The organism is Komagataeibacter sp. NFXK3 (assembly GCF_054182245.1).
Genome location: NZ_JAPIVJ010000004.1, coordinates 113,602 through 292,917, shown reverse-complemented (window position 1 = coordinate 292,917; position 179,316 = coordinate 113,602). Strand labels below are relative to the sequence as shown.

At 64.6% G+C, this 179,316-nt stretch carries 137 protein-coding genes, 2 tRNA genes and 1 riboswitch (1 of these 140 only partly in view); of the genes, 78 read left to right on the top strand and 61 right to left on the bottom strand.

The genetic code is table 11. From position 1 onward, the window contains the following. The first annotated feature begins 48 nt into the window (after positions 1 to 48). A tRNA-Met gene (locus OQZ28_RS06775) sits at positions 49 to 125 on the top strand. Positions 126 to 426: 301 nt separating this feature from the next. On the opposite strand, the gene OQZ28_RS06770 is transcribed toward OQZ28_RS06775, so the two are convergent. The 4 genes from OQZ28_RS06770 to OQZ28_RS06755 form a co-directional block, all read right to left on the bottom strand. After that, on the bottom strand, positions 427 to 2,532 hold the full coding sequence (locus OQZ28_RS06770) for an HlyD family efflux transporter periplasmic adaptor subunit (protein WP_458135568.1): 2,106 nt from the start codon (positions 2,530 to 2,532) through the stop codon (positions 427 to 429). 19 nt (positions 2,533 to 2,551) lie between these two features. Continuing rightward, on the bottom strand, positions 2,552 to 3,889 hold the full coding sequence (locus OQZ28_RS06765) for an efflux RND transporter periplasmic adaptor subunit (RefSeq protein ID WP_458135567.1): 1,338 nt from the start codon (positions 3,887 to 3,889) through the stop codon (positions 2,552 to 2,554). A 20-nt stretch (positions 3,890 to 3,909) separates the two neighbouring features. Next, entirely contained in the window at positions 3,910 to 4,731 is an 822-nt protein-coding gene (locus OQZ28_RS06760; protein ID WP_458135566.1) for an efflux RND transporter periplasmic adaptor subunit, read from the bottom strand. 97 nt (positions 4,732 to 4,828) lie between these two features. Beyond that, on the bottom strand, positions 4,829 to 6,490 hold the full coding sequence (locus OQZ28_RS06755) for a TolC family protein (protein ID WP_458135565.1): 1,662 nt from the start codon (positions 6,488 to 6,490) through the stop codon (positions 4,829 to 4,831). A 351-nt stretch (positions 6,491 to 6,841) separates the two neighbouring features. Between OQZ28_RS06755 and OQZ28_RS06750 the strand changes: the two genes are divergently transcribed. Further along, positions 6,842 to 17,188, top strand: coding sequence for a DUF4347 domain-containing protein (locus tag OQZ28_RS06750; RefSeq protein ID WP_458135564.1), 10,347 nt, complete (start codon positions 6,842 to 6,844; stop codon positions 17,186 to 17,188). Between the two features lie 296 nt (positions 17,189 to 17,484). Here OQZ28_RS06750 and OQZ28_RS06745 read toward each other — a convergent pair whose 3' ends face one another. After that, positions 17,485 to 19,713 carry a TonB-dependent receptor gene (locus OQZ28_RS06745; protein ID WP_458135563.1) on the bottom strand — a complete coding sequence of 743 codons (2,229 nt, stop codon included), beginning with the start codon at positions 19,711 to 19,713 and terminating at the stop codon, positions 17,485 to 17,487. A gap of 698 nt (positions 19,714 to 20,411) precedes the next feature. Between OQZ28_RS06745 and OQZ28_RS06740 the strand changes: the two genes are divergently transcribed. From OQZ28_RS06740 to OQZ28_RS06700, 9 genes are all read left to right on the top strand, one after another. Continuing rightward, positions 20,412 to 21,425 carry a LacI family DNA-binding transcriptional regulator gene (locus tag OQZ28_RS06740; protein ID WP_458135562.1) on the top strand — a complete coding sequence of 338 codons (1,014 nt, stop codon included), beginning with the start codon at positions 20,412 to 20,414 and terminating at the stop codon, positions 21,423 to 21,425. Positions 21,426 to 21,549: 124 nt separating this feature from the next. Next, a complete protein-coding gene (locus tag OQZ28_RS06735; protein WP_458135561.1) occupies positions 21,550 to 22,491 on the top strand; it encodes a sugar phosphate isomerase/epimerase family protein in 942 nt (313 codons plus the stop codon). Further along, positions 22,488 to 23,531: a sugar phosphate isomerase/epimerase family protein gene (locus OQZ28_RS06730; protein WP_458135560.1), complete on the top strand. Its 1,044-nt coding sequence runs from the start codon at positions 22,488 to 22,490 to the stop codon at positions 23,529 to 23,531. Before OQZ28_RS06735 ends, OQZ28_RS06730 begins: the two co-directional genes overlap by 4 nt. 16 nt (positions 23,532 to 23,547) lie before the next feature. Further along, entirely contained in the window at positions 23,548 to 24,645 is a 1,098-nt protein-coding gene (locus tag OQZ28_RS06725) for a Gfo/Idh/MocA family protein (protein ID WP_458135559.1), read from the top strand. A 43-nt stretch (positions 24,646 to 24,688) separates the two neighbouring features. Further along, positions 24,689 to 26,356, top strand: coding sequence for a GMC oxidoreductase (locus OQZ28_RS06720; protein WP_458135558.1), 1,668 nt, complete (start codon positions 24,689 to 24,691; stop codon positions 26,354 to 26,356). A 27-nt stretch (positions 26,357 to 26,383) separates the two neighbouring features. Next, entirely contained in the window at positions 26,384 to 27,715 is a 1,332-nt protein-coding gene (locus OQZ28_RS06715; protein ID WP_458135557.1) for an MFS transporter, read from the top strand. A 187-nt stretch (positions 27,716 to 27,902) separates the two neighbouring features. Next, positions 27,903 to 28,316, top strand: coding sequence for a tautomerase family protein (locus OQZ28_RS06710; RefSeq protein WP_458135583.1), 414 nt, complete (start codon positions 27,903 to 27,905; stop codon positions 28,314 to 28,316). 615 nt (positions 28,317 to 28,931) lie between these two features. Further along, positions 28,932 to 33,380, top strand: a complete 4,449-nt coding sequence (gene bcsA, locus OQZ28_RS06705) for a UDP-forming cellulose synthase catalytic subunit (RefSeq protein ID WP_458135556.1) — start codon at positions 28,932 to 28,934, stop codon at positions 33,378 to 33,380. Positions 33,381 to 33,382: 2 nt separating this feature from the next. Further along, the gene (locus OQZ28_RS06700; protein ID WP_458135555.1) at positions 33,383 to 37,180 is read left to right on the top strand and encodes a cellulose synthase subunit BcsC-related outer membrane protein; all 3,798 of its coding nucleotides are present in this window, start codon (positions 33,383 to 33,385) and stop codon (positions 37,178 to 37,180) included. Positions 37,181 to 37,226: 46 nt separating this feature from the next. Here the strand turns inward: OQZ28_RS06700 and OQZ28_RS06695 are convergent, their stop codons facing one another. Both OQZ28_RS06695 and OQZ28_RS06690 read right to left on the bottom strand, forming a co-directional pair. Next, on the bottom strand, positions 37,227 to 37,937 hold the full coding sequence (locus OQZ28_RS06695) for an ATP-binding protein (protein WP_458135554.1): 711 nt from the start codon (positions 37,935 to 37,937) through the stop codon (positions 37,227 to 37,229). 360 nt (positions 37,938 to 38,297) lie between these two features. Continuing rightward, positions 38,298 to 38,810 carry a hypothetical protein gene (locus OQZ28_RS06690; RefSeq protein WP_130731589.1) on the bottom strand — a complete coding sequence of 171 codons (513 nt, stop codon included), beginning with the start codon at positions 38,808 to 38,810 and terminating at the stop codon, positions 38,298 to 38,300. Positions 38,811 to 39,284: 474 nt separating this feature from the next. Here OQZ28_RS06690 and OQZ28_RS06685 point away from each other — a divergent pair, with 474 nt between their 5' ends. Then, a complete protein-coding gene (locus OQZ28_RS06685) occupies positions 39,285 to 39,878 on the top strand; it encodes a hypothetical protein (protein ID WP_458135553.1) in 594 nt (197 codons plus the stop codon). Positions 39,879 to 39,983: 105 nt separating this feature from the next. On the opposite strand, the gene OQZ28_RS06680 is transcribed toward OQZ28_RS06685, so the two are convergent. Then, positions 39,984 to 40,643: a TetR/AcrR family transcriptional regulator gene (locus tag OQZ28_RS06680; protein WP_242621822.1), complete on the bottom strand. Its 660-nt coding sequence runs from the start codon at positions 40,641 to 40,643 to the stop codon at positions 39,984 to 39,986. A gap of 224 nt (positions 40,644 to 40,867) precedes the next feature. Here OQZ28_RS06680 and OQZ28_RS06675 point away from each other — a divergent pair, with 224 nt between their 5' ends. Genes OQZ28_RS06675 through OQZ28_RS06665 form a run of 3 tightly spaced genes read left to right on the top strand, consistent with a single transcriptional unit; the run spans position 40,868 to position 46,643 of the window. Then, a complete protein-coding gene (locus OQZ28_RS06675; protein ID WP_458135552.1) occupies positions 40,868 to 42,010 on the top strand; it encodes an efflux RND transporter periplasmic adaptor subunit in 1,143 nt (380 codons plus the stop codon). A 6-nt stretch (positions 42,011 to 42,016) separates the two neighbouring features. Then, positions 42,017 to 45,142: an efflux RND transporter permease subunit gene (locus tag OQZ28_RS06670; protein WP_458135551.1), complete on the top strand. Its 3,126-nt coding sequence runs from the start codon at positions 42,017 to 42,019 to the stop codon at positions 45,140 to 45,142. Positions 45,143 to 45,146: 4 nt separating this feature from the next. Continuing rightward, positions 45,147 to 46,643, top strand: coding sequence for an efflux transporter outer membrane subunit (locus tag OQZ28_RS06665; RefSeq protein WP_458135550.1), 1,497 nt, complete (start codon positions 45,147 to 45,149; stop codon positions 46,641 to 46,643). Positions 46,644 to 46,731: 88 nt separating this feature from the next. On the opposite strand, the gene arfB is transcribed toward OQZ28_RS06665, so the two are convergent. Continuing rightward, positions 46,732 to 47,139 carry an alternative ribosome rescue aminoacyl-tRNA hydrolase ArfB gene (gene arfB, locus OQZ28_RS06660; RefSeq protein ID WP_458135549.1) on the bottom strand — a complete coding sequence of 136 codons (408 nt, stop codon included), beginning with the start codon at positions 47,137 to 47,139 and terminating at the stop codon, positions 46,732 to 46,734. 133 nt (positions 47,140 to 47,272) lie between these two features. Between arfB and OQZ28_RS06655 the strand changes: the two genes are divergently transcribed. From OQZ28_RS06655 to OQZ28_RS06645, 3 genes are read left to right on the top strand one after another with little or no spacing between them, the layout of a single operon-like run. After that, complete coding sequence (locus OQZ28_RS06655; protein WP_130731583.1) at positions 47,273 to 47,557, top strand: hypothetical protein; 285 nt, start codon at positions 47,273 to 47,275, stop codon at positions 47,555 to 47,557. Between the two features lie 19 nt (positions 47,558 to 47,576). After that, positions 47,577 to 47,729, top strand: a complete 153-nt coding sequence (locus OQZ28_RS06650; protein ID WP_165399157.1) for a hypothetical protein — start codon at positions 47,577 to 47,579, stop codon at positions 47,727 to 47,729. Positions 47,730 to 47,756: 27 nt separating this feature from the next. Continuing rightward, complete coding sequence (locus tag OQZ28_RS06645) at positions 47,757 to 48,023, top strand: hypothetical protein (protein ID WP_165399156.1); 267 nt, start codon at positions 47,757 to 47,759, stop codon at positions 48,021 to 48,023. Here the strand turns inward: OQZ28_RS06645 and OQZ28_RS06640 are convergent. From OQZ28_RS06640 to OQZ28_RS06630, 3 genes are read right to left on the bottom strand one after another with little or no spacing between them, the layout of a single operon-like run. Then, the gene (locus OQZ28_RS06640) at positions 48,006 to 48,944 is read right to left on the bottom strand and encodes a glycosyl transferase (RefSeq protein WP_458135548.1); all 939 of its coding nucleotides are present in this window, start codon (positions 48,942 to 48,944) and stop codon (positions 48,006 to 48,008) included. The two genes, OQZ28_RS06645 and OQZ28_RS06640, sit on opposite strands and share 18 nt — an antisense overlap. 48 nt (positions 48,945 to 48,992) lie before the next feature. After that, positions 48,993 to 49,796 (bottom strand): glycosyltransferase family 2 protein, encoded by an 804-nt coding sequence (locus tag OQZ28_RS06635; RefSeq protein ID WP_458135547.1) that lies wholly within the window; start codon positions 49,794 to 49,796, stop codon positions 48,993 to 48,995. After that, positions 49,793 to 51,361, bottom strand: a complete 1,569-nt coding sequence (locus tag OQZ28_RS06630) for a CgeB family protein (RefSeq protein WP_130731579.1) — start codon at positions 51,359 to 51,361, stop codon at positions 49,793 to 49,795. The genes OQZ28_RS06635 and OQZ28_RS06630 overlap by 4 nt, the downstream gene beginning before the upstream one ends. 458 nt (positions 51,362 to 51,819) lie before the next feature. Here OQZ28_RS06630 and OQZ28_RS06625 point away from each other — a divergent pair, with 458 nt between their 5' ends. From OQZ28_RS06625 to OQZ28_RS06610, 4 genes are all read left to right on the top strand, one after another. Further along, positions 51,820 to 52,473, top strand: coding sequence for a hypothetical protein (locus tag OQZ28_RS06625; protein ID WP_458135546.1), 654 nt, complete (start codon positions 51,820 to 51,822; stop codon positions 52,471 to 52,473). A gap of 166 nt (positions 52,474 to 52,639) precedes the next feature. Next, positions 52,640 to 54,070 (top strand): mannose-1-phosphate guanylyltransferase/mannose-6-phosphate isomerase, encoded by a 1,431-nt coding sequence (locus tag OQZ28_RS06620; RefSeq protein WP_458135545.1) that lies wholly within the window; start codon positions 52,640 to 52,642, stop codon positions 54,068 to 54,070. A gap of 154 nt (positions 54,071 to 54,224) precedes the next feature. Beyond that, entirely contained in the window at positions 54,225 to 55,235 is a 1,011-nt protein-coding gene (gene pstS, locus OQZ28_RS06615) for a phosphate ABC transporter substrate-binding protein PstS (RefSeq protein ID WP_458135544.1), read from the top strand. 288 nt (positions 55,236 to 55,523) lie between these two features. Beyond that, complete coding sequence (locus OQZ28_RS06610; RefSeq protein WP_458135543.1) at positions 55,524 to 57,107, top strand: OprO/OprP family phosphate-selective porin; 1,584 nt, start codon at positions 55,524 to 55,526, stop codon at positions 57,105 to 57,107. 248 nt (positions 57,108 to 57,355) lie between these two features. Here the strand turns inward: OQZ28_RS06610 and OQZ28_RS06605 are convergent, their stop codons facing one another. Together OQZ28_RS06605 and OQZ28_RS06600 are read right to left on the bottom strand one after the other, a co-directional pair. Next, the gene (locus OQZ28_RS06605; RefSeq protein WP_130731574.1) at positions 57,356 to 58,684 is read right to left on the bottom strand and encodes an ATP-grasp domain-containing protein; all 1,329 of its coding nucleotides are present in this window, start codon (positions 58,682 to 58,684) and stop codon (positions 57,356 to 57,358) included. A gap of 53 nt (positions 58,685 to 58,737) precedes the next feature. Further along, positions 58,738 to 59,973 carry an NAD(P)-binding domain-containing protein gene (locus OQZ28_RS06600; protein ID WP_458135542.1) on the bottom strand — a complete coding sequence of 412 codons (1,236 nt, stop codon included), beginning with the start codon at positions 59,971 to 59,973 and terminating at the stop codon, positions 58,738 to 58,740. A gap of 1,213 nt (positions 59,974 to 61,186) precedes the next feature. Here OQZ28_RS06600 and OQZ28_RS06595 point away from each other — a divergent pair. Further along, on the top strand, positions 61,187 to 61,681 hold the full coding sequence (locus OQZ28_RS06595) for a hypothetical protein (protein ID WP_458135541.1): 495 nt from the start codon (positions 61,187 to 61,189) through the stop codon (positions 61,679 to 61,681). A gap of 542 nt (positions 61,682 to 62,223) precedes the next feature. Here the strand turns inward: OQZ28_RS06595 and holA are convergent. The 4 genes from holA to OQZ28_RS06575 all read right to left on the bottom strand — a co-directional run bounded on the left by holA (position 62,224) and on the right by OQZ28_RS06575 (position 67,382). Next, the gene (holA, locus tag OQZ28_RS06590) at positions 62,224 to 63,243 is read right to left on the bottom strand and encodes a DNA polymerase III subunit delta (protein WP_458135540.1); all 1,020 of its coding nucleotides are present in this window, start codon (positions 63,241 to 63,243) and stop codon (positions 62,224 to 62,226) included. Further along, entirely contained in the window at positions 63,240 to 64,112 is an 873-nt protein-coding gene (locus tag OQZ28_RS06585) for a hypothetical protein (protein WP_458135539.1), read from the bottom strand. Before OQZ28_RS06585 ends, holA begins: the two co-directional genes overlap by 4 nt. A 2-nt stretch (positions 64,113 to 64,114) precedes the next feature. Then, entirely contained in the window at positions 64,115 to 66,748 is a 2,634-nt protein-coding gene (leuS, locus tag OQZ28_RS06580) for a leucine--tRNA ligase (RefSeq protein ID WP_458135538.1), read from the bottom strand. A 100-nt stretch (positions 66,749 to 66,848) separates the two neighbouring features. Beyond that, positions 66,849 to 67,382, bottom strand: a complete 534-nt coding sequence (locus OQZ28_RS06575) for a DUF3576 domain-containing protein (RefSeq protein WP_110569473.1) — start codon at positions 67,380 to 67,382, stop codon at positions 66,849 to 66,851. A 225-nt stretch (positions 67,383 to 67,607) separates the two neighbouring features. Between OQZ28_RS06575 and OQZ28_RS06570 the strand changes: the two genes are divergently transcribed. Together OQZ28_RS06570 and OQZ28_RS06565 are read left to right on the top strand one after the other, a co-directional pair. Next, the gene (locus OQZ28_RS06570) at positions 67,608 to 68,078 is read left to right on the top strand and encodes a hypothetical protein (protein WP_458135537.1); all 471 of its coding nucleotides are present in this window, start codon (positions 67,608 to 67,610) and stop codon (positions 68,076 to 68,078) included. Then, positions 68,008 to 69,570 carry a glycoside hydrolase family 3 C-terminal domain-containing protein gene (locus tag OQZ28_RS06565; RefSeq protein ID WP_458135536.1) on the top strand — a complete coding sequence of 521 codons (1,563 nt, stop codon included), beginning with the start codon at positions 68,008 to 68,010 and terminating at the stop codon, positions 69,568 to 69,570. The genes OQZ28_RS06570 and OQZ28_RS06565 overlap by 71 nt, the downstream gene beginning before the upstream one ends. A 70-nt stretch (positions 69,571 to 69,640) precedes the next feature. Here OQZ28_RS06565 and OQZ28_RS06560 read toward each other — a convergent pair whose 3' ends face one another. The 6 genes from OQZ28_RS06560 to OQZ28_RS06535 form a co-directional block, all read right to left on the bottom strand. Then, entirely contained in the window at positions 69,641 to 70,702 is a 1,062-nt protein-coding gene (locus OQZ28_RS06560) for a lytic transglycosylase domain-containing protein (protein WP_130731595.1), read from the bottom strand. Positions 70,703 to 70,734: 32 nt separating this feature from the next. After that, positions 70,735 to 71,178 carry a DUF1489 family protein gene (locus OQZ28_RS06555; protein ID WP_130731566.1) on the bottom strand — a complete coding sequence of 148 codons (444 nt, stop codon included), beginning with the start codon at positions 71,176 to 71,178 and terminating at the stop codon, positions 70,735 to 70,737. Between the two features lie 9 nt (positions 71,179 to 71,187). Then, a complete protein-coding gene (locus tag OQZ28_RS06550) occupies positions 71,188 to 72,240 on the bottom strand; it encodes a nucleoside hydrolase (RefSeq protein ID WP_458135582.1) in 1,053 nt (350 codons plus the stop codon). Between the two features lie 114 nt (positions 72,241 to 72,354). Further along, positions 72,355 to 73,527 (bottom strand): radical SAM family heme chaperone HemW, encoded by a 1,173-nt coding sequence (gene hemW / locus OQZ28_RS06545; protein ID WP_458135581.1) that lies wholly within the window; start codon positions 73,525 to 73,527, stop codon positions 72,355 to 72,357. A gap of 154 nt (positions 73,528 to 73,681) precedes the next feature. After that, positions 73,682 to 75,682, bottom strand: coding sequence for a potassium transporter Kup (locus tag OQZ28_RS06540; protein WP_130731563.1), 2,001 nt, complete (start codon positions 75,680 to 75,682; stop codon positions 73,682 to 73,684). A 126-nt stretch (positions 75,683 to 75,808) separates the two neighbouring features. Further along, on the bottom strand, positions 75,809 to 76,492 hold the full coding sequence (locus tag OQZ28_RS06535) for a YggS family pyridoxal phosphate-dependent enzyme (RefSeq protein WP_458135535.1): 684 nt from the start codon (positions 76,490 to 76,492) through the stop codon (positions 75,809 to 75,811). Positions 76,493 to 76,579: 87 nt separating this feature from the next. Between OQZ28_RS06535 and OQZ28_RS06530 the strand changes: the two genes are divergently transcribed. From OQZ28_RS06530 to OQZ28_RS06515, 4 genes are all read left to right on the top strand, one after another. Further along, positions 76,580 to 77,914: an RsmB/NOP family class I SAM-dependent RNA methyltransferase gene (locus tag OQZ28_RS06530; protein ID WP_130731561.1), complete on the top strand. Its 1,335-nt coding sequence runs from the start codon at positions 76,580 to 76,582 to the stop codon at positions 77,912 to 77,914. Positions 77,915 to 78,010: 96 nt separating this feature from the next. Further along, positions 78,011 to 78,688 carry a ribulose-phosphate 3-epimerase gene (gene rpe / locus OQZ28_RS06525; RefSeq protein ID WP_458135534.1) on the top strand — a complete coding sequence of 226 codons (678 nt, stop codon included), beginning with the start codon at positions 78,011 to 78,013 and terminating at the stop codon, positions 78,686 to 78,688. A 37-nt stretch (positions 78,689 to 78,725) separates the two neighbouring features. Continuing rightward, positions 78,726 to 80,423 carry a heparinase II/III family protein gene (locus OQZ28_RS06520; RefSeq protein WP_130731559.1) on the top strand — a complete coding sequence of 566 codons (1,698 nt, stop codon included), beginning with the start codon at positions 78,726 to 78,728 and terminating at the stop codon, positions 80,421 to 80,423. Next, positions 80,420 to 81,541 carry a glycosyltransferase family 4 protein gene (locus tag OQZ28_RS06515; RefSeq protein WP_458135533.1) on the top strand — a complete coding sequence of 374 codons (1,122 nt, stop codon included), beginning with the start codon at positions 80,420 to 80,422 and terminating at the stop codon, positions 81,539 to 81,541. The genes OQZ28_RS06520 and OQZ28_RS06515 overlap by 4 nt, the downstream gene beginning before the upstream one ends. Before the next feature lie 95 nt (positions 81,542 to 81,636). Here the strand turns inward: OQZ28_RS06515 and OQZ28_RS06510 are convergent, their stop codons facing one another. Together OQZ28_RS06510 and OQZ28_RS06505 are read right to left on the bottom strand one after the other, a co-directional pair. Continuing rightward, a complete protein-coding gene (locus tag OQZ28_RS06510; protein WP_130731557.1) occupies positions 81,637 to 82,194 on the bottom strand; it encodes a hypothetical protein in 558 nt (185 codons plus the stop codon). Beyond that, on the bottom strand, positions 82,191 to 83,438 hold the full coding sequence (locus OQZ28_RS06505; RefSeq protein ID WP_458135532.1) for an aminopeptidase: 1,248 nt from the start codon (positions 83,436 to 83,438) through the stop codon (positions 82,191 to 82,193). The genes OQZ28_RS06510 and OQZ28_RS06505 overlap by 4 nt, the downstream gene beginning before the upstream one ends. Positions 83,439 to 83,563: 125 nt before the next feature. On the opposite strand from OQZ28_RS06505, the gene OQZ28_RS06500 reads away from it, so the two are divergent. Then, on the top strand, positions 83,564 to 83,902 hold the full coding sequence (locus OQZ28_RS06500; RefSeq protein WP_458135531.1) for a Rieske (2Fe-2S) protein: 339 nt from the start codon (positions 83,564 to 83,566) through the stop codon (positions 83,900 to 83,902). Positions 83,903 to 84,000: 98 nt separating this feature from the next. Here the strand turns inward: OQZ28_RS06500 and OQZ28_RS06495 are convergent, their stop codons facing one another. The 3 genes from OQZ28_RS06495 to OQZ28_RS06485 form a co-directional block, all read right to left on the bottom strand. Next, positions 84,001 to 84,477 carry a DUF4186 domain-containing protein gene (locus OQZ28_RS06495; RefSeq protein ID WP_130731554.1) on the bottom strand — a complete coding sequence of 159 codons (477 nt, stop codon included), beginning with the start codon at positions 84,475 to 84,477 and terminating at the stop codon, positions 84,001 to 84,003. Positions 84,478 to 84,480: 3 nt separating this feature from the next. Continuing rightward, on the bottom strand, positions 84,481 to 85,728 hold the full coding sequence (gene tyrS, locus OQZ28_RS06490; protein WP_458135530.1) for a tyrosine--tRNA ligase: 1,248 nt from the start codon (positions 85,726 to 85,728) through the stop codon (positions 84,481 to 84,483). A 112-nt stretch (positions 85,729 to 85,840) separates the two neighbouring features. Beyond that, positions 85,841 to 86,506 carry an alpha/beta hydrolase gene (locus OQZ28_RS06485; RefSeq protein WP_130731552.1) on the bottom strand — a complete coding sequence of 222 codons (666 nt, stop codon included), beginning with the start codon at positions 86,504 to 86,506 and terminating at the stop codon, positions 85,841 to 85,843. Between the two features lie 583 nt (positions 86,507 to 87,089). On the opposite strand from OQZ28_RS06485, the gene OQZ28_RS06480 reads away from it, so the two are divergent. From OQZ28_RS06480 to OQZ28_RS06440, 9 genes are all read left to right on the top strand, one after another. After that, entirely contained in the window at positions 87,090 to 88,223 is a 1,134-nt protein-coding gene (locus tag OQZ28_RS06480) for a cysteine desulfurase family protein (RefSeq protein ID WP_458135529.1), read from the top strand. Between the two features lie 70 nt (positions 88,224 to 88,293). Beyond that, positions 88,294 to 89,475: a cysteine desulfurase family protein gene (locus OQZ28_RS06475; RefSeq protein ID WP_458135528.1), complete on the top strand. Its 1,182-nt coding sequence runs from the start codon at positions 88,294 to 88,296 to the stop codon at positions 89,473 to 89,475. A 31-nt stretch (positions 89,476 to 89,506) separates the two neighbouring features. Then, entirely contained in the window at positions 89,507 to 89,821 is a 315-nt protein-coding gene (locus OQZ28_RS06470; protein WP_061273819.1) for a ferredoxin family 2Fe-2S iron-sulfur cluster binding protein, read from the top strand. 124 nt (positions 89,822 to 89,945) lie between these two features. Next, on the top strand, positions 89,946 to 91,043 hold the full coding sequence (gene mnmA, locus OQZ28_RS06465) for a tRNA 2-thiouridine(34) synthase MnmA (RefSeq protein WP_130731549.1): 1,098 nt from the start codon (positions 89,946 to 89,948) through the stop codon (positions 91,041 to 91,043). Continuing rightward, a complete protein-coding gene (locus OQZ28_RS06460; protein ID WP_130731594.1) occupies positions 91,043 to 91,711 on the top strand; it encodes a glutathione S-transferase family protein in 669 nt (222 codons plus the stop codon). The genes mnmA and OQZ28_RS06460 overlap by 1 nt, the downstream gene beginning before the upstream one ends. Positions 91,712 to 91,725: 14 nt before the next feature. Then, positions 91,726 to 92,820, top strand: coding sequence for a glycosyltransferase family 4 protein (locus OQZ28_RS06455; protein WP_458135580.1), 1,095 nt, complete (start codon positions 91,726 to 91,728; stop codon positions 92,818 to 92,820). 100 nt (positions 92,821 to 92,920) lie between these two features. Continuing rightward, a complete protein-coding gene (locus OQZ28_RS06450) occupies positions 92,921 to 93,922 on the top strand; it encodes a CobW family GTP-binding protein (protein WP_130731548.1) in 1,002 nt (333 codons plus the stop codon). Then, positions 93,919 to 94,980: a WD40 repeat domain-containing protein gene (locus OQZ28_RS06445; RefSeq protein ID WP_458135527.1), complete on the top strand. Its 1,062-nt coding sequence runs from the start codon at positions 93,919 to 93,921 to the stop codon at positions 94,978 to 94,980. The genes OQZ28_RS06450 and OQZ28_RS06445 overlap by 4 nt, the downstream gene beginning before the upstream one ends. Before the next feature lie 23 nt (positions 94,981 to 95,003). After that, positions 95,004 to 96,041, top strand: a complete 1,038-nt coding sequence (locus tag OQZ28_RS06440) for a glycosyltransferase (protein WP_458135526.1) — start codon at positions 95,004 to 95,006, stop codon at positions 96,039 to 96,041. A gap of 79 nt (positions 96,042 to 96,120) precedes the next feature. On the opposite strand, the gene OQZ28_RS06435 is transcribed toward OQZ28_RS06440, so the two are convergent. From OQZ28_RS06435 to OQZ28_RS06425, 3 genes are all read right to left on the bottom strand, one after another. Continuing rightward, the gene (locus tag OQZ28_RS06435; protein WP_130731592.1) at positions 96,121 to 97,452 is read right to left on the bottom strand and encodes a chloride channel protein; all 1,332 of its coding nucleotides are present in this window, start codon (positions 97,450 to 97,452) and stop codon (positions 96,121 to 96,123) included. A 169-nt stretch (positions 97,453 to 97,621) separates the two neighbouring features. Further along, a complete protein-coding gene (locus OQZ28_RS06430) occupies positions 97,622 to 98,524 on the bottom strand; it encodes a cation diffusion facilitator family transporter (protein WP_130731545.1) in 903 nt (300 codons plus the stop codon). 22 nt (positions 98,525 to 98,546) lie between these two features. After that, positions 98,547 to 99,719 (bottom strand): cation diffusion facilitator family transporter, encoded by a 1,173-nt coding sequence (locus OQZ28_RS06425; protein ID WP_458135525.1) that lies wholly within the window; start codon positions 99,717 to 99,719, stop codon positions 98,547 to 98,549. A 151-nt stretch (positions 99,720 to 99,870) separates the two neighbouring features. Here OQZ28_RS06425 and OQZ28_RS06420 point away from each other — a divergent pair, with 151 nt between their 5' ends. Beyond that, positions 99,871 to 101,556 (top strand): NAD(P)/FAD-dependent oxidoreductase, encoded by a 1,686-nt coding sequence (locus tag OQZ28_RS06420; RefSeq protein WP_458135524.1) that lies wholly within the window; start codon positions 99,871 to 99,873, stop codon positions 101,554 to 101,556. Between the two features lie 109 nt (positions 101,557 to 101,665). Here the strand turns inward: OQZ28_RS06420 and OQZ28_RS06415 are convergent, their stop codons facing one another. Beyond that, positions 101,666 to 103,915 (bottom strand): primosomal protein N', encoded by a 2,250-nt coding sequence (locus OQZ28_RS06415; protein ID WP_458135523.1) that lies wholly within the window; start codon positions 103,913 to 103,915, stop codon positions 101,666 to 101,668. 217 nt (positions 103,916 to 104,132) lie between these two features. On the opposite strand from OQZ28_RS06415, the gene OQZ28_RS06410 reads away from it, so the two are divergent. The 3 genes from OQZ28_RS06410 to OQZ28_RS06400 are packed head-to-tail and all read left to right on the top strand — an operon-like array spanning position 104,133 to position 107,038. Beyond that, positions 104,133 to 105,125 (top strand): tyrosine recombinase XerC, encoded by a 993-nt coding sequence (locus tag OQZ28_RS06410; RefSeq protein ID WP_130731541.1) that lies wholly within the window; start codon positions 104,133 to 104,135, stop codon positions 105,123 to 105,125. Positions 105,126 to 105,137: 12 nt separating this feature from the next. Then, a complete protein-coding gene (pip, locus tag OQZ28_RS06405; protein ID WP_458135522.1) occupies positions 105,138 to 106,094 on the top strand; it encodes a prolyl aminopeptidase in 957 nt (318 codons plus the stop codon). A gap of 26 nt (positions 106,095 to 106,120) precedes the next feature. After that, entirely contained in the window at positions 106,121 to 107,038 is a 918-nt protein-coding gene (locus tag OQZ28_RS06400; protein ID WP_458135579.1) for an aspartyl protease family protein, read from the top strand. 32 nt (positions 107,039 to 107,070) lie between these two features. On the opposite strand, the gene OQZ28_RS06395 is transcribed toward OQZ28_RS06400, so the two are convergent. Next, positions 107,071 to 107,556: a hypothetical protein gene (locus tag OQZ28_RS06395; protein WP_458135521.1), complete on the bottom strand. Its 486-nt coding sequence runs from the start codon at positions 107,554 to 107,556 to the stop codon at positions 107,071 to 107,073. 46 nt (positions 107,557 to 107,602) lie between these two features. Continuing rightward, positions 107,603 to 107,941, bottom strand: coding sequence for a P-II family nitrogen regulator (locus tag OQZ28_RS06390; protein WP_061274536.1), 339 nt, complete (start codon positions 107,939 to 107,941; stop codon positions 107,603 to 107,605). 204 nt (positions 107,942 to 108,145) lie between these two features. Between OQZ28_RS06390 and OQZ28_RS06385 the strand changes: the two genes are divergently transcribed. From OQZ28_RS06385 to OQZ28_RS06370, 4 genes are all read left to right on the top strand, one after another. Beyond that, positions 108,146 to 109,378 (top strand): UbiH/UbiF/VisC/COQ6 family ubiquinone biosynthesis hydroxylase, encoded by a 1,233-nt coding sequence (locus OQZ28_RS06385; RefSeq protein ID WP_130730218.1) that lies wholly within the window; start codon positions 108,146 to 108,148, stop codon positions 109,376 to 109,378. 140 nt (positions 109,379 to 109,518) lie between these two features. Beyond that, entirely contained in the window at positions 109,519 to 110,295 is a 777-nt protein-coding gene (gene cysE, locus OQZ28_RS06380) for a serine O-acetyltransferase (protein WP_240906544.1), read from the top strand. After that, entirely contained in the window at positions 110,295 to 111,551 is a 1,257-nt protein-coding gene (locus OQZ28_RS06375; RefSeq protein WP_458135520.1) for a TIGR03862 family flavoprotein, read from the top strand. The genes cysE and OQZ28_RS06375 overlap by 1 nt, the downstream gene beginning before the upstream one ends. Next, positions 111,548 to 113,044: a helicase HerA domain-containing protein gene (locus OQZ28_RS06370; RefSeq protein ID WP_458135519.1), complete on the top strand. Its 1,497-nt coding sequence runs from the start codon at positions 111,548 to 111,550 to the stop codon at positions 113,042 to 113,044. Before OQZ28_RS06375 ends, OQZ28_RS06370 begins: the two co-directional genes overlap by 4 nt. A gap of 103 nt (positions 113,045 to 113,147) precedes the next feature. Here the strand turns inward: OQZ28_RS06370 and OQZ28_RS06365 are convergent, their stop codons facing one another. Both OQZ28_RS06365 and OQZ28_RS06360 read right to left on the bottom strand, forming a co-directional pair. Next, complete coding sequence (locus OQZ28_RS06365; protein WP_458135518.1) at positions 113,148 to 113,828, bottom strand: DUF1963 domain-containing protein; 681 nt, start codon at positions 113,826 to 113,828, stop codon at positions 113,148 to 113,150. 240 nt (positions 113,829 to 114,068) lie between these two features. Continuing rightward, complete coding sequence (locus OQZ28_RS06360; protein WP_458135517.1) at positions 114,069 to 117,005, bottom strand: Rne/Rng family ribonuclease; 2,937 nt, start codon at positions 117,003 to 117,005, stop codon at positions 114,069 to 114,071. A 665-nt stretch (positions 117,006 to 117,670) separates the two neighbouring features. Between OQZ28_RS06360 and OQZ28_RS06355 the strand changes: the two genes are divergently transcribed. Further along, positions 117,671 to 118,597 carry an N-acetylmuramoyl-L-alanine amidase family protein gene (locus OQZ28_RS06355; RefSeq protein ID WP_458135516.1) on the top strand — a complete coding sequence of 309 codons (927 nt, stop codon included), beginning with the start codon at positions 117,671 to 117,673 and terminating at the stop codon, positions 118,595 to 118,597. Positions 118,598 to 118,895: 298 nt separating this feature from the next. After that, positions 118,896 to 120,470 carry a 2-isopropylmalate synthase gene (locus tag OQZ28_RS06350; protein WP_458135515.1) on the top strand — a complete coding sequence of 525 codons (1,575 nt, stop codon included), beginning with the start codon at positions 118,896 to 118,898 and terminating at the stop codon, positions 120,468 to 120,470. Positions 120,471 to 120,582: 112 nt separating this feature from the next. On the opposite strand, the gene OQZ28_RS06345 is transcribed toward OQZ28_RS06350, so the two are convergent. Next, positions 120,583 to 121,173, bottom strand: coding sequence for a hypothetical protein (locus OQZ28_RS06345; RefSeq protein ID WP_458135514.1), 591 nt, complete (start codon positions 121,171 to 121,173; stop codon positions 120,583 to 120,585). A gap of 312 nt (positions 121,174 to 121,485) precedes the next feature. Between OQZ28_RS06345 and OQZ28_RS06340 the strand changes: the two genes are divergently transcribed. The 6 genes from OQZ28_RS06340 (at position 121,486) to OQZ28_RS06315 (ending at position 127,687) form a co-directional block, all read left to right on the top strand. Beyond that, on the top strand, positions 121,486 to 122,532 hold the full coding sequence (locus OQZ28_RS06340; RefSeq protein WP_130730209.1) for a rod shape-determining protein: 1,047 nt from the start codon (positions 121,486 to 121,488) through the stop codon (positions 122,530 to 122,532). Positions 122,533 to 122,669: 137 nt separating this feature from the next. Further along, entirely contained in the window at positions 122,670 to 123,572 is a 903-nt protein-coding gene (gene mreC / locus OQZ28_RS06335; RefSeq protein WP_130730208.1) for a rod shape-determining protein MreC, read from the top strand. Then, positions 123,569 to 124,135: a rod shape-determining protein gene (locus OQZ28_RS06330; protein WP_130730207.1), complete on the top strand. Its 567-nt coding sequence runs from the start codon at positions 123,569 to 123,571 to the stop codon at positions 124,133 to 124,135. Before mreC ends, OQZ28_RS06330 begins: the two co-directional genes overlap by 4 nt. A gap of 34 nt (positions 124,136 to 124,169) precedes the next feature. After that, entirely contained in the window at positions 124,170 to 126,089 is a 1,920-nt protein-coding gene (gene mrdA / locus OQZ28_RS06325; RefSeq protein WP_458135513.1) for a penicillin-binding protein 2, read from the top strand. Between the two features lie 48 nt (positions 126,090 to 126,137). Further along, positions 126,138 to 127,295: a rod shape-determining protein RodA gene (rodA, locus tag OQZ28_RS06320; RefSeq protein WP_130730205.1), complete on the top strand. Its 1,158-nt coding sequence runs from the start codon at positions 126,138 to 126,140 to the stop codon at positions 127,293 to 127,295. Further along, positions 127,295 to 127,687, top strand: coding sequence for a DUF3293 domain-containing protein (locus OQZ28_RS06315; protein ID WP_458135512.1), 393 nt, complete (start codon positions 127,295 to 127,297; stop codon positions 127,685 to 127,687). The genes rodA and OQZ28_RS06315 overlap by 1 nt, the downstream gene beginning before the upstream one ends. A gap of 111 nt (positions 127,688 to 127,798) precedes the next feature. On the opposite strand, the gene glyS is transcribed toward OQZ28_RS06315, so the two are convergent. Both glyS and OQZ28_RS06305 read right to left on the bottom strand, forming a co-directional pair. Continuing rightward, positions 127,799 to 129,859: a glycine--tRNA ligase subunit beta gene (glyS, locus tag OQZ28_RS06310; protein ID WP_458135511.1), complete on the bottom strand. Its 2,061-nt coding sequence runs from the start codon at positions 129,857 to 129,859 to the stop codon at positions 127,799 to 127,801. Between the two features lie 6 nt (positions 129,860 to 129,865). Further along, a complete protein-coding gene (locus tag OQZ28_RS06305; protein WP_458135510.1) occupies positions 129,866 to 130,756 on the bottom strand; it encodes a glycine--tRNA ligase subunit alpha in 891 nt (296 codons plus the stop codon). Between the two features lie 210 nt (positions 130,757 to 130,966). Between OQZ28_RS06305 and OQZ28_RS06300 the strand changes: the two genes are divergently transcribed. Beyond that, positions 130,967 to 131,746: a DUF2076 domain-containing protein gene (locus OQZ28_RS06300; protein WP_458135509.1), complete on the top strand. Its 780-nt coding sequence runs from the start codon at positions 130,967 to 130,969 to the stop codon at positions 131,744 to 131,746. 126 nt (positions 131,747 to 131,872) lie between these two features. On the opposite strand, the gene OQZ28_RS06295 is transcribed toward OQZ28_RS06300, so the two are convergent. Beyond that, a complete protein-coding gene (locus tag OQZ28_RS06295) occupies positions 131,873 to 132,232 on the bottom strand; it encodes a hypothetical protein (RefSeq protein ID WP_458135508.1) in 360 nt (119 codons plus the stop codon). Positions 132,233 to 132,626: 394 nt separating this feature from the next. Here OQZ28_RS06295 and alkB point away from each other — a divergent pair, with 394 nt between their 5' ends. Next, positions 132,627 to 133,283: a DNA oxidative demethylase AlkB gene (gene alkB / locus OQZ28_RS06290; RefSeq protein WP_458135507.1), complete on the top strand. Its 657-nt coding sequence runs from the start codon at positions 132,627 to 132,629 to the stop codon at positions 133,281 to 133,283. Positions 133,284 to 133,296: 13 nt separating this feature from the next. Here alkB and OQZ28_RS06285 read toward each other — a convergent pair whose 3' ends face one another. From OQZ28_RS06285 to ssb, 8 genes are all read right to left on the bottom strand, one after another. Beyond that, positions 133,297 to 133,656: an Imm41 family immunity protein gene (locus tag OQZ28_RS06285; RefSeq protein WP_165399086.1), complete on the bottom strand. Its 360-nt coding sequence runs from the start codon at positions 133,654 to 133,656 to the stop codon at positions 133,297 to 133,299. Between the two features lie 206 nt (positions 133,657 to 133,862). Then, positions 133,863 to 134,477 (bottom strand): bifunctional 4-hydroxy-2-oxoglutarate aldolase/2-dehydro-3-deoxy-phosphogluconate aldolase, encoded by a 615-nt coding sequence (gene eda / locus OQZ28_RS06280; protein WP_458135506.1) that lies wholly within the window; start codon positions 134,475 to 134,477, stop codon positions 133,863 to 133,865. Positions 134,478 to 134,506: 29 nt separating this feature from the next. Then, positions 134,507 to 136,345, bottom strand: coding sequence for a phosphogluconate dehydratase (edd, locus tag OQZ28_RS06275; RefSeq protein WP_130730195.1), 1,839 nt, complete (start codon positions 136,343 to 136,345; stop codon positions 134,507 to 134,509). A 459-nt stretch (positions 136,346 to 136,804) separates the two neighbouring features. Beyond that, positions 136,805 to 136,880: transfer RNA gene (locus OQZ28_RS06270), tRNA-Lys, on the bottom strand. Between the two features lie 166 nt (positions 136,881 to 137,046). After that, on the bottom strand, positions 137,047 to 137,538 hold the full coding sequence (locus tag OQZ28_RS06265) for a peptidylprolyl isomerase (RefSeq protein ID WP_061274494.1): 492 nt from the start codon (positions 137,536 to 137,538) through the stop codon (positions 137,047 to 137,049). A gap of 65 nt (positions 137,539 to 137,603) precedes the next feature. After that, positions 137,604 to 138,119: a pantetheine-phosphate adenylyltransferase gene (gene coaD, locus OQZ28_RS06260; RefSeq protein ID WP_130730194.1), complete on the bottom strand. Its 516-nt coding sequence runs from the start codon at positions 138,117 to 138,119 to the stop codon at positions 137,604 to 137,606. Then, positions 138,112 to 140,898, bottom strand: a complete 2,787-nt coding sequence (gene gyrA, locus OQZ28_RS06255; RefSeq protein ID WP_458135505.1) for a DNA gyrase subunit A — start codon at positions 140,896 to 140,898, stop codon at positions 138,112 to 138,114. The genes coaD and gyrA overlap by 8 nt, the downstream gene beginning before the upstream one ends. A 161-nt stretch (positions 140,899 to 141,059) precedes the next feature. Continuing rightward, positions 141,060 to 141,596, bottom strand: coding sequence for a single-stranded DNA-binding protein (ssb, locus tag OQZ28_RS06250; RefSeq protein WP_458135504.1), 537 nt, complete (start codon positions 141,594 to 141,596; stop codon positions 141,060 to 141,062). A 270-nt stretch (positions 141,597 to 141,866) separates the two neighbouring features. Between ssb and uvrA the strand changes: the two genes are divergently transcribed. The 3 genes from uvrA (at position 141,867) to speE (ending at position 146,523) form a co-directional block, all read left to right on the top strand. Next, positions 141,867 to 144,905 (top strand): excinuclease ABC subunit UvrA, encoded by a 3,039-nt coding sequence (gene uvrA / locus OQZ28_RS06245; RefSeq protein WP_458135503.1) that lies wholly within the window; start codon positions 141,867 to 141,869, stop codon positions 144,903 to 144,905. A 159-nt stretch (positions 144,906 to 145,064) separates the two neighbouring features. Then, entirely contained in the window at positions 145,065 to 145,529 is a 465-nt protein-coding gene (speD, locus tag OQZ28_RS06240) for an adenosylmethionine decarboxylase (RefSeq protein ID WP_025437442.1), read from the top strand. A 133-nt stretch (positions 145,530 to 145,662) separates the two neighbouring features. Further along, complete coding sequence (gene speE, locus OQZ28_RS06235) at positions 145,663 to 146,523, top strand: polyamine aminopropyltransferase (RefSeq protein WP_130730189.1); 861 nt, start codon at positions 145,663 to 145,665, stop codon at positions 146,521 to 146,523. A 78-nt stretch (positions 146,524 to 146,601) separates the two neighbouring features. Here the strand turns inward: speE and OQZ28_RS06230 are convergent, their stop codons facing one another. Continuing rightward, positions 146,602 to 146,910 carry an antibiotic biosynthesis monooxygenase family protein gene (locus tag OQZ28_RS06230; RefSeq protein ID WP_130730188.1) on the bottom strand — a complete coding sequence of 103 codons (309 nt, stop codon included), beginning with the start codon at positions 146,908 to 146,910 and terminating at the stop codon, positions 146,602 to 146,604. A 126-nt stretch (positions 146,911 to 147,036) separates the two neighbouring features. Continuing rightward, positions 147,037 to 147,124: riboswitch (glycine riboswitch) on the top strand. 114 nt (positions 147,125 to 147,238) lie between these two features. On the opposite strand from OQZ28_RS06230, the gene OQZ28_RS06225 reads away from it, so the two are divergent. The 9 genes from OQZ28_RS06225 to OQZ28_RS06185 all read left to right on the top strand — a co-directional run bounded on the left by OQZ28_RS06225 (position 147,239) and on the right by OQZ28_RS06185 (position 156,614). Further along, positions 147,239 to 147,379 carry a hypothetical protein gene (locus OQZ28_RS06225; protein ID WP_165399085.1) on the top strand — a complete coding sequence of 47 codons (141 nt, stop codon included), beginning with the start codon at positions 147,239 to 147,241 and terminating at the stop codon, positions 147,377 to 147,379. Next, positions 147,376 to 148,509 carry a glycine cleavage system aminomethyltransferase GcvT gene (gene gcvT / locus OQZ28_RS06220; RefSeq protein WP_458135502.1) on the top strand — a complete coding sequence of 378 codons (1,134 nt, stop codon included), beginning with the start codon at positions 147,376 to 147,378 and terminating at the stop codon, positions 148,507 to 148,509. The genes OQZ28_RS06225 and gcvT overlap by 4 nt, the downstream gene beginning before the upstream one ends. A gap of 47 nt (positions 148,510 to 148,556) precedes the next feature. Continuing rightward, complete coding sequence (gene gcvH / locus OQZ28_RS06215) at positions 148,557 to 148,922, top strand: glycine cleavage system protein GcvH (RefSeq protein ID WP_110569413.1); 366 nt, start codon at positions 148,557 to 148,559, stop codon at positions 148,920 to 148,922. Positions 148,923 to 148,956: 34 nt separating this feature from the next. Continuing rightward, positions 148,957 to 151,851: an aminomethyl-transferring glycine dehydrogenase gene (gene gcvP, locus OQZ28_RS06210; protein ID WP_458135501.1), complete on the top strand. Its 2,895-nt coding sequence runs from the start codon at positions 148,957 to 148,959 to the stop codon at positions 151,849 to 151,851. 267 nt (positions 151,852 to 152,118) lie between these two features. Then, positions 152,119 to 153,123, top strand: a complete 1,005-nt coding sequence (locus OQZ28_RS06205) for an ABC transporter substrate-binding protein (RefSeq protein ID WP_458135500.1) — start codon at positions 152,119 to 152,121, stop codon at positions 153,121 to 153,123. 2 nt (positions 153,124 to 153,125) lie between these two features. Then, positions 153,126 to 154,142 (top strand): FecCD family ABC transporter permease, encoded by a 1,017-nt coding sequence (locus OQZ28_RS06200; RefSeq protein ID WP_458135578.1) that lies wholly within the window; start codon positions 153,126 to 153,128, stop codon positions 154,140 to 154,142. Continuing rightward, a complete protein-coding gene (locus OQZ28_RS06195; RefSeq protein WP_458135499.1) occupies positions 154,139 to 154,879 on the top strand; it encodes an ABC transporter ATP-binding protein in 741 nt (246 codons plus the stop codon). The genes OQZ28_RS06200 and OQZ28_RS06195 overlap by 4 nt, the downstream gene beginning before the upstream one ends. 189 nt (positions 154,880 to 155,068) lie before the next feature. After that, positions 155,069 to 156,259 (top strand): zinc-dependent alcohol dehydrogenase, encoded by a 1,191-nt coding sequence (locus OQZ28_RS06190; RefSeq protein WP_458135498.1) that lies wholly within the window; start codon positions 155,069 to 155,071, stop codon positions 156,257 to 156,259. A gap of 58 nt (positions 156,260 to 156,317) precedes the next feature. Next, positions 156,318 to 156,614, top strand: coding sequence for a hypothetical protein (locus tag OQZ28_RS06185; protein ID WP_458135497.1), 297 nt, complete (start codon positions 156,318 to 156,320; stop codon positions 156,612 to 156,614). A 208-nt stretch (positions 156,615 to 156,822) separates the two neighbouring features. Here OQZ28_RS06185 and OQZ28_RS06180 read toward each other — a convergent pair whose 3' ends face one another. From OQZ28_RS06180 to OQZ28_RS06155, 6 genes are all read right to left on the bottom strand, one after another. Further along, complete coding sequence (locus tag OQZ28_RS06180; protein ID WP_458135577.1) at positions 156,823 to 158,127, bottom strand: MFS transporter; 1,305 nt, start codon at positions 158,125 to 158,127, stop codon at positions 156,823 to 156,825. A 113-nt stretch (positions 158,128 to 158,240) separates the two neighbouring features. After that, complete coding sequence (locus OQZ28_RS06175) at positions 158,241 to 159,704, bottom strand: carbohydrate porin (protein WP_458135576.1); 1,464 nt, start codon at positions 159,702 to 159,704, stop codon at positions 158,241 to 158,243. Positions 159,705 to 160,160: 456 nt separating this feature from the next. Beyond that, positions 160,161 to 161,159, bottom strand: coding sequence for a signal recognition particle-docking protein FtsY (ftsY, locus tag OQZ28_RS06170; protein WP_458135496.1), 999 nt, complete (start codon positions 161,157 to 161,159; stop codon positions 160,161 to 160,163). 1 nt (position 161,160) lies between these two features. Beyond that, complete coding sequence (mtaB, locus tag OQZ28_RS06165; RefSeq protein WP_458135495.1) at positions 161,161 to 162,408, bottom strand: tRNA (N(6)-L-threonylcarbamoyladenosine(37)-C(2))-methylthiotransferase MtaB; 1,248 nt, start codon at positions 162,406 to 162,408, stop codon at positions 161,161 to 161,163. After that, entirely contained in the window at positions 162,405 to 163,229 is an 825-nt protein-coding gene (dapF, locus tag OQZ28_RS06160) for a diaminopimelate epimerase (protein WP_458135494.1), read from the bottom strand. The genes mtaB and dapF overlap by 4 nt, the downstream gene beginning before the upstream one ends. Before the next feature lie 73 nt (positions 163,230 to 163,302). Then, complete coding sequence (locus OQZ28_RS06155; protein WP_458135493.1) at positions 163,303 to 163,704, bottom strand: VOC family protein; 402 nt, start codon at positions 163,702 to 163,704, stop codon at positions 163,303 to 163,305. An 86-nt stretch (positions 163,705 to 163,790) separates the two neighbouring features. Here OQZ28_RS06155 and OQZ28_RS06150 point away from each other — a divergent pair, with 86 nt between their 5' ends. From OQZ28_RS06150 to OQZ28_RS06140, 3 genes are all read left to right on the top strand, one after another. Beyond that, the gene (locus tag OQZ28_RS06150) at positions 163,791 to 164,435 is read left to right on the top strand and encodes a class I SAM-dependent methyltransferase (RefSeq protein ID WP_130730177.1); all 645 of its coding nucleotides are present in this window, start codon (positions 163,791 to 163,793) and stop codon (positions 164,433 to 164,435) included. Positions 164,436 to 164,597: 162 nt separating this feature from the next. Continuing rightward, on the top strand, positions 164,598 to 166,484 hold the full coding sequence (locus OQZ28_RS06145) for a hypothetical protein (RefSeq protein ID WP_458135492.1): 1,887 nt from the start codon (positions 164,598 to 164,600) through the stop codon (positions 166,482 to 166,484). A gap of 157 nt (positions 166,485 to 166,641) precedes the next feature. Continuing rightward, positions 166,642 to 166,944, top strand: a complete 303-nt coding sequence (locus OQZ28_RS06140; protein ID WP_061276046.1) for a hypothetical protein — start codon at positions 166,642 to 166,644, stop codon at positions 166,942 to 166,944. Between the two features lie 135 nt (positions 166,945 to 167,079). Here the strand turns inward: OQZ28_RS06140 and OQZ28_RS06135 are convergent, their stop codons facing one another. Genes OQZ28_RS06135 through OQZ28_RS06125 form a run of 3 tightly spaced genes read right to left on the bottom strand, consistent with a single transcriptional unit; the run spans position 167,080 to position 171,280 of the window. Next, positions 167,080 to 168,303: a phosphoglycerate kinase gene (locus tag OQZ28_RS06135; RefSeq protein WP_458135491.1), complete on the bottom strand. Its 1,224-nt coding sequence runs from the start codon at positions 168,301 to 168,303 to the stop codon at positions 167,080 to 167,082. Further along, positions 168,303 to 169,325 carry a type I glyceraldehyde-3-phosphate dehydrogenase gene (gene gap / locus OQZ28_RS06130; RefSeq protein WP_458135490.1) on the bottom strand — a complete coding sequence of 341 codons (1,023 nt, stop codon included), beginning with the start codon at positions 169,323 to 169,325 and terminating at the stop codon, positions 168,303 to 168,305. The genes OQZ28_RS06135 and gap overlap by 1 nt, the downstream gene beginning before the upstream one ends. A 32-nt stretch (positions 169,326 to 169,357) precedes the next feature. Continuing rightward, the gene (locus tag OQZ28_RS06125) at positions 169,358 to 171,280 is read right to left on the bottom strand and encodes a transketolase-like TK C-terminal-containing protein (RefSeq protein ID WP_458135489.1); all 1,923 of its coding nucleotides are present in this window, start codon (positions 171,278 to 171,280) and stop codon (positions 169,358 to 169,360) included. Between the two features lie 134 nt (positions 171,281 to 171,414). Between OQZ28_RS06125 and OQZ28_RS06120 the strand changes: the two genes are divergently transcribed. Together OQZ28_RS06120 and hemA are read left to right on the top strand one after the other, a co-directional pair. After that, positions 171,415 to 171,879 (top strand): hypothetical protein, encoded by a 465-nt coding sequence (locus tag OQZ28_RS06120; protein ID WP_130730172.1) that lies wholly within the window; start codon positions 171,415 to 171,417, stop codon positions 171,877 to 171,879. A 166-nt stretch (positions 171,880 to 172,045) separates the two neighbouring features. Further along, a complete protein-coding gene (gene hemA, locus OQZ28_RS06115; protein WP_458135488.1) occupies positions 172,046 to 173,347 on the top strand; it encodes a 5-aminolevulinate synthase in 1,302 nt (433 codons plus the stop codon). Positions 173,348 to 173,449: 102 nt separating this feature from the next. Here the strand turns inward: hemA and OQZ28_RS06110 are convergent, their stop codons facing one another. Further along, positions 173,450 to 174,238: a DsbA family protein gene (locus OQZ28_RS06110; protein ID WP_458135487.1), complete on the bottom strand. Its 789-nt coding sequence runs from the start codon at positions 174,236 to 174,238 to the stop codon at positions 173,450 to 173,452. A 248-nt stretch (positions 174,239 to 174,486) separates the two neighbouring features. On the opposite strand from OQZ28_RS06110, the gene OQZ28_RS06105 reads away from it, so the two are divergent. The 3 genes from OQZ28_RS06105 to OQZ28_RS06095 all read left to right on the top strand — a co-directional run bounded on the left by OQZ28_RS06105 (position 174,487) and on the right by OQZ28_RS06095 (position 177,613). Beyond that, positions 174,487 to 175,908: a gamma-glutamyltransferase gene (locus OQZ28_RS06105; RefSeq protein WP_458135575.1), complete on the top strand. Its 1,422-nt coding sequence runs from the start codon at positions 174,487 to 174,489 to the stop codon at positions 175,906 to 175,908. Positions 175,909 to 176,085: 177 nt separating this feature from the next. Then, positions 176,086 to 177,129: a recombinase RecA gene (gene recA / locus OQZ28_RS06100; RefSeq protein WP_078526443.1), complete on the top strand. Its 1,044-nt coding sequence runs from the start codon at positions 176,086 to 176,088 to the stop codon at positions 177,127 to 177,129. Between the two features lie 106 nt (positions 177,130 to 177,235). Beyond that, positions 177,236 to 177,613, top strand: a complete 378-nt coding sequence (locus OQZ28_RS06095; protein WP_458135486.1) for a hypothetical protein — start codon at positions 177,236 to 177,238, stop codon at positions 177,611 to 177,613. An 11-nt stretch (positions 177,614 to 177,624) separates the two neighbouring features. Here OQZ28_RS06095 and OQZ28_RS06090 read toward each other — a convergent pair whose 3' ends face one another. Continuing rightward, a complete protein-coding gene (locus tag OQZ28_RS06090; RefSeq protein ID WP_458135574.1) occupies positions 177,625 to 178,950 on the bottom strand; it encodes a glycerate kinase type-2 family protein in 1,326 nt (441 codons plus the stop codon). A gap of 297 nt (positions 178,951 to 179,247) precedes the next feature. Between OQZ28_RS06090 and coaA the strand changes: the two genes are divergently transcribed. Further along, positions 179,248 to 179,316, top strand: partial view of a type I pantothenate kinase gene (coaA, locus tag OQZ28_RS06085; protein ID WP_130730255.1) — the start only. It continues 909 nt past the right edge of the window; the window shows 69 of its 978 coding nt (coding positions 1-69); it begins with the start codon at positions 179,248 to 179,250; its stop codon lies off the right edge, out of view.

Sequence of the window (179,316 nt, the reverse complement as noted above, 5' to 3'; positions counted from 1 at the left end):
GGCACGGGAAAGTCGGTCGCCGCCAGGTCTTCCAGTCTCCCCTACAATCGCGGGGTGGAGCAGCCCGGTAGCTCGTCAGGCTCATAACCTGAAGGCCGCAGGTTCAAATCCTGCCCCCGCAACCAGACGACATATAGAAAACCCCGCTAAACCAATCGGTTGGCGGGGTTTTACTATTGTAATTTTAGCTTCTGGACCGATGCCCGGCCAGGTGCCGAGTGATACTGCAGAAATATAGGATGTTAGCGTGCAGGATTTCGTGCAGTTGGCGATTCCTGCCGCAGGCTATCTTGGACAAGACGAGGCGCCATTTCGGGATCATGGCAGACGAAAGTTTCATGTGTCCTTTCGTGCTGCCGCAGCCAGTCAGAGTGCTTAATCCAGATGCAATTTGCTTTATCCATAAATAGATCCTGCATATTGCTGCTACAGGCCAGCTTCCCCCATAAAGACCGAGATAATCTTGCGATAGGTCCGCTGCACGAAGCTGGTAGCAGTGGCGTGTATGTGGACCACGCCTCCTATGCGCCGCATAATCGGTGGCAGCGGCCCATCGGGCAAAATAATAACTTGATAGACTGCTTCTTCCGGCACGATCCTGTGGCTGGTCTCGTCCCGGTGTGCCTTGATATGTCCGCCATAAAGGGAGGCCTGTTCCAGCGCATCGATTTCAGGGACTGATGCAACCGAAATTGACTGTACATGCCCCGCTATCCGCTTGGCACCAGGGGTGTTGGCCATAAAACTCGCTTTTGCTCCGGGCTGTATGAAGCTGATGTCCGTTTCATACACATATGCTTCAATGGCGGCGTGGTCTTCTGTTATGACTGAGCCAATATAATCATGCTGTTTCAATGTATCACCGACATGGATTTCCGGTGGAACATCTACCAGCATGCCAGTAAATGGAGCGGTGAGGGTCAACTGTCTTATCGCGGCTTCAGCCCGCAGGCGTTCGGCTGTTTCCTGCTCGATCTTGTCGCGCGTATCATCAAGCGAGGCGGTATCTTCCACGCCAAACATCCGTTCCGACAGCGTGGCCTCCAGCGTTGCCAGTCGTGCAATTGATACGGCACGGTCATGGTCAAGCTGGGGGGAGCGTAGTTCGGCCACGGTCTCGCCTGCCTGGACCATGCTGCCTGTGGGCAGCAGGCGTACCACCTGGCCCGGATCCTGCGTGTAAAGCATGCTCTGCCCTTCCGCCCGCAATACGGCAGGTGCGCGGACAGTGTGGGTCCATGGTAGCACAAGAAGGGCAATCAATATGGCAAACACTGCGCCCGTAACATGCATGCGACGGCTGCCGGGGGCATGTAGGGCCTGGTGCGCCCATTGCGCCAGTTCCCCCATGATGGGGCGGGCAACAAAGAACCAGATTTCAATTCCCATAAGAACCACGCCCAGCGCGGGGAAGACCGCATGATAGACAACCAGTGCAATACCGGTGAACAGGAAAAAGCGATAAAGCCACGTGGCCACGCTGTAGCCGATCAGCATAAGCCCGCGGCGCGCGGGAAAGACCTCGGGCGGGGGCGTATCCATGCCAAACAGGAACTTTCGGGTGCGCCAGCGCGTCCATGCAAAGGCGCGTTCCTGAAGGTTGGGAATGCCCATGAGGTCAGAGAGAATATAATACCCGTCAAACCGCATCAGCGGGCTGAGATTGACCGACAGGGTGAGGATCCATGTCGAACTGCTTAACGTAAACAGGCCATCACGGAGCGGGCCATCGGGCACGATGCTCCAGATAATGGTAGCCAGCGTGGCTAGCATGATTTCGGCCACCATGCCCGCGCAGTCGATGACCAGTCGGTCACGCGCGCGGAGCAGTCGCCATGCGTCGGTGGTATCGGTCCATAAAACAGGGCACAGGACCAGAAAGGCCACCCCCATGGCGGGTACCCGGCAGCCATAATGCCGTGCCGCGATGCCGTGGCCCAGCTCATGCACCATCTTGCTGCATGCCAGCGCTAGGGCAATCCCGATCGCACCCTGCGGCGTGATGAGATGCATGAACCCCGCAGCATAAAGGCTCCATTGCTGCACGACCAGAATGACCGCCAGCCCCACTGCCAGTGCCAGCCCGATGCAGAACGTGCGGGTAAAAAGCCAGTTTGTCAGCGGCACGCAGCGTTTGAGAACGGGATCGGGATTGCACAGCCGTATCCGCAGGAAAAGATAATGATGCAGGATCCATGATAGCAATGGTGGCCTGCGCGCCTGCCGGGCCAGCAGGGTACTATCCGCGCTGGTCTGCGCCGTGGTCAGCCCGGCCTGCCGCAGGAAGGCGGCAAAGGCCGTAACATCGGCAGGTTGCGCATCAAACGTGGTCTGCTCACGCACAACGCGGGCAATCGTGTCCGGGTCAGCCAGGTCCCAGCGCTGCAGGATTTCCATTTCCATGCTGCCAAGGCGCACGTAACGGTGGCGGGCGGGATCATACAGCGTCCATGTTGGCGCACCGGTCACGACAGGGCCACGCAACAGCTCCAGGTCATCACGCAGGGCAGGCCAGGGCGCGGGCGCGTTCATGCGCTGCCTTTCAGGCCAGCTAGAAGGAAAGCCATTGCCGTACTGTGCCCAGCGGTTTGCGCAGGGCCCACAGCACCAGCAGGTGCCGCGGGCCGTAGATGCGCGCGGTGCCACGCAGGCCAAGGCGGATGTCGCTGTCCAGATCGGCGCGCAGGGTGTAGGCCAGCGTGCCGGCAGGGGTCGGTGTGCTTGCGTAGGAGGTAAAGACCAGATGCCCTTCTGCCGGGTGGTCGGGGTGCACATTGTCAAAAAAACGCACGCGCGCATCGGGCGCGAAATGTGCGACCTCGGTTGCGGGCAGGCGGATCTCGATCCGGCGCGAGAGGGCAGGGGCCACCATGAGGATACGCTCGCCGGCTTCCACCGGGCGGCCTATCCATTCGGAAGGATCGTTATAAAGCGCCAGCCCGTCTATCGGGGCGGTCAGCGTGGCGCGGTGCAGCAGTTCGCTCTGGTAGCGCATCTGGGCCGCTTCCTCGTCAATGCGGCCCTTGAGTTCACCAGCCTGCGCGCGGGCCTTGGCATCCAGCATGCCCGCCTGAATGGCTTCATCATACTGGGTGCGGGCGACTTCCAGCGCCTTGCGGGCAACCTGGTACTGGCTTTCAAGCTGCGCGCGCTCCAGTTCCACCACCGGCGCGCCCGCATGCACGGCTGTATTGGGAGCGACATCAAGCTGGTGGACGATACCGGCAAAGGGCGCGCGCACATAGGTGGGGGCAACCGGCACGACTTCGGCCGGGGCCAGAACCCATGAATGAACCGGGAAACACGCCACCAGCACCGCTGCCGCGATGACCGCGCCCACGCGCCTGCGCATCCGTGTATTGCGTGGCCTGGGCGGTTGAGAGGCGATAAGCTGCCGGCTTTCCGAATACTCGCCGCCAATCATGCACAGGGCCTGGATGTCGGGCTGTGTCCATGCATCCTCTCGTGCAACGAGCAATGTGCCCACATGGCCATGTCGTCCAAGCAGCGGAATGAGCACGGCATGAGGGGCCATCCACTGCGTCCATTCATCGCGCAGTGTGGCAGGCAGGGTGGCGACATCAAGCACCCTGGCCTGTGCCTGTGGCGCGATGCTCTCGAACACCCGGCCCAGCCAGCGCACATAGGGGGCGGCAGAATCGAACACCGCCGTGCCGGATATGGCGGCAATCCCTGCCTTGTCCGTGCGGTAAAGGGCGGCCTGCTGGTAGGGAAGGAGATTATGGCTTTCGTTGACCAGCACGAAATCCAGTTCATCGGGCGGGCAGGTCCGCAGGCGCTCGCACAGATGCACAAGGGCTGACAGCCGCAGCAACGCAGCCTGCCGGCCCTGCTGCAGGCGTACGGGATCAGGCGGGGGGGAAGTCATGATCCGTCAGCCATCCACCTTCATTGACCGCACTGGGCTTCTCCTGTCATGCCCGGTAGCAGGTCAGGGGCAGGGCGGGTCAGTTTGCCATAGACCTTGATGGTCTTGCTGACAGGGTCAACCTTGCCCGAAATGCGGCTGACGGTTGCCGGGTAGGTGGCATCCGTCTCCAGTATATGAACCTTGAACGGTGTGCCGGGCTGCAGATGGCGCAGCTCCATGGATGAGACGATCATGGACAGTTCCAGCGAGGTATCATCCAGTATTTCCAGCATGGGGGTTCCGGCTGAAAGATACTGGTAATTATGCACCATGGTATTGGAGACACGCCCGTCAAACGGAGCTTGGATCACGCACTGGGCCACAACGGCGCTGGCCATTTCAAGGTCCGCATTGGCTGCCTGTTCATCGGCTGCGGCCGAGCGCAGGTCCGATACACTCCATTGCCCCAGCGCCTTCATCTTGTTCTGCACATCCAGCAGGCCACGGCGCTTGATGTATTCGGCATGGGCGTGGGCAAGGGTTGCCTTCTGCTGGCCGCAGCGGAACTCGGCAAGGACATCGCCTTTGTGAAAATGGTCACCGTCGCGCAAAGGAAATTTTTCAAGCTGGCCCGACATGCTAGCGCTGATCTGCGCACTCATGGGCGCGGTGACCTGCACGCTGGGGGCATGGACCGCCGTGCTGTCCGGCTCCGACGTGGGCGCAAGATCAGGCTGCTGGACAGGTGCCGTGGCGGTCGGTGTCATGTCAGCGGGTGCGACCGGCCCTGCTGTCTGGGCCAGGACCATGCCGGGTACGAGGCCAAGCGACAGTGCGGAGATAAACGAATACATACGCATATATGCAACCGGCCTTCCGGAACATAAGGCGCCACGACCACCGGGGCGATAGGGCCTTATGACATTACTTATTGATAACGATTTTCAAAATGGCAGATCAGCCGGGGGTAGCAGCAGGCTGTGCCGTATCTGTCTGCGCGACAGGTGTGGAAGGCGGCGCAGCCTGTCGCACCGGCACCGCGACGGGTGCCGTGCTGTTGCCCGCATCCGGTTTCCTGACATTATCGGGCAACGTCAGGTCAGGCAGGCGGCCGTTTTCCCACAGGGCAATGGAATGCTCGACCTGCGCCGTCAGGTGCCTGAGGTCCTGAATATCGGCATTGGCGGGCACAAGGTCCACGCCGATGGAGGCATACAGGTTGGCCAGCGCCTGATGGGTATGGGCAAGGCTGCGGCTGTATTCAAGCTGGCCGAGCAGAGCCGCCATCTGGTGGCGTACGCGATTGGCCTCGGACTGCGCACCTGCCGCGGAAGCGGAGACGGCAAGCTGCTCCATCTGCAGGCTCACATCGTTGATCTGCCGCGAGGATTTGAGGAAATCCACCGCCGTGACGTATTTCTGCGCGCTCAGGTTGATCTGGGCCAGAATGGCGACACTCAGCGCAAGGCGGCGCATTTCCGAGAGTTTGACATTGCCCTTGGCCACAGCGATGGCGCGCGGGCCCTGGATCATGTTGATCAGGTTGACGGTCGCCCGCACCCCGATCTGCCCCCAGATGTGGTGGTAGAGCAGGGCATTCGAATCAAAGTTGCCGTTCCCGATGGCGCCAATGCCGGGCATCATCTTCAGGATTTCCTTATAGACATCCTGCCGGTCAACCTTCTGCTGGTAGACTTCCATGCGCAGTTCGGGGCGCATGACCAGCCCCATGCGCTCCAGCGTGGGAATGTCGAGATTGCCCAGCGGCTGCACATCCTGCGGGTGGGTGGCGAGGTTGAGCTTTTCATCCTGTGGCACGTTGATGAGCGAGGCGAGCTGGATCTGCGCGCCAACCAGTTCATCCTTGATACGCCGCATCTCACCCAGGATCTGGATGATGTTCTGCTGGTAATCGAGCAGCGTCAGCGGGGACTGCAGGTGCGCGTTACCGGCATCCTGCGATGCGGCCAGCATGGTTTCCGCATCATGGATGATGGGGTCAAGGCGGGGCAGCATGACCTGGGCGGCGGCCGCCTCCCAGTAATTGGTGGTTACGGCCTTGACCAGATCATTGATGGCGCGCCTGCGGCGCTCGACGGCAATCAGCGCGCGGAAGGCCTGCTGGCGGGCGGAGAAATAGCTGATCCCCGCATCCATCGCGTTCCATGAAAAGCTGATATCCCCGCTGCCATGGCTGGGCATTTCGGAATAAGAATAATCCAGTGAGCGCTGGTTGCTGAATTCATCAATACTTTCAGCAGCATTGTTGTTGCTTCTGTCGGTATAGCCCGCATCGGCCGCAAGGTGCGGCAGCATCTGCATCAGGGCTAGATCAAGCTGCTTTTCCTGCTGGTTGATCTCAAGCTTTGCAACCTGTGAGTCATAGTTGAACTTGAGCGCGCGCGCGATGGCGGTGCCCAGTGTCAGGTCACCATCGAGCGGCAGATAACGCGCCTCGATCGTGGCGTGATCGGCATCCGCACGCTTTATATGGTCAGCCAGGGGCATGGGCCTGGGCCGCATGCCACACCCCGCCAGCAGCATGACTGTCGAAAGCGCAGCGCAGGAGACCAGACGTATTTTGCCACGGGTAAGCTGATGCGTCACAGGGTTTACCATGAATTTCCGGGTTGTATTCAGGTCGTCAAGAAAAAATTCAACGCAAGCTGGCGGGAACAGGCTTGTGGTTACCTGATTATATAGAACTGTATAGAGCTATATATAGGTACGGCTTGGTAATTTCCGCCTATTTTGCAGTTGCATTGCGCTCGATACCGGGCACGGCATGGTAGTTATGGGGAGAACACATTTTTGTCAACTTCATTTGTTGTAACACGATGAAAAAAATTGTAGATGAAATGCAGGAATTGAAAATGCAGTCGTAGTGCCCTGTCTGAGTGGAAATGATTCATCTAATGGAAACCATAACCTGGTATTCCTAAACAAATTGTTGATAAAAATGGATTTTTCATGCGTCTGATTCTTGAGCAGAGATATCTCTTTGATGGCAGCGTGGCGCATGTCTCCCATCACCATGAAGCAGACAGACACCATCACGAGCATCAGGGGGAAAATGCCCATGATGCCCCTGTCGTGGATGAAACTGTTGGTTCCCTGCCTGATTTACCTGCAACCACTGGTACAGATAAGTCGGTACATGAGCGCAATGGTGAAAAAAAAGACAGTTTTACCGATATCGTTTTTGTGGATTCCCGCGTCAGCGACTGGCGCGAACTCACCGCCTCGCTGGGCAATAATGTGGGCGTGGTGGTGGTGGATAATACGCGTGATGGCATGTCCGTCGTCTCGCGCGTGCTGTCGCACCAGCACGACCTCAACAGTGTCAGCTTCCTGACCTACGGGCAGGCAGGCCAGATCGAGCTTGGCAGCACCACCATCAATGCCGCCACCCTCATGGCGGACAGCACGCAGGTGGCGCAGTGGGGCGATGCGCTGGGGGCTAAGGGGCAGATCCTGTTCTGGGGTTGCGATGTGGGGCAGGGGGCTGCCGGTCAGGCGCTGGTCGATGACCTGCATACCCTGACCGGCGCGGGCGTTGCCGCCTCGACCGATGCCACGGGCCTTGGCGTGCTTGGGGGGGACTGGACACTGGAGCGCACGGCCGGGCTGGATGGCAATGCGGTGGATGCGCCGTTCTCTGCCGCGGCCGAGGCCGGTTACGACAGCGTGCTCGACAGCCCGACGGCCACGGTCACCATTGCCAGCCCCACCGATACCAGCAACCTGCTGGGCAATGCCTTTTCCCAGACCATCACCTTTTCCAACAATGCGTCCAATGGCGTGGGCTATGCGCCCTTTGTCGAGGTATTCGCCCCGACCAATGCAATGCAGGATACCCCGCTTACCTCTGTAACCTATCTGGGCCAGAGCCTGTCCGCCAAGGCTGTCACGTTGGTGGATGTCGATGGCAAGATCGGGGCCTATAATCCCTACAGCAGCGGCACGGATGGCAAGCCGCAGTTTGTCACGGCGCCTGCGGGCTTCAAGGCGGGCGATACCATGTATGTGGTTTCCCTGCCGTTTGGCAGCTACACGCCGAAGCAGCCGACCCTCACGCTTACGGCCAGCTTTGCCAATAACACGGCCGAGTCCGTCGATGCGCCCACAGGTGCTGGCGCCCCCGTTACCATCGCTGCGGCCGGTGGCTACCAGTATGGCGCCGATGCGCTCAATGACCCCGGCACCGACCCGACCATCCAGGGGGCTGCCGTAACCAATACCGTTGACCAGAATATCGTGCAGGTGAGCGCCGGTATCATCACCTCGCCACGTGGCGAGGATGAAGTGCCGACCGGCCCGGATTATCCCGCCACCTACGAGGTGACCGTCACCCCTGCCGAAGTAACGCAGAACAACGCCATCAAGGACATGACGCTCAATGTCACCCTGCCTGACAGCGTCAGTTACAACAACAGCCCCATTACCCTGACCGGGGCCGATGGCTCGACCATCAGCGGCACGGCCACCTATGTGCCGCCCTCTGACGGCTCAAAGGAAGGCGGGTCGGTCAGGATTACGCTCGATAGCGTGGCCTACAGCGCAACTGCGCCCTACAAGATTGATATTCCGGTCTATGTGGGCCAGACGGATGCGGCCGGGAATTCCATCCTCAATGCGTCTGGCGGCACGACTATGCCCACCACCATTCCGGGTGCGACCATATCCTATACCGGCAGCTGGACCCCACCCGTGGCAGAAGGCCAGACAGCCACGGCCGTTGCGCTGGACCAGACGGTGGATACATCGCCCACCACGTTCAACGCCAAGGCTTTCGCGGTGCAGGAGACGGATACGATCACGAATGCGGATGGCAGCGCCACCGGCCTGGCGGCAGGGCAGGTCATGCCCGGCGATACCATCACGCATGACATCCATATCGAGAATTCGGACTACTATTCCAGCACCGGCATGGTGGTCACCACCACGCTGGGCGATGGCCAGGCCCTGCAGCCGGGCACCAGCCCCACCTTTACCTATACCGATGCCACCGGCACGTCCCATAGCGTGCAACTGGGCAGCGCCTACTGGTCGGCCACGGCGGGCGATAACGGGCAGACCGTGGTGACAATGAACATCGCCCGGTATCTGGCCGATAACAGCCTGCCAGCCATGGGGGCGGGCAAGCAGGGCACGATCAGCTATGCCAGCACGGTGAGCGATAACTATACCGCCACAAATACCCCGGTGACCGAAGGCGATACGATCAGCAGCCAGGTCAGTGTCAGCGCGCAGGCAACAGGCCCCGATGGCACGACCTCGCAGGTGCAGGACAATTCAGGCAGCACGCTTTCCGTGCCCGAGGGCACGACGGGGCTGAAGATCGTGGCCATCAATGGCGTTGCCGTGGATGACACGACCACGCCTGTCATCCACGCGGGTGACAAGGTAACCTACGAGGCAACCTATACCCTCCAGACCGGCACCTATACTGACCTGGACCTCTCGTCCTACCTGCCCCTGCCGCTCTATGACACGGGCAACCCCACGGGCACCGGTGATTCCGCCTTCACGGCTGCCGCCAGCACGGACGTGACCAAGCAGGATGCTGGCACCTACAGCGTGGTGAGCGTGCCGAACGGGGTCGATCCGGGCAAGGTTACGGTCTCGACGCAGTCCGCGACCAACAGTATCAGCTTCGATATGGGCAACAGCGACCTGCTTGCCACCAGTGATGCTGGCAAGCAGGTCGCCGTGCTGTTTACCCTCAAGGCGACATCAAGCCCCTTTGCCGATGGCCTGAGCCTGACCAGCCAGGAGCAGTCCACCCTGACCAATGGGCAGAATGCCCAGCAAGCCCAGTCCACCCTGCAGTCGATTACGGTTGCCGAGCCTGCGGCCGAGATCAAGACGGGCGTGGTGTCGGTCATGAATGGCGCGAGCGCGGACTCATCCGTCACCTATACGCCCCAGGCAACGGGTGAGGGGACGGATGCCGACCCGGCCTCCACCTTCAACGCGGCGGGATCGGATGGTGGCGCCTATACAGCGGTGCCCGCGGGTGGCGTGAGTGGCCTTGGCGCGGTCAATGACCTCAACGCCACGGGGGCCGAGGGCGGCGACACGGTGCGTATTGCCTCCACGGTGGAAAATACCGGCTCGGCCGGCATGTACGACCTGACGGTATCGGGCACCCTGCCTGCCGGGTTCTCTGCGGGGGATGTGAAGAATTTCCAGGTCACGCGCTCCGATGGCACGGTGGTCTATTCCTCGGCGGCGGATGCCACGACTGCGGCCAGCAGCTATTTCACCACCGGCGGCCTGACCATACCGGCCACCTCGGCCACCGCTGCGGTCCTGGCCAAGGGGCAGGACCTGACCATTACCTATGACCTGGCCCTGCCCACCGGCCAGAACCTGGGCGATACGCTGGTGGCCAGCGCAAACGTGGTGAACTTTGGCAACAGCCCCGGCGCGGTTGCGCAGGGCAACGGGTTCGTGACCAATGGCGTGCCGCTTGGCGGGCAGGCCTCGGACCTGACCGATCCGGCAAGCATCACCCTGCAGACGCCCACCATCAGCAAGAGCATCGGCCCCTCCAACCTGCCTGCAAATGATGGCGTGGATACAGCCACCTCCAGCGGCACCATTGTCAGTGGCGAGACGCGCACCACCACCATTACCGTAACCGTGCCCGAGGGCACGCTCAGCAATGGCGCGGGCGATGTGACGGTGGTGGAAACCCTGCCCGCTGGCATGGACTATGCCGGGGGCTTTACCGCTACCCTGACGGGCGCGACCGCCTCAGGCGTCGATGCCAGCGGCAACCTGCCTGCGCCAACGGCGGTCAGGAACGCCGATGGCACCACCACCCTCACCTTTGACCTTGGCAGGACGGTTACCAATTCCAGTGCCACGCCCGGCACCATAACGCTGGCCTATAACGGTTATTATGGCGAGAACAATGCGCCAGCCAATGCCGCCACGATCACGTCATCGGCCGTGCTGAACTACAGCGTGCATGATGACACGAGCACCGTGGCCGAGCAGGCCGGGCCCGCCGATGTGACCGTAACCGAGCGCAAGCCCTCCCTGACCGAAACCATTACCGATGACACCAACGGCCAGCCGCTGTACAGCGGCCAGCAGGTCACCTATACCCTGAAGCTGGGCAACAATGGTGATGTCACGGCCTATGACGTCGACCATGCCATCACGCTGCCTTCGGACCTGAAGGACGTCACCATCACGGGCGGGGGGCAGACCATCACTGTCGCTGCAGGGCAGACATCCGTCGCCCTGTCCCAGCTTGCCTCTCTCGTCCCTACCGATGCCCCGGTCACCTACACCATTACCGGCACGGTCGCCTCCGACCTGCCCGCAGGCACGAAACTTGCGGTAACGGACAACTACACCTGGCATTCGGCGCCCAGGAACAACGAATTCATGCCGCCATCGGGCACCCCGTCCGGGTCGGGGGATGCGCCGGTGATACCGCAGGACGTGCCCGAAGCGTTCAAGGGCACGGCCAGCGATGCGCCAGCGGTTGGCAATTTCACGTCCGTGCTCGATATCGTTGGTGAAAGCAACGGCACCACCAGCGGCATTTCTTCCACCACGCCCGTTACGGCGGCCAATACCGTGCCCGGCGACCAGGTGGCCCTGCAGGGCGAGGTCTCGATCCCCGAGGGGCAGAACCAGGATGTGACGCTGACCCTCAAGGTGCCGGACAACGTGCAGCTTGATCCCACATCGCTGCGCCTGCTGCTGGCCAGCCCGAACGGGGAAGTCACATCATCCGGCTTTGGCAGTGCCACGCAGCTTGCGGAAGGGTCGACATCGGCCGTGCAGGTGGACGGCAAGACCTTCACGCTTTCGAGTGCGGCGGAGGCCGAGCTCAACAGCAGTGGCGCGGCCATAACCGGCGTGACAACGGATTCCGCCGGCCAGACCGTGCTCACCATCAATCTCGGCACGGTCACCAACAACGACACGTCATCCGTTCCCAACTATGCCATCATCCAGGTGGCGGGCACGGTGCTCAATACCACGGCCAACAAGGATGGCACCGCCTTGAGCGAGAGCCTGACGGCCAGTACGTCACCAACCCCCACATCAACCACGTCCACCCCCGCATCCACCGTAACCGAAACGGTCAGGGAACCCACTCTCTCGCTGGGCAAGGCGGTCACTGCGATCGACTACAGTGATGGTACCGTCACCTTTACCGATACCCTGACCAATACCGGCGATGCCACGGCCTATGATGTCGCCCTCAATGACCCGCTGGTGGCAGGGCAGGAAACCGTTGACGGCGCTGTCGTGGCTACGGGTGCGGGCACGGTGGATACCACGATCAATGCCAGTGGCAGCGTGGCGGCTTCCGATGCGAAAGGCGTGACCACCAATGGCCTTACACTGGCCGCCGGCGCCAGCGAGACCGTGACCTATACGGTCAAGCTGACCGACCTGACGCAGGGGCTGGAGAAGACCACGACCAATGTAACGTGGGAATCGCTGGCCGGAGCCACGCCCGCCACTTCAGGCGCAACGGACCAGAGCCGCGATGGCTCGGCCGGGCAGGCTGGCACGGCAGGCTCCAACCCCGCCGATACCTATGAGCGCTCGGTCACGATGGGCCTTGGCACGCTGTCGGGCCAGATCTGGCAGGCGTTGGGCAACACGCCGGGCACCTATGACAGCGCCATCGATACCCCACTGAAGGGCGTAGGCGTTACGGTAACCGCGCGCGGGCAGGATGGTACCTATGCCACCGGCCTTGTGCAAACCGGCATCAAGACCGATGGCAATGGCGACTACGCGGCGCTGGTGCCCGTTTATGGCACGCCCACGTCCTCCATTGCGGAAATTACCGTGCCGCTCACCGGGGGCACGGATGGCGTGCCTGCCAGCGAGACGGAGGTCTACAACCATGATGGCGCGGTAACGTCTGCCACGACCGCTGTCAGTGTCGATGCGGATTCAGCCAGTGGCATGAGCGCAACCCATGCCGACCTGGCCTATGAACTGCCCGATACCGCGCCCACCATAACAGGCTGGCAGGACACCACGCCCCATGTCACGACCGCTGGCACCGCCACGGCAATTGGCGATGGCGGGGTAACGGTGGATGACCACGAACTCGATACGCTGACCACGAAGGAAAGCGGCACCTACAGCTACGCCGGTACCATGCTGACGGTGCAGCGCTATGTTGATGGCAAGGCCGCCCCTTCGGCCACGGACAGCTTTGGCGCGACGGGCACCGATGTGAGCATGGCGGGCGGACAGGTGAGCGTGAACAACACCGTAATCGGCACCTATACCGACACGGGCGGCATGCTGCAGTTCACGTTCAATGCATCCGCCACCAAGACCAGCATCGCCACACTGGCGCAGGACCTGACCTATACCTACACGCCCACCGCGAGCGACCCGGCAACACAGCTTGATGTCACGCTGGGGGCCACGTTCTCCGATGGCAATACCGACCTTGCGGGCCAGCAGGCCACCACGGGCGCGCAGGGTACGGGGGGCGTGCAGACCAGCGCGCCCATGTTCACGCATGTGAGTGTTGGCGGCAGCAGCTTTGCTACCACCTTTGCCGAACCCAATGATGCATCGCCCACAACGGCTGCGACCAATCTGGGTTCCTATGTCTCGGTAGAGGATGCATCAGGCACGGGTGCGGGGTCGATCCAGAAAGTAGTGGTGCAGATCGGTTCCGCCACGGCGGAGGACGTGCTGGCCGCCACCACGGCGGGCGGCATTACCGCGAGCCTCGACAGCGCAACCGGCACCCTGACTCTGACCGCGGGTACCGCCACCACGCTCAAGAACTGGCAGGCCACGCTGGCCAGCCTGAAATATTACGACAGCTCCGATACGCCCATCGAGGGCACGCGCAATGTGAGCATATCGGTTTATGAAAACGGGGCGAACACGCCCATCCTCACCAATGGCACCATTGCAGTTACGGCTGCCAATGACTCCCCGGTGCTTGATCCCTCGGTCCCGGTTTCCCTCAACGATGCGCAGGAGGATTCAGCCCCGCCGCAGGGCGCGGTGGGTACGGCGGTTTCGCAGCTTGTGGGCTATGCAGGGGCAACAGGTGGCGCAGGCAACGTGACCGACCCCGATGGCGCGGGCCTGCCCGGCCAGGGTGCTGCAGGCGCCACGTTGCTGCCCGGCATTGCCATTACGAGTGCTGACACTACACACGGTACATGGTGGTACAGCACCGATAACGGCAGGACATGGACCGAATTTGCCGGTAGCGGCGCATCCGGCGCGGTTGGGGGTGGCAATGCCCTGCACCTGATCGATAATGGCCAGGCGCGGGTCTATTTCCAGTCCACCGACCCGAACTGGAACGGCAAGGTCAATGATGCCCTGACCTTCCGTGCATGGGACCAGTTTGATGGCGCGGCCAATGGCAGCATCTCCGCGCTGCCCGCTACAGCGGGGCTGGGCACGGGTACCAACACGCCGGGTTCTGCCTATTCAGCAGCCACGGATAGCGTGGCGCTGATGGATGACAACGTGAACGATGCCCCGAACGTGGTGGCCGATAACAGCACCCCCGGCGCAACCCCGGTCACGGGGGACCAGCCCGCCTCGTGGAAGGTGACGGAAGACACGCCGCAGGCCACAAGCGTGCAGGGGCTGTTTGGCAGCTACTTCTCCGACCAGACCGACCAGCAGCACAGTGCCACCAACCCCGATGGCTCCACGGCCAACACCATGGCGGGCGTGGCCGTGGTGGGTTACACGCCCTCGGCTGCGGGCACATGGTCGTATTCCACCGATGGCGGCAAGTCATGGACGCAGCTTTCGGCTGCCGTCTCGACCACGAATGCCCTTGTGCTGTCCAAGGATGCGCAACTGCAGTTTACGCCTGCGGCCAACTATAACGGCCAGCCTGTCAGTGGCGATGACCTCAAGGTCGTGCTGATCGACAATTCGGGTGCCTCATCAGGCAGTCCGGCCCTTGTGGGGGCAAACGGGCAGGTCCTGGCCACGGCGGATGGCACACCGCTGACCGGTGCCGCGCTTGATTCGGGCACGATGGCGATAGCCGGCGCCGATGTCTCGACCCGTGGCGGGCAGACCGCGCTCAGCGCGGGCACGGTTGACCTGTCCACCGCAGTGACGCCGGTCAATGACCCGCCCACCATGGCCGCAGGCCCCTCGGCAGGTGCCTACACGTTGCCTGATGTGACATCCAACTGTGCTGACAGCGCCAATACGGGCGCTGCGGTTGCAGGCCTGTACTCCAATGCCGTGCAGGACGGGACCGATGCCCGGCAGGGCGCGGCCGACCCCACCGGCTCCACCGCCGACCATCTGGCTGGCGTGGCCATTACCGGCAATACGGCCAACCCCGCAACCGAGGGCACGTGGCAGTATTCTACCGATGGCGGCAAGACATGGACGGACGTGCCCGCCAATGTTTCAGGCAGCAATGCCGTGGTGCTGGGCGACCAGGCCAAGGTGCGCTTTGACCCCGTGCCGAACTTTACCGGCACGCCGGGCGGGCTGACCACGCAGGTTGTCGAGACCTCGGCCGACGTGCCCCTGACCGGCACCAGCGATGGCGTTGCCACCAGCGTGACCGGGCAGGCGCTCGATGGCACCGCCACGGCCCTGACGGGCGTGAACATAACCCAGATGCAGCACGATCACCCCAACGGGTCGGTCAGCACCAACAGCCAGCCGCTTGTGGTCAAGGTTAACCAGGACGTCCATACGGCAGTAAACATTACGCCTGGCAAGGAAGACCAGCCTGGCACGAAGGAAACGGTCTCGCAACTGTTCACCACCACCGACCCGAATGGCGTGGGCGGCGTTGCCATTACCGGCAATGCCACGCCCGCCAGCGAAGGGACATGGATGTATGCCGTGCCCGGTGGCACGGCGCAGGCGCTGCCGACTGATCTTTCCGCCACGAGTGCTGTAGTACTGCCCAAGGATGCGCAGATCTGGTTCCAGCCTGCGCCCAACTTCAACGGCGACCCGTCCAACATCTCGTTTACGGCAACAGTGGTCGATAATACGACTGCCACCGCCTTCACGGGGGCGGATGGCAAGGCTGTGGCGGGTAATGCCATAATCGGCGTGACCGCAGGGGTTGATGTCAGCAATACCGGTGGCGGCACCGCGCTTGATGTGGTGCCGGTGCAGGTGAGCACCGGTGTTGAACAGGTCAATGACGCGCCGGTAGCCAGCGGCAGCGCCACGCTGCCCTCGGCTGATACCAGCAACCAGCAGGTCAGGGGCGATAGCGTATCCTCACTGTTCGGGCCCACTTTCTCTGATCAGGCCGATCAGCAGCGTAGTGCCTCCAATCCCGATGGTTCGGTAGCCGATCATCTGCAGGGCGTTGCCATTGTGGGCAATACGGCCAACCCGGCAACGCAGGGCACATGGCAGTATTCAACCGATGGCGGCAGGACATGGCAGAATGTCAGCACCTCGGTTTCCGCCACGGCCGCCCTTGTGCTGCCTGCCAGCGCGGAACTGCATTTTGCGCCCGTAACAGGCTTTACCGGCACGCCGGGCGGGCTGTCTGCCGCACTGGTCGAGACCAACGGCACGCTGGCCACGGGCACGGCGGCACAGGTGGCCGATGTCTCGGCGCTGATGGCCGATGAGACCAGCCATGTCTCGCAGGCCACGGTGGCACTGAACACGAACGTGACGCAGCAGGAGGGCAATCCCGCGCTTTCGGGTTCGACCCTCAATAATGACCTCAGTTCTTCCGACCTGCTCAAGACATCGGTGGAGGACGGGTTCGAGAATGAGTTCCAGCGTGGCTTTGGCGTCGCGCACCAGACATGGATACGCGGCACATCACTCTACCGGTTTGTGACCACCAACCAGAAATACGATATCGATGTGCCGGCTGGCGCCTTCATCAGTTCGGATGGAACGGATCTCAACCTGACCATTACGGCACGCCAGGCTGGCGGCGCGCCGCTGCCGGACTGGGTCTCGTTCGATGCGGATCGCCGCTGCTTCTCCATGGTCGCGCCGGATGAGGCCACCGGCTCCATCGACCTGGCCCTTATCGGCCGCGATGAATATGGCCATGAGGCGGAGGTTGATGTGCATGTGGTGATCGGGCACGAACATCCTGCATGGGAAATGGGCAATGATCCGTCCATTCCGCAGGCGGTGGAGCGCGCGATGCAGGTCGTGGAGCAGGACATGAACTGGCTTGCCTTCAATTCTGATTTCCATCGCGGCAGCCATCACGCCAACGAGCCAACGCCCGGCAAAAAGGGGCTGCGTGCGCAGATGCGCCAGATCGGGCAGAGAGCTGCATATGCGCGCAGTCGCGATCTGGTCAATCACTGATTGCCAGGTGGCGCGCAGGGTTGGCAATGGAGCGCCAGATACGAACGTATTTTGTTGGAGAGAAGGATCATGATGGTGTGATCCTTGTCGTCAGCCTTGTTGGTTAGTGAAAACTGCGCAATCTAATGAGGCAGGATCTTCCGCCAATTTGCCTCGTCAGCTTACCAGCCTCTGTCTCGGCCCCACGGACGCGATTGCTCCGCGCCAGCCCGATCGGACGCGTGTGGCCGCGAAGGTCGAGATAAACCTCGAAGTCAGCCATCGCGCGATGTTCCGGTTGGCCGCTTGGGGTGTGATCAGAATGAAGTGGAGATGGTGCCGGTCATGCTGAAGCGTGGTTCAACATAAAACTGCGCCCCGGATGAACCTGCAATATGCTGCCCGTTCAACAGTGTTACCGCATGATAATTATCCGCGACCCCGGTCGTGCCCGTCCGGACCATGGAACCGGTCAGGTTTGTAAAGTTCAGCCGGAACGTAGGGGATTTGGCCACCAGGAAGGGCGAAAAACGATACCCGAGCGAGATGGTATCGGTAACATAGCCCGGTATCCTCTCATCCCCTACCAGCGTAACGGATTGCGGGCCTGTATAATGCACGGTGGCATTGGCGAAGAAGTGCCTGTTATCGTAGGTCAGGCCGAAATTGGCCATGACATGCGGCGCCATGATCGCTTCCTTGCCCTTGGTGGGCAGATAGGAGGTGCCATACTGGACATTCGAATCCTGGTGCGCATTGAGGTATTCAAACGAAACATAGGGGCTGACATGATGGAATGGATGCGTGGACATCATGATGTCGAAACCACGCGCCGTCTGGTTGCCCGCATTAACGGTACTATACGAATTGTTGGCGTTATAGACACTGAGCAGGCGATTTGTAATTGCATAGTTGAATAACGAAAGATCAAAGATCATGTAGCGGTTATTATAGCGGTACCCCAGTTCCTCCTTGATTGTGTACTGGTTGCGGGGCAGGGCTGTATTCTGCGACAGGTTGCTGGGGTCGGGCGCGCGGAAATCGCCCTGCGCATTGACGTAAATCTGGTGGTGGCGGTTGAAGCTGTACGACGTTGAAAAACGCGGCAGGGGCACGACCGAATTCGAGCCCATATGCTGATGCGTCAGGTAATTGTCGAACCAGTAGTTCATCATGGCAAATTTGAAACCGGCAGACACGACCAGCCGATCCTGGAAATATTTTGCCGTATCCTGAATGAACAGCGCGTGGATCTGGTCGCCTGTCTGCTGGTTTGATGAATAATCCCGCTGACCATTGAGGAAGTAGGCAGTGGACAGGTTATCGGGATTATTGGAAAAACCGTTCTGGTTCACGGCACTGTTCGGGCCCCACTGCCGGCTTTGCGTATAGCCATACCAGTATCCGAACGTCATCTGGTTATGACGTGAAATATCATAGGTCAGCTTGATCGTGGCCCCCGTGGTGGGCGTGCGCTGGTCATAATAATTGACTGAAAACTGCGAAGGAGAAACCGCACTGCCATTGGCATAGCTCAGCCCGGGCCCGGCAGCACCACTGGCGGATGAACTCCATCCACGCCCGTAGGCAAAATAGGGCACCAGATCGAATTTCAGTTGGTTTGTCAGGCGCAGGTGCACGGGCAGGGTCATGAAGACTTCATTCCATGGTCCTTCCTGGTGATTGCCCCAGAAATTCGGACTGTTCGGATTACTGCTGGCACCCCATGTGCCCGTGCCGTTTTTCTTGGCATGAAACTGGTCAGCCGTGGGGTAATTGTAGATCCCGTAGCGTTCCTGATTCCACGAGAGGAAAAACTTCACGTAAGAGTCGGCCCCGATATCCTTCTGCATGCCAAAGTCGATATGCTTCTTGTCCGATGCCCCCGCACCGATCCAGTTGTCAGCATGGGTATGCGAAAATGAAAAGAACGAGCGCAGGCCGGTCCTGCCAATATCACCGCTTTCCAGCCGGATAAACTGCCGGGACATGTCATTCGTGCCGTATGAAAAATCCGTCAGCCCACCAAATTTATGGCTGGGTGTATGCGTCATGATATTCATGACCCCCAGTGCTGCCGATGTAACCGGCTGGTCAATGGCGGATGTGCCGGGCGTGACCTCGATACGGTCCATGTTTTCCGTATCGATGTCTTCCTGAAGGTATCCGGCGCCGGATGTCACCACGGCGCCGTCCATCAGCAGCGCCATATCCCCATCGTTCAGGCTGCGGCTTTCAATCGAGCCACCCGTCATGCCCGATGTATCCTGGGTCGATACGTTCAGGCTGGGCAGGTTCTTGACCATATCCAGCGCCGTTCCGGCCGGGCTGCGCATATCCATGAACTGCCGGCTTACGGTCTGGATACTGTGCGAAGCCTTTTCCTGCCGCATCATGCCGCCGCCGCCCGAACGCCCGGAACTGACCTGCAGGATTTCCGGTGCGGAAGGGGCCTTGATGGAATGCGTATCCTGCCCTGCCGCGCCAGATGGCGACGCGTGGGATGTGGAAGGGGCTGCATGGCGGATTTTGGTCGTTGCGTTCACATCATTCGCACCCTGTGCATGAGAAACAGCAACGAACCCGGTGGTACCGAGAAGAAAAGTTGTTAATAACCAGCGCTTGCCGCAAAACATGGCACCTGCAACCATACCGGACCTCCCCGTAAACGATAACATGCTTTACCCAGCGGGCGGCGCCACCGGGCCAGGACAGCATTTACGGGAACCGCTTGCCATGATTCCAGATGACAAGTCTATCCCGTTGTTGCTTATGGTGGACAATCATTGCGCGCCATATTCCGCTAAAAATAGCGGTAAAGAGGTCATCATATTGCACGAAAGGTGTTCCTTGCCCTTTCGGTGATTCAACCAAAAAGCCCCATTTATCATTGCATTATGAAAACATATGGCAAGCGTTGGCAATGGCGCTTTCCTGTTGTTGCGAATACATCGGGTCATCCTGTTCCCGGCCTGCATTCCAGCGCGGGTGTTGCATATTGACGACAGTTCGGGAGTGCATGCCAAAACCGCATCCCGGCGCGGCATGAGGAACGCGGCGACATCGAAGCGGCCCACAATGGGCTACACGGTAGCGCGACGCCGCATTCAGGCACTCGACCTGCGCCCGGCCGCGCAATATCCTAAGGAAATCAGAGCAGCGGGCATGAACCGGACCGGCAGCCTGAAGGCGCCATACCCCCCACCGCCTGTGTGGGTGCAAGAACCAAGGAGACACCTGACAGGTGACCAAACGCGTAACCCTGGCAGATCTGGCGGAACAGACAGGCCTGAACATTTCCACCATAAGCCGCGCCCTGTCACGGCCGGACCGGGTCAGCAACGAGACGCGGCGACTGGTTGAAAAGGTCGCCTCCCAACTCGGCTATGAAACAAATGTCGCGGCCCGCAACCTGAGTCGCGGCACGACGGACACCATTCTGGTGCTGGCCGCCAGCTTTTCAGGGCAGGTCATTTCCCCGGTTTTTACCGGAATCATGCTCGGTGTATGCGAAGAGGCAAAAGCCCTCGGCCTTAATGTCATGCTGCGGCAGTACCTGGGGCAGGCCATTTCGGCCAGCGATGTCATGCGCTATTTGCAGGCCGGCGTGGCGGACAGCGTATTGCTGGTGGCGCCCGAACAGTGGCTGCCACCGGCAGAGCGGAGCCCGGATCAGGACATGTTGCCGGTTGTCAGTATTTTCAATGACCTGACGATGGCCGGGATCACCAGTGTCATGACACAGGAAGTGGATGGATACGTCGCGATTGTCGATCATATGGTCGAACGCGGACATCGTCACTTCGCCTTCGTATCCGGGCCGGAGGGCAGTGGTCATGAACAGATTCGCTATAATGCCGTCAAGAGCAGGCTTTCCACGCTTGGACTAGGCAAGAAACTGGTCCGCCTGGAGGGCGGTCCGTTTGACATGGCATCGGGCACGAAGGCGGCGCAGGCCTTTCTTGCATTGAAAAAACGCCCCACTGCCGTGATCTGCTGCAGCGACGGGCTGGCGCTGGGCTTCATGCACACGATTCTGGGCAGCGGCCTGCGCGTACCCGAAGATGTCGCCATCGCAGGCTATGACGGGATGGACTACACCGCCTTTACCAGCCCGGCCCTGACCACCGTGATCCAGCCCACACTGGAAATCGGCCGCGTTGCGGTGCAGGCGCTGGCCGATATCCATAATGGCCGGATCACGACCCCCCGCCTTGTTGCCCTTGCGCCAACCTTTGTCGTGCGCCAGTCGACCTGATCAGATTCGGCAAGCGTTTGCATTCCTGTTCTATTCCTGTATGTAGGTCCTGAGGCTACATTTGCGGCAGTTTTGTTACGGTTAATACATACCTCCGCCGCATGTGGACCTGATCAGGGAGTGCATGCAGGTGAAAATCGGAACGGATCTGGTTACTTTCTACAATCCTGCTTTCTGGGGCGTAAGCACGGAGCCGGAAGTCACCAGTCTGGCCGCAAAAGATGGCCGCATGTTCTGGACCCGGATCTTTGACAGCCTGCATGATGCAGGCATAACGGGCATTGAACTGACTTTCCCGCCATTCGATCAGGCGGGTGCCGTTGCGGCATTCGGCTCCGAGGCCGCGCTGGCCCATGAACTGAAAACCCGGAACCTGCAAATCTGGTCCGCCTTTTTCGCGGCGCTGGACCGTATCCCCGTTCATGAATATGCCAATGCCGCGCCACGGATTGTGGCGCAGGTCGAGGCTGCTGCACGCTTTCTTGCGGCCATGGGGGGCACGGTGCTGGTAGCGGGGCTGCCCTGCCGCGCCACCTTCCTGGCCGAACCGCCTGCATTTGTGGACCTTCCCCTTGCCGCCCCCATTGCCAGCCTGCTCAACCGCATGGGGTTCGCGGCCGCCCGCCATGGCATTACGCTGGCGATCCATACGGAAGCCCACAGCGTTGCCTGCGCGCCGCGCGATGTGGACCTGTTCATGCTGCTGACCGATCCGCGTTATGTTTCGCTGTGCCCTGACCCGGCGCATATCATCCTTGAAGGGGGAAACCCGGCGGATGTGCTCGCCCGGCATGTCGGGCGCGTGGTGGCGACGCACTGGAAAGACGCAACCGGGGCCATGCCGGTCGATACCCCCGTCGGTAAAGACATTCATGCCCGGCACCGGGAGCATTTCTGTGAACTGGGCAATGGGCAGGCCGATTTTGGCCGGCTGGCGGCCCTGCTGGCCCATGCCCCGCTCCGGTGCGGTCCCATTCTGGAACTTGATGCCTGCCCCCATCCCGTGCCCGCGCTGCAGCGCGGCGTCACGTTCGTCAATCTCCTGGTTGGAAGGGATGTGGCATGAAAGGCCCCGGCATTTTTGCGGCTCAGTTCATCGGGCCCGACGCCCCTTTCAACACGCTGCCCGGCCTGGCTCGGTGGGCAGCGGGGCTTGGCTATAAAGCCCTTCAGTTGCCTACGTATATTGACCGTATTTTCAATCTTGAGCGGGCGGCGTCCAGCCAGGATTACTGTGATGAGATACAGGGCATGCTGGCAGGGCATGGTCTGGTCATCTCGGAACTGTCCACCCATATCCAGGGCCAGTGCGTTGCGGTCCATCCGGCCTATGATATCCAGTTCGACCGGTTCGCCCCGGCATCCGTGCGGGGCAACCCCACGGCGCGCACGCAATGGGCCATTACCCAGCTGACACAGGCCGCACGGGCTTCGGCACGGCTGGGGCTGAAGGCACATGCCACCTTCTCCGGCGCGCTGGCATGGCCGTATCTTTACCCCTGGCCGCCACGCGATGATGGCCTGATAGATCTTGCCTTTTCAGCCCTTGCCGCGCGCTGGCGACCGATTGTGGAAGCGTTTGATGAAGCCGGTGTCGACCTGTGTTTCGAACTGCACCCCGGTGAGGATCTGCATGACGGCACAAGCTTCGAGCGTTTTGCCGCATTGCTTGGCAATGCCCCGCGTTGCGCAATCCTGTACGATCCCAGCCATATGCTGCTTCAGCAGATGGATTACCTCGCCTTTATCGACCTGTACCATGACAGGATCGGCGCGTTTCACGTCAAGGATGCCGAGTTTCACCCAACCGGCAGGCAGGGCGTGTATGGCGGCTTTGCCGACTGGCGCGACAGGGCCGGACGGTTCCGCTCCCCCGGCGATGGGCAGATCGACTTCGGCGGCGTTTTTTCACGCCTGATCCAATATGGCTATGACGGCTGGGCGGTACTGGAATGGGAATGCTGCCTCAAGACCGCAGCACAGGGCACACGTGAAGGCGCGCCCTTCATACAACGCCACATGATCGAAATGACCACGCAGTCATTTGATGATTTTGCCGCAAGCGCCCTGTCGGATGACGAACGGCGGCGCTGTCTTGGCCTGTGAATTTCAGGAGAACGACATGAAAAAATGGCCCGTCGGCATGATCGGCGGCGCGCCCGGCTCCTTTATGGGAGACGTGCATCGCCGCGCGCTGGCCCTGACCGGACAGTTCTCGCTGGTTGCGGGGTGCCTGTCACGGCACGCGGGTCCGGCCCTAAAGGCAGGGCAGGCGCTGGGGCTGGACCCGGCGCGCACTTACACCGACTGGGCGCAGATGGCACGGGCCGAGGCGGCCCGGCCGGACGGCATCGCCCTTGCCATCATCGTCACCCCCAATGATATGCACCTGCCCATTGCCACCGCTTTTCTGGAAGCAGGCATTCCTGTCCTGTGCGAAAAACCGCTTGCGCTTACAGCAGGGCAGGCCCGGCATTTTGCCGAGCGTTTCATCGCGCAGGCGCGCAACATGGTCGTTGCCTATACCTATAGCGGTTACGCCATGGTACGTGAGGCGCGGCGGCTGGTGCACGATGGCGCCCTGGGCGCGCTAAGGAATATTCAGGTTGAATACCTGCAGGACTGGCTTGGCGATGCTGATGGCGATGGCGGCTGGCGTCTTGACCCGCGCACGGGCGGCGCGGGTGGCTGCCTGGGTGATATCGGGACGCATGCCTTCCATCTGGCGGAATTCGTATCCGGCCTGCGGTGCGAAGTGCTCTCGGCCCGGGTCTCACGCCTTGTACCCCGCCACGCCGTGCCGGATGATGCACAGGTGCAGTTGCGCTTTTCCAACAACGCAGTTGGCAGCCTGTGGGTCAGTCAGGTTGCAACCGGGTGCGGCAATGCACTGAGATTACGCCTGTTCGGGGAGAAAGCCGGACTGGAATGGCGCCAGGAACAGCCGGACAGCCTGGTCATTTCCACGGCGGATGGCCGCACGACCCATGTCGCGCGTGGGGGCAGCGCTGTCCAGACCCCCTCCCTGCTGCCGCGCGGCCACCTCGAAGGGTATGAGGAAGCCTTTGCCCGGCTTTATGCCGATACGGCCTTCCTGCTGGGTGGTCATGAAGCACCTCTCCTGCCCCGTCTGCCCGATGGGGTACGCGGGCAGGCGTTTATCGAAGCCGCACTGGAATCCGGCGCGCAGTACGGCGCATGGACCTCGCTGCAGGCATAGCCACACGGCCACGACCTCATTTTTGCACCATCAGGAACGGAATATGACCGGAACAGGATATGATGTCATTGTCGTGGGATCGGGGGCTGCTGGCGGCTTCGCGGCAAAGGAACTGACAGAACAGGGCTTGTCCGTACTCATGATCGAGGCCGGCCGTTCCCTTTCGGCCAGCGACATCAGGCCACCCGCCGGTAAAGGCGGGGGCGACAATGTGCAGTTGTTCCCCCGCATCAAGGCCACGCTTTCGGGCCAGCACATACAGTCCCGGGTGGCGTTCTTCAGCGAGACGCTGAAGCATCTCTTCGTCAATGACCGGCAGCACGGTTATACAACCCCGAAGGATGCCCCTTTCCTGTGGATCCGGGGGCGACAGACGGGCGGGCGGCTGCATGCGTTCGGGCGCGTGCTGTTCCGATGGTCCGATCATGACTTCAAAGGTGCAGCCCAGGGTAACGGGGGCGTGGACTGGCCCATATCGTACGCGGATCTCGCGCCGTGGTATGAAAAGGTGGAAACATTCCTCGGCATCCATGGCACCCGTGATGGCATTGAAACCGCGCCTGATGGCGTCATGGCCCAACCCACCCCCCTGACGCCAGAGGAACGCAGCTTCCGCAGCGCGGTGGAAACGCGCTGGCCGAACCGGCATGTGGTGCCCTGGCGTTTTAATCCGCATAATGGCGGCCCGCTGCCCAAATCCCTTAAAGCCGCGATGGCAACGGGAAAACTGACGATACAGTCAGATGCCGTGGCGCGCGAAGTCATGACGGATCCCGCATCGGGGCGCGCTACGGGGGTATGCTATGCCGATCGCAGGACGGGCGCGGTCTGCGTTGCCCATGCAAAAGCGGTGGTTGTCTGCGCATCGCCCATAGAAAGCGTGCGCCTGCTGCTGAATTCACGCACCCGCCTGCACCCCGATGGGCTGGGGAACAGTTTCGGCACGCTTGGGCAGTATTTCATGGACCAGTGCCCAAGCCTCATGTTTGGCCGCTGGCCTGCAAGCGGCCGGGAAGGCGCGGATACGCCCCTGCCCACCCATGCCCTGTTCGGCACGACAGGCGGCCTGTACGTTCCCCGTTACGAGAATGCCTGCGGGGCGCATGACCCCGCTTTCAGGCGCGGTTATACATTCCAGGGTTCCATAGGGCGCCATGCATCGGCAGGCGGCCCTGACGTGCCGGTTACGATCATGGGCTTTGGGGAAATGCTGCCTTACCGCACCAATGCCATTACCCTTGATCCGCGCCGGCGCGACAGGTGGGGGGTGCCCCTGCCCCATATCCGCTGCGTGCTCCATGCAAATGAGCGCGCCATGCTCCGCAAGCAGATCCGCGACTGCGCGGACATGATCGAGGCACGCGGCGGCCATGTCGATTTCTGGGCTTCCCCTCTGGGGCTGGGAGAGGGGGATGCGGGGCTCTATCCCGACAGGCCTTTTCCCATCCGCTGGTTCATACGCAAGATGTTTCCAAAAAGCATGACCATGGGGGCCGCCATCCATGAAAGCGGTGGCGCGCGGATGGGAAATGATCCCGCAACATCCGTGCTCAACCCCTTCTGTCAGGTATGGGACGTGCCCAACGTGTTCGTTACGGATGCTTCCAGTTTTCCTACCGGCGGCGCGCTGGGCACGACACTGACGGTCATGGCGGTCAGCATGCGGGCCTGCCACCATCTGGCCGCAGAACTTCGGGCCGGTCGCCTGTAACCGTTCATTCCAGCCGGGAGGGCAGCCATGTCATCCATAACCAGTGAAGTCTCCCTGCGCGAGAAAGTCGCTTATGGGTGCGGCGACCTTGCTTCCAACCTGATGTGGGGCATGACGTCGTCATACCTCATGTATTACTACACGGACATATATGGGCTGCCCGTAGCCGCCGTGGGCTGGATCCTGCTGGTGGCGCGCGTATTTGACGCCTTGTGTGATCCTGCCATCGGGTATGTCATCGATCGCCAGGGCGGGCGGATTGTTCCCCGGCTGATCCGTTCGCTGGCGCTTCCGTTCGGGGTTGCCGGGTTCATGTGCTTCCTGCCCCTGCCACTTTCCCCGGATGGGAAAATACTGTGGGCCTTGCTGACATATATTGTGCTGGGCGCCATCTATTCATGCATCAATACGCCTTATGGTGCACTGGGCACGATGATCACCCGCCAGGCGCATGGCCGGGTTGGCCTGAATGCCTTCAGGATGATGGGCTGCCAGAGTGGGCAGTTCATTGTATCGCTGTTTACGATTCCGGCCATTACGTGGCTTGGTGGTGGAACCGGCATGATGCAGCGCCAGCATGGCATGGCGCTGTATGCGCTGGGGCTTGCCATGGCCGCGACAATCCTGTGGCGCTATGTCGGCCGGTCCTGCATGACGCGTTACCCGCCGCCGCCCGCGCGCCACTCGCCTGTGGTGGTGCTGCGCGCACTGGCGCGGAACCGGTGCTGGTGGCTGTGCAATGCCCTTGTGTTCCTGCAGTTTTCCGGTCTGGCCGCGCTGTATGGTTTTGCGCTGTACTATGCCCGCGTCGTTCTTGGCGGCACCGAGGAAATGGGGGGCATCCTCCTGACCGTAGCCACCCTGATGGGGTTTGCCGGCGCCATCATATGTCCCCACGTCGTCCGCCGCCTTGGTGTTATCGGCGGCGCAACCGTGTGTGCGCTCATTCAGGTCATGGCATATCTGCTTGTGGCATCAGCAGGGGGCTCCCTGCCATTTTTCTTCGCGGCCTTCGCCATGCTGACGCTGGCGCAGGGTGTAACCTCCCCGCTATATTATGTGCTCCTGGCACATGGCATAGATGTCAGCAGGATGATGTCGCCCGTCAATACGGCAGGAATGGCGTGTTCGATCAATACTCTGGTTACAAAAATGTCCATGGGTGTGACGGGGTTCATCCTCGCCGCCTTTCTTGCTTATGGCCATTATGCAGGCGATGTTCATACCGTTTCACCCGGTCTGAAGCACTGGATCATGGCAGGCTTTGTCTGGCTTCCGCTCGGGGCGGTTGCCCTGCAAATCGTCTTTCTGGCTCTATGGCCGCGCCGTGGCACGGTGGCCTCAATGACAGAATGCTAGGGGCCGGACGGCATCCGGAAGATGACGGTCGCTGCGCGGCAGATGGCGGAGAAGAACGCATGGCATGAGCGGTACAGGGCCTTTGGGGCCGGTTCATGCAACCGTGCCGGACTTGCGTGACATGACCGGCACGCTGCGTAAACTGGCCACGGACGCAAGAACCATCATCAGCACTCAGGAGGCAATCATGCCGTTAATGCATTTTCATGTCATGAAAGGCGAGCGCACGCCCGCGGAACTGCGCGCCCTGCTCGATGCGGCGCATGATGCAATGCTCGAAGCCTTCAAGGTGCCCGCCCGTGACCGCTATCAACTGGTTACGGAACATGAGCCGACCCACATGATCCTTGAAGATACGGGACTGGACATTCCGCGCACGCCCAAAGTCGTGCTGCTGCAGGTGGTTTCGCGCCCACGTGGCAAGGAGTCGATGGAGGCGTTTTACAGGCTGCTGGCCGAGACCTTGCAGGCCCGCACGGGGCTGCTGCCGTCTGACCTCATGGTTTTGGTTGTTGAAAACAGGGATGAGCACTGGAGCTTCGGTCTCGGCCGTGCACAGTTCCTGACCGGCGAGCTGCCCCTGCCAGGCGCAAAAGCCTGACTGCCCTGGCCGGCCATTATCTTTTTGCCTGACGCATTTTGTCCCTGGCCCAACCCATGCGTCAGGATTTATGGCATGCTGGTGGTGTGTGCGGCTGTTTGTGGCGACCGGGCAGGGCGTGCGGCCTGCCTTGCCGGAGCCCGGGGCCGCATTGTGCCTGAAAGCGCACATCGTCCGGTAGTAAAAATGCACGGACACACGCATTGATTGCAGTCTTTCCGGTTCGTGGCGGTCATTGTGTCCTAGTTTACCATCTTTTTTAGGAAACAAATCCTGTTATGCAAGGACAGGCTTGCACGTAGCGGGAATTTATTCTTGCCGTCCCCTTCCAAAGGCAAAAATAAAAGCTGAAACGTCATGTTGGTTTCCTTCGTTTGGCGTTGACAGGGATATATTTTCAATATAATGGGATGAAAAATAGTATAAAATATACATATTAACATTATTTTGCGTCGATCAGGGTTATTGATGAATAATCACCATGTAATGGCATTCCGCTATTCGTCGGTGCGGGTCATTCTCAATGTAAATCCGTAAGAACCGCCGCCGCATGGCGGTTTTGTCCGCTCCTTCAATAGCCTGTCCAAGGCCCGCACGGTACAGTCGCGAATTTCCATGATCTGGCGTATTTTCAAATCTCCCTTCGTCTCGGGCTCGTTATTCGCCGTGCTGCTGGCGGTGGTATGCCTGACCTACCTCTCCCCCGACCTCCAGTTTTTCGTGGCGGCAGGTGGCGCGATCCTGTTCTTTCTTGTTCGCCGGCATGATGAACGCTGGTCGCGCTGTTTCCTCATGGTGCTGTCCATCGTGGTCTCCGGGCGCTATCTGGTGTGGCGCTTTACCTCCACGCTCGATCTCGATGGCGTGTTGCAGACAGTTCTGGTCCTGGCGCTGGCGATTGGCGAAATCTATACCACCTTGCGGGTGGGGTTCACGTATTTCCAGCTCGCCTGGCCCCTGCGGCGGCAGATACACCCCCTGCCGGAGGATGAAAGCAGCTGGCCGGTCATTGACGTGTTCGTGCCGACCTATAACGAGGACATGGCGATCGTCCGCACCACGGTGCTGGGCTGCCTGGGCATGGACTGGCCGGCAGGCAAGCTCAATGTCTATATCCTTGATGACGGGCGGCGGCGGTCTTTCCGTGATTTTGCCGAGCGGGCCGGGGTCGGCTACATCAACCGCGCGGAAAACGCCCATGCCAAGGCGGGCAACCTCAACCATGCCATCGGGGTGACCGGGGGCGACATCATCGCGATCTTCGACTGCGACCACGTGCCGGTACGCAGCTTCCTCAAAAAGACCGTGGGGTGGATGATCGCCGATCCCAACCTCGCGCTGTTGCAGACCCCGCATCACTTCTATTCCCCCGATCCGTTCCGCCGCAACATGAGCCGGGGCATGCAGGTGCCGCCCGAGAGCAACCTGTTCTACGGCCTGTTGCAAGATGGCAATGATTTCTGGAACGCCACCTTCTTCTGCGGTTCATGCGCCCTGCTGCGGCGCGAGGCCATTGAATCGATCAATGGCTTTGCCGTCGAGACCGTGACGGAAGATGCCCACACCGCCCTGCGCATGCAGCGCAGGGGGTGGGGCACGGCCTATCTGCGCGAGCCGCTGGCTGCGGGGCTCGAGACCGAAACCCTCCTGCTGCAGGTCGGGCAGCGCGTGCGCTGGGCGCGCGGCATGATCCAGATGCTGCGGCTCGACAACCCCATGTTGGGCCGTGGCCTGCGCCTGACGCAGCGCATCTGCTACATGGCGGCGTCGACGAACTACTTCTTCGCCATGCCGCGCATCATGTTCCTCATGGCCCCGCTGGCCTACCTGTTCCTGGGCGTGACCATGATCGCGGCCTCGCCGTATGAACTCGCGGTCTATGCCCTGCCGCACCTGTTCCATACCACCATGACCATGTCGCGCCTGCAGGGGCGGTGGCGCTATTCGTTCTGGAGCGAGATCTATGAATCCATGCTCGCCCCCTTCCTGGTGCGCATGACGTTCGTGACCCTGCTGGCGCCGCACAAGGGCACGTTCAACGTAACCGACAAGGGCGGCCTGCTGTACCGCGAGCGTTTTGACTGGCGCGCCGCCTATCCCGGCGTGATCATGGCCGTGGTGCTGGCGGTGGGGCTGGTGAGCGGCATCTGGGCTGCGATCGCCCATTATCATGAAACGGTCGTATTCCGCGCCATGGCGGTCAACTCGGTGTGGGTGCTGTTCAGCCTGGTCATCGTGCTCGGCGGTGTCGCGGCCGCGCGTGAAACCCGCCAGCGCCGCCGGAACCACCGCGTTGCGGCCAGCATTCCCCTGAGCGTATCCACGGGTGGCGCGCAGGCCACGACATGTCGCTCGGTGGATGTGTCGATGGGCGGCTGCCAGCTTGACATCCCGCCCACGCTGCCCCTTGCCGTGGGGGATGAGGTGCGCCTGCACGCCACCCTGGCCTCCGGCCCGATCACGCTGGGCGCAACCGTCCTTGCCCGGTGCGAGGGGCGGGTCCATGTCGCGTGGACCATACCCGACCTGGCCACCGAGGCGCAGGTCGTGGCCCTGGTGTTTGGCCGTGATGATGCCTGGTCGCAATGGTCCGACTTTCCGCCTGACAGGCCGCTGCACAGTCTTTACCTGCTGCTGGCCAGCATCTGCGCCCTGTTCCGCCCCTATCCGCGCGCTCAGGCGGACGCGCCTCCACCGCCCGCGCCGCCCCAGGTGGCAGACGAAAAACTGCCGCCCCGGCAACTGGTTGTCCCCCCCGCCCACGGGGATCGCACGGGTCATTCCGGCCTGCCGCTCGTGATGGTGGGCCTGCTGCTGTGCGGCATGGCAGGCCGCGCGCAGGCCGCCCCCATGCCGCCGGACATGGCGCCGGTAGAGGCTGCGGGCGAGTCCGTAACGGCGGTGGATGACGCGCACATGACCGTGCTCGATGTGGACCGGGTCTCGCACCAGCCGCTCACGCGCACGCGCAGCCTGGCCGAGATAGGGCAGCAGGACGACATGGTGCTGCGTGCCGACGCGCCGCTGCATGGGCTTGGTGTGCGGGTCGGGCGCGATGTCATCATCACGGGCGGCACGCTGGCCTTTTCGGGCACCGCGCATATGGGGCATGCGGCGGGGCGGCCTGCGGTGGCCGTCAGCGTCAACAATCAGGATGTGGGGGTGATCTGCCCGACAGCCGACGGGGCGTTTGCACCCGTCACCCTGCCGGTCAGCCCCTTTTTCTTTGATACGCATAACCGGATCAACTTCCGCCTGTTCATGCGCCCGGGCACCGGCAATGCTGGCGTTGCGGCCTGCGGGCCGGATGCCCGCGCCCCTGCGCCCGATACGGCGCGGATAAGCAATGCGGATGCGTCGATCACGATTTCCCCGCGTTCCACCCTTGCGCTGACCACGGTCAGCCTCGTGCCGCACCGGCTGCTCTCGGCGCTGCCCTATCCGGTGCTGGACCCCGATGCGGCACAGACGCCTGTTATCACCTTCGCCCTGCCCGATATGTCGGATCCGGCCCTGTTGCAGGCTGCGGGCATGGTGGCGTCATGGCTTGGCGTGCATGCGCAGGACCGCCAGATCAGCTTCAACGTGACGCCTGTCGTGCCCGCGCAGGGCAATGCGGTCATCATCGCGCCCAACCAGCCGGGGCCGTGGGGCGTGCTGCCGCCGGGGCCGGAACTCGCGGTCATGCCCAACCCGCATGATGGTTTCGGCACGATCCTTGTCGTGACCGGCCGCAGCATGGCCGAGGTCACGACAGCGACACGGGCGCTGGTGCTGGGCGCGGAACATGATGCGGCGGGGGCCTATGCCGCGGCGGCAGCCGTGCACCCTGCCGCCCGCCAGCCTTATGATGCGCCGGGCCTTGTGCGCACCGACCAGCCCGTAACCCTGCGCGAGTTGGTCTCGACGGCGGACCTGCGCACCCATGGCCTGACATCGGGCACGCTCACGGTGCCGCTGTCGCTGCCGCCAGACCTGCGCTCATGGCGGTCGCGGCCGTTCATGGCGCGGTTGCAGCTCAGCGCGCCGGAGGGCGGCGTGCTGGACCGGGCGAAATCCCATGTCAGCGTCATGCTCAACGGCACGTTCCTGCATGTCTATCCGCTGGTGCCCTGGTCGATCAATCCGTTCCGTACGGCGGGCGCGCCGGTGCAACATGACCTGGAACTGCCTGTATGGAAAATGGGGCAGCAGAACACGCTGCGGCTGTATTTCGATGTGTATCCCCGGCACATGACGCAGGCCGAGGCGGCCGCATCGTCCGATGTGGTTGAACTCGACCCGTCCTCCACCATCGATTTTTCCAAGTCGCGCCATTTCGCGGTGTTGCCTGATGTGGCGATGTTCGCTTCTTCGGCCTTTCCGTTTTCGCGCATGGCCGACCTGTCGGAAACGACCGTGCTGCTGCCGCCCCATCCCGCGCCTGACACGGTGGCCGCCTTTGTGGACATGATGGGCTTTGCAGGTGCGATCAATCGCTATCCCGCTACTGGCGTGAGCGTGCGGAGCACCGACATGCCGGTCGATGACACGATTACCGGCGATATCCTGGTCTTTTCCACGCTGGACGGGCTGGGCAACGGGCAGGCGGCGCTGGCGCAGGCCGGTTACGTGCGCCGCCCCTCGCTGCTGCGCCGCCTGCGCATGCGGGTGATGCACCCCGGCGTGGCCCCCCCTGTTTACAACCTTGCCGAAGGCGCGGTGGTGGCGGCGCAGTCGCCCTTTGTCGCGCACCGTTCGGTCGTGGCCGTGCTTGGTGGCGTGCCCGCCGCATTGCCCGCCATGGTGCGCGACCTGCGCGACCCGGCCACGATGCAGCGCTTTCAGGGCGATATGGTGATCCGCCACGGGGCGCGGCTCGATGATTACCGCACGGGCGGGATCTATACCGTGGGCAACATGCCCGCATGGATGCTGCCGGACTGGTATCTGGGTGGCCACCCGCTGCTGCTGTGCGGGCTGGGGGTTCTGGCCGCGCTGTGCGGCACCTCATGGGCCATGACGGTACTTGGCGCGCGCAGCAGGCGGCGCATCCTGAACGATGATCTGACGGGCGACCTGTGACCATGACCATGAATGACCGGGCTTCCGCATCCTGCCGCGCCCTGCTTCTGGCCCGGCGTGGCGTGGGGGCGGGGGCATGGGGCGGCATCGCCCTTGCCGGGCTGTTCAGCCTGTGCGCGCCCGCCTGGGCGCAGGCGCCCGTGCGCTATGCCGAGGGTATTCTCAACGCGCAGATAGAAGAAGGCGCGTTCTGGATCCATCATGGCGATGACGCCCATGCCCGGCACGCGCTCGAGCGCGCGCTGCGCATCGAGCCGGACAATCTGGAAGCCCGCTTCATGCTCGGGGCCGTGCAGGTGCATGAAAATGACATGGCGGGCGCGCGCGCCACCGTGCAGGCCCTGCAGGCCCAGGGCGGGGCGCAGGCGCAGGTTGATGCCCTGCAGGGCTGGATCGGGCAGGGGGCGGTTGACCCGGCGGCGCTGGCGCGGGCGCGGGCCCTGGCGGATGCGGGCAGGAATTTGCAGGCCACGCTGGCTTATCGCGGCATTTACCATGGCGGCCACCCGCTGCCGGAGGCCGAGCTGGAATATGACCGCGTGCTGTCCGGCTCGGTACTGGGCTATGGGGAGGCCACGCAACGCCTGCGCGCGCTGGGCAGCCTTTTGCCGCATGACCTAGAAATCCGCATGGCGCTGGCGCAGGCCCTGAGCTACCGCCCGGCCACCCGCATTGATGCGATCGAGGACATGCGCACGCTCGCGACTTCTCCCGCCACGCCGGATTTCATTCGTGACGAGGCGACGCAGTCATGGCGCAAGACGCTGGACTGGATGGGAACCGACCCGCAGGCCGCCCCCTATTACCGCGAATGGCTGGCGCTGCACCCTGATGATACGGAGATGGCCAGCCGCCTCAGCGCGCAGGAGGCCGCGCATGCGCTGGCCGAGCATCTGGCGCTGGTGGGGGCGGGCTATCACGCGCTGGCGCATGGGGAACTGGACCAGGCGGAAAGCGATTTCCATACCTCCATGCAGGGTACGACGCCCCGCCCCGAGGCGCTGGAGGGCCTTGGCCTCGTAGCCCAGCGCCGGGGTGACGTGAAGGCCGCGCGCGCCTTTCTGGAGCAGGCGCACGCCCTCGCCCCCACGAATGAAGGCATAAGCGCTGCCCTTGCCGGGCTGGATGCGCCGGGTGGTGACCCGCAGCTTGCGCGGCTGTGGGCGCTGGTGGCCCGCCACCAGTATGAGGAAGCATGGGCCATCCTGCCCGCCGTGGAGAAGGATCACGGCCGGATTGTCGATACCGTGCGGGTGCGGGCCATCATCGCACAGTCGCGCCACCAGCTTGCGCAGGCCGAGGCAGAATGGCGGGCCGTGTTGCAGATGGCGCCCGGTGACATGCCGGCCGCCGCCGCCCTGTCCGACGTGCTGATCGAGGAAGGTCGGCTGCATGAGGCTGAAGGCTGGGTCGCGCGTCTGCGGGCCGCGCATTACCCCGGCGGGACTACCCTTGAGGCCAGGCTGCTTGGCGCCATGGCCGAGATCGAGCCAGACCCTGCCAGGCGGGCCGTGCTGCTTGAGCAGGCGGTGCGTGACGCGCCCCGCAATGGCTGGCTGCGCCTGCATCTGGCCCAGCTATGGCTGGCGCAGGGGCAGGCCACGCGCGCGCGCGGGCTGATGACGCCGCTGTGCAACCCGGCCCCGGCAACCGATGAGGACCTGCAGGCCTGCTTCAGCTTCGCCCTGCTGGATCAGGATATGCCGCGCGCCGATGCGCTGCTCGCCCGCCTGCCGCGTGCGGACATTACCCCGGCCATGGCCGATGGCGTGGCGCAGGTCAGGCTGTGGCACCAGATCCGCACGCTCCCCGCCGATGACGGGCAGGCCATCGCATTGCTTGAAGCCATGCCCGTCCTGCCCGACCCGGAGGGCACGCAGGCGCGGCTGGTGGTGGATGCGCTGCTCAGGCGCCACGCGCCCGTGGCGACGGCTGCTGGCGTGCTGCACCGCGCCCTTGCGGGCAGTGCGGGGCATGTGAGCGTGAACCAGAGCCTGTCCTATGCCGGGCTGTTCATGCAGATGGATGACCCCGTGGCCGCGCAGCGCGTGCTCGACGGGCTGCCCATCATGCAGGGCGGGCATCTTACGCCCACGCAGGCCCGCGACCTGCGCGACATGCAGCGTAGTCTTGCGATTGCGCAGGCGGACCGCGATGATCTTGATGGCCACCCCGATGCCGCCCGCCGCCTGCTCGACCTGCTGCTGGCGCAGAACCCGAACGATGCCGACCTGCTTCTGGCGCGCGGGCGTGTCGATTCCGCCCGCAGGCTGCCCGGCGAGGCCGTGGCCTATGACCGCAGGGCGCTGGCCCAGCGCCCAGATGACAGGATGGCCCAGGCCGCGCTTGCGCGTGACAGCCTGGCCAGCGGGAATGAACAGGCGGCGCGTGACATGGCCCGCACCCTGCAGGCCATCCACCCGCAATGGGGCGATACGTGGGAGATCCAGGCCGAGATCGATGGCCTGACCGGCCACGACCGCCGCCGCCTGCATGACGTGCAGCGCGCCCGTGCGCTCGACTGCACGCCCCGGGTTGATGAGGATGATACCACCGGCCACGGCACGCGCATTGATGCAGGCTGCGCGCGCCAGCGCGCGCGGGCGGCGGATGAATGGCCTGATATCAGCACGAATTTCGTGCCCGGCATGGGCGCAGGCATGCCGGAGGTCTATCATTACGACCCGCATCTGACACCCGTGCAGGCGCTGGACCGGCAGGCTGGCTACCTGTCGCGCGCGCTGGGGCCGCAGGCGGATGGCAACCTCGAGATCCGCGACCGTTCGGGCCAGCCGGGGCTGGGCCACATGACGGTCGTCAATATTCCCATGACCGCCGTCCTGCCGTTCTCGTCCACGCAGCACCAGCTTGCCTTCTCGGTCATGCCCAGCGTGCTCATGTCGGGCGATCCGCTGGCCTCGAGCGCCACCGCGCAACAATATGGCAGTGTCGCGGCCAATGGCGTGCGGCCGGGCTTTCACGTGCCTGCCGCCGTGGCGGGAGTGGCGCTGTCGGCGCATTACCAGTGGCGGTGGCTGGCGGCCGATGTCGGCTCGACGCCGCTGGGCTTTACCACCACCAACGTGCTGGGCGGCATCGAGCTTACGCCACACCTGACCCACAACCTGACCCTGCGCCTGACCGGCGAGCGCCGCGCGGTGACCGACAGCCTGCTGTCCTATTCCGGCGCGCGCGACCCCGGCACCGGGCAGGTCTGGGGCGGGGTGACGCGCAACCGCGGGCATGGCCAGCTGGAATGGGCGCAGCCGGGCTACAACCTGTATGCAGGCGGTGGCTACGCGGTGATGCAGGGCACGCACACGGTAGCCAACCACGAGAGCGAGGCGGGTGCCGGCGGGTCCGCCCTTGTCTGGCACCGCAACGACGCCCATCACGTGCGGCTGGGGCTGGACCTCGTGTATTTTGGCTATAAGCGCAACACGTATTTCTTCACCTGGGGGCAGGGGGGCTACTTCTCGCCGCATGCATTCATGGCCGCGCTGGTGCCGCTGACCTATGACGGGCATGCAGGAAGGTGGACCTGGATGTTCAAGGGCGAGGCGGGCTACCAGCACTACACCGAGCATGCCACGGCGATGTTCCCCATGGGGGAAGGCGGAATGGCGGCGCGCGAGCAATATGCGGGCCAGTCCACCGGAGGGCTTGCGGGCAACGTGCTGGCGCGGGCGGTCTATCAGCTGACCCCCTCCCTGCGGCTGGGGGCGGAAGGGGGCTATTCGCGTTCAGGCAGCTGGGATGAGGTGCATGGCATGCTCATGCTGCATTACGCGCCGGGGTAACGGGCAGGCAGAAGGGTTTCCGGGGTTGCCATGCCTGAAGCCCGGTTCAGGTAGGCTCGTGCTCAATGGCGAGGATTTCGTGGTGCATGCGCCTGTAGGATGCTGAAGACCTGAGGCGCGACAGTCTCGTGCGTTCGGCACCCGGTCTGGGCGCCTGCCGGGCGGTGGTCTCGCTGGACAGGAGGAGGCGCTGGTCAGTTGTGGAAAAGACACCGCCAAAGCGCGCCCAGGCCTGCCGCCAGATGCTGGCGTGTTCCGCGTCTGGCTGTGCGGCAGGGCTGATCAGGTGCGCCGCCAGCCTGCGGGCCGCCCGGCGGTGGCGCGCCCTGCGGGCACCGGAGCGGACGGCGCGCGCGATACCGGCCGGATCGTGAGGGAGGCTGGCAACCGCATCCTCGATGATGCGGTCAAGCCGGATGCCCTTGCCGTCATCCAGAACGGCGACATCGATCGTGTAGGCCCCCCTGCCGCCAGTCTGGCGGAAATAGATATGGATGTTCTCCGCGCTCCACTGGATGGCGTTGTCGATGATCTCGCACAGGGCGGATGTGATGGATGAATATCCCTGGTCGCGCAGGCTGCGGATCAGGGTCTGCCCGAAGAACATGGGCACTTTCGCCCCATCCTTGAGCACGCGGTTCATTACGGCCCTGCCGCCGCGCGGGGCGCCGTCCCCCCATGTGGCGACATCCGCCGTGGTCTGGATATCGGTTTCGACCGGCTCGATACCGTTGGTTCCTGCTTGTTCATCGGCCATGTGTTTTTTCCATGCTGTTGGCCGTCGCTGTAACGGCCTCATGACAACCATCAAGGAGATGGGCGGGCATGATCGTTACAGGCGCACAGGAAAATTCTGATGGCGGGAAAGGCAGCGCCTTCCTCCCGCATGCGGGAGGCTGGGGGCCATCCACGTTTGCGAAAACCGGAAAAAGGCGATGGCCTTGCTGCAGGCATGATTATGGAAAGCGGCACGGGGGCGCGAACCTCTGCGGAAAAATCAGGGACTGGCGTCGTATCGCAGGTGCTATGACCGCCGTGCCCGTACTGTCTTTGTCCGCTACCCGCCCCGCAGCGAGCGTTATCTTGTGGTTGCCGTAAAGAGACCTGGATCCCGCGGCTAGAGCTTCTGCCGCATTTCCGTACGGATCTGGTTGCACTGCTTGGTAAAGACGCTGGCCTGGGATGCGGTCATGAAATTGATGATGAAAGCCCCGATCAGCGAACAGAATGACAGGCCGATCACGAATTTTCCGGTCACGCTGATGCTGGCATCGTAATATTCCGCTGAATACCACAGCAGGAAAAGGCTGAGTGCCGCGCCAATAAACCCAAGGATGCCGGTGGAATGGATAAGGGAATCTTCCTCGCTGCTGAACGATGAGGATTCCTTCCACAGCAGGTAAAGCTTCTGGTTCATTTCATCGACCTGGCAGTCATGCTCGAGCTGGGCAGCGGAGGTCACCTTTCCCGGTGCCGAGCGGTGCATGTCGAGTTCCTGCTGGGCCTTGGCAAAGACGCGCCGACGTTCCTTTATGGCGGGCAGGCTGATATCCACAAAGCTGAGAATAGCTACATTCAGGCCCGCCGATAACTGCACGACGGCCTGAAAATCACCCCACGTCTGACTCACGCGGCCTCTCCCTTATCCTCACATGCCTGTTATCACGATAGCGCAGGAACGCGTGATGCAGCAGATTATAAAAATGAACGGCAGGGCTGCATTCGCGCCCGTTATGCCGCCTGAAGGCGGGGGCACCGGGCCGTGCCTTTTGGCCCGGAAGGGAAGGGAAGGGTGGGCAGGCATGTATTCAAATCAAACCATTGTTAAAAAATAACAGATTGCAGATTACATTTTTCGCTTCCGGCATATCAGTGAATCAGGAAAAGCTTCAAAGAACGCGGGCTTTTGAAAAAAGAGGGCCTGCAGAAAACTTTCTTATGATTGCCGGACGTGTTCCGGGCTGGCGTTTCAGGCGGTCTCTTAGAATATTTTTAATTCTTTACGCCGATATTTTTCCTCCATGTCAGTTTTGGTGCTGTTGCCTTGCCGGAACTGGATTTATGCCATGGGGGGAAGAAAATGTCTGGTGGCCTAACCACGGGTATGAGCCGTTCCAACAGGGGCAGGTATGACAGGGGCGGCGTGTTCCCCAATGGCGCCATGACAGGCGCAAGATCCACGCCGGAACGCGAGGAAGCCGCATCCGCCGCGACAACCCATGATGCCGATCTTCACCTGATGACCGACCAGGGCGTCACCCTGCGCAAGATGCGCGAGGCCAATCGCTATGCGGTCTTCATGCTGCCCCCCGGTGTCGGCACGGTGCGGGTCATGTCGCGCACCGTCCGCCCGGTTGGCATGCCGGGGGCCTGCGGCGATGAGTGCCGCCCGCGTGGCGTGCTGGTCCGGCATATCAAGCTGTTTGAAGGCACCGTGGCCCGCCATATCGTGATGCATCTGGCCCAGAAGGCACCGGCAGGATGGCATGAGAATTTTTACGCGCCCCGCCCCGAACCCTGCCGCTGGACGGATGGACAGGCGCTGCTGCATCTCGGTCCGCGCCACCCCGGCATGCTGGGCGTGCTGTGCCTGGAGGTTCTGGCCGGAGGGCCATATGGGGTGGCGCCTGCTGGCAGCACGGCAGCAGATCACCCTTGCCTGAACCCGGAAGCGGCTGGAAAGCCAGTCCAGCAGTAACAGGAAAGATCCGGTAACACTTTTTTTCAAAAACACTTCGGGGCCGTCGCTAATAGCAATAAAAGGCGCGGACCCCACACGATCCAGGCACTGTTTTCAGGCACGCTATGAAGCGGCGGGGCAGCCACTCTCGAAGCCCGCCAGGAAAATCTGCACCGCACGGTGAAAGCGCGGGCGCATGCCCTGCTCGCTCCATGCGCGCTCGGGCGCGCAGGCCAGGCTTTGCAGCATCAGCTCGCCTATGGTCATGCCAAACAGCATGTTGCTGTACATCGAAATATCCTCAACCTTCCGGTTGTGTGCCCGCACGTAGCGGTCGAGCCAGGTGGTGAGCACATTGTCCTTTCCGCCCGCGCGCAGGCTGCCCAGGATCTGGCGGATGTCTTCCGATTGTGGTGATTCGGTAACGAGTGCCCGGATCAGGCTGATGCGGTCAGGCCGCAGGATCACGCCGCCAAGCCGCATGAGCAGTTCGGTCAGTTCCTCCACCGGGTCGGCCATGTGCAGGCATTTGCCGGGGCTGACATTGAACAGCCTGCTGCTGACCAGCGTGTGGAACAGGTCCTGCTTGGAATGGAACATGAGGTACAGCGTGCGCTTGGACATGGCGGAATGCTGGGCCACCTTGTCCATCGAGGCTGCATGATAGCCGCATTTCTGCAACACTTCGCTTGCCGCGTCGAGAATGCGCTCGCGGCGTTCGCATTCCTCCATTTCCGGGGGGCGACCGGGGCCGCGGCGCGGGGTATCACAGTTATCATGCATGGGGCCGTGTCCTTCCCGTCTAATCTTGCTCATTCGTAATCTGCTCCGGCCATTTTTGAATGGGTGCCCTGCTTGACCGCCTTATGGAGACGATATAGTTTTCCATTCATTGAAAACCAAATGGTTTCCTTATTTGGCTTTCCTATGGCGGCCATGTGCGGCAAACAGCACGGACGTGATTCAGAAACATTTTTAGATTACGGCCCTCAAGCCGGTTGGTGACCATGATGCAATATTCCCGTGTCGTAGCCCCGGCGGCTCTGATGCTTGCCCTGGCGGGGTGCCAGAAGCATGCCGCCCCCCCCAAGATGCCGCCCCAGCCCGTCACGGTCATGACGCTCAAGGCCGCCCCGGTGGAGATCCACACCCGGCTTCCCGGCCGCACCGAGGCGTTCGAGATCGCGCAGGTGCGCCCGCAGGTCAGCGGCGTCATCCAGAAGCGCCTGTTCGTTGAAGGCACGGACGTGCAGGTGGGCCAGCAACTCTACCAGATCGATCCCAGCATCTACCAGGCGGCGGTGGACAGCGCGCAGGGCCAGCTGCTGCATGCGCAGGGCAGCGAGGTCACGGCACGCGCCAAGCTGAACCGCTACGGGCCGCTGCTCAAGGCCCATGCCGTGAGCCAGCAGGAATATGACGATGCGCTGGCCGCCGAGCGCGCGGCCCAGGGCGATATCCTGACTGCGAAGGGCCAGCTCGAGCGCGCCACGGTCGATCTGGGCTACACCCACATGAATGCCCCGATCACGGGCCGGATCGGCCGCTCCATCCTGACCGTGGGCGCGCTGGTCACCGCCAACCAGACCAACAACGTCGCCATCGTCACCCGGCTTGACCCGATCTACGTGGATGTGAACCTGCCCGCGACCGAGCTGCTGCGCTTCAAGCGCGAGCTGGCGCAGGGGCGGCTGACGCGCGCGGGCGACAATGCCGCCTCCATCAGCATCACGCTGGAGGATGGCACGACCTACGAGCATTCCGGCAGCATGGAATTCTCGGAAGTGAACGTGGATGAAGCCACCGCCACCGTCGTGGTCCGCGCGGTCATGCCCAACCCCGAGCGGCTGCTGCTGCCGGGCATGTACGTGCATGCCCAGCTGGCCGAGGGCCTGGACCCCAGCGCCCTGCTCGTGCCGCAGCAGGCCGTGCAGCGCAACTCCCACGGCGACCCGCAGGTATGGGTGGTCGACGGCGATAACAAGGTCAGCCTGCGCGCCATCACGGTGGGGCAGGCCATCGGCACGGACTGGCTGGTGACCGGCGGGCTGAAAAGCGGCGAGCGCGTGGTGCTTGAGGGGGTGCAGAAGATCCACCCCGGCGACACCGTAACCCCGCAGGACGCGGCCGAACCGGCCAAGGCAGGATAACCCCCCATGTCTCTGTCGCGCTTTTTCATTGACCGGCCCGTTTTCGCGTGGGTGATCGGGCTGATCATCATGCTCGTGGGCGGGGTGTCGATCTTCCGCCTGCCCATCGCGCAGTATCCCTCCATCGCACCGCCCCAGATCGCCATTACCGTGACCTATCCGGGTGCCTCGGCCGATACGGTGAACGATACGGTGGTGCGCCCCATCCTGCAGCAGATGTTCGGGCTCGATCACCTCGAATACATTTCCTCGCAGTCCTATGCCTCGGGGCAGATGGAAATCGACCTGACCTTCGCGCAGGGCACCAACCCCGACATCGCGCAGGTGCAGGTGCAGAACAAGCTGCAGCTCGCCCAGCCCAAGCTGCCGCAGGAAGTGACCGCGCAGGGCCTGAGCATTACCAAGGCCGTCAAGAACTTCATGATGGTGCTCGGCTTCATCTCGACCGATAACAGCATGAGCGGCGCCGATATTGCCGATTACGTGGCCTCGAACATCTCCGATCCGCTCAGCCGCGTGACCGGCGTGGGCGACCACACGCTGTTCGGCGCGGAATACGCCATGCGCATCTGGCTCGACCCCTCGAAGCTGTACAAATACGGCCTGACCGTGGGCGACGTGCAGACCGCGATCCAGACGCAGAACATCCAGGTTTCATCGGGTGAGCTGGGCGGCGTGCCGGCGGTGAAGGGCGCGCGGCTCGATGCGACCATCATTGGCCCCACGCGCCTGCGCTCGCCCGAGGAGTTCGAGAAGATCCTGCTCAAGGTGCAGCAGGATGGCTCGCAGGTGCGCATCCGTGACGTGGCCCGTGTCGAGCTGGGGCCGCAGACCTACAACACCCATTCCTACTATAACAACATGCCGGCATCGGGCATGGCGCTCAAGCTCGCCCCCGGTGCCAACCAGCTCCAGACCGAGAATGCGGTGCGCGAGCAGATCAAGGAACTCGAGCAATTCTTCCCGCCGGGGCTCAAGACCGTCTATCCGCTCGATACCGAGCCCTTCATCGTGCTGTCGATCAAGGAAGTGGTCATTACGCTGATCGAGGCGATCGCGCTGGTGTTCCTGGTCATGCTGGTGTTTTTGCAGAACTTCCGCGCCACCCTCATCCCCACCATCGCGGTGCCGGTGGTGCTGCTGGGCACGTTCGGCATCCTGGCCGCCCTTGGCTTTTCCATCAATACGCTGACCATGCTGGCTATGGTGCTGGCCGTGGGCCTGCTGGTCGATGACGCCATCGTGGTGGTGGAAAATGTCGAGCGCGTCATGACCGAGAAGAAGCTCTCCCCGCGTGATGCGGCCCGGCAATCGATGGACGAGATCTCGGGCGCGCTGGTGGGCATCGTGCTGGTGCTTACCGCGGTGTTCCTGCCCATGGCGGCCTTTGGCGGCTCGACGGGGGTGATCTACCGGCAGTTCTCCATCACCATCGTTGCGGCCATGTGGCTTTCGGTGGTGGTGGCCATGGTCATGACACCGGCCCTGTGCGCCACCATGCTCAAGCCCGGCACGCATGAAAAGACCACCGGGGCCGCAGGCTGGTTCAACCGCCATTTCGCGCGGCTGACCACCTCATACAAGAACGGGGTGGGGCGCGTGCTGGGGCATGCGGGCCTGTCCATGCTGGTGTTCGTGCTGATTACGGCGGGCGTGGGCTGGCTGTTCATGCGCCTGCCCTCAGGCTTCCTGCCCGATGAGGACCAGGGCCTGATCTTTGGCCAGGTCACCATGCCCGCCGGGGCCACGCTGGAGGAGACGGCGGCCGTCAACCGCAAGGTTGCCGAGTACGTGCTCAGGACCGAGGGCAAGAACGTCGAATCCGTCTATTCCACGAACGGGTTCAACTTCGCAGGGCAGGGGCAGAGCGCTGGCGCCTTCTTCATCCGGCTCAAGGACTGGGATGAGCGGCCCGCCGCCAGCCAGACCTCATCAGCGATTGCCATGCGCATCATGATGCATTTCTGGACCGACCCGGTCGCGCAGATCTTTGCCGTCAACCCGCCCGCCGTGCTGGAACTTGGCAACGCCACCGGCTTCGACCTTGAACTCGAAGACCGTGGCCACCTTGGCCACACCAGGCTGCTCGCCGCGCGCAACATGGTGCTGGGCATGGCCGCCAAGGACCGCCGCCTGACCGCCGTGCGCCCCAACGGCATGGAAGACGCGCCGCAGTTCCATCTCGATATCGACCGCGAGAAGGCCAATGCGCTGGGCATCACCATTGCCGACATCAACACCACCATCGAGGGGGCGCTGGGGTCGATCTATGTCAACCAGTTCCTGCGCGATGACCGCGTGAAGCAGGTCTACATCCAGGGTGAGCCCGATGCGCGCATGATCCCCGATGACCTGAACAAATGGTATATCCGCAACGCCACCGGCGGCATGGTGCCGTTCAATGCCTTCGTGTCCGGGCAGTGGATCATGGGGCCGCAGAAGGTCGAGGACTATAACGGCCTCAATGCCTTCGAAATCCTTGGCCAGCCCGCCGCAGGCTACAGTTCGGGCGATTCGATCGCTGCGATGAAGGAGATCCTGGCCAAGCTGCCTACCGGCGTGGGCTATGAGTGGACCGGGCTTTCGTTCGAGCAGATGGCCTCGGGTTCTTCCACCGGCCCGCTTTACGCGCTGGCGGTGATCGTCATCCTGTTCTGCCTGGCGGCGCTGTACGAAAGCTGGGCCATTCCGTTTGCCGTGCTGCTGGTCATTCCGCTGGGCGTGCTGGGCGCGATCGTGGCCACCCTGCTGCGCGGCATGGCCAATGACGTGTATTTCCAGGTGGGGCTGCTGACCACGGTGGGGCTGGCGGTGAAAAACGCCATCCTGATCGTGGAATTCGCCAAGGCGTTTTTCGAGAACGGGGCGACACTTGAGGAATCGGTGCTCGAGGCAGGCCGCGAGCGCCTGCGCCCCATCCTCATGACCTCCATCGCCTTCGTGGTGGGCGTGTTTCCGCTGGCCATCGCCTCGGGGGCGGGTTCGGCCGCGCGTGTCGCGATCGGCACGGCGGTGGTGGGCGGCATGGTGACGGCGACGTTGCTGGCCGTCTATTTCGTGCCGCTGTTCTTTGTGGTGGTGCTGCGCCTGTTCCGCGTCAGGCGCCTGTCCGAGCGGACCAAGGGAGCGTAATGCGATGACCGTTCTCCCCACACTCAGGCGGGCGGGTGCCGCAACGCTGGCGGCCATGCTGCTGGCGGGCTGCACCATGATCCCGCATTACAAGCGGCCCACCCCGCCGCTGGCCAAGGCATGGCCCGCTTACGCCACCACGGGCGATGCGGTGGCCGAGAACCCGCTCGCGGCCAATCTGGGCTGGGCGGAATTCTTTACCGACCCCCGGCTCAGGGCGCTGATTGCCATCGCCATCCGGCAAAACCGCGACCTGCGGGAGGCGGCAGCCGACATCCGCCGCGCGCAGGGCCAGTTCGACATCCAGCACGCCAGCCTGTTCCCCGCCATCAGCGGTGGTGGCGAGGCGATGTTCCAGGGGCCATCGGATGCAGCCGGCCTGAGCTTTGCGCCTGGCCTCGATACCGGCAACCCGCCCATGTTCAAGTATTACCAGATGGGCATTGGCGTCTCGTCGTATGAGATCGACCTGTTCGGGCGCATCCGCAGCATGTCGCGCGAGGCGGCGGAACATGCGCTGATGCAGCGCGAGAATGCGCGCGCCATGCTGATCAGCATCATTTCGCAGGTGGCCACGGCCTATGTTTCATGGCTGGGCGACCAGGCCTCGCTGCGCCTGTCCGATGAGACGATGGCCTCGCAGGAAGCCACGCTGGAGATGGTCAAGGCCCGTTTCGCCCATGGCGAGACCGACCAGATGACCCTGCGCCAGACGGAAACACAGGTGGCGCAGAGCGGGGCCTTCCGTGATGAATCGCGCAGGCATGTGCGGCAGGATGAAAACCTGCTGACCATGCTCATCGGCCAGCCTATTCCTGACAACCTGCCGCCTGCCAGCCCGCTGGGGCAGCAGACCATCATGCAGGACCTGCCGCCGGGCCTGCCCGCCGAGGTGCTCGAGCATCGCCCCGACATCATGGCCGCCGAGCATGATCTGCTGGCCGCCAATGCCGATATTGGCGCGGCCAAGGCGGCGTTCTACCCGCGCATCACGCTCACCGCATCCGATGGCATCAGCAGCCTGCAGCCGCACAAGCTGTTTACCTCGGCTGCGACAACATGGGGCGTGTCGCCGCAGCTGCAGGTGCCCCTGCTCAACTGGGGGCAGAACAGCGGCAACCTGAAGGCCTCGCGCGCCATGCGCGCCGTCAAGGCGGCAGCGTATGAAAAGGCGGTCCAGTCCGCCTTCCGTGAAGTGGCGGATGCGCTGGCCGCGCGTGACACCTATCGCGATGAGACGGGGCAGATGGACCGGTATGTCTCGACCTCGGCCGATGCGTACAGCCTGGCCATGATGCGCTACAGGGCGGGGACGGATTCCTACCTCACCTCGCTGGTGTCGCAGCGCACGCTGTTGCAGGCGCAGCAGTGGCAGATCTCGATTGCGGTATCGCGCTACCAGAACCTCATCACCCTCTACCGCGCCCTTGGCGGCGGCTGGACGGAACATACGCCCGTGCCGGCGCCACCCAAAGGGCAGAAGGTGACCGGGAAGGGGTAAGGGGGAAGTTTCCGGGTGCCGCCTTTTTTGAAAAAGGCAGTGTTCTTTCAAAGCTTTTTGAAAAAGGCTTCATCAGAAACTTTTGTCCTTAGTCCAGATGGTTGCCGCTGCGGCCCTGCTTGATGCGGCTGCGGTGTTTCTTGTTATCCACCCGCTTGCGGCGCTGCGTGCGCGAGGGGCGGGTGGGCACGCGGTAGGCCTGCACGTGGCTGGCCTCGGCAATCATTTCATGCAGGCGGGCCACCGCATCCTCACGGTTGCGGATCTGGCTGCGAAAGCGCCGCGCGGTCAGCACGATCACGCCATCCGCCGTCATGCGGCTGCCCGCAACCGCCACCAGCCTGCTCTTGATGCGGGCGGACAGCGAGGGAGAATTGCGCGCATCGAAACGCAACTGCGCCGCCGTTGCCACCTTATTCACGTTCTGCCCGCCCGGCCCCGAGGCCAGGATGTAGGTCACATGTAATTCATCATCGGGGATGGTGGGGGGCGGCATGGCGGTTTACGGTCCTGAAGGGGGGCAGATGCGGCATCCGCCTATGGGCCGCCCTGCGTGGGCGGCATTGCTGCACGGGCTGTTTGCTATCACCATGCCCGCCACGTGATGACAAGAGCGGAGAAGCATAATCATGAACGATCAGGCTGAAACGGACCAGTTGCGCAAGGCGCTGGCCCAGGCGGCGGGCGATGCGGCGCAGGCCAAGGTCATGCCCGTGGTCAAGATGATCGCGGCCCAGCAGATCGTTGTCATGGACCTCATGCAGATGCTTGTCGAGGCGAAGGTGCTGCATGGTGATGAAATCGCCGCCCGCATGCGCCATCACATCGAACATACCGATACGAAGGACATGGCCGCGCGCGCCCTGTTCGAGCAGGTGCGTGCCCGCTTCGCATCGACCACCCCAAAAACCTGATTTGCAAGGAAGGTGTTACATGGCCGATCATCCTCCCGCCCTGCGGGCAGAAATCGTGGCGCTGAAGGCGGAACTCGCCCGCCTGCGTGAAGAACTCGCACAGGCCCGCAAGACCATACAGGACCTGAACCTGCAACTGCGGCGTGATGCGTCACGCCCCACCACGCGCTGAATGCGCCCGCCCGAGGGAGAACCCGCCATGAAAGAGGAACGCGACGCCGCAGGCCGGGCCGTGGTCTACCCCACCGTAAGCTGCGGGGCGGAGGCCGTGCAGGATTCCATCGTGGTGATGGACCTGTTCATGGCCACCGCACCCGAGCACATGCCCAAGGGTGACAGGCGCGTGGTGACCGTGCTGCCGCCTGAACTTGCCCTCAACCTTGCCGGGCAGTTGCGCAAGGCCGCCGAGCGCTGTCAGGCCGCCCGCGCGCAAAAGCAGGACAGTGCCTCAACCCCCGCGACCTGACAGCGCCCGCATGCCGCCATAGCGCAGGTTGACCGCAGCCTGCCCGCCCTGCACGGTCGGGATGGTGAGGGTGTTCTCCAGCCCGCTGCGCATGGCCTTTTGCGAGGCCATGTGCACGATGCCCACCGGCGCATGCGGAAAGAACAGGTTGGCCAGCGTGCCCGTGGCCTCATCAAGCAGCCAGGGGCCGATATAGTTGTGGCTGTTATCGAGAAAGGTTACGGGCAGGCCATCGATATATACGGCCAGCGCAATGCAGAGCTGGTCCTGTGTGAAGGCCATGTGCCGCCGGGGCAGGATCCGCGCCTGCCACTGGCGCAGCACCGGCCAGATGGGCGCTTGGCGGTGCAGGCAGAATACGCCCGCATTGAGCAGCGGCTTGGCCCCGATGCGCTTGCGGATGGCAAATGGCAGCCGGGCGCGGGTGGCGTTTTTATACAGGAACGAGCGGATCTGCATCCAGCCGGGGCAGATCCAGCGCACGCCCAGCAGGTTGGCCAGCTTGGCGCCAATTTCAGGCACGATGGCAAGGCTCTGGCCCTGTGCCGCGGCAAACATCCGTTCCAGCGCCTGCCCGTCCTGCACCCATGTATCGGCATCGAGCCACAGGATCAGGTCAAAATCGGGCAGCATCTGGTCAAGCCACAGCTTGCTGATGTTGATGGCAAGGTTCGGCCGGCTGGCCAGTGCCCGGCGGGGCGCGTAATCGGGAATATGGGGTGCCAGCCGCCGCACGCCCTGCGCCTGCAACACCGTGCGCTGCCCTGCCGTCATGCCGCAGTCGATCACGGCGATGGCCGTGTCGGTATGGTCGCGGATGGAGGCGATGAGTTCGGCCACCAGTTCAAAATAGGCGTGGTCGCACCCGGTTACGATAATGCGGCGGACAGCAGGTGTCTCGGGGCGGGCAGGCGGCGTCATGGCCGCATATAAGCACAGGACGGTGTGGGCGGAAATACAGGGCTTTTTTCAGGTTCTGGTACCGGCAGGCGGCTGGCGGTAACGCGCGCTCAGCGCAGGGTGGCGAAACGCCATGATGGCGCGCAGGCTTTCATGCGCCACCCATGCCTCGTTGGTGGTGCGTGAATTGCCGTGCACGCGGTAGCGGCACAGGATCTCGGGCACGTAGGCGGCCTGGAAGTCGTGGTCGATGAATTTCAGCCAGAAATCGTAGTCTTCCCAGCCTTCGTCAATATGGCTGTAGCCATCCACCGCCACCCACGCCTCGCGACGCAGCAGGGCCATCACGTCCACGTAGTTTTCACGCACGATCTGGGCGGGGTCCCATATATCGGCCGAGCCGATGCGCTGTTCCTTGCCAAAATATTCAAGCTGGCAGTACGTGGCGTCAAACCCGCCATCCACCGCCGCCGCGTGCAGGCGGGCAATGGCGCGGGGATAGATCATGTTATCCGCATCCATGACAAACACGAACGCCCCCGCCGCATGGCGGAACGCGGTGTTGCGCGCGGCTGACGGGCCAAGGTTGCGCGTATGCACGACCAGGGTGCAGCGCCAGAAACGCGCGTGGTTTTCCTCCATCCACGCGGTGATCAGCGCGACCGAATCATCCTGGCCCGAGCAGTCATCCACCACCACCAGCTCAAGGGCCGGGTGGGTCTGGGCGGCAAGCGAGTCAAGCGCTTCGATGATGTAGCGGCCATAATTGAAGTTGGTCACGCACAGGCTGACCAGGTCGGCAGGCTTCCTGCGGCGGTGCCTGAAGGTGAAGGCGTCCTGTTCGGTCGCCATCCAGGGGGCAGCGATGCTCATTCTTCCGGTGTGCTCCATACATGGGCGATAAAGTCGCGGATGCGCGTGCAGCATGCCCGGTTGCCCGATGGCGTGCCGATCAGTTCCAGGGCGCTCTGGCGGATGGCCTCGGCCTTTGCCTGCCCTTCCGGCGTGCGGGTGAGCCATTCGACAAGGTTGGGGATATGGCGGCCCGTTTCCTCAAGGAAATGCTCGCCCGCCCGGAACACCGGATGCGGCAGGCACGGCTCGGACACCACTACCGCCCCATTGGCCATGGCGCCCTTGACGATGCGGTGCCATTCAAAAAAACCGTAATCATCGCGGTGGATGTTCAGCGCGATGCGTGAATGCCCCGCCACATGGGAGGCCAGGCGCGAGAGCGGCCTGTCTCGCGGGCTGGTATCGATGGGTGTCGTGAACTTGCGGTAGTAGAAATAGGTGCGGTACTGCGCGAAAAAACCGGCATTGCGGGCAAAGAACTTCTCGCGGTGGGCCGAAAGGCCGCCAAAAAAGCTGATATCCAGCCCACGCTCCGCAAAAGGCGTGGCCGGGTCGGGGCGCTTGCGGCACGCAGGCGGCAGGATGCGCACCATGGGGTGCTGCATGTCGTCTTTTTCCAGATAATCCCGCGTGGCGCCGATCGTGGGGGTGAAATGGATGGCGGGCAGCCCGGCCTGCCGGAAGCTCTCGGCCATCTGGTGGCAGATATCGATCACGCCCGCCGCCATGAGCATGAAGGGCAGGCCGCGCTCGAACCACAGGGTCTGGGGCTGTTCGGTATTGAACATGATGGCATCACGGATGATGGCGCCCGTGGCCCAGTCCCGCCCGCGCCCGAGATGGAAGAACTCATGCGGGGCGACGAAAATGCACAGCGCGGGCCGGTCATCGATGCTGGCGGTCTCATCAAGCAGGCGGCAGTCCAGCCCGCCGTCGCTCAGGCTGCGATGCAGGTCGGCCGCGATTTCGTGGATGAAGACATTCCCGGCTGAATTGTAATAGACGCCGATGCTTTCGGGCACCGGGCCGCCGGGGGCGAGGTAGTCCGCATCATCCAGCCCCTTTGCCGCGCATAGCGCGCCCAGCGTTTCCGATACACGCAGCGGGCTGAAGATGCGCCGCCCTTCGGGCACGCCATACAGCAGGGCGTGCTCGGCCATGTCCGTCATGTCGCGGTCGAGGTCGCGGTTGCTGTCATGATAGGCGCCGGGTTCGAAAAACGGCAGTTGCTCCAGCGTGCGCACGCCGATGCTCAGGTCCTCGAGGTGGAAGCGCGTGAGCAGACCCTGGTGGGCCACATGGCAGCCCGCATGCGTGTGCAGGAAGTGGAGGAAGGGGTTGCGGTTGCGCGCCCCCGCATCGGGGTGCTGGATCAGGTAGGCATCGGGCCGGAAGTTGCGGTTGGGCTGCCGCCCTTCACGGTAGCCGTATTTGACGTAGTGCAGCAGGGGATCGAGTTCCGATCCGGCCACATCGGTATAGGTGGCGAGATAGAAGGCGGCGTCGAACTGGCCGGACTCCCTGATCTGCTGGAGGTCCTGTTGTTCCGTGGGCGTCAGTGTCAGGAGCAGGTCCGCGGACAATGGCTCTTACCTTGGCTGGGGGCATCATGGGGTGTGCTGGTGCACATCCCTCCTGCTAGGGCACATCCCTTAAGAATTGATTATTGCAGGCGCGGTTTTTGGCGCCGGAGCGCGGGTTGCGGGCCGTATCCTGTACCGTGCAGTCATAAAAGCCCGGTTATGCGGGCCCGCCTGCCATGGCCCGGCATCGGGATCGGGCTGCATGTATCCGTTATTATCAATCATGATGGATATGGTATCGGGCGCAGCCAGAAGGGCCACGGCATGGCGCAGGGGCGGAGGGCAGGGGGCAGTCCTGTGCATGCCCGTGGCATGACAGCTTTGCCGCCCTTCTGTTATCATGGCGGCTGGAAAAAGCGGTGCCACCCGGTGTGGCGGGCCATCAGGGCCCGGCGCATGGGGCTTTCGGGCCCGGTAGGGGCACAGACAGGGAGATCGGGTGCATGTATCCGGCCCAGATGGATGAAGATAAGGGCCTGCGGGCCTTTGCGCGGCGGCACTGGTGGGCCTGCATGAGCGTGCCGGTGCTGCTGTGCCTGGGAACGGTATTCGCGCTCTACCTGCACTGGAGCGCGCGCAGCGAGACGGATTTTGCCCAGCACAACATCCTGATCAAGCATTCGCAGGAGGAGGCGGCCTTCGCCCAGCAGCTTGCCATCGATGACCAGACCATCATCAGGGACCGCAAGGTCTTCCTTGACTTTACCCGCGCGGACTTTGCCCGCATCGCCCCCCCCGCCCAGATGACGTGGCTGCTGAAGGAATACGCCAAGTTCGATATCAGCCGCGTCAAGGTCTATGATGGCCATGAGACCCGCCCCTTCACGCCCACGCCCTGTTCGGTCGCGCTGTGCTTCGTGCCCATTTTTGTGGAGGAACTGCATGATGATCCCCTCCACAACAGCAAATACATCCAGGTTGGCGCGCTCGAGGACATGTCCCATACGCTGATTGTCGATGCCGAGCAGTTCTGGCGGCTGCGCAAGCTGGTCCTGCGCATAGACGCCATCCTGTTTGCCGATCAGCGCGAGCAGATGAATGCTTTCGAGAAGGCGATGCAGCTGCGCGCCTCGCTTGACGTGCTGCGCGCCGATGCCCAGAAAATTCATTGAGCGTGCGTTTTAAAAACAGGGCGCTGATCACAATTTCCGGCGGCCGGCCCCGTGCGGAAAGGCAGCACTTCATCCACGCTTCCCCAAAAAAGGCGCGCCCCAGAACTTCCTTCATTTTTAAACGCTTTGTAAATATCCTGCGTCCCGTTTCCCTTCAGGAGTTTCCATGACCGCTACCCTCCCGCATCCTGCCCCATCCGTGGTTCCGGTTATCCTGTCAGGCGGGAGTGGCAGCCGGTTGTGGCCTGTCTCGCGCAGTGCCTACCCCAAGCAGTTCTGGCCGCTGGTCTCGCAGCGCACCATGGTGCAGGAGACCGCGCTGCGCAGCCATGGGCCGGGTTTCAGCGCGCCCATCGTGGTGTGCAACAACGAGCACCGCTTCATCATGGCCGAACAGTTGCGCGAGGTGGGCATAACCGCGCCGCGCATCCTGCTTGAGCCGGTCGGGCGCAATTCTGCCCCCGCCATTGCCGCCGCCGCCGTGCTCGCGGCCGAGACCGACCCCGATGCGGTGCTGTGGATCATGGCCGCCGATGCCGCGATGCAGAAGCCGCAGAACGTGGCCCCGGCACTAGCGCTGGCGGCACAGGTGGCGCGCGCCGGGCGGATCGTGACCTTCGGCATGACCCCCACGCGCGCCGAGACCGGCTATGGCTATATTGAAAAGGGGGCACCGCTCGCGGGGTATGACGGCGCCTTCGCGGTCGAGCGGTTTGTTGAAAAGCCCGATGCGGCCAATGCGGAGCGCATGTTCGGCTCGGGGCGCTTTTTGTGGAATTCGGGCATGTTCGTGTTCACCGCCCGGACGCTGTTGCAGGAGATGGAAAAATTCGAGCCTGCCGTTCTCGCCGCCGTGCGCGAGCGGCGCTCCGACATCGATTTTGAGCGGCTGGACCCCACCGCCTTCGCGGCCTCGCCCGACATCTCGATCGATTACGCCGTGGCCGAGCGCACCGACCTCATGACCGTCATCCCCGGTGATTTCGGCTGGTCGGACGTGGGCAGCTGGGATGCGCTGTGGGAACTCGGCCCGCAGGATGACGCGGGTAACGTGGTCAGTGGCGACGTGGTGCTCAATAACACCACCAACAGCTACGTGCGCACCGATGGCGTGCTGACCGCGGTGAGCGGGGTGGAAGACCTGCTTGTGGTGGTCAATGAGGATGCGGTGCTGGTCACCCACCGCCAGCATGCGCAGGATGTGAAAACCATCGTGGCCCGGCTCAAAAAGGCCAACCGCCCCGAGGCCACCGCCCATCGCCGCCGCTACCGCCCCTGGGGCTTTTATGAAACGCTGATCATGGGCACCCGCTTCCAGGTCAAGCGGATCGTGGTGGAGCCTGGGCAGATGCTGTCGTTGCAGAAACATTATCACCGCGCCGAGCACTGGGTGGTGGTGGAAGGCACGGCGCTGGTTACGCGCAATGAGGAGGAGATCCTGGTGCGCGAGAACGAGAGCGTCTACCTGCCGCTGGGTGCCACGCACCGGCTGAAAAACCCCGGCCGCATTCCGCTCACGCTGATCGAGGTCCAGTCCGGCCCGTATCTGGGCGAGGATGATATCGTGCGGCTCGAGGATGTGTACAGCCGCGCCTGACGGGTGCCATGGCAGGTATTAGGGGTTCATATTTCCTTCATAAAACTGTCATGGACATATCATTTTCATTACGGATGTTAATTTTTTATTCTCCGGCCTGTCGGCTGCAAGGCCAGACGCGTCTGTATTCTTCATGTCGGAGAACATGAGTATTATGTCCTTTCCTGCTCGAATGCTTACCTGTGCCCTGCTGGCAAGCGCCCTGCCCGTCATGGCCCATGCTGCTGACATTACAGGGGCCGGTTCCAGCTTCGCCGCGCCCATCTATGGCGCCTGGGGGGCGGATGCGCGGAGTGCTGCGGGCGTCAACCTGAATTACCAGACCGTTGGTTCCTCCGCCGGGCAGAACCAGATCCTGGCGGGCACGGTTGATTTTGGCGCCTCCGACGTGCCGATGGATGCGCAGAAGCTGGAAAACGCCCACCTGTTCCAGTTCCCCACGGTCATGGGCGGCATCGTGCCGGTCATCAACCTGCCCGGCATTGCCGCCAACCAGATCCAGCTTGATGGCCCCACGCTTGCCGCCATCTATCGCGGCGAGATCGAGCAGTGGAACGACAAGCGCATCGCCGCCCTCAACCCCGGCTTGAAACTGCCTGATACGGCAGTGGCCACCGTGCACCGTGCCGATGGCTCGGGCACGACGGCGGTGTTTACCGGCTATCTGGCCCGTGTCTCGCCCGAGTGGCGCGAAGGGCAGGGTAGTGGCGCTTCCATCGCCTGGCCCGGCGGCATTGGCGCGCGTGGCAATGATGGGGTGGCCGCCTCCGTGCGCAATACCGAGGGCGCGATCGGCTATGTCGAATATGCCTTCGCCGCCAACGCGCACATGGTCACCGTCAAGCTGAAGAACCACAGCGGCGCCTATGTCGCCCCTGATATGGACAGCTTCAAGAGCGCTGCCGAGGCCGCGGACTGGAAGGACGCCTCCCACTTCGCCGTTGACCTGCTCGACACGGCGGGTGCGGGTGCATGGCCGATCGTCTCGCCCACCTATGTGCTCGTGCCGGTGCCCACCGCCAAGGCCGAGCATGGTGCCGCCGTGCGCAAGTTCTTTGGCTACGCCCTCAAGAGCGGCGATGCTGCGGCCTACAAGCTCGACTACGTAACGGTTCCCGCCACGGTCAGGACCGAGATCCTGCGCCAGTGGGACAGCGCTAAATAACACTCCCGATATAGTAACGACATAACAGAACCGCCCGGTTTCCGGGCGGTTTTTCTGTATGGTCAATTGTCATAAAACCTTCATGAAACTGTATTGGAAACATAACACACAAAACTGTGTCACGCCCTTAAATGAACCCATTCTTCATTACGGAATGGTTAATATGATTCGCCGCTCAGCTGCTTCACTGTTGCTTGGTTCCTCCGCCCTGTGGGGGCGTGCTCCCTTCAGTCAGCTCATGCGGCATCGGCGTCCGATGCTGCCCAGATTCAGGCCCTGCAGCGCGAGATGCAGGAAATGCGGCGTGAAATGTCAGGCCAGATCAGCGTCCTGCGCCAGCGCCTTGCCCGTGCTGAAGTGCACGCCCCCAACACCGCCGCCGCCAATGCGGCGCAGGCCCGCCGGGTTGCCGCCGCCAATGGCCAGCCCCTGCCCGAAAGCTACGCGCGTGACATCCATATCGGTGGTGACACCGGCACGGGCAGCAATTTTGGCAGCGCGATGCAGAAGGCCGATCTCGGCACGCCGCCGTCCGACCGTGGCGTGTCTTCCTCCTGGTCTTCCTTCCGTGCCGCGACGGAAAAGGAAGAGGCGCTGCACCTTGGTGGCATGATGGTGGGCTTCCCCGGTGGGCGTCCGACCATTTCATCTGATGATGGCATGTATGCCATGTCCATCGGCCTTGCTTTCCATGAAGATATCGGTGGCTTCATGGGCATGTCCCCGCGCCGGGGCGAGGCGCGTGGCGATTTCTCCAGCCTGGCCGAAAACGCCCGCCGCCTGCGTATTCCCATCTCGTTCCGTTACAAAAATTGGATCGCGAACATTACGCCTGATTTCGGTAATGGCACGGGCGATGGTTCGACAACGCTGTATGAAGCCAACCTGAACTATGCCGGCTTCCATAACACGGTCATCACCGCCGGTTACTTCCAGCCGCGCGTGACGGAAGAAGACTCCGAAAGCTCGAACGAATTCGAGATGATGGAACGCCCCGCCATTACCGATATCGTGCGTAACATCGCCGCAGGTGACGCGCGCATGAGCTTCGGTGCGCTGCATTATGCCAAGCGCTGGTGGATTGCGGGTTATGTGACCGGCCAGAGCTATGGCAGCCGTGGCGGCTCGCCTGAAAAGGTAACCGGTGTCAACAGCTACACCGGCATTGCCGACAGCCAGAGCGGTGCCACCTTCCGCGTGGCGGGCCGTCCCTACATGTCGAAGGATATCGACGTGCATGTTGGCCTGTCTGGCATTACCGCATTCAAGGTTGCGGAGAATGGCGGTTCGCGCAGCTACACCTTCTCCGAAGGGCCTGAAGTCAACCTGACCACCACCAAATTCCTCAGCACGACGGTGGGCAACGTGGGCAGCATCTGGTCGGCTGGTCCCGAACTCGGCTTCCGCTGGAAGCGCCTGGTGCTGAAGGGTGAATACTACCACATCGGCGTGACCCGTGGTGATAACTACGGTGCAAGTGCCGCCAACCGTGGCTCCGTCAATTTCCAGGGTTACTATGGCGCGGCCAACTACACCCTGTTTGGCAAGGCCCGTAGCTACAACATCAAGGAAGGTGCCTTCGCCGCTCCGGGTGTTGACCATGCCTTTGACCCCGCCCACGGTTACTGGGGCGCGCTGGAACTGTCCGCCCGTTACAGCGTAGCGGATCTGGACAGCGCACTGGGCACCCCCGGTGGTATCCGTGGCGGGCAGCAGACGGTCTGGTCGGCAGGCGTGAACTGGTATCCCAACCGGCATTTCCGCTTCATGCTTGACTTCAACCACATCATCGTCAGCCGCAACAGCGCGCTGTATGACCTGTATGGCCGTGATGGCAATTCCGTCGCCGGTCGTATCCAGGCTGCTTTCTAACAGCCTTCGGGGTGCCGCCATGCTTCATGCGGGCGGTGTTTCCTGAAGTTTTGAAAACAGCCATACACAGACGTGTTCGTGAATTTCAGACTGTGCCGTGGGTGTTTTACGCCGCCTTCAGGTGACCACGGCAAGCCGCATTGAAGGGGGCATTGCGCCCTCATGGTTACGCAACGGGCCGCATGGTGATGCCATGCGGCCCGTTTGCATTCATGTGGTCTGCGTTCAAATATTAACGGGGCAGGGGCTTACGGGAGTGCGAGAGGCATGTCGGTTATCATGCCCCCCTGCAACAGGGTGGAGAGCTTGCCCATGGCCTCGCTGCGGTCCACCGATTTGCCGTAGGGCATGTTGGGCCGCAGGCGCTCCTCCAGCCGGGCCACCGAGCCACGGCGCGGCCAGGGGCGGCGCAGCAGTTCTTCCACCAAAGCCGGGTGCCGCCACGGAATGTCGATCCACGCGGAGGCGTTGCGCACGCTATCGGCTTCCGCGCGCAGTATCTGCGGAAACAGGGCCACGCGCGCGCGCGTGCCAAGGTCCAGCATGTCGGGTGAGGTCACGGCAACCTGCGTGCCGCGCACATGGCGCAGCAGGCTGCGGATCAGCGTTGTGCCATTATGGCACAGATGGCCGATCTGGGTCAGGCGCGGGTTCATTTCGATGAAGTGATAGGTGCCTGTCCTGGCGCAGCGCACAAAATCCAGCCCGAAAAAGCCCGAAAGCTGCAGGCTGCGGCATGCCACCCGTGCGGCGTGCTCCATATCCGCCGCCTCGGTAATTTCAATGACCGTGGCCGCCCCCGTGCGCCCCTGATAGGCCACCACGTTCGCCCCCAGCGTGGCAACGACCTCGCCGCGCCAGCATGCCACCATGATATTGGCGGGCATGCCGCTGACATGCGCCTGCGCCATGACCGGCATGGGGCGGCGGCTCGAGGCCTCCATGAAGGAATAGATGTCGCGATCGGCCAGCAGCACGCGCAGCGCGCAGGCCATGCGCGCGGGCTGCGACAGGCGGCGGAAGGCGGCCATGGCCTCGGGCGCGGTATCGGCAATGACCACGCCCGATCCGCCCCAGCTCCGGTCGCGCTTGAGCACCCACGGGCCGGGCGTTTGCGCGCACCACGCGCGCAGGTCCTGCGCCGTGTCGAGGGAGGCCGCGGCAGGGGTGGGCACGCCTCTGGCCCGGAGCGCATCGATCAGCTTGAGCCGTGTTTCGGCATAGCTGAAGAATTCAGGCTGCCCGAGCGAGCGCGTGATGGTTTCACGGCACAGGCGGCCCGCTCCGGTGCCGGGGTCGGCCTCGGCATAGGCCTGGTGCAGGGCCAGCACCACCCGGTCATCGGCCGGCACGATCAGGTCGGGCCTGATGCGGGCCACGGCCTCGGCCAGAACGGCGGGGGCGGCAAAATAGGGGTAGCGGCTGAAGCTTTCGATGCCATCAAGGCAATGCAGCGAGTGCCCCTGGGGGCAGATGGCATGCACCGTTACCCCGCTTTCGATGAATTCCACCGCCGCCCGCGTAATGGCGGACCACCAGACGGAGGAGACGATCAGAACTGTAAAATCGTTTTTCATGGGTCGGGACTTTCCAGTTCAGGTCATGGCGGCCATGACCGGCAGGGGAAGCATTACGGGGCGAAAGCCGGCTGCGCGATGGGAGCAAGGGCGCGTTGGCGCCTGAACCGCGCCGTCAGCCTGCGGGCGGTAAAGCGCGCGCCCCACGCAAAGCGCAGCAACGGGCCAAAGCTGCCAGCCGCCATCGGGCCGATGAAATACAGCCCCGGCACGCTGGATTCGAAGTGGCGGGACAGCGCGGGCATGTTGTCTTCCGTGCGTACGGCGTGCGCCAGCGCCGGATCGATAAACGGCAGCCTGTCAACGGCAACCTGCACGCCGGTGCCCAGAAAGACGTGGTCCACATCCGCCGTGCGGGTCAGGCCGGTCTGTTTGTCGCGGAAGGTCAGGTGAATGGCGCCCTCGTGCATGGTAGCGGCGGTGAGTTCCACATTGAGCCAGATCGGCACCTTCTCGCGCACGACCTGCCCGGTCACCCAGCCTGCGGCGGGCCCGAGATGCCCGCGCGTGATGCGCAGCCGCAGGCGCGCGGGCAGCATGTGGAATACATCGGGCAGGTCACACGCCATGCGCGAGCGCCAGCCCGTGCCAAGGCCGGAGAGGGGTTTCTTGATGCGCGTGACCAGCCGCCTGAGCGGGCTGAGCTTCTGTGGCGGGTTGTTGATCCATATCTTGGGCCGCCGGGTGCAGATGAAGGTCTCCGCCCCTGCATCATGCAAAAAGCACGCCGTATCCACCGCTGATGACCCCGCCCCGATCACCGCCACGCGCTTGCCCGAGAAACGGGCGAACTCCGTCTCGTCGAATGTGTGGCTGATCCGCTCGCGCGGCAGGTCGCGCACGACGGGGGGCAGGTAGGCGAAATGCTCGATGCCCACCGCCAGCACCACGTTGCGCGCCATGACGCTCTCGCCGTTTTCCAGGCGCAGCGCGAAGCCCTCGCCCGCGCGCGCAAGCTGCGTGACCAGGAAAGGCCTGAGCTGGGGCACGTGGGTTTTCTGGAACGTCTCGCCATATTCCCGAAAGACTTCAGCGGGGATGGGCACACCCGTTGGCGCGTAAGGGTAGCCTCGCGCACGGCAGAACTGCGCCAGCGTGGACTGCCGCGCAGGGTCGAACAGATCAAGCGCGAAGCCTTCCGCCTTGAGCCGCAGGGCAGCGGGCACATGGTCGCGCCAGAACGCCATGGGCCGCCCGAAAATACGGAAATTCACCCCCCTCTCGCGTAGATGCGCCGCAAGGGAAAGACCATAGGGGCCAGCCCCTATAATGGCGATATCGGTATTCATCAGTAATCCACCAGCCTGTAGGTTCAAAGTACGAACGGTGATCAGTAAAAGTGTGGAGACGTGAATCTGTATTGGGCATTCATGACAGATGCCGATGTGCTTTTGCACGGGAAACAGCGGTTTACGTGTCAGGACGAAGGCCGCGTCATGATCTGGCCATACGTTAACCATACATTTACCCCATGAAAGACAACAATCGTAAAAAGATGAATATATGTAATAGATACGTGATCTGGCAAAAATAACACAGTTAACAACCGTAAACCGTACGGTTTATAGTTTACACGTCATAGTTGTGAATAAATAAATAATATGAAGGGAACTTTTATGCTGCTTCCATACTTCGCGTGCGCGCGTTCTGGTATTGCACAGGATAAGGCATGCGACCAAAAGGCACGGATGTCAGCCCGTTACCCGTAAAGAGGACAGGGAAAGCAGGAGAAATTTTTTAGTGAAGCTGTTTTCGAAAAGCTTCAGGTAATGCGGCCTTCCTGACAAAAAGGGATGCTGCGTCTGAACCGTTATCATTTCCAGTCAACACATTGTTTTAAAACTTTTTATTGTTGAGGACGTTGCCATGTGGCTGCTGTGGGGAAAACCTTTGTCCCCGGTGGCCAGGCGCAAGCGCCTTTTTCGCGTTCCTGTCACGTCTGCGCGCCCATGTGTCCATCAGGTGCGCTGCCGGGGATTGTATCGATCATGCAAGATTTGTCCGCATGAAGACGCTTTCCATCCGCGTGGGTTGTAGCGGTGATGGGTTGCGACATGCAGCATGATGAAGTCCTGCATGCCATGCGTGTTCCGCGCCTGGCATGCGGGGGCGGGATGGACGGAAAGGTGCTTTTTTCAGTTCGTGCAGATGCTGCTCCACCATCTGCGGGAGCGCCATAAATAAAGTTTGAAATAAATCATCAATAAAAAATAATAAAACTTTCTATCATGTCCCTTTCTGGTAGAAAGTGGCGGTTTTTCATGATTTTTCAATGTTTCAGCAGAAAGCTGTCTTTATTTTTGGATATGATGACGGCGAGTGGTATATGGATGTTTTTTATTTACTGTTTAAATTCTATGTGATGCACTTTATTTTAAACATTTATTTAAAGTATTAAAAGGATCTGTATTATTTATAAATGATGGATTGGCATATATTGACATATTTCAATGATTCCATAGATATGAATTCCACATTTCTGGTTTAAGGATTTTTTGTACCATGAAGCGTCTTGCAATATTAGGGTCCGGTATGGTCATTCTGGCTCTTGGCGGATGTCAGAGCCACCCGCAGATAGTACATGACAAATACACTGGCGCCACGGCCTGTGTTTCGGGCAAGCATACGGATCATCCCGGACTGCTCCAGACATTGAATACCATCGCGACCTATGTGCAGGACAAGGGATATGCAGTGGGCATTGAATATAACTCATATAACCGCCTGTCGCCTGAAACCGTGTGGAGCGACGGGCATCAATACACCTATAACGACCTGGGATCGGACGCCCATGCCTGTATGGGCGCGGGTGGCTGCCTGATTGATGAACGCGGTGCCATCAAACTCTCAAAGGACGAATTCTACCAGTTTGCCAAAACGGGGTTCGATTTCAAGATTGTTGGCTACCATGGCGCGGTCACGGGGCATATGCCTGCATTGACTTTCCAGAGCGTTATCGATCAGTGCCCCGATGCGGGCAGTGCATCCGGCAGATAATATCATCCAAGCCTGTGCCGCCGGGCTGGCCAGCCCGGCGCTGTCGCGGCCCATTGTTTGAAAGGGCCGAAATTTCCTAGGGAGGCGATCCTTGCTGGAAGGGGACGGAAAAGCGGCCTGAAAAAGCTTTTCCCTGCTCTTTGAGGTCATTCCTGAAAAAGAAGGTATGTCCGCGGCGGGATTCGAACCCACGGCCCCAGGATTCATACCACTTCGGCTTTCGCCGCCGCCATGGTCATGGCGTTCGTGGTCTGGACTGTCCCTTCACCATGGGCCGCGTGCGGCCTACAGGTGCTGCCCATCCAGTCTCTACACCTTGCCGGCAGGGCCGGCCTTGGCTCGGGATTGGCACGGCTTTCGCCAGAGCGTTCCCCGAATTTGAGCAGATCCGCCATGGGGTTTCCCGTCATGGCGCCCAATTTGAAAACCAGGAATCCTGTGCTCTATCCGGCTGAGCTACGCGGACATACTGCCAGCTTTCTAACCGAGCCCATGCCTGCGGGCAAGGTGTTTTGTTTGCACGGGCGGGGCCAATTTTTCTTTTAACGCCGCCTGCGTGCCTTCTGCGCCAGTCCGCACAGGCGGGCCACATGCCGCAGCCCCAGCACGATATCGGGGCTGCCGGTCTGCTTGCAGGCCAGTTCCAGCGCCTGCGTGTCCTGTGCCGCCTGCAGCAGGGCGGCCGCCGACCAGGCATTGAGTGCCTGCCCGAAACTGTCCGTGCGCTTGAAGAATACCGGCGGCCGCAACTGCCGCATGGCCTCTGCCCGGCCCATCCCGCCATCCATGGCCAGCCGCACCCGGCGCAGGCGGTGAATATGGCCTAGCAGCACGCGCGCCAGCGCCACCGGGCTGCTGCCATCGATCACCAGCGCGCGCTCGGCGGCAGCATCGGCGGCTTCGCGCTCGCCCGCCATGGCGGCGAAGGCCGCATCCTCCAGCGATACGCCAGCGGCATCGCCCACGCAGGCGCGCACATCCTCCAGCCCCAGTCTGCCGCCGGCCCCGGCGAACAGGGCCAGCTTTTCCACTTCGCTGCGGGTGGCGGCACGGTCCGGCCCCGCGCGTTCAACCATCCAGCCCAGCGCATCGGGGTCAATGCCCACGTCATGCCCCGCCAGCATCTGCCGGATCGCGCCTTCAAGCGCGCGGCCTTCCTCGGGGTAGCAGCCGATTACGCCGCAATGGCGGTCCTTTTCGGCAAAGGCGCGCAGTTTGGAGCGTGAGGCCAGGCCCGGTGCCTCAAGGATGACCAGCGTGTCGGATTCCTGCGCCAGGCAGCGCTGCAGGGCGGCCAGCACGCTGTCACCTACCTCACGCAGCCAGATCACGCGCCGCCCGCCGGTCAGCGACAGGGCGGTGGTTTCCTCCTCCAGCCGGTCATGGTCCTCGCGGCCCAGCATGGCCACGCGAAACGGGTCGTTCAGGTCGGGGCAGATGGCCCGTGCCGCCGTCGTGGCCCGTTCACGGATCAGCCCGGCATCATCTCCATGCAGCACGATGGCCCGCAGCGCGCCGGGCGCGTTCAGGGTTGCGTTGACGGAGCGGGCGTCGATCTTCACTGGTTCTCGTTGCCCCCGATGCTGATGCCCGACATGTCATCGTTCTCCGATGTCGACGGGCTCCGCGAATAGCTGCCCTGACCGGACGTGGCGGGGGTCTGGGTGGTGGTGGTGTCCGGCGTGTTGTCCATGGGGCCGTTTTCATCGGGCATGGTCATGCCGCCGTTGTTTTCCTCGTTCAGCTGGGCATCGGTGCGGCCGGTGGCCATGGTGGGCAGGCCATCGGCGGCGGGGTGCTGGGCGGGCATCTGGTTGTTGGGGTTGATGATGCCGTTGGGGTCGATGTAGCGCGGCTGGTTCTGCCCCCGCACCGAGCCGCTGACAGCGGGTTTGGCATGGGTGCGGAACCACACGGCCACTTCCTGCGTGATCTGCTCGGCCAGGTTCTTGGCCACGCGGGCGCGCACGCCCTCAAGGTTCAGGGTCTGGGCGAAATACTGCTCGTAATTGTTGTTCACGCCATCCACCACCGAGGCATCGCCCCCCGCCAGCATGACCGGGCTGTTGGCCACGGTCTCCAGCGTCCAGTGGGCGAAGGCGGTGGTGCGCGTGCGGCCCGATGTGTTGTCGGCGTGGATGTCCACGGCCTCGTTCATCAGGTAGGTGCGGATGCGCAGCACGTAACCGGTCGGGTTTTCCGGCCCGGCACCCCCCATGTCCTGCTGCAGGGCCTGGCGCAGCAGCTGGCCGTAGCGCTCGTTGATGCGCGCGACATAAACCTGCCTGAGCTCGGCCAGCACGTTGCCGGTGGTGGGTTTGCCATCGGCGCCGATATGGCTTCCCGTCGTCTTGTACATCGGGGAAAAGCCGCACCCTGCCAGCATGAGCAGGGCGCACAGCACGCCGGTGCGACGGACGGGAAGGGCCATGTCTATTTCGCAACCACGAAATTGACGATGCGGCCGGGCACATGGATGCGCTTGACGATCCGTGCCCCCTCAAGCAGGCGGGCCACGTTCGGCTCGGCTTCCGCCAGGGCGATCACCCTGTCTGCCGGCAGGTCGGGCGCCACGGCGATGGTGCCGCGCAGCTTGCCCATGATCTGCACCGCAATGGTCAGCTCGCTGGCCTTGAGCAGGTCAGGGATGGCGGTGGGCCAGGTGCGCTCCACCACGGGCTGGCCGCCGGGCTCAAGCAGCGCCATCATCGCTTCCGCCTGGTGGGGCACCATGGGGGCGGCCAGCAGGGCGAGCATGGTGGCGGCCTCGCGGCGGGCGAAGGCCATGCCGTCCTCGCCTGCCGCCTTCTCGGCCTCGGCCAGGGCGGAGGTGAGTTCGTGCAGGCGGGCCACGGCCACGTTGGCGCTGAAGCCTTCCAGCGCCTCGGTCACGGCGGCGATGGCGCGATGCGTGGCGCGGCGCAGCCCATCGGCCGCGCGTGAAAGGGTGGCGGGGCAGGCGGCATCAGCCGGGGTCTGTTCAGCCACGCCGCGCACAAGGCGGAACAGGCGCTGCAGGAAGCGCGCGGAGGCGGCGACACCCGATTCCGTCCATTCCATGTCACGCTCGGGCGGGCTGTCCGACAGTACGAACCACCGCGCCGTATCCGCGCCAAACCGCTCGATGATGGCCACGGGTGCGACCGTGTTGCGCTTGGACTTGGACATTTTTTCCACGCGGCCAATCGTGACCGGCGCCCCGTTGTCGCGGCGCACGGCGCTGTCCGCGCGGCGCTCGACCTCCTCGGGGTAGAGCCAGTTTCCTTCCGCGTCGCGGTAGCTCTCGTGGTTGACCATGCCCTGCGTGAACAGCCCGTTGAAGGGCTCATCGACATGCAGGTGCCCGGTCTCGTGCATGGCGCGGGTAAAGAAGCGGGCATAGAGCAGGTGCAGGATCGCATGCTCGATGCCGCCAATATACTGATCCACCGGTAGCCAGCCATCGGCTGCGGCGGGCAGGGTGGGGGTGGCGGCATGCGGCGCGGTAAAGCGGGCGAAATACCACGAGCTGTCCACAAACGTGTCGCAGGTATCGGTCTCGCGCAGGGCGGGCCTGCCGCAGCTGGGGCAGGCCACGTGCTTCCAGGTGGGGTGGTGTTCCAGCGGGTTGCCGGGGCGGTCGAAGGTCACGTCCTCGGGCAGCTTTACGGGCAGCTGGTCATCGGGCACGGGCTGCGCGCCGCAATCGGTGCAGTGGATGACCGGGATCGGGCAGCCCCAGTAGCGCTGGCGCGAAATGCCCCAGTCGCGCAGCCGCCAGTTGACCACGCCCTGGCCAACACCCATGCCCTCAAGCCGGGTGATGGCCTCTTTCTTCGCTGCATCCGTATCCAGCCCGTCAAGAAAGCCGGAGTTGAACAGCGTGCCGTGGCCGTCACATGCCCTGTCGGTCATGGTGAACGTCCCGGCCTCCGCCCCCGGCGGCAGGATGACGGGGGTGACCGGCAGGTTGTATTTGCGCGCGAAGTCAAGGTCGCGCTGGTCGCCACAGGGGCAGCCGAATACCGCGCCCGTGCCGTAGTCCATCAGCACGAAATTCGCGATCCAGACCGGGAAGGATTTATCGGGCATGAACGGGTGGCTGACCCGCAGCCCGGTGTCGAAGCCACGCTTCTCGGCGGTTTCGATCGCCTCTTCCGATGTGCCGAGGCGCTGGCATTCGGCAATGAATTCCTGCGCCTTCGCGTTGCCCGCCGCCACCTTGGCCGCTAGCGGGTGGTCGGCGGCAATGGCCAGGAAGGACATGCCGAACAGCGTGTCGGGGCGGGTGGTGAACACCTCGATGGAATCAAGGTCGGTATCGAAGCCCTTGGGCGGCTCGTGCAGGCCGAAGCGGACCTTCGCCCCTTCCGAGCGGCCAATCCAGCGTTCCTGCATGGTGCGCACGCGCTCGGGCCAGCGCGGCAGGGTGGACAGGCCCTCGAGCAGTTGCGGGGCGAACTGGGTGATCTTGAGGAACCACTGCGAGAGCTTCTTCTGCTCGATCAGCGCGCCCGAGCGCCAGCCGCGCCCGTCCACCACCTGCTCGTTGGCCAGCACGGTGTTGTCCACGGGGTCCCAGTTGACCCAGCTTTCGCGGCGCTCGACCAGCCCGCCCTTGAGCATGTCAAGGAACAGCTTCTGCTGCTTGCCATAATATTCGGGCAGGCAGGTCGCGATCTCGCGGTCCCAGTTGAAGGAGAAGCCAAGGCGCTTGAGGGTGGCGCGCATGGCGGCGATGTTGTCCATCGTCCACTGGCCCGGATGCACGCCGCGCTCGCGCGCCGCGTTCTCGGCAGGCAGGCCGAAGGCGTCCCACCCCATCGGGTGCAGCACGCTGAAGCCGCGCGCGCGCTTGTAGCGCGCCACCACGTCGCCCAGCGTGTAGTTGCGCACATGGCCCATGTGCAGCTGCCCCGACGGGTAGGGGAACATTTCCAGCACATAGTATTTGGGCCGGTCGGCGGGCGGCACGTCCGGCACGTCGAAGATGCCCGAGGCCGCCCAGCGTTCCTGCCACTGCGGCTCGGCCGTGTGGAAATCATAGGCGGGGGTGGCGTTGTCCGGGGGGGTGCTGGTTTCGGTCATCTTCTTCTGGTTCGGTAAGCGGAGGGCGGGCGGCATGCGCCCGCTGAAAAGGGCCGGGCAGCGCATGGCCCGGCCGGGATTGCGTTACGGGGCGTCAAGCCTAGTGCTGGCCGCTATCGGTGCGGAGCTGGCGCGCGCGGGTCAGGATGCGGGCCGTGATGTCGGACACGGTATTGGCGGCGACCGGGGTATCGACCCACTGCCCGTCCTCATAGGCCTGGCGGAACACCGAGACGCGCACCGCATCCGAGCGCAGGCTGCGCGAGAGGACGAAGCAGGTGATCTTGAAGCGTTCATCCTTGGTGGCGGGCGGCGTGTACCAGTCCGTCAGGATCACGCCCGCCACCGCATCGGCCGAGGCAAACGGCATGAAGGACAGCGTATCGAGCGCGCCACGCCACAAAAAGGCGTTGACCCCGTTGCTTTCCAGTGGCGTGGAGCCGCCATTGGCGCCGCGATCTTCCTTCAGCAGGCGGTTCTGGGGCACGGCCAGCCCGCTTTTGTCATGTTGCGGCGCGCTGCCGCAACCGGCCAGCAGGCTTGCGGCCAGCAGGGCGGGGAGTGCGGCGCGTGGCAGCAGGGCACGGCCCGAGGGGGCGGCAGAGGGAGCGGGATGGAACGGGCGAAGGGTCATGATGCCTCTGTGGACGCCGGGGATGGCCCCCGCATGTGGTGATCCGGCCACGCGCCCGGACACCGGCGGGCATGCCGGGCAGGGGCGTTGCGGCCTGTCGCGTTATCCTTCTTCATATCCTGCCGCGCCAGCCACGCCAAGTCGCATGGGCACTTTACCGTGCCCTGCGTGACAATCGGGCCATTGAAGCGCAAAAATGGGCACACTCGCCAACTGCTGCGGAACATGATGAAACACGCGCTTACACGGTCTTTCGCCTTCCTGCTCATGACGGGGCTGCTTTATACCGCGCCGGCGCATGCAGCGGCAGCCGTTGCCGCGAGCCCGACCAGCCCCCGTGCGGCGGACATGGCGGCCCGCCTGCAACCCGCCGAGCAGCAGGCCGTGCTTCAGGCCCGCCCCGCCCCGGCTGGCGATGGGGATGGGAACGTCCCCGGCCTGCTGGCCTGGCCGGGCGTGCCCCGGCTGGGGCTGCCGGTGCTGCGCATGCCCACCTTCGCTACCCCCGTGCAACCCGGCGATGGCCCGCCCCGGCCCATGCTGCCATGGCTGGCGCTGGCCGCGACATGGGACCCCGACCTCGCACCGGTTGCAAGGTGGCGAGGACCAGGTACTGGCGGGCAGCATGGCGGGCATGATCGGGGCGGGGCTGCTATCGGGCCACGTGCTGCCGGTCTTTGGCTCGGTTGCGCGTGAGGAGCAGGTGCGCGCCGATGGCGCGGCCCCCGAGCGGGGCGCGCCGGTCAGGGCCGCCGACCTTGCGGCCCACAGCCTGCTGGGTATGGCCACGGCGCTGGAGGTGGCCCATGGCGGGGCCATGCTGTGCGGCGGCATGGCCCCGTGCCAGGAGGTTACGGGGCTTGCGGGCATGGTGCATGAGGCATGGCATTTTCCCGGCATGATCCTGTCCGTGCCCGGAGGCGACCTGCCGGGAGGGGGTGCGCCGGGCAGCGCCCCGCATGGCACGGATACCGCGCCCGCGCTGAATGCCGTCGCCACGGGGGTGGACATGGAGCAGGTCAGCCCCGACCGGCCCGACGTGCTGGGCGAGATGCTGCGCAAGGCCGTGCGCGATGGGGATGTAAAGCCCGCGCAGGTGCAGGCCATGGTCACGCATATCCTGGCCTCGTTCTACATGGCGGGCAGCCTTGACCACCCGCCGCCTTTCGCCGCCGCCCGCACCGGCGTGCAGCCCCCGCCGGTCGATACGCTGGTGGGTGATGTGGAGGCCGAGGGCGCGGTGCTGCTGCAGAACGAGAATCATGTCCTGCCCTTCGACCCCGCCCTTGGCCCGGTGCTGGTGCTGGTGCACCCCGCCATGCGCGGGCCTGCCGACCTGCTGGCCGAAGGGCTGCGCCATGCCGGGCTGAATGTAACGGTGGTGACCGCGCCTGAGGGCGCGGGGGCTACGGGCACGCTGCCGCCCGCCTGCGCGCAGGCCGCCCGCACGCTGGTGCTCAGCGCCAGCGATGACGATAACCGCATGATCACCACCCTGGCCGAGCTGGGCGGCCATGTGGCCGTGGTGCTGACCGCCGATGACCCTGACCGGCAGATGCCCTGGCTCGATGCGGTCGATAGCGTGGTGCAGGGCTGGGCGTGGCGGGATGAATATGCGCAGGCCCTGTCGGCGCTGTTGTCGGGGCAGCAGGATTTCTCGGGCCACCTGCCGGTCACGTTGACGGGCGGGCTTTACCCGCCGGGCATGGTCGATGCGAATTACCGCGCTTTCGAGCGCGCGCATGTCGTGCCGCTGTTTCCGTTTGGCTACGGGCTGTCGGCCCGCGGGCGGCTGGTGCTGAGCGAACTGCATGTGGCGCGTGAGGGCAATCACCTCAATGCCAGCTTCACGCTCTCCAATCCCGGCACGGCGGCGCTGCGGGCCGTGCCCCAGCTTTATGTCGAAACCCCGCCCGACCTGCCGGGCAACCCACGCAGGCTGGCCGCGTGGCGCAGCGTGATGGTCGCCCCGGGGCACCCGGTGCGGCTCAGCGTGCCCATAGGCCTGCGGCTGGTGGGGCAGTGGAACGCGACAGGGGGCAACTGGGCCGTGGCGGCGGGGGATTATACGCTCTCGCTCGGGTTTTCATCGGTCATGCTGGTGCGGCACGCCACACTGCACCTGCCCGCCCTGCATGTGCCCGCCACGCTGGAAAACCAGCCCGCCCCGGTGGTGACCGCTGAATGAGCCCTGACGGATAAAAGTTTTCGGGTGCGCCTTTTTGAAAAAGGCTTCACCACCGACTTTTATCAGCCCGTTACTGTCCGGGCCGGATGACGGTGCAGGGCAGGCCCTGGTCCTTCAGCGTGGCGCAGGCCTGTGTCGCGGCAGCCTGCGAAAGCCCGGCCAGGCGGGCGCGATAGATCATGCCCGCAGGCCGCCTGACCGGAATGACCAGACTGCGCGCGCCCTGAAGGGCCGCGAAATCACCCTGCCGCGCCATGGAGTTGGCAAAACGGGCCTGCCCCTCCGCCGAAAACGCGCCCACCTGCACCATCCACGCCCCATATCCGGCACCAGCACTGGGCGCGGCGGCAGCAGCCGTGCGGGCATCGGTGTGGCAGGCGGCACTCGTGGGGTCATAGGCGAGGTTGGCATCATGCATGCAGGCGGTGCGGTGCTGCACGGGGGCGGGCGGGTTAAGCGTTGCGTACTGCACATAGGTATGGTCGGGCTGGATGGTGGTGCCATTGCCCAGCGGCACCGGCGTGGACGTAACCCGCTGGCTGGAGGCGCCATAAACCGCCAGCGGCCCGCTCAGCGCCACTTCATTGCCAAGGTTGGGGGTGATGATGCGCAGGTAGCGAACCGTCTGGCTGGGTAGCGGACGGCCATTTTCAAGATAATCGTTCAGCCGCTCCGTGCCTGCGTTGTAGGCGGCAAGGAAGCCCGGCGCGCCATACAGCCCGTACAGGATGCGGATATAGGCCGTGCCGGCCAAAATGTTGTTGTGCGGGTCATACGGATCGGAGCCGAGGTGGTTGCGGCGCTGCATGTCGGCATAGGTGGGGGGCATGAGCTGCATCAGCCCGATTGCCCCGCTGGCCGAGCGCGTGAGGTGGCCATCGATATATTCATGCCCGCCCGATTCCTTCTGGATCACGGCGCGAATCCATTCCTGCGGCACGGCAAAGCGGGCCGAGGCATCGGCAATATAGGGCTGCCACGGGTCGGTTGCGGGCCCGGGCGGCCGGTAGGCGGCCTTGCCCTTGTAGTAACTGTTGTAGCTGGCATGGCTGTGGCTGCCGCCCCCGCCCGATGACGTGGCGCAGGCGGCAAGCCCGAGGCCTGCAATGGCTACGAGAAACAGGCGCGTCATGTCCCGCAGGGAGGGAGGTGCAGGGAGCATGTTCAGATCAGGCACAGTTCCGCCAGTTCGTTGCGTAGGGCTTCGGGCAGGATGTCGCCCGCATGGCTGTTTGCCAGAAGGTCGGGTGGCGCGTCTGCGGGCTTGAGGTAACGCCAGCCCTGAAAGGCACGCATGGCACGCGGGCTGACGGGAATGATCTCGGGCGCCATGACCACCCGCGCGCAGGCCACGCCATCCTCGCGCGTGTCGGGTTCGATGGCGGTAATGCGCTGGCGACACAGGATGCGCCCGGCAATCACGCGGTAGATCGACCCGCCATCCAGTATTTCCGCCGCCCGGCGCGGATACATGCGCGTGCGGAACCATGGCTGCCCCGAGGGGCTGGTGCCATCAAGGTCATCGACCGGCGGGGTCTGGAGCGACTGGCGGGCGGCGAGATCCTCAAGGGAATGGACGCCCACCGCCAGCTTGACCATGTGCAGCATGCCCGCCCCTTACCGCGCCGGGGTCGCGGGATCGGCCTGCGCCTCGTGCGCGAAGGTCTCGCGGAAGCGCTTTTCATCAATGCTGCGCACGATATGCATCACCCGCATGGGGCTGCCTTTGGGGGCAAGGGCCTCGGGCACCACAAAGGCATGGCCGTAATGCGGGCCACGACTGGTGTCGATATCCATGCGGGCATCGACGGCGGAGGTGACCAGCGTGGGGTCGGCGGCGATGGCGGTGGTCATTTCATCCCACATGGGCAGCGGGTCGTAATAGCTGCCGATATAGGTGGTGAGCGGCGTCTTTCTGCTGGTGATCTGGCCGAGATATTCGCGTGAGAGCATGAGGTCGTTCGACACGCTGCCCACCACCGTAATCGCCTTCCACGGCGCGGTCAGCGTGATGTGGGCGGCCTCGGGGTCAAAGATCATGTTGAAGTCGGAGGCGAAATCCGCGTTGCCGGTAATCGACATCATGCTGGTATCAAGCATGCCGCCCATGAAGATGAGCTGTTTCGCCGTCTCGGCAAAGGTGGGGTCCTGGCGGATGGCAAGCGCGAGGTTGGTCAGCGGGCCTGCCGCCACGATCGTGACTTCATGCGGGTGGGCATGCACCTGCTCGATCAGGAACTGCACGGCGTCCTGTTTTGCGGGCGGCGTGTGCGGTGCGCCTTCCTTCATGGTTCCGATGGCGGGCTGCACATCGGGGGCGGTATCGATGGACCCAATGCCGCCCCACGCACCCTTCCACGGAATGGCGCCGTACTGCTGCTCATGCAGGCGCATTTCGGCACGCGTGTTGACCAGCGGGTAAACCGCGCCATCGGCCACCGGCACGTCGGTCTTGCCAATGATTTCAAGCAGGCGGCGCAGATGGGCGGATTCCGCGTTCTCCCACCCGTCGCCACTCACCACCGTAAAGCCCAGCACGCGCACATTGGGGTTGAACAGCAGCGGAATGGTGGAAAGCTGGTCCGACCCGCCCGGGCCGAGGAAGTCGTTATCCTCGATGACCAGTTCCGGGCCACCCGTGGCGGGGGCCGCCATGGCGGGCACGGCCATGAAGGCAAGGGCCGCGGCGGTGGCGGCGAGGCGGGTGGACCGCGAAAGGATGGATGACAACACGCAGTAATCTCCCTGCCCTGAATGCATGGCCCTATCGTATGGCCTAATGCCTCAAAGCACCAGCGCGGCCAGCAGGCTTTCCAGCCGCAGGCGGCCTGCATCGGTGGCGCGCAGGCGCTGGCCTGCGGGGTCGAGCACCATGTAGCCCTCATCGGTCGCCATGTTCAGGATATCGGCATCAAGCGCGTCAACCACAGCCATGCCGGTGCGCCGGGCAAAGCGGGCGGTGTCGATGCCCTCGCGCAGGCGCAGGCCCATCAGCAGCATTTCACGCGCGCGGTCGCGGTTATCGAGCCGCTCGTCAGGGTGGGCGCCGGTGCCGGTGCGCTCCACGCGCTCGGCCCATGGCTCGGGCGCGCGGTGGCGGCGGGTGGCGCAGGTCACGCCATTGCGGGTCAGCCGCCCATGGGCGCCGGGGCCGATTCCCAGATAGTCGCCATAGCGCCAGTAGGTCAGGTTATGGCGGCTCTCGGCGCCGAGGCGGGCGTAGTTCGAGATCTCGTAGCCCTGCAGGCCGTGGCGGGCCGCGACCTCGGCGGTCAGTTCATACAGCCTTGCCGCGTCATCGCCTTCAGGCAGGCGGAAGCGGCCCTGGCGGTACAGCCCCTCGAATTTCGTGCCCGGCTCGATGGTGAGCTGATAGAGCGAGAGGTGATCGGACACCAACGCCAGGGCGGCTTCAAGCTCGCTGCGCCATGCGGCTTCGGTCTGGGCCGGCCGGGCGTAGATCAGGTCGAACGAGATGCGGTCGAACAATTTGCGCGCGGTCTCGAGGGCTGTAATGGCCTGCGGCGCGTTATGCTCGCGGCCCAGAAAGCGCAGGGCCGCGGGCTCAAGGCTCTGGATACCCATTGAAATACGGTTGACCCCGGCCTCGCGGAAGGCGCGCAGCAGGCCGGTCTCCACGCTGGTGGGGTTGGCCTCGAGCGTGATTTCCACAGTGTCGGTAAAGCCGAACGCGGCGCGGGCATCGGCAATCAGCCCTGCCACCGTCTCGGGGGCCATGAGCGATGGCGTGCCGCCGCCAAAAAAGATGGAACTGATGGTCGGACGCTCGGCGGGCGTGTCGCCCATCAGGGCTGCTTCATGCGCGAGTTCGCGCCTGAGCGCGCGACCAAAGCGGGCACGGGGAATTTCATCGCGCACATGGCTGTTGAAATCGCAGTACGGGCATTTGGACAGGCAGAACGGCCAGTGCACATACAGCGCCAGTGGCTCGCTCATGTCGGATGCGGGTTTGTGTGAAAAACCTGCCAAGGCAACTCCTTGCAAACCATCAGAAGTTTTTGGTGAAGCTTTTTCCCAAAAAGCTTCAAAAAGAATGCCGCCTTTTTTGAAAAAAGGCGGCACCCGAAAACGTTTATCCTGTTCAGGACCGTCAGATCCCCAGTCGCACGCCCAGTTCCACCACGCGGTCGGGCGGAATGCGGAAGAACTCGGTGGCCGGCGTCGCATTGCGCGCCATGAACAGGAACAGCGACATGCGCCAGCGCGAGAGCTTGGGCACCGACGAGCGCACCAGCAGCTCGCGGCTGGTGAAGTAGGAGGCCTGCAGCGCATCAAAGTCCAGCCCGCTCGCCTTCAGGTCTTCCAGCGCGCGGGGCAGGTTGGGCATTTCCATGAAGCCGTAGCGCAGGATGATGCGGTAGATGTCGGGGGCAAGTTCCTGCAACGCCACGCGGTGGCCATGATCGGCCTCGGGCTGGTCGAGCGTCTGCACGGTCACGAACAGCACGTGGTCGTGCAGCACCTTGTTGTGCTTGAGGTTGTGCAGCAGGCAGGCGGGCACGAAATCGGGGTTGCCGGTCATGTAAACGGCGGTGCCCGGCACGCGGATGATGCGTGACTGCGGCAGGCGGGCCAGGAACGAGTTCATCGGCATGCTGTCCTGCTTCTGCCGGTTCATGATGAGCTGGCGGCCCTTTTTCCAGGTCGTCATCATCAGCGTCAGCACCACGCCCAGCAGCACCGGCACCCAGCCGCCCTGCGGGATCTTGAGCGCGTTCGACGCAAAGAACGTCGTATCAAGCAGGAAGAAACCGCCGAATGTGGCAATCGCCGCAGGCCGCGACCAGTGATACAGCCTGCGGAACACCACCATGGCCAGCACGCAGGTGCACATGAACGTGCCCGTCACCGCAATGCCGTAGGCCGAGGCCAGCGCATCGGAACTGCGGAAGGCCAGCACCAGCAGCAGCGCGCCCACCATGAGGAAGCGGTTGAACTCGGGCAGGTAGATCTGGCCCTCTTCCTCCGCATTGGTGTGGGTCACGCGCAGGCGCGGCAGGTAGCCAAGCTGGATGATCTGGCGGCACAGCGAGAACCCGCCCGAGATGCCCGCCTGGCTGGCAATGACCGTGGCCATGGTGGACAGGATGATCATCGGCACCTGCATCCAGTGCGGGCCGAGCAGGAAGAACGGGTTTTCCAGCGCCTTGGGCTCGGAGATGATGAGCGCGCCCTGGCCCAGGTAGTTCAGCGCCAGGCACGGCAGCACGCAGAACAGCCACGCATAGCGGATGGGCTGGCGGCCGAAATGCCCCATGTCGGCATAAAGCGCTTCCGCACCCGTAACCGACAGCACCACCGAGCCAAGGGCGATGAACGACAGCCACCCGTGATAGATGATGAACTGCACCGCATAGGTGGGCGATATGGCCAGCAGCACCTTGGGGTGGTGCAGGATTTCAAGCCCACCCAATATGCCCAGCAGGCTGAACCATACCAGCATGATGGGGCCGAATATGGTGCCTACCTTGCCCGTGCCGTAGCACTGCACCGAGAACAGCCCCACCAGCACCATGAGTGCGATGGGAATGACGAGGTCATGGGCGGCGGGGAAACTGACCTCAAGGCCTTCCACCGCCGAGAGCACGGAAATGGCGGGCGTGATCATGCCATCGCCAAAGAACAGGCACGCGCCGCCGATTCCCACCATGCCCAGGGCTATGCGCATGCGGTTGCTCGGTGCCACGCGCTGGGCGAGCGACATGAGCGAGATGATCCCGCCCTCGCCATTATGGTCGGCGCGCATGATCAGGATGACGTATTTAACCGTCACGATCAGCAGCAGCGACCAGATGATGAGGCTGAGAACGCCCAGTATTTCCCACGGCTCGATCCTGTGGTGCTGCGACACGACCATGATGGTCGAGCGCAGGGCGTAGATCGGGCTTGTGCCGATATCGCCAAACACCACGCCGAGCACGCTGAGCAGGGCGGCGAAGCCGACCGGGTTTGCGGCATGCTCGTGCTGGTCGGCGCCGTATTCGGTAATCTTGGGCGCGGCACTGGCCTGCTGTGCGGCAGGCGCGGGGTGTGCGCCGCCATCCGGCGTCGTTGAGGATCCGGGGGCAACAGGCCCCGTGGGTTGCGTCATGTCGTGACGGCTCCGCGGCAATGAAGACTGAAAACCGGCATCACATCGCAACCGGATAGTTCCGCATTACCGCCTCGCCCCATGTGCAGCAAGGCCCCTGTGTGCTCGGGTGCCATTCCGCCCCGTTCAGGCGTGGGCGGGACGGGCCCCGAAAATGGCGCTGCCCACCCGCACCAGCGTGGCCCCGCAGGCAATTGCCGCCTCGAAATCGGCCGACATGCCCATCGAGACTACGGGCAGCCCGTGGCGTGCCGCCATGCCTGCGAGCGTGCGGAAATGCGGCGTGGGGTCGGCATCATGCGGCGGAATGCACATCAGCCCGCGCACGGCAGAGCCGAAGCGGGTCATGCTGTCGGTAATGAAGGCATCGGCCTCTTCCAGCCTCACGCCCGATTTCTGGCTTTCATCGCCGGTGTTCACCTGCACCAGCAGTTGCGGCAGCCGGCCTGCCTTATCCGCTGCCCGTTCCAGCGCATCCGACAGGGCAGGGCGGTCGAGGCTTTCGATCATGTCCGCGATTTTTACCGCCTCAAGCGCCTTGTTGGTCTGCAACCCGCCGATGATGTGCAGCTTCAGGTCGGGGAAACGCTCGCGCAGAGGGGGGAATTTGGCTGCCGCCTCCTGCACGCGGTTCTCGCCAAACAGGCGCTGGCCCGCCTCGAGCGCTGCGATGACGCTGGACTGCGGATGGAATTTCGACACCGCCACCAGCCCTACGCTGGAGGGGTCGCGCCCTGCTTCGCGCGCACTCGCTGCAATGCGGGTGCGGATACCGCTCAGGGCCTGTGCTATGGATGCGGATGTTGACATGGCCCTAGGCTTGGCATGAATAGCGGCCCGGTCAAGCCCCAAGGCGCCGTCGCGTTGTGAAGTGCCGCATTTGCAGGTCAGGATTACATGAAGTCTCCCCCGTCCCCGTCGTCCCGCCCCGATGCCCGCCGTAATCGCGCGGGCCGCCCCGACCGGCGCGGCGGCAAGGTTGCCCCTGACCCCACGCGCGACATTGCCTTCGATATCGTTGAAGGGGTGATCGTGCACCGCCGCATGCTCGATACATCGCTCGAGCATTCCGCCGCCGCCCGCACCGCCGAGCCGCGCGACCGCGCCGCCGCCCACCGGCTGGCCGCCACCGTGCTGCGCCACATGGGCACCGCGAACGAGGTGCTTTCCCCCTTCCTCAAGCGCGAGCCGCCCGAGCCGGTGCGCGTGGTGCTGCTCATTGGCGTGGCACAGCTCCTGTTCCTCGACACGCCCGCCCATGCCGCCGTGGCCACCTCGGTGGCGCTGGCGCGCAGGCGGGGGCTGGTGCCGTTTGCAGGGCTGGTCAATGCGGTGCTGCGCCGGGTGGCCGGTGGCGGCGTTGAGGCGCTGGAAGGGCTGGACCAGCCCCGGCTCGATGTGCCGGCGTGGCTGTGGCAGTCCTGGGGCAGGCTGGCCCGCCCCATCGCCAGCGCGCTGGGCCACGAGCCGCCGCTGGACCTGACCGTGAAGCCCGGCTGTGACGCCCCCCCCGGTGGCGAGGTGATGCCAAATGGCAGCGTGCGTTTCGCGGCAGGCACGGTCAAGGTGGCCGAACTGCCCGGCTTTGCCGAAGGCGCGTTCTGGGTGCAGGACATGGCGGCAACGCTGCCCGCGCGCCTGCTCAACGTGACGGCAGGCGAGCGCGTGGCCGACCTGTGCGCGGCACCTGGCGGCAAGACCGCGCAACTGGCCTGCGCGGGGGCGGAGGTGTTCGCCATCGAGCGCGAAGGCAGGCGGCTCGAGCGCCTGCGCGCCAATCTCGCCCGGCTGGGGCTGGCGGCGGTGAAGGTGATCCACGCCGATGCCGCCACCTGGAAGCCCGAGGCCCCGCTCGATGCCATCCTGCTCGATGCCCCGTGCTCGGCCACCGGCACCATCCGCCGCCACCCCGATGCCATGTGGATCAAGCGCCCGCGTGACATCGCCACCATGACCGAAGGGCAGGACCGCCTGCTCGCCGCAGCCCGCGACATGCTGCGCCCCGGTGGCCGCCTGGTCTATGCCGTGTGCTCCCTCCAGCCCGAGGAAGGCGAGCAGCGCGCCCGCGCGGCGCAGGCCATGGGGCTGGTCCCCGATCCGTTCACGCCCGAGGAACTGGCCTTTTTGCCGCAGGCCCGCACGCCCGAGGGCTGGCTGCGCACCCATCCGGGCATGCTGGCTGACCGGGGCGGCATGGATGGCTTCTTTGCCGCGCGTTTCCGCCGGGGGTGAGAGGGGCTGCCGCCCCCTTCGGGCAGATGGACACATTACCGGGGGAGGTGTGATGAAAGGTTGGCGTCGGGCAGGGATTTCTGTTAAAAAACAGGCATGGCTGCTCTGAACACCCCCCTTATCGCGCCGAGCCTGCTGGCTGCGGATTTCTCACGCGCGGCGGAGGAAGTCGCCGCGGTTGAAACCGCTGGTGCCGACTGGCTGCATCTGGATGTGATGGATGGGCATTTCGTGCCCAACCTCTCCATGGGCCCGCAACTGATCAAGGCCCTGCGCCCCAAATCCAAGCTCCCGTTTGACGTGCATCTCATGATCGCGCCGGTCGATCCCTATATCGAGGCGTTTGCCAAGGCAGGGGCCGACCACATCCACCTGCATGTCGAGGCCGGGCCGCACACGCACCGCTCGCTGCAGCATGTGCGCGACCACGGGGTCAAGCCGGGTGTTGCCATCTGCCCCGCTACCCCGCCCGAGGCGGTGGGCGAAGTGCTCGACCTGGTGGACATGATCCTTGTCATGACCGTCAACCCCGGTTTTGGCGGGCAGAAATTCCTGACCAGCCAGCTCCGCAAGATCGAAACCCTGCGTCGTATGGCCGATGCCACCGGGCGCGACATCCGCATTGGCGTGGATGGCGGCATCACCGCTGAAACCGCCCCGCTGGCGGTTGCCGCGGGCGCTGACGTGCTGGTCGCGGGTACGTCCGTCTATGGGCAGCCCGATTATGGCGCCGCCATCGCGGCCCTGCGCAGCGGGGCGCATAGCCCGGCGTGAGGCAGGGCTTGCCGATCCATCGCGGTGGCGGGTGCCTATGGCACTGAGCCGCTTCGCGCGCGTCATGCGGGTCTCCCTTGCGCGCTTTCCCCTTTTCGGGGATGGCAGGTACCTGCCTGCCGCCCCCGTTCACAATGTGCGTGACCTGTGGCCGGGCAATACCACCGCAGGCGCCAGGCTTGCGCGTGGCAGCCTGACATGGGCGGGCTATACCCACCCCGTGGGGCCGGGGCAGTGGGATGACCCTGCATTCGAGCCCGCCTTCCGTGAGGGGCTGCTCAGTTTCCGCTGGCTGCGCGACCTGCGCGCCGTGGGCACCGATGCCGCGCGGCTCAAGGCGCGCGCGCTGGTGGATGACTGGCTGCACCATCCCTCCCAGAGCCCGATGGCGCTCGAATGCGGGGTGATCGGCGCGCGGGTCGCGGCGTGGCTGGGGCATTACGATTTCTTTGCCGCCTCCGCCAGTGATGCGTTCCGCCAGCGCCTCATGGCCCGCATTCTGGTGGAAGGGCGCATGATCGCAGCCCTCATGCCGCCCGAACAGCCGGGCTGGCAGGGGCTGGCGGCACTCAAGGGGCTGCTGGCCGTGGCCGTGGCCATGCCGGAATATACCGGCTTCCTGACCCGCTACCGCCGCTATATCGACAACGTGGTGGAAAGCCAGATCCTGCCCGATGGCTGGCACATCGAGCGCAGCCCGGAGGTGCAGCTGCGCGCCCTGCGCGAACTGGCCGAGATGCGGGCCATGATGCAGGCGGTGCAGCACGCGCTGCCGCATTCGGTGGCCCTGGCGCTGGACAAGATGAGCCCGGTGCTGCGCGCCATGCGCCATGGCGATGGGGGGCTGGCGCTGTTCAATGGCAGCCATGAGCGCAGCGCCGCGCTGATTGACATGGTGCTGTCGCAGGCCACGCGCACGCGGGTCGTGGCCAGTGTCATGCCCGATGGCGGGTTCGTGCGCATGCAGGCCGTGCGCTCGCTGCTTCTGGTCGATGCGGGCATTCCCGCCCCGGCCCCGTTTGACCACAATGCGCATGCGGGCACGCTGTCATTCGAGTTCTCATGCGCGCGCCAGCGTCTTATCGTCAATTGCGGTGGTGGCGTGCTGCCCGCATGGAAGGATGCCCTGCGGCAGACGGCGGCGCACGCGGTCGTGACGGTGGAGGGGATGTCATCCTCCGAATTTGGCGAGGATGGCGCCGTCCTCCGCCGCCCCGCCCATGTGGGGGTGGAGCATGCCGTGGCCGAAGGGGCGCACTGGCTCAACCTGTCGCATGATGGCTACCATGCCTCCGCCGGGGCGACGTATTACCGCAGGCTTTACCTTTCGGCCGATGGCGAGGTCCTGCGCGGCGAGGAAACGCTGGAGGGCGAGCGCGAACTGGCCTTCGCGCTGCGGCTGCACCTGCACCCGTCGGTTACGGCAGTGGATGCGCTTGATGGCTCCATCCTGCTGACTGCGGGCGAGCAGCACTGGCGCTTCCAGGCGGAAGGGGGCGTGGTCTCCATCGAGGAGAGCGTCTATTCCGGCGGGCAGGTGCCGTGTCGCACGCTTCAGCTTGTGGTGCAGGTGGAACCGGCGGCAAGGATGGCGGAAGGCGGCCAGGAGGCTGGCGTGGCGCCCGCGGCCCCGCCGCCACAGGGCAGCACGCCGCTGGGCGATGTGCCGCCGGGCAAGGTGCGGCAGGTGGTGCGCTGGGGGCTGAAGCGTGAGAAACTGCTGCTGCTGACATGAAGATTCTTGAAATCACGAATGTTGATTTCTCGATGCGGCAGTTCCTTTTTCCCCTCATGCAGGCGCTGCATGGCGAAGGGCATGACGTAGCCGGCGTCTGCGCCGATGGGCCATTGCTGGCGCAGGTGCGTGCCGATGGGCTGCGGGTGGTGTGCGTGCCCATGTCGCGCACGCTCTCGCCGCTGGCGCAGTGGCGGGCGTGGCGGGCGCTGGTGCGCGTCATCCGTGCGGAAAAGCCTGACATGGTGCATGCCCACATGCCCATAAGCGGCCTGCTGGCGCGGTTTGCCGCCCGGTGGTGTGGCGTGCCGCGCATTGCCTATACCTGCCATGGCTTTCTGTTCAACCAGCCCGGCTCACGGTTGCGGCGCATCGTGGCGCTGGTGCTGGAATGGCTGGCCGGGCGCGTGACCGACATCTACCTCACCGTATCGGAGGAAGAAGCACGCGATGCCCGCAGGCTGGGCATTCACCGCCATGCCACCGCCATTGGCAACGGGCGCGACCCGGCCACCTTCCACCCCGACCCGCAGGCCCGCGCCCGCCTGCGCGCGGCGCTGGGCGTGAGGGAAGGGCAGGTGGTCATCCTGGCCGTATCAAGGCTGGTGCGCGCCAAGGGCTACCCCGAACTGCTGGCGGCGATGGAGCGCGTGCCCGGTAACGCGTTGCTGTGGATCGTGGGGGAACGCTTGCCGAGCGACCGCGGCGAGGACCTTGCGGCCTGTTTTGCCACGGCCCGTGCACGGCTGGGGGCAAGGCTGGTCTTTCTGGGCTACCGCGAGGACGTGGCGGCCCTGATGGCGGCGGCGGATATCTTTACCCTGCCCAGCCATTTCGAGGGGCTGCCGATGAGCGTGATCGAGGCGATGCTGTGCGGCCTGCCGGTTGTCGCCACCACCATTCGCGGCCCGCGTGAACAGGTCGTGGCGGGGGAGACCGGGCTGCTGGTCCCCCCCGGCGATGCCGCCGCGCTGGCCAGTGCCCTTGGGCGGCTGGTGCATGATGCCACCCTGCGTGAACGCATGGGCGCAGCCGGGCGGACCCGCGCCCTTGCGCGGTACACACAGGCGGCTGTCATGGCCCGGGTCACGGCATTGCTTACGGGCAGGCCTGACTGATCAAAAGTTTTTGGTGAAGCTTTTTTCAAAAAGCTTCAAGGAACACCGCCTTTTTGAAAAAAGGCGGCACCCAAAAACTTGCATTTTTCAGTATTTTATTGGGGCGCGGCGGGCTGCTGGCCTTCGCCTTCGCTGCCGCCCATGGCCTGGATCAGCGCCTGCGTCTGGGCCTGATGCGACTGGAGCAGCTTGACGTTATCAGGGTTCAGCTGCGGCATGTTCTTGCTGTCCTGCGCCGGGTGCTGCATCACGGCGCTGGTCAGGCCAAAGGTGGTGATGCCCATCACGAACTCACGCGCGCTCATGTGATTATGCTCCAGAATGGGCTTGAGCGCCTCCATGTCGCCCGTGCGCTTTATGGTCTCTTCAAGCGACATGTTGGGCGTCTCGGGCGGGGAGATGCGCGACTGGCGGATCTGCTCGATCACCGGCATCATGCGGCTGAAGAAATCCTTGGGCAGCCTGTATTCCGCCACCGTTTTCATGTCACGGGCAATGGCGGCCTGCTGGGCGGGGGTGGGCTGGGCCTGTGCGGTGGTACTCTGCTGCATCGGCTGCTGGGCCAGGGCCGGGTGCGCGGCCATGAGGCCGGTGGCCAGTGCAAGCGTGCAGGCGCTGGCGGCAAGGGTGCGGCGCAGGAAGGAAGCGGTCATGGCTGGTTGCTCCATTCGCCCTGTCTCATCAGGGGTTCGCGTGTGCCATCGTGGTTGATGGCGTCGACATCGATCTTGCTGGACCCGATCATCCAGTCAATATGGATGAAGCTGGTATTGGCACCCTGCTCGGCCAGATGGGCCTCGGTCAGGCTGTCGGTATCAAGCATGCACTTGGCGTAGGACTGGCCAAGGGCGATGTGGCTGGCCGCGTTCTCGTCAAACAGGGTGTTGCGGAACAGGATGCCGCTTGCCGAGATGGGGGAGGAGGCGGGCACGAGTGCCACTTCACCCAGGCGGCGTGCGCCCTCATCGGTGTCGAGAATGCGGTTGAGCACGTCCAGCCCGCTGCTGGCATGGGCCTCGACAATGCGCCCCTCTTCAAAGCGCACGGCAATATCATCGATCAGCGTGCCCTGGTGGAACAGCGGCTTGGTGGCCCGCACCGTGCCACTGACCTTGCGGGCATGCGGCGTGGTGAATACTTCCTCGGTGGGGATGTTGGGGTTACACACGATGCCGTTGCCTGCCGGTTCCGCGCCGCCCGCCCAGGCATGGCCATCGGCCAGGCCCACGGTCAGGTCGGTATCGGGGCCGGTAAAGTGCAGGGCGGCGAAGCGCTTTTCATTCAGCCAGGCGGCGCGTTTGCGCAGGTGGGCGTTATGGGCTTTCCATTCCGCCACCGGGTCATCCACCATCACGCGTGAGGCCTGGAAGATGGCATCCCACAGGCGGCTGACGGCTTCTTCCTCCGGCACGCCGGGAAAGACCTGTGCCGCCCAGGCCGGGGTGGCGAAGGCCACGATGTTCCAGTTGATGGCGAATCGCGTGATCAGTTCCATGGCAGGCCGCCCCGCCTTGGAGGCCGCGCGGCCTATGCGCGAGACGCGCTCGGCATCCTCATTGGCCAGCAGCACCGGGTTGCCACCGGTAATGGCCATGCGCGCCGCCCCCTTGCGGTAGGCGTTGGCCATGCCTTCGTGCAGCCAGTCGGCGGCGGTGTCGAGCGTATCATCCGCCGCATGGTGAAAGCGCGCCAGCGTGGTCACGTCATCGGAATAGAACGGCGTGACCAGGGATGCGCCTGCCCGGTAGGCGTGCTCGGCAATGCGGCGCACCAGCGGCACGGCGTCGAGCGGGGCGGTGATGAGAAGCTGCTGCCCGTGGGCGATATTCACGCCCACGCGAACGGCGACTTCGGCCAGGCGGTCCAGAAGATGTTCATGCCGGGGGGAGAGAGCCATGCGTAATCATATCCTGTAAAAGGCAGGCGGCGTGCCGCAGGCCTGCGGAAAGTGCCCCGCAGGATAGACGACACACGCCCGGCGCGTAAAATGATAACCGCAAACCAGCGCGGAGCATGCACTCAATGAAACAGGCGTTAACGGGTTCCCGCGCATTATGCACCGTATCGGCAGCCCTTGAGGCCCCGCAGCGCGTGGTGTGCGATGGCCGCGCCGTGGTGGTGTGGATGGTGGAGGATGACCGCCCTGCCGTGATCGATGATCGCTGCCCGCATGGCAATGCCCGCCTGTCTGACGGATACGTGCTGTATGGCCGCATCGTCTGCCCGCTGCATATGTGGACCTTTGGCGCCGATGGCCGCGCGCAGGCCCCCGGTGGCCGCATGGAGGCGGCGGGGCCGATGCCGCGATCCTATGAAAGCTGGATCAGCGGGGATGAAGTCTGGGCGCGGGTTGATGGATAAAAGCCTGCAGATGCCGTGCAAAGTTTTTCGGTGCTGCCTTTTTTCAAAAAGCCCGCGTTCTTCGAAGCTTTTTGAAAAAAGCTTCACCAAAAACTTCCTTATGATTTCTGGCTGCTATCGCGCCTGATCCATGCCTGTATCACGGCCAGCAGGTAGGCCTGCTGGTCAGCATCAAGCATTTCGCCTTCGGGCATGGCATGCCATTTGGCAACGCAGCCCCGGCAGCAGGTGCCGGTGGCATGCTGGGCAATGAAGACCGGGTGCCCGCGCCATGGGGTCTGCCTGCCATCGCGCGCGGGCTGGGCGGGGGCGAGACGGGTGGCAATGAAGTCGGCTGCGTGGCGCATGACTTCCGGCAGGCCCCGGCTGGCCAGATAATCCCGCTCCTTCGCCCCAAGGTGAAAGCGGGCGCGGAATTGGGAGTAGGCCAGCCGCGCCCATAACTCTGGTGCGACAGGCGGCAGGGCGGACAGGTCGGCCAGTGGCGCAGGAGCAGGCGCAGGTGGCGGTGCGGCGGGCGCAAACAGGTCAGCCTGCTGCGCCGGGGCTGCCTTGCGTGCGGGCCTGCGCGCCATGGCTCAGGCCGGCTGCACCAGAATATGGCGCTTGCGCCCCGATGAAAGCTTGATCGTGCCATCAATCAGGTCGGCATTGGTTATGACCTGCGCCTCGTCCTGCACCACCACGTCATTCACGCGCGCGCCCCCGCCACGGATCAGGCGGCGGGCTTCGCCATTGCTGGCGGCAAAACCGGCTTCAACAAACAGGCGGAAGGCCGGTACGCCTTCGGCCAGCAATGCGGCGGGCACGGTGGTGGTGGGCAGGGCGGCAGCCGTCACGGCGCCTTCCTCAAAGGTGCGGCGGGCGGCCTCGGCGGCTTCCTCGGCGGCTGCGCGGCCGTGGCACAGTGCCGTGGCCTCGGTGGCCAGCACCTTTTTCGCCTCATTGATCCCGGCGCCCTCAAGGGCTGCCAGGCGGTCGCATTCCTCAATGGGCAGTTCGGTAAACAGCTTGAGGAAGCGGCCCACATCCGCGTCCTCCACATTGCGCCAGAACTGCCAGTAATCGAATACCGGCAGCCGCTCGGCCGAGAGCCACACCGCGCCCTGCGCCGTCTTGCCCATCTTGGCGCCGGAACTTGTGGTGAGCAGCGGCGTTGTGAGGCCGAAAACCTGCGCCCCGTTCATGCGGCGCACCAGGTCGATGCCCGATACGATGTTGCCCCACTGGTCCGATCCCCCCATCTGGAGCGTTACGCCATGACGGAGGTTGAGTTCGCGGAAGTCATAGGACTGGAGAATGGAGTAATTGAACTCCAGGAAGGTCAGCCCCTGCTCACGCTCCAGCCGCGAGCGCACCGAGTCGAACGACAGCATGCGGTTGATGGAAAAATGAATGCCCACGTCGCGCAGAAGGTCGATGTAGGAGAGCTTGTCCAGCCAGTCGGCATTATTGGTCAGGAGTGGTTCGGCGGGGCCGGTGCCCAGTGGCAGGAACTGCCGCAGGCACGCCTCCACCCCGCGCAGGTTGGTGGCGATGGTTTCCGCCGGCATGAGCTTGCGGGCTTCCTCGCGGAAAGAGGGGTCGCCGATTTTCGCGGTGCCGCCGCCCACCAGGGCCACCGGGCGGTGGCCGTGGCGGTGCATCAGGCGCAGCATCATGATCTGGATCAGGCTGCCTACGTGCAGGCTGTCCGCCGTGGGGTCGAACCCGATATAGCCCCCCACCGGTCCGGCCTGCATGGCGGCGTCGAGTGCCTCCATGTCGGTGCACTGGAATATGAAGCCGCGTGCTTCGGCTTCCCGGAGGAATTCACTCTTGGGCATGATCTGTTCCGCGCTGTAAGGTCCGTCGCTGGCCGGGCCGCCCCGGCGCGGACCAGCCTCTAGCATGTTAGCTGGCGTTGGTGAAACCACCCGGAACAGGCAGGGGCGGCAATCAGTCCGCCGCGAGAGCCAGCATCTTGCGGTTCATGACCGTGCTCACATGGTCTTCCAGCGCATCGGCTACCTGCTCGGCCTGGTTGGCAAACACGTGGTCGGCCCCCTTGAAGATGCGGTAATCCACGCTCACGCCCTTCTGGGTGTTCAGCTTGTCGACAAGCTTGCGCACGGCGGGCTCGGGCACGAGTTCATCGTTCTCGCCCGCGATCATCAGCCCCCCGCACGGACACGGGGCGAGGAAGCCGAAATCATAGTAGTTGGCAGGCGGCGCCACGCTGATCCAGCCGGTAATCTCGGGGCGGCGCATGAGCAGCTGCATCCCCACGAAAGCCCCGAAGGAATAGCCCGCGATCCACAGCCCGCTGGCGTTGGGGTTGACCATCTGCATCCAGTCAAGGGCGGCGGCGGCATCCGAAATCTCGCCAATGCCGCCATCATAGCGCCCCTGCGACCGCCCGACCCCGCGCGAATTGTAGCGCATGACCGAGAAGCCCATCTTCTCGAACGCGCGGTACATGGCGTAGGTGATGCGGTTGTTCATGGTACCGCCATGCAGCGGGTGGGGATGGAGCACCAGGGCAAGCGGCGCGTTGGGCGCGCTCGAGTGGTGGTATCGACCTTCCAGGCGGCCATCAGGGCCGGCAAACATGACCTCAGGCATAGGTATCCCGCATTTGCATCTCCCCGTGCATTCCAGGCATTGCAACGGGAACGGTTTCTGTTACAGCCTGCCCGACCGGCGATGCCCCGTCAGGTCGGCAGGCAGAGAAAAAAGTGCGGCCTTCGGGCTGCCACGCGCCGGATGCAGGCAGGTGGCCTGTATTCATCCGGGTGGTTACAGCACGAAAAGCAGAAGTGACCCGGCCCGGCGCGCCAGACCGAAATATACCAACCCACCTGAATAATGGGCATTATGCCTACCGGGTAACAGTGCATCTTCGGCAGGCGTGCCCTGCGCGGGGGGCAGATATGGCGGTATATGGCCATGACCCGGCCCGGGGGCAACATTGCATTGAACCTGCGCGGCGGGTGTCTCGTGTCGGTTTGCTCTCCTTGCCATGGCCCGGATGGCGGGCAGGCGACATTGAGGCAGCGGTATGGGGCAAAGGGGTGTCCATCACCCATAACACGTTGCAATAAATATTATGTTGCGCTGCCTTATAGCGGTGTGGATTCACAAAACGCCAGATAAATCGTAATTCCCGTCGCAAAAGGACTTGGCGCAACCCATATGGCTGGACAGCATGAGCACCCTGAACGACCGTTTTACATACCTTGATGCCAACGCCGCCGAGCCCATCCGGCCCGAGGCGCTTGAGGCCATGACGCAGGCGGCAGCGGTTGCGGGCAACCCGGCCTCCGTGCACCGGGCGGGGCGCGGGGCCCGCGCCGTGCTCGAGACCGCGCGTGAGGACATCGCGGCCCTGTTCGGGGCTGCAGCGGAGAACTGCGTGTTCACCTCCGGCGGCACGGAAGCCAATGTGCTGGCCATTGCCGGGCAGGCGGGCGGCAGGCGCGTGCTCGTGGGTGCAAGTGAACATGATGCCGTGCGTGCGGCGGCCAGTTCCGCCACCATTCCCGTGCGTGCCGATGGCGTGCTGGACCTGGCCGCCCTTGAGCGCATGCTGGCGGCCGAGGGGCCGCCCGCGCTGGTCTGCGCCATGCTAGCCAATAACGAGACCGGCGTCATCAACCCCGTGCGCAGGATTGCTGACCTGTGCCACGCCCATGGCGCGCTGCTGCATGTGGATGCAGTGCAGGCGGCCGGGCGGATCGCTTTTGGGCTGGAAGAACTCGGCGCGGACAGCGTGGCCATCTCGGGCCATAAATTTGGCGGGCCGAAAGGCGCGGGCGCGCTTTTGCTGGCGGGCTCGCGGTTCCATGCCATCGCGCCTCTTCTGGCCGGTGGCGGGCAGGAGCAGGGGCGGCGTGGCGGCACGCCAGCCCTCCCGGCCATCGCCGGCATGGCGGCGGCGGCAAGGGTTGCGGTTGCGGCAATGGTGGCGCAGGCCGGGCGGCTTGGCGCATGGCGTGACCGGATCGAGGCGGCGGCCGTGGCGGCAGGGGCCAGTGCGTGCGGGGCAGGGGCCGCGCGGCTGGCCAATACCACCAGCCTCGTGCTGCCCGGACGGCGGGCGCAGACCCAACTGATCGCGCTCGACATGGCGGGGTATGGCGTTTCAGCCGGTGCGGCATGTTCATCGGGCAAGGTGGCGCGGTCGCATGTGCTTGAGGCGATGGGGCTGGGCGAGGGGGCGGGCTGCGCCATCCGCGTCTCGCTGCCATGGTCGGTGAGCGAGGCGGACGTGCAGGGCTTCATCAATGCCTATGCGGCCATGGCGGCCCGCCTGCCCGCACAGGCGGGAGCGGTTGCATGAGCGGAGCTGCCATGAATCGTCGGGCGCATGGCGGGGCGGAAATGAGGCCCCACCGGCACGGAGGGCGGGCATGAGCGATCCTGACCTGATCTATCTCGACTATCAGGCCACCACGCCGTGCGATCCCCGCGTGGTGGATGAAATGATGCCGTGGTTTGCCCACAGCTTCGCCAACCCTCACAGCCTCGACCACGCGGCAGGCCGCGCCGCGCATGATGCGGTGGAGCAGGCGCGGGGCGAAGTCGCTGCCCTGCTGGGCGCTGATGCGCGTGAGATCGTGTTCACCTCGGGTGCGACCGAGGCCAACAACCTTGCCATCAAGGGGGCCGTGCGCCACCTGATCGCGCGCGGGGATCCGCGCAGGCGGGTCATCACGGTGGCGACCGAACACAAATGCGTGCTGGAGTCGGTGCGTGACCTGGCGCGTGAGGGCTGCGAGCCGGTGATCCTGCCCGTGCGGCCCGATGGCACGCTCGACCCTGACGTGCTGGCCGGGGCCCTTGAGGTACCCACCCTGCTCACCTCCATCATGGCCGCCAATAACGAGACCGGCGTGCTGCACGACCTTGCAGCCCTCGCCCCCATCGTGCGCCGGGCAGGCAGCCTGCTGCACAGCGATCTGGCGCAGGCGGCGGGCAAGGTGGATGTTGATGTCAGGGCGTGGGATCTCGATCTGGCCTCCGTCTCGGCGCACAAGCTGTATGGGCCGAAGGGGGTGGGCGCGCTGTTCGTGCGGCGCAGGCCGCGCGTGCGCCTTGCCCCGCTGTTTTCGGGCGGGGGGCAGGAGCGGGGCCTGCGCTCGGGCACGCTGCCAGCGCCGCTGATCATCGGGTTCGGCGCGGCATGCCGCATTGCCCGCCTTGAAGGGGCCGCCGAGCGTGCCCGCATCGCTTCCCTGCGCGACCGCATGCTGGCCGTCCTTGCGGCGGGCTGCCCCGGCCTGCGCGTGCATGGCGGCATGCAGGCAAGGCTTGCGGCCAACCTGAACATAGGCTTCGAGGGGGTGCGGGCACTCGACCTGCTGGCAGCCGCACCCGAGCTGTGTCTGTCCACCGGGTCGGCGTGTTCCTCGGCCGAGGTGGTGCCGTCCTATGTGCTCAGCGCAATGGGGCTTGAGGCGGCGCAGGCGGCGGAAGGCTTGCGTCTGGCGGTCGGACGCTATACCTCACCCGCCGAAGTGGATCGCGCGGCGGCGATCCTGTGCCGCGCAGTGGCACATTGCCGCGCGCAAGGCAGCGCTGCGCCAGGCTAACCGGGCGCAACGCACAGGCAGGATGGAAAAGATGGCGCATATAGTATTCATCGAGCGTGATGGCACCCGCCGCGAAGTCGCGGCCCCGCTGGGCCTGTCGGTCCTGGAAATCGCGCACAAGAACGGTGTTGACCTTGAAGGCGCATGCGAAGGCTCGCTGGCCTGCGCCACCTGCCATGTGGTGGTCGACCCCGAATGGGCGCCCAAGCTGACGCCGCCGACCGAGGACGAGGAAGACATGCTCGACCTTGCCTTCGGGCTGGAAAAGACCTCGCGCCTGGGCTGCCAGATCGTGATGACCGAAGCGCTCGACGGCCTCGTGGTGCGCCTGCCCAGCACGTCCTGACCGGGCGGGCCATGCCGCCTGCGTGATTTGTGCGCGGGCGGGCAGGATGATGTTTGACGCGCGATGCCCGGAGGCTGATAGTTCTCCGGGCATTGCCTGTTTCAAGGGAAGTGGAACCGAGCCCATGCGTATTCTTGTGGCCATGTCTGGCGGGGTGGACAGTTCCGTCGTTGCCGCGCGCCTCGTGGCCGAAGGGCACGAGGTCATTGGCGCGACCCTTCAGCTCTACGATTCCCGCGAGAGCAAGAAAAAAGGCGCGTGCTGCGCCGGGCGCGACATACACGACGCCCGCCGCGTGGCCGACAGGCTCGGCATCCCCCATTACGTGATCGACGCCGAACGCCGCTTTCAGGACAGCGTGATCGACACTTTCGCCAATGCCTATGCCGCGGGCGAGACGCCGGTGCCGTGCGTTGCATGCAACCAGGGCGTGAAATTCACCGATCTTCTGGGCATGGCGCGTGACCTTGGGGTCGATGCCATGGCCACCGGGCATTACGTGCGCCGCGTGGAAGGCCCTGATGGGGTGGAGATGCACCGCCCCGTTGATGAGGGGCGCGACCAGTCATGGTTCCTGTTCGCCACCACGCGCGACCAGCTTGAATTCCTGCGCTTTCCGCTGGGCGACATGCCCGACAAGGCCGCCGTCCGCGCCGAGGCCGAGCGCTTCGGCCTCGCCGTGGCCGCCAAGCCCGACAGCCAGGACCTGTGCTTCGTGACCGATGGCTCCTACGCGGCCCTGGTGGAAAAGCTGCGCCCCGACATAACCGGCGCGGGCGAGATCGTGGACCAGTCCGGCCAGGTGGTGGGCGCGCATGAAGGCGTGAGCCGCTACACCGTGGGCCAGAGCAAGCGGCTGGGCAATGCCGCCATGCTGGCGGGCGAGCGCCAGATGGTGGTGGGCATCGAACCTGCCAGTCGCCGCGTGGTGATCGGCCCGCGCGCCCGGGCGGTAGCCCGCACGCTGGTGCTGCGCGACATGAACTGGCTGGTGACCCCGCCGGGGCCCGAGGGCCTGCGCTGCGCGGTGCAGATCCGCGCGCGCGAGGTGGCGCGCGCCGCCACCGTGTGGGCGCTGCCTGATGGGGCGGCCCGCGTGGTGCTGGATGAGGGGGCCGTGCCCGCGCCGGGGCAGGCCTGCGTGATGTATGATGGCAGCCGGGTGCTTGGTGGCGGGTTCATCCGCCGGGTCGAGGCCGGAGGCGAAGGAAAGGCGGCATGATGAGCGACAGTATTCTGGTCATTGGCACGCGGCGGTATTCATCATGGTCGCTGCGCGGCTGGCTTGCGGTGCGCCTGGCCGGGCTTGACGTGCGCGAGCAGGTGATCCCGCTGGCCGATACGGGCGAGACGCCCGCCATCCGCACCATCTCGCCAAATGGCAAGGTGCCTTACCTTGAACATGATGGCGCTGCCGTGTGGGAGAGCCTCGCGATCTGTGAATACTGCGCCGAGCAGGCCCCCGGCCTGTGGCCTGCCGATGCCCGTGCGCGCGCCTATGCCCGCAGCATCGCCGCCGAGATGCATGCGGGCTTTCGCGCCGTGCGCGCCGCCATGCCCATGAATACCGGGCGTGAGAACCGCCCGCTGGCCGCAGGCACCACGGCGGATATCGATGCCGACATCGCGCGGATCGATGCGATCTGGACCGAGGCGCGGCTTGATTTTGGCAAGGATGGCGATTTCCTGTTCGGGGAAAAATTTGGCATGGCGGATGCCATGTTCGCGCCCATCGTCTCGCGCTTCCTGTCCTACGGGGTCAGCCCCTCGCCGGAATCACGGGCCTACATGACCGCCGTGCGCGCGCATCCGCTCATGGAGGAATGGTACCAGCTTGCCGCCCAGGAGCCAAAGCAGTGGCAGCAGGCACGCTTTGAGGATATCGGCTGAGCCCCGTGGAAAACCTGCCCTGGCGCGTGGCGGTGGTGCTGCCCGCGCGTGAAGGCTTCAGTGCGGGGGCCGTGGGGGCCATCGGCCTGCAGGTGGCTGCCCTTGCCGGCCCGAATGATGTCATCATCGGCGCGCCGGTGGCAGGCCCCACGCTGCTGCCCGACCATGAATACCGGACAGTGCGCCCCGGCCTGTGGCCACCGGGCAGCCGCAGCCATCGTTATGCCGCTGCCGTGCTGCGGATCGTGCATGACATCGGCCCTGCTGTGGTCGAGGTGCATAACCGCCCCGATACCGCGCTGCATATCGCGCGCAGCCGCCCCGGCCAGCATGTGCTGCTGGTGCTGCATAACGACCCCCAGAGCATGCGTGGGGCCGAAACACCCGCCCGCCGCGCCGCCCTGCTGCGGTGGATGAACGTGGCCTGCGTATCCGGCTGGGTGCGCCAGCGCTTCATGGAGGGGGTGCCCGCCACGGACGGGCAGTGGGTTGGCGTCTCGCCCAACGGCGTGGCCATTCCCGCCAGCGTGCTGCCCATGGATGCGCGCGCGCCACAGGTGCTGTTTGCCGGGCGCATGGTCGAGACCAAGGGGGCTGACCTGTTCGTTGCGGCCTGCGCCGGGCTTGCCCCTGCTTATCCCGGCTGGCGTTTTGACATGATCGGGGCCGACCGGTTTCGCGCCGATGCGCCCGTTACCCCTTTCATGGCGGAACTGCTGCCCCGCGCGCAGGCGGCAGGCATCGGGATTGAGGGCTACCGGCCCCATGCGGATGTGCTGGCCGCCATGGCGCGGGCGGCCATTGTGGTGGTGCCCAGCCGCTGGCCCGAGCCCTTTGGCCTTGCAGCGCTGGAGGCCATGGCGGCGGGTGCCGCCCTCGTGGCCGCCCCCACTGGCGGCCTGCCGGAGGTGGTGGGCGATGGCGGCCTGCTCTGCCCGCCCCAGCCCACGCCGGAGCTGGCGCAGGCCATCGCCCGGCTGATGGACGGGCCGGCCCTGCGCGCTGGCCTTGCCATGCGCGGCCGCGCGCAGGCGCTGCGCTTTGGGGTGGAGCATGCGCGTGCCTGCCGCGCCCACCTGCGGGCCGAAGCCCTGCGCCGCCGCGCCTGAGGCCGCGTTTTGCGTTTTTATGCCGCGCGGGTATGGGACAGCGCCGTGCGCCGTCCTATATCTGGGCATGCAAGGCTCATGCCCAAACACTGGAGGTTCCATGTCCGATACCGTTCAGGCCGTACCTGACGCCAAAGCTGCGAACGCCCTCGTGCCGGTTACGGTGCTGACGGGCTTCCTCGGCGCAGGCAAGACCACGCTGCTCAACCATATCCTCACCGCCGAGCATGGCCGCAAATACGCGGTTGTGGTCAACGAGTTTGGCGAGCTCGGCGTGGACAACGACCTCGTGGTCGATGCCGACGAGGAAGTGTTCGAGATGAATAACGGCTGCATCTGCTGCACCGTGCGCGGCGACCTGATCCGCATCCTCGGCAACCTCATGAAGCGCCGCGCCAAATTCGACGGCATCATCGTCGAGACCACCGGTCTTGCCGACCCGGCTCCCGTGGCCCAGACCTTCTTTGTTGATGAAGACGTGCGCGGCAAGACCCGGCTCGATGCGGTCGTGACCGTGGTCGATGCCTACAACGTGCTCCAGACGCTGGAAGAAAGCCCCGAGGCGGTGAACCAGATCGCCTTTGCCGATGTGATCATCCTCAACAAGGTCGACCTTGTGGATGAAGCTGGCCTTGAGGCGATTGAAAAGCGCATCCGCTCGATCAATTCCGTCTGCCGCCTTCACCGCGCGAAACGCGGCGACGTGCCCTTGTCCGATGTGCTCGACCAGGGCGGCTTCGACCTCCAGCGCGCGCTCGAGCATGCCCCCAATTTCCTTGAGGACACCAGCCACTCGCATGAGGCTGATGTGACGTCCATGTCCTTCGAGGTGGAGGAACCGCTCGACGCCGCCAAGTTCCAGGCATGGATCGGCGCGGTACTGCAGGAGCAGGGGGCGGACATCCTGCGGGCCAAGGGCATCCTGAACTATGCGGGCGAGAACCAGCGCTTTGCCTTCCAGGCGGTGCACATGATGGCCGATGGCGGCTTTATCGGCCCGTGGAAGAAGGACGAGCCGCATGTCTCGCGCCTTGTCTTCATTGGCCGCAACCTCAACCGTCCGCAGCTTCGTCGTGGCTTTGAAAGCTGCCGTGCGAAATGAGCGGCGCCATGAACGACACCATGCCTCCCTCGCTGCTCGAACGCCGGGGTGCGCAGCGCCAGCTTGAAGGGCAGGTCACCGGTTGCGCCATCGCGCGTGACAGCCAGCAGGTCGCCTTCGCCACCGCCGAGGGCGACGTGATGGTGGCCGCCCGCGCCGACTGGGGCCGCTCGGATGCATGGGATGTGCAGACCGTGCATGATGGCGCGGTGCTTTCCATAGCACCTGATGCCGCCCCCACCGGCTTCCTGACTGGCGGCGATGACAACAGCCTGCGCCGGATTGCGGTTGATGGCAGTGTGAGTGAACTGGCAAGGGGCCGCCGCTGGATCGAGCACATCACCACGTGGGCAAATGACAGGGGCGGCGTGATCGCCTTTGCATCGGGCAAGCAGGTCGAACTGCGTGATGCGGCGGGCCGGGATACGCTCAAGGTGCTCGAGCATCCTTCCACCGTCAGCGGCATCGTGTTCGATGCCAAGGGCAAGCGCATCGCAGCCTCGCATTATAATGGTGCGTCGATGTGGTTCGTGCAGGCCAGGGTGGATACCCCCCGCGTGCTGGAATGGAAGGGTAGCCATATCGGCATCGCCATCCATCCTGCGGGCGACGCGCTGGTGACCTCCATGCAGGAATCGGAACTGCATGGCTGGCGCCTGGCCGATGGGCATAACATGCGCATGAGCGGCTACCCTTCCAAGGTGCAGTCCATGGCCTTTACGCGTAATGGCAAGTGGCTGGTGACCAGCGGGGCGGACACCATCGTGATGTGGCCGTTCTTTGGTGGTGGCCCGATGGGCAAGCCCCCCTTCGAGGCCGGGGGCATTCCCGGCATCATGTGCACCCGTGTCGCCTGCCACCCTGTGCATGACATCGTGGCCGCGGGCTTTGCCGATGGCGCAGTGCTGATGGTCGATACCAACGCTCAGCGCGTGCTGCCGGTCAGCATGGCGGGCGAAGGCGCGGTGACCGCGCTCGCCTTTAGCCCCGATGGCTGCGCGCTGGCCTTTGGCACGGAAGATGGCCGCGCCGCCGTGATCGACCTGTCGGCCAAATAAAGCGGCAGGGGGCGGAAAAACGCATGCGGGTGCTGCATGTCATGGCGGCAAGGGGCAATGGCGGGGCGGAGCTTTATGCTACCGATGTCATGTGCAGCCTGCATGAGGCGGGGCTTGAACAGGATGTGGTCATGCACCCCTCAGCCCCCCGCGTGCCCGCCATGCGGGCAGCGGGGATGGCCGTGGAGACCGCCCCGCTGCGCCTGCCGCTCCGCCCTGTCGCCCGCCACGCCATACGCAGGCTGATCGGGCGCGTCAGGCCCGACCTCATCCATTGCTGGCTGCGCCGTGCCGCCGAGATCGTGCCCGCCGGTACCGGGGTGCCGGTGATTGGCTGGTTCGGCAATTACAAGGATCTGCGCGCCTTTGCGCATTGCGACTGGTTCGTGGGCTGCACGGCGGATATGGCGGCCTCCATGGTGGCGCGCGGCGCGCCAGCCGATCGCGTGGCCTATATCCCCACCTTCCCCTCCGTAAAACCGCAGCCGCCGGTGTCGCGGCACGCACTTGATACGCCGCCCGATGCCCCGGTGCTGCTGGTGCTCTCGCGCCTGCATCCGGCCAAGGGGTTGGAAACCCTGCTTGACGCGCTGCCCTCCCTGCCGCGCTGCCATGTATGGCTGGCAGGCGAGGGCGAACTGCGTGCGGCCCTTGGCGCGCAGGCGGCAAGGCTGGGGGTGGCGGACCGGGTGCATTTTCTGGGCTGGCGCTCGGACCGGGGGGCCTTGCTGGCAGCAGCGGATCTGTGCGTGCTGCCCTCGCGCTATGAGCCGTTTGGCACCGTGATACTCGATGCCTGGTCGGCAGGCGTGCCGTTGGTGGCCTGTGCGGCGGATGGACCAAAGGCACATATCCGCAACGGTGAAAACGGCATGCTGGTGCCGATTGATGATGCCCCGGCCCTGGCCACCGCCATTCGCGCAGTAATTGATGACCCGGCCCTGGCCGCGCGTATTGCGGCAGGCGGCACGCGCGATTACGAGGCAGGCTTTACGCCGCAGGCCGTAACCAGCCAATGGCTGGCCTTTTACGACCGGGTGATAAAGACAAAAAACGGATAAAAGTTTCTGGGTGCCGCCTTTTTTCAAGAAGGCGGCGTCTTCCGAAGCTTTTTGCAAAAAGCTTCACCAAAAACTTCTGTTATTTTACAGCCGTTTTGACTGCGGGCGGGGGCTTGGGGGCAGAGGCCATGCCATCAAGAAACGCCTCGGCCAGGGCCGCATAGAGCGGCTGCGAGCAGATCATGCGCGACACGCCATAGGCCAGGAACGACGTGGCCAGCAGCGCCAGCGTAACCTGCTGGTTATCGCACATTTCCATGACAATGACCGAGGCCGTCAGCGGTGACTGCACCACGGCGGAGAAATAGGCCACCGTGCCCAGCAGCACCACCGCACCCGGCGTGGTGTGCGGCAGGAACTGCGCCACCCACCCGCCAAACCCCGCCCCGATGGCAAGCGAGGGCGCAAACAGCCCGCCCGGAATGCCCGAGCAGTAGGAAATGATGGTGGCGATGAATTTGAGGATGAAGAACGAGGCGGGATAATGGGTCCGCCCGTCAATGATTTCATGCGCCTGGTAGTAGCCGGTGCCATAGGTGATCCCGCCCGAGGCAATGCCCAGTATGGCCAGCAAAAGCCCGCACACGGCGGCGAACGCCACGGGCCGCCCCTTGGCAAAGCGCCCCAGCCCGCCGGGCAGGCCGCGCGTGGCCCGGATGAGAATGGCCGAGAACACGCCCCCGCCAATGCCGCCCAGAATGCCGCAGGTCGGCACCGCGATCCAGCTGATGCCAATGGGCACCACCACATCCGTATGGCCGAAATAGCTGTAATTGCCCACGAGTGCTATGGCCGTGACACCCGACAGGATCACGCCGGTGAGCATGGTGCCGCTGGTGCGCTGCTCAAACGAGTGACTGAGTTCCTCGATGGCGAACACGATGCCCGCCAGCGGCGTGTTGAACGCGGCCGACACGCCCGAGGCCCCGCCCGCCAGGATCAGCCCGCGCCGCATGCTGATGGTGGACAGGTTGAGCCACCGCCCGCACGCATGCATGATGGCGGCGCCAATCTGCACGCTCGGCCCCTCGCGCCCGATGGAGGCCCCCGCCACCAGCCCCAGCGAGGTCAGCACGATCTTGCCCGCCGCCACCCGCAGCGATAGCAGCCGGTCGACAATGGCGAAATTTTCAAGGTGCAGCGTTGCAATGGTCTGCGGTATGCCGCTGCCCTGCGCACCGCGGAACCATGTGCGCGTCAGCCACGTTGAAAGCGCAAGGCCGCCCGGCGTCAGCACCAGCATGAGCCACGGGTTGAACGCGATGATGTGCGTGCGCAGGCTCGCTGCCGCATCGGCCGCCATGGCAAAGCCTACCGCCACCACGCCCACCACCACGGCAGCCGCCCAGCACGCGATCTTGCGCCGCCACTGCTCGGTGGTGATCCGCGCGGAACGGCGCAGGTGGCGCATGTGTTTCCGGCGTATCTCTGTAAGGTCGGTTCGCATGCCCGGTAACGTACTTTCAGCAACAGCCCTGAAACGGGTAAAACCGGGTTCAGGCCGTCCGGTTTCGCGGCAGGGGTGGTATTTATCGCAGGTTCAGGCAGTCAGTGGCAGAATATCCGCCCCTTCCGCCAGGTCAGGGCAGCACCAGCACGCCGGTATGCTTGGCCTTGCGCTCGGGCTCAACATGGATGTTGATCAGCGCATCGCCCAGCCCCGCGCGCAGGCCATCTTCCACCCGGTCGCAGATGTGGTGGGCTTCCTCTACGCTCATGGCACCGGGCACGACAAGATGAAACTCGATAAACGTCATGGCGCCGACAATGCGTGCGCGGATGTCATGCGCCTCCATGGCGCCGGTGGCGGTGTGCGAGATGATGGAGCGGATCTCGCCCAGCGTCTCGGAATTGGGGGCCTCGTCCATCAGCCCCGCGATGGAGGTGCGCATCATCTCCCACCCCGTGCGCAGCACGTTCACCGCAATCAGGGCGGCAAGCAGCGGGTCGAGCCACAAAAAGCCGGTGAGCGGGATTAGCACGAACCCCGTGATCAGCACCGCCGATGTCCAGACATCGGACAGCACATGGTGCCCGCTGGCCACCAGGGCGGGTGAATGGCGCGCCCGCCCCAGCCGCAGCAGGAACAGCCCCCACACCAGGTTGAGCACGCCCGCGCCGCCATTGAGCGCAATGCCCAGCCACGAATCCTGCGGCGCATGCATGTGCTGGAAGCCCTGCCACGCCTCATGCGCGATGGTGATGGCGGTAATGACCACCAGCACCCCTTCCGCCACGGCGGAGAGGTATTCGGCCTTGTAGTGGCCATAGGTGTGGTTGTGGTCGGGCGGGAGGCTTGCCACCCGCAGCGCCCACAGCCCGGCCACGGCGGAGACCACGTTGATGATGGTCTCGATGGCATCGGAATACAGCGCGATGCTGTCCGTAACCCGCCAGGCGGCATATTTCATGCCCAGTGCAATGAGGCTGACGACAACGCTGCACCAGGCCGCGCGGATCTTGGGGTCAGTACGGGAAAGCATGCTGAACAGGGTGTCCTTGCGATCAGACGGAGTGGGCTTCGGCCAGAATGCACTGGTTGGCATCGGTCAGGGTTTCAATCTGCAAGGTGGGGTGAACAATGCCGAAGCGGGCCTGCAGTTCGGCTGCCGCGCGGTTCAGCAGGCCATCAGGCGCATGGCCCTGCTCGCCTGCCCCGCGCACGAGGTGGACGGTCAGCGCGGTTTCGGTGGTGCTGATGGGCCATATATGCAGGTCATGCAGGTCGCACACGCCGGGCAGCGTGCGCAAAAAGGCATCGACAGCCGCGGGGTCGATGCCGCGCGGCACGCGGTCAAGCGCCATGTCGAGCGAATCGCGCAGCAGCGACCACGTGGCAAGAATGATGGAAAGCGACACCACAAGGCAGATGACGGGGTCGATGCGCAGCCAGCCGGTCAGCAGGATCAGCCCACCACCTGCCACCACGGCCAGCGCCATCACCGCGTCGGATGCCATGTGCACGAACGCGCCACGCAGGTTAAGATCCTTCTTGCCCCCACTGGCAAACAGCAGCGCGGTCAGCCCGTTCACAACAATGCCGATCCCGGCCACCACCATCACTGCAACGCCTGCCACCGGGTGCGGGTGGACCAGCCGCAGCACGGCCTCCCACATGATGCCGCCGGTCACCACCAGCAGGGCCACGGCATTGCCAAGCGCCGCGAGAATGGAGGAGCGCCGCAGTCCGTAGGTGAAATTGGCGGTGGGCGAGCGGCGCGAGAGCACCTCGGCCAGCCATGCGGCACTCAGCGCCAGCACGTCGGACAGGTTATGCCCCGCATCGGCCAGCAGCGAGAGCGCATGGCTGCGCACGCCCCACACCGCCTCACCCGCTACATAGACAAGGTTGAGCGCGATGCCGATGGCAAACGCCCGCCCGTAGGAGGCCGGCGTGTGCACATGGTGGTGGCCGAACAGCCCGCCGCCATGCCCGTGGTCGTGCCCGCAGCCGCCATCATGTCCGCCATCGGCATGGTCGTGGCCCGCATGGGCGTCATGGTCATGACCGCAGTCATGGCCCGTGTCAGGCCCGGTGGCGGCCTGCCCGGGGTGCACATGGTCGCCCTGCGCGTGGTCGTGCCCAGTGCAGGCAGGGCCGTGCGCGGGTGGGGGAGCGGCATGGTCATGGGAGTGGTCATGGCCATCCGCGCCATGGTTGTGCTGGCATTCGCCCATGGGGCCTGAATCCATATTGATCGGGAGGGGCAGGGTATCGCCGCCTTCCTAGCAGAAGGTTACGGCGCGTCACCAGCATTTAGCACATTCCTGTGCGCCGCCCCGGCGTGATATGGCTCCCGCACTGCCATCAGCCACGGAAAACCCGCCCATGATCCGACTGACCGAACTGCGCCTGCCCATCGCGCATGACGACGCCGCACTGGAACAGGCGGTGGCCGAACGGCTGGGTGTGGCAACGGCGGAGATCGAGGCCATCACCATCTTCCGCCGGGGCCATGACGCCCGCCACCGGCACCGCATGATGCTGGTCTATACGGTGGACTGCGCCGTGCGTGACGAGGCCGCCGTGCTGGCCGCCCACGCAGGCGCGCGCAACATCATGCCCACGCCTGATACCACCTACCGTTTTGCGGTGGATGATGGCCCGGCCCTTGCCGCGCGGCCCGGCTTCATGCGCCCGGTGGTAATCGGGGCGGGACCATGCGGGCTGATGGCCGCACTCGTGCTGGCGCAGATGGGCCTGCGCCCCGTGGTGCTCGAGCGCGGCAAGGTGGTGCGCGAGCGCACGGTCGACACCTTCGGCCTGTGGCGCAAATCCATCCTCAACCCCGAGAGCAACGTGCAGTTTGGCGAAGGGGGAGCGGGCACCTTCTCCGATGGCAAGCTGTACAGCCAGGTCAGTGATCCGCGCCATTATGGCCGCAAGGTGCTGGCCGAGTTCGTGCGCGCGGGCGCCCCGCCCGAGATCGAATACCTCTCGCGCCCGCATATCGGCACGTTCCGGCTGGTGTCGATGGTCGAGCATATCCGCGCCGAGATCGAGGCGCTGGGGGGCGAATACCGCTTTGGCGCGCACGTAACCGAATTCGTGACCGGTGATGATGGCGCGGGGGACAGGCGCATCCGCGCGCTGCGCCTGGCGGATGGGGACGAGATTGCGGCAAGCCATGTGGTTCTGGCCATTGGCCACAGTGCGCGTGATACCTTTGGCGCGCTGCATGAGGCAGGCGTTGCCATGGTGGCCAAGCCGTTTTCCATCGGGGTGCGCATCGAGCACCCGCAATCGGTCATCAACACCGCCCGCTATGGCCAGCCCGAGGCCGTGCCGCTGCTGGGGGCTGCGGATTACAAGCTGGTGCACCATGCCAGCAATGGCCGCGCGGTCTATTCCTTCTGCATGTGCCCCGGCGGCACGGTGGTCGCCGCCACATCCGAGGTAGGGCAGGTGGTGACCAATGGCATGAGCCAGTATTCCCGCGCCGAGCGCAACGCCAATGCAGGTCTGGTGGTGGGGGTGACGCCGGAGCGCGATTATCCCGGTGGGCCGCTTGCGGGCATCGCCTTCCAGCGCGAGTGGGAGCGGCGTGCGTTCGCGGCCGGTGGCGGGGCCTATTTCGCGCCCGCGCAGACGGTGAGCGACTTCCTCGATGGCGTGGCCTCCACCACGCTTGGCGCCGTCGTGCCGTCCTACCGCCCCGGCGTGACACCTACTGACCTGTCGGCCTGCCTGCCTGATTTTGCCGTTGAGGCCATGCGCGAGGCCCTGCCGCATTTTGACAGCAAGCTGGCAGGCTTTTCCATGCGGGATGCGGTGATGACCGGGGTGGAAACCCGCACGTCCTCCCCGCTGCGCATTCCGCGCGGGGTGGATGGGCAGGGCGTGAACCTGCGCGGGCTGTTCCCGGCGGGCGAGGGGGCGGGCTATGCCGGGGGCATCCTGTCAGCGGGTATTGACGGCATCCGCATTGCCGAGGCGGTGGCCCTGTCGCTGGCGGGGCGGGATGTGGAGCAGGCGCTGCACCGGGGCATGACCCATGCCACCGAGGCGCAGTAAACTACTAAAAAGCAAAAGTTTTTGGTGAAGCTTTTTTCAAAAAGCTTCGATAAATGCAGCCTTTTTGAAAAAAGGTTGCACCCAAAAACTTTTATCTGTTTTGTCTGGCTTACAGGAACGAGACCGGATCAATATCCACGTCAATCCGCGCCCCGCGCTCGGGTTTTACGCGGCTGAGCCATTCGCGCATGATGGGCTGCACCGCAATGTTGCGCCGCGCGCGCAGCAGCAGCCGGTGGCGGTGTCGCCCGCGCAGGATGGCCAGCGGTGCCGGTGCCGGACCCAGCACCTGCACGCCATCAAGCCGTGGCGCATTCTGCCCAAGGGCGCGGGCCGTCAGCTCGGCGGCATCAGGCGTCTCGGCACTTACGATCAGGGCGGCGAGCCTGCCATAAGGCGGCCAGAAGCCGGGGCGGCGCTGCTCGGCCTCCTGCTCCATGAAGCTGCCGAAATTACCTGAAACCAGCGCCTGCATGACCGGGTGGTCGGGCACGTAGCTCTGCAACAGCACCCGGCCCGGTGCCTCCGCACGGCCCGCACGCCCTGCCACCTGGTGCAGGAGCTGCACCGTGCGCTCGGAGGCCCGCAGGTCGCCACCGCCAAGGCCGAGATCGGCATCGACAATGCCCACAAGTGTCAGGTGCGGGAAGTGCCAGCCCTTGGCCACGATCTGGGTGCCGATCACAAGATCCACCTCGCGCCGGGCAATGCGCTCGACGGCGGCGGCCGTGGCGGCGGGGCCGCTGAGCGTATCACTCGCCATGACCAGAATGCGTGCGTCGGGGAAGGTGGCGCGCGCCTCCTCCGTTATGCGCTCCACGCCGGGACCTATGGGGGTCAGGCTGTCGGCATCGGCGCATTTGGGGCAGGTCTGGGGAATGGGCTCGTCATACCCGCAATGGTGGCAGGTCAGGATATGGCGGGCGCGGTGCTCGACCAGCCAGGCGGTGCAGTTGGGGCACTGCATGCGGTGGCCGCAGGTGCGGCATAGCGTAAGCGGCGCATAGCCCCGGCGGTTGAGGAACAGCATGGCCTGCTCGCCCCGGCCCACGGCGTCGTTGATAGCGCCGGTCAGCACGGGCGAGAGGAACAGCCCGCGCTCGGGCGGGTCGGCGCGCATGTCCAGTGTTTCCACCACCGGCATGGTCGCGTTGCCGTGGCGGGCATTGAGCTTGAGGTGCCGGTAGCGGCCCGCGCCCACATTGGCCAGGCTTTCAAGGCTGGGGGTGGCCGAGACCAGCACGATGGGCGCGCGGCTCATGCGCGCGCGCACCACCGCCATGTCGCGCGCGTGGTAGGTCACGCCATCTTCCTGCTTGAAGGCGGTCTCGTGCTCTTCATCGACAATGATCAGCCCAAGCTGGTTGAAGGGCAGGAACAGCGCCGAGCGCGCGCCCACCACAACCCGCGCCGTGCCATCGGCCACCGCCCGCCATGTCACGCGCCGCAGCCTTGCCCCAAGGTCGGAGTGCCACAGCGCGGGCTCCGCGCCAAAGCGGCGGGCAAAGCGCCCGGTCCACTGCGCCGAGAGCGCGATTTCAGGCAGCAGCACCAGCGCCTGCTTGCCGGCCTCAAGGCAGGCGGCAATGGCCTCCATGTAGATCTCGGTCTTGCCTGACCCGGTCACGCCTTCCAGCAGGGTGATGGAAAAGCTGTCCTCATCCACCCTTGCCCGCAGTTCGGTCGCCACCTCGGCCTGGTTGCCGCCCAGCGTGGGCGGGCAATGCGCGGGGTCAGGTGTGGCGAAGGGGGGCGGCGGCGTGATCTCGACCGCGCGCAGCGCGCCCGCCTGCGCCAGACCGCGAATCACGGCCGCCCCCACGCCTGCCCGGCGGGCGAGTTCGGCGGCGGGGAGCGGCGGGCCATTGGCTGCAATGTCCAGCACCTTCTGGCGGGCGGGGGTCAGCCGGAGGTCGGCAGGCAATGCGGGCGCGGGGCTGTAGCCCGTGCCGGGCCTGGGCAGGGCGGCCAGCGCATTGGCCCGCAGCGCCATGGCCAGCACCATGCCCGGCGGCGAGAGCGTATAGGCGGCCACCCAGTCCACGAACTGGCGCAGTTGCGCGGGCAGGGGCGGCAGATCGAGGCGGGCAGCCACGGGCTTGAGGCGGCTGGTGGGTACTTCCTTTGATGGGGGTGGCCTGAATTCGGGCGGCAGGCCGGGGGCGGCATCCCAGATCACGCCGGTTTCGGTGCGGCGGCCGAGTGGCACGGTCACGATATCACCGGGGCGGGCATCGGCCAGCCGGGGGGGCAGCAGGTAGTCCAGAGGCCCGGCAAAGGGCAGGGTAAGCATGACCCGCACGCGCCCGTCAGGGGCGGGGGGCAGCAGGTCCGTCTGGGTGGGGTTGCGATGCGGCATGTGTTTTTCTACCGTCAGGCATCGGCTGTGTCTTGTCCATCCGTAAGGCATGGCGCATCCATCGCCCCGATAAGACATTATTTTGAAACAAGGCATTGAGAATAGGTGATAAAAGTTTTCGGGTGCCGCCTCTTTTCAAAAAGGCGGCGTCTTTCGAAGCTTTTTGAAAAAAGCTTCACCCAAAACTTTTTTCAGTCAGGCAAGAAGGGCAGGCGGCATGATGGCAACCGGGGCACGTGATGCCTTTCTGCAGTGGATGGAGACCGAACGCCGGGCCTCTCCCCTCACGCTTGCGGCCTATCGCGGCGATCTGGACCGCTTTCTCGCCTTCATCATGGGGCATCTGGGCGCGGAACCCGATCTGGGGGCGCTGGCGGGGCTTTCACTGGCCGACCTGCGGGCCTGGCTGGCCCATGAGCATAATGCCGCCCTGACCGGCAGGCGCGCGACCACGCAGGACCGCGCCGCGCGCACGCGGGCAAGGCGGGTCTCGGCGCTGCGTTCGTTCTACCGCTACCTTGCCCGCTACCATGGCGTGGACAACCCGGCACCCGCCCTGCTAGCCACTCCGCGCACCCGCCGCCCGCTGCCCCGCCCACTGCCAAAACCTGATGCGCTCGAGGTGCCCGAAGGCGTGGCCGACATTGCCCACACCCCCATGGCGCAGGTGCGTGATGGGGCGCTGTTCATGCTGCTGTACGGCTGCGGGCTGCGTATCTCGGAGGCGCTGGGGCTGGATGTGCGTGATTTCGATCAGGCCGCCAGCCTTGGCAACCCGGTGCAGGGTGATGGCGTGCTGCGCATTCGCGGCAAGGGTGGCAAGGAGCGCATGGTGCCGGTGCTGCCGCAGGTCATGCAGGCGCTCAGGCGGTGGCGCAATGCCCACCCGCTGCCCCAGCCCGATGCGCCGCTGTTCGTAGGCGTGCGGGGTGGGCGGCTGCAGGCGGGCATTGCCCAGCGCGCCATGCGCACTTGGCGGCACATGGCGGGGCTGCCCGAGCATGCAACCCCGCATGCGCTGCGGCATTCCTTCGCAACGCACCTGATGGAAGGCGGCGCCGACCTGCGTGTGATCCAGGACCTGCTTGGCCATGCCAGCCTGTCCACCACCCAGCGCTACACCCTGGCGGATGAGGCGCGGCTGATGGATGTCTGGACACGCGCCCATCCGCATGCCACCACCGACACCCCGCCCGATACTGCCCGATGAACAGGAAGATCCATGCCTGAGCGGTTTGCCTATCCCCCCATCGACCCCTACGACCACGGCTGGCTTGATACGGGGGAGGGGCACCGCGTTTACTGGGAGCTGTGCGGCAACCCCGAGGGCATTCCCGTGGTGTTCGTGCATGGTGGTCCCGGCGGCGGGTGCTCGGCCTTCCAGCGCCGCATGTTCGACCCCGCGCGCTACCGCATCCTTCTGTTCGACCAGCGCGGCTGCGGGCGCTCCACCCCGCATGCATCCCTCAAGCACAACACCACCTGGCACCTCGTGGCCGACATGGAGCGCCTGCGCGTGCTCACGGGGGCGGAGCAGTGGATGGTGTTTGGCGGCTCATGGGGTTCCACGCTGGCGCTGGCCTATGCGCAGGCACACCCCGGGCGGGTGACGGCGCTGGTCATGCGCGGCATCTTCACCCTGCGCCGGGCGGAGCTGCTGTGGTATTATCAGGAAGGCGCTTCATGGCTCTTCCCCGACCTGTGGGAGCAGTTCATCGCCCCCATCCCGCCCGCCGAGCGCGGCGACCTGATTACGGCCTATAACCGCCGCCTGACCGGCACGGACCAGGACGAGCAGATAAAGGCGGCCATCGCCTGGAGCGTATGGGAAGGTCGCACCATCACCCTGCGCCCCGCGCCTGATAGTGTCACCCGGCACGGCGACCCGCGCTACGCGCTGGCCTTCGCGCGCATCGAGAACCATTATTTCATCAATGCAGGGTGGCTGGAGGAGGGGCAGCTGATCCGTGATGTCGACCGCATCCGCCATATCCCCACCATCATCGTGCAGGGGCGCTATGACGTGGCCACCCCCATGCGCACGGCATGGGACCTGCACCGCGCCTGGCCGGAGGCGGATTTTCAGGTCATTGACATCGCAGGCCATGCCATGACCGAGCCCGGCATGATCGAGGCCCTCCTCGCCGCGACCGATGCCATGGCGGAGCGCCTGGGCTAGTGGCGGCCCGCAACACCCTGCTGGCCATGGGGCTGGCCTGCGGCCTTGGCGTGGCCCATGGCGCGATGGCGGCCCCCGATGCCGCGCGGCTGTGCAACCATGAGCGTGTAGCCCAGGTGCCGCTGCGTGATGATGGGGGGTACCTTTCCATCGTCATCAGCATTGCAGGCCACAGCCTGAGCGCGCTGGTCGATACCGGCTCGGATGGCGGGCTGCTCACGCCCGAGATGGTGGGCTACCTGCGCCTGCGCCTCGACCCCGAGCATGAAACGGTGGTGCATGGCACGGGCGGGGTGGCGCAGGCCACGCCCAACGCCATCGTGCCCGACCTGCGGGTGGGCGGGGTGGATTTTGGCGCGCGCTCCGTGCCGGTGGGCGAACTGCCCGGCCAGCCCATGATCCAGCCGCCCGTGGCGGGGCTGCTTGGTGGCGACATCCTCTCGCGCTTCGATCTCGACATGGATGTGCCCGGCGGCACGCTGAGCCTGTGGAACATCCAGCACGGCTCGCTCGCCTGCGCCCCTCCGCCTGCGTGGGATGGCCCCTATGAAAGCCTGCCCCTGCGCCGGCAGGACAACCGCTTCCTGCTCGAGGTCAGGCTTGATGGCAGGCCGGTTACGGCGCTGCTCGATAGTGGCGCGCGCTCGCGCATCGTCTCGCCCGACGTGGCGCACCGCGCGGGTGTTGCCCAGTCACAGCTTGAGCGCGACCCCGGCGGGGTTACCGCCGGCGTGGATGGTCACAAGGACATCTATCACTGGCACCGTTTTGACAGCCTGCAGGTGGGCCATGAACTTGAGCGCAATGTCACGCTCACCGTGGCTCCTTTGCGCGAGCATCTTGAAATGCTGCTGGGCTCGGACTGGTTCGCAAGCCACAGGGTGTGGATATCCTACGCCACCAGCCAGGCCTTTGTCCGCCCCGCGCGCAGGCAGGGCGGGTAGGCACGGGCCAGGGCGTGGCCCGTGCGCGGGGCTCAGCCCTTGAGCTTGGCGTTGCACTGGCTGTAGTAGCCGCCGCCCTTCTGGATCCAGCGCAGCCCGCCATTGGCGTTGGTGGCCTTGTTGGCGTTGTACTGGTCAAGGCAGGTGTGCAGGCGGCCCTTGCCCGCGGGCTCCTTGCTGTATTTGTCAGCAACAGTGGCAGGCATGGTGGCCGAGGTGGTGATTGCGGGCGCTGCGGCCCTGGCTGCTGCCGGTGCGGCTACGGGGGCTGCGGCAGGAGCCGGGGCTGCCGGTGTGGCGGGCTTGGCCGCCTCGGCCGTGGTGGTGGCGGCGCCGGTATCGCACTGTGCGGCCTTGAATTCCTTGTAGGACTGCGTGCCCAGCGTGCCCGCCGTGCGGGCCGCCGTGAATTTGGCGTGGCACGCCTTGGACGTGTCACGCGCCTGCGCGGCCCCGCTGGAAAGGGCGAGCGCCATGACGGAGGCGGCGGCGAGGGAGATGCGGAATGATGTGGCCATGTGGCTGGTCGGTCCTGAAATGATGTATGAAAAAAAGGAAGGGCTTTTACAGCGCGCTGTCGCCCGTCTCGCGCGTGCGGATGCGGATGACGCTGTCAAGCGGGGAGATGAAGATCTTGCCATCGCCGATCTTGCCGGTATGGGCGGCTTCCAGAATCGTCTCGACCGCCTGCTCGACGAGTTCGTCGGTCACGGCAACCTCGATCTTGATCTTGGGCAGGAAGCTAACGTGGTATTCCGCCCCGCGATAGATTTCGGTCTGGCCCTTCTGGCGACCGAAGCCCTTGACTTCCGATACGGTCAGCCCCTGAATCCCCAGCGGGGTCAGGGCCTCACGCACATCGTCGAGCTTGAAAGGCTTGATGATGGCTGTGACAAGCTTCATCGCACCGCGTCTCCATTCTTGCTGTTCCGGCCGGTTGACCGTGGGTGAAGTAAGGTAACCGCTCCGTCTATACCCTGATCGGGTGATGCATGTCATCCGCCTTCACGCCACGCATCCGGCATGTGTGCTTGTGCGTTGCCCCCGGTGGGGAGTAAATCCGTGTGGCCTGCCCCGTTGCCCGGCGGCCCCAGAACAGGAAACGAAATGACCGCGAACATGACAGCCACCACCATGCCCGAAGCCCTTGGGGTTGATGTCTGCATCGTGGGGGCGGGTCCGGTTGGCGCCACGCTGGCCTGCCGCCTGGCCACCGCAGGCATGCAGGTCGCGATCATTGATCGCGCGGCCCTGCCGCCCATGGAGCACCCCGCCTTTGATGGCCGCGCCTATGCCATTGCCGCAGGCTCGCGCCGCCTGCTTGAGGAGGCGGGCGTGTGGGCCCGCCTGCCCATGGAGTCGTGCGACATCAACGAGATCCGCGTGACCGATGGCAGGCCCGGCCAGCCGCCTTCGCCCCTGTTCCTTGAATTTGGCAGGGCCGATGCCGACCAGCCCTTCGGTGCCATGATCGAGGCCCGCGCCCTGCGCGTGGCGCTCAATGCAGCCCTCCACGCCACGCCGGGGCTGCATGTTTTCGCCCCCGATGAAGGCCGCGTGACCCGCACGGCTGATGGTGCCGTGATCCACACCACCAGCGGCCGCACCATCAACGCCCGCCTTGTGGTGGCGGCCGAGGGGCGGCGCAGCCCGCTGCGCGACCAGGCCCGCATCACGGTCACCCGCATGCCCTACAACCAGTGCGGCATCGTGTGCGCGGTTGCCCATGAGTTCCCGCATGAAGGCCGTGCGCTGGAGCATTTCCTGCCCGCAGGCCCCTTTGCCCAGCTGCCCATGGCGGGCAACGCGCAGCACCCCAACCTTTCCGCGCTGGTCTGGACCGAGAGCGAAAAGGTGGCCCACCGCCTGGCCGACCTGCCGCATGACGCCTTTACCCACGAGATCCGCCGCCGCATGGGCGATGAATGGCTGGGTGCCGTGACCCCCGTGGGGCGGCGCTGGGTCTATCCGCTTTCCGCGCAGTATGCACAGCGTTACATTGATACCCGCCTGGCGCTGGTGGGTGATGCCGCCCACGGCATCCACCCCATTGCGGGCCAGGGGCTCAACCTTGGCTTCCGTGACGTGATCGCCATGGCCGACATCCTGGCGCAGGTGCATGCGGCGGGCGGCGATGTGGGGGCGCCTGACGTGCTGCGCCGCTACCAGGCGCGCTGCAGGCCTGCCAACATGCTCATGCTGGCAGCCACCGATGCGCTCGAGCGCCTGTTTGGCAACGACAACCCCGTGCTGCGCCTGGCGCGTGACGTGGGGCTGGCCACCGTCAACCGCATAACCCCCCTGCGCCGCAGCTTTGCCCGGCACGCCATGGGGCTGTAAACGCCTGCCTGCCAGACATATGAACACCGCCCACCGGACGGAACGGACCGATCATGCCTGAAACCCCGCCTGCCGCCCTTTCGCTGAAGGACCGCGCCAGCCCCGTGCTGCCCCCCACGCTGGGGCCGGTCGATCCCGCCATGCTGTGGCGCGAGATCGTAAGTGGCGCGTGTGGCTGCAATGACCCGCTGGTCAAGGGCTTGCTGGCCACGGGCATCCGCAATCATGGCTCCTTTCGCGGCGCGCTCGCCGCCCTGCTCGGGCGCAAGCTGGGCGACCGCTCGGTAGCCGATGACGCGCTGGCTGAACTGGTGACCGAAGTGTTCGAGGCTGACCCCGATATCGTCAACGCCGCCGCGGCCGACCTCGTGGCCATCCGCGAGCGCGACCCGGCCACGGCGGAATACGTAACGCCCTTCCTGTTCTTCAAGGGCTACCACGCCGTGCAGAGCCACCGCGTGGCGCACTGGCTGTGGCATAACGGGCGCAGCTATCTGGCGCTGCACCTGCAGAGCCGCTGCTCGGAACTGTTCGGGGTGGATATTCATCCCGCCGCCCGGCTGGGGCGGCGGGTGCTGTTCGACCACGGCACGGGCATCGTGATTGGCGAGACCTCGGTGCTGGAGGATGACGTGTCGCTGCTGCAGGGCGTGACGCTTGGCGGCACCGGCAAGAACGTGGGCGACCGCCACCCCAAGGTGCGCCGGGGCGTGCTGATCGGCGCGGGCGCCACCATCCTGGGCAATATCGAGATTGGCGAGGGGGCCAAGGTGGGGGCGGGGTCCATCGTGCTGGAATCCGTCTCGCCCTACACCACGGTGGTGGGCAACCCGGCCCGGGTTGTGGGCACGCGCCATTCCAGCCTGCCCGCCTTCACCATGGACCAGATGCTTCCGCCGATTGATTACATCATCTGATGACCGAATTCGTTTTCAGGCCGCATGTGGCCGTTATTGGCGGAGGGCCCGCGGGCCTTGCCGCAGCCGAGATCCTGTCCGAGTGGGGCTGCGCGGTGAGCGTGGTCGAGCAGATGCCCACCATGGGCCGCAAGCTGCTCATGGCCGGGCGCGGCGGGCTGAACCTGACCCATTCCGAGGATCCGGCAGCCTTTGGCGCCCGCTATGGTGCGGCCATGCCGATGATGCGGGCGGCCCTGTCCGCCTTCGGCCCGGCCGATATGGTGAAATGGGCCGAAGGGCTGGGCCAGCCCTGTTTTACCGGCAGCAGCGGGCGGGTGTTCCCGCGCGCCATGAAGGCGTCCCCCCTGCTGCGCGCGTGGCTTGCGCGACTGGCCGCGCGTGGGGTGCGCCTGCTCACCTGCCACCGCTGGCTGGGCTGGGATGAGGCGGGCCGCCTGCGCGTGTCCGGCCCCGGCGGGGTGGCGAGTTGGCGGGTGGATGCCACCGTGCTGGCCATGGGGGGCGCAAGCTGGGCGCGGCTGGGGTCTGACGGCGCATGGCGCGCGCGCCTGGGGGAACTCGGCGTGGATGTCACGCCGTTCGCGCCTGCCAATTGCGGGTTCGTGACCGGATGGAGCCCGGCCTTTCGCGCGCGGTTTGCGGGCACGCCGCTGCGCGGTATCGGCCTTGCGCTGGAAAATGGGCCGAGCGTGCGCGGCGAGGCGGTGGTGACCGATACGGGCATCGAGGGGGGTGCGGTCTATGCGCTCTCGGCCGCCATTCGCGAGCGGATTGCCAAAACAGGCCACGCCCGCCTGCTCATTGACCTGCGCCCGGCCCTTGACGTGGCCGAGATCACGACGCGTATCGCCCGTGTGCGTGCGCGTGAGAGCCTGTCCAACACGCTACGCAAGGCGCTGAAGCTTTCCCCTGTTGCGGTGGCGCTGATGCGTGAAGGCGGCGACGGACCGCCCCCGCGCGCGCCACAGGCCCTTGCCGCACAGGTCAAGGCGGTGCCGGTTGAAGTCAACGCCCCTGCCGCGCTGGACCGCGCCATATCGGTGGCCGGTGGCATTGCGTGGCCCGCACTCGATGCGCATTTCATGATCCGCGCGCTGCCCGGCGTGTTTGCCGCAGGTGAAATGTTGGACTGGGAGGCCCCCACCGGCGGCTACCTGCTGCAGGGCTGCATGGCCACGGGCCGCATGGCGGGCGAAGGCGCATGGGCGTGGTTGCAGGACTCGCGCCGCGAGCGGTATCCGTCAGCGCCATGAGTGTTGCAATCACGATTGGCGAGCGGCGCGGGGCTGTTGCGGGCGATGGCCCCGTGACCATGGACCTGGCCGAACTGCTGTCCACCCGCCTGCTGGTGCAGGGCAATTCCGGCTCGGGTAAGTCGCACCTGCTGCGCCGCCTGCTCGAGCAGTCGGCGCGCATGGTGCAGCAGGCCATCATCGACCCCGAGGGCGACTTCGTCAGCCTGGCCGAGCGCTTCGGCCATCTGGTCATTGATGCCGCCGAGCATACCGAGGCCGCCCTGCAGGCGGCGGGCGAGCGCATGCGCATGCACCGCGCCTCGGTCATCCTGAACCTTGAGGGCGTGGATGCGGATGTGCAGATGCGCCGCGCCGCTGCTTTCCTTGGCGGCATGTTCGAGGTGCCGCGCGATTACTGGTACCCTGTGCTGGTGGTGGTGGATGAAGCCCAGCTTTTTGCGCCAGCAGCCGCGGGCGAGGTATCGGATGAGGCACGCCGCGCCTCGCTGGGAGCCATGACCAACCTCATGTGCCGTGGCCGCAAGCGCGGGCTGGCGGGCGTGATCGCCACCCAGCGCCTGGCGAAGCTTGCCAAGAATGTCGCGGCCGAGGCCTCGAACTTCCTCATGGGCCGCACTTTCCTCGATATCGACATGATGCGTGCCGCCGACCTGCTGGGCATGGAAAGGCGGCAGGCCGAGAGCTTCCGTGACCTTGAGCGCGGTTATTTCGTGGCCCTCGGCCCCGCTGTGTGCCGCAGGCCGCTTGCGGTTAAAATCGGCCCGGTCGAGACTGAAAGCCGCTCGGCTGGCCCCACGCTGATGCCCTTCGAGCCAGTGCCCGCGGGCGATGAAATACGCGAACTGATCCTGACCCCGGTGCCCGAGCGCGAACTGCCCGCACGCGCGCCGCGCCATGTCAGCCCGCCGCCCGATATCCTCTCGCAGCTTGCAGCCCATGCCGAGACCGCGACGCTGGAGGCCGAAACGGCTGCGCCCGAAGCCCCGCCGGTGGATGCGGCGGCCCTCAGGCTGCGCTTTATCGAGATCCTGACCGATATACTGCGTGATGAGGATGCGGGCTTCCGCCCGGTGCATGTGCTGTATCAGGATTTTCTGGTGCGCTGCCGGATCGAGGGCATGGGCCGTGACGCGCTCGACATGCCGCGCTTCCGCCGCCTGCTGGCGGTTGCCCGCGCGGGCGTGGATGCCACGACGGTGGAAAGCGAGGACTGGCGGCAGGCCGAGCAGATGGCCGCCGTGCTGCCAGATGACATGCAGGGCATCTTCCTGCTCATTGCGCGGGCGGCGCTGCATGGGGAGCCGTGCCCGTCCGACAGCGTGATTGCGCGGACCTATGGCACCCACTCGCTGGGCCGCGCCCGGCGGCAGCTTGCCTACCTTGAGGAGCAGAACATGATCGTGCTGCGCCATGACGGGCTGGGCCGCCGCAGCGCCGCCATTATCGGCCCCGGCTGGGAAACCGCGCCCGCATTGCCTGAAGGTGATTGATCATAAAGAAGTTTTTGGTGAAGCTTTTTTCAAAAAGCTTCGAAGAACACCGCTTTTTTGAAAAAAGGCGGCACCCAAGAATGTTTACTCCCGCGCGTGCCTGTCAGTAAAACTCGCACGCCCAGCGCCACGCCCCATCGGGCGCGCGGAAGAAATAGGCGATCCCGGCATCAACCCAGATCAGGTGGACCTTTTCTTCCGAGCCGATCTGGAACACGAAATCCTCAACCCCTACGTCAGACTGCACCTCGGTCGGGTAGCCGCCCACCTTGGTCTGGTCATAGCGCTGGAAGTCATCGTAGAACGCCTTTTCTGCCGCTTCATCGTCATCAAGGGCGCCCATGTCGATCGGCAGGGCACAGGCCCCTTCCCGGTAGGGGGCGTCATCCTCAATGCGCGTCCAGCGAATGGGGAATGGCTTGAAGTCGTGGGTAGCCTCGGGCAGTGGCACCAGGCCATCGGTTGACGTATATTCACGGATCACCCAGCCTTCGCCATGTGGCTTGTCGAAGGGCAGATCCTCCATGTCGAAAAACACGACAATAAGGGCCAGATGGGCCAGCTGCTCCGGCACGTAAGGCAGTTCATCAATCCGGATCTGCAGGATGGGGATCATGGGCCTGCCGTTCCATTGAGGCAGGTTTTCACCCGGCTGGCTCACGCCCCGGCAGAACCATGACGTGACCGGGTCGGATGGCGGGCGAAAGCCGCCTGCGGTCGCAATCGAAGCCGGGCGGAGCAGGGTGCGAAGCTGGTCAAGGCATTTGCGGGCGGCTGGGGTCATGGTTGTTCCAGTCCTTTAACTTGTACAGTTTCTGCATGAACATGGTTATTATATATTAATGGAGAAATAATAAAAGTTTTTAGGCCTACTTTTTTAAACACAGCAGCTTTTAAAGCTTTTTGAAAAAATATTTACCAAAAACTTTTGATTGAAATAGAAAAACAGGATTCACCCGCGCAAGAAAAAACCTGCCTTCTTGCGAAGGCAGGTTTTCTACTTGGTCAGTCAGCTACGCTGTATTCAGCGCTTCCACCAGCCCGTGCGGCGGCGGGGCGTCGCTTCCGCTTCGGTCGATGCGGCAGGTTCAGCCGCGTCATCCGTTGCCGGTTCCGCTGCATCCTCCGCCTTCTTGCGGCGGCGCGTGCGGGTGGCCGTGGCCGCCGTTGTAGTGGCGGCCTTGCGGGTGGTGGCACGCTTGCGCGGCGCGGGCTTTGCCGGTGTGGCTTCCGCCGTCTCGGCTACGGCTTCCGCCTGGGCTTGCGTGGCCTCGGTGGCGGCAGGCTCGGCCTTCTTGCGGCGTGCCGGGGCACGGCGGCGCTTGGGGGCCTCTTCTGCTGCCGGGGCTTCGGCTTCCGCCTTCACGGGTGCTTCAGCCGCAGCCTCGGTGGCCTCATCCGCCTTGGCAGCCGTCTTGCGGGTGGTGCGGCGGCGCGTGGTGGCCGCCGTCGTGCCCGTGCTCCGGCTGGTCGCCCGCTTGCGTGCGGGTTTGGCGGGTGCGGCTTCCTCGGCAGGGGCCACTTCCTCGGCAACCTCGGGCGTTGCCTCGGCCGGGGTTTCTTCCGGCGTCTTGGCAGCGGCCCTGCTGCGGCGGCTGCGCGTGGTGGTGGCCGTGCTGCTGGCGCGGCGGCGGCGCGGCTTGGGCGCTTCCTCCACGGGTTCGGCCGCGGCTTCCACAACTACCGGCTCGGCAGGAACCGCTTCGGCTTCCACCACCGGTGCTTCGGCCTCTGGTGCGCTCACTTCGGCTTCCGCCCCGGCCTGCGGAGCCTCGGTGGTGGCTTCCGTTTCCACCGGGGTGCGGCGGCGCGTGCGGCGGCGGCGGCGCGGCTTGGGCGCTTCCTCTTCTGCAGCGACCGCGACCACTGCGGGTTCAGCTTCCACAACCTCTTCCACGATCTCGGCCGGTGCCGTGGTCTGCTCGATCACATCAAAGATGTCGATGATCGGGTCGCCATACGGGTCAGCCGGGGTGGGGCCGCGATAGGTTTCACGCGGCGCGGGAGCGGGCACGGGGGCCGGTTCCTCGGCTGCGGGAGCCTGCGGCGTCTCGGCCGTCTGCTCGGGCGTGGTGGCAGCGGAACCACGGCGACGACGGCGGCGACGACGGCGGCGATGGTCGGTGCCCGATGCGATATCCTCGTCCTCTTCCGTGCTGGCCGGGGCTTCCGGAGCGGCGTCCGCTACCGGCGGCTCGGCCTGGATCTGGATCTCGCGCACGGTGCTGTTTTCAGCCGGGGCATGCGTGATGGCGGCAGGGGCCTCGAAGCGGGCCGTCTGCTGGCGCACGCGCTCGATCTTGCACTCGGGCGGCTGCAGCGTGGCATCGGGTGCAAACACGACCTGCATCTTGTGCCGCGTCTCGATTTCCGAAAGCCAGGCGCGCTTGTTATTGAGGATGTAGAAGGCAACCTCGGGTGCCACCTGCACGGTGATTTCCGCAGCCTTGCGCTGCATGCCCTCGTCCTCGATCGCGCGCAGCACGTGCAGCGAGGAGCTTTCGATCCCGCGCACGATACCGGTGCCCTGGCAGTGCGGGCAGGGCATGAAGGCGGATTCGGCAATGGAGGGGCGCAGGCGCTGGCGCGACATTTCCAGCAGGCCGAAATGCGAGATCTGGCCCACCTGGATGCGCGCGCGGTCGGTGCGCAGGGCATCCTTGAGCTTGCGCTCGACCATGCCGTTATGCTTGCGGCTTTCCATGTCGATGAAGTCGATCACGATCAGCCCGGCAAGGTCACGCAGGCGGAGCTGGCGGGCGACTTCCTCGGCGGCCTCGAGGTTGGTGCGCAGTGCCGTTTCCTCGATGTTGCGCTCACGCGTGGCGCGGCCCGAGTTCACGTCGATCGCAACCAGCGCCTCGGTCTGGTTGATGACCAGGTAGCCACCCGACTTGAGCTGCACGGAAGGCGAGAGCATGGAATCAAGCAGCCCCTCCACCTTGTAGTGCGAGAACAGGGTCTGCTCGTGGTCCTGCCACAGGCGCACCTTCTGGGCGTTCTGGGGCATGAGCATGCGCATGAACTCGCGCGCCGACTTCCAGCCCGGCTCGCCATCGATCAGGATCTCGCTCACCTCGCGCGTGTAGATATCGCGGATGGCGCGCTTGATCAGGCTCGCTTCCTCATAGATCAGGGCGGGGGCGACGGATTCCAGCGTGTGCTGGCGGATGTCATCCCACAGGCGCAGCAGGTATTCGCAATCGCGCATGATCTCGGCGCGCGGGCGCTGGGCGCCGGCGGTGCGCACGATCATGGCCATGCCGCGCGGAATCGACAGCTCGGTAATGATGTCGCGCAGGCGGCGGCGATCGGCCACCGAGGTGATCTTGCGCGAAACACCGCCCCCGCGCAGCGAGTTGGGCATGAGCACGCAGTAGCGCCCGGCAAGCGACACGTAGGTGGTCAGCGCAGCACCCTTGTTGCCGCGCTCTTCCTTGACCACCTGCACGAGCAGGATCTGGCGGCGGCGGATGACTTCCTGAATCTTGTAGTTGCGCAGGAAGCGGGCGATGCGGCGCTGGGCCTGGGCCTCGTCGCCGGTATCGTTCTCGCCACCTACGGTTTCGGGTTCGTCGCCTTCGTCGTCCGCGGGGGTTTCGGTTTCGTCCTCGGCGCGGGGGGCGTCGTCTTCCTCGTCATCACGCGCGCGGCGTTCTTCCTCCGCGCGGCGTTCCTCTTCCTGCAGCGCGAGCAGCTTTTCGCGGTCCGCTACGGGGATCTGGTAATAATCGGGGTGGATTTCGCTGAAGGCGAGAAAGCCATGGCGGTTGCCGCCATAATCCACGAACGCAGCCTGGAGGCTGGGTTCTACACGGATAACCTTGGCAAGGTAGATGTTGCCCTTGAGCTGCTTCTTGGAAGCAGCCTCGACATCATAATCCTCAAGGTGGTTACCATCCATCACGACCACGCGGGTTTCTTCCGCGTGGGTCGTGTCGATCAGCATGCGTTTGCTCATAAATAGGCGCACTCCGGTGTGTCACGCTCCGGCATCCGGGCTGCGCGCGAGTCGTGGCGGCAGGAGGGGCGGGGGAGCGGACAAAAGCATGATTGAAAAAGCCGTGACCGGACCCGGACGGGAGACCACCGCGCCCTGCGCGGGCGGACAGGCCATGCGCCACGACCGGATGCGGCATGATCGTGCCGCCCGTATTCGCGCATGGTGTCATCGCATATGCGGAAAAGGTCCGCGTGGTGTCCAATCCATCCTCGGTCTTGGCTGGGGGAGGCGCGGCCCGGCCTGATTGCCGGGGCGGAACCTTCCGTATCGACTGGTATGCCATCCGGTCTCCTGTCGATGGGGAACACCGGTGCGGCTGCCTCAGGTCGTGCGTGGCATGTGCCCCCACGCCGTGGCGTGGCCGGTAAGCATACCGGTAAGCGCATGTCGCGCATGCATGATGCATGCCGGATGGAGTTTTTAAGTCATGCCTGCTGGCATTTCGCCCTACCAGGCATGCCAGCGCGGCAGCCAGACCGGGCGCGGTCCATCACGGCTGGGCAGCATGGCGCAATGTAGCCCTTCCTGCAAGGGGCTTGCGTTTATCCCGCTGACGGGGGGCGTGGATGGTGATAAGGAAAAAGATACATGAACCCGCAACTGCCCTGACCGGAAACCGATGCATGACCACTGGCTGGCCTGATGGAAACAAGGCGGGCCTGACAGCACGCAGGCCCGACCCCGTGCTGCCCCGCCGCGCTGTTGTGGCGGGGCTGGGCGTGCTGCTGCCCGGCAGCGCGCTGGCGCGGGTGGCGCCCCATGTGCCGGCCCATGTGCATGCGGCCGCCGCGGCCCATCACGCCGCCCACCCGCTGCATGCGCCCGCCATCGTGGGCCGGGCGGCAGCGCCAAAGCCGCTGGTCATGCTCGACCCCGGCCATGGCGGCAAGGACCCCGGCGCCATCGGCATTTCCGGTACGTATGAAAAGCATGTGGCGGAAGCGGCGGCCAGCGAGCTGCAGCGCCAGCTTGAGGCCAGTGGCCGCTATCGCGTGGCCATGACGCGCGCCGATGACCGCTTCATCCCGCTCGAGGGCAGAGTGGATATCGCGCACAGCCACAAGGCCTCGCTGTTCATTTCCATGCATGCCGATGCGCTGACCAACCGCGCCGTGCGCGGGGCCAGCGTCTATACGCTCTCCTCAAAGGCATCGGACCGGCAGACGGCCATGCTGGCGCGCACCGAGAACAGCGCCGACCGCTATGGCGGCCCGCACGTGCATGCGGATTCGCCCGAGGTGCAGGAAATCCTCGCCAGCCTTGTGACCGAGGAAACCCGCCACGGCGCGGCCCACATGGCCAGCAGCATCGTCACCGCCTTCCGCCCGCGCATCGGGCTGTTGCAGCATCCCTCGCGCCATGCCTCCTTCGTGGTGCTGAAATCGGCCGATATTCCTTCCGTGCTGGTCGAGATGGGCTTCATGTCCAACCACATGGATGAGGCCGCCCTGCGGCAGGCCGCCCACCGCATGGTGGTGGCGGGGGCCATGGTGCAGGCCATCGACCGTTATTTCGCCACCGACAGCATGGTCACCCATGCCACGGGCTAGGGCGCTTTTCGGGTTGCAATCACGTTGCGGGGCTGTATTGTGCCCGGCATGGTAACGACAGCGCACATCGTGGGGATCGGATCGGGCGCACATGCGCGCCTTTCCGCGCGCGCATGTGCCGCGACGGGACTCCTTCGTCTTCGACTTATCCGCCCCTGAGCGATCAGGGCCGGCCTGCGTGCCGGCGCGCCCAGGGGATTGATCGGAGCGGCCATGCAGCCGCGCGAACACGAACAGACAGGCCGCATGCGCGTGCCGTCGCCCGTCCCATGTCAGGACCAAGTCCGAGGTTATTACCATGAGCATCGACCATCCTTCCTTTGGCCGCATCGACCCCAACCGCGTCATCATCTTTGACACGACGCTGCGTGATGGCGAGCAGTCGCCCGGCTTTTCCATGAACCTCGCCGAGAAGCTGCGCATGGCCGAAGCGCTGGAGGAACTGGGCGTGGACGTGATGGAGGCGGGCTTTCCCGTGGCCTCCAAGGGCGATTTCGACAGCGTTCACCAGATTGCCCAGAAGATGAAGAGCACCGTGGTGTGCGCGCTCGCCCGCAGCGGCGGCAAGAACGACATCGCCAGTGCGGGCGAGGCGATCAAACCCGCGAAGCGCGGGCGCATCCACAACTTCATCTCCACCTCGCCGCTGCACATGAAGTACAAGCTGCGCATGGAGCCCGAGACGGTGCTCGAAGTCATCGAGGCCGGCAACCGCGCCGCCTGCCAGTTCACCGATGACGTGGAATGGTCCGCCGAGGATGGCTCGCGCACCGAGCCCGACTTCCTGTGCCGCTGTGTCGAGACCGCCATCCGCGCGGGGGCGACCACCATCAACATTCCCGACACGGTGGGCTATTCCACGCCCGAGGACATGGCCCGCATCTTCGCTGACCTGCGCGCCCGCGTGCCGGGGGCCGATGGCGTCATCTTCTCCACCCACAACCATAATGACCTGGGCCTGGGGGTTGCCAACACCATCGCGGCGCTGAAGGCGGGCGCGCGCCAGGTGGAATGCACCATCAACGGCATTGGCGAGCGCGCGGGCAACGCGGCGCTGGAGGAAATCATCATGGTGCTGCGCACGCGCCATGACGTGCTGCCCTTTACGACCGGCATCCATACCGAGCGCCTGCTGCGCACCTCGCGCATGCTGGCCACCATCACCGGCTTTGACGTGCAGCCCAACAAGGCCATCGTGGGCCGCAACGCCTTCGCACATGAAAGTGGCATCCATCAGGATGGCATCCTGAAAAACGCCGCCACCTACGAGATCATGACGCCCGAAAGCGTGGGCTGGACCCGCTCCTCCCTGGTGCTGGGCAAGCATTCGGGGCGCGCGGCCTTCCGCGACAAGCTCAAGGCCATGGGCTACGACAAGCTGGAGGAAGAGCAGTTCAACGAGGCGTTCGCCCGCTTCAAGGACCTGGCCGACCGCAAGAAGGTCATCTACGACGATGACCTGGTGGCGCTGGTTGACGATGAAGTGCGCGACCATGCCCGCATCCGCTTCATCTCGCTGGATGTAACCGCAGGCTCGCGCCGCCCCGCCACCGCCGATCTGGTGCTGGAAGTCGATGGCGCGCGGCGTGAAGGCCATGCGGAAGGGCAGGGGCCGGTCGATGCCGCGTTCAACGCCATCCGCGCCATCGTGCCGCATGATGCGACGCTGCAGCTCTATTCCGTCGGTGCCGTGACCGAGGGCAGCGACGCGCAGGCCCGCACCTCCGTGCGGCTGGGGGAAGATGGCAAGCTGGTCGATGGGCAGGGCGCTGATGCCGATACACTGGTCTCGGCCGTGCGCGCCTATGTGCATGCGCTCAACAAGCTGCTGGTCAAGCGCGACCGGGCCGAGCCTGCCGCACTCGAAGCCTGAGTGGCAGAACGCTTCGTAAAACGCTGCCTTCGTTAAATAAAGGCAGCGTGCCAGATGTCGTCACACCGCCCCGCCGTGTCCTGTCACGGCGGGGCGGTGTCATGCCGGGGGTTCAGTAGCCGCCTTCGCCTTCATAGCCCTGCTGGTAGCCGCTTTCCTGCCCGTAGCCATAGGGCTGGGCATAGCCACCCTGCTGCTGGCCGTAATAGCCGCTCTGGTCATAGCCGCCCTGGCTGTATCCGCCCTGACCATATTCACTCTGGCCATACGCCCCCTGACCATACGCCCCTTGGCCATACCCGCCCTGCTGGGGGTAGCTGGGGGTGGCGTAGCCGCGCTGGTTTGCGTAGCCCGCGCGCTGGCCCGCGGCCTCGGGGCAGCTCTGCGGCCCGTAGCCCGGCGGCAGGACCCGCCCGCCCGCGCACACGGTGGAAGGGGCCTCGCCACGGGGGCGGTTGCGCGGCGTGGTGGCGGCACCGATGGCAGCGCCCCCCGCCGCCCCGGCCAGCGCGCCAATGGCGGCGCCCTGGCCGCCGCCCGCCAGCCCCCCGATCAGCGCGCCGCCGCCTGCGCCAAGCAGCCCGCCGCCAATGGCGCGCTGGCCGGGGTCGCGCGTGTCCTCGCATGCGCCAAGGCCAAGGCACAGTGTCGCCGCAAGCAGCAGGGCCGGGCGAATGGTCATGCGGGGCGATGAAGTCTTCATGTAGTTTTTTTCCGCTTTTATGGCGGGCGATGCCACGATGGACCGCTTTCCGCCTGGTACAGGATCATAGATGGAGCGGTGATGGTGGTTTGGCCATGACCAAAGAGGGGCAATTTGTAACAATCCCCCCGGCTGTGAAGATTTTAATAAATTAAAACCCTATCGCCTCTTGCCCCTGCCTGCGCGCGCCGGTAATCCCTCGACCTTACCCAGACGGTTTTCGACGTGACGCAGGCATGCCATGAGGGCATGCGGTGCCGCCGGTCGGGAGATGGGACAGTCCTGTCTGGTGGTTGTTGTCGGGAGTTCTGGATGTTTGCTCGTGTACTGGGTCTGCTTTCCGCTGACATGGCGATCGACCTCGGCACGGCGAATACGCTGGTTTACGTGAAGGGGCGCGGCATCGTCCTGAACGAACCTTCGGTCGTCGCGCTGGCAGAGGTACGGGGCAAGAAACAGGTGCTCGCGGTTGGCGAGGAAGCCAAGCAGATGGTTGGCCGCACGCCCGGCAACATCACGGCCATCCGCCCGCTGCGCGATGGCGTGATTGCGGATTTCGAGGTGGCGGAGGAAATGATCAAGCATTTCATCCGCAAGGTCCATAACCGGCGCATGTTCGCAAGCCCGCTGATTATCGTGTGCGTGCCCTCGGGCTCCACCGCCGTCGAGCGCCGCGCCATCCAGGAAAGTGCCGAGAGCGCCGGCGCCCGCAAGGTGTTCCTGATCGAGGAACCCATGGCAGCCGCCATTGGCGCGGGCCTGCCGGTGACCGAGCCTTCGGGCAGCATGATCGTCGATATTGGCGGTGGCACGACGGAAGTGGCGGTCATCTCGCTCGGTGGCATCGTGTACGCGCGCTCCGTGCGGGTGGGTGGCGACAAGATGGATGAGGCGATCATCTCCTACATCCGCCGCAACCATAATCTCCTGATTGGTGAAAGCTCGGCCGAGCAGATCAAGATCCATCTTGGCTCGGCCATGCCGCCTGATGACCCGCAGGATCCCGGCCCGTGGCGCGAGGTCAAGGGGCGCGACCTGATCAATGGCGTGCCGCGCGAGGTTGTCGTCTCGCAGGCGCAGATTGCCGAGAGCCTTGCCGAGCCCGTCAGCCAGATTCTTGACGCGGTGACCACGGCGCTCGAAAATACCCCGCCCGAGCTTGCCGCCGATATCGTGGACAAGGGCATTGTCCTGACCGGTGGCGGCGCGCTGCTGTACCGGCTGGATGAAGTGCTGCGGCGTGAAACCGGCCTGCCGGTGACGGTGGGCGAGGATGCGCTGTCCTGCGTGGCCATGGGCACGGGCCGTGCGCTTGAGGAAATGAAGCGCCTGCGCAATGTACTGACAAGCATGTACTAACGACGGCCGCCGCCCACGGCGCAAGGCAGGGCGGCGTGCCGAGGGGGGAGACGCAGGACGATGCAGGTCCGGCGACCAGGCAGGAATGAACGATCCGACCGGCATGGCGCGGGCGCCGCGCGTGGGGAGCGTGCGTGATGCCTGTCTCCATCCAGTTCCGCCAGGCATTGGGCAAGCTCGTGCTGCCCGCCCTCATTCTCGTGGCCTGTGGCGTGATCCTGCTTGGCAAGGCCGATCGCGGGCTTATCGAGAAACTGCGCATGAATACGGCCGACCTGCTCGCCCCCGCCTACGGGCTGGTGGCCTGGCCGCAGGAGAAGCTGCGCTGGGTATCGGGCAACCTGCAGGATATCCGCAACCTCGAGGCCGAAAACATCCGCCTGCGCGCCGAGAACGTATCGCTGCGCCACTGGTATGACGTGGCGGCTGCGCTGGCCGATGAAAACGCGACGCTGAAGGCCAACCTGCACTGGATTCCCGATAACGCGCCCACCTTCGTCAGCGGGCGGGTGGTGCGCGACACCAGCGGGCTGTACGCCCGCGCGGTGCTGCTGGCGCTGAACCCCGATACGGCGGTGCGCAAGGGCGGCATCGCCCTTGATGGCGCGGGGCTTGTGGGGCGCGTGACCGAGGTGGGGCGGCGCTCGGCGCGGGTGCTGCTGATTACCGATTCGTCAAGCCGCCTGCCGGTTACGCTGGAATCGAGCCATGCGGCGGCCATCATGGCGGGCGACAATTCGGCCCTGCCGCGCATCATCTTCTACCCGCAGGACAATGTGCCGATTGAGGGCGAGCGTGTCGTGACCAACGGCGAGATCGAGAGCCTGCCTGCCGGCCTGCCAGTGGGGCATGTGCATTACCTGCGCCCCGGCCAGCCAGTGGTGGTGCCCGCCGCCGACCTCGATCATGTCGATATGCTGCGCGTGTTCGATTATGAGGATAGCGTGGTGCCACCCGATGCGCCGGGTCGCGTGCCCCTGCCCGCAGGTGGCGGCGCCATGCCCCTGCCCGCGCACCCCGATCAGGGCCTGCACGGATGAAAACCTTCACGCCCCCCCCGATCCGCCCCGGCATCCACCCCCGTTCGGGGCTGGGCTACCGTATCGACCATGGCGTGCGCAGCAGCGTGCCGTTCCTGTTCGTGTTCTTTGTCACGCTGGTGCTCTCGGCACCGCTCAACCTGCCCGGCCAGGTCGAGCTCATGCCCGCCATCATCATGGCTACCATTTTCCTGTGGTCGGTGTTCGTGCCGGCGCTCATGCCCTCGCTGGCGGTGTTCGTGCTGGGCATATGGGCCGATATCCTGAGTTTCGGCCCGGCGGGGGTGATGCTGCTCATGATGCTGATCGTGCATGGCGTGGCCCTGTCCGGGCGTTATACACTGGCACGGGTTAATTTTTTTATTCTGTGGCTTGTGTTTGGCGTGGTGATGGTGGGCGTTACGGCGCTACAATGGGTGCTGTGCTGCGCGCTGGCGCTGCATATCGTGGAGTTCCTGCCCTTTGTGTTCGAGACAGTCCTGGCCTTTGGCAGTTTTCCTGTTCTCTATACGGGATTTGTCTGGACCTACCGTTTTGTCGTCAATAACGCGGACCGCGCCTGAAGCCGGTGCCACGGCCTGCGTGCCGGATGAGTGAATGAAGTTACGCAAGAAGAAATCCGGCAACCGGCTCATGTCGCGCCCGGAGGAGGGCAAGAATCCCTCCCGTGGCGTCTTTACCCGTCGCGCCCTGCTGCTCATGGCAGCCCAGGGCGCGGTGCTCGGGGCATTGGGTGAACGTCTGTACGGGCTTCAGGTTCTCAACGGCAGTCATTATGCAAAGCTTGCGGAAAACAACCGCCTGAGCAAACGCTTCTTCGCCCCGCCGCGTGGGCGTATTACCGACCGGTTCGGCATCTCGGTCGCGGCCAACCGCATCAACTGGCGCGCCCTGCTGCTGGCCGAGGAAACCAGCGACATCAACGGCACGCTCGAGCGTTTTGCCCAGCTCGTGCCGCTCGAGCCGCGCGACAGCGTGCGCATCGAGCATGAACTGCGCCACAAGCGGCGGTTCATCCCCATCATGCTGCGTGATTTCCTGTCATGGGATGACATGGCGCGGCTGGAACTCAACATGCCCTCGCTGCCGGGCGTGCTGATCGATGTGGGCACAACGCGCGTCTATCCCTTCGGCCCGCTCATGGCGCATGTGGTGGGCTATGTGGCACCCCCGGCGGAAAAGGACGTGGTGCACAATGCCGAACTCGCCCTGCCGGGCATGCGCGTGGGGCGCTCGGGCATCGAGCAGACACAGGATTTGAGCCTGCGCGGGCAGGTGGGCTCGGTGGAGATGGAGGTCAACGCGGTGGGCCGCGTCATGGCCGAGCTGGACCGCGACCCCGGCCTTGCGGGCGACGAGATCGCGCTCACCATCGACAGTGGCCTCCAGCAGCAGGTGCTTGGCCGCATTGGCGACCAGTCGGCCAGCGCGGTGGTGATGGACTGCCGCAATGGCGAGGTGCTGGCCATGGTCAGCAACCCCTCCTTCGACCCCTCGCTGTTCGATAGCGGCGTGAGCCAGGCGCAGTGGATCGAGTGGACCAACAACAGCCAGACCCCGCTCATCAACAAGGCGGTGTCGGGGCTGTACCCGCCCGGTTCCACCTTCAAGCCCGCCGTGGCCATGGCAGCACTCCGCGCAGGCACGCTCTCCCCCTCCGACCGGATTACCTGCCCTGGCTATATCGATGTGGGCGGCACGCGCTTCCATTGCTGGTCGCGCTACGGCCATGGCACGATCAACCTGCGCCAGGGGCTGAAATATTCGTGCGACGTATTCTTCTATGAAGTCGCGCGCCGCACCGGCATGGACCCGATTGCCGCCACATCCGAACTGTTTGGCCTTGGCGCCAAACTCCCCGAGATCGAACTGCCGCATGTGCGCCAGGGGCTGATCCCCACGCCCACGTGGCGGCGCGCGCATGGGCATCACTGGAATGGTGGCGACACCATTGTCAGCGGCATCGGGCAGGGTTTCGTGCAGGTGACGCCGCTGCAGCTTGCCACCTATGTCTCGCGCATCGCCACGGGGCGCAACGTGCAGCCGCACCTGATCCGCTCGGTGGCGGGGCGCATGGCGGACCTGACCGATCTTGGCCGCGCACCGGGCATGGATATGCCCGAGCACTTCTTTGAAGACATACGGGCCGGCATGTTCGCCGTGGTGAATGAGGAGGGCGGCACCGCCCCCAAGGCGCGGCTGGACATCCCGGGCGTGCAGATGGCGGGCAAGACCGGCTCGGCGCAGGTGCGGCGTGTTTCGCGCGCCATGCGCGAGAGCGGTCATTTCAACTCCGCCAACCTGCCGTGGGAATACCGCCCCCACGCGCTGTTCATCTGTTTCGCGCCTTATGACGCGCCGCGTTACGCCACGGCCGTGGTGATCGAGCACGGCAATGCGGGTGCTGATGTCGCGGCCCCCCTTGCGCGTGATATCATGACCGATACCCTGCGCCGCGACCCGGTCAACCACCGCGAACCGCCGGGCCAGGAAGTGGCGCAGGCCGAGGTGGACTGATACGGGCCAGATGCCCCCGCCATGCCCGCGCCTGTTGTGGAGAATGGAATGAAATTCCAGAAGCGCCTGCTGCGCGCCGAACCCAATTTCCAGATCCTGACCAAGCTGTGGCAGGTCAACTGGCTGTATGTGCTGCTGATCTGCGCGCTGGCAGTGATTGGCTACGGGGCGCTGTATTCAGCCGGCGGGGGCACGTCGCGGCCGTTTGCCGGGCCGCAATCCATCCGCTTCTGCTTTGGCCTGGTCATGATGCTGGGCATAGCGCTGATGAGCCCGGCCATTCTGGTGCGCATGGCGTGGCCGCTTTACATCTTCTCGCTCATCCTGCTCGTTGCGGTGCTGCGCATGGGGCATGTGGGCAAGGGGGCGGAGCGGTGGCTGATGCTGGGCGGCATGCAGGTCCAGCCCTCCGAACTGGCCAAGATCGCGCTGGTGCTCATGCTGGCCTCGTGGTTTCACAAGATCAGTTACCGCAGCATGGGCAACCCGCTCATGCTGGTGCCGCCCGCGCTCATGGTGCTGCTGCCGGTCGCCCTTGTGCTCAAGGAGCCAAACCTGGGCACCGCCGTCATTATCGGCACTGTGGGGGCGAGCATGTTCTTTGGCGCGGGCATGCGGCTGTGGCAGATCGCGCTGCTGGTGCTGCCCATGCCCTTCCTGGCCAAGATCGCCTACAGCCACCTGCATGACTACCAGAAGGCGCGGGTAACCACCTTCCTGCACCCTGAAAGTGATCCGCTGGGTGCGGGCTACAACATCATCCAGTCCAAGATCGCGCTGGGGTCGGGCGGCATGTGGGGGCAGGGCTACCTGCGGGGCACGCAGGGGCAGCTCAACTTCCTGCCCGAAAAGCAGACCGACTTCATCTTCACCATGATCGCGGAGGAATGGGGGTATGTGGGCGGCATTACTGTCATCGGCATGCTGCTGCTGCTGGTCTTTGGCGGCATGCTGATCGCCATGCGCAGCCGCAACCAGTTCGGGCGGCTGCTCGGGCTTGGCATTTCCATGAACTTCTTCCTGTACTGCGCGGTCAACCTGTCCATGGTGATGGGGGCGATCCCGGTGGGTGGCGTGCCGCTGCCGCTCATCTCCTATGGTGGGTCAGCCATGCTCATGGTCATGTTCGGCTTCGGGCTGCTCATGTCGGCATGGGTGCATCGCAACTCCACCTTTGGCGAGACCACGCCGGGGGAAAAGGACTGATGGCGGCCATCGTGCCGCCCACGCCCGCCATCCATCGCTCCTACCGGCTCAGCACCTATCATGTGGCTGGCCTGCCGGTCATTCGCATTGGCCACAGGCCGCGCTGGCAGGGGCGTGCGCCTGCGGGCGATATCGTGCTGCTCAGCGCGTGCAACCCCGGTGGCAGGTTGCGGCCCGATGGCTGGAACCGGCGCATGATGGCGCATCTGGCCCGCGCCCTGTCCGGGCTGCCCCATGCCTTGGGGGAGGGGCGGCTGGGCAGGTGGTCCGAGCCACTTTATGGCGTGCGGGTGCCACTGGCGCGTGGGTTGGGGCTGGCGCGGCGGTTCCGGCAGAATGCCGTGGTGGTGGTGCACGGCAACCGGCCCGCGCGGCTGGTGTACCTCGCCTGAACCCGGAAGCAGACAGAAGTTTTTGGTGAAGCTTTTTTCAAAAAGCTTAAAAAAATGCCGCCTTTCTGGAAAAAATGCGGCACCCAAAAACGTCTGTTTTTTTAAGTCTTCCTAGCCTTCGATCTGGCTGAAATCGGCAATCAGCACCGTCATGCGGCATAGCTCCGACAGCAGGCGCAGGCGGTTGGCGCGGATGGCGGGGTCGTTGTCATTGACCGTCACCTTGTCAAAGAACTGGTCCAGCGCCGGGCGCAGGGCCGCGACATCGCGCATGGCATCGGCGTAGCGTTCCTGAGCGGTTGCCTGCTCGACGGCAGGGATGGTGCTGGCAAGCTGGTCGGCCAGCGCCTTTTCCTCTGGCTGGGCATACAGTGCGGGGTTGGGCGTGCCTTCATGCGGGCCGTCCTTGCGGTCCTCGATGCGCAGGATGTTGGCGGCACGCTTGGTGGCGGCGAGCATGTTGCGCCCGTCATCAGTCTCCAGCATGTCGGCAATGGCCCTGGCGCGGGCCAGCAGGCGCACGATGTCGGTATCGGTATTGCCCACCGATACGGCGGCCAGAATGTCATGCCGCGCGCCTTCGCCACGCAGCTGCACGCGCAGGCGGTCGGCCACGAATTCGGGCAGCACGTCCAGATCGGGCGCAAGGCGCAGGGCCTCGGGCAGGCCCTGTGCTGCCTCCCAGAACACTTTTGCCAGATCCAGCCGCAGCCCGTTTTCACGGATGATGCGGATCACGCCAAGGGCCGCCCGGCGCAGGGCATACGGGTCGCCCGAGCCGCCCGGTTTTTCACCCACGGCGAAGAAGGCCACCAGCATGTCGATCTTGTCGGCCAGCGCCACCGCCACCGAGACCGGGGCGGCGGGCACTGCGTCCAGCGGCCCGCGTGGCATGTAATGCGCGCCAATGGCATCGGCCACCGCAGCGGGTTCGCCATCGTGGCGGGCGTAATAGGCCCCCATGATGCCCTGAAGCTCGGGGAACTCGCCGACCATGCCGGTGGTGAGGTCCGCCTTGCACAAAAGGGCCGCGCGTTCGGCCTGTGCCTGATCGGCCCCGGTCATGCCCGCAAGGATGCCCGCCAGCCGCACGATGCGCTGCACGCGCTCGCCCTGGCTGCCAAGGCTTGCATGGAACACGATGCGGTCGAGTGCGGGCACGCGGCTTGCCAGCGTGGTGGCGCGGTCGAGATCCCAGAAATGGCGGGCATCGGCAAAGCGGGCACGCAGCACGCGCTCGTTGCCTGCAATGGTCAGCGCCCCGCCATCGCCGGGCAGCAGGTTGGCCACGAAGGCGAAGCGCGGCGCAGCCGACCCATCGGAATTGCGCAGCGCGAAGTAGCGCTGGTTCACCCGCATGGAAACCTGCATCACCTCGGGCGGCAGGGTCATGAATTCATCATCGATCTGGCCAAGGAAGGGCACCGGCCATTCGGTCAGCCCCGCCACTTCATCGATCAGGCCGGGATCGGCCACCACGTTCAGCCCTTCCTCGCCTGCAAGGCGGGCAACCCCTTCGGCAATGGTGGTGCGGCGGCGGGCGGCATCAGGCTCGACCTGACGGGCGCGTAGGCCGTCGAGCCAGTCCTTGGTGCTGCTGACGGCAAACGCACCGGGGGCGGTAAAGCGGTGGCCCTCGGTCAGGTTGCCCGCCTTCAGGCCGTGGCCGTTATCCTCGCCTTCCGCCAGGGTAAAATCGACCACCCTGCCATCAAGCAGGCACACGATGCGGCGCAGCGGGCGCACCCATGTAAAGGCGCTGCCCACGCCCCAGCGCATGGATTTGGGCCACGGGAAGCGGCGCAGCAGGCCGGGCAGCACCTCGGCAATGCGGGTTGCGGCATCAACGGGCGCAATCTCGCGGTGCAGCACCCAGAAGCCGTTCTCGGCCACCAGCGCATCCTGTGTCACGCCATGCTTGCGCATGAAGCCTGCGAGTGCCTTCTCGGGCGCGCTTTCACGCGGGCCGCGTTCATTGACCGTGCTGCCGGGCACCGTTGCATCAACCTCAAGCGACAGCGCAATGCGGCGCGGGCTGGCATAGGCCACAGCTGCGCGTGGCTTGAGGGGGCTCAGCGCCTCGGTTACGAGGCGTTCGAGGTCGGCAGCCGCGCGTGCCTGCATGCGGGCCGGGATTTCCTCGGAAAAAAGTTCGATAAGCAGTTCGGGCATGATCTCTTATTCCTCGCCCGCCAGCCACGTTTCACAGCAGCGCCTGGCCAGGTTGCGCACGCGGCCGATATAGGCGGCGCGCTCGCTTACGCTGATCACGCCGCGCGCGTCGAGCAGGTTGAACAGATGGCTGGCCTTGAGGCACTGGTCATAGGCGGGCTGGGCCAGCCCGGCCTCGGCAAGGGCGGTGGATTCGCGCTCGGCATCAATGAAGTGCCGGTGCAGCATCTCCACATCCGCCACCTCGAAGTTGTGGCGCGAATAATCCTGCTCGGCGCGCAGGAACACATCGCCATATTTCAGGCCCTGGCCGTTGAAATCGAGGTCATAGACATTCTCGATTCCCTGCACGTACATCGCGAGCCGTTCCAGCCCGTAGGTCAGCTCGGTGGAGGGCATGACGGTGGCAATGCCGCCAACCTGCTGGAAATAGGTGAACTGCGTCACCTCCATGCCATCGCACCACACTTCCCACCCCAGGCCCCAGGCGCCGATGGTGGGGTTCTCCCAGTCATCTTCCACAAAGCGGATGTCGTGCTCGAGCGGGTCGATGCCGATGGCGCGGTAGCTGTCGAGCAGCAGCTTCTGGCTCTCCTCCGGCGTTGGCTTGAGCAGCACCTGGTACTGGTAATAGTGCTGGAGGCGATTCGGGTTCTCGCCATAGCGGCCATCCGACGGGCGGCGGCATGGCTGCACGTAGGCGGCCTTCCATGGCTTGGGGCCAAGGGCGCGCAGCGTGGTGTGCGGCGAGAGCGTGCCTGCGCCCACCTCCGTGTCATAGGGCTGGAGGATGGCGCAGCCCTGATCGGACCAGAACTGGTGCAGCTTCAGGATAAGCCCCTGAAAGGACAGCGGGCGCGGTGAGATGGGTGATCGGGGCACGGGGGCCGGGTCCATGAACGAGATGCTCCGGTAAACGGGGAGAGGTCTGCACCATCTGGCGCAAAATCGCCGGACAGCATACCGTTATGCGGCCCCGACCGGAAGGTCGGGCGTGCCATACGCCAAAAGCGGCCCCGCATGGCGGCTTGGGGCCTTGCTTATTGCGCCCGCACGGACCACATCGGCAGGGATACGGTATTCCCAGCCCAAGGCAGGACAGACAGGATGAATGACCAGGAACGCGAACTGATCACACAGTTTTTTGCCCGCGTGGGGGGCAATGCCCCCGGCAGCGTGCCGCAGACGACAACTGCCCTCCCGCCGATCGACCCGCAGGCCGATCAGTATATCGGGCAGATGTTCCAGAAATATCCTGAAGCCCGCTACCGCATCACCCAGACCGCCGTGGTGCAGGAAGCGGCCTTGGCCGAGGCGCAGAACCGGATTCGCCAGTTGCAGTGGCAGCTCCAGCAGGCGCAGCAGCAGATCCAGCAGATGCAGCAGCAGGTGCCCCCGCAGCCATCATCGGGTGGCAGCGGTGGCGGGGGGTTCCTCAGCGGTATCTTTGGTGGCGGCCAGCGCGCGCAGCAGGCAGCGCCCCCGCCGGGCTGGGGTGGGGCTGCGCCTTCATCACCGCCGCCGCAGCCGGTTTACCCGCAGGGTATGCAGCCGGGCATGTTCCGCTCGGGCGGCTCGGGCTTTCTGGGCTCGGCGCTGACCACGGCGGCCGGTGTGGCCGGTGGCATGATGATGGGCAACGCGCTGACCGGCCTGTTCAGCGGGCACCATGATGATGGCGGCTTTGCCAGCGGCATGCCCCAGGGCGGCACGGGCGAGACCATCATCAACAACAACTACGGTGACAGCACGGCCGGTACCGGCGGCGCCGACCCGTTTGGTGGTGGTGGCACCACGGCGGATTCCGGTTTTGATGCCGGTGGTGGTGATGACGGCGGTGGCTTCGACGGTGGCGGCTTTGACGCGGGCGATGACAACAGCTTCTGATTGAGTGCTGTCTTGTTAAGGGAAGGGGCATCCGGTGCGGGTGCCCCTTTTTTTATGCGGATGCCTGCAAAAGGAGGCTGCGGGCCGGGTCGGGAGACGGCCTTGGGGCGGACGGCCTTTGCCACTTCATGCCGTTCTTGAAGTAACAGTCCATGGGGCCGTTTTCTCAGGCACAGGCAGTGTCATCACGTCCTTGCTGAAATCCGGTTCTCCCCACAGGTGGCGGACTTCTGCGCGGCTCATGTCAAAGTGGAGGCCGAAAGGCAGTTCTCCATGATAATATTGGTAGCCATCCCCATAATTTTTGCTATAGAAAAAGATATTATCAATGATGTTTTTCCCGGATTCCTTGCATAGGCAAAATCCATCATTGAAGAATTCATAATCGACACGATCATCGATTTCTTCAATATTATCATATCGCTTTTCAGAGATTATTTTTATTTTGTCAGGCGCAATTCCCAACAGATCAGTTATATCTTTCATTCCAGATGCCTATTGAAGATTTCATGCAGTTCCCAAGAAAACAATCCTGCCCGGTTGAGGCGGGGAAGGGGAGCATTTTTGTCATGATGGTATGCGGGCAACCGGAATGATGATGGCACGATGCGGCTTTTGAGGTGCGTGCCCATATCTTTTCTAAGGGGTAGCTGAAGGTCTGATCGAGCATCCAAATGCCCTTTGTTAAAGAAGGCAGTACATGATAGCGCTTTAAAATAAAAAGAAGTTTTTGGTGAAGCTTCTTTCAGAAAGCTTTGAAGAGCACTGCCTTTCTGAAACAGGACGGCACCCGGAAACTTTTATCATTTTTTCTCAATGAGTTGTTTTCAAACAGTCTTTTAACGCTCCGTAGCAAGGAACAAGGGGGAAAAGACCGGGTATGGCGCAGCAGGAATTCATGCTCGACCCACCGCCAGCCTCCGCACCGAAGCACGAAGTGCTCGATGCCGGGGCCATGGTGTTGCGCGGCCATGCCGCGCCACAGGCACGCGAGATGCTGGCGGGCATAAAGCAGATTGCCCGCCTCTCGCCCTTCCGGCGCATGACAGTGGCGGGCGGCGGCACCATGTCGGTTGCCATGACCTGCTGCGGGGCGGCAGGCTGGTGCAGCGATGGGCAGGGCCACCGTTATGAGACCCGCGACCCCATGACCGGCGAGCCCTGGCCTGCGCTGCCCCTTGCGTGGCGGGACTGGGCCATTGAGGCCGCGCGGCTTGCGGGGCATGAGGGTTTTACGCCCGATACGTGCCTGATCAACGGCTACCGCCCGGGCGCGCGCATGGGGCTGCATCAGGATGATGATGAGCGGGCGGATGCGCCGGTTGTGTCCGTCTCCTTCGGCCTGCCTGCCATCTTTCAATGGGGCGGGTTGCGGCGTGCCGACCCGGTCCGGCGTATTGCGTTGCTGCATGGTGATGTAGTGGTGTGGGGTGGCCCGTCGCGGCATGTCTTTCACGGCATCGCCCCATTGCGGGCAGGCCAGCACCCGGTTACGGGGCCGTGCCGCTACAACCTGACCTTCCGGCGGGTGTGGTAGGGCAGGGGCTGCGTCAGGCCGGGCGGAACTGCCAGCTACCCAGAAAATGGTCGAACACCATCTGCACTTCTTCGCGCCGTGCCACGAACAGGTCGATATCCATGTTGGCGATCCTGTACAGATCATCGGGGTTGCAATGGCTGAGCAAGGCAACGGACATCAGGTAGCTGAAGATATCAAAGGCCTGCGCGCGTATTGTGGCATCCTGGCATTTATGATGGGTCAGGCAGGTGATGGCCTGCTTCAACCGCGTGAATTCGCCTTCATCCCAGACCCATTCCTCATGCAGCCTGCCGAGGAAGGAATCATCGCGGAAATGGGAACTGAAGGGTGCATTATGCGCAACAATCTCTTCCGCCCTGGTCTGATCCATAACGGGTCTGCTCCCTTGTGTAACAGTCATGACCCTATGACGTCATGGCCCGAAAGGCGAGGACAGAAGTGAATTGTTGGCGGTTATTTAAGTTACGGACAGTTCTGGTAAATATTTTCTCAAAAAACTTCCAAAAAGAATGCCGCCTTTTTTGAAAAAAGGCAGCACCTGAGAAGTTTTATTTTGATCAGCGCGGTATGAGGCGATCAGACCTTGAGGGCCGCCGCCTGCCTTGCGCGCGCGGTAATGGCCGCCACATCCGGCGCACCTGCGGGCACCAGCCACGAGCCGCCCACGCACAGCACGGAGGGCAGGCCCAGCCAGTCTGCCGCGGTCTCGGCCTTGATGCCACCGGTGGGGCAGAACCGCGCCTGCCCGAACGGAGCCGAAAGCGCCTTGAGCGCCGGGATGCCGCCCGCCGCCACGGCGGGGAAGAACTTGAAGTGCGAAAGCCCAAGGTCCAGCCCGCGCATGATGTCGCTGGCATTGGCCGTGCCGGGCAGCAGCGGCACGTCGCTCGCCCGTGCGGCCTGCGCCACATCCGTGGTCAGGCCAGGGCTGACGATGAAGCGCGCCCCCGCATCGACCGAGCGCTTGAGGTCATCACCATTGAGCACGGTGCCAGCGCCCACGACGGCGCCTTCCACCTTCGCCATCTCGGCAATCACGTCCAGCGCGCAGTCGGTGCGCAGGGTTACTTCCAGCGCGCGCAGGCCACCGGCCACAAGGGCCTCGGCCACTGGGCGGGCATGGGCGGGGTCGTGAATGACCAGCACCGGAATAACCGGGGCAAGGGTCATGATCTCTTCAATGCGGGCCATGTCGGCTCCCTTGTGCAAGGCGTTGGGGTTCACGCGCTCTGTTGTGCAGCCATGTGGTCCATGGAGGCAAGAATGGCCGAGGCCCCCTGCTCGGGCAGGTCCACATTATTGCGCATCAGCGCAAACAGCTCGCGCCCGGTGCCGAACTGCGGCGCAGGCGGCCGGGCAGGCGTGCGGTCGGCCAGCACGCTGGCCTCAACCAGTGCCTCGATGCGGCCCGTCTGGGCGCACACGCGCACCATGTCGCCATCGCGCAGCAGCGAGAGCGGGCCGCCCACATAGGCTTCCGGCCCGATATGGATGGCGGCGGGCACCTTGCCGCTGGCACCTGACATGCGGCCATCGGTTACGAGTGCCACCTTGTGCCCGCGGTCCTGCAACACCGCCAGGGTGGGGGTGAGCTTGTGCAGTTCCGGCATGCCGTTGGCGGCAGGGCCCTGAAAGCGCACCACGACCACCACGTCACGGTCGAGTTTGCCATCGCGGAAGGCGGTCAGCACGTCTTCCTGGTGGTCGAACACGGCGGCCGGGGCCTCGATGGTCCAGCGCTCGGGGGCGACGGAGCTGGTCTTGTAGATGCCGCGCCCCAGATTGCCTTCCATCACCCTTATGCCGCCATCGGCGCGGAAGGGGTTGGCGGGCGGGCGCAGGATGCTCTCGTTGGTGGAAGGGCCAGCCTCTTCCCACACCAGCTTATCCTCACGCAGTTCGGGCTTCTTGCGGTATTCATCAAAGCCGCCGCGCGCCACGGTCAGAATATCGGGGTGCAGCAGGCCCGCATCAAGCAGCGAGCCGATCAGGCTGGGCATGCCGCCCACCGCGTGGAAGGCATTCACATCCTCCGACCCGTTGGGATAGACGCGGGTGAGCTGTGGCACGATGGCCGAAAGCTGGTCGAGGTCGGTCCAGTCGATGATGATGCCCGCCGCCCGCGCCATGGCGGGGATGTGGATGGCAAGGTTGGTCGACCCGCCCGTGGCCAGCAGCCCCACGGCGGCGTTGACGATGGCGCGCTCATCAACACACAGCCCCAGCGGGCGATAGTCCTCGCCGCGCGTGCCGATCTCGCTCAGGCGGTGGATGGCCGCGCGCGTCAGTTCCTGGCGCAGCCTGGTGTTGGGCGGCACGAAGGAGGAGCCGGGCAGGTGCAGGCCCATCACCTCCATCAGCATCTGGTTGGTGTTGGCCGTGCCATAGAAGGTGCAGGTGCCTGCCGCGTGATAGGATTCGGATTCCGCATCCATCAGCCGGTCCTTGCCCACCTTGCCCTCGGCATAAAGCTGGCGGATGCGCTGTTTTTCACTATTGGGCAGGCCCGATGGCATGGGGCCGGACGGGATCAGGATGGTGGGCAGGTGGCCAAAGCGCAGCGCGCCCATGAGCAGGCCGGGCACGATCTTGTCGCATATGCCCAGCATGGCAACGCCTTCATACATGCCATGGCTCAGCCCGACAGCGGTCGAGAGCGCAATGACATCGCGGCTGAACAGCGAGATTTCCATGCCCGGCTGGCCCTGGGTCACGCCATCGCACATGGCGGGCGTGCCGCCTGCCACCTGCGCCGTGCCGCCCACCTCACGCGCGAACAGCTTGATCTGGTCGGGGTAGCGGCCATAGGGCTGGTGGGCGGAGAGCATGTCGTTATAGGCGGTGATGATGCCCACATTCATGCCGCCTGCCGCACGCAGGCCGGCCTTGTCGTTGCCCGAGGCCGCGATGGCGTGGGCCAGGTTGCCGCAGGCCAGGCGCGGGCGGCTGATGCCGTTTTCACGCTCGCGGGCGATCAGGTCCAGATAGGCCCTGCGGGTGCGGGCCGAACGGGCGATGACCCGCTCGGTCACGGCGGTCAGGACGGGGTGCAGGCTCATGGCATCTCACAGACTTTGAAGCACCTGCGCCGGGCTGTGCCGGGGCAGGCTCGCCATCCATTGCACCGGCAACGATAGCGGGAGAGAAAGCGGCCGGAATGTGCGAATATCCTGTGACCGCATGGCGGAAGGCCATTTATTGGAAAAAATGGACCCAGATCAAGACATAAAATTATAAAAAAATTAGCGATAAGATAACTTAATTATTAAAACGAATATGAAGCCGCCTGAAAACCCACTTTTCCGTAGCCCGTTTGGCCCATGAAAGCTGGCATCCGGCCACGCGTTATCGCCACGGGCCGGTTGCTCCATGGTGGGCCATATCAAGATTTTACGGGAATAAGGGTGCAGCGCCACGTGTTCGCGCAAACAGGCACGAACAACCATCACCCACGCGCGCAACAGGTGGCGACAGGGGCGCAGGAGCCACAAAAAGCAGGGAAGGAAAGAAAGGGGTCCTGGTGAGCCGGGTGGGATTCGAACCCACGACCATTCGATTAAAAGTCGAATGCTCTACCGACTGAGCTACCGGCTCACATGACCTGTTTCATCAGGGGCCAGCGTGCCGGTCAGGCCGGGGCGTGGCGCCTTGGGCAGGTCTCTAAACATCCACGGCGGGAGTGTCAACCTGCGCGTGCCGTTTATGCAGGCCCGCAGGGGTGCCGGGCGGCGGCAGGGTGCGCCGCCCGGCATGGGCCGGATCAGGCCTCGGCGTCGGCCGGGCGCATCTTGATGATGCGGTCGGGGTCCTGCACCATGCCGCTCTGGCCCGCGCCGCGCTTGATCTGGTCGATGTGGTCCATGCCTTCAATCACCTGGCCTACGATGGTGTACTGGCCATCAAGGTGCGGCGAGGGCTCGAACATGATGAAGAACTGGCTGTTCGCGCTATCGGGGTTCATGGTGCGGGCCATGCCCACCGTGCCGCGCTCGAACTTGGCCTTGTTGGTGAACTCGGCCTTCAGGTCCGGCAGCTTGCTGCCCGAGGTGCCGGTGCCCGTGGGGTCGCCACCCTGCGCCATGAAGCCATGGATCACGCGGTGGAAAGGCGTGTTGTCATAAAAGCCTTCCGCCGCCAGCGTGCGGATGCGCTCTGCGGCAAGCGGCGCAATGTCGGGACGCAGGCGGATCACCACCCGTCCTGTCTTGAGATCGACGTTGATCAGGTCGGACTTGTTTTCAGTAGCAGACATCGTGATCCGTTTCGTAAAAAGGGGTGTGGGAGGGCTGGCCCGCGTCAAGGCGCGGCCCCGGCCCGTCAGCCGCGCAGGCGGCTCAGGATGTGCCTGCGCGTAAAGGGAGGGACAAAACCGGAAATGTCCCCATCCAGTTTCGCTATTTCCTTCACCAGCCGCGAGGAGACATACTGGTGCCCCTCGCGCGCCATGAGGAACAGCGTGTCAATGTCCGGGGCCATGTGCTGGTTCATACCGAACATCTGGTTCTCGTATTCGAAATCCGCAACCGCCCGCAGCCCGCGAATGATTGCATGCGCCCCATGCGTACGCGCCGCATGCACCACCAGCCCCGTAAAACCGACAACGGTGATGGGCATGGCCCGCCCCGCATTGAGCGGGGCGATATCGGTGCGCAGGCACAGGATCCGCTCCTCAAGCGGCAGGAGCGGGTGCTTGTCGGGGTTTTCGGCCACCCCGATCACCAGCCGGTCCATCAGCCCCGCAGCCCGTTCGATAATGTCCATGTGCCCGCAGGTCACGGGATCGAACGTGCCCGGATAGAACCCGGTGCGGGCGGCGGGGGCGGCCTCAGTCATCGCCGCCAGCATCGGGGGCGTCAGGGGTGGCGGCCTCGGCGGCATCACCATCCTCGCCCTCTTCGCCATCATCCATCACGGGGAAGACGCTGGTCACCTCTTCCGTGTCGTTCAGGCGGAACAGGGTCACGCCGCTGGCCTGGCGCGACATGATGCGCACCTGCGCGATCGGCAGGCGGATCAGGCGGCCCGCATCGGTCACCAGCATGACATCCGTGCCTTCGAGCACCGGCAGGGTGGCCACCACCGCGTTGCCACGCTTGTTGGCCGAGAAGGTCATGTTGTTGATGCCCTGCCCGCCGCGCCCGCTCACGCGGTAGTCATAGGCGGAGGAGCGGCGGCCAAAGCCCGCGTTGCTCACGATCAGCAGCACTTCCTCCGCCGCTTCAAGCTCGGCAAAGCGCTCGGGGGTCAGGGGCAGGTCGCCTGCGTTTTCGTCATCATCGGGGGTGATGATGTCCTCGGCGTCTTCCTCACCGGCGGCGGCCTCGGCACGGCGGCGGGCATTGGCCATGCGCAGGTAGGCGGCGCGTTCCTCCACCGTGGCCTCGACATGGTTGAGCACGCACAGGCTGTTCACGCTGTCGCCCTCGGCCAGCTTTATGCCGCGCACGCCCGAGCTGCCACGCCCGGCAAACACGCGCAGCGTGTCATCGGTGATCTGGAAGCGGATGCAGCGCGCATTGCGCGTGCCGAGGAACACGTCCTGCCCCTCGCGGCAGGTGGCGACGCCGATCAGGCGGTCATCCTCATCAAGCTTCATCGCGATCAGGCCCGAAGAGCGGATGTTGCGGAAATCGCTCAGCCGGTTGCGCCGCACGCTGCCCGATGCGGTGGCGAAGACGAGGTGCAGGTTCTCCCACAGCTCCTCATCCTGCGGCAGGGGGAGGACCGCGGTAATCGTGTCGCTGCCCAGGTCGGGCAGCAGGTTGACCAGCGCGCGGCCCTTGGCGGTGGGGCTGGCCTCGGGCAGGCGCCACACCTTCTCGCGGTAGGCCTTGCCGCCCGATGAGAAGAACAGCACCCACTGGTGCGTATGCGCGTTGAACGAGCGGACGATGATGTCATCACCCCGCCGTCCCGCCGCCGTGCGGCCACGCCCGCCCCGGTTCTGTGCACGGAACACATCAAGCGGCGTGCGCTTGATGAAGCCCTCGCGCGTGATGGTGACCACCATCTGGCCGGGTTCGATCAGGCTTTCATCGGTCTGGTCGCCGGCGTAATCGGCAATGTCGGTGGCGCGCGGGGTGGCGAGTTCGGCACGGATGGTGGCGAGTTCCGTGCACATCACTTCCATGCGGCGCGGGCGGCTGGCGATGATTTCCAGCAGCTCGTTGATCTTCACCGCCACTTCCGAGAGTTCGCTCTGGATCTTGTCGCGCTCCAGCCCGGTCAGGCGCTGCAGGCGCAGCTCAAGGATGCCGCGGGCCTGCGCTTCGGTCAGGTGGACCCTGCCGTCCACGATGACATTGCCTTCATCGTGGATGAGTTCGAGCAGCGGCGCCACGTCGGCGGCATCCCATGCGCGCGCCATCAGCGCTGCGCGGGCGGCGGCGGTGTCGGGGGCGGAGCGGATCAGCGCGATCACGGCATCGATGTTGGCGACCGCAATGACGAGGCCAACCAGCAGGTGGGCGCGGTCGCGGGCCTTGTTGAGGTCGAAGCGCGCGCGGCGCAGGATCACGTCCTCGCGGAAGCGGATGAACGCTTCCAGCACGTCCTTCAGGCCCATCAGGCGCGGCTGGCCGCCATCAAGGGCCAGCATGTTCACGCCAAACGAGGTCTGGAGCTGCGTGAAGCGGTAGAGCTGGTTGAGCACTACCTCCGGCGTCGCCTCGCGCTTGATCTCGATGACGATGCGCATGCCCGAGCGGTCGCTCTCGTCGCGGATGTCGGAAATGCCTTCCACCTGCTTGGTGCGCACGAGGTCGGCAATGCGCTCCTGCAACGTGGCCTTGTTCACCTGATACGGGATCTCGGTGACGATGATGGCTTTGCGGTCCTTGCGGATATCCTCGATCTCGGCCTTCGCGCGGATGATGACCGAGCCGCGCCCGGTCTCGAACGCGCTGCGGATGCCGGCACGGCCAAGGATGGTGCCTCCGGTGGGGAAGTCGGGGCCGGGCACGTATTCCAGCAGGTCATCGAGCGTCATGTCCGGGCGGGCAATGAGCGCCAGCGTCGCATCGATGATCTCGGTGGGGTTGTGCGGCGGGATGTTGGTGGCCATGCCCACCGCGATGCCCGAGGCGCCATTGACCAGCAGGTTGGGGAAGGCTGCGGGCAGGATCTTGGGTTCCTGCTCGCTTTCATCATAGTTGGGCTGGAAATCGACGGTGTCGCGGTCGATGTCATCGAGCAGGAAGGCGGCGGCCTTGGCCAGGCGCGCCTCGGTATAACGCATGGCGGCCGGCGAATCGCCATCCACCGAGCCGAAATTGCCCTGCCCGTCGATCAGCTTCACCCGCATCGACCACGACTGCGCCATGCGCACCATGGCATCATAGATCGAGGAGTCGCCATGCGGATGGTATTTACCCATCACGTCGCCCACCGCGCGGGCCGACTTGCGGTAGGGCTTGTCGTGCGTGAAGCCGCTCTCGCGCATGGAATACAGGATGCGGCGATGGACCGGCTTCAGCCCGTCGCGCACATCAGGCAGGGCGCGGCTGACAATGACGGACATGGCGTAGGCCAGGTAGGAGGAGCGCATTTCCTCCTCGATCGTGACCGGCAGCATGTCGGACGGGGGCAGGGGATCGTCGGGTATCTCGGTCAAGGCAGTTCCGTCATGTCAGGGTTATCCATCCCCACGGCCAGAAGGCCACGGGGGTGGAGCGGAAGGCAGGCATGGCGCGGTTGGCAGCCATCATATCCCTGCGTCTCTCATAGCATGGCTTGCCCCCCGGCGCGAAGCGCCGCGCAGGGGGCAGGGGCGGCTCAGAACGGAATTTCGTCGTCCAGGTCGCTGCCACCGGCGGGGGCGTCCCATCCGCCGCCGCCACCTGCCGGGCGCTCGTTGCGCTGGGGCTGGGGCTGGCTGCGCGCGGGCGCGCTGTAGCCGCCGCCACCACCGCCGCCATAGCCGCCGCCCATGTCATCACCGCCACCGGCGTCACCGCCGCGGTTGCTGTCCAGCAGCACCAGCTCGCCACGGAAGCGGTCGATCACCACCTCGGTGGTGTAGCGGTCCTGGCCGCTCTGGTCGGTCCATTTGCGGGTCTGGAGCGTGCCCTCGAGGTAGACCTTGCGGCCCTTGCGCAAGAAGCGCTCGGCCACGTCGCCTAGGCGTTCGTTGAAGATCACGACCCGGTGCCATTCGGTGCGCTCGCGCCGCTCGCCCGAGGCGCGGTCATTCCATGTGTCGCTCGTGGCCAGGGTGAGCGAGACGATCTTCGCCCCGCTCTGGCTGTTCCGCACTTCGGGGTCCTTGCCCAGGTTGCCGACCAGAATGACCTTGTTGACGCTGCCCGCCATATGCTGTCCTTCGAATATGGGTCCGGCGGATCGCGGCCTGCTGGCCCCGCCGGTTGCCACGCTGGCTGCCTCATCAGGCAGCCATGGTGAATAGAGGTGCGGCGATCTTAAAGGATCATCGTATAAATTGCGAGTGGGCGCGTATGCCCGGGCACGCGCATCATGAGGAGCGCGACCCTTGTCCGAATGGACTGGCGGGACCAGATATGACAGGGCCGGATATCGCGGCCAGCATCCGCACCCTCCACGGGATCGGAACAGGGAGAGTTCATGAGCGTTTCTTCGCGTCCGGGGCAGGTTCCGGCGGGTCAGCATGTCAGCCAGCAGTCCATTCGCGTGCGGGGAGCCCGCGCGCACAACCTCAAGAATGTCGATGTCGACATTCCGCGTGATGCGCTCACGGTCATGACCGGCCTGTCCGGCTCGGGCAAGTCCTCGCTCGCGTTCGATACGGTCTATGCCGAGGGCCAGCGCCGCTATGTCGAGAGCCTCTCGGCCTATGCGCGCCAGTTCCTTGAGCTGATGGGCAAGCCCGATGTCGATTCGATCGAGGGGCTGTCGCCTGCCATCTCCATCGAGCAGAAGACCACGTCAAAGAACCCCCGCTCCACCGTCGGCACCGTGACCGAGGTGCATGACTACATGCGCCTGCTGTGGGCGCGCGCAGGCGTGCCGTATTCGCCCGCCACCGGCCTGCCGATCGAGGCGCAGACCATCAGCCAGATGGTCGACCGCGTCATGGCCATGCCCGAGGGCACGCGGCTCATGCTGCTCGCCCCCGTGCTGCGCGACCGCAAGGGCGAGTGCAGGAAGGAGCTGGCCGAACTCCAGCGCAAGGGCTTCACCCGCGCCAAGGTGGATGGCACGCTCTACACCATTGACGAGGTGCCCGAACTCAACCGCCGCCTGCGCCATACGGTCGAGGCGGTGGTGGACCGCATCGTGGTCAAGGAAGGCATCGAGAGCCGCCTGGCCGACAGTTTCGAAACCGCCCTCGGCCTGTCCGACGGGCTGGTCTATGCGGAAGAGGTGGTGAAAGGTGCCAAGGAGGGCGAGGAAGCCCCGCGCACGGTCTTCTCCTCGCGCTTCGCCTGCCCGGTCAGCGGCTTTACGCTTGAGGAGGTCGAGCCGCGCCTGTTCTCCTTCAATGCCCCGCAGGGGGCGTGCCCGGCCTGTGATGGCATCGGGCAGGAGACCTTTTTCGACCCGCGCCTGATCGTGCCCGACGAATCGCTTTCACTCGCCGCAGGCGCCATCGCCCCGTGGCGCAACAGCCAGAGCCCGTACTACACCCAGACGCTGGCCTCCATCGCCAAACATTACGGCGTGTCGATGGACACCCCGTGGGAAGACCTGCCCGAGGGCGTACGCGACGTGATCCTTGATGGCGGGAAAGACCCCATCGAGTTCACCTACCGCGACGACCGCCGCGCCTACAGCCTGACCAAGCCGTTCGAGGGCGTGGTGACCAACCTGCGCCGCCGCATGGCCGAGAGCGACAGCGTATGGGTGCGCGAGGAACTCTCGCGCTACCAGTCCGAAAAACCCTGCCATGTGTGCGATGGCGCAAGGCTGCGGCCCGAGGCGCTCTCGGTAAAGGTGGCGGGGCTGAACATTGCCCAGGCATCCGACATGCCCATCAGCCGGGCGCTGGAATGGTTCGGCACGGTGGAGGCAACACTTACGCCCCAGCGCGCCGAGATCGCGCGGCGCATCTTGCGCGAGATCCTCGACCGGCTGCGCTTCCTCGATGACGTGGGGCTGGATTATCTCACGCTGTCACGCGGTTCGGCCACGCTTTCAGGCGGGGAGAGCCAGCGCATCCGCCTGGCCAGCCAGATCGGCTCGGGGCTGACCGGCGTGCTGTATGTGCTCGATGAACCTTCCATCGGGCTGCACCAGCGCGATAACGAGCGCCTGCTCGGCACGCTCGACCGACTGAAAAAGCTGGGCAATACGCTGATCGTCGTCGAGCATGACGAGGACGCCATCCGCGCCGCCGACTGGCTGATCGACATGGGGCCGGGCGCGGGTGTCAATGGCGGCAACATCGTCGCCGCCGGCACCCCGCAGGAAGTGGCCGCAAACCCGGACAGCCTGACCGGGGCGTATCTGTCAGGCCGCAAGTGCATTCCCGTGCCCGCCAAGCGCCGCAAGATCGACCCCAGGCGCGAACTCGTGCTGCGCGGGGCCACGGGCAACAACCTCAAGGACGTGACGGCAAAGTTTCCCTTGGGCACCTTTACCTGTGTTACCGGGGTTTCGGGTGGCGGCAAGTCCACGCTGGTGATCGACACGCTGTACAAGGCGCTCTCGCGCAAGCTGATGGGCTCGGGGCAGAACCCGGCGCCCTATACGGGCATCGACGGGCTGGATCAGCTCGACAAGATCATCGACATCGACCAGTCGCCCATCGGGCGCACGCCGCGCTCCAACCCTGCCACCTATACCGACCTGTTCGGCCCCATCCGCGACTGGTTTGCCGAACTGCCCGAGAGCAAGGCGCGCGGCTACAAGCCGGGCCGCTTCTCGTTCAACGTAAAGGGCGGGCGGTGCGAGGCGTGCCAGGGCGATGGCGTGCTCAAGATCGAGATGCACTTCCTGCCCGACGTGTTCGTCACCTGCGATACCTGCAAGGGCGCGCGCTACAACCGCGAGACACTGGACGTAAAGTTCCGTGGCAAGTCGATTGCCGATGTGCTGGCCATGTCGGTGGACGAGGCGCTGCCCTATTTCTCCGCCGTGCCGCGCATCCGCGACCGGCTGGCCATCCTCCAGAAGGTGGGGCTGGGTTACGTGGCGCTGGGCCAGCAGGCCACCACGCTTTCGGGTGGCGAGGCGCAGCGCGTCAAGCTGTCAAAGGAGCTGGCGCGCCGGGCTACGGGCCGCACGCTCTACATCCTTGATGAACCCACCACCGGCCTGCACACCGAGGACGTGCGCAAGCTGCTTGAGGTGCTGCACGCGCTGGTGGACCAGGGCAACACGGTGGTGGTGATCGAGCACAACCTCGAGGTGATCAAGACCGCTGACTGGGTGATCGACATGGGGCCGGAGGGCGGCGATGGCGGTGGCCGCATCGTGGCCTGCGGCACGCCCGAACAGGTGGCCGCCACGCCTGAAAGCCATACCGGGCGATTCCTGCGCCCGCTGCTCGAACACAAACCGCTTGTGCCGGTGGAAGATGAGCCTGTGGCGCCACGCAGGCCGCGCGGCAAAAAAGCCACAGTGGCCGCAGGCGCCAAAACGGCCGAAAGCTCGAAAAAGAAAGAAAAACCGGCAAAAGTGAAGCGTAAACCGGCAAAATAGACACCGCTTTGCGCGCAGGGGTGCGGGGTGGGGGCAAAAAACTTTTCGCAGGCTGCGAAAAACACTTGCACCCCAAGCCCCGCAGGCCCTATCAGCGCCTCTCTTGGCCCAAGGGGGCAATTCTGCCCAACAGGCTGTCTACTGGTTTGGGGGTACGTGATGAACGCACTTGCTCAACTGGGGATGGTCTCGGAACACCCGAGCGATAACCAGATCTCTTCAGCGCCGTTTTCGTCCGAGGACGACCGGAAGGATTATTTCGTCGAGAAAGACGGAATGAAGTTTGCGGGAACGCACCTTCTTGTCGATCTGTGGGATGCCCGGAATCTCGATGATCCGGAACAGATCGACCGTACCCTGTGCGAGGCCGCCGTCACGGCGGGGGCGACGATCCTGCACAGCCACTTCCATCACTTCACGCCCAATGGCGGCGTGTCGGGCGTGGTCGTGCTGGCGGAAAGTCATATCTCGATCCACACATGGCCCGAGCGCAATTTTGCCGCCGTGGATATTTTCATGTGTGGGGCGTGCGATCCGCACCTTGCCATTCCGGTCATGCAGCGCCTGTTCCAGGCGGGCCGGATCGAGGTGGACGAGCAGCGTCGTGGGCGCGTGCAGCTTTAAGCGGCTGTGGCCGGGGTGGCGTTTATGCGCCCTGGCGTGCTTTCACTAAATTAAAGTCGAAGTGGCGGGCCGGATGTATTTCCGGCCCGTGCTTTTTCATGTGCATCGATTAAAGACGTAAAGGGGGTTGGTCATGTCCCGTGAGTGGATCAGCGAAGGCCTGTACCAGGGCTGGCGGCAGGAACTGAGCGTGGATAAGCTGCTGGCACGCACCAAAAGCCAGTTTCAGGACATTGCGGTGTTCGAGAATGTCGATCTTGGCCGGGTGCTGATGCTCGATGGCGTAGTCCAGATCACGGAACGCGACGAATTCGTCTATCAGGAAATGCTGACCCATGTGCCGCTGCTCGAGCATGGCGATGCGAAGCGCGTGCTGATCATCGGCGCGGGCGATGGCGGCGTGCTGCGCCGCGTGCTCGAGCACCGCACGGTGGAAAAAGCCGTGATGGTCGAGATCGATGGCGAGGTCATCGAACTTTCAAAGAAATTCCTGCCCGCCATTGCGGGCGATGCCTGGAACGACCCGCGCGCCGAGGTCATCGTGGGCGACGGCATCGAATACGTGACGAACGCGCCCGACGGCTCGTTTGATGTCATCATCGTCGACAGTACCGACCCGATCGGTGTGGGCGAGGTGCTGTTTACCGATTCGTTCTACAAGCACTGCGCGCGCATCCTCACGGCCAACGGCATTATCGTGAACCAGTGCGGCGTGCCGTTCATGCAGGCGGATGAACTGCGCGACACCAGCGCGCGGCGTGCGCAGTTCTTCGATCATGTCTCGGCCTATGTCGCTGCCGTGCCGACCTATGTGGGCGGGTTCATGACGCTGGGGGTTGCCGCCAAGGGCACGGTGCCGGGCCGCCACGGGGCCGACGTGATCCGCGCGCGCGCCGAGAAGGCGGGCATTGCGAACACGCGCTACTGGACGCCGGAGATGCATGTCGCCTCCTTCGTCCTGCCGCCCTACATCGCGCAGAACCTGCCGCGCTGAGCGGAAGGCACAAACCAAAAAAAGGCCGGAGGGGAACACGCCCCTCCGGCCTTTTTTGTTGCGCCCTGAGGCAGGGGCTCAGCCGCGGGGCGCGATGCGGGCGGTCTTGCGCAGGCTGACCAGATCCACGCCGAGTTCTTTCACGGCCACTTCGAACACCTTGAAATGCGGGGTGGCGAGATGGGTCTCGAAAGCGGCTTCATCATCATAGACTTCCACCAGGATGATGGTCTGCGGGTCATCGAGCGGGCAGACGGCCTCAAAGCGCTGGCAGCCGCTTTCATCGGCCACGGAATGGGCGCTGTCATAGGCGCAGAGTTCGAGGAAGTGGTCACGGTGCTCGGCGGGAACGCGGAATTCGGCCACGATGGTCAGCGGGCTGGTCATGAAGGGATCATCCTTTTTACGTTACAGGCCCAGAACGTAATGCCTGCGGTGGGCGGTGTCATGGTGTGCACAACCATGGCGCATTTTCATGGATTGACTTGGCGCATCCGGTCATGTCAAGTCAGCTTTGTCGACACGGGAGAGACTGGCCCCGCGCCAGCGCCGAAGGAGCAACCGCCCCGGAAACTCTCAGGCCAAAGGACCGGTCGGCCAAGACTTCTGGAAAGAGGTATCCGTAACCCGGATGCCCGCCGACGGGATAGCGATCTCAGGCACATGCGACAGAAGGGGCACTTGGAATCCACACAGGATTCGACAGGAGTCCCGCATGCCTGCACCGTTCGTTACCGTGTTCCCCGCTTTTTCCCCGACCTGTTCCGCTGGCGCGTTTCGTGCCTGCCCGCCCGCATGCCTGCCATGCAGGGCCGCGCGCGTGCCTGTGGACCCGCACAAGGCCCTGCCCGCATGACCCAGCCCCTGCTGCGCACCCCGCTTTACGACCTTCATATCGAACTCGGCGCCCGCATGGTGCCGTTTGCAGGCTATGACATGCCGGTGCAGTACCCTGCGGGCGTCATGGCCGAGCACCTGCACACGCGCGGCCAGGCGGGGCTGTTCGATGTCTCGCATATGGGGCAGGCGCGCATCCGCCCGCGCTCGGGCAACATTGCCGATGCCGCTGCAGCACTCGAGGCGCTGGTGCCTGCCGATATTGCGAGCCTCAAGCCCGGCCGTCAGCGCTATGCCGTGTTCACCACCGATGATGGCGGCATCAGCGATGACCTGATGGTCACCAACATGGGCAAGTGGCTGCTGCTCGTGGTCAATGCTGCCTGCAAGGCGGCCGATTTTGCCCATGTGCACAAGGCCCTGAATGAAACCTGCATGGTCGAGATGCTGGATGGCCGCGCGCTGATCGCACTCCAGGGGCCTGCAGCCGAGGCTGCCCTTGCTGCCCTGAACCCCGCCGCTGCCGCCATGCGCTTCATGGATGTGGCGGAAATGGACCTTGCGGGCGTGAACTGCATCGTCTCGCGCTCGGGCTACACCGGTGAGGACGGGTATGAAATCGGCATGGCCAATGAGGGGGCCGAAACCGTGGCCCGCGCCCTGCTGGCCCAGCCCGGTGTGGCCCCTGCGGGCCTTGGCGCGCGTGACAGCCTGCGGCTTGAGGCGGGGCTGTGCCTGTACGGCGCGGATATCGACCTGACCACCACCCCGGTGGAAGGTGCGCTGGAATGGTCTATCCAGAAAAGCCGCAGGCCCGGTGGCGCGCGTGCGGGTGGCTACCCCGGCGCGCGGATCGTGGCCGACCAGCTGGCCGATGGCACGACGCGCCGCCGCGTGGGCCTGCGCGCCGAAGGCCGCGCCCCGGTGCGCGGTGGCGCGGAACTGTTTGCCGATGAGGCGGGGCAGGTGCCCGCCGGTCGTGTGACGTCAGGCGCGTTTGGTCCCAGCGTGGGTGGCCCCGTGGCCATGGGCTATGTGGCTGCCGACCATATGGTGGTGGGCACACGGCTGTTCGCCAGCGTGCGCGGGCGGCTGCTGCCTGTGGCGGTCGTGGCGCTGCCCTTCGTGCCCGCTACGTTCAAGCGCTAGTTTTTGCTGTTTTTTCAAACCCATATTCACATCAAGGAAGCATGGACATGACCGTCTATTACACCAAGGAACACGAGTGGCTGCGCGTTGAAGGCAATGTGGCCGTAGTCGGCATTACGGCGCATGCGGCCAATGAACTGGGCGAAATCGTGTTCTCCGAAGCCCGCGACCCCGGCACCACCGTGGAGCAGGGCGACAGCGTGGCGGTGGTCGAATCCGTCAAGGCGGCATCCGACATCTATGCCCCCGTCACGGGCGACGTGCTGGCCTTCAATGATGCGCTGACCGATGACGCGGCCCTCATCAACCGCGACCCCGAGGGCGAAGGCTGGATCGTGCGCATGACCATTGCGGATGCCACCCAGCTTGAAGGGCTGATGGATCACGCCACCTACACCGCGCTGGTTGGCTGATTTCTCTTTCCCCCGTTCCCACCTCTGACGGAGTATGCTGGCCGTGACGTCTTCTTCCTGCGGTTCTTCTTCCCTGTGGCAAGATACGGGCGCTGACGCCGGGGCGTTCTGCGCCCGGCATGTCGGCCCCGATGCACATGACGTGGCGGCCATGCTGCGCGTGGTGGGGGCGGATACGCTCGACACCCTGATGGCCCAGACCGTGCCCGGTTCCATCCGCCTTGATGGCGCCATGGGCCTTGGCGCGGGCGTGCCCGAGCATGTGGCGCTGGCCCGGCTGCGCGGCATGGCAAGCGAAAACCGGGTGCTGACCTCGCTGATCGGCCAAGGCTATTACGACACCATCCTGCCCGGCGTCATCCAGCGCAACGTGCTGGAGAACCCGGCGTGGTACACCGCCTATACGCCCTACCAGCCCGAGATCAGCCAGGGGCGGCTCGAGGCGCTGCTCAATTTCCAGACACTGGTGATCGAACTGACCGGGCTCGACGTGGCCAATGCCTCGCTGCTCGATGAAGGCACCGCCGCTGCCGAGGCCATGGCCATGGCCCGCCGCGTGGCCAAAAGCAAGGCGCAGGCTTTCTTTGTCGATGCCGGCTGCCATCCGCAGACCATCGCCGTCATCCGCACCCGCGCCGAGCCGCTGGGCTGGCAGGTCGTGGTGGGTGACCCTGCCACCGACCTCGATGCGCAGGCCGTGTTTGGCGCGGTGTTCCAGTATCCCGGCTCGACGGGTGAACTGCGCGACCCGCGTCCGTGGATTGAAAAGCTGCACGAAGCCGGTGCCATCGCCGCCCTGTGCGCCGACCCGCTGGCGCTGATGCTGCTGCAAAGCCCCGGCGCATTGGGGGCCGACATTGCGGTGGGTTCCATGCAGCGCTACGGCATGCCCATGGGGGCCGGTGGCCCGCATGCGGCCTATATGGCGGTGCGCGATGCCTTCCGCCGCAACATTCCCGGCCGCATCGTGGGTGTATCGATCGATTCGCGCGGCAAGCCCGCCTACCGCCTGGCGCTCCAGACACGCGAGCAGCACATCCGCCGCGAGAAGGCGACATCGAACATCTGCACGGCGCAGGCGCTGCCCGCCATCGTGTCGTCCATGTATGCGCTGTATCATGGGCCGGTGGGGCTTAGGGCCATTGCCACGCGCATCCACAAACTCGCCACCATCCTCGCCGCTGGTCTGCGTGCGCTTGGCACCGAGGTGGTGACGCAGGCGTTCTTTGATACCGTGACGCTCAACACCGGCGCGCAGACCGATGCGGTCATGGGGCGTGCGCTTGATGCGGGCATGAACCTGCGCCGGGTCGATGGCGCGCATGTGGGCATCAGCCTTGATGAGACCACCACGCCGGACACGGTGCGCGCCATATGGGCGGCTGTCAGTGGCGATGCGGCCCGCGTAGCACAGGTCGAGGCCGGGCTTTCCATCGCAGGCAGCACCATCCCCGAAAGCCTCGTGCGCACGGGCGAACTTCTGGCCCAGCCGATCTTCTCGGCCTGCCAGTCGGAAACCGACATGCTGCGCTACATGCGCCGCCTGGCTGATCGGGATCTGGCGCTCGACCGCTCCATGATCCCGCTGGGCTCGTGCACCATGAAGCTCAACGCCACGGCGGAGATGCTGCCGATCACGTGGCCCGAATTCTGCAACATCCACCCCTTCGCGCCAGCCGAGCAGATGCGCGGCTATGCCCGCCTGTTCACTGATCTGGAGCGCATGCTGTGCCAGATCAGCGGCTATGCGGCGGTCTCGCTCCAGCCCAATTCCGGCGCGCAGGGCGAGTTCGCGGGGCTGATGGCCATTCGCGGCTACCATCGCGCACGTGGCGATGTGGGGCGTGATGTATGCCTCATCCCGGCTTCCGCCCATGGCACCAACCCGGCCTCGGCCCAGATGGCGGGCATGAAGGTGGTGGTCGTGGCATGCGACAGCAACGGCAATGTCGATATTGAAGACCTGAAGGCCAGGATTGCAAAGCACGCCGATGCGCTGGCCGCGATCATGATCACCTATCCCTCGACCCATGGCGTGTTCGAGGAGAACGTGCGCGAGATCTGCGAACTGGTGCACGCGGCAGGCGGGCAGGTTTACGTTGATGGCGCGAACCTCAACGCGCAGGTGGGCCTTGCCCAGCCGGGCGTGTATGGCGGCGATGTCAGCCACTTCAACCTGCACAAGACCTTCTGCATTCCCCATGGCGGCGGTGGCCCCGGCATGGGGCCGATCGGGGTGGGGGCGCATCTGGCTCCCTACCTGCCGGGTGCGCCGCAGGATGGCGGGGCCAATGCCATTTCGGCAGCGCCCTTCGGCTCGGCGGATGTGCTGCCCATTTCGTGGATGTACATGGTCATGATGGGGGATGCCGGGCTGAAACGCGCCACCGAAGTCGCAATCCTGAACTCCAATTACATCGCCACCCGCCTCGCGGCCCATTACCCGGTGCTGTACCAGGGGGCCAATGGCCGTGTTGCGCATGAATGCATCATCGACCTGCGCCCGCTCAAGGACGAGACGGGGGTGACGGTCGATGACATTGCCAAGCGGCTGGTTGACCACGGCTTCCATGCGCCCACGGTCAGCTTTCCGGTGGCGGGCACGTTCATGATCGAGCCGACCGAGTCCGAAAGCCGGGCCGAACTGGACCGCTTCTGTGATGCGATGATAGCCATCCGCAAGGAAATCAGCGCGGTCGCGGCAGGCGAACTCACCATTGAGGAAAGCCCCCTGCGCCACGCGCCACACACCGTGCGTGACCTGACCGACCCCGACTGGGCGCGGGCCTATGACCGCGCGAGCGCCTGCCTGCCCGGTGCGGTGCACCCGGGGAGCAAATACTGGTCGCCCGTCAACCGGCTGGACAATGCCTATGGCGATCGCAACCTGATCTGCTCCTGCCCTGATATGAGCACTTACGAGGCCTGACAGGCTGATTTAAAAAACAGTAAAAGTTTTTGGGTGCCGCCTTTTTTTTAAAGGCGGCATTTTTTTAAGCTTTTTGAAAAAAGCTTCACCAAAAACTTCCTTATGTTTCCAAGATGTTTTCTGGATTGCCGTTTCAGGAAACCTCTGTGGGGCTGATTGCGCCGGGCCGGTTAGTCTATATATCTGCAAGGATATAATAACCGCTCAGGGGACAGGATTGTGAACTGGGGCAGATGCACTGTAGCCACGGGGGCGCTGGCATGCGCCATGGCAGCGGGCCTCGCGGCCCATCCCGCCACGGCGCGCGAAATTACCGACATGGCAGGCCACGTGCAGGCCGTGCCCGACCATCCTGCCCGCATTGCCGATCTGTGGTTTGCCCATAACGAACTGCTGCTGATGCTTGGTGGCGTGCAGCAGATTGTCATGACGGTGGACAGCCCGCAGGCGCGGCCGTGGATGTACCGGGTGTTTCCGGCACTTGCGCAGGCGCGGGTGGTCAACGGGCCGCAGGTCAATGCGGAATCCCTGCTGCGCGATCAGGTGGATCTTGTGTTCGTGCCGCAGGCCTCGGCGGCCATTACGGCGTTTGGCGCGGTGGACATTCCGGTGCTGGTCTCCTCGTTTCAGGATGTCGATGGCCTGCTGCGCGTGGTGGACATGACGGCGGCGGCCCTCGGCACCGAGCATGCGCACGCCACCGCCACCCATTACCGCACCATGATGAAGCAGACGGTCAATGACGTGCGCGAGCGTCTTGCCAACGTGCCCGGGGCGGCGCGCCCGCGCGTGCTGCACATCCAGTCGCTGCACCCGCTGCGGGTGGATGGGGCGGGCAGCATCGTGGATGAATGGATCACGCTGGCCGGGGGCCGCAATGCCGCAACCGGGGTGAGCGGCAACATGAAGCCGGTCACGCCCGAGCAGGTGGCGGCGTGGAACCCTGATGTCATCATCCTCGGCCCTGATTGCGGCACCATCGATCCCGCTGCCGATGGCGGGCTGTGGCAGCGGTTGGACGCCGTGCGCAACGGGCGGGTTCATGCCAACCCATCTGGCGTGTTCCCGTGGGATCGCTATGGCAGCGAACTGCCGCTGCAGATCAGCTGGGCGGCGAAAACGCTGCACCCCGACCTGTTTGATGACATCGACCCCGTGGCGCTGACGCGGGATTTCTACCGCACCTATTTCCACTACAACCTGATCGAGGACGACGCGCGGCGCATCCTTGCAGGCCAGCCGCCGCAGCCCGTGCCGGGCAGCGCCCCTTGAGGCTGCGCGGACTGACGGCTGCGGCACTGGCGATTATCGTGCTGGTGGGGCTTGCGGTTTTCTCGGCCTGTATCGGGCGCTTTGCGGTGCAGCCCACGCAGGTGCTGCACGCGCTGGCCGCAAGCCTGGGGCTGGTGGCGCAGGCCGATACACCACAGGCGCATATGGTGCATAGCGTGGTGTTTGGCGCCCGCCTGCCGCGCATTGGCGGCGCGATCTGCGTGGGGGCTGCCCTTTCGGTAGCGGGGGCAGCGTATCAGGCGGTGTTTCGCAACCCGCTGGTCTCGCCCGGCCTGCTGGGCGTGCTGGCCGGTGCGGGCACCGGGGCGGCGCTGGGCATTGTGTGGGGGCTTGGGCCTGCCGGTGTGGGCGGGCTGTCCTTTCTGGGAGGCCTGCTGGCGGTGGCCTGTGGCGTGGGGGTGGCACATCTGTTCGATGCGGCGTCGATGCTGATGCTGGTCTTTGGCGGGCTGATCAGCTCGGCGCTGTTCACGGCGCTGCTGTCGCTGCTCAAATACATTGCCGACCCGCAGAATCAGTTGCCGGACATCGTGTTCTGGCTGCTGGGCAGCCTCACGCAGGTTACGCCGCATGCGCTGGGCGTCATGGTGGGGCCGGTTGTGGTGGGCATCGTGCTGCTCAGCGCCTGCGGGCGCATGCTCGATGGCCTGGCCATGGGCGATGAGGAGGCCCGCACGCTGGGCATTCCGGTCATGGCGCTGCGCTATGGCGTGATTGGGGCGGCCACCGTGCTGGCGGCGCTCACGGTCTCGGTTGCGGGCATGATTGGCTGGGTGGGGCTGGTGGTGCCGCATGTGGCACGCCTGCTGGTGGGGCCATGCAACATGCGCGTACTGCCCACAAGCGCATGCCTTGGCGGCATGTTCCTGCTGGTGTGCGATGATCTGGCGCGCACGCTTTCAGTTGAGGAAATTCCCGTGGGCCTGATTGCCGACCTGCTCGGTGTTGCGCTGTTCGTGGCCGTGCTGCCGCTGCTGCGGCGGGGGTGGCGGGCATGAGTGTCGTGCTGTGCATGGATCATGTCAGTTTCAGCCATGCCGGGCGCATTGTGCTGCATGACCTGTCATTTGGCATCAGGGCAGGGGAGATGACCGCGCTGCTCGGCCATAACGGCGCGGGCAAGACCACGCTCTTGCGCCTGCTGCTGGGGCTGGCGCGACCGGGGGCAGGGCAGGTGCTGCTGGAGGGACAACCCATGCAGGCCTGGTCACGGCGCGAGGTGGCGCGGCGCATCGCCTATGTGCCGCAGGGGCATGTGCCGCTCTTTCCCTACAGCGTGCGTGACATCGTGGGCATGGGCCGCCTGGCGGAAACGCCCTTTGCGCCGGGCCTGCCCCGCCATGACCGCGAGGAGGTGACGCAGGCCTTGCATGCGCTGGGCATCATCCACCTGGCGGACAGGCCCTATACCGAACTTTCAGGCGGGGAGCGGCAGGCGGCCCTGTTGGCCCGCGCGCTGGCGCAAGGTGCGCGCACGCTCATTCTTGATGAACCGGAAACCGGGCTGGATTACGGGCAGAAGCAGCGGCTTTACGCCCTGCTGCAAAAGCTTGCCGCGCAGGGCCACGCCATCGTGGCCACCACGCATGACCCGCTTGCCGCCGCCCGCGTGTTCGGCCGCGCCATTGCGCTGCGACAGGGGCGGATCATGGCCGACGGGCCTGCGGCCGAGGTGCTGGGGCCTTCCATGCTGGAACGGCTTTACGCCCCACGCGAAACCAGACCCCAGGAATAAAAGTTTTTGGTGAAGCTTTTTTCAAAAAGCTTCAAAGAACGCCGCCTTTTTGAAGAAAGAGGGCACCCAAGAACTTCTGTTTTTCATCACGATTATTCCGCGACCGGAGCGCTTTTCTGGAGCTGGTCAGCAAACCATACCGCCCCCCATGCGTCTGCCAGATATCCCCCTCAAGCAGGACGTTTTCCCATGAAAGCACTGACCTGGCAGAAAAAAGGCAAGATCACCTGCGAAAGCGTGCCTGATCCTGTCATTATGGATGGGCATGACGCCATCATCAAAGTAACGGCCTGCGCCATCTGTGGCTCCGACCTGCATCTGATGGATGGCATGATGCCCACCATGCAGTGTGGCGACATCCTTGGCCACGAAACCATGGGCGAGGTGGTGGAGGTGGGGCGCGACAACACGCGCCTTACGGTAGGTGACCGGGTTGTGGTGCCCTTTACCATCTCGTGCGGGGCGTGCCGTCAATGCAAATGGGGCAACTGGAGCTGCTGTGAACGCACCAACCCCAATGGCCGCCAGCAGGCCGAGACATTTGGCTACCCGCTGGCGGGACTGTTTGGCTATTCGCACATCACGGGTGGTTTTCCCGGCGGCCAGGCGGAATACCTGCGGGTGCCGCATGCCGATATTGGCCCAATCATCGTGCCCGAAGGGCTGAGCGATGATCAGGTGCTTTTCCTGTCCGATATCTTCCCCACCGGCTATCAGGCCGCAGAATACTGCGACATTACGCCCGAGGCTGAAAAGACCATCGCCATATGGGGCTGCGGCCCGGTGGGGCAGATGGCGATCCGCTCATGCTTCCTGCTCGGGGCCAAGCGGGTCATCGCCATAGATGAAGTGCCCGAGCGGCTGGCCATGGCACGCGCTGCGGGCGCCGAGACAATCGATTTTGGCACCGAGAACATTCAGGAGACCCTCGTTGCCATGACCCGCGGGCTGGGGCCGGATGCGGTGATCGAGGCGGTGGGCATGGAAGCCCATGGCGCGGATACCATGATGCAGAAGGTCGGCTCGGCCCTGCTCTCGGCCACCACGCTCGAGCGGCCCTTTGCGCTCAACCAGGCCATTCTGGGCTGCAGGCCCGGCGGCATCGTGTCGATGCCCGGCGTTTACGCAGGTGCGCTCGGGCCGGTCATGATCGGGCTGTTGATGAACAAGGGCCTGACCCTGCGCACGGGGCAGACCAATGCCCAGAAATACCTCCAGCCCCTGCTTGAGCGCATCCAGAACGGCGAGATCGACCCCTCCTTCGTCATCAGCCACCGCACCGCCAACCTTGAGGAGGGGCCTGCCCTGTATGAGAAATTCCGCGACAAGAAGGATGACTGCATCAAGGTAGTGTTTTACCCGCATGGGGGCAGTCATTGAGGATGCCAGGTGGAATGGCAGAGGGCTGCTATCCGCGGATCACCACCGCAGTGTGGTCGTGAAATACAGGACGAAGCACATCGCATGGATCACGCCCAGCTTCCCTTTCGGCATCAAGCCTGCGACCGAAGCCGGCCTGACCTTCGGCAAGGAAGTCGAAAGGCTCCGGAAGGGCTTCAGATTGCTCAAGCGAAATACGGGCCGAATGCTCAACCTGGTCCTGCCACAACAGAGCGGAGGGCATGAACCTGCAGGGGTTTGTTTCAATGTAATGGAGTTCACAGATGGCATCAGGAAAGCGGAACTGTCATTGTCCGCCGATATTTGCCACGCCCGCGCGCCTCCTCGATTATGAAAAGGAAAGCGGCCAGGTCCATTCATTTCCGCGAAACGTGCCGCGTTCCATAACGTCTGCGGGCAGGAAGGTTTCGGGATGGCAGTCCATATAGATACCATCGTCACTGCGGCAAGGAGACACACACGGGCATGCAGCCGAGTTTGTGCGCGCACCTGACCGGGCAGGCCTGATCAGGCCTCCTTCAGTTACAGCGCTGACATGATGGTCACGCCCTGCCGCGCCATGCCACAAGGCACAGCGCCTGCATGCAGACTGCGCCCAGTGGCAGCCACACAAATCCTGCCATGATCCATGCGCACAGTCCCGGTGGCTGCGCAGCCCCACCCTCGATGTAATGGCCCTGTGACAGGAACTGCGCCAGAACGAATCCGGTCAGCCCCATTGCCAGTTTCGTGACCCATGTGTTGATCGAATACGCTAGGCCAGCTGCTCCGGTCGAGGTGCGCGGATCACCATTATCCACGGCTTCCGCCAGTAAGGTGTAATACAGCGGAGACATCACGCCCTGCGCCAGCGCCAGAAGTGCTACGGACAGCAAGAAACCAGCCATGGATGCACCCGCCGCAGCCATCATCAGGTAGGCCGCCCCCTGCACGCTCAGGCATATGATGCCGCTGCGGACGCTGCCCACGCGCCGGGCAAGCGGAAGGCAGGCGGGCACGCCTGCAAACAGCAGGACGGTGATGAAGGTAATGATATTGGCGCCCAGCTGCTCCGTGCCACCCAGAATGGTGCGGGCGTAATACAGTACAAACCCGAACAGGGCCGCCTGCCCCACGAAATAAAAGAATGCGAGCAGGTTGCTCAGCACCCAGTGCCGGTTTCCACAAAGATGGCGCAGCGTGACCATAAGGTTCTGCCGGACGGGTGCTGGTGGATGCCGCACGGTGCAGCCACGCGCCACGCACAGCCACAAAAAGCTGCCCAGAACCGACAGCGCCAGCACATAAACCGCCATGCCATAGCGGTGTTGCGCCGCACTCTCGCCCCCACCCAGCCATGTGATGGCAGGAATGGTCAGCAGCGCCACAAGCAGCGATCCGGCCTGACAACCCATCATGCGGAAGGCATTAAGGCCAACGCGCCCTGTAGCAGAGCGGCTTATCATGACGGCCAGCGCACCATAGGGCGTATTGATACAGGAATAGATGGCGCCAAACACGATATAGGTTGCTCCAGCCCACATGACTTTCCCCATGGGGGAAAGTGGCAGGGCCAGAAAACACAGGAAGCCCATCAGGCCAAAGGGAATGGCAAGGAAGCGGATCAGGCGCGGCACGATCAGACCGCCGATGCGGTCAACACCATAGCCGATGGCCGGATCGCAGAAGGCATCGACAACACGCGCCACCAGCAGTATCCACGATACGGCAGGCAGCGGCAGGCCATATATATCCGTATAATAATACATCAGGTAAGATGATGTCATGCCCCACATCATGTTGGAGGCAGCATCCCCACAGCCGTAGGCCATCTTTTCCTTTACGGAAAGCGCCTGTCTGTTTTCCATCATCCTGCTTTCCATGAAATGCCAGTCCAGGCGCACGCTATCATGTGGCTGTGAAACGACAAGGCGACGGAATGCCGGACCGCACCCGTTTCCACCGTCTGGCCCGCGCGTCCTTACAGGTTGGCCGTCAACTGGATGCCAAGCACGGCGGCATCATGGAAGGTTGTGGTGGCGCCGGGGTGTTGCAGGTACTGGAAGTCAAACTGCATGGTGGTGGAATTGCGCAGCACGTGCGTGCTGTAAAACGCTTCGTACACATTTTCCCAATGCTGCACGCCCCATACCGGCCCCCACTGGTTGCTCAGGTAGGGCAGGCCCAGCGCGCGTGATGATTCCTGCTGCAATGACAGCGTGCTGCTCATGTCCATGTGCTGGAACATGGCCCCGATCTGGTCCTGCCTGCGGTGCCACGGCGAGCCTGATTCGACAAGGCCGAGCCATTCATGGTCACGCATGGCCACGAGGTTGCCCTGCGAATAGCCGGCACCCCCCACCGCCACCAGCCCCTCCGCCACACCGGGGCCATTGCGCACCAGCATCTGGTCGAACATGAACCACGCCGTGCTCATGCCCGCCTCATAGCGGCGCGGCTGGCCCGTAAGCTGGAAGGAGTTGCCATGAATATCGGAGTAGAGGTTGGGGTAGCGCGAATTGTCATACCACGCGCCAAGCTTGTAGTTGCCGCGCAGCGAATGCTTGCCAAACCACGGCATCCAGCCCAGTTCGACCTGCGATGTGACCTTGCTCATCCCGCTCTGGGCCAGCGCCCAGCCTGAAATTCCGCCGTTATAGGAATGGGGTGACACCATGAAGATGCCCCCCATGAGATAGACTTTCTTGGCCGGGAAGACGCGCAGCACCCCGCCCAGATTGCCCGAGGGCCAGTCACGCCCGCCCGGCACGTATTTGCCCGGCGCGAAATTGCTGCACACCGACACGTTCATGAAAGAACAGGCCACGTAGTCATAGGCAAAGAAGCTGCCGGTCGGAATATCACCGCCGGAAACAACGATCCGTTTGTGCAGGAATGTCTTTTCGGCATACAGCGCCACCAGATGCGCCACCACATTGCCGCGCCCGCCATAGATCTGCTCGGGGTTGGTGACCGAATCACCCAGGTTGTAGCCAAAGTTGCGGCCATGGCCGTTAATGACGAGCATGTGGGTCCATAACCCGCTTACATGCGCAAGCCGCTGCCAGTCGATATCGAGTTCACCGGCCACCTGGCCTGCCAGCACGTCGGAGCGCGTGCGCCCGCCGCGCACGTTGCCCATGAATTCTTCATTGACTGCAAAGTTGAGGTACAGGCCATGCCTGTTCAGCCACCGGCGCGCGCCAAACCACTGGCCAAGCAGATGCGGCGCGCCGTGCAGGGTGGGCACCTGCGGGTCAACCACGGCGTTGCCCCATCCTTCAAGCGGAAAGGCATGGGCGGAATAGGGTTCAAGCTCGACGGGCAGGGATTTGGAGGTTTCACTCTGGGCAAACGCATCATCAATGCAGATCACGACTATGAAAATCAAAGCAATCGATGTCAGTATTTGCTTCACGAGGAATCCGTTCCAGAATTTCCCGATAATTGCATTATTTTCATAATTGACTTCAAATTATAAAATCTAATTAATTTGTAATATTTTGCACATATTTAATAAAGTGAGCGTGAATTGATGTAAAATCCGCGCTATTTAAAATAAAATTATTAACAAATGTTCATAAAGATATATTTCTGGTAACTTTCCGCCCATCAAACATGCCTGAAGTCGCAATCAGCAGGAGCCTGTGTTGCAAAACAGGCCATGAACACGTCAGGGATTGATAAAAGTATTTTTCAGAAGAAGAATAGCCAAAAAATATACATTATCCTGCCAGCAGGCGGCCTTGAAAATATATATATGTATTTTTTACCTGGAAAGATATCGAAGCGTTTTAATGATAAAGAAATTTCTGGTAGGCTTTTTTTAAACACTCCTGAAGAATGCCGCCTTTTTTAAAAAGGCGGCACCGGGAAACTTTTGTCTTTTATCCTCGCAGGATTACTGTGCAGGCGGCTGACCGGCTTCGGGCGTCTCGTCCGCTTCGGTGGCGGGGGGCTCGTCCCGTTCAACCACCTTGATGGAATCACCCACCAGCCCCTTGGCGAATGCCTCGGCGGAGAAGGGGCGGAGGTCCTCGGCCTGTTCGCCCACGCCCACCAGATGCACCGGCAGGCCGAACGCATCGGCTAGCGCCACCACAATGCCGCCACGCGCCGAGCCATCGAGCTTGGTCACCACAAGCCCGGTCACGTTGACCAGTTCCTTGAACACCCGCACCTGCTCCACCGCGTTCTGCCCGGTGGTGGCATCGAGCACCAGCAGCACGGAATGGGGCGCGGTTTCATCAAACTTGCGCATGACGCGGATGATCTTGGCCAGTTCCTCCATCAGTGCGCTCTTGTTGTGCAGGCGGCCCGCGGTATCGACCAGAAGCAGGTCGGCCTCTTCCGCCGTGGCGCGCTTGAGGGCCTCGAACGCAAGCCCCGCCGCATCGGCATTGGGCTTGCCCGCAATCACCGGCACGCCGGTGCGCTCGCCCCACACCTGCAACTGCTCGACGGCGGCAGCGCGGAAGGTATCGCCCGCCACCATCATCACCTTCTTGCCCTGCTCGCCATAATAGCGGGCCATCTTGCCAATGGTGGTGGTCTTGCCCGTGCCGTTCACGCCCACCACCAGCACCACATGCGGCTTGTGCTTCGGGTCTGGCTCGAACGGAATGGCGACGGGCTGGAGGATGGTGGCAATTTCCTCTGCCAGCGCAGAGCGCACTTCCTCGTCGGTCACTTCCTTGCCGAATTTGGAACGGCGGAAGGACTCGATCACCTTGCCCGCAACGCTGGGCCCAAGATCGGCGGAGATCAGCAGGTCTTCGAGGTCCTCGAGCGCCTGGTCATCAAGCTTGCGCCGGGTAAAGACGGCGGTCAGCCCGCCGCTGAGTTTCTGCGTGGAGCGTGAAAGCCCCGCCTTGAGACGTGAAAAGAAGCCAAGAGCCATATCAGGGAATTTCCGCCACCAGTCCGTTATCGTCAACCGCCACCGGGCGCACCGTCTCGATCCGCCCCGCACCCGACACGGCGCCTTCCACCAGCCGCACGGGCGCGAATTCTTCCGAATGGCCCGCCGTGTCGGTTTCCATCAGCACGCGCAGGGTGCGCCCGCGCAGGCGTTCATGAAACGCGCGTGCCGCCTGTGCGCCTGCCGCGCGCAGCCGTGCCGCGCGCGCCTTGCGCTCGGGCACCGCAATGGCGGGCATGCGCGCCGCCGGCGTGCCGGGGCGCTCACTATAGGGAAAGACGTGCAGGTAGGGCAGGGCATTGGTCTGCACGAATTCGAGTGTCTGTTCAAACAGCGCGTCATCCTCGGTCGGGAAGCCTGCAATAATGTCCGCCCCGATGCCGATATCGGGCCGCAATGCGCGGGCACGCGCCACGACAGAAGCTGCGTCCGCCGTCAGGTGCCGGCGCTTCATGCGCTTGAGGATGATGTCGCTGCCCGCCTGCAGTGACAGGTGCAGGTAGGGCATGAAGCGCGGCTCGCCTTCGAGTAGCGTCCAGATATCCTCGTCAATCTCAACCGGATCGACCGAGGACAGGCGCAGCCGCTCGAGTTCGGGCACGAGGGCCAGCAGCCTGCGGCACAACTGCCCCAAAAGCGGCTTGCCCGGCAGGTCGTGCCCCCATGAGGTAATATCGACGCCCGTCAGCACCACCTCGCGGTAGCCCGAGCGCACAAGGGCGCGCACCTGCTCCACCACGGCCCCCACCGGCACCGAGCGCGACGGGCCGCGACCAAAGGGAATGATGCAGAAGGTGCAGCGGTGGTCGCAGCCCTGCTGCACCTCCACAAACGCGCGGGTGCGGCCTGCAAATTCGGTCACCAGATGCGGCGCGGTTTCACGCGCCGCCATGATGTCGGACACGGCATGGCCTTCGCCCAGCGCCATCTCGCTCCAGCTTGCCGCCTCCAGCTTCTCGCGGTTGCCCAGCACGCGGGTCACGCCGGGCAGGGCGGCCCAGCGCGCGGGGTCGATCTGGGCGGCGCAGCCGGTCACCACGATGCGGGCATCGGGGCGCTCGCGGTGGGCGCGGCGCACGGCCTGCCGCGCCTGGCGCTCGGCCTCGCCCGTGACCGCGCAGGTGTTCACGATCACCACATTGTCCAGGCCTGCCGCGTGGTTGCGCATCACCTCGCTCTCATAGGTGTTGAGGCGGCAGCCAAAGGTGAGGATTTCGGGCTTTTTCATCGTGGGTAGTCTTCAGGGTTGAAGTGGCCCGTAAAGCTGGTCACGGCAGGGCCGGTCATGAGCACATGGCCGTCCGCCTCGCGCCACGTAATGCGCAGTTCGCCACCATCCATCGCCACCGTGCAACTATGCTCCACCAGCCCGCGCCGTATGGCGTTGACCACGGCGGCGCACGCGCCCGAGCCGCAGGCGCGCGTCAGCCCGCTGCCACGCTCCCACACGCGCAGGCGCATGGCGTCCGGCGCGGTGACATGGGCAAAGCCGATATTGGCGCGCTGGGGAAAGAGCGGGTGATGCTCGAGTTCCGGCCCTGCTGTACACGGGTCCATCGCATCGGGCGCGGGCAGGAAGAAGGTGGCATGCGGGTTGCCCATCGACACCGCCGCCGGGTCGCCCGCAATGGGTAGGTGCAGCGTGTCCGTGGCCTGGGCCAGTGGCACATCTTCCCAGCCCTGTGCGGGCACGCCCATATCCACCGTGACCATGCCGGGGCGCACGATGGTGGCGGGCAGCACGCCCGCGCGGGTCTGCAGGCCGATGCTGGTGCGCCCGCTTTCACGCGCCACCAGGTCGGCAACGCAGCGCGAGGCATTGCCACAGGCACCGGATTCCGAGCCATCGGCATTGAAAAAACGCACGAACACATCAGCACCCTCGGCACAGGCCGGGCGCAGGATGACAAACTGGTCGCAGCCGATGCCGGTATGCCGGTCGGACAGGGCGGCAATGCGGGCAGGCGTGAGGTCATGGCGCTGCGCACGCTCATCGACCACCACAAAATCATTGCCCAGCCCGTGCATTTTCAAAAAACCGGTCATCATCCGTCCTGTATAGCGGTTCGCCACCCCTTTATGCGAGCGGGATGGCACCGCCCGCGCCTGCTTGCAAGCCCGATCAGATAAAACGCCCCGGCTTTCCGCGCTGCAGCACTTCAATCCTGTAGCCATCGGGGTCGGTTATGAAGAAGAACCTTCCCACGAAGCGCTCGCCACACGACATGTCCTTCACTGCCAGCGGCGCAAGGCCCGCCTTGGTCAGCCGGGCATGCTCGGCATCGACATCGGCCACCGATACGGCAAGGTGCCCGTAGCCATCGCCCAGGTCATAAGGCTTTTTGCGGCCGTGGTTTACGGTCAGTTCCAGCTCGAAGGTCTGTTCGTCATTCGACAGGTAGATGAGGCTGAAGCTATCAAAAACAAGCCGGTCGGCCACTTTCAGGCCGAAGGCGGTTTCATAGAAGGCAAGGCTCGCGGCTTCATCAAGTACGCGGATCATGGAATGGATCATGCGGGCCATTCGGCTTTTCTCCTGTTCTCCACGGCACGGGGCGTGATACGCCCGCCCCGTATCGCATTGTTACACCTGTACTGTCTGGCACATTCATGAACGACCTGCACGGGTTTCACCCGCATTCCTTCACCGTCGCCTCTCCTGAGTCCGATACGCTGTTCTATTCGCGCAGGCCCACCGGCCCCCAGCTTGACCAGGGCGCGCAGACGGCCATCACCGCGCTCTATCGCACGCTCCTGCCCGAGGATGGCAACATCCTCGACCTGATGGCAGGCCCCGACAGCCACCTGCCGCCCGACATGGAATTCGACAGCGTGATCGGCATCGGCGTCAACGCGCAGGCGCTTGATGCCAACCCGCGCCTGACTGACCGCGTGGTGGAGGACATCAACGAAACCCCCGACCTGCCGCTTGCCGATGAAAGCATGGATGCCGCACTGCTGTGCGACGTGGTGCCCTACCTGCGCCAGCCGGTGCAGGTGCTGCGCGAGGTGGCCCGCGTGCTACAGCCCGGCGGCCTGATCATCATGACTTATGGCGAGCGCTTCATACCGCAGAAGGCCACGGCGCTGTGGCAGGCGCTCGAACCTGCTGATCGCGGGCGCATGCTCGGCGTGCTGTTGCAGCGCGCGGGTTTCGGCCCGGTAGATACCGGCAGCGTGACCCCCGCGCCAGAAGACATGTTCTGGAAGGATGCGGTCATGGCGCTGACGGCCCGCCGCCCTGACATTTTGTAACATTGACTGCCAGGGCGGCCATATTCCGCCATGATGCGCGTGGCGCAAACAGCACGGTGCGGCGGATCACGACTTATTAAAACAAATTATCATTTACCCGGCCTGCCGGACATGTTTTGTCACATCCTGTCTTAAACCTGTTATGGGGCCTCCTGGCGATACATGCAGATTCCGTTCCTCTCCGGCAAGCCCGCCGGCCGTCTGGCCAGCCTGCTCATGCTGTGTTCCGTTCTGGTGCCCATGGCTGCTGCATGGGGCGATGAGGATCCCGAATCGCTGGATATCATGGAGCGCCAGATGGCCCACCTGCAGCAGCAGCAGCAGGCCTTGCAGAACGAACTCGCCGCCATGCACCAGCAGATCGCCCAGCACCGCGCCCGCATCGGCGGCACGTCGGCGGCAGGTGGCGGCGGCGCGGGCCACCCGCTTGAGGTCACGGGCTCGGGCGGGCATGTGCGCGGCGGCTGGGTGCCGGTGGAAGGCCATGCAACACAGCAGGCGGCGACAGGCGAGCCGGTGGGCCGCCCCCATATCGGTGGCTATTCCGACCCCACATCGGCCCTTGGTGACCAGCCCACGGTTGAATCCGTGGTGGCGCACCGCGAGGAAGATCTGATCTCGCACATGGCCAACAACAATGTCGGCCCCCACAACCGCGAGACGGTGGGCGCGCAGTCGGCGGGCGCGCTGGGCAGCAAGGTGTTCCACCTTGGCCCGGTGGCGATCATTCTGGGTGGCTTCTTCGATGCGGCGGCGCTGGTCGAGAACCGTCAGGTGTCATCGGGCATCTTCAACTACTGGAATGCCATTCCCTTCCGCGACAGCTCGAATTACCACACCACCAACTTCAATGGCGATGCGCGGTATTCGCGCTTCTCGCTCATGGCGCGCGGGCAGCTCAACCCGCACCTGACCGTGGCGGGCTTTGTGGAAACCGATTTTGGCGCGAGTGCCGAGACCACCAACCCGTATGAAAGCAATTCCTACGTGCCCCGGCTGCGGCAGGCTTACCTGACGCTGGATGATTCGCGCGCGAACACGCATTTCCTCATCGGCCAGGCCTGGACCATGCTCACGCCCGACCGCGTGGGCATCGTGCCCCGCCAGGAAAGCCTGCCCGAAACGATTGAATCCTCCATCCTCGCGGGCCAGACTTGGTCGCGGCAGTGGCAGGTGCGGCTGGTCAAGGATTTCTTCAAGCACCGCCTGTGGGCGGGCCTTTCGATCGAGAACCCGGCCACCATCTATGATACCACCGGCTTCAGTGCCGCAGGCGACAACGGGGAATACAGCCTGCCCAATGGCGGCTACGCCAAGCTCGGCTCGAACGGCGTGGGGCTGAGCAGCGCCACCACCAACTATTCCAACGAGATCGCGCCCGACGTCATCGGCAAGCTGGCATGGGACCCCTCATGGGGGCATTACGAGGTCGAGGGCGTGGTCCACTTCCCGCATGACCGCTCGGTCATCAACGGGGTGGGCGAGAACCATACCGCCATCGCCTGGGGGGCTGGTGGTTCGATGATCCTGCCGGTCATACCCCACCGGCTGGAAGTGCGGCTGGCAGGCCTGGCGGGCAAGGGCATTGGCCGCTACGGTTCGGTACTGCTGCCTGATGCCACGCTGCGCGCCAATGGCGCGCCCGCCCTGCTGTCAAGCGCCCAGACCACGGCAGGCGTGATCGCGCATCCCAACAAGGTGATCGACGTGTACGGCTATTTCGGCATGCAGCGCTCGGGCCGCAGCTATTTTGATGAAGATGGCGGCAGCTATGGCTATGGCAATCCCAACGCCGACAACACGGGCTGCATGACCGAAGGCTCCGACCTCAACTCCGCAGCCCTTGGCGGCTGCACCGCCAATATCCGCTCGGTGGAGGAGTTCACCATCGGGGCATGGTACCGCTTCATCCACGGCCAGTACGGCACGGTGCAGGCGGGCACGCAGTTGGCCTATTCGCGGGTGCATACATGGGGGGGTATGGGCGGCGCGCCCACGACCAGCCTGAGCGAGATCTTCTTCGATTTCCGCTACCTGCCTTTCCAGTAAGGCAGGCGTGCCACGGCGGATATTGCGTCAGGCCGGGAAAAGGGGGATGGTGGCCCCGCAATCGGGAAGAACGGAAAGGCCTGCGCTCATGTCTATCAGGTTACGGCATTTGGTCCTTGCTGCGTGGCTGGGCGCTGCTGTCGCGCCGGGTGTGGCCATGGCGGAAGGCGGCCATGCCGATGCAGGCAATGAAGACCCCGGCGAGGCCTCGCAGCGCCATGCCACCATGCATCAGCTTTCCAAAAAGCCGCCGCTGCCCACCCTGCACATGGATTACAGCCAGTACCGCTTCATCCCCAAGGGCGACAGGATCAAGGAACAGCCGGACGTGAACCGCCTGCTGTTCTGGACGCCCACCGGCGAGCCGGATGGCTATGCCGAAAAACGCGGCACCGCCGTGCTGTATTACGACCGCACCGGCAAGGCCGTGCGGGTGGATACCAACCCCTACAACCGCTAGGGGCAAAAAGAGAAGTTTTCGGGTGCCGCCGTTTTTAAAAAAGCTTCACCAAAACTTCTGTCATTTCAAAGTATTGTTCATGAAAAAAGGGACCACCTCACGATGGTCCCTTCCTTCACGTAACGGCGTGGCTGCTCAGATGGGCATGGCCCGTTCAAACACGGCCTCAAGCGCCATGATGCCGGGCAGCGTCTTGCCTTCCAGCCATTCAAGGAAGGCGCCCCCCGCACTCGAGATGTAGGAGATATGCTTCTCCACCCCCGCATGGCGCAGGGCGGAGACCGTATCGCCACCACCTGCAATGCTCTTGAGCGCGCCTGCATCGGTCAGGCGGCCTACCTCGCGCGCGACTTCATTGGTAGCCGTATCGAACGGCGAGACCTCGAACGCGCCAAGCGGGCCGTTCCAGACCAGCGTTTTCAGCGTGGTGAGCTTTTCATTGATCAGCCTGACCGTCTCCGGCCCCACGTCGAGCGCCATGGCATCAGCCGGAATGGCATTGACCGGCACCGTGCGCGTGGGCACGCCCGCCCTGAAGTCGGTCGCGGTCACGACATCAACCGGCAGGATGATCTCGCAGTTCTTTTCCTTCGCCTTGGCCATGATGGCACGCGCGGTGTCGTGCATCTCGGCCTCCTGCAGCGAGCGGCCCACATCCACGCCCTGTGCTGCAAGGAAGGTGTTGGCCATGGCGCCGCCAATGATCAGCATGTCCACCTTTTCAAGCAGGTTGCCGATCAGGTCGAGCTTGGTCGAGATCTTGGCCCCGCCCACGATGGCGCCCACCGGGCGGGCGGGGTTTTCAAGCGCTATGTTGAGCGCGTTGAGTTCCGTCTCCATCAGGCGGCCTGCAAAGGAGGGCAGCAGCCGGGCCACGCCCTCGGTCGAGGCATGGGCGCGGTGAGCGGCGGAGAACGCATCATTGACGTAATAGTCGGCCAATGCTGCGAATTCCTTGGCCAGCGCCGGGTCGTTCTGTTCCTCGCCGGGGTAGAAGCGGGTGTTTTCCAGCACCACCACGTCGCCATCCTGCATGGCGTCCACGGCCTGCTGCACCTTGGGGCCGGTGCAGTCATCGACAAAGGTGACCGGCCGGCCCAGCGCATCGCCCAGCGCGTTGGCAATGGGGCCAAGCGACATTTCAGGCACCGGTTTGCCCTTGGGGCGGTCGAAGTGACTGACAACAATCACCTTCGCCCCCTTCTGGGCCAGTTCCTGAATGGTGGGCAGCAGGCGCAGGATGCGCGTGGCGTCCGTGATCTGGGCGTTGTGCACCGGCACGTTCAGATCAGCGCGCAGGAGAACCTTCTTGCCCGTGGCATCAAGGTCATCCAGCGTCTTGAAGCTTGCCGCGCCCATTACAGTGCCCCGAATACGGCAGCCGTGTCGGCCATGCGGTTGGAGAAGCCCCACTCATTGTCGTACCAGCTGCAGATGCGCACCAGCTTGCCGCCATCGATCACCGCCGTCTGGGTGGCATCGAAGGTGGAGGAGGCGGGCGAGTGGTTGAAGTCGGTGCTGACCAGCGGCGCGGTGTTGTAGGCAAGAATGCCCTTGAGCGGGCCCGACTCGGAGGCTTTCAGCAGCGCTGCATTCACTTCCTCGACGGAGGCCGGGGCCTTTTTGGGCACGAAGTCGAGCGAGACGAGCGACACGTTGGGGGTCGGCACGCGGATGGCAGTGCCATCGAGCCTGCCCTTGAGGTGCGGCAGCACCAGCCCCACGGCGCGCGCGGCCCCGGTCGAGGTCGGGATCATGTTCAGCGCGGCGCCACGTGCGCGGCGCAGGTCCTTGTGCAGCGTGTCCACCGTGCGCTGGTCGCCGGTATAGGAATGGATGGTGACCATGTAGCCACATTCGATGCCGAACGTGTCATCCAGCACCTTGGCCACCGGGGCGAGGCAGTTGGTGGTGCATGACGCGTTCGAGATGACGGTCATGTCAGGCGTCAGCACGTCCTGGTTCACGCCGTACACGATGGTGGCGTCCACGCCCGATGCCGGGGCGGATACGATCACCTTGCGCGCACCTGCCGTAATGAGCTGGGCGGCCTTTTCCTTGTCGGTAAAGCGGCCGGTGCATTCCAGCGCCACGTCCACGCCCTTGAAGGGCACCTTGGTGGGGTCGGCCTCGGCCGAGACGGTAATGGGGGCATAGGTGCGGCCATTGGCCGTGATGATGATCTGGTTGCCCTCGACCTTCACATCGGCGGGGAAGCGCCCGTGCACGCTGTCATAGGACAGCAGGTGCGCGTTGTCGGCCACGCTACCAAGGTCATTGATCGCGACCGGCACCACGTCGGTGCGCCCGCTTTCAATGATGCCGCGCAGCACGAGGCGACCAATGCGGCCAAAACCGTTTATTGCGACTTTAACAGCCATGTTCTTATTATCTCCGTAAGGGTCAGACATGTTCACATGCTGGCATCAAGCGATGCCAGCCCGGGTGGTGGAGGCGCGCCGTTTCCTCCCACGGTTTCCATCGCGGTTCCGGCATGGGCGTGGAGCAGCCGCATGGCGTCGCGGCAGATCCGCTCCGGCGTGATGTCGGCCAGGCTGTCGGGCGCATCGGGCATGGGGGTGGCCCCGAACCCGTCAATCCCCACGAACAGCCCGTCCGGCCCAAGCCAGCGATCCCATCCAAAACCCGATGCGGCCTCGATTCCGATCCGGGGCGCTGTTCCCAGCACGGCAGCACGATACGTCATTTTTTGGGCGGCGAACAGTTCCCAGCACGGAAGTGATACAACCGCCGCCCCGATGCCCGCCGCGCGCAGCAGCGCGCGCGCGCCCAGCGCCACGATGGCCTCATGCCCCGTGGCCACCAGCGTGACCTGCCGCGGGCCTTCGGCCTCGGCCAGCACGTAGCCGCCGCGCGCGCACAGGTTGGTCAGGCCATGCTGTTCGCGCTCGGGCACGGTGGCGGCAATCGAGGGGGCGGATTCCAGCACCAGCAGGCTCGGCCCGGTCGTGCGCCGCAGCGCCAGTTCCATGCATTCCATGGTCTCGCGGTGGTCGGCGGGGCGGAACAGCGCCATGTTGGGCATGGCGCGCAGGCTGGCCAGCTGCTCGACGGGCCGCCAGCCGCCCGCGTTCGCGCCGCGCGGCAGGTCGTCATCGCTGAGCAGGTAGATCACCTGCTGGCCGGTCATGGCGGCGTAGCGCAGGGCGGGGCGCATGCGGTCCACCGCGATGATGGTGGTGGCGCCAAAGGCCAGCAGGCCGCCATGCAGCGCAATGCCGTTGAGCAGGGCGGCCATGCCATGCACCTGCGTGCCGCAGGAAAGATCGGGCTCGCCACTGCTGCGCCGCAGGGCGGAGAAATCGGGCATCATGCCCTGGCGCGAGCGCAGGCAGGTCAGTTCGGGTAGCAGTTCATGCAGGGTTTCGAGCCCGCGCTGCGCCGAGAAGGCGGGCGAGGCGCGGGCCAGCAGCGTGCTGTGCTCGCGCCATGAACGCTGCCAGTCAGGCTGCCAGAAGGCGGGGCGCTGGTTGCGCGCCATGCGTTCGAACTCGGCTTTCTGCCGGTCCTTGAACAGGCGGCGCAGCCATGAGCGCCGTGCGCTCGCCCCCCGGCGCGCGGCCCCGGCCCACAGGCCCGGATCATCGGCAAATGGCGGTGGCGGGTCGGTTTCGGGCGGGGCGATGCATGCAATAAGGCAGGGCTTGTGCGTGCGCTGGGCCGAGGCGATGACGCTTGCGATCTGTTCGGTATTGGCCGCATCGACCTTGCGCACCGACCAGCCCGATGCGCTGTAGCGCGGCAGGATGGTGTCCACCTCCTCGCGCTCGGTGCTCCACAGGCCCACCACCAGGGTCACGCGGTCAAGGCCGAGCTGGCCGGCCAGGGCGGCGCTTTCCAGCGCGACACCGGTGGAAAGCTCGCTCCAGCACCCCAGCGCCCATATGCGGTGGTTGACCACCGAGCGGCCAAAGCGGGCGGCCAGCTTCTGCTCGGCCAGCGCCATGCCGATCGCGGCCCCCAGTCCCTGCCCGTTGGGGCCGCAGGCCTGCCGGTCGGTCGCGGCGGGCAGGCCGGGGCGCGAGACCTGCCCCGACAGTTCGGCCATGATGCGCGGCAGCACCCGGTAGCGGGGCGAGGAGATGACCAGGCGGTCACGATCCGGCCAGTCGGGGCTGGCCGGGTCGAAGCGTAGGAAGCGACTCCACAGCACCGCGCACAGCCCGGCCATGACCCGGGCGTGCGGGGCATGCCGCTGGTCGGTTTCATGCACGCCGATGGCATGGCGGATCGCCGTCGCCAGCCGCTCGGGCATGGCAGGGGCTGCTGGTGGCAGGGCAGGCGAGAGTGCGAGGGCTTCCTGGTCTTCGGGCATGCGGCATCGTCCATGGGGCGGGGGATGATCGGTCGGAGCCGGTGGGGTACTGTTACTGCGCCCCGTGCGCTGCGGCAACATTGCTGCACGCGCCCCTATGCCCGGCGGGGCGGATACTGTATCGGTAGCGGGTCATGCCCCGTCCGTCTCCCCGCTTTGCCCGCCGTGCCATTATCGTGGCGGCCCTGTGCCTGCCAGCCATGGGCGGATGCCGGCTGGTCAGCCAGAAAACCTTCAACCGCCACGCAGGCGACCCGCCACAGCTGCCCGCCGTGCCGGTGCCCAGGGTGGCGGCCATCACCACGCCGCCGCTTGTCACCATCGTGGCGGGCACGCCGCCCGCGCAATGGCAGCCCGCGGTCAGGGCCGCCGTGGCCGATGCGCTCTCGCGCAAGCCCAACGCGCTGTTCACCATCGTGGTCAACGTGCCGGTGGGGAGCGCCAGCGGCCTGCCGGACATGAAGGCGGCGGTGGACACGGACGGCCAGCCGGTGCTGCAGGCGGTGATGGACGCGGGCGCGGGCGTGGCCCAGACCGAGATGGACGCCCGGGGCGTGCCCGCCGGCAGCGCAACGCAGGTCTGCATTTACGTCGAGTAGTTCAATGCGGTTTTGCAATTTCCGCCCCCGTCATGCCATAAAGGCCCCGTTGCCGGTGGTTAACCGCCAGCCCTGGCGCCAGTAAGGGGCGGTTGCATCCCCCCGGCCCAGGGCCACCCCGCACGGTGGGCGTAATGAATGAAGGCCCCGTAAACACGATCGGGGTATGCCATGGAGAAAACCAGCAGTGTCCAGTAATCATGTGGATGGGCATCCGTTTTTCCGGTTCTGCCAGACGGCGCTGGCCGATATCCGCGCCCAGGGGCGATACCGGCAGTTTACGCCCCTGTCACGGCTGGCCGACCGTTACCCGTTATACGAGCAGCCCGAGACCGCGCCCACGCCGTCCACCCCCGCCTGCCCCGAAGACCGGGAGGTCGTGGTCTGGTCCTCCAATGATTATCTGGGCATGGGGGTCGAGCCCGTCGTGGTCGAGGCCGCGATCCGTGCCATTCATGAGCATGGCGCGGGTGCTGGCGGCACGCGCAACATCGCGGGCACGAGCCCGGTGCACACCGCGCTGGAGGCGGAGCTGGCCGACCTGCATGGCAAGGAAGCAGGGCTGCTGTTCGGCTCGGGCTATGTCTCGAACCAGGCATCGCTCCAGACCATCCTGACAAGCATGCCCGGCTGGATCTGCTTTTCCGACCGGCTGAACCATGCCTCCATGATTGCGGGCATCAAGGGCGCGCGCGGGTCGAGCACGGTCATTTTCGAGCATAACGACCTGGCCGACCTTGAAGCCAAGCTGGCCGCGGCGCCGAAGGATGCGCCCAAGCTGATCGCCTTCGAGAGCGTGTACTCGATGGATGGCGACATAGCCGACATCGCGGGCACGTGCGCGCTGGCGCGTAAATACGGTGCCATGACCTACCTTGATGAAGTGCATGCCGTGGGCCTGTATGGCGCGCAGGGCGGCGGCGTGTCGCAGCGCGATGGCGTGGCCGATCAGGTTGACATCATCGAGGGCACGCTGGCCAAGGGCTTTGGCGTGCATGGCGGCTACATCACCGCCTCGAGCAATATTGTTGAATATCTGCGCCTGAGCGCCTCGGGCTTCATCTTCACCACCGCGCTGCCGCCTGCGGTCGTGGCGGCGGCGCTGGCCAGCGTGAAGCAGGTGCGCAAGGATAACTGGCGGCGCGAGCGCATTTTCGAGCGTGTCGATACCTTCCGCGCCAAGCTCAGGGCGGCGGGCATTCCGTTCAACATGACGCCGAGCCATATCGTGCCCATCCCCGTGGGTGATGCCCGGCGCTGCCGCGAACTGAGCGACCGGCTGCTCAATGATTACGGCATGTACACCACCCCCATCAACTACCCGACCGTGCCGCGGGGCACCGAGCGCCTGCGCCTCACGCCGGGGCCGCGCCATACGGATGCGATGATGGACGAGATGGTGGCGGCCCTTGGCCACCTGCTGCGGGTCAATGACCTGGCCGATGCCACTGCCGTGGCCATGGCCTGAGGCAACGCCCTGAAACAGGAAAAGGTTTCTGGCGAAGCTTTTTTAAAAAAAAGAACGCCGCCTTGTTGAAAAAAGGCGGCGCTCCGAAACTTCTATTCTTCCTTAATGGTTCTGCGCGATGGCCTTTTTCAGGTCATCGTAGCTGACGGCGCCGGGAATGATCTGGCGGGCATTGAACACGAAGGTGGGCGTGCCATCGAGCCCGATCGCGCGCGCGAGTTCCATGTTGGCCTGCAGGATGGACGTGACCTTCGCGCCATTCATGTCACTGACCAGCCGGGTGGCATCCAGCCCCGCCTGGGTGGCCAGCGTGCGCATGCGCTCCACCGTGGGCTGCACGGAATCATTCATCACCACGCCCTGCATGCGGAAATAGGCCGCCTGGCCACCCTGCACGAAGGCCGCCACGAGCGCCTGCGATGCAATCAGGCTGGGCTGGCCGAGCACGGGAATGACCTTTTCGATAATCCGCAGGTCCCTGTTCTCGCGCGTCAGGCGGTCGAGATCGGGCAGCACCTTGCGGCAGTAGGGGCAGCGGGGATCATAGAATTCGACAACGGTGGTCTGGCCGGAGGCATTGCCGAGCACGCCATCGGTAGCAGTGGGCGTGGTCAGGTCGGTGCGGTGGCTTTCCAGCGCGGAGCGGGCCGCGTTCTGCTGGGCGGCGTTGGCGCTGGTGCGCAGGGCGGCAATGGCGTCTGACAGGATGGTGGGGTCGGTTTTCAGCGCGTTGCGCATGATCTCGACAATTTCCTGCCGCTGGGCGGGGGTGAAGCAGGCCTGTGCCTCCGCTGCCCTGCCCGCGCCCGCCGTGGCAGCCAGCATTGCCCCCGTGGCGAGCAGGGTGGGCAGCAGGCGTGGCCGGTTGTGGCGGGGCGAAAGAAAAGTCACGGGTTTGCTCCGTTGTCATGTCGCGATAGGGTGGTGTGTAAAGGATCGGGTAGCGGAAAGGAATGGGCCATGGGGCCGCACGGGCGCCATGCCTGTTGCCGATGGCCCGGAACGCCGCTAAGTCGTGAAGGCCCGGCCTACGATCGCGCGGTCGTTACGAGCCGTTCAACGGAATGAAGCCGACCTGCCCATTGGAGAAGCGTTGCGTGCCTGAGCATTCGTCGATCACCCCTGTCGCCCGTCGGTCCATGCGTACGGCGCTGTGTGCGGTTCTGGCCCTTTCGGTTACAGGCTGCGCGTTCAAGAACTATTCGCCGGTCAGGATCGTTTCCAGCATGTTTGGTCCCTCGCCGGGGCAGTTGATCGGCACCGTCTCCTCCGATGAGCCGCAGGCCACCCTTGTGGGGCGTGACATCCTGCAGCGCGGCGGCAACGCGGCGGATGCGGCCACGGCCATGGGGCTGGCCCTGGCCGTGACCCTGCCTTCGCGTGCCTCGCTCGGTGCGGGCGGGGCGTGCCTTGCCTACCGTCCGGGTGACCAGAACGGGGGCCGCGCCTTCTTGTTCCTGCCCGTGGCGGGCGTGACCGACGGGGCGGGCATGCCGCATGCTGATCGTCCGGCGGCGGTGCCCATGCTGGCGCGCGGGCTTTACCTCATGCACCTGCAATATGGCTCGGCCGCGTTTTCCGAGATGGTGCCGGGCGCGATCGCACTTGCGGCCAATGGCATCAATGTGAGCCGCCAGCTTGCCACCGATCTTGCCGCAGTCCAGGTGCCGCTGCTGGCTGATGCGGGCGTGCGCGCGGTGTTCGCCCGCTCGGATGGCAAGGCGCTGGCTGAGGGCGATGCGCTGGTGCAGACCCATCTTTCAGGCGCGCTGGACCAGATCCGCAGCATGGGCGTGGGCGATCTTTATAATGGCGCGCTGGGCCAGTCCTTCGTGGCGGGCAGCCAGAAGGCGGGCGGTGGCCTGACCATGGCCGACATGCGCGGGGCCATTCCGTTTGAGCGGCTGCCGCTCTCCGTCAGCAGTGGCGAGACGCAGGTCAGCTTCCTGCCGCCGCCTGCCGATGGCGGACTGGGGGCCGCGGTGGCGTTCCGCGCGGCCTCTTCATCCGATGCGGCAACGCGCGCGCAGGCCAGTGTTGCGGGTTGGCGGGCACAGAATGGCAGCCACGCCAGCGGCACGGGGGATGACTTGACCGCCCGCGCGCAGGCCTTTGTCAATGCTGGCGGGGCAGGCGGCGGGGGCCTGCCTTCGCTCCCGGCGTCCACTTCGTTCACCGTGGTTGACCACGGGGGCATGGCGGTGGCGTGCAGCCTGAGCATGGACAACCTGTTTGGCACCGGACGCATGGCGGGCAATACCGGCATCGTGCTGGGCGCCTCGCCCGCGCGCCTGCCGCAGCCGCTTTATGCCGCCGCCATTGCCAGCCAGGGCCGCGCCTTCCGCGCGGTGGTGGCAGGGTCGGGCCAGAACGACGCAGCGGCGGCCACCGGCATTGCCATGCGCCAGCTCCTTGCAGGCCAGACACCCGATGCCCATCCTGTAACCGCGCAGGGGCGCGTCAACGCCATATCCTGCCCGCGCGGCCTGCCGGGTGATGGCGCAACCTGCACCGCCGTGACCGACCCGCGTGGCGCGGGGCTGGCCATGGGGCCGCGCTAAACGGCGGTTATTGCGCGGCGGGCCATCATTATCGGGGCAGGAAAGGAACAGGGCCATTGTAAATGATCCTGTTTTGTTCCATATTGCAGGACATGACCCGCCCCTGTTCCGGGCTGGCGTGGCAGGGCAGGGTGCCCGTTATAAGGTTTCATTCCACAAGAAGCAGGTAGGCAGGCAATGGCACAGGCTCCGGGTATAGATAAAAGCAAGGCCCTGGAAGGGGCATTGAGCCAGATCGAGCGCGCGTTCGGCAAGGGCTCGATCATGCGCATGGGCGAGCGCCCGTCCGAGCAGGTGGATGTGATTTCCACCGGCTCGCTCGGCCTCGACATAGCACTTGGCATTGGCGGCCTGCCGCGCGGCCGCATTGTCGAGATTTATGGCCCCGAAAGCTCGGGCAAGACCACCATGGCGCTGCATGCCATTGCCGAGGCGCAGCGCAAGGGCGGCACCTGTGCCTTCATCGATGCCGAGCACGCGCTTGACCCCGGCTATGCCCGCAAGCTGGGCGTGGATGTGGACAACCTGCTGATCAGCCAGCCCGATGCAGGCGAGCAGGCGCTCGAGATTGCCGACACGCTGGTGCGCTCGGGCGCGATTGACGTGCTGGTGGTCGATAGCGTGGCGGCCCTTGTGCCGCGCGCCGAGCTTGAGGGCGACATGGGCGACAGCCATGTGGGCCTGCATGCCCGGCTGATGAGCCAGGCGCTGCGCAAGCTGACCGGCTCGGTCTCGCGCTCGAACACCATGCTGATCTTCCTCAACCAGATCCGCCTCAAGATTGGCGTGATGTTCGGCAGCCCCGAGACGACGACAGGCGGCAACGCACTGAAGTTCTATGCCTCCGTGCGCATGGACATCCGCCGCATCGGCTCGATCAAGGACAAGGACGAGGTGACGGGCAACCAGACCCGCGTCAAGGTGGTCAAGAACAAGATGGCGCCCCCCTTCCGCCAGGTCGAGTTCGACATCATGTATGGCGAAGGCATCAGCAAGGTGGGTGAACTGATCGATCTTGGCGTCAAGGCGGGTATTGTTGAAAAGTCCGGCGCCTGGTTCTCATGCGACAGCCAGCGCATTGGCCAGGGGCGTGAAAACGCCAAGCAGTTCCTGCGCGACCACCCCGAAATGGCCGCCGATATCGAGCGCCGCGTGCGTGAGCAGGCCGGTGTGGTGGCCGAGGCCATGCTGGTCGGCCCCGATGAGGAGGGGGCTGACTGATTGCCCTTGGCCTGTTCCATTGTAACAGGCTATCGTCCCTGCGCCCTGGCGTGGCCTGTGCCACGACGGGGGCAGGGCCTGAAAAGCGGGGGTAAGGGCAGCCGGAATGAGACCACGTCTTGCAATGATCGGATTGCTGGCCTGCCTTGCCGCCTGTAGCGGCGGGCATGACGACAATAATGATCCGGCCGATGTGGATGAAGCCCCCCGCCCGCTCGGGCGCAGCGCGTGGGAGGGGCACCACGCCACGCATGCAGACAATGCCCTGCGCCCGCTCTCGCACCACCTGCCCAAGCCGCCCAGCCCCAATGAGGAGGGTGCTACCGAGGAATATCATACGCCCCCGGATGCGGCGGCGATGCAGATGATCTCATCGGGCTACGACCCCAACCAGGCTGGCGACGATAGTCCGTCTGACAGTGACGATGGCAAGCATTTCGTCGTGCCTGACACGCAGGTCAGCTACGGCAGGCAGGGCAAGTAGAAGCTATACCCCTACAGCACAAGCACCGCGCGGATGTCGTTCACATTGGTCAGCGTGGGGCCGGTTATGACCAGATCGCCCATTTGCCTGAACACGGTGTAGCTGTCATGCGCGCGCAGGGCGGCACGCGGGTCGCAGCCCGCTTTTTCAGCGCGGGCCAGCGTATCGGGGGTGATGATGGCGCCTGCCGCATCCTCGGTGCCATCAATGCCATCGCTATCCGCCGCAATGGCCCAGATGCCCTTCTGCCCCTGCAGGGCGCAGGCCATGGAGAGCAGGAACTCGGTATTGCGCCCGCCCCGCCCCGGCGCGGGACCGGCCGGGTTGATGCTCACCGTCGTCTCGCCGCCTGAAAGCAGCACGGCGGGCCCCGCCACGGGCAGGCCGTGCAGGCGGGCCGACAGGGCGATGCCGGCCATGAGCGTGCCGGCGTCGCGGCTTTCGCCCTCCAGCGCATCCCCCAGAATGAGTGGCGTCAGGCCGCATGCGCGTGCCGTGCTGGCGGCTGCCTGCAGCGCCATCAGCGGCGTTGCGATCAGCGTGACCTGGTTGGCGGGGGAAGGCGGCATCGGCCCGGCATCATGTTCGAGTACCTTCCGCGCCGCCTCGGGCAGGGCAATGCCGTAATGGGCAATGATGGCGCGGGCATCGGCGGGGGTGGTGGGGTCCGCTACCGTGGGGCCGCTGGCGATGGTCAGCAGGTCATCGCCCGGCACGTCGCTTATGGCCAGTGTCACGACCCGGGCGGGGCAGGCGGCTGCGGCCAGCCCCCCGCCCTTGATGGCCGAGAGATGGCGGCGCACCACATTCATGTCACGTATGCTGGCCCCGCTATGCAGCAGGGCGCGGTTGATCGTGCGCAGGTCATCCAGCGTCACGCCCGGTTTGGGCAGTTCCAGCAATGCTGATCCGCCGCCGGAAATCAGGGCGATGACCAGGTCATCATGCCCCAGGCCGGCCACTTCCGCCATCATGATGCGGCCTGCGGCCACGCTGCGGTCGTCGGGCACGGGGTGGGCGGCCTCAAGCACGCGGATGCGCCGTGTGGGGGTAGCGTGCCCGTCGCGCGTGACCACGCAGCCGCTCATCTCCACATCCGGCCAGGCGCGTTCAAGGGCAGCCGCCATGCTTGCCGCCGCCTTGCCCGCGCCCACCACCACGCACCGGCCCTTCGGCCTGGGGGGCAGGTAGCGCGCCAGCACCTGATCGGGCAGGGCGCTGTGGATGGCGGCATCAAGAATGCGGCGCAGGGTGGCGCGGGCATGCGTGTCCGTCCAGTCCGCGGGCGTGCTCTGCCGGGGGGCGGCTGAAAACGGGTGGATGGTCGGATCGTTCATGACGTTATCCCTGTCATTGGCGTGGCGTGGCGTGGCGCGGGGGGCGCCACGGGGGTAGACGGCCCGCCCGCGGGCTGGGGTGCCCGGGCAGGGCACCATGGGGTCCATACCATCGGGGCAGCATGGCGCGGTGTGTCACAATTGTCACGTCTGTGTCAGGATGGGCGGAATGCGGCGGGTTGGCGGGGGTGTACACGCTAAATTGGGCGCCCCGTATCTGGATCGGGGCAGGCGATGGTGATACGCGGCAGATGGCCTGCGCCCATGGGCAGGCGCCACAGCAGAAAGGACAAGGGCATGGAGGACTGCATGCTGGACGCGCGTCCCGTCATCTCCACGCATCCGGCTCCCGGCCCGGTGCAGCCT

Coding starts and splice junctions, on each gene's coding strand:
- OQZ28_RS06770 (WP_458135568.1), bottom strand. CDS start 2,532: ATGAACGCGCCCGCGCCCTGGCCTGCCCTGCGTGATGACCTGGAGCTG.
- OQZ28_RS06765 (WP_458135567.1), bottom strand. CDS start 3,889: ATGACTTCCCCCCCGCCTGATCCCGTACGCCTGCAGCAGGGCCGGCAG.
- OQZ28_RS06760 (WP_458135566.1), bottom strand. CDS start 4,731: ATGCGTATGTATTCGTTTATCTCCGCACTGTCGCTTGGCCTCGTACCC.
- OQZ28_RS06755 (WP_458135565.1), bottom strand. CDS start 6,490: ATGGTAAACCCTGTGACGCATCAGCTTACCCGTGGCAAAATACGTCTG.
- OQZ28_RS06750 (WP_458135564.1), top strand. CDS start 6,842: ATGCGTCTGATTCTTGAGCAGAGATATCTCTTTGATGGCAGCGTGGCG.
- OQZ28_RS06735 (WP_458135561.1), top strand. CDS start 21,550: ATGCAGGTGAAAATCGGAACGGATCTGGTTACTTTCTACAATCCTGCT.
- OQZ28_RS06730 (WP_458135560.1), top strand. CDS start 22,488: ATGAAAGGCCCCGGCATTTTTGCGGCTCAGTTCATCGGGCCCGACGCC.
- OQZ28_RS06725 (WP_458135559.1), top strand. CDS start 23,548: ATGAAAAAATGGCCCGTCGGCATGATCGGCGGCGCGCCCGGCTCCTTT.
- OQZ28_RS06720 (WP_458135558.1), top strand. CDS start 24,689: ATGACCGGAACAGGATATGATGTCATTGTCGTGGGATCGGGGGCTGCT.
- OQZ28_RS06715 (WP_458135557.1), top strand. CDS start 26,384: ATGTCATCCATAACCAGTGAAGTCTCCCTGCGCGAGAAAGTCGCTTAT.
- OQZ28_RS06710 (WP_458135583.1), top strand. CDS start 27,903: ATGCCGTTAATGCATTTTCATGTCATGAAAGGCGAGCGCACGCCCGCG.
- bcsA (WP_458135556.1), top strand. CDS start 28,932: ATGATCTGGCGTATTTTCAAATCTCCCTTCGTCTCGGGCTCGTTATTC.
- OQZ28_RS06700 (WP_458135555.1), top strand. CDS start 33,383: ATGACCATGAATGACCGGGCTTCCGCATCCTGCCGCGCCCTGCTTCTG.
- OQZ28_RS06695 (WP_458135554.1), bottom strand. CDS start 37,937: ATGGCCGATGAACAAGCAGGAACCAACGGTATCGAGCCGGTCGAAACC.
- OQZ28_RS06685 (WP_458135553.1), top strand. CDS start 39,285: ATGAGCCGTTCCAACAGGGGCAGGTATGACAGGGGCGGCGTGTTCCCC.
- OQZ28_RS06680 (WP_242621822.1), bottom strand. CDS start 40,643: ATGCATGATAACTGTGATACCCCGCGCCGCGGCCCCGGTCGCCCCCCG.
- OQZ28_RS06675 (WP_458135552.1), top strand. CDS start 40,868: ATGATGCAATATTCCCGTGTCGTAGCCCCGGCGGCTCTGATGCTTGCC.
- OQZ28_RS06670 (WP_458135551.1), top strand. CDS start 42,017: ATGTCTCTGTCGCGCTTTTTCATTGACCGGCCCGTTTTCGCGTGGGTG.
- OQZ28_RS06665 (WP_458135550.1), top strand. CDS start 45,147: ATGACCGTTCTCCCCACACTCAGGCGGGCGGGTGCCGCAACGCTGGCG.
- arfB (WP_458135549.1), bottom strand. CDS start 47,139: ATGCCGCCCCCCACCATCCCCGATGATGAATTACATGTGACCTACATC.
- OQZ28_RS06655 (WP_130731583.1), top strand. CDS start 47,273: ATGAACGATCAGGCTGAAACGGACCAGTTGCGCAAGGCGCTGGCCCAG.
- OQZ28_RS06650 (WP_165399157.1), top strand. CDS start 47,577: ATGGCCGATCATCCTCCCGCCCTGCGGGCAGAAATCGTGGCGCTGAAG.
- OQZ28_RS06645 (WP_165399156.1), top strand. CDS start 47,757: ATGAAAGAGGAACGCGACGCCGCAGGCCGGGCCGTGGTCTACCCCACC.
- OQZ28_RS06640 (WP_458135548.1), bottom strand. CDS start 48,944: ATGACGCCGCCTGCCCGCCCCGAGACACCTGCTGTCCGCCGCATTATC.
- OQZ28_RS06635 (WP_458135547.1), bottom strand. CDS start 49,796: ATGAGCATCGCTGCCCCCTGGATGGCGACCGAACAGGACGCCTTCACC.
- OQZ28_RS06625 (WP_458135546.1), top strand. CDS start 51,820: ATGGATGAAGATAAGGGCCTGCGGGCCTTTGCGCGGCGGCACTGGTGG.
- OQZ28_RS06620 (WP_458135545.1), top strand. CDS start 52,640: ATGACCGCTACCCTCCCGCATCCTGCCCCATCCGTGGTTCCGGTTATC.
- pstS (WP_458135544.1), top strand. CDS start 54,225: ATGTCCTTTCCTGCTCGAATGCTTACCTGTGCCCTGCTGGCAAGCGCC.
- OQZ28_RS06610 (WP_458135543.1), top strand. CDS start 55,524: ATGCAGGAAATGCGGCGTGAAATGTCAGGCCAGATCAGCGTCCTGCGC.
- OQZ28_RS06605 (WP_130731574.1), bottom strand. CDS start 58,684: ATGAAAAACGATTTTACAGTTCTGATCGTCTCCTCCGTCTGGTGGTCC.
- OQZ28_RS06600 (WP_458135542.1), bottom strand. CDS start 59,973: ATGAATACCGATATCGCCATTATAGGGGCTGGCCCCTATGGTCTTTCC.
- OQZ28_RS06595 (WP_458135541.1), top strand. CDS start 61,187: ATGAAGCGTCTTGCAATATTAGGGTCCGGTATGGTCATTCTGGCTCTT.
- OQZ28_RS06585 (WP_458135539.1), bottom strand. CDS start 64,112: ATGGCCCTTCCCGTCCGTCGCACCGGCGTGCTGTGCGCCCTGCTCATG.
- leuS (WP_458135538.1), bottom strand. CDS start 66,748: ATGACCGAAACCAGCACCCCCCCGGACAACGCCACCCCCGCCTATGAT.
- OQZ28_RS06575 (WP_110569473.1), bottom strand. CDS start 67,382: ATGACCCTTCGCCCGTTCCATCCCGCTCCCTCTGCCGCCCCCTCGGGC.
- OQZ28_RS06570 (WP_458135537.1), top strand. CDS start 67,608: ATGATGAAACACGCGCTTACACGGTCTTTCGCCTTCCTGCTCATGACG.
- OQZ28_RS06565 (WP_458135536.1), top strand. CDS start 68,008: ATGGCGGGCATGATCGGGGCGGGGCTGCTATCGGGCCACGTGCTGCCG.
- OQZ28_RS06560 (WP_130731595.1), bottom strand. CDS start 70,702: ATGACGCGCCTGTTTCTCGTAGCCATTGCAGGCCTCGGGCTTGCCGCC.
- OQZ28_RS06555 (WP_130731566.1), bottom strand. CDS start 71,178: ATGCTGCACATGGTCAAGCTGGCGGTGGGCGTCCATTCCCTTGAGGAT.
- OQZ28_RS06550 (WP_458135582.1), bottom strand. CDS start 72,240: ATGGCCGTGCCCGCCATGGCGGCCCCCGCCACGGGTGGCCCGGAACTG.
- hemW (WP_458135581.1), bottom strand. CDS start 73,527: ATGAGCGAGCCACTGGCGCTGTATGTGCACTGGCCGTTCTGCCTGTCC.
- OQZ28_RS06540 (WP_130731563.1), bottom strand. CDS start 75,682: ATGACGCAACCCACGGGGCCTGTTGCCCCCGGATCCTCAACGACGCCG.
- OQZ28_RS06535 (WP_458135535.1), bottom strand. CDS start 76,492: ATGTCAACATCCGCATCCATAGCACAGGCCCTGAGCGGTATCCGCACC.
- OQZ28_RS06530 (WP_130731561.1), top strand. CDS start 76,580: ATGAAGTCTCCCCCGTCCCCGTCGTCCCGCCCCGATGCCCGCCGTAAT.
- rpe (WP_458135534.1), top strand. CDS start 78,011: ATGGCTGCTCTGAACACCCCCCTTATCGCGCCGAGCCTGCTGGCTGCG.
- OQZ28_RS06520 (WP_130731559.1), top strand. CDS start 78,726: ATGGCACTGAGCCGCTTCGCGCGCGTCATGCGGGTCTCCCTTGCGCGC.
- OQZ28_RS06515 (WP_458135533.1), top strand. CDS start 80,420: ATGAAGATTCTTGAAATCACGAATGTTGATTTCTCGATGCGGCAGTTC.
- OQZ28_RS06510 (WP_130731557.1), bottom strand. CDS start 82,194: ATGACCGCTTCCTTCCTGCGCCGCACCCTTGCCGCCAGCGCCTGCACG.
- OQZ28_RS06505 (WP_458135532.1), bottom strand. CDS start 83,438: ATGGCTCTCTCCCCCCGGCATGAACATCTTCTGGACCGCCTGGCCGAA.
- OQZ28_RS06500 (WP_458135531.1), top strand. CDS start 83,564: ATGAAACAGGCGTTAACGGGTTCCCGCGCATTATGCACCGTATCGGCA.
- OQZ28_RS06495 (WP_130731554.1), bottom strand. CDS start 84,477: ATGGCGCGCAGGCCCGCACGCAAGGCAGCCCCGGCGCAGCAGGCTGAC.
- tyrS (WP_458135530.1), bottom strand. CDS start 85,728: ATGCCCAAGAGTGAATTCCTCCGGGAAGCCGAAGCACGCGGCTTCATA.
- OQZ28_RS06485 (WP_130731552.1), bottom strand. CDS start 86,506: ATGCCTGAGGTCATGTTTGCCGGCCCTGATGGCCGCCTGGAAGGTCGA.
- OQZ28_RS06480 (WP_458135529.1), top strand. CDS start 87,090: ATGAGCACCCTGAACGACCGTTTTACATACCTTGATGCCAACGCCGCC.
- OQZ28_RS06475 (WP_458135528.1), top strand. CDS start 88,294: ATGAGCGATCCTGACCTGATCTATCTCGACTATCAGGCCACCACGCCG.
- OQZ28_RS06470 (WP_061273819.1), top strand. CDS start 89,507: ATGGCGCATATAGTATTCATCGAGCGTGATGGCACCCGCCGCGAAGTC.
- mnmA (WP_130731549.1), top strand. CDS start 89,946: ATGCGTATTCTTGTGGCCATGTCTGGCGGGGTGGACAGTTCCGTCGTT.
- OQZ28_RS06460 (WP_130731594.1), top strand. CDS start 91,043: ATGAGCGACAGTATTCTGGTCATTGGCACGCGGCGGTATTCATCATGG.
- OQZ28_RS06450 (WP_130731548.1), top strand. CDS start 92,921: ATGTCCGATACCGTTCAGGCCGTACCTGACGCCAAAGCTGCGAACGCC.
- OQZ28_RS06445 (WP_458135527.1), top strand. CDS start 93,919: ATGAGCGGCGCCATGAACGACACCATGCCTCCCTCGCTGCTCGAACGC.
- OQZ28_RS06440 (WP_458135526.1), top strand. CDS start 95,004: ATGCGGGTGCTGCATGTCATGGCGGCAAGGGGCAATGGCGGGGCGGAG.
- OQZ28_RS06435 (WP_130731592.1), bottom strand. CDS start 97,452: ATGCGCCACCTGCGCCGTTCCGCGCGGATCACCACCGAGCAGTGGCGG.
- OQZ28_RS06430 (WP_130731545.1), bottom strand. CDS start 98,524: ATGCTTTCCCGTACTGACCCCAAGATCCGCGCGGCCTGGTGCAGCGTT.
- OQZ28_RS06425 (WP_458135525.1), bottom strand. CDS start 99,719: ATGGGCGAATGCCAGCACAACCATGGCGCGGATGGCCATGACCACTCC.
- OQZ28_RS06420 (WP_458135524.1), top strand. CDS start 99,871: ATGATCCGACTGACCGAACTGCGCCTGCCCATCGCGCATGACGACGCC.
- OQZ28_RS06415 (WP_458135523.1), bottom strand. CDS start 103,915: ATGCCGCATCGCAACCCCACCCAGACGGACCTGCTGCCCCCCGCCCCT.
- OQZ28_RS06410 (WP_130731541.1), top strand. CDS start 104,133: ATGATGGCAACCGGGGCACGTGATGCCTTTCTGCAGTGGATGGAGACC.
- pip (WP_458135522.1), top strand. CDS start 105,138: ATGCCTGAGCGGTTTGCCTATCCCCCCATCGACCCCTACGACCACGGC.
- OQZ28_RS06400 (WP_458135579.1), top strand. CDS start 106,121: ATGGGGCTGGCCTGCGGCCTTGGCGTGGCCCATGGCGCGATGGCGGCC.
- OQZ28_RS06395 (WP_458135521.1), bottom strand. CDS start 107,556: ATGGCCACATCATTCCGCATCTCCCTCGCCGCCGCCTCCGTCATGGCG.
- OQZ28_RS06390 (WP_061274536.1), bottom strand. CDS start 107,941: ATGAAGCTTGTCACAGCCATCATCAAGCCTTTCAAGCTCGACGATGTG.
- OQZ28_RS06385 (WP_130730218.1), top strand. CDS start 108,146: ATGACCGCGAACATGACAGCCACCACCATGCCCGAAGCCCTTGGGGTT.
- cysE (WP_240906544.1), top strand. CDS start 109,519: ATGCTGTGGCGCGAGATCGTAAGTGGCGCGTGTGGCTGCAATGACCCG.
- OQZ28_RS06375 (WP_458135520.1), top strand. CDS start 110,295: ATGACCGAATTCGTTTTCAGGCCGCATGTGGCCGTTATTGGCGGAGGG.
- OQZ28_RS06370 (WP_458135519.1), top strand. CDS start 111,548: ATGAGTGTTGCAATCACGATTGGCGAGCGGCGCGGGGCTGTTGCGGGC.
- OQZ28_RS06365 (WP_458135518.1), bottom strand. CDS start 113,828: ATGACCCCAGCCGCCCGCAAATGCCTTGACCAGCTTCGCACCCTGCTC.
- OQZ28_RS06360 (WP_458135517.1), bottom strand. CDS start 117,005: ATGAGCAAACGCATGCTGATCGACACGACCCACGCGGAAGAAACCCGC.
- OQZ28_RS06355 (WP_458135516.1), top strand. CDS start 117,671: ATGACCACTGGCTGGCCTGATGGAAACAAGGCGGGCCTGACAGCACGC.
- OQZ28_RS06350 (WP_458135515.1), top strand. CDS start 118,896: ATGAGCATCGACCATCCTTCCTTTGGCCGCATCGACCCCAACCGCGTC.
- OQZ28_RS06345 (WP_458135514.1), bottom strand. CDS start 121,173: ATGAAGACTTCATCGCCCCGCATGACCATTCGCCCGGCCCTGCTGCTT.
- OQZ28_RS06340 (WP_130730209.1), top strand. CDS start 121,486: ATGTTTGCTCGTGTACTGGGTCTGCTTTCCGCTGACATGGCGATCGAC.
- mreC (WP_130730208.1), top strand. CDS start 122,670: ATGCCTGTCTCCATCCAGTTCCGCCAGGCATTGGGCAAGCTCGTGCTG.
- OQZ28_RS06330 (WP_130730207.1), top strand. CDS start 123,569: ATGAAAACCTTCACGCCCCCCCCGATCCGCCCCGGCATCCACCCCCGT.
- mrdA (WP_458135513.1), top strand. CDS start 124,170: ATGAAGTTACGCAAGAAGAAATCCGGCAACCGGCTCATGTCGCGCCCG.
- rodA (WP_130730205.1), top strand. CDS start 126,138: ATGAAATTCCAGAAGCGCCTGCTGCGCGCCGAACCCAATTTCCAGATC.
- OQZ28_RS06315 (WP_458135512.1), top strand. CDS start 127,295: ATGGCGGCCATCGTGCCGCCCACGCCCGCCATCCATCGCTCCTACCGG.
- glyS (WP_458135511.1), bottom strand. CDS start 129,859: ATGCCCGAACTGCTTATCGAACTTTTTTCCGAGGAAATCCCGGCCCGC.
- OQZ28_RS06305 (WP_458135510.1), bottom strand. CDS start 130,756: ATGGACCCGGCCCCCGTGCCCCGATCACCCATCTCACCGCGCCCGCTG.
- OQZ28_RS06300 (WP_458135509.1), top strand. CDS start 130,967: ATGAATGACCAGGAACGCGAACTGATCACACAGTTTTTTGCCCGCGTG.
- OQZ28_RS06295 (WP_458135508.1), bottom strand. CDS start 132,232: ATGAAAGATATAACTGATCTGTTGGGAATTGCGCCTGACAAAATAAAA.
- alkB (WP_458135507.1), top strand. CDS start 132,627: ATGGCGCAGCAGGAATTCATGCTCGACCCACCGCCAGCCTCCGCACCG.
- OQZ28_RS06285 (WP_165399086.1), bottom strand. CDS start 133,656: ATGGATCAGACCAGGGCGGAAGAGATTGTTGCGCATAATGCACCCTTC.
- eda (WP_458135506.1), bottom strand. CDS start 134,477: ATGGCCCGCATTGAAGAGATCATGACCCTTGCCCCGGTTATTCCGGTG.
- edd (WP_130730195.1), bottom strand. CDS start 136,345: ATGAGCCTGCACCCCGTCCTGACCGCCGTGACCGAGCGGGTCATCGCC.
- OQZ28_RS06265 (WP_061274494.1), bottom strand. CDS start 137,538: ATGTCTGCTACTGAAAACAAGTCCGACCTGATCAACGTCGATCTCAAG.
- coaD (WP_130730194.1), bottom strand. CDS start 138,119: ATGACTGAGGCCGCCCCCGCCGCCCGCACCGGGTTCTATCCGGGCACG.
- ssb (WP_458135504.1), bottom strand. CDS start 141,596: ATGGCGGGCAGCGTCAACAAGGTCATTCTGGTCGGCAACCTGGGCAAG.
- uvrA (WP_458135503.1), top strand. CDS start 141,867: ATGAGCGTTTCTTCGCGTCCGGGGCAGGTTCCGGCGGGTCAGCATGTC.
- speD (WP_025437442.1), top strand. CDS start 145,065: ATGAACGCACTTGCTCAACTGGGGATGGTCTCGGAACACCCGAGCGAT.
- speE (WP_130730189.1), top strand. CDS start 145,663: ATGTCCCGTGAGTGGATCAGCGAAGGCCTGTACCAGGGCTGGCGGCAG.
- OQZ28_RS06230 (WP_130730188.1), bottom strand. CDS start 146,910: ATGACCAGCCCGCTGACCATCGTGGCCGAATTCCGCGTTCCCGCCGAG.
- OQZ28_RS06225 (WP_165399085.1), top strand. CDS start 147,239: ATGCCTGCACCGTTCGTTACCGTGTTCCCCGCTTTTTCCCCGACCTGT.
- gcvT (WP_458135502.1), top strand. CDS start 147,376: ATGACCCAGCCCCTGCTGCGCACCCCGCTTTACGACCTTCATATCGAA.
- gcvH (WP_110569413.1), top strand. CDS start 148,557: ATGACCGTCTATTACACCAAGGAACACGAGTGGCTGCGCGTTGAAGGC.
- gcvP (WP_458135501.1), top strand. CDS start 148,957: ATGCTGGCCGTGACGTCTTCTTCCTGCGGTTCTTCTTCCCTGTGGCAA.
- OQZ28_RS06205 (WP_458135500.1), top strand. CDS start 152,119: ATGGCAGCGGGCCTCGCGGCCCATCCCGCCACGGCGCGCGAAATTACC.
- OQZ28_RS06195 (WP_458135499.1), top strand. CDS start 154,139: ATGAGTGTCGTGCTGTGCATGGATCATGTCAGTTTCAGCCATGCCGGG.
- OQZ28_RS06190 (WP_458135498.1), top strand. CDS start 155,069: ATGAAAGCACTGACCTGGCAGAAAAAAGGCAAGATCACCTGCGAAAGC.
- OQZ28_RS06180 (WP_458135577.1), bottom strand. CDS start 158,127: ATGGAAAACAGACAGGCGCTTTCCGTAAAGGAAAAGATGGCCTACGGC.
- ftsY (WP_458135496.1), bottom strand. CDS start 161,159: ATGGCTCTTGGCTTCTTTTCACGTCTCAAGGCGGGGCTTTCACGCTCC.
- mtaB (WP_458135495.1), bottom strand. CDS start 162,408: ATGAAAAAGCCCGAAATCCTCACCTTTGGCTGCCGCCTCAACACCTAT.
- dapF (WP_458135494.1), bottom strand. CDS start 163,229: ATGATGACCGGTTTTTTGAAAATGCACGGGCTGGGCAATGATTTTGTG.
- OQZ28_RS06155 (WP_458135493.1), bottom strand. CDS start 163,704: ATGGCCCGCATGATCCATTCCATGATCCGCGTACTTGATGAAGCCGCG.
- OQZ28_RS06150 (WP_130730177.1), top strand. CDS start 163,791: ATGAACGACCTGCACGGGTTTCACCCGCATTCCTTCACCGTCGCCTCT.
- OQZ28_RS06145 (WP_458135492.1), top strand. CDS start 164,598: ATGCAGATTCCGTTCCTCTCCGGCAAGCCCGCCGGCCGTCTGGCCAGC.
- OQZ28_RS06140 (WP_061276046.1), top strand. CDS start 166,642: ATGGCGGAAGGCGGCCATGCCGATGCAGGCAATGAAGACCCCGGCGAG.
- OQZ28_RS06135 (WP_458135491.1), bottom strand. CDS start 168,303: ATGGGCGCGGCAAGCTTCAAGACGCTGGATGACCTTGATGCCACGGGC.
- gap (WP_458135490.1), bottom strand. CDS start 169,325: ATGGCTGTTAAAGTCGCAATAAACGGTTTTGGCCGCATTGGTCGCCTC.
- OQZ28_RS06125 (WP_458135489.1), bottom strand. CDS start 171,280: ATGCCCGAAGACCAGGAAGCCCTCGCACTCTCGCCTGCCCTGCCACCA.
- OQZ28_RS06120 (WP_130730172.1), top strand. CDS start 171,415: ATGCCCCGTCCGTCTCCCCGCTTTGCCCGCCGTGCCATTATCGTGGCG.
- hemA (WP_458135488.1), top strand. CDS start 172,046: ATGCCATGGAGAAAACCAGCAGTGTCCAGTAATCATGTGGATGGGCAT.
- OQZ28_RS06105 (WP_458135575.1), top strand. CDS start 174,487: ATGCGTACGGCGCTGTGTGCGGTTCTGGCCCTTTCGGTTACAGGCTGC.
- recA (WP_078526443.1), top strand. CDS start 176,086: ATGGCACAGGCTCCGGGTATAGATAAAAGCAAGGCCCTGGAAGGGGCA.
- OQZ28_RS06095 (WP_458135486.1), top strand. CDS start 177,236: ATGAGACCACGTCTTGCAATGATCGGATTGCTGGCCTGCCTTGCCGCC.
- OQZ28_RS06090 (WP_458135574.1), bottom strand. CDS start 178,950: ATGAACGATCCGACCATCCACCCGTTTTCAGCCGCCCCCCGGCAGAGC.